The organism is Streptomyces sp. NPDC045899, assembly GCF_056431485.1.
Map to the genome: position 1 here is coordinate 1 of NZ_JBWKKP010000002.1, position 204,997 is coordinate 204,997.

A 204,997-nucleotide genomic window follows, 5' to 3' on the forward strand; every position below is an offset into this window, starting at 1 on the left:
CTCCAGGATCCGCCGCAACACCGCGGGCTGCTCGGCCATCTCACCGGACATGATCCGACCGGGACGGGAGTCGGGCCGGGCCGTCGGGGTGGCGGACATGACGGGTGCCTCCAGGTGGCTCTGCCGGGTGGTGCTCGGTGGAGTCATACCCCGGCCGCGGCGCCGACGATGACTTCCGCGGCCGCCCGTCCGCAGACCCGGGCGGCGCCGTGGGTCGCGATGTGCAGCGCCCCCGCGGGCGGCGCCTGGGGCACCCCCATCTCGACGACGACCGTGTCGGGCCGCGCGGCGAGCAGGGCGTCCAGGGCGTCGGCCATCCAGCGGTGCCGGTGGACGTCACGGACCACGGCGACGATCCTACGGTCCGCCGCCTGGTCGAGCATGTCGTCGATCAGGGCGGGGACACCGTCGGTCTCGGCGTCCTGGCGTCCGTGGGTGGCGGTCGTGGTGCCGGGCAGCAGCCGGGTGAGCTCGGCGGCCACGCCCCAGGGCGTCTCGTCGCCGACCGCGATGTTGGCCATCGGGGTGAGGGCCGCGACATGCGCGGGCCGGGTCGGCGGCCGGTACGCGCTACCGCCGGGGGTGATCCGCAGCGCCCGCCGGGCGGCGGCGAGCCCGATCCCGGGCGCGGGCTCGATCCCCTCCGCCGCGCCCGGTCCGCCGTGCCGCCGGGTCCACTCCCCCAGCGCCCGTACCCGCGCCGCGGCGTCGGCCAGCCGCTCCTCCGGCAGCCGGCCGTCGAGCACGGCGGCCACCAGCGCATCGCGCAGCCGGAGCACGGTGTCCTCGTCGGCGAGGCCGCCGCCCACGCAGATGGCGTCGGCGCCCGCGGCGACGGCCATCACACTGCCACGCTCCAGACCGTAGGCGTCGGAGACGGCCCGCATCTCCATGCCGTCCGTGACGATCAGACCGTCGAAGCCGAGGCCGCCGTCGGCGACGGGCCCGCGCAGCAGTCCGTGGAGCGCGGCCGGGCTGAGGGTGGCGGGGTGCTCCGGGTCGAGCGCGGGCAGCAGGATGTGGGCGCTCATCACCGCCTTGGTCCCGGCGGCCACGGCGGCCCGGAACGGCACCAGTTCACGCGTCGCCAGGGTGTCGAGTCCGGCGTCGATCCGCGGCAGCGCGTGGTGGGAGTCGACGGCGGTGTCACCGTGGCCGGGGAAGTGCTTGGTGCAGGCGGCGACCCCGGCGCTCTGGAGCCCCTCGACCCAGGCGGCGGTGTGCCGGGCGACGAGCCGGGGCCCGGCGCCGAAGGAGCGGACGCCGATGACCGGGTTGTCGGGGTTGGAGTTGACGTCGGCGGAGGGCGCCCAGTTGAGGGTGACCCCGCAGGCGGCGAGGCGGCGGCCCAGCTCCCGGGCGACGGCCCGGGTCAGATCGGGGTCGTCGACGGCCCCGAGGGCCAGATTGCCGGGGAAGGAGGAGCCGCCCCGCACCTCCAGCCGGGTGACATCGCCGCCCTCCTCGTCGATCGCCACCAGGACGTCGTCCCGTTCGGCGCGCAGCCGGGCGGTGAGCGCGGTGAGCTGTTCGGGCGAGGTGATGTTCCGGCCGAACAGCCCGACGGAGGCGAGCCCCTCACCGAGTCTGCGCAGCAGCCAGTCGGGGGCGGTGGTGCCGGTGAACCCGGGCTGGAGGACGGTCAGGGCGTCCCGGGTGAGGGTGACGGGGGTGTGTGCGAGGGTCGTCATAGCCGGGGTTCATCCCTTCACAGCGCCGGAAGTGAGCCCACCGACCGCCTTGCGTTGCAGGAACAGGAAGAGCAGCAGAATCGGTACGGCGAAGAGAGAGGCGGCCGCCATGGTGGCGCCCCAGTCGTCGCCGAAGTTGGTCTGGAAGCTGGACAGCCACAGCGGGAGGGTCTGGGCCCCGGCGTCCTTGTTGAGGATCAGCACCAGCGGGAACTCGTTCCAGGCGGTGATGAAGCCGAAGAGCGAGGTGGCCATCAGTCCGGGTGCCAGCAGCGGGAAGATCACCTTGGTGAACGCCTGCGTCCGGGTGCAGCCGTCGACCATCGCCGACTCCTCCAGCTCCCGGGGTACGGCGGCGATGTAGGAGCGCAGCGTGAGCACCGTGAACGGCAGGACCATCACCATGTAGAACAGGGTGAGGGGAACCAGGCTGTTCAGCATGTCGCCGTCGCGGACGAGCAGGTAGATGGCGATCACCATGACTTCCCAGGGCGCCATCTGCGCGATCATGAACGTCACCAGGAAGCCGCGCCGCCCCCGGAACCGCAGCCGGGCGAGCGCGAAGGACGCCAGCAGCGCGATCACCAGGGAGAGTGCGACCGCCGAGACGGTGACGGTGAGCGAGTTCCCCACCAGCGTCCAGAAGTGCTCCGCGCCCACGGCCGTTCCGAAGTGTTCGAAGGTGGCGGTGGCCGGGAACCACACCGGGTCCTCGGAGACGATGTCCGAGGCCGGTTTGAGGGCCGTACAGAACATCCAGTAGACGGGGAACGCGAAGCCGGCGAAGAGCACGACGGCGGTCGCGTTCGGCCACAGCCGGGCCAGTGGCGAGCGCTTCACAGCTCGTCCTCCTCCTTCCTGAGGGCGATACGGAGGTAGGAGGAGGTCAGGACCAGCAGGATCAGGATGGTGAGCAGCGAGATCGCGGCACCCATGCCGTAGTGCTGGTTGCCGACGCCCTCGACGAAGGCGTACACGGGAAGGGTTTCGGTGAGCCGGTCAGGACCGCCCTCGTTGATCGCGAACACCTGTGGGAACGCCTTGAAGACCCAGATGACTTCGAGGAAGGCCGTGGCGAGCAGGAAGGGCTTCAGGAAGGGCAGGGTCACCGAGGTGAAGCCGCGCCAGGCGCCCGCGCCGTCGAGCGCCGCGGCCTCGTAGAGCTCCCTGGGGATCGTGGTGGTGGCCGCGTAGAGGTTGAGCGCCACGAACGGGATCGACTGCCAGACGATCAGCACGGTGATGACGAAGAAGGTGGAGTACTGGCCGCCGGTCCAGTTGTAGTCCGCCATGGAGTGCGCGCCGAGCCGGTCCAGCACCCAGTTGACCACACCGAAGCGGGTGGCGAAGAGCCACTGGAAGACGGTGGTGGCGGCGATCACCGGCATCGCCCAGGCAAGCACCAGACCGGTCGAGAGCAGCAGCCGCATCCGGGTGCCGAGCCGGGCGAGCAGCAGTCCGACCAGGGTGCCCAGCACCATGATCAGCGCGACATTGACCCCGGTGAAGGCGACCGAGCGGCCGGTGACCCGCCAGAAGTCCTCGCTGCCCAGCGCCTCGCGGTAGTTGTCGACGCCGTTCCACTCGGTGAGGTGCTGGATCAGCTGCCGCATGTTCAGGTTCTGGAACGACAGCATGCCGTTCTTCACCAGCGGCCAGCCCAGCAGCGCGGCGGTCGCGGCCAGCGCGGGCAGGAGCAGCAGATAGGGCGCCGCACCGCGCCGCCGCCCGCGTCCGGACCGCCCCGCCGGAGGGGCGGTCCGGGACGGCGGCGCCGCTCCCCGGCGGACCCCGGCCGCGGCCGGTCCGGGGTCCTTGTGTTCGGTCGCGACAGCCACGGGCTCAGTTCTCCTGGCTGAGGCGCTTGTTCAGCTCGTCCTCGACCGACGCCGCGGCGTCCGCGGGGGACGTCCCCTTGAGCACGGCGGTCATATAGGACTTGACCGGGTTGGGGGCGTTCTCCACCGCGGCCCATTCCGGGATGAGCGGGGTGGTGCCGCCGGTCGCCACCGCGGGGGCGGCGGCCTCCGCGGCGGCGTTGCCCTTCAGCCGGTCCTGGAGGGACTCCTTGTTGGGGATCACCCCGCCCTCCTTGGCGAGCTGTCCCTCGAAGGTGTCGTTCAGCGCGATCTTCAGGAACTCCTTGGCCAGTTCCTGCTTCTCACTGCCCGCGGCCACGGCCAGATTGGAGCCGCCGAGGAAGACGCCCTCGGGCTTGTCCGCGGTCTCCCCGGGGATGGTGAAGTAGCCGATGTCCTTCTCGATCTTCGGATTGGCCTTGACGGCGATGGCCGCCTCCCAGCCCATCCCGATGAAGGCACCGGTCCTGCCCTTGGCGAAGACCTCGCCCTGCTGCGGGGTGGCCTCGTCCTTGTTCTCGGGGGCCTCGCTGAAGGACTGGTACTGCTTGTAGATGTCCATGGCCTTGGCGACCTTGGCGTCGGCCAGGTTGGAGACCCAGCGGCCGCCCTGCTTCTTCACCAGGTCGGCGCCGGTGCCGATGGTCAGTCCGTCGAAGAAGTACCAGTTCTGGCCCGGCAGGTAGAGCGGTTCGGCGTCGGTCTTGTCCCGGATGGTATCCAGAGCCCGGAAGAACTCGGAGCGGGTCTTCGGAACGCCCTTCAGCCCCGCCTCGGCCCAGATCTTCTTGTTGTAGAGGACCACGCGGTTGGCCGCGTACCAGGGGGCGGCGTACTGCTTGCCGTCGTACACCGCGGACTTGTTGAGCGACGGGGACCAGTCGGCGCCGATCGACTTCTTGAGGTCACCCAGTTCGGCGAGGCCCCCGGTGCGTGCGTAGGAGGGGGTCTGGGTGTTGCCGATCTCCAGGACGTCCGGCGGATCGGACTCCGAGAGCGCGGTGGTCACCTTCTGCTGGATGCCGTTCCACTGCTGGATCTCCAGCTTCAGCGTGGCGCCGGTCTTCTTCTCGAAAGCGGCCTTGACATCCTTCGTCCAGCCGTCCGGGGTGGATCCGTCCATCGCCCACACCGTCAGCGTCTCGCCCTTGAAACCGTCCGCTCCGGCCTTGTCGTCGCCGTCGCCGGACCCACAGGCCGCGACGCTCACCAGCATTGCCGCGACACCCGTCGCCGCTATGAGCCCACGCTTCACAGCACTCTCCTCAAAGGACCGGATGAGGGGTTTAATGGTTTAGACCAGTGCCCCGCAGCTTGGCCTAGACCTTTGGGGGTGTCAAGGGTGTATAAGAGTCGCCAACGGCTCCGTTACCGGACCGACATCTGTCGACATCCGCCCCGGGCCGCCGCCGGAGCGCGGGACCGTGCCACGATGTGAGCCGCTGAATTCGGAGGAGCCGGTGACGGCAGCAGACCAGGAGTCGGAAGGGCACGCGATGGAGACCGAGGGGGTTACGGCCACTGCCACCACACCCGCGGCCGAGAGCGGCAACAACTCCGGGGGGACCCGCACCGCGCGGGTACCGAAGTACTACCGGCTCAAGCGGCATCTGCTGGAGATGACCGAGACACTGCCACCGGGCACCCCGGTGCCCCCTGAGCGGACCCTGGCCGCCGAGTTCGACACCTCGCGCACCACCGTGCGCCAGGCCCTCCAGGAGCTGGTGGTCGAGGGGCGGCTGGAGCGGATCCAGGGCAAGGGCACCTTCGTGGCCAAGCCCAAGGTCTCCCAGGCCCTCCAACTGACCTCCTACACCGAGGACATGAAGGCCCAGGGGCTGGAACCCACCTCCCAGCTGCTGGACATCGGCTACGTCACGGCCGACGACCGGCTCGCCGGGCTGCTGGACATCGCCACCGGCGGCCGGGTGCTGCGGATCGAGCGGCTGCGGCTGGCCAGCGGTGAGCCGATGGCGATCGAGACCACCCATCTGTCGGCCAAGCGCTTCCCCGCGCTGCGCCGCAGCCTGGTCAAGTACACCTCGCTCTACACGGCCCTGGCCGAGGTCTACGACGTCCACCTGGCCGAGGCCGAGGAGACCATCGAGACCTCGCTCGCCACCCCGCGCGAGGCCGGGCTGCTGGGCACCGACGTCGGACTGCCGATGCTGATGCTCTCCCGGCACTCCCTGGACGCCTCCGGTGAGCCGGTGGAGTGGGTGCGCTCGGTCTACCGCGGCGACCGCTACAAGTTCGTGGCCCGGCTCCAGCGCCCGCGCGGCTGAGCCGACGGCCCACCGGCCCGGTGGGCCGTCCCGGGCCCCAGGCGGCCCTCCGGGCGCCGTACGGGCCCGAGTCGCGGATGAGGCCACTTCTTTCTCATACCGATATGCGGACGGGTAGTGACGACGGCCGGGCCGCGGGCTTAGATTTCCTGCTCATTACGTACATGATCAGCGTAGCGATCAGCCATAGACGCAGGTGATGAGCCGAGGGGACGGGAGCCCGCCACCATGTCCGACACATCTGATCCGACCGGTTCCCCCGGTGCGTCCGGCAGGAGACCGGTGGTCACGCCGACCCGCGTGGTGGTGGCCTTCTGCTTGATCGTGCCCTTCGTGGCGATGCTCTGGGTCGGCTCGTACGCCAAGGTCGAGCCCGCCTTCATCGGCATCCCGTTCTTCTACTGGTACCAGATGCTCTGGGTACCGGTCTCCGCCGTGCTGACCTCGGTGGCCTATGTGCTCGTCCGGCGTGAGCGGCGGGCACGCAAGGAGGGCGGATCGGCATGAAAGACGTGAACGGCGTCGCACTCGGCGTCTTCCTGTTCTTCTTCACGGCCGTCACGGTCATGGGCTTCCTGGCCGCCCGCTGGCGCGCCGCGGAGAACGCGAACAACCTCGACGAATGGGGTCTGGGCGGCCGCAGCTTCGGCACCTGGATCACGTGGTTCCTGCTCGGCGGCGACCTCTACACCGCGTACACCTTCGTCGCCGTCCCGGCGGCGATCTACGCGGCCGGGGCGTCCGGGTTCTTCGCGGTCCCGTACACGATCCTGGTCTACCCGCTGATCTTCACCTTCCTGCCCCGGCTGTGGTCGGTGTCGCACAAGCACGGGTACGTGACCACCTCGGACTTCGTCCGCGGCCGGTTCGGCTCCAAGGGCCTCTCACTGGCCGTCGCGGTCACCGGCATCCTCGCCACCATGCCGTACATCGCCCTCCAACTCGTCGGCATCCAGGCGGTGCTGGACGTGATGGGCGTCGGCGGCGGCGAGAACACCAACTGGTTCATCAAGGACCTGCCGCTGCTGATCGCCTTCGGTGTGCTCGCGGCGTACACCTACTCCTCCGGGCTGCGCGCCCCCGCGCTGATCGCCTTCGTCAAGGACACCCTGATCTACATCGTCATCACGGTGGCGATCATCTACATCCCGATCAAGCTGGGTGGCTTCGACGACATCTTCGCGAAGGCGGGCGCCGCCCTCTCGCAGGAGAATCCCACCACCGGGCAGCCACGCGGCGCGCTGGCCAGCGGGGAGAAACAGCAATGGGCGTACGCCACGCTGGCCCTGGGCTCGGCGCTCGCGCTGTTCATGTACCCGCACTCGATCACCGCGACGCTCTCCAGCCGCAGCCGTGAGGTGATCCGCCGCAACACCACCATCCTGCCGCTGTACTCACTGATGCTGGGTCTGCTGGCGCTGCTGGGCTTCATGGCGATCGCGGCCGGGGTGAAGGTGGACAACGGCCAGCTGGCCATTCCACAGCTGTTCGAGGACATGTTCCCGGACTGGTTCACCGGTGTGGCCTTCGCCGCCATCGGCATCGGCGCGCTGGTCCCGGCGGCCATCATGTCGATCGCCGCGGCGAACCTGTTCACCCGCAACATCTACAAGGACTTCATCAAACCGGACGCCACGCCCGAGCAGGAGACCAAGGTCTCCAAGCTGGTCTCGCTGATGGTGAAGGTGGGTGCGCTGGTCTTCGTCCTGGGGATGGACAAGACGGTCGCGATCAACTTCCAGCTGCTGGGCGGCATCTGGATCCTCCAGACCTTCCCGGCCCTGGTGGGCGGGTTGTTCACCCGCTGGTTCCACCGCTGGGCGCTGCTGGCGGGCTGGGCGGTCGGCATGGTCTACGGCACGCTCGCCGCCTATGGCGTGCCCAGCCCGGTCAACCCCGACCAGAAGCACTTCGGCGGCAGCTCGAAGGAGATCCCGGGCATCGGGGAGATCGGCTACATCGGTCTCACCGCGTTCGTCCTCAACGTGGTGGTCACCGTGGTCCTGACGCTGGTCCTGCGGGCGGTCAAGGCGCCGGACGGCGTGGACGAGACCTCCCCGTCCGACTACACGGCGGACGCGGGCGACCCGGGCGTCGAGGCCGAGCTGCCCCCGGCGACGGCGGGCGCCCCCGGCGGCCACTGACCCTCTCCCCCGTCCCCACCGGCCGCCGCCTCCCTCCCCGGGAGGCGGCGGTCCTGTGCGTGCCGGGGCCGCGCGGCGCTGCCCCGGGCACCTCGCGCGGCCGTGCGAGACCGTCACGCGGCCGGACGCGGGACGTGCGCGGCCCTGCGGGCACGGCACGCGGTCATGCCGGCGCGTCGGCCGCGCACCGCCGCGGCGCTGCACGGCCCGCCGCACCGCCGACCGGGCCCGACACCGGGCCCGGCGCGAGGTCGTCCCGCAGCCGTGCACCGCATATCGCACCGCCGCATGAGGCCCTGTCACCGGGCCGCGCGGGGCTGTCGCGCGGCCGTGAACGGCCCGTCACCGGGCCGCGAGGGCCCGCGGCGGGCACATCGCTCGTCCACGCGGGACCGACCCGCGGCCGTCGCGAGCATCACGGGCCCGCCGCACGGCCGAGCGGGCCGTCGCGGGGAGGCGGGCCGGTGCTCCCGCGCAGCCACGCGGAACATCACGGGCTCCGCGCGACCGTTGCGCGGCCGAGCGCGGCCCCGCAACGGTGTGCCGGACCGCACGCGCCGCGCGCGGTCGTCGTGCGGCGCGTCAGTGGAGGAGCTTCAGACCCAGCACACCGGCGACGATCAGCAGCAGACAGACGATACGGGCGACGCTCACCGGGTCGCCCAGGGCGGCCATGCCGTAACCGGCGGTGCCCACCACCCCGATGGCGACCCACACCGCGTAGCCGGTGCCCAGCGGCACCGAGCGCATCGCGTAGGACAGACCGGCCATGCTCAGCATGGCGGCGATGGCGAACAGAACGCTGGGGCGGAATCGGCTGAAGCCGTGTGACGCGGCGAGCGCCGCGGCCCAGACGGTCTCCAGAAGACCGGACAGCACCAGAATGACCCATGCCATGACGGGGACACCTCACGCAGTAGCAGACTTCGCTGACTGCGCCGTCTTGTCCTGACCGGGTACGACGCGCTCGTCCGGGGTGCCCGGGGGCATCCGCTGTCCATTGAACACGAACCGGGGAGCCGGACGGTGGTGAGGTCGGGCACACTGCGGGCATGGACATCACGGTGCGGCGGGCACGGGACGAGGAGCTGGACGAGGTCGGCGAGATGACCGCGGCGGTCTACCTCGGCGACGATCTGCTCGACTTCGGGGCCGAGGACCCCTATCTGGAGGATCTGCGGGACGCCCGGGGGCGGGCCGGGGAGTCCGAGGTGCTGGTCGCCACGGACTCCGCCGGCGGGACGGTGCTGGGGGCACTGGCCTTCGCCGCGTACGGGGCGCCGTACTCCCAGCGGTCCCGGCCGGGCGAGGGCGAGTTCCGGATGCTCGCGGTGCGCCACGAGGCGCGGCGCCGCGGGGTGGCGGAGGCGCTGGTGCGGGCGTGCATGGACAAGGCGCGGGCGCTGGGTCTTCAGGGGATCGTGATCTCCAGCCATCCGAAGATGACCACCGCCCACCGGCTCTACGGACGGCTGGGGTTCGTCCGCGCCCCGGAGCGGGACTGGGAGCCGGTGCCGGGCATGCGGATCTGGGCCTTCACGGTGGCGCTGTAGCGCCCGGAGCGTCGCCCGTGGTCAGCCCAGCCAGCCGCGTTCGCGCAGCGCGGCGGTGAAGGCGGCGTAGGAGTCCTCCAGGGCCGCGCGTTCCGTCCCGTCCGGCTCGATGTCCCGCCCGGTGCGGACCATCGCCGCGGCGGCGGTGGCGAGGTCGGGGTGGAGGGTGCCGGAGGCGGCCAGCAGGGCGGCGCCGAAGGCCGTCTCGGCGTGGTCGGCCACCCGCAGCGGGCGGCCGAGGACGGTGGCGCGGATCCGGGTCCACAGCGGGCTGCGGCTGCCGCCGCCCGCCGCCCACAGCGGTCCCTCGACCGTGACGCCCAGCTCCCGCACCCGGTCCAGCGCCAGGCGCTCCAGGAAGGCGACGCCCTCCAGCGCGGCGCGGTGGGCGTCGGCGTCCCCGTCCGGGGTGCCGCGGACGAAGCCGCGGGCCGCACCGCTGACGAACGGGAAGCGCTCGCCCTCGCGGCGCAGCGGATAGGCGATCACGGAGGCCGGGCCGCGGTCGGCGGCGGCCCGGTCGAGCGCGGGCAGCCGGTCCGCCGGGACGTGGGCCAGTGCCTCGCCGCCGGTGTTGGAGGCGCCGCCGGGCAGCCACCAGCCGTCGGGGTGACGGTGGCTGTAGAGGGCGCCGGAGGGGTCGGTGACCAGGTCGCGGGTGACGCCCTTGAGGACGTAGGTGGTGCCCAGGATCCCGGCGAACTGGCCCGGCCGCACCGCGCCGGTGGCCAGTTGTCCGGCGCAGCCGTCGGTCATCCCGAGCCGGACCGCGCATCCGGCGGGGAGGCCGGTCTCCGCGGCGGCTTCCGGGCAGACGGTACCGACGGCGGTGGCCGGTGGCCGGACCGGCGGCAGCCAGTCGGCGGGGATCCCGAGGGCGGTCAGGACCTCCTCCGGCCAGCCGCCCTCGCGCGGGTCGTAACCGCTCTTGAGCGCATGGCTCCAGTCGGTGGCCACCGGCCCGCCGGTCAGCCGGCGGCCGATGAGGTCGGGGGTGTGGAGGACGCCCCGCGCGGGACCGCTCCCCCGGCCGGAGTCCTCGGCCAGCCAGGCGATCCGGCCCAGCGCGGCGGTCGGGCCGACGGAGAGGCCGAGCGCGTGCCAGCGGTCGGCGCCGAGCTCCTGGGCGCGGGCGCTGAACGCGGCGCCGCGGCGGTCGTCGTACATCAGGGCCGGACCGGTCGGCTCCCCCGCGCCGTCCACGGGGACGATCGTGCCGGAGGTGGCGGACGTGGCGACGGCCACCACTTCCCGGCCGCCCGCGGGGAGGGCCGTGGTGGCCTGCCGCAGGGCGGCGGCGGCAGCGGGCCACCAGGACCCGGCCGGCTGTTCGCTGTGGCCGCCCGGACCGCGGTGCGGCGTCGGCAGGGTCGCGCGGCCCTCGGCCCGTACCCGGCCGGCCGCGTCGACGCACAGCACCCGTACCGCCGCCGTGGCGATGTCGATCCCGACGACGGCCTCACCCATCACATCACGCATGCCCGTTAAATTAACATGCTGGATGTGATTTCGGAGGGGTCAGATACCGGTCGGTGCCACCCGGACGTCGGTGCGCTCCCGCAACTCCGTGAGCAGCGACGGCTCCACCGCGCCGTCCACCACCAGATGGTCGAAGTCATCCACCGGGCACAGCCGGTGGAGCGCGGTCCGCCTGGTCTTGGAGGCGTCCATCAGCAGCACCTTGCGGTGCCCGGCGGCCAGCATGGCCCGTTTGACCATCACCACGTCCTGCTCCTGGTGGTACGTGGTGCGCGCGTCCATCGCCGAGGTGGACACCAGCACCATGTCCACCGACAGCGCCTCGATGGCCTCCGCGCACGGCACCCCGAGGAAGGAGTCATGGGTGTGCGAGTACTCCCCGCCGAGCCCGATCAGCCGTGTCTGCGGCACCCCGGCGAAGACCTCCACCACCCGCCGCGCGTTGGTCACCACGGTCAGCGGGACGGCCGCCACCAGCAGCCGGGCCAGTGCGAGCGCGCTGGTGGAGTCGTCCAGCATCACCGACATACCGGGTTCGACGAGCTCTGCGGCGGCGGCCGCGACCGCCTCCTTCTCAGCCCGGTTGACGCCCATCCGGTAGTCCAGGCTGGACTCGAAGACCGACGAGGGCAGCGCCGAGACCCCGCCCCGGAACTTGCGCACCACGCCGAGCCGCGCGAGTTCGTCGAGGTCCCGGTGGACCGTCATCAGGCTGACGCCGGTCAGCTCGGCCAGCTCCGCGGCGGTGGCGGTGGAGCGTTCGAGCACGTACTCGGTGATGGTCTGCCTGCGGGCGTCCTGGGAGCGGGCGGAGCCGCCCGGGGTGCCGGTGGAGGTCATGCCGGGGATTCTTCCGTACCGCCCGCGGGGCCGCGCCCGGCGGGGACGTCGCGCCCGGTGGGGACGTTCAGGGAACGCAGCGCGGTGCGGTCGCCGGTGAGCTCGATCTCGGTCACCGCCGCGTTGTCCAGCCGCGGGAAGACCTCGCGGTAGCGGCCGGGGCGGATGCCGAGCAGGGCGCACAACGCGGTGCGCAGCAGGGTGTTGTGCGCGACGACGAGCACCGTGCGCCCCGGGTGCGCGGCGGCCAGGGCGCGCAGCGCGGCGGCGGCGCGCCGCCCGGCCGCGCCCGGCGGCTCCGAACCGGGGAAGGCGCCGGTCTCGGCGTCCTCGCGGAACGCCCTTACCGCCGCCGGGTCCTCGGCCTCCATCTCGGCGATGGTGCGGCCCTCGCCCCAGCCGAAGTCGACCTCGCGCAGCTCCTCGACGACCTGGGGTGCCAGGCCCAGCGCCTCGGCCGCGGGGGCGGCGGTGAGCCGGGCGCGGCTCAGCGGGGAGCAGGCGACCGCGTCCACCCCGCGCTCCCCCGCCCAGCGGGCGAGCGCGGCGGCCTGGCGGTGGCCGCGCCCGGTCAGGGCCACGTCCGAGATCCCGGCGTAGCGGTTCTCCGCGTGCCAGACGGTCTCGCCGTGGCGTACCAGCAGCAGTCGGGTGGTCATCCGGGCGCCTCCCACGCGTCGGCCATTGCCTGATCAAGCCAGGGATGTTAAATCTAGCATCGTTCATGTGATGTATCGCCGAAGGAAGGCCCTTATGCGCGTCCTCGCCGCCGGAGACCACTTCGTCACCCCCGAGCTGATCGCCGAGGCCCTCCACGACCGGATCGGCCCGGCGGACCGGGCGCTGGAGATCGCCGAGCTGACCCTGCCCTGGCCCCATGAGCCGTTCGGCCCGGTGGGCGGGGTGACCGAGGCCAGCGGCACCGAGGAGGAGCTCATCGAGGCACTCACCGGCGCCGAGGTGTGTGTGACACAGATGGCGCCGTTCACCGCGGAGGTCTTCGCCGCCCGCCCCGGACTGCGTCTGGTCGCCGTCTCCCGCGGCGGCCCGGTCAATGTCGACCTGGCCGCGGCCACCCGCGCGGGGGTCGCCGTCAGCTTCGCCCCGGGCCGCAACGCCGCTGCCGCCGCCGAGTTCGCGATCGGCATGATGCTCGCCGCGATGCGGCGCGTCCCCGCGGCCGACGCCGAACTGCGCGCCGGGCGCTGGCGCGGCGACCTCTACGCGTACGAGGAGGCCGGAATCGAGCTGGACGGGGCCAACGTCGGGCTGGTGGGCTACGGGGCCATCGGCCGGATCGTCTCCCGGGTGCTGCGCGCCTTCGGTGCCCGGGTGCTGGTCGCGGACCCCTACACGGATCCGGAGGCCGCCCGCGCCGATGGGGTCGAACCGGTCGGCCTGGACGAACTCCTCGACCGCAGCGAGGTGGTGAGCCTGCACGCCCGGCTGACCCCGGAGACCCGCCATCTGCTGAACGCCGAGCGGATCGCGCGGATGAGGCCCGGCGCCGTCCTGGTCAACACCGCGCGCGGCGGACTCCTGGACTACGCCCCGCTGCCCGAGGCGCTGCGCAGCGGGCGGCTGGGCGCCCTGGCGCTGGACGTCTACGACGTCGAACCGCCGCCCGCCGACTGGCCGCTGCACTCCGCGCCGAACGTCGTCACCACCCCGCACCTGGCCGGGGCGACCCGGCAGACCGCCCACCGCGCGGCCGCCATCACCGCGGCCGAGGTCGCCCGGTACGTACGCGGCGAGAAACTCGCCCACCCCGCCCTCCCCGCCAACCTCGATGCCACGGAGGCCCGTACGCCATGAGCACCGACCGGGTGATGATCGGAGTCGATATCGGCACATCGGTCACCAAGGCCGTGGCCTTCGGCCGGGACGGGCGGGCCATCGCGTCCGCGAGCCGCCCCAGCCGGCTGGACCGGCGGCCTGGGGGCCGGGTCGAACAGGACCTGGAGGACGTGCTGCGCACCGTGGCCGAGGTGTGCCGCGAGGTCGCCGCCGCCCTGCCCGCGCCTCCCGTCGCACTCGCCCTGACCGGCCAGGGGGACGGGCTGTGGCTGCGCGACGCGGCGGGCCGGGCGGTGCGTCCGCCGATCTCGTGGATGGACGGCAGGGCGGCGGAGACAGTGGCCCGCTGGCGCGCGGACGGCACCCTGCGGGCGCTGTGGGCCCGTACCGGTTCGGGGGTGTTCCCCGGCTGCCACGCCCCGCTGCTGGCCTGGCTCGCCGAGCATGAACCGCGGTCGCTGGAGCGGGCCGAGGTCGCGGGCTACTGCGTGGACGCGGTCGCCCAGCGGCTGACCGGGGTGATCGGGGTGGACGCCTCCGATGCCTCGCTGCCGTTCCTCGATGTCACCACCCGCCGCTATGTCCGCGACGCGCTGGAGATGTGCGGAATCGCCGGGTACGCACGGCTGTTGCCGGAGCCCGCCGCGCCCGGGGCACTCGCCCCGCTGCACGAGGAGGGCGCCCGGCTGCTCGGGCTCCCGGCCGGACTCCCGGTCGCCGCGGGCCCCTACGACCTGCCCGCCTGCGCCATCGGCAGCGGGGTGCGGGAGCGGGGCGACGGACTGCTGATCGTGGGCACCACCCTGGCCTGCCAGGTGCTGACCGACGACGCCCGGATCGACCCGGCCGCCGATCCGGCCGGGATGTGGCTGTGCACCCCCGACCCCACACGCTGGCTGCGGGCGATGCCCGCGATGGTCGGCACCGCGGCCCTGGAATGGGCGCTGGAGTTCACCGGGGCCACCACCGCCGGCCTCGACGGGATACTGGCCGACAGCCCGCCCGGCGCCCGTGGAGTCACCGCACTGCCGTTCCTGTCCGGGGCGGGCGAGCGGGCGCCGTTCGTCGAACCCGCCGCCCAGGGACGGCTCGACGGGCTCACCCTCGCCTCGACCCGCGCCGACGCGGTCCGCGCGGTCTGCGAGTCCATCGCCTACGCCGCCCGGCACTGCCTGGAGGCGGCCGGGCTCTCCGCGAGCCTGGCGCTGTGCGGCGGCGGCACCCGGTCCCGGGCCTGGACCCAGTTGTTCGCGGATGTCATCGGCCGTCCGGTGCGGATCCCCGGGGAGCCCGAAGTGGGGGCGCGCGGCGCGGTCGTGGTCGCCTGGGAGAGCCTCGGTGAGCCGGTCGACCCGGAGCGCTGGCAGGCCGACACACGCACCGTCACACCCGATCCGGACCGCCGTGAGACCTTCGAACACGGCTACGCCGACTACCGCTCCCGGCTTGCCCACGCCCTGGCCGGCTGGCGGGAAAAGGCCCGGGAACAGCGGACGGAGGCCACCCCGCAATAGCACATACGTGGGAAACTCCCCCGTGGGCGACACAAGATGTGGGGGCGCGTGCGTCGGCCGACACAAGATGTATGCTCGTCCTCGCTGTCGACGCAGGGGAATCCGGTGGGAATCCGGAACTGTCCCGCAACGGTGTACGTGTGCGCATATGTGTACCCGTGAGTCCGATGACCTGCCGACGGCCGTCTGAATACGTCCGGGCCTCGCGGGTTGGGCCGTTGGACGCTGCGCGGTATGCGTTCGTACGGTAGTGCGAATTCGTCATGCCCGTACGCGGCCTTCGCTCCCCATCCCTCCTGGCCCCCAGCCGAGCGAGGGAGAACACTTCAGTGACCATCGCGCCCGCCGACCCGGTTTCAGAGGCAGCGGCTTCCCAGGCAGTGGCCGACGCGCCCGGTACCGCGCTGCTGCGGACCCTCACCGGGCTCACCGCCGACCTGCCCGCCACCGACCCCGGCAAAGTCGCGGCCGCCGCCCTGCGCGGCCGCCATCCCGGCTCGGACGAGGCGGAGTTGCGCACCCTGGCGACCGAGGCGGCGGCCGGGCTGATCGCGGAGGAGCCGGAGTACTCCCGGCTGGCCGCGCGGCTGCTGGCCCTGACGATCACCGAGGAGGCGGCCGGGCAGGGCGCGGTCTCCTTCTCGTCCTCGGTCGCGGTGGGCCACCGCGAGGGCCTGATCGCCGACAGCACCGCCGAGTTCGTCACCACCCATGCCGCCCGGCTGGACGCGCTGGTGGAGCGGGCGCTGGCGGACGGCGCCGACAAGCGCTTCGGCTACTTCGGACTGCGCACCCTGTACAGCCGCTACCTGCTGCGCCACCCGATCACCCGTCAGGTCATCGAGACCCCGCAGCACTTCCTCCTCCGGGTCGCCTGCGGTCTGGCCGAGAACCTCGGCGAGCGGGCCCTGGACGAGGTCGCCGAGCTGTACCGGCTCACCAGCACCCTGTCCTACCTGCCCAGCTCCCCCACGCTGTTCAACTCCGGCACCCGGCACCCGCAGATGTCCTCGTGCTACCTGCTGGACTCGCCGCTGGACGAGCTGGACTCCATCTACAACCGCTACCACCAGGTCGCGCGGCTGTCGAAGCACGCGGGCGGCATCGGTCTGTCCTACTCCCGCATCCGGGCCCGCGGTTCGCTGATCCGCGGCACCAACGGGCACTCCAACGGCATCGTGCCGTTCCTGCGCACGCTGGACGCCTCGGTGGCCGCCGTCAACCAGGGCGGCCGGCGCAAGGGCGCGGCCTGTGTCTACCTGGAGACCTGGCACGCGGACATCGAGGAGTTCCTGGAGCTGCGGGACAACACCGGTGAGGAAGCCCGCCGCACCCACAACCTCAACATCGCCCACTGGATCCCGGACGAGTTCATGCGCCGCGTCGAGGCGGACGCCGACTGGTCGCTGTTCTCCCCGGCCGACGCGCCGCAGCTGGTGGACCTGTGGGGCGAGGAGTTCGACGCCGCGTACCGCAGGGCCGAGGCCGAGGGCCGCGCCGTCAAGCAGGTCCCGGCGCGCCAGCTCTACGCCCGGATGATGCGCACGCTCGCGCAGACCGGCAACGGCTGGATGACGTTCAAGGACGCCGCCAACCGCACCGCCAACCAGACCGCCGAGCCCGGCAAGGTCGTCCACTCCTCCAACCTCTGCACCGAGATCCTGGAGGTCACCGACGACGGCGAGACCGCCGTGTGCAACCTGGGGTCGGTCAACCTCGCGGCCCACCTGGGCGAGAACGGTCAGATGGACTGGGACCGGCTGGACGCCACCGTCCGCACCGCCGTGACCTTCCTCGACCGCGTGGTGGACATCAACTTCTACCCCACGGACGAGGCCGGGACCTCCAACTCCCGCTGGCGTCCGGTGGGTCTGGGCCTGATGGGCCTCCAGGACGTCTTCTTCCGGCTGCGGCTGCCGTTCGACTCCCCCGAGGCGAAGCAGCTCTCCACCCGGATCTCCGAGCGCATCATGCTCGCCGCGTACGAGGCGTCCTGTGACCTCGCCGAGCGGCACGGCCCGCATCCGGCCTGGTCCGCGACGCGCACCGCACGCGGTGTGCTGCACCCGGACCACTACACGGACGCGGTGGCCACCTGGCCGGAGCGCTGGGAGGCCCTGCGGCAGCGGATGGCGAAGTCCGGGATGCGGAACTCGCTGCTGCTGGCCATCGCGCCGACCGCGACCATCGCCTCGATCGCCGGTGTCTACGAGTGCATCGAGCCGCAGGTCTCCAACCTCTTCAAGCGCGAAACCCTCAGCGGTGAGTTCCTCCAGGTCAACTCCTACCTGATCGACGACCTGAAGAAGCTGGGCGTCTGGGACGCGCAGACCCGTGAGGCGCTGCGCGAGTCCAACGGCTCGGTCCAGGACTTCTCCTGGGTGCCCGCGGACGTCCGGGCGCTGTACCGCACCGCCTGGGAGGTTCCGCAGCGCGCCCTGATCGACATGGCCGCGGCCCGTACGCCGTACCTCGACCAGAGCCAGTCGCTGAACCTGTTCATGGCCTCGCCGACCATCGGCAAGCTCAGCTCGATGTACGCGTACGCCTGGAAGCAGGGCATCAAGACCACGTACTACCTGCGTTCGCGCCCGGCGACCCGGATCGCCCAGTCGGCGCGCGGTGGCGCGGCCGCCGCCACCATCCCCGTCCAGCAGGCGCCCGCCGACGAGGACGCCATCGCCTGTTCCCTGGAGAACCCCGAGTCCTGCGAGGCATGCCAGTGACAACCGCCCCCGACCGTCCGAAGAACCTGCTCGACCCCGGCTTCGAGCTCACCCTCCGGCCGATGCGGTACCCGGACTTCTACGACCGCTACCGCGACGCGATCAAGAACACCTGGACGGTGGAGGAGGTCGACCTCCACTCGGACGTGGCCGACCTCGCCAAGCTCTCCCCGGGTGAGCAGCACCTGATCGGCCGCCTGGTCGCGTTCTTCGCGACCGGCGACTCGATCGTGTCCAACAACCTGGTGCTGACGCTCTACAAGCACATCAACTCCCCCGAGGCGCGGCTGTACCTGTCGCGGCAGCTCTTCGAGGAGGCCGTGCACGTCCAGTTCTATCTGACGCTGCTGGACACCTACCTCCCCGATCCGGACGACCGCGCCGCGGCCTTCGCGGCCGTGGAGAAGATCCCCTCCATCCGGGAGAAGGCGGAATTCTGCTTCCGCTGGATGGACTCGGTGGAGAAGCTGGACCAGTTGGAGACCAGGGCCGACCGGCGCCGCTTCCTGCTCAACCTGATCTGCTTCGCCGCCTGCATCGAGGGGCTGTTCTTCTACGGCGCCTTCGCCTACGTCTACTGGTTCCGCTCGCGCGGGCTGCTGCACGGCCTGGCGACCGGCACCAACTGGGTGTTCCGCGACGAGTCGATGCACATGGAGTTCGCCTTCTCGGTGGTGGACACCGTCCGCCAGGAGGAGCCCGACCTCTTCGACGACGAACTCGAGCACCAGGTCACCGAGATGCTCAAGGAGGCCGTCGAGGCGGAGCTCCAGTTCGCCCGCGACCTGTGCGGGGACGGGCTGCCGGGGATGAACACCGCCTCGATGAAGGAGTACCTCGAGTGCGTGGCCGACCAGCGCCTGGCGCGCCTCGGCTTCCCCACCGTCTTCGGCTCGGAGAACCCGTTCTCCTTCATGGAGCTCCAGAACGTCCAGGAGCTGACCAACTTCTTCGAGCGGCGGCCCTCCGCGTACCAGGTCGCGGTCGAGGGTTCGGTCTCCTTCGACGACGAGTTCTGACCGTCCGACCCACCGCGTACGCACCACGGGCCGGAACCCTCGGGGGGTTCCGGCCCGTGGTGCGTCGGTGGGGGCGCGCTCAGTCGTTGGGCACGGTCTCGTAGCGCGGGGTGCCCTCGGCCATCTGCCGCAGCACGTCCTTGCGGTCGCGCTTGGAGAGCCGGTCGATGTAGAGGCGACCGTAGAGGTGGTCGGTCTCGTGCTGGAGGCAGCGGGCGAAGTAGCCGGTGCCGCGCACCGCGATCGGCTTGCCCTCGGCGTCCTGGCCGCGGACCACGGCGACGTCCGGGCGGGGCAGCTCGGCGTAGGCGGAGGGGACGGACAGGCAGCCCTCGTTGGAGTCGTCCAGCACCCGGCTCCCGGCGGGCAGCTCGTCCAGCACCGGGTTGCAGACCGCGCCGACGTGCCGGACGCCCTCGTCGTCCATGCAGTCGTAGACGAAGACCTTCAGGTCCACGCCGATCTGGTTGGCGGCCAGGCCCACACCCTCCGCCGCCCGCTGGCTGGCGAACATGTCGTCCACGAGCCGCGCCAGGTCGTCACCGAACTCGGTGACCTCCTGGCACTCGCGGTGCAGCACCGGATTGCCGACGACGGTGATCGGGCGGGCGGTGCCGCGCTCGCGGTAGGCCCGCTCGCGCTCCTCGCAGTTCTCCGTATCCACGATGAACTCGCCGTCCACCTGCTGTTCAGTCCCTTGCTGCGACATCGTCCGCCGTACGCCTTCCTTCAACCCTGATGCGTCGCCCTACAGAGTACGGCCCGCCCGGAGTGACAAGGGCGTCAGCAGACCTCTTCCAGATCCCGCCACTCACGGGTGTCCGGGCTGTCGGCGACCCAGCCGTCCAGCAGCCCCCGCACCAGCCCGCTCGGCGCGGCGATCCCGCATTCGCGCTCGGCGACCCACAGCGAGCCCGAGCCCGCCGTGCGGTGCCCCAGCGGCCCGGGGTGGCCCGGCTCACTGTGGTCGTGCGGGTCCAGGTGCTCGCCCTCGCCCTCGTCGCTGGGCATCCGGCTCTCCGAACAGGAACGGCACAGCAGCCGCACCGAGGACGACCAGTCCTCGGCGGCGAAGCCCGCGTCCGCGGCGAGCCGCTCCAGGGCGTCCCGGTCGGCCTCGGTGGCCGCCTCCAGCAGCACCACCCAGGTGGGCACCGGGGACGGCGCCCACAGCTCGATCTCGTCGAAGACGGGGTAGGCCGGGCCCGCGGAGGTCACCCGTTCACCGTGGGGCACGCCGTCGTGCAGCACCACCTCGCCCCAGCGCCGCCCGGAGGACGGCAGCGGGATGGACAGCACCTCGATCCGGGCCGGGTCCAGCCTGCGGCCCCAGACCACCTCGGCCTCGCCCTCGGGCGACAGCCGCACCGCCGCGCTGCCCAGCTCCATGCCCAGCGGCTCACCGGACGCGGACGCCTCACCGGGCACCTTGAGCCCGTACGCCTGCCAGGCACGGCGGGCCAGCGGCCAGTCCTGGAGGGCGGTGGCGGCGATGCCCACGTTCCACCAGTCGGGAGCGCCGGTCTCCCGGTCCAGCAGCGCGACCGCGCGCAGCCCGGCGGCGCGGGCCTGCTCCCAGTCGTGCCGGAACTTGTGCAGCAGGGCCAGGTTGAACCAGGACTCCGACAGCCACGGCTCCAGGTCGGCGGCGCGGGTCAGCAGCGCCCCCGCGTCCTCGTACCGGCCGTCGCCGATGAGCGTGAACGCACGGTCCGTGGCCTGCCGCCATGAGGCGGACGGCCGGTGCCGTACCTTGCCGAAGATCTTCACGATTCCCGCCTGCCGGTATCGAAGTAGTCCCGAACCAGATGCCTTCGCGGACGGCGTCGCCCTCCCTGGGGGACAACCTGCCACACATTCGCGGACATCTCAGCCCGGCCCCTCTCGCTTCGGCCGGGACACGATGCCCACCACACCTCCTTGCCACCGGCCATCGGCCCGACACCCCTCTCCTCGCATCCAACCATGCCTCTTGGGACACCCGCTTATTACCCGCGGGTTCTCAGCGGGGACCGGCCCGGCACCGGGCGGGACAGCACCGTGGCGAGCGCCTCGACCACCGCCGGGTCGAAGTCACGGGCCGTGGCCAGCCGCAGCCGCTCCAGGGCGTGCAGCGGGGCCGCTCCCGCGGTGCCCGCCGGGCCGTCCGTCCCTGCCGCCGTCCCTGCCGCAGGGACGGTCGCCAGCTCGGTGTACGCGTTCACCGCGCGCACGATACGCGCGGTGAGCGGCTGGACCCGGTACGGGTCGGCCTGCCGCTCGACGATCACCGCCACCTCGGCGGGTACCCCGGTCTGGCGTACCACAGCACCTCCCAGCAGGGCGATTCTGCGCTGTTCCGCCCCCGGCAGCGGCTCGGTGGCCCCGGCGGGGACCGGGTCCACCAGGGAGAGCTGCCCGATGTCGTGCATCAGCGCCGCGTACTCCAGCACGGTCAGCGCCGGTTCGGAGAGTCCCAGCTCACGGCCGACGGCCCGGCTGAGTCCGGCGACCGTACGGGCGTGGCCCGCGGGGGTGTACCCGGCTATCTCGGTGGAACGGGCCAGCGAGGCGATGGTCTGCCGGTAGGTGGCCCGTATGCCCGCGTAACGGCGGAAGGCGTACTGGATCAGCAGCAGCGGCACCGACAGCACCGGAAGCGCCCACAGCCCGGCGACGGCGACCCCCAGGGCCATCACCACCCCGGTCGCGCAGATCGCCGACCCGACCCCGGGCAGCGCCCACAGCTCGTCGCGGAGCAGCGGGACGTACGGCCAGCCGGTGCGGGCGCGGGCCAGCGCGGCGGCCAGCACGGCGTCGCACAGCGCGGTCAGGGCCAGCAGCGCGAGCAAATAGCCCACCGTGGCCGCCCCCTGGCCGAACCAGGAGGTCAACCGGCCGGTGTGGTGCAGCGGTTGGAAACAGGTGGCGGCGAACGCCACGGTGAGCACCCGGCGGGCGGTGTGCCCGGGGTCGGCCGGGCAGCCCAGCGCCAGCCGCGGCACCATGCCCGCCAGGGAGGCGGCCACGACGACGGTGACGACCTGGAGGACCCCGTGGGTGGTGGGCTGCCCGTCGAGGTGTCCCAGCAGGGCATAGCCGAGGGCGCCCGCGGCGGCCACGGGAGCGGGCTCTCCACGCTGTTCGTGCTCCCCGCTCGCGCGCGGGAGCGCGGGCGGGACATCGGCGCACCGGATGGCCTCCCCGACGGCGATGAGCACCCCGAAGGCGAGCGCAGCCTCCGGTTCGCGCACCCCGTGCCACTCGGTCCAGCCGAGCGCGACGACGGCGAGCGCCCCGGCGGCGCCGTACACCGCGGCCACGGTGAACGCCCCGGTCCGGCGCTCACCCTCGGCCGCGCCCCGGATCCCGCCCCGCCGCGACCGGCCCACCGCCCGGACGTGCCGCCCGGCGAGCCGTTCGAGGGGGTCGGTGAACCGCCGCGCGACCGTCCGGCCCGTGCGGGAGCCCGGCGGACCCGCGCCGGCGGTGGCGTCGGTGGAACCGGCGGTATCGGCGGGGCCCGCCGGTCCGGGCACCCCGCGGGCCCCGGTCGGCGCGGTGGTCTCCCGTGTCCCGGACCGTCGCGCCGGCCCCCGGGCCGGGGGCCGCCCCGGCCGTCCGTCCGGCCCCGGCGTACCCGGGGTGCCGGACCCGGGGTCCGCGGAGGGCTCGGACGGGTCCGTCGGCCCCTCATCGGTGGAGGGGAGGTCCGGATGGGACGGTCGTGCACCCGGCGGACGCGCGCGGTGCGCCCGACCGCGCGCGATGTGCCCGGCGGCGCTCTCGTCGCGGGCACGGCGCTCGTCGGCGGGATCGCGCCCGGCGGTCACGGCGCACCGTCCGTGGTGTCCGGGCGGGCCGGGGCGGACGGGCCGCGGGTCGCCGCGACGGCGGGCTCGGGCAGGGCCCGCGACGGGTCTGCCGGAGCGTTTCCGCGCTCCTCACCAGCGGCGTCCGCCGTGACGGCGGCGTGCCAGCCGTGCCGGTCCAGGGCGCGGGAGAGGGCCCGCACCATCCGGGGGTCGAAATGCGAACCCGCGCACCGCTTGAGCTCCTCGACCGCGGTGGCCACCGGCCGCCCCCGCCGGTACGTACGCGTGGAGGTCATCGCGTCGAAGGCGTCGGCCACCGCGACCACCCGGGCGAACTCCGGGATCTGCGTTCCGGCCAGCCCGTACGGATAGCCGGTGCCGTCCAGCCGTTCATGGTGGTGCAGGATGGCCGCGCGCGCCTCGCCCAGGAAGCCGATGCCGCGGACCATCTCATGGCCGTACTCGGGGTGCAGCTCGATGATCCGGCGCTCCTCGGGTGTCAGCGGCCCGTTCTTGCGCAGGATCCTGGTGGGCACGCCCAGCTTGCCCACGTCATGGAGGATGCCCGCGATCCGCAGCGCCTCCAGCCGGTCACCGCGCATGCCCAGTTCGCGGGCGATCATCGCGGAGGCGCGGCCGACGCGTTCGCTGTGCCCCCGGGTGTAGCGGTCCTTGATGTCGACGGCCTGGACGAGGGCGCGGATGGTCGCCTGGTGGGCGCCGCGCTCCCGGTGGTACAGGGCGAAGACGCAGGCGGAGACGTACATCGGCAGCAGCACCAGCAGCGCCGCGGGCGGTCCGTAGGGGCTGTGCCAGAGCACGGCCATGGCCAGCCCCGCCGGGCCGTGCACCAGGTGCGGGACGAGCGAGCCGAGGACCCGGCCGCGCCAGGCGGCGCGCGGGGAGTGCCGCTCGGCGCTGACCAGCACCCCGCACTCCAGGACGATCACGGCCAGGCAGAGCACCAGCGCGGCGGCGGTCGCGGCGGCCAGGGCGGACGGGAAGCCGGGTGCGCCGGGCGCTGGAACGGCGCCGAGCGCCGCCCGTCCGCCCAGCGCGCCGAACGTCCGTGCGGCGGCCCAGACGGCCACGGCCAGCTGCGCCGCGTGCCAGATCCGGCGCACCCCGGCCGGACGCCGTTCGACCGGCGCGAGCAGCGCGCCCGGGACGGCGACGAGGGTGGCCGCGGCGGGCGGCAGCAGAAAAGCCCCGGCCAGAAGCACGGGGCTGTACCACTCCGGCCACGGGGCACGGGTGCCACGGGCTCCCGCCGCGTAGACCGCGGCGAGGAGGACGACGGTGGCCCAGGGGACGGCGGCCTGGGGCCGGAGCACGGGGGCGGCGCACACCGCGGCGGTGAACAGGGCGCACAGAACGTAGACGCGCGCCCCGAGAGGAAGTGCCCGCACGGCGCCCTCCTCCCGGTCCAGGGTCCGCCCTGCGCCCCTCACGGGCGGGGCGGGTCAGATTCGGGAGGATAGAGCCGCGAGCGGCGGTGACGACCGGGCGAGCCGCCCGATTGCACACCTTCGGGTGATGATCGGACCACCGTGGCACCCCGTGGCGGTCACGCTCCGCCGCGGATCACTCCGGGGCGGTGCGGATCACTCCTGGGCGGTGCTGGGGGCGTTCTCCGGCGCGGGGGCCTCCGCGGTGATCTCCCGCTCGGGGACCGCCTGGCCGGACCGGATCAGCTCGATCCGGCCCATCACCTTCGACCGGAGGTCGCTGGGCACGTCGTCATGACCGCAGCACCGCTTGACCAGCTTCTTCACGGCCTTCTCCAGACCGTACTTCTCCAGGCACGGGGAGCACTCGTCGAAATGCACCTCGAACTTGGCGCAGTCGCCGTCCGGCATCTCGTGATCGAGGAACTCGTAGAGATGGTCGAGGACCTCGGAGCAATCCGTCTCGTGCGGCTCTCCGCAGCTCATGAGCCCGCGCCTTTCCGATCGTGCGACTCGTCCGCCGCGGCGGACGCGCCCGCCGGGACCAGACCGCGCCCACGCGCGTAGTCCTCCAGCAGTTCACGCAGCTGACGGCGCCCCCGGTGCAAGCGGGACATCACCGTACCGATGGGTGTCCCCATGATGTCGGCGATCTCCTTGTACGCAAACCCCTCGACATCCGCGAGGTACACCGCGATACGGAACTCCTCGGGGATGGCCTGAAGGGCCTCCTTGACATCCGAATCCGGCAGGTGGTCGAGGGCCTGGGACTCGGCCGAACGCAGCCCTGTCGACATATGCGACTCGGCGCGCGCGAGCTGCCAGTCCTCGATCTCCTCGGCCGCGCTGCGCTGCGGTTCACGCTGCTTCTTGCGGTACGAGTTGATGAAGGTGTTGGTGAGGATGCGGTACAACCACGCCTTGAGGTTGGTGCCCTCACGGAACTGGTGGAAGGAGCCGTACGCCTTCGCGTACGTCTCCTGTACGAGGTCCTCGGCATCGGCCGGATTGCGCGTCATGCGCAACGCGGCGGAGTACATCTGGTCGAGGAAGGTGAGCGCATCCCGCTCGAAGCGCGCATTGCGCTCGGCGGTGGTCTCCTGCGGCCGCTCGGCCGGCTCTCCCTCGTTGACGCCGTCGGTCCCTGCGTCGGTCCCAGTGACCTGACCCACCTCCTCCAGCTTCGGGGCGGGGCCGGATGCGGACCCGCTCGAATCGGAGAATAGACGACCTTCCGGTCCGCCCGCCGCTCCGATCTTCGCGGTCTGCGCCGCGTCCGCTTGCGTCCACTCCAGGTCAGCGGCGTGCGGGCGGGCCGGGCAAGCAAGCGAACCCATGCGGGGAACTCCCTTTCCTCGTGCGGTGCCATCGCGCGGTGAATACCGATGTCCCGTGCAACACCGGACCCGCCCCCGGCATTCCCGTAAGGCGTCGAGGGACCCGGCCCGGTCAGCCCAGAGCCCGGGGCAGCCAGGCGGTGACCGCCTCGGTGATCACCGCGAGGGTGTCCGCCTCACCGATGCCGGCCGACTTCGGCACCGCGAAGCCGTGGTCGCCGTGGGGTACCTCGACCAGTTCGCTCCCGGCGGGCAGCCGGGGGAACTCCTCAGGGCGGCCGAAGGGGTCCCGGCCGCCCTGGACCACCAGTGTGGGCACCCCGGCCCTCAGCAGTTCCTCCGCACGGGACTTCTCCGGCCTGCCCGGTGGGTGCAGCGGGAAGGAGAGTGCCAGCACGGCGGCCGCGCCCAGCTCACGGGCGGTCCGGCAGGCCACCCGGGCGCCCGCGCTGCGGCCGCCCGCGACCACCGGGAGCCCGGCCTTCTCCAGCGCGGGCCACAGGGCGCGCCATCCGGTGTCGAGCGTCTTCGGCGCGGGCGCGACCTTCTTCCCGGCCACCCGCCAGGGCTGCTCCACCAGCGCGACGCTCACCCCGTGCGCGGGCAGCCCGGCGGCCAGGGCACGCAGGTCCCGCGCCTCGATCCCGCCGCCCGCGCCATGGCTCACGGCCAGCACGGCACGGGCGCCAGGGGCGGGATGCCAGGTGATACGGGCATCGCCGACCGGGGTCGGCACGGTTTCGGTCGTCTTCGTACTCACCCGGCCATCCTGCCGTGCCACAGGGCGCACAGCGCGGAAGGCGTCAGAAGAGCGTGGCCTCCTCCGGCGCCTCCAGCTCCGTCACCAGCTCCGGGCCGTTGTTGCGGACATCACTGACCCCGGTCCCGACCGGGTACGCGCGCAGCAGACCCGCGGGCGGCGGGGCCAGCAGCGGACGCAGATCGTCCGGGTCGGTACGGGCCGGATCGAGCCACTCCGCCCAGCGGTCCTCGGTGAGCACCAGCGGCATCCGGGGGTGGATATCGGCCAGCGAACGCGGTCCGCCGCCCTCGTCCGCCGATGCCCCGGCGGCCGCCGCGCCGGACACCTCGGCGAACGGCTCCGGCTCCGCCTCCGTGGTGATCACCGTGCAGGTCACCCACCACGCCCGGGGGTGCTCGTCCGGCAGCGTCCGGTCCCGCCAGAACTCGTACAGCCCGGCCATCGCCATCACCGAACCGTCCACCGGGGTCACGAAGTACGGCTGCTTGCGCGGCCGCTTGCGCTTCCCCTTCTCCTCCAGCTGCCGCTCCCCGGACCCGGTCACCCACTCGTAATAGCCGTCGGCGGGCAGTATGCAGCGGCGCGAGGCGAACGGCCGCCGGTACGAGGGCTTCTCGTGCACCGTCTCCGCCCGGGCGTTGATCATCTTCACACCGCCCTCGGGCGACTTCGCCCAGGACGGCACCAGCCCCCACTTCAGCGCCCTGAGCTGGCGGACCGGACGCGGCTCCGCGGCGTCTTTCAACGGGCGTTCGAGCACCGCGTACACGCCCTTGGTGGGCGCGACGTTCCAGTCGGGCGCCAGGGTCTCCTCCGGCTCCCACTTCTCCACTCCGAAGGCCCCGGCGAGATCCTCCGGCTTCCGGCTCGCTGCGTATCGACCGCACATAGGTGCCACACTGCCACGACGCCCGCGCCCGGTGGCCACCGAGCCGGGAATCGAGCCCGACGGCCCGCCAGGGGCCGACCGCAACGCCAGCCGCGAGGAGCCGCCCGCCCATGGACGTCACGAACGCCGCCGAGCTGTGGGACCGCGTCGTCGGAACCCAGCCGGACCCCACCAGCTGGCTGGTCGCCTCCACCGGGCTCGTCGCGCTGGCCGTGGTGGTCTACCGGACGACCTGGCGGATATCCCGCAATGCCATCACCATCGCCCACGAGGGCGGCCATGGGCTGGTCGCGCTGCTCAGCGGGCGGCGGCTGGACGGCATACGCCTGCACTCCGACACCTCGGGGCTGACCGTCTCGCGCGGCAAGCCGACCGGCCTCGGCATGATCCTCACCGCGGCCGCCGGGTACACCGCGCCCTCGCTGCTGGGCCTGGCCGGTGCCTGGCTGCTGGCCTCGAACCACATCACCGCCCTGCTGTGGGGGACCACGGCGCTGCTCGCCGCGATGCTGGTGATGATCCGCAACGCCTACGGCGTGCTCACCGTCGTCCTCACCGGCGCCGCCTTCTTCCTGGTCTCCTGGCTGACCGGACCGGACGTCCAGGCGGCGTTCGCCTACGCGGTGGTGTGGTTCCTGCTGCTGGGCGGTGTCCGCCCGCCCTTCGAGCTCCAGCGCAAGCGCCGGCTCGGCGGCGCGTACGACTCCGACCCCGACCAACTGGCCCGGCTCACCGGCATTCCGGCCGGTGCCTGGCTGCTGCTGTTCCACGTCGTCTCGCTGTGCTCACTGCTCGCGGGCGGTCGCTGGCTGCTGGGGATGTGAGCCGTACGAACCCCCGGCACACCCCGTGCGCCAGGAAGGGTGGCTCTGTGTTTCGACTGGGTTTCGCCACTTTTGATCAAGAATGGCATTCTCGGCGAACCACTAAAGTGAGAGCCATGACCGGCATTGAGACATCCCCGGGCTCGCACCCCGCCCTCTGGCCCGCTCCGACCGCCGACGGAGCGGTCGACGCGACCGTCACCGTGCCCGGATCGAAGTCGGTTACCAACCGCGGTCTGATCCTGGCCGCGCTCGCCGCCGAACCCGGCTGGCTGCGCCGTCCGCTCCGCTCCCGCGACACCCTGCTGATGGCCGAGGCGCTGCGGGCGATGGGCGTGGGCATCGAGGAGGGCGTGGGCCCCGACGGCGGCGGCGAGGTCTGGCGGATCATCCCGGCCGGACTGCATGGCCCGGCCACCGTGGACGTCGGCAACGCGGGCACCGTGATGCGCTTCCTGCCGCCGGTCGCCGCCCTCGCCGACGGACCGGTCCGGTTCGACGGCGACCCGCGCTCGCACGAGCGTCCGCTGCACGGGGTGATCGACGCGCTGCGCGCGCTCGGCGCCCGGATCGACGACGACGGCCGCGGCGCGCTGCCGATGACCGTGCACGGCGGCGGGGCGCTGGACGGCGGCCCGGTGCGGATCGACGCCTCGTCCTCGTCCCAGTTCGTCAGCGCGCTGCTGCTGTCCGCGCCGCGCTTCAACCAGGGGGTCGAGGTGCGCCACGTCGGCGCCGCGCTGCCCTCCCTGCCGCACATCCGGATGACCGTGGACATGCTGCGCGCCGCGGGCGCCCGGGTGGACACCCCCGAGGCCGGCGGTGAGCGGGGCGTCTGGCGGGTGGCGCCGAGCGCGCTGCTCGGCCGTGACCTGGTCGTCGAGCCCGATCTTTCCAACGCGGCGCCGTTCCTGGCCGCCGCCCTGGTCACCGGCGGCCGGGTGACCGTCCCCGACTGGCCCGAGCACACCACCCAGCCCGGGGACGAGCTGCGCCGGATCTTCACCGAGATGGGCGGTTCCTGTGAGCTGACCGAGAGCGGTCTGACCTTCACCGGCACCGGCCGGATCACCGGTATCGACGCCGATCTGCACGAGGTGGGCGAGCTCACCCCGGTGATCGCGGCGGTCGCGGCGCTCGCCGACTCCCCGTCGGTGCTGCGCGGCATCGGCCACCTGCGGATGCACGAGACCGACCGGCTGGCCGCCCTCGCCAAGGAGATCAACGGCCTCGGCGGCGAGGTCACCGAGACCGAGGACAGTCTGCGGATCTCCCCGGCACCGCTGCGCGGCGGGATCTTCCACACCTACGAGGACCACCGGCTGGCCACCGCCGCCGCGGTCATCGGCCTGGCCGTCGAGGGCGTCCAGGTCGAGAACGTGGCGACCACCGCCAAGACCCTGCCCGACTTCCCCGGCCTGTGGACCGGCATGCTCGACGCGACGACACCCTCGGCGCGGAGAGCCTGAGAGCCTGCCGCCATGCGCCGCTACGGCAAGCACACCGACGAGGACGACGTACGGGTCCGTCCCAACCGCAAGGGCAACCGCCCGCGCACCAGCATCCGCCCCAAACACGAGGACGCCACCGGGGGATTCGTCCTGACGGTGGACCGCGGACGGCTCACCGTCCTGGTCGAGGACCGCACCATCATCGCCATGAAGGCCCGTGAACTGGGCCGCAAGGGCGTCGTGGTCGGCGACCGGGTCGCGGTCGTCGGCGACCTCTCCGGCGACAAGGACACCCTGGCCCGGATCGTCCGGGTCGAGGAACGGTCCTCGGTACTGCGCCGGACCGCCGATGACGACGACCCGTTCGAACGGGTGGTGGTCGCCAACGCCGACCAGCTGGCGATCGTCACCGCGCTCGCCGACCCCGAGCCCCGGCCGCGGCTGATCGACCGCTGTCTGGTGGCGGCCTTCGACGCGGGTCTGGAGCCCCTGCTCGTCCTGACCAAGTCCGATCTGGCCCCGGCCGACACCCTGCTGGAGACGTACCAGTCCCTCGGTGTGCCCTACGCCGTCACCAACCGGGACGAACTCGCCGACGGACAGGCCGCGGAGCGGGTGCGCGAGCGGCTCGCCGACCGGGTCACCGTCTTCGTCGGCCACTCGGGAGTGGGGAAGACCACCCTGGTCAACGCGCTGGTCCCGGACCGCAAACGGGCTACCGGCCGGGTGAACGCGGTCACCGGACGGGGCCGTCACACCACCACCTCCGCCCTCGCCCTCCCCCTCCCGGACGACAAGGGATGGGTGATCGACACACCGGGCGTGCGCTCCTTCGGACTGCACCATGTGGACCCGGCGCGGGTCATCCACGCCTTCCCGGACCTGGAGCCGGGCACCGAGGGCTGTCCGCGCGCGTGCAGCCACGACGAGCCGGACTGCGCGCTGGACCGGTGGGTGACCGACGGCCACGCCGACCCGGCCCGCCTCTACTCGCTGCGGCGGCTGCTCGCCACCCGGGAGCGGCGCGAGGGGGACTGATCCGGGCGCCCGGCCACGTTTGCCGCCCACTACGGGAGGTAAATGGATAATCGCATCAAGGCACCCTCCGGCGAACGCGGCCGTCAGCGATACGGGAGGAATCTGTATGGCGTGGCTGCTGGTCGTGGTCGCCGGAATCCTCGAGACCGGGTTCGCCGTCTGTCTGAAGCTCTCGCACGGCTTCACCCGCATCTGGCCCACCATCGCCTTCGCCGCCTTCGCGCTGGGCAGCTTCGGACTGCTGACCCTGTCGCTGAAGAAGCTGGACGTGGGCCCGGCGTACGCGGTGTGGACGGGGATCGGGGCGGCCGGCACCGCCATCTACGGCATGGTCTTCCTCGGCGACCTGGTCTCCACCTTGAAGATCATCTCCATCAGTCTGGTGATCGTCGGGGTGATGGGGCTCCAGCTCTCCGGCTCGGGGCACTGAACGGTGGGGCGGCCAGCGCGCCGCGCACCACCGTCGCCACGTCCGCCGCCGGGGCGGGGGCGACCACATAGGCCAGCGCCAGCCGCGCGGCCGTATCGCAGGCGCGGGCCAGTTCCCCCGGCCCGGCCCGTGGCCACTGCCCGGCCAGCAGCCGCACCGACCGCTCCCGGACCTGGCCCAGCAGTTCGACCGGGGTGGGCAGCGGCGCCAGGCCCTCCGCCCGCTCCGCGGCCCGGGGGCGCAGCGAGCGCGCGGCCCGCGGTGGTGGTGGGCCGGTCCCCGCGGGCGCGGGCAACCGCTCCCCCCAGCAGCCCGTGAGCACCGCCCGCACCAGCGGGTTCTCGGTCGCGGTCCGGACCGTCCAGACGGCGGCCGCGGCCAGCCGCTCACCGGGGTCGGTGGGGCCGGGCGGCTGGGTGAGCACCCGCTCCACCCCGCTGAGGTACGCGTCCGCCTCGCGCCGCACCAGGGCGCGGGCCAGACCGTCCTTGCCGCCGAACTCGTTGTAGAGGGTCTGCCGCGAGACCCCGGCGGCCGACGCGACGTCGACCATCCGGACCCCCGCCCACGAGCCTCCCGCGAGCGCGGTGAAGGCCGCGTCCAACAAGGATTCGCGCGCTGCGGGCACCGCCACCTCCCCGGCCGGGTGCGGACAGAATTGACGGAGCGCCAGACACTGTCAAGGCATCCGCGCGCTCCGGCACGCCGGGCCCCGGCCGCGCTCATGTGGCTTCGGTTCATCCCGGCTCGATACTGTTCGGCCATGCCCGACTACCACGATGACCTGCGTCTGGCCCAAGTCCTCGCGGACGCCGCCGACGCCACGACCATGGAGCGGTTCAAGGCCCTGGATCTCAAGGTCGAGACCAAACCCGATATGACCCCGGTGAGCGAGGCCGACAAGGCGGCCGAGGAGCTGATCCGCGGCCAGCTGCAGCGCGCCCGGCCGCGCGACGCGGTACTCGGCGAGGAGTTCGGCAGCGAGGGCAGCGGACCGCGCCGCTGGGTCATCGACCCGATCGACGGCACCAAGAACTACGTTCGCGGGGTTCCGGTCTGGGCCACCCTGATCGCGCTGATGGAGCGCGGCGAGGGCGGCGACCGGCCGGTGGTCGGGGTGGTCTCCGCGCCGGCGCTGGGCCGCCGCTGGTGGGCGGCGGAGGGGCTCGGCGCGTACACCGGGCGGAGCCTGTCGTCCGCCTCCCGGCTGCGGGTCTCCGGGGTGACCCGGCTCGCCGACGCCTCGTTCGCGTACTCCTCGCTCAACGGCTGGGAGGAGCGGGGGAAGCTGGACCGCTTCCTGGAGCTGAGCCGGGCCTGCTGGCGCACCCGCGGCTACGGCGACTTCTGGCCGTACATGATGGTCGCCGAGGGCTCGGTGGACATCTGCGCCGAGCCGGAGCTGTCGCTGTGGGACATGGCGGCGAACGCGGTGATCGTCCAGGAGGCGGGCGGCCACTTCACCGGACTGGACGGGGTGCCGGGGCCGAACAGCGGTGACGCGGCGGCGTCCAACGGACTGCTCCACGGTCCGCTGCTGGATCACCTCCGGTCCTGAGTCCCGGGGGTCCTGAGTCCCGGGGTGCCCGCGGGGCGCCTTGGGGCGTCCGGAGGCGTCCGGGCCCGCTCGGAGGATCCACCGGCGCGGAGGAGCCAGGAAGTGGTGAGTCCGCTTCCGCGCGCCCTTGTTGAGTCCGCCGAGGCATGTGAACATGAGAATCCAGGACCTTGTGAACTTGTGCATCCTTTCACAGGTGCCCTCCGGTGCCGGATTCCCGTGGATGCACCAAGGAGGTGGCTCCATCCATGCCCATGTACGTCCGTGACGCCATGAGCTCGGTGGTCCTCACCATCGGCCCCGCACACACACTCCGCCAGGCCGCCCGGCTGATGTCGGCCCGCCGGGTCGGATCGGCCGTCGTGCTCGATCCCGACACCAGTGGACTCGGCATCCTCACCGAGCGGGACATCCTCAACTCCCTGGGCGAGGGCCAGGATCCCGACCTCGAGACCGCGCACTCCCACACCACCGCGGACGTCGTCTTCGCGGCCCCCGGATGGACGCTGGACCAGGCGGCGCGCACGATGTCGCACGGCGGATTCCGCCACCTCATCGTGCTCGACGCGGGCGATCCGGTCGGGGTGGTCTCGGTGCGCGACATCATCCGCTGCTGGGCCCCGGTCCCGCAGCCCGCGATGGCCTGAGGCGCCGGACCGGCGCCCCCAGGGCACACGGAGAGGCCGGAGCCCCTTGGCGTCCGGCCTCTCCGGTTCTTACGGCAAGCGCCCTCAGCCGCGCAGGGCCTGGACCGCGGCCTCCAGCCGCTTGCCGTAGTCCGCGTCCGCCCTGCAGAAGTTCTCGATCGCCCGGTGCGCGATGTCATCGCGCGACACCCGCGCGATGAAGCCCGCGAGGTTGGCGATCAGACGCTCCTTCTCCTCGTCCGACATCAGCCGGTAGAGGTTGCCCGCCTGGACGAAGTCGTCGTCCTCGGCGTGCGAGGGAGCGGGGTGGTCACCGGTGCGGCCGGAGACCGTGACCGGCTGCCATAGCGGTCGGCCGGTCTCCGCCGGACCGCCGAAGCTGTTCGGCTCGTAGTTCTTGGCGCCCGCGTGACGGCCGTCGTACAGGAAGCCGTCCCGGCCGTGGGTGCGCGCCTCGGTGGCGTGCGGCCGGTTCACCGGCAGGTGGTCGGCGTTGATCCCGACGCGGTAGCGGTGGGCGTCGCCGTAGGCGAACAGCCGGCCCTGGAGCATCTTGTCCGGGGACGGGCCGATACCCGGCACCAGATGGGCGGGCGAGAAGATCGACTGCTCGACCTCGGCGAAGATGTTCCGCGGGTTGCGGTTGAGCTCCAGCGTGCCGATCTCGATCGGCGGGTAGTCCTCGTGCGGCCAGACCTTGGTCAGGTCGAACGGGTTGAACCGGTAGTCCGCCGCGTCCGCCGCCGGCATGATCTGCACCTGGACGGTCCAGCCGGGGAAGTCACCGCGTTCGATGGCCTCGCGCAGATCGCGCTGATGACTGTCGGGGTCCCTGCCCGCGATCACCTCGGCCTCTTCGGCGGTGAGGTTCCTGATGCCCTGGTCGGTCTTGAAGTGGTACTTGACCCAGAAGACCTCACCGGCGTCATTGGTCCACTGGTAGGTGTGCGAGCCGTAGCCGTTCATATGCCGGTAGGAGGCGGGGATACCGCGGTCGCCGAAGAGCCAGGTGACCTGGTGGGTGGACTCGGGCGAAAGACCCCAGAAGTCCCAGACGTTGTCCGCCTCCTGCGAGCCGGTGTACGGATCGCGCTTCTGGGTGTGGATGAAGTCGGGGAACTTGATGGCGTCCTTGATGAAGAACACCGGGGTGTTGTTCCCGACCAGGTCGTAGTTGCCCTCTTCGGTGTAGAACTTCAGCGCGAAACCGCGCGGGTCGCGCACCGCGTCCGCCGAGCCCAGGTTCCCGGCCACCGTGGAGAAGCGCAGGAACGTCTCGGTCTGCTTGCCGACCTCGGAGAGGAACGCCGCACGGGTGTAGGGCGTCACATCCGCGGTCACCGTGAAGGTGCCGTACGCACCGGCACCCCGCGCGTGGACGATCCGCTCCGGGATCCGCTCCCGGTTGAAGTGGGCCAGCTTCTCGATCAGGTGCTGGTCCTGGATCAGACCCGGACCACCGGCCCCCGCCGTCTCGCTGTTCTGGTTGTCCGCCACCGGAGCGCCGGATTCCGTGGTCAGCGGACCGCTGGTGTTGTCCTGGACCGTCACGTGCGCCTCCCGCGTACTCGCGTCCTGCCCCTCGATTCGGGGTGGACACCACCCTACATTGGACATTGTCTAAGTCAAGAACACATGGAGAGTGATACGCATTCCGGCCATGGACTGATCCGCTGCTACCCTTGTCCTTATCTGACTGATAGGTGAATGGCATGAGTGACCTGCTGGAACGGCTCCGGGGACGCGGCTGGCGGCTGACCGCCCAGCGGCGCGTCGTCGCCGAGGTCCTCGACGGGGACCATGTGCACTACACCGCCGACGAGGTGCACGCGCTGGCGGCCGACCGGCTGCCCGAGATCTCGCGCGCCACGGTGTACAACACCCTGGGCGAGCTCGTCTCGCTCGGCGAGGTGATCGAGGTGAGCACCGACGGCCGGGCCAAGCGCTACGACCCCAACGCCCACCACGCCCACCAGCACCTGGTGTGTGCGCGGTGCGGCACGATCCGCGATGTCCACCCCACCGGTGACCCGCTGGCCGACCTCCCCGCGGGGGAGCGCTTCGGGTTCGCCGTCTCCGACGTCGAGGTGACCTACCGCGGGCTCTGCCCGGACTGCGCGGCCGCCTGACGCCCGGCGGTCGCCTCCGGGCGCCCCGGAGGGCCTCGGACATGCGGACATGACGAAGGGCCCGGATCCTGGGATCCGGGCCCTTCGTTCTCGTAGCGGGGACAGGATTTGAACCTGCGACCTCTGGGTTATGAGCCCAGCGAGCTACCGAGCTGCTCCACCCCGCGTCGGTGTGAAGCAACCTTAACCCGCGGCCGTCGATCAGAGCAAACCGGTTACCCGCGCGCCACCAGGCCGCCACCCGACGGCCCGGGACACAGCCCCCGGAACCGCCCCCGACCTGGGCGGACGCCACGGACGCGGCCTGATCCACGAAGATCCAAACGACACGAACCTAGGCGGTGAGCTCCTGCTGGAGCGCGTCCCGCAGGCGCGCCGCACGCTCGGCGACCTCCGCGGGCCCCAGCTCGACCGCCCGCGCACACCACCGCTGGCCCTCGGCGAGCGCCCCGCGGCGGGCCGCCAGCAGCGCCAGCCGCAGCGCGGCCCGGCCGTGCCCGGCCCCGGCCGCGCGCGTCCACCACAGGGCGGCCTCCGGCTCGCTGCCCTCGCGGGCCAGGAGCAGCCCCAGGTTGAACGCGCCGTTGCTGCTGCCCGCCTCGGCGGCCATCCGGTACCAGCGCGCGGCCTCGACCACATCGCCCCGGGCGGCGGCCAGCATGCCGACCCGCACCTGGGCGCGGCGGTGGCCCTGGCGCGCCGCGCGCTCGTACCACTCCTCGTGCTCGGGCACGGGCCCGTCCTCGGTCGCCGGGGCGGGGAACCGCGTCCCGGACGAGGCGCCGAACCCGGTGCCGGTGGCCGTGGGGTCACCGCCGACCGCCGACCGGTCGAGCAGCGCGGCCAGCTGGAAGGCCGCCTCGGCGCTGCCGCCGCCCGCGGCGCAGCGCAGATGGCGCTCGGCGGCCTGGCCGTCGCCTTCCCGCAGCAGCGCGATGCCGACCTGGAGCGCGGCGTCGGTGTGCCCGGCCGCGGCGGCCCGCTCGTACCACTGCCGGGCCGCGCGCTCCTCCTCGCGGCCGGTGTGCAGGATCCCCAGGTTGAACGCGGCGTCGACGCTGCCCGCCTCGGCCGCCTTGGAGAACCACGGCTCGGCGCCCGCCGCGTCGCCCCGCTGGAGCAGCAGCACGGCGACCGCGTTGGCGGCCTCGCGGTGCCCGGCGTAGGCGGCGCGGCGGTACCACTGCTCGGCCTGGGCGGTACGGCCCTGCTCGGCGCAGAGCAGACCGAGGTTGTAGGCGCCGTTGATGTCGCCCGCGTCGAGCGCGGCGCGGTACCAGCGCTCGGCGGTCTGGGTCTCCCCTCGGTCGGCGTGCAGCGCGCCCAGCGCGTTCGCCGCGTTGCCGTCGCCGTCCTGGGCGGCGCGGTGCCACCAGACGGCGGCGCTGTCGGTGTCCCCCGCGTCGCGCAGCAGAAAGGCGAGCGCGCAGGCGGCGCGGGCCTCGCCGTCCTTGGCGGACGTCAGGTACCAGCGCCCCGCCTCCTGGGTCTCACCGCGCTTCTCCAGCAGGGTGCCCAGGTGCAGGGCGGCGCGCCGGTGGCCGCGCGCGGCGGCCTGCCGGTACCACTGCTCGGCCTCCGCCGGCTCGGCCTCGGTACCGGTGCGGCGCGGTTCGCCCTCGGCCGCGGCCTCGTCCTGCCGGCGGTCGAGAATACGGGCGAGCCGGTAGGCGGCCTCGCGGTGGCCGCGCTCGGCGGCCGTGCGGAACCAGCGCTCGGCCCCGATGTCGCCGCGGTGCTCCAGCAGATCGGCCAGCGCGTAGGCGCCCAGGGTGTGGCCTGATTCGGCGGACTGGCGCAGCCAGTACTCGGCAGCGGGCTCATCGCCGCGCTCGCGGTGGTGGCGGCCCAGGGCGTGGGCGGCCGCGGCGGATCCGGCGACGGCGGCGACGCGCCACCACCCGGCCGCCTCGTCCGCGTAACCGCGCTGGTGGAGCAGGACTCCGAGGTTGTTGGCGGCGGCGCGGTCCCCTTCGGCGGTGGCGGCCCGCAGAAACGGCTCCGCACCGTCCAGATCGCTACGGCGCAGGAGCAGCGCACCCAGTGCGCTCATCGCGGCGGTGTCGCCCGCTTCCGCGGCACGGCGGTGCCGGGTCTCTTCCTCGGCATCGTCATGCGTGTGCGCAAAACGCCCTGTCTCCAACAGACTGACCCTGTCCCCCATATATCCCATCGTGACATCACTCGTATCCGGCGTACACCTGGTATACCGCAGCCGAGGAGGTCACTTCGGCGTTTTGTCGACTTGCCCACAGAGAGACAACCCAAACGCTTGTATCCGAGTTCCCCGAGTGGACGCTCTCTGAACACACAACGAGGCCCGGATCCTTGTGGATCCGGGCCTCGTCTGTCAGTAGCGGGGACAGGATTTGAACCTGCGACCTCTGGGTTATGAGCCCAGCGAGCTACCGAGCTGCTCCACCCCGCGCCGTTGCACGATCACCGTATCACGGCGCGGGACTCGGTCACTCCACGGTTCTCCCAGGTGGGCGCGGGTCAACCGCCCTTGTTGTCAGCGCTCTGACTCTTGGGCTCGTTCTGCTTCCCGTCGTCCGCCTTGTTCTTCCCGGCCTTGTCCTCGGCCTTGGCGGCCCGGTCCAGGGCGTCCTTCAGATCGTCCTGGGCCCTGCCGTAGGCGTCCCAGTCCTGCGGCTCCTCCTGGAGCGCCTTCTGACCGGCGTCCCAGGCGTCCTGGGCGTCCTTCAGGGCGTCCTGGAGCGAGGGGTTGGAGCTCGCCGGGGGCTTCTCCCCGCCGCCGTCGTCATCGGACGGTGGCTTCTCCTCACCGTCACCGGACGATTCGCCGAACACCACGTTCAGCGCCTCGCCCAGACTGTCCTTGAAGACGGGTTCCTTGCCGTTGTAGGAGACGCCGACCTTCTTCAGCAGCGGGTAGTTGGCGCTGCCGCCTCGCGCGTACACCGGCTCGATGTACAGGAAGCCGCCGTTGAGCGGGACGGTGAGCAGATTGCCGTACTCGATGTCGGAGTCGGTGCCCCGCAGGTTGCGGACGAACTCCGCGACTTCCGCATTGCCGTTGAGCTTGCTCTGCACCTGTTGTGGCCCCGGTACGTCCCTGGTGACCTTCAGCAGTCTTATCGTGCCGTAGTCCTTGCTGTTGGCATCGGCGTCGATGGCCATGAAGGCACCGAGGTTGGGCCTGCCGTTGGGCGTGAAGGTGGTGGTCAGCGAGAACGTCTGGTTCTGCTGGCCGGGCATCTTCATGCTCAGGTAGTACGGCGGGACCGCGTTGCCCTCCTCGCGCTGGGTCGGGTCGTCCGGGACCTGCCAGGCGTCACTGCCGCTGTAGAACTGCTTGGCGTCGGTGACGTGGTAGCGGGTGAGCAGCTCGCGCTGGACCTTGAACAGGTCCTGCGGGTACCGCAGGTGCTCCATCAGCTTGGCGCTGATCTCGCTCTTCGGCTTGACCGTGCCCGGGAACGCCTTCTCCCAGGTCTTGAGCACCGGGTCCTTGGTGTCCCACTCGTAGAGGTCGACCGAGCCGTCATAGGCGTCCACGGTCGCCTTCACCGAGTTACGGATGTAGTTGACCTTGTTCTGCTGGGCGACCACCGAACGGTCGCCGTCGCTCAGCGAGTCGGCCGTGCTGTCGCCCAGGGTCGTGCGCGAGGCGTACGGATAGCCGTTGGTCGTGGTGTAGGCGTCCACTATCCACTTGATCCGGCCGTCGACCACCGCCGGATAGGCGTCACCGTCGATGGTGAGCCAGGGCGCGACCTTCTCGACGCGCTCCTTGGGCGTGCGGTTGTACAGGATCCGCGAACCCTCGCCGATGGCTCCCGAGTACAGGATCTGCGGCTCGCCGAACGCCACCGCATAGGCCGCGCGGTTGACCGGGTTGGAGAGGCTGACCCCGCTCTTGCCCTGGTAGCTGGTGGTCTTCTCGCCGTCGTCCTCGTAGTCGAGCTCCTTCTGGGGCCCGCCGACGATGGAGTACTGGTCGGTCTTCTCGCCGTAGTAGATCTGCTGGCGGTAGCTCTCCATCGAGCCCTGGGTGGGCAGACCGGCCTCGGTGAACGCCGGGGCGCCCTCCTGGTCCGCCTGCGGATCGGGGTTGGTGCCCTTGGCCGCCACCACACCGTAGCCATGGGTGTAGGTGAAGTGGTCGTTGATCCAGTTCCGCTTGGGGATGCCGTCGAGGTTGAGCTCGCGGACGCCGACGACGGTGTCCTGGTCCTTGCCGTCGGGACCCTTGTAGCGGTCGACGTCCAGGGTGGAGGGGAACTGGTAGTACTTCCGCTTCTGCTCCAGCTGCTGGAACGTCGGCGAGACGACGCTCGGGTCGATCAGCCGGTAGCTGGCGGTGGAGTCGGCGACCTGGCGCAGCTTGGCGCCCTTGGCGCCGCCCTTGTCGTCGGTCCTGCCCGAGTAGTCCGCCACCTTGGAGTCATCGATGCCGTACGCCTTGCGCGTGGCCTCGATGTTCTTCTGGATGTACGGCGCTTCCTTGGCCTGCTCGTTCGGCTGGACCTGGAACTTCTGCACGATCGCCGGATACAGCCCGCCGATCAGGACCGCCGAGAGCACCATCAGGCCGAAGCCGATCACCGGCAGCTGCCAGGTGCGCCGCCACAGGGTGGCGAAGAAGAGCAGCGCGCAGATGACCGCGATGCAGAACAGGATGGTCTTGGCGGGCAGATAGGCCTGGGCGTCCACATAGCGCAGCCCGGTCCAGTTGTCCGTGGCCTTGAAGTCGCTGGACTTCACCGCCAGGGCGTACCGGTCCAGCCAGTACGCGACGGCCTTGAGGGCGACGAACACCCCCAGCAGCACCGACAGATGGCCGGTGGCCGCGCCGGTCGCGCGGGCGCCCGGACTGGTGATCCGCAGCCCCCCGTAGAGGTAGTGCACCACGGCGGCGGCGATCAGGGAGAGCACCGTGGCCGCGAAGCCGAAGCTCAGCAGGAAGCGGTACCAGGGCAGGTCGAACGCGTAGAACGCGACGTCCTTGTGGAACTGGGGGTCCTTCTGGCCGAACGGCACCCCGTTGACCCACAGCAGCCAGATCCGCCACTGACCGGCCGCCGAGGCACCCGCGACCAGCCCGACCAGCGCGGTGACCGCGAGCAGCACCCACTTCTTGAACGGGGCGATGCCCATCCGGTAGCGGTCCAGGCTCTGCTGCTCCAGGGACATCGCGCTGAGCGGCGGCCGCAGCCGGTGCGCCAGCCAGATGTTGAGCCCCACGGCCACGGCCATCAGCGCGCCGAAGACCGCGAACAAGCCGATCTTGGTCTTCAGTGTGGTGCTGAAGACCGTGGAGTAATGAAGCGAGCGATACCAGAGCCAATCCGTCCAAAACCCGGCAAACATGACAAAGAGCATGACCAGCGCGGCCAGCACACCCAGGGTCATGAGCAGGGTCCGGACGCGCCGGGACGGTCGGCCGACTCTGATCCGCGGTCCCGTCGGGCCTCCGCCGCGGTCCGGCATCTGGAAAGCCAAGGTGCGCACCTCGAAGTTCGCTGTCGGTGTGATGCGGGCCCGGACACAGGAGGGCCCACCTGATGCAACTTACTCAGGCTTTACTCAGTTCCCGTTTCCGGGTCCGATCAGGGCACGATATGCACCATGTCCAACGCAACCCCCGGTAGCACCCCGATGGCCGCCAATCCGCTGACCCGAGCCGTGCTCGAGATCGACGAATACGCCTCCGGGCTCGGCTGGGACCAGCCCGCCCGGCTCTTCGCCCTGGTCGACACCGCCCGGCTGCGGGCCCAGGAGCCCGGTCTGGCCGCCCAGCTCGGCCTCGACGAGCAGGGCGGTGAGGCCCCCGCGCTCACCCCGATCGAGCAGGACGAGCTGCCCCCGCAGACACCGCTCGACGAGTTCCTCGCCACCATCGCCTGGCCCGACGCGGTCGTCGGCTGCGCCATGACCGTGGAGCGGCTGATGCTGCCGCCGTCCGCCGAGGAGGCCGTGCCGGAGAACCTGGACGAGGCCCGGCTGGCCTCCTGGGTGGCCGCCCACCCGGACCGCCAGGAGGTCCGGATGACGGTCGCGGTGCTGCGGGACGGCGGACGTGAGTCGGCCGTACGGCTGCGTGAGAAGGACTCCCCCACCGAGGTGCTGACCGGTGCGGGTCTGGTGCCGAGGCTCGCGGACGCGCTGAGCGCCACGTTCGCGACCGACTGACGGGCCGGCCGGCCGGCCAGGGACGGCGTACCGGGGCGGCGCCCCTCAGGGCGCCGTCTCGGCCCGCCGTGCGGGCTCAGCCCGTCGTGCAGGCCGGCAGACCGGCGGTGTCGCCCTTGCGGATCTTCTTCAGCGCGCCCAGCGCGTCATCGATGGTGTGCACCTTCACCAGCCGCAGTCCACCGGGGACGTCCTTGGCCGCGGCCGCGCAGTTCTCCTTGGGCGTGAGGAAGTAGCGCGCTCCGGCCTCGCGGGCGCCGATGGTCTTCATCTCGATCCCGCCGATCGGGCCGACCACGCCCTTCTCGTTGATGGTGCCGGTGCCCGCGATGAACTTCCCGCCGGTCAGGTCCCCGGGCGAGAGCCGGTCCACGATGCCGAGCGCGAACATCAGCCCGGCGCTCGGCCCGCCCACGTCGGCCAGCTTGATGTCGATCCGGAACGGGAAGGTGTAGTCGGCCATGGCCGTGATGCCCACGATGGCCCGGCCGTCCTTGGCCTTGGTGGTGGTCAGGGTGACGCGCTTCTGACCGGAGGGCTTCTTCCCGGCCTTCTCCGCCGCGGCGGCCGCCTTGGCCGGGATCACCGAGAAGACGGTCCGCTGACCGGGCTTGTGCTTGGTGACCAGCTTGGAGATGTCCTCGAACCCGCGCACCGCGGTACCGTCCACGGCCTTGATCACATCGCCCGCGTGCAGCTTGCCCTGGGCCGGGCTGCCCTTGCCCACGGTGCCGACGATCACCTGCGAGGAGACGGGCTTCTTCAGCGCCCTGAGGGCCGCGACCTTGGCGCTCTCCTGGGACTGGGTGAACTCCTCGGCGTTCTGCTGGTTCACCTCGTCCGGCGTCTTGTCGTCCGGGTAGAGGGTGTCGTGCGGAACCACCACGTCATCGTGGGCCAGCCAGCCGTAGACGGCTTCCACGAGGTTCATCCGGTACTCGGATCCGGTCACCCGGACCGTCGTCATGTTGAGGTGACCGCCGGTGGTCTCACAGCCCTTGTGGCCGGAGATCTGCAGCACGCACTCGCCGTTGTGCTCCCCCAGGGTGTTGTACGTGGGTCCCGGCGACATCTCCGCGTAGGGCACCGGGATCAACACACCGGCGCACAGCAGCGCGATCAGCATCAGGAGGGAAGCGAGCATCGTCGCGGTGCGGCGTGGCATGGAACGACAGTACGGGACGCGTCCCTCAGTCCACCCCCGGGGCCGTCCGTACGAGTGCGGGCTCAGGCGGCGTCCGAAGGGGAGTGCTGCCGCTCCATGGCTTCGCGGAACCTCGCGTACCCGGCCAGTTCTTCGACGTCTCCCCCGCTGGTCCGCTTGGCGGCGCGGGCGGCCATGCCGGCGTATATCGCCGCGGCTATCGCCGCGAGTACTGGAATGAGCAACCAGAGCAGTGCGCCCACAGCGGCCTCCCGTCCCCTCGTAGAACCGCGACCGGAACCGCGACTGACAGATGAGCAGATTAATCCTCCGCTCCGTCAACGCTCACGGCAGGGTGGGGGTTACGCAAGTGGAGTACACCCTTCCGCGCCCATGTCGGATCAGGGTCGCTGGTGCCCGCCGATCCGCCCCGCATGCCCCGCGGAGACCCCCCGGTGCCACCGGTCCGCGGACCGCCGGGTCACCCCGCCCCGACCCACTCCTCGGTGCCGTCGGCGAAGGTCTGGTGCTTCCAGATCGGCACCTCGCGCTTGAGGTCGTCGATCAGACGGCGGCAGGCCGCGAACGCCTCCGCGCGGTGCGGACAGGAGACGGCGACGACCACGGCCAGATCGCCGATCACCAGATCGCCGACCCGGTGCACCGCGGCCAGGGCGCGCACCGGGAAGTCGGCGACGACCTTCTCGGCCACCCGGCGCAGCTCGGCCTCGGCGGTGGGATGGGCGGAGTAGCCGAGGGCGCCGACCTCCACGCCCCCGTCGTGGTCGCGCACGGTGCCCACGAACAGAGCCGTGCCACCCGCCGCGGCGTCACCGACGGCCCCGAACACCTCGTCCACCGACAGCGGGGTGTCACGGACGGCGAGCAGACGGATGGGGTCGGCGGCCGCGAGTTCGCCGGAGTGATCGTACGTACGTGCCATGCCGTCCATCGTGCCGTACCGTCCCGTCATCATGGAATACCGGATCGCGGAAAGCGACTTCCGAATCACCCTCTGTGAGGGCCGCCGGGCTCGGCGGTCAGGCGCGGCGCCGCGCCTTGCGGGCGCGGCGCACGATCGCGGCGGTGCCCACCAGGGCCACGGTCGCGCCCGCGGCGCCGAGTGTCGTGGCGTCCTTGCGGCCCAGCCGCCGCCCGGCGACCGTATGGCGTCCGGCGACCTCCTCCAGCAGCTCGGCGAGGACCTCCTCGTTGGTCCACTGGGGCCGCCAGCCCGCCGCGTGCAGCCGGCTGCCGCTGACCGCCCAGGGGTGCATGGTGTACGCGAGGTCCCCGGCCGGGGACGGCGTCAGGCCCAGCCGGTGCAGCCGGGACGCGGCACCCAGGGCGACCGCCGACGGCAGCTCCATGCGCCGGATACCGGACAGCTCCTCGATCTCCTCCTGCTCCAGCCAGCCGTCGCAGCCGACCGCGAGCTCCCCCTCGACCTTCTCCAGGGCCGCGTACTCCAGCGCGCTGACCAGGTCTTCCACATGGCAGAACTGCCAGGTCGGGCGGGAGCCCGCGACCACCAGCAGCCGGGGCGACTCGAAGTAGCGGGTGAGGGCGGTGTCCGTGCCGCCGACCAGGATCGTGGGGCGCACCACGGTCACATTCAGCCCCGGATGCGCCCTCGGCGCGCGCTCCCCCAGCCGCTCGATCTCCAGCAGATCGCCGACACCGGTGGCCTCGGCGGTGGCCCGCAGCTCCGCGTCCTCGGCGAGCGGTACGTCGTTGTCGGCGAGCGCCCCGTAGACCATCGCGGAGGTGCAGAGCACCACCCGGCGCACCCCGGCGGCCGCGGCGGCCGTCAGCACGGTCTGGGTGCCGCGCACGTTGTACGCGGTACGGGCGGTGGCGTCCGTACCGAGGTCGAGATCGACGGCGAGATGGACCACCACGTCCGCACCGCGCAGTTTGTCGGCGATGGCCGGATCGCGGACGTCCAGCACGTGCCAGTGCGCCTCGCTCACCTCTCCGCGGCGCTCGTCGATGGCGAGCACCTGCTTGATCTCGTCGGACTCCGTGAGCCGCTGCGTGAGCAGGGCACCAGGTCCCGAAGCGGCTCCGGTGACCGCCACGACGGGGCGTCGTGCGGTGCGGGCCGTCTCGTTTCGCGCAGCGCGAACTTCTCGGTCTGGGGAACTCACCGGGCGTCTCCAGCGGTTGTCTTCAGTACGCAGCGCGTGCACGCGTACGTACCAGGTGACGTCCATCCTGCCGCAGGGCGGCGATCAGCGAAGCACCGAGCCCGTAAACCGGCGAGGTGTCTAGGCTGGGTGGTGATGTCGGGCATCCGCCGCCGGCCCGGGGCCGGTGGCCCAACGAGCCGAGGAAACCCGTGAGTGACACCCCATTCGGATTCGGCCTTCCGCCGGAGGAGCCGGAGGACGGCGACGACGGCAAGAGGAAGGGCGGCCAGGGCGGCGATCAGGGCCCCGCGAATCCCTTCGGGTTCGGCGGCGGCACGGGCGGCGCGGAGAATCCGTTCGCCGCGATGTTCGGCTCGCTGAACCCCAATGACCTGGGCGCCGCGTTCCAGCAGCTCGGGCAGATGCTCTCGTACGAGGGCGGTCCGGTGAACTGGGACATGGCCAAGGACATCGCGCGGCAGACCGTCGCGCGCGGCACCGCCGACGGCACCAAGGACGAGAGCGTCGGCCCGGCCGACCGCGATGCGGTCCAGGAGGCGGTCCGGCTGGCCGACCTGTGGCTGGACGGCGTCACCTCACTGCCCTCGGGCTCCGGCACCGCCGTGGCGTGGAGCCGCGCGGAATGGGTCGAGGCGACCCTTCCGGTCTGGCGCGATCTTGTCGATCCGGTCGCCGAGCGGGTCGGTGCCGCCATGGGCGATGTGCTCCCCGAGGAGATGCAGGCCATGGCCGGCCCGCTGCTGGGGATGATGCGCTCCATGGGTGGCGCCATGTTCGGCACCCAGATCGGCCAGGCCCTGGGCGTGCTGGCCGGTGAGGTGGTCGGCTCGACCGATGTCGGGCTGCCGCTCGGCCCGGCGGGCAAGGCCGCGCTCCTCCCGGTGAACATCGCCGCACTCGGCTCCGGCCTCGGCGTCCCCAAGGAGGAGGTGCGGCTCTACCTGGCGCTGCGCGAGGCCGCCCACCAGCGACTCTTCTCGCATGTACCGTGGCTGCGCTCACATCTGTTCGGTGCCGTGGAGGGGTACGCCCGCGGGATCAAGGTGGACACCGCCAAGCTGGAGGACGCGGTCGGCCAGCTCGACCCCACTCACCCCGAGCAGCTCCAGGAAGCGCTCCAGCAGGGCATGTTCCAGCCGGAGGACACCCCCGAGCAGAAGGCCGCGCTGGCCCGTCTGGAGACGGCGCTGGCGCTCGTGGAGGGCTGGGTGGACGCCGTGGTCCACGCCGCCGCCGCGCCCCATCTGCCGTCGGCCGACGCGCTGCGCGAGACGCTGCGGCGGCGCCGGGCGAGCGGCGGGCCCGCCGAGCAGACCTTCGCCACCCTGATCGGTCTGGAACTGCGGCCCCGGCGGCTGCGGGACGCCTCCCGGCTGTGGGCCTCGCTCACCGACGCCCGCGGTATGGAGGGGCGCGACGGGCTGTGGGAGCACCCTGACATGCTGCCGACCGCCGAGGACCTCGACGACCCGGACGGCTTCGTCCACCGCGAACAGCTGGACTTCTCCGAGCTGGACAAGATGCTCGGCGAGGCGGCGGGCGGTGCCGAGCGGCCCGGCGGCGCGACCGGCGAGGGCGACAAGGGCGGCCCGGCCGCCGAGGAGCCCGGGAACGGCCCGGACGAGCGGCGGGACGACAGCGGCGCGTGAATCTCCACAAGGACGCGGCGCGGGTCCTCGAAGGGTGGTCCGCGCCGGACGCCGGCCAGGAGCGGCTGCGGCTGGCCTACGGCGACCATCTGGCCGCCCATCCGGACGGGATGTGGAAGGCGTGCCGGGACGGGCACATCACCGCGAGCACCCTGGTGATCGACCCGTCCGGGGAGCGCGTACTGCTCACCCTGCACCGGAAGTTGCGGATGTGGCTGCAGATGGGCGGCCACTGCGAACCGGGCGACGCCACCCTGGCGGACGCGGCGCTGCGCGAGGCCACCGAGGAGTCCGGGATCACCGGGCTGACGCTGCTGCCGGGCGGCCCGGTGCGGCTGGACCGTCATCACACCCCGTGCGCCTGGCATCTGGACGTGCAGTACGCGGCGCTGGCCCCGCGCGGCGCCATGGCCGCGATCAGCGATGAGTCACTGGACCTGCGCTGGTTCGGCTACGACGAGGTGGCGGAGGTCGCCGATGAATCGGTGCGGCTGCTGGTGGACCGCACCCGCGCGGTGCTCTGACCGCCGGACGCGCGGATACCCGACGCGGACGAAGCGGCCGCGGCCCCGAGGGGCCGCGGCCGCGTGACGTCGCGAAGGACCGTCGTCAGTTGCCGAAGATGTTGCCCTGGTTCTGGCCCCGGGCGCCCTGCTGGCCCATCCCGAACTGGGCGGCCATCCCCCCGCCGACCACCGCGTTCTGCGGCGGCAGCAGTTCGCTGGGCTGCACCAGGGCATACCCCTGGCCGAGGAAGCTGAGCTCCCAGCCCTCGCCCGTGTTGCCGCGCCGCCGCCACACACCCGAGGAGTGGGTCTGCGCCTGCATCTGGACGCGCAGCGAACTGGACCAGGCGACGATGGCGTCCGCGTCGACGTTGACGTACTTATCCGGCGTGACCTGGAGCATCAGCGGCTGGCCGGAGGTCATCAGCGCGACCTTGCCCCGCCCGGAGATGTTGAGGTTGTACTTGCCGGAACCGGAGATCCCGTACTGGCTGTCCACCGCGATGGTCTCCCAGTGCAGCGTGGAGTCCAGCGCGAGGACATAGGCGCTGTCGACCGTCAGCCCCTCGCCCTCCACGTCCACCACATGGACGTACTGGGCGAGGTTGGCGAGGTAGACGGTGCCCTGTCCGGAGCAGCGCATCAGGTCCAGACCCTCGCCGACCGTACGGGAGCGGCGCTGGCCCGGCGTCTGGTACTCGCCGTCGAACTCGATCAGCCCCTGGTAGGCGACCATGCTGCCCTTACGGGCGAGCACGTCCTCGTGGCCGGTCAGGGCGACCCGCAGCATATGCGGGTTCTGGAGCGCGTAGCGGTCCTGGGTCTGGGCCTCGGTGAAGGCGAAGAGCGGGCTCTGCATCTGTCTCTCTCCCCCTCAGCCCCGTGCCCGGAGCCGGTCGGTGCTGTCCTCACTGGGCTGTACGACGACGAAGCCCTGCCCGGAGAAGCCGAGCTGGTACGCCTCACCGCTGCCCCGGCCGATCAGGGAGGACGCCTTGAAGCTGCGCTTGCCCTTGACCTTGAGCCCGGTGGACCAGGCGACGAGCGCGTCCGGGTCCACGTAGGTCTCGTCATCGCCGCGGCCGCAGTCGACGACGATGGGGGTGCCGCGGGAGGTCAGCGCGACCCAGCCGGTGCCGGACACACCCACGTTGAACAGGCCCTGTCCGGCGAACTTGGCGATGCCCTTGACCCGCTCGACCCCCCACTGGAGATGGGCGTCGAAGGCGAGCAGATTGGTGCCGTTGACCGAGAGCGAGTCGCCGTTGAGGTTGATGCAGACGACGTTCGCCCCGTAGTCGGCGAGGTAGAGCAGTCCGTCGCCGCTGCACCGCATCAGCGGGGCGCCTTCGCCGGTCAGCCATTGGGAGGCCATCTGGCGCACGGCGGGCGGGTTGGGCTCGTACTGGACGAAACCCTCGTACGCGACCATCGAGCCGGTGCGGGCGAAGAGGTCCTGGCCGCTCTGCATGGCGACCTTGAGCATGCTGGCGCCGTGGTTCTCCATACGGGCGGCGACCGGCGCGGGGGCATAGCCCGTGATCAGTTGCTGGTCCATGTCGGTTGCCTTCAGACCTCGTAGGGCTGGACGACGATGAAGTTGCCGGGCGCACCGCGGAACTGGAGGTTCACGGTCTCCCCGCTGTGGCCGGGGTAGGCGGCCCGGCGCAGCCGCACCTGGCTGGAGATGATCACCTGCGAACCGGCGGACCACGCCACGATGGCGTTGCTGTCGGCGAAGGTCGTCGGGGTGACCGGGAGGACGACCGGAGTGCCCTCGGTCTTCACGATGACGGTGCCGGTGCCCTGGAACTGCATGGTGAACAGCGCGCCGCCGGGGATGCCGTGGCCCTCGATCCTGCGGACCTCGTGCTGGAGCGACTCGTCGAAGGCGAGCACGCTCTCGGCGGAGACGCAGATCGCGTCGCCCTGGAGCTCGATCGGGTGGAGCTCGGCCGCGTTCTCGGCGAGGAAGACCTGCCCCTGGCCGGTGCAGCGCATCAGCTGCATCTCCTGGCCGGTCGCGTTGCCGACGATACGGCCGCGGAACCCGGCGCCCTTGTAGCTGAATTCGACCTTGCCCTGGTAGAGCACCATGGTGCCCTGCCGGGCCAGCACCGGCTGACCGCCGACCCCCAGGTCGACCCGCATCAGCCGCGGGTTCTGCGGGGTCCAGCGCTGTCCGGTGGGTGCCTCGCGGTACTGGGCCAGCGCGGCCTGGACACCGGGGGCGCCGCCCTGGCCCTGCGGAACGCCCTGGGGGGCACCCTGCGGCTGACCGTAGGGCTGGCCCGGACCCGGCTGACCGGGGTACGGCTGCGCCGGGGGCTGGCCGTAGGGGGCGGGGGCGGGCGGTGCCTGGCCCGGTACCTGGCCGCCGAACGGCGGCTGCTGCCCCGGGAACTGTCCCGGCGGACCGGGCGGGGGCACCGGGCCGGGAGGCGGTGTCTGTCCGGGCGGCGCGAGCGGCGCGGCGATGGTGGGCGCCCCGTGCATCTGCGGCGAACCGGCCGCGGGCTGCGGGGGCGTGGCCTGCGGCGGGGTGTGCTGTGCCGCGGGCACGGGCTGCGGCGGCGCCTGGGGCGCCGGCTGCGGGGGCATGGCCTGGGGAGGCGTGCCCTGCGGTGCGCCGAAGGCGGGGGCGGGCTGCGGCGGCTGCGGGGCGGGCTGGCCGCCTCCGGGGGGCGCGAAGCCCGGGGCCGCGGCGGCGCCTCCGGGCGGCGCGAAGCCGGGCGCACCGCCCTGGGCGGGCGCGGGGGCGGGCTCCTCCTCGGCCACCTCTCCGCCGAAGTTCTTGAGCAGCGCGTCGAGTCCGCCATCGAAGCCCTGGCCGACGGCGGCGAACCGCCAGACGTCCTTGAGGTAGAAGTCGCCCAGCATCACCGCGCGCTCGGTGCTGAACTCCGCGCCGGAGAAGGAGTACCGGGCCACCTCCTCGCCACCCGCGACGATCCGGAGGTAGCCGGAGGCGATCTGCGACATCTGGCCCGCGCCGTCGATGGTCGCCGTGAAGGCGAGCTTCTGGATGGCGGACGGGATGGAGTCGAGGGTGACGCGGAAGGACTCGGTGTCACCGGCCTGGGCCCCGAGCTGCTGAATCGCTTCCTCGGGGGATTTGGGCTGGTTGAAGAAGATGAAGTAGCGGTCGTCCGACAGCCGCTCGTCGGCGTCGAGACCGAAGCAGCTGATGTCGAACGTCAGGCCGGGCCCGGCGATCTGCACACCGATGTACAGATCCCTCCCGGCCGTCAGATCACTGATCTTGGCCTTGTGGCCGCGCTGGAATTCCCTGGCCATACGTAACCGCCCGTCCCCCATCCCGAAACCGGTGAGTGCCTGCGCGCCAGGCTAACCGCTGCCGCCGACTATGAGCGACGCCGGGGAAGAGAGGTCCGGTTCCCCAGTGAAATTCGTTGCCTTCTTCAGGCCCGTTCGCCACCGGGCCCGGACAGGTGCGGCAGCCGTCCGGCGGCCACCACGCCCTCGAGATAGCCGCGCGCCCGCTCGGTCCGCGGATACGCCTCCAGCAACTGCCAGAACCGCGGCCCGTGACCGGGCACCAGGAGATGGGCCAGTTCGTGGAGGAGGACGTAGTCCACCACGTACTCGGGCATGCCCTGGAGCCGGTGGGAGAGCCGGATGCTGCCCTCGGCCGGGGTGCACGAGCCCCAGCGGGTGTTCTGGTTGGTCACCCAGCGGACGGAGGCGGGCCGGGCCCGGCTCCCGAGGTACTGCTCGGACAGCAGCTCGGCGCGGGCGGCCAGTTCCGCGTCGCCCAGTATCCGCTTGCTCTCCTGCGCCGCCAGTTTGTCGAGCATCACCGTCACCCAGCGGCGCTCCTCCGCCTCCGACATCCGGGCGGGGATGAGGACGACGGTGCGGTCGCCCTCTCGGTACGCGGAGACCGTCCTGCGGCGCCGGGTGCTCCGGCGGACCTCGACCGCGCTCGCGGTCGTGCCGCGGTCCGGCGGGCTCGGCACGGTGCGCGGGGCCCCGGCGGCGCTGTGCGCGGAAGGCTCCCCGGCGAAGCGAGGGGAAGGGTCGGCGGGCACGCCCCGACGTTACCCGCTGGCGCGCGGGGAAGCCCCACCCCTCACCGGGTGGCGGAACGAACCACTCCAGCGTGTGCACGGCTTGTACGACTATTGCCGCCGCCTGTGGACAGCGGTCGGCGCGGTCGGTGGCGGTCCTCGCATGCTGGGGTCAGTTCGGAGGACCGCGTCACGGCGGACCGATGGGGGGAAACGGGGATGCGTTCGCCACATCCGATGCTCAAGCCCGCGCTGCGGCGCGCCTGGCGGAGCCGGGACACGGTGCAGTTCGGGGTGGCGGCTGCCCATGCGGTGGTGCTGGGCCCGCTGGACACGGCGACCGGCAGCTTTCTGGAGCTGCTCGACGGCACCCGCGGGCTGCCGCTGTTACGCCAGGAAGCCCAGACCCTCGGGCTGCCGGAAGGGCGGGCCGATGCGGTGGTGGAGCGGCTGGCCGCGGCCGGGCTGCTGGAGGAATGGAGGGACGGCGGGGAGCCCGCCGCGGCCGTGGACCGGCTGCGGCCGGACGCCGCGGCGCTGTCGGTGCTGCACCGGCAGCCGGGAGCGGCGGCGCGGCTGCTCGCGGCGCGGCGGGCCACCCGGGTGCAGGTGAGGGGCGCGGGGCGGGTCGGTGCCACGGTCGCGGCCGCGCTGTCCGCCTCGGGGGTCGGGCTGATCGATGTGGTGGACGGCGGCTGTGTCGAGCCCTGGGACCTCGCACCCGGCGGACTGTCGGCCGAGCAGATCGGGGAGCGTCGGGAGGTGGCCGCGCGGCGGCTGGTGCGGCGCTGCGCTCCGGGTCCCCGGCCAAGACGTCCGGCCAGGGACCCGGTGCCGTCGAATGAACCCGGGCTGGCCCTGGTGGTGATCGCTCCACGCGACGGCCTGGGGGCCTACGCCCCGGATCCGGCCCCGGCCGAGCCACTGCTGGCGGCGGGGATCCCCCATCTCTACGCGGGGGTGCTGGAGGCCACCGGCGTGGTGGGACCTCTGGTGCTGCCGGGGGCCACCCCCTGTGCCGGATGTCTCGCGGCGGGCCGTGCGGAGGAGGAGCCCGCCTGGCCCCGGATGCTCGCGCAGTGGCGGTCCGGCCGCCGCCGGTCCGCGCCCGCCTGTGACACGGCGCTGGCCGCGATGGTCGCCGGGGTCACCGTCGCGCAGGCACTGGCCTTCCTCGACGGGCGGGCCTCACCGGTCGCGGGTGCCCGCTGGGAGTTGGCGCTGCCCGCGCTCACCGGGGAGGTGCGGGCGCTCGAAGGGCATCCCGGATGCGCGTGCGGAGCGGCCGGACGGCAGGATGCGGTATATGCCTCGGCCATGGAGGCGCGGCACGCGACAATGGCCGGGTGACCGACGTCCACGAGTGGGCGACGGGGGTCCGGGGGGCCTCCCCGGGATGGCTCAGCTGTAGTTGGAGGGGCGCATGTCCGATCTGCCGCGCAAGGCGATCACCCGAACCGCCAAACTCGCGGCGCTGCCCTTGGGATTCGCGGGGCGCGCCACATGGGGGCTCGGGAAGCGGATAGGCGGGCGACCGGCGGAGATGGTCGCGCGTGAGGTCCAGCAGCGTACCGCCGAGCAGATGTTCAAGGTGCTCGGTGAGCTCAAGGGCGGGGCCATGAAGCTGGGCCAGGCGATGTCGGTCTTCGAATCGGCGCTTCCCGAAGAGATCGCCAGGCCGTACCGGGCGGCTCTGACCAAGCTCCAGGAGGCGGCGCCGCCCATGCCCACGCGCACGGTCCACGCCCAGCTGGCCGAGCGGCTGGGGGCGGACTGGCCGGAGCTGTTCCAGGAGTTCGAGGACAAGCCGTCGGCGGCGGCCTCGATCGGCCAGGTGCACCGTGCGGTCTGGCACGACGGGCGCGCGGTGGCGGTCAAGGTGCAGTATCCGGGGGCGGGCGAGGCCCTGCTGTCGGACCTCGGTCAGCTGAGCAGGTTCGCCCGGGTGCTGGGCCCCCTGGTGCCGGGGCTAGACCTCAAGCCGCTGATCGCGGAGTTGCGGGACCGGGTGGCCGAGGAGCTGGACTACGAGCTGGAGGCCGAGTCCCAGCGGGCCCATGCCGAGGAGTACGCGGAGGACTCGGAGATCGTGGTGCCCGAAGTGGTGCACCAGTGCGACCAGGTACTGATCACCGAGTGGATGGAGGGGATACCGCTCTCCGAGGTCATAGCGGAGGGCAGCACCGAGCAGCGGGACCGGGCCGGGCAGCTGCTGGCGCGCTTCCTCTTCTCGGGCGCGTCCCGCACCGGGCTGCTGCACGCCGATCCGCACCCGGGGAACTTCCGGCTGCTGACCGGTGACGCCCCGGACGGACCACCGGAGCGGTGGAAGCTGGGCGTGCTGGACTTCGGCTCGGTGAACCGGCTGCCCGGGGGGCTGCCCACTCCCATCGGTGTCGCGCTGCGGATGGCGCTGGAGGGTGACGCCAAGAGCGTCTACGCGCTGATGCGCGAGGAGGGGTTCTTCAAGCCCACGATCGATGTGGACCCGGAGGCTCTCCTGGACTTCCTGCTGCCGATGCTGGAACCGGCACAGGCCGACAGCTTCCTCTTCGACCGGAAGTGGATACGCGGACAGGCGGCACGGGTGGCCGACCGGCGTTCGCCCGTCTATGAGCTGGGCAATCAGCTCAACCTGCCCCCGTCGTATCTGCTGATCCACCGGGTCACGCTGAGCACGATCGGAGTGCTGTGCCAGCTGGGTGCGACGGTGCGGCTGCGGGACGAACTGGAGGCATGGGTTCCAGGCTTCGCCGCCGACCCGGAAGAGGCGGAGGTGGATGCCTCGGTGGAGGCGGACGCCTCGGCCGAGGCCGCGGAAGATGACCTGGAGACCCCGGACGAGCTGGACGGGACGGACAAGGCGGAGGCTCTCCGGGACGACGCTGCCGAGGGCACGGCGGCGGATGCCGCCACCGAGGACACGGCCGAGGCTGTGGGCGCGGCGGAGCCCGGGGCGGCGAAGCGTCTGGTGTGAGGCGACCGGGTCCGGGCCCGGCCCTCACCACCAGGGCGAGTCGAGCCGTCCTTCGATCGCTCGGAGATGGGCACGGGCGCAGTCGTCGCAGAAGTAGCGGCGGGCACCGTTCTCGACGGAGCAGGTCCAGGTCGGCGGCGCACCGTCGGCATGAGCGCCGCAGCGGGCGCAGACGAGGGTCCGGGTGTCCGATCGCACCGGTTCCGATGTCTTCTGGTCCACCCGGTGACGATAACTCCGCCGGCCCTGGGCGCGGCGGGCAAACGCGCCCCTCTCGTTCCCGTCCCCCCATCCGGGGGGAAGCCGAAGGGCCGGTCCGATCGGACCGGCCCTTCGGTGTTTCACATCGATCGTTCCCTCAGTGCATGACCGCCATGGCCAGGGCGCGGCGGGCACGGAGCGAGGCACGCTCGGCCTTCCGCTGCATCCGGCGGGCGGCGGCGAGGCGGAGAGCGGTGCGTTCGGACTCGGCCTCATGCAGCCGCTCGTGCATATGCGCACGAGCCAGGGCTTCTGGGATGAGTTGCATTTCTCGGTTCCTGTTCTGGCGCGACTCAGGGGCGCCTGAAGTACGGGGTGCGGGTGTTTCGGAGACCGGTGGGGTCATCGTCGGGACCTGATTCATGGGGTCGTGCGTCGCTGGGCGATCGATGGTGCCGATGGTGCTCATGCCGTGACCGGGTTCTTGCGCGGACGGCCACGCGGCCGCTTGCGGGCCACCACGACGCCCTGGACGAAGAGCTCGCCGCCCCAGACACCCCAGGGCTCACGGCGGTCTTTCGCCCCGGCGAGGCAGGCCTCACGCAGCGGGCAGGTCTGGCACAGGGACTTCGCGTACTCGACGTCGGCCGGGGACTCGGCGAAGAAGACCTCCGGGTCGTAGGAGCGGCACGGTACGGCGACACCCAGGTTCTCGATGGCCTCATCGAGTTCGGTGAGGGCGGTGAGCGGGGTCAAGGAGTCCTCCGAGGAGTCAGGCGGTCGGTTCAGGTCGGTCGCTGCGGACGGGGCGTGCGTGTTGAGTTGCACGGTGGTGTGTTCCTCGTCTCTTCGTCCGGCTGGTGGCCGGGCTTCTGGCAAATCAAAAGGGCCGCGGATCCCGGTGTGGGTTCCGCGGCCCTGGAAGGTGCCGACCTGATCCTGGATCAGGCTGGATTACTCCAGGGTTCGAGCCTGCGGAGGGCCCACTTCTTGTGCTGCTGGTGCTGCTGCTTCGTCCGGGATCCGGCACCATTGGCCGCTTCGGCTGCAAAGGCATAGGCATTCGCCGCCGCCACTGCCGCTACCGCAGGTGCCTCGATCGGTCGCTCACTGAGACGCGGACGCGCGGCCTCGGCGCCGGACAGACCGGTGCCGGGCAGGGCAGAGCCGAGCTTGCAGGTGGCGACGACCGAGCGATCGGTCATTTTGATGGTCTTCATGAAGCTGATCATTGGTCTCCGCCTCCTCTCGGCGTCTCAGGGACCGGTCTGGACCAGTCCGGGCTTGTTCAGTACAACACGGATTCCCCGGTTCCCGGAAGGGCCGTTGTCTCCGTGCTCGGAAGGCTATGGGTAGCTGCTCCGCGCGCGCAAACTATTTTTCCGTCGAGTTCTGCGGAGGGTCACCCGGTTGGGTTCCCGCGGCCCCGTCATCCCCCTCGCTGTCGCCTGCCAAAGGGAGTTCCTGGCCCGCACACAGCGCGAGAACATCGGCGCCGAACCGGTCGAGCTTCCGTCTTCCGACACCAGAGATGCCGGAGAGCTCCGATTCGGTTCCCGGAACGGCCTCGGCAATCGCGAGCAGTGTCTTGTCGGTGAAGACGCAGTACGCGGGCTGTGCCAGCAGCCCGGCCTGCTCCGCTCGCCAGTCGCGCAGCCGCTCGTAGAGCGCCTCGTCCAGCTCGGAGGGACAGCCCTCGCAGCGCATCAGCTTCATCTCGCCCGCGTCGGTCAGGGTGCGGCCGCAGACCCGGCAGTGCACCGGGCCACGGCGGCGGCGCACCGCTCCCCCGCCGGCCGCGCCACCGCCGAGCGCACCGCGCTCGATCCCGCCGCCCCCGCCCGGCAGCCGCCCGGAGGCGGCTCCGGAGCCCGGTCGCAGACCGTTGAGAAAGCGGGTGGGGCGACGGGAGGGGCGGCCTCCCGGAGCGCGGGAGAGCGCCCAGGACAGGCTCAGATGGCGACGGGCCCGGGTGACCCCGACATAGAGGAGACGGCGCTCCTCCTCGATCTGCTCATCGGTCTTGGCGTAGGTGATCGGCATCATGCCCTCGGTCAGACCGACCAGGAACACCGCGTCCCACTCCAGGCCCTTGGCCGCGTGGAGTGAGGCGAGTGTCACACCCTCGACCGTGGGCGCGTGCTGGGCGGCGGCCCGCTCGTCCAGCTCCGCCACCAGATCGGCGAGCGTGGCCCCGGGCCTGGCCCGGACGAAGTCCTCGGCGAGCCGGACCAGGGCGGCCAGCGACTCCCAGCGGTCCCGCACCGCTCCGGAGCCCGCCGGCGGCTCCGGGGTCCAGCCGCGGGTGCCCAGCACCGCGCGCACCTGGGAGGGCACATCGTCATCGGTGAGGGCGGGGTCGGCGCTCCCGGCACGGGCCGCGCCGCGCAGCAGCAGCCCGGCCTCGCGCACCTCGGGCCGCTCGAAGAACCGCTCGGCGCCGCGCATCTGGTAGGGCACCTGGGCATCGGCCAGGGCCTGCTCATACAGCTCGGACTGGGCGTTGACCCGGTAGAGCACGGCGATCTGGCTCGCCGGGACCCCGCCGCCGCCCTCCGCCACCGGGGTGATCAGCTCCCGGATCCGGCGAGCGGTGGCCTCCGCCTCCGCGGGTTCGTCCGCATGGGCGGCGTAGACCGGCTCCGGACCGGAGTCGCGCTGGGAGATCAGCTCCAGCCGGTGCTCGGCGGCCCGGCCGCGAGCCTGGGCGAGGAGCCCGTTGGCCAGGTGGACCACCTGTGGGGTGGAGCGGTAGTCCCGGACCAGCTTGACCACGGTGGCGCCGGGGTGCCGGGTGCGGAAGTCCAGCAGATGGTCGGGGGTGGCCCCGGTGAAGGAGTAGATGGTCTGGCTGGCATCCCCGACCACGCACAGGCTCTGGCGGTCACCGAGCCACAGCTCGAGCAGCCGCTGCTGCAAGGGGCTGACGTCCTGGTACTCGTCGACCACGAAGTGCTGGTACTGACGGCGCACCTGATCGGCGATGTCCTGCCGCTCCTGGAGCACCCCGACCGTCAGCAGCAGCACATCCTCGAAGTCGATCACTCCGCGGTCGCGCTTCATCTGCTCGTAGGCCGCGTAGATCCGGGCGATCTCGGCCGGGTCGCGCGGGGCCTCCCGGCCGGATGTGGCCGAGGCGGCCGGATAGTCCTCCGGCACGGTCTGGGTGACCTTGGACCATTCGATCTCGCCGGTCACGTCCCGCAGCTCATTGCGGTCCAGCCGGACCCGGCAGCGCGCGGCGGCCTCGGCCACCAGCTGCACCTTGCGCTCCAGCAGCCGCGGCACCTCGCCGCCGACCGCCTTGGGCCAGAAGTACTGGAGCTGGCGCAGGGCCGCCGAATGGAAGGTGCGCGCCTGCACCCCGCCCGCACCGAGCTGGCGCAGCCGCCCGCGCATCTCCCCCGCGGCCCGGTTGGTGAAGGTCACCGCGAGCACGCTGGCGGGCTGGAGGATGCCCGCCCGGACCCCGTAGGCGATCCGGTGGGTGATCGCCCGGGTCTTGCCGGTGCCGGCCCCGGCCAGCACGCACACCGCGCCGTGCAGGGCCGTCGCCACCTCGCGCTGCTCGGGGTCGAGCCCCTCGAGCACCGCGTCGGCATCACGCGGGGTGGCCGCGTAGGCGCTCGGCGTGGGGCCCTGCGGGAAGAGAGTGGAGGACGTTGCTGCTGTCACCCCGCCATGCTGCCAGTTCCCCTGAGGCCCCCGCGCCGGTTGTCCACAGCTGTGGGGATGCGGTCGTACTTATCCCGGGGGGCCGGTGGATCCCCGGGCGATCCCCGCGATCCCCGGGAATGACCCGGAGGTGCCGGACGTTCTCCCATCGCCCACCCACCGACCACCGAGGAGAGCGAAACCGATGTCCGGCACCGTGACGATGTACAGCACCACCTGGTGCGGCTACTGCCGCCGCCTGAAGGGCCAGATGGACCGCGAGGGCATCGCGTACACCGAGATCAACATCGAGCATGACCCGGACTCGGCGGCCTTCGTCGAGAAGGCGAACGGCGGTGACCAGACCGTGCCCACCGTCCTCTTCCCGGACGGCTCGACGCTGACCAACCCTTCGCTCGCCCAGGTCAAGGCGAAGGTCGGGGTCTGAGCGAGGACCCCGGCCGGGCCCGGTCCAGGGCCCCGACCGGGCCCGAGGCCGCGGCGTGTGCGCCCCGGGCCGCCGGCGGCCCGGGGCCGCCGGGCTCAGCCCAGCGGGCCGCGCGGCAGCGGCTTGCCGTACCAGAGCTCGATCAGCCGGGCCGCGATCGAGATCCCGGACGGAGGCAGCACCTCCCCGCTCTCGATCGCGGTCCGCAGGTCGTCCCGGGAGAACCAGCGCGCCTCGTGGATCTCCTCCCCGTCCACCTGGATCCGGGAGGATGTGGCCCGTGCCATGAAGCCCAGCATCAGGCTGGAGGGGAACGGCCACGGCTGGCTGGCCACGTACTCCACGTCGCCGACCCGGACGCCCACCTCCTCCGCCACCTCGCGGACCACCGCCTGTTCGATCGACTCGCCGGGCTCCACGAACCCGGCCAGCGTCGAGAAGCGCCCCTCCGGCCAGTGCACCTGGCGGCCCAGCAGCGCCCGGTCCAGCTCATCGGTCACCAGCATGATCACGGCCGGGTCGGTGCGCGGGTAGTGCTCGGCGCCGCACGCCGGGCAGCGGCGGATATGGCCTGCCGCCGCGATCACCGTGCGCTCACCGCAGCGTGAGCAGAAGCGGTGCAGCCGCTGCCAGTTCTCCAGGGCCACGGCGTGCACCAGCAGACCCGCGTCCCGCTCGGACAGCAGCGCGCCCGCCTCGCGCAGCCCCGCGGGCCGCGCCGACTGGTCCATCCGGCCGGGCAGCGCGTCCTTCTGGAGCGCGAAGTAGCGCACCCCGTCCTCGTCCGTCCCCAGGAAATAGCGGTGGGTCTCGGTCGGCGGGGCCTCGAAGGCCGGCGTCATGACCAGCTCGGTGCGTCCGTCAGGGGTGTCGTCGACCAGGGCCTGGCCGCCGGAGACCACGAAGACCCGCGTGGTCGGGTGACTCCACGCCGCGGCCAGCCACGCCTCGTCGAGACGGTGGTGCGCCGCGCGGTCGATCCCGCTCGCGGCGCTGAGCGGGATCGCCCCGATGGCGGTGCGGTCGGTCCAGGTGGTCACGGCTGCTTCCAACTCCCCCTGCGAGACGGGTGGCTTCCATTCATCGGCGGGCTGCTCATCGGCGGGCTACGCCCGTCCATTCTCCGCGAGATCGCCCCAGAGGTAGGCGGCGGTCTCGGCGCCCTTCAGCAGCAGATCGAGCTCGACCTTCTCGTTCGGCGCGTGCCAGCCGTCCGAGGGCACCGAGATGCCCAGGAAGAGCACCGGTGCCTCCAGGACGTCCTGGAGGTCGGCGGCGGGTCCGGAGCCGCCCTCGCGGGTGAAGCGGACCTTCTGCCCGAACGCGCGCCCCATGGCGCGCACCACCGACTGGAGGGCCGGGTGGTCCAGCGGGGTCAGACAGGGGCGGGTCGCTCCCCAGAAGGTGATCTCGTGACGGATCCCGGCCGGGAGCCGGGCCGCGACCCAGTCCCGCACGGCCGCCTGGACCTTCTCCCCGTCCTGTCCGGCCACCAGCCGGAACGACAGCTTCAGCTGTGCGGTGGACGGCACGATCGTCTTGCCGCCGGGGCCCTGGTAGCCCCCGGCGATCCCGTTGACCTCGGCGGTCGGACGGGCCCAGATCCGCTCCAGGGTGGAGTACCCCGCCTCGCCCAGCGCGGCGTGCGAATGCGCGGTGCGCAGCCAGGCGGCCTCGTCGAAGGGCAGCTCGGCGAAGAGCTCGCGCTCACGGTCGGTCAGCTCCACGACACCGTCGTAGAAGCCGGGGACCGCCACCCGGCGGTCCTCGTCGTGCAGGGCGGCGGCCAGCCGGGCGGCCTCGGTGGCCGGGTTGGGCACCGCGCCGCCGAAGGAGCCGGAGTGGATGTCCTGGTCGGGGCCGGAGAGGTCGATCTGGCAGTCGGTGAGCCCCCGCATCCCGGTGCAGACCGTCGGGGTGTCCTCGGACCACATCCCGGTGTCGGAGACGATCACGGCGTCACAGACCAGCCGGTCCGCGCGGTCCTGGATCAGCTGCGGGAAGTGCGGGGAGCCGGACTCCTCCTCGCCCTCGATCAGCAGCTTGAGGTTGACGGCGGGCGCGTCGCGGCCGGTGGCCGCCAGATGGGCGCGGACCCCCAGGGTGTGGAAGAGCACCTGCCCCTTGTCGTCGGCGGCGCCCCGGGCGTGCAGCCTGCCGTCCGCGATGACGGGGTCGAAGGGGTCGGTGCGCCAGCCGTCCTCACGGGCGGCGGGCTGAACGTCGTGGTGACCGTAGACGAGCACGGTGGGCGCGTCCGGATCGCCGGACGGCCACGCGGCGAACACGGCGGGTGCGCCGGGGGTGTCCCAGATCTCGACCACCGGGAAGCCCGTCGCCCTCAGGTGCTCCGAGAGCCACTGGGCGCTGCGGCGGACGTCGTCCGCGCGGGCGGGGTCGGCCGAGACGGACGGTATGCGCAGCCACTCGGAGAGATCGTCGAGGAAGGCTGGGCCATGACCGTCCACGAAGGCGCGGACCGCGTTGTCCGTGTCCGGAGTGTCGCTCATGGCCATGAGCCTATCGGCCCCATCGGGACGAAAGCCGCGCGGCCTCCGGGCCGCTCATGTGTGCTCGCTCTCAGTCACGGAACGGACATCGGCGCCATCGTTTCCGATCAGGTCCGCGGCCGGGTCAGCGGTCCCGTCCGGAGCCTCGTCCTCAGCCTCGTCCGCGCCCAGCAGGATCCGTTCCAGCTCCGCCCGGCCGGGCAGACCGGACGGGCGCACCAGTTCGCCGGTGCGGACGTACACGAACGCCGCCGAGACCTCCGACAGCGGCAATCCGTGCTGCTCGGCCCAGGCCAGCCGGTAGACGGCGAGCTGCAGCGGATCGGCGTCCTGAGCGCGGCCGGTCTTCCAGTCGACGATCTCGAAGCCGCCGTCAGGACCCGGCGCGCGGTACACCGCGTCGATCCGGCCGCGGATCGTCCGCCCGGCCAGGGTGAGCTGGACCGGCGCTTCGACGCGGAACGGGGTGCGCCGGGCGTACGGGGTGCGCTCGAACGCCTCCTTGAGCGCGGCCAGGTCCCGTTCGTCCGTGATCCCCGCCCCCGCTCCGGCGCCGTCCGGGTCGTCCTCGGATCCGGGCAGCTCGTCCGGTCCGAGGAAGGGCAGCGGCACCTCCTCGAAACGCGACTCGACCCAGGCGTGGAAGCGGGTGCCCCGGCGCGCGGCGGGCTGCGGCGGCCGCGGCATGGGACGCGCCAGCTCCCGCGCGAAGCCGTCGGGGTCCGCGGCCAGCCGCAGCAGCTGGGACGCGCTCAACGACAGGGGTACGGGCACCTCGTGCACGGTCGTACGGGCGCGGCGCAGCTCCCCGGCGAGCGCGTCGAGATCGCGGTCCCAGGAGGCGATCATCCGCGCCTGCTCGGGCGGCAGGGCGGGGTCCTCCGTCGCCGGGCGGACGTCGTCCAACGCACCGTCGTCGAACGCGTCCTCGTCATGCCGCTCGCCGTCGGGCGGACCGTGGGACCCACCGGAGTCCGCCGGGTCCTCGACGTCTCCGGCGTCCTCGTACGGGTCGCCGAACGCCTCGTCCCCGTACTCGTCCTCGTCCTCCGGCGGCGCCTCGGGCCAGAAGCCGGGGTCCTCCTCCCGGGCCTCCGCGTCCTCCCCGGGGACCTGCTCTTCCTCCGCCGCCTCCATCCGCGCCAGATGGCCGAGCACGATCTCCGCCGCGCGGCGCCGGCGGGCGAGGGCACCCGGGTCGAGCGGAAGCGGCCAGGCGCGGTCGGCGGTGGCCTCCTTCAGCGCCGGGTTCTCCTCGTCCTCCCCCGGCTCCGGGGCCCATGCCTCCACCTCGCCGTGGCCGGATTCGCAGTGCTCGCGCAGCGCCTCCAGGAAGGCGGACGGACCGCGGGGCCGCTTCTGGTTCGGGCCCCACCAGTGGCCCGAGCCGAGCAGCAGGGACCGGGGACGGGTGAAGGTCACATAGCCGAGCCGCAGTTCCTCGGTCCGCTGGTGCTCCCGCATCGCCTCCTTGAAGGCGGCCAGCCCCTTGCTGTCCCAGCCGGTGACGTCCGGCAGGGTGGCCGCGTCGCCGCGCAGCCCGTGCGGGAGGACCTTGGCGGCGGACGTCCAGGACTCGCGCGCCTGCTCACTCGGGAACTGCTTGGCGACCAGCCCGGGCACGGCCACCACATCCCACTCCAGCCCCTTGGACTTGTGCGCGGTGAGCACCTTGACGGTGTTCTCGCCGCCGGGGAGGGAGTTGTCGAGCCCCTTCTCGTACTGCGCGGCGGTCCGCAGGAAGGCCAGGAAGCCCTGGAGAGTGGCCTCGCCCTCCACCGGGGTCTCGCCCTGGCGTCCGGCGAAGGAGGCGGCGACGTCCAGGAAGTTGCCCAGCGTCTCGCGACGGCGGGCGGCGAGGGCGTGCGGCGAGGCGGACAGCTCGACTTCCAGACCCGTGACGGTCAGCACCCGGTGCAGGACGTCCATCAGCGGATCGCCCAGTGAGCGGCGCAGATCGCGGAGTTCGGCGGCGAGCCGCGCGAAGCGGATCCGGGCCTCGGCGGAGAACGGCAGACCGCCGTCCGGACCGCTGCCCTCACCACCGGCTTCCGGGAGGCCGGGCTCGAGGAAGGTGTCGAGCGCGTCGGCGAGCGAGATCACCTCGGCCGGGTCCACGCCCTCGACGGCCTCGGCCAGTCTGCGGTCCGGATCGTCCCCGGCGCCGTCCGGGCCGCCGGAGGCGACCAGGGCACGCGCCCGCCGCCCCAGCAGCGCCAGGTCGCGGGGGCCGATCCGCCAGCGCGGACCGGTGAGCAGCCGGACCAGCGCGGCGTTGGCGCCCGGGTCCTGGAGGACCTCGCAGACGGCCACCAGGTCGGCGATCTCCGGCAGGTGCAGCAGCCCGGAGAGCCCGACGACCTCGACCGGGATGTCCCGTTCCACCAGGGCGCCCTGGATCTCGGCGAAGTCCCCGGCCGTACGGCAGAGCACCGCGATCTCACCGGGCGGGGTGCCGGTGCGGACCAGATGGGCGAGCGAGTCGGCCAGCCAGCGCAGCTCCTCGGCGTGGGTGGGCAGCAGAGCGCAGCGCACCACACCGTCCCGTTCGGCGCCGGGGGCGGGCCGCAGCGCCTCCACGCCCTCGTGCATCGCGCGCAGGGGCGCGGCGAGCCCGTTGGCGAGCTCCAGCAGTCGCCCGCCGCTGCGCCGGTTCTCGCTGAGCGCGAAGCGGCGGGCCGGGCTGCCGTCGGCGTGCGGGAAGTGCCGGGGGAAGTCGTCGAGGTTGGCCACGGAGGCACCGCGCCAGCCGTAGATGGCCTGGCAGGGGTCGCCGACGGCGGTGACCGGATGGCCGGTGCCGCCGCCGAAGAGTCCGGAGAGCAGCAGCCGCTGGGCGACGGAGGTGTCCTGGTACTCGTCGAGCAGCACCACCGCGTAGCTCTCGCGCAGGATCCGGCCGACCTCCGCGCGGGTGCGCGCGAGGGCCGCCGAGTGGGCGATCTGGTCGCCGAAGTCCAGCAGGTCGCGGCGGCGCTTCTCATCCCGGTACGCCTCGACCAGGCCCAGCAGCTCCAGCCTGGCGCGCGCGGTGGCGGGCACCTTGCGCAGGGCCTCGTTGGTCAGCCGCACCCCGTCCAGGGCGGTCAGCAGCCCGGTGTCATGGGCCCGCAGCCGCTCGGCGGGGACGAGGTGTTCGGCCAGCTCGGCGTCGAGCGCCAGCAGATCGGTGACCAGATCGGCGAACGGGCGGGTGAGCGCCGGGTACGGCCCGGGGGCGGAGCGCAGCACGCGCGCGGCGAGCTGGAAGCGGGTGGCGTCGGCGAGCAGCCGGGCGGTCGGTTCCAGGCCGATGCGCAGCCCGTGCTCCTTGAGGAGCTGTCCGGCGAAGGCGTGGTACGTGGAGATGGCGGGCTCGCCCGCGGCCGCGTCCGCGTCGCCCGGGTCGGGGTCGAGGTCGACCACACCCGCCTTGACCAGCGCGCCGCGCACACGCTCGGCCAGTTCGCCCGCCGCCTTGTTGGTGAAGGTGAGGCCGAGCACCCGCTCGGGCGCGACCTGTCCGGTGCCCACCAGCCAGACCACCCGCGCGGCCATGACCGTGGTCTTGCCGGAGCCCGCTCCGGCGACGATCACCTGCGGGGCGGGCGGCGCGGTGATACACGCCGTCTGCTCCGGGGTGAACGGGATCCCGAGCAGCTCCTTGAGCTCCTCGGGATCGGTGATGCGGGCTGACACTCCAGTGAGGCTATCGGTCCCCTCCGACAGCCGGACGCCAACCCGGGACGGCCTCGAACAAGCCGGGATGGAAACGGACATGACTGGACAGAAGTGGAGTGAAGTCAGCGGAAGCGTGCGAGCCCGGCACCAGGGAATCCCGGGTCAGGCACCACGGACCGGGTGGGCAGGGCCGCGGAGGCGCTCAGTCCACCACGTGCCGTCCTTCGGCGCGGGCGCTGCACGCGGCGCGGAAGGAACAGCGGTTGCAGTGCTCCCCGGCGCTCGGCGCGAACCGCTCGTCCAGTACCCGTCCGGCAGCCGTGGCGAGCAGGTCGCCCACCCACTCCCCGTCCGGCGGCTCCTGCGCCTGCACCTTGGGGACGCTCTCGCCGCCGTCCTTCCTGGCCGCGCCCTGGCGGAGCTGGACCAGCTCCGCGCCACCCGGCTCGGGGCGGTCGTCGCCGAACAGTCCGTCGACGGCGCCCTCGCGCACCGCCAGCTGATAGACCGCCAGCTGGGGGTGGCGCTCCACCGCGCCGCGCGTCACCGGCTGCTTCCCGGTCTTGAAGTCGACGACGTACGCCCGGCCCTCGGTGTCCGCCTCGACGCGGTCCATGCTGCCGCGGATGCGCACCTGGTAGGCGTCCGCCTCCAGGGTGACGTCGAAACCGTGCTCGGAGGCGACCGGCGTCCGCCCGCCCCGCTCCATCACATGCCAGCGCAGGAACCGCTCCAGCGCGGCCCGCGCGTTCTCCTTCTCCTGCCGTGACTTCCACGGGGCGTCGAAGGACAGCGCGTCCCAGACCGAGTCCAGCCGCTCCATCAGGACGGCGAGATCGGCGCTGGTGCGGCCGGAGGCGACCTCGTCGGCCAGGACGTGGACGACGTTCCCGAAGCCCTGGGCGGCGGTCGAGGGCGCGTCCGCCTTGACCTCGCGCCCCAGGAACCACTGGAGCGAGCAGGTGTTGACGAGCTGGTCGAGCGCGCTGCCGGAGAGCGCCACCGGCCGGTCGCGGTCGCGCAGCGGGACCTCGCTGTGCGTCGGCTCGTACAGCCCCCACCAGCGGTAGGGGTGGGCCGCCGGGACGAGCGGCTGGCCCTCCTCGTCGCGCAGCGCGGCCAGCCGCGCCAGCCGCCGCGCGGCGGCGTCCCGCAGCGTCCCGGGGGCCTCCGGATCGACGGTGACGGCGCGCAGCTCGGCGACGAGCGCGGCCACCGACAGCGGACGGCGCGGGCGCTGCGTGACGTCCACGGGGGTGACGCCGAGTTCGGTCAGGAAGCGGGAGGGCTGGTCTCCGTCGTCGGAGGCGGCCTTGACGGCGGTGACCACCAGTCGGTCCCGGGCCCGGGTGGCCGCCACGTAGAACAGCCGCCGTTCCTCGGCGAGCAGCGCGCCCGGCGGCAGCGGCTCGGCCAGGCCGTCGCGGCCGATCCGGTCCGCCTCCAGGAGCGAACCGCGGCGCCGCAGATCGGGCCACAGCCCCTCCTGGACGCCCGCCACGACCACCAGCCGCCATTCCAGGCCCTTGGAGCGGTGGGCGGTCATCAGCCGCACGGCGTCCGGGCGGGCGATCCGGCGCGAGAGCGTGTCGGCGGCGATGTCCTGGGCGTCGATCTCCTCCAGGAAGTTCAGGGCGCCCCGGCCGCCGGTGCGCTCCTCCGCACGCGCGGCGGTCTCGAACAGCGCGCACACCGCGTCCAGGTCGCGGTCCGCGTTCCGCCCGGCGGCACCGCCGCGCTGGGCGGCGCGCTCCAGCCGGGCGGGCCAGGAGGTGCCGTCCCACAGCCGCCACAGCGCCTCTTGCGCGGTGCCGCCCCGGGCCAGCACCTCCCGCGCGGAGTGCAGCAGCCGCCCCAGCTGCTGGGCTCCGCGCGCGTACGCGGGGTCGTGGACGGCCAGTCGTCCGGGCTCGGCGAGCGCCTCGGCCAGCAGGGTGTCCGAGGGACGCGGCACCGCCTTGCCCGCGGCCCGCTCCTCCTCGCGCAGCGCCCGGCCCAGACGGCGCAGGTCGGCGGCGTCCATCCCGCCCAGCGGCGAGGCCAGCAGGGTGAGCGCGGTCTCCACGTCGAGGGAGGCGGTGAGTCCGGCCGCCTCCGGCAGCGCGGCCGTGGCGGTGGCCCGCAGCGCGGTCAGCAGCGGGGCCACCGCGGGTTCATGGCGCAGCGGGATGTCATCGCCGTCCACCTCGACCGGGACCCCGGCGGAGGTGAGGGCGCGGCGCACACCGGGGAGCGAGCGCCCTCCGGCGCGCACCAGGACGGCCATCTCACTCCACGGCACACCGTCCTCGAGGTGGGCGCGGCGCAGGATGTCGGCCACGTTGTCGAGCTCGGCGCCCGCGGTGGGATAGGTGTACGCCTCGACCTGGCCGCCGTCGCGTGCCGCGGCCGGCTCCCGGTGGGCGCGCACCGCGTCGGCGGGCAGCCGGGTGAGCGGCATCCGGCGGGCGATCAGCCGGGTGGCTGCCAGGAGGCGGTCCCCGGAGCGGCGGGAGGTGGCGAGCACCGCCACGTCCGCGGGTCTGCCGTCCGGCCGCCGAAAGGCGTCCGGGAAGCCGAGGATGCCGCCCACGTCGGCGCCGCGGAACGCGTAGATGGACTGGTCGGGGTCGCCGAACGCGACGAGGGTGCGCCCCCGGGCCATCCGGGGCGCCCGCCGGGACGCCGCGGTGCGCCCGCCCCCGTGGACGCCCGCGAGGGCGCGCAGCAGCCGCCCCTGGGCGGCGTCGGTGTCCTGGTACTCGTCGACGAACACCGCGTCGTAGCGCGCCGCCAGTCCGGCCGCGACGTCCGGCCGCTCGGCCAGCAGCACCGCGCGGTGCACCAGCTCGGCGTAGTCCAGCACCCCCTGCGCGTCCAGCACGTCCAAATACTCGGCGAGGAAGTCCGCCGCGGCGCCCCAGTCGGGGCGGCCGGTGCGCGCCGCGAAGTCCCCCAGGGCACGCGGTCCGAGGCCCAGCTCCCGGCTGCGCGCGAGCACGGCGCGCACCTCGTCCGCGAAACCGCGGGTGGTCAGGCAGGCTCGCAGCTCATCGGGCCAGCGGGCGGACGCCCGCCCCTCGCCCGCCAGCTCGGCCTGGCCCGCGAGCAGCTCCCTGACGGCCACGTCCTGTTCGGGTCCGGACAGCAGCCGCAGCGGATCGGCGAACAGATCGGCGTCCTGGTGGGCGCGGACCAGGGCGTAGCAGAACGAGTGGAAGGTGGTGGCCTGCGGGGCGGTGGCACCGCCCATGCGCGCGGCCATCCGGTCGCGCAGCTCGACGGCGGCCTTGCGGCTGAAGGTGAGGACGAGGATCCGCTCCGGGTCGGCGCCCTCCCGCGTCCGGCGGGCCACCGCCTCCACGAGCGTCGTGGTCTTGCCGGTGCCCGGTCCGGCGAGGACGAGCAGCGGACCCTCCGGGTGACGGACCACGGCGCGCTGGTGTGCGTCCAGGACCGGCGGGGCGACGGATTCCGGCCGGTGACGGACCAGCCGGTACCTGCCCGGGGACGGCGGCCGTGAGAACGGCTGCCGCGCCTGCCGCTGCCGCGGGAGGGACGAGGAGGAGGAGCTCACGTGGACCGCCGGTCCTGGTGGGTTGGCTGGGTGCGGGACAGCCTCTCATGTGCCGCGGAACGTCACCGGGAAGGCTGTGGACAACCCCACGCGCCCGCCGGGGACGGCGTCGACGACGGGTGTCCTGCGGTGCGCGGGCGGCGCACGCGCGCGCCGGACGCGCGTCCGGACGGGGCACGCGCCGCGATGACGCGGACGCTCCGCGCCCCGGACCGCGCTGCTACTCCGGTCCCGGCGGGGCCGTTCCCCCGTCGGGCCGCCGGCCGTCCCAGCGGGCCGCGCGCATATCGAGCCGGGGCAGATGGCCCTCCGCCGAGCGCGGGGCCTCCCGCAGCGGGGTGCCCTCCTCACGGTAGTGACCGAGCGCGCGCAGCTCATGGTCCGGGAGCAGCGCGCCGTCCGCGCGGACCACCCGCCACCACGGCACGGCGCCCCCGTAGAGCGCCATCACCCGGCCGACCTGGCGCGGTCCGCCCTCGCCCAGCCATTCGGCGATGTCCCCGTAGGTCATCACGCGGCCCGGCGGGATCAGCTCGGCGACCTCCAGCACGCGCTCCGCGTACTCGGGCAGCTCCTCGCCGCCCGGTTCCTCGTTCTCCCGGCTCATCGGACCCATCCTGCCGCACCCCACCGACACCCCCCGGGCCCGCGGCCATCCGTTTCCGGCCGTATCACCCGCCCCCCGGTGTGATCACCGAGTGTGCGGGAATCCTGTACACGGCGTACGATCCGAGGTTCACGCCCCCGAAATACACCCTGATGCCCTCATCCGCCTCCCGGGCATGCCACCATCTTCCGGGCGGTGACTGGTGATACGAGATCAAGAAGAGACGGCGAAGCAGGGTGCGCAGCCTCCGGAGGAGGAGGCCCGCACCCCTGAGGCGTTGTCGCGTCCCGACGCCTCGTCCGGCACCCCCGAGCACCACGACGGCCGCGGCCAGGAGACGGACCCCGGCCCCGGCGGCCCGCGGGGCGGTGACGGCGGCGAGCCGCACGTCGACCGGGTCTCCGGGGACGAGCCGCTGCTGCCCGCGCGGGTCCACCGCCCCTCCGACCTCATGCGGCTGCTGCTCGGTGCGCTGGGCATGGCCGTCGTCCTGGCCATCGCGGCCTTCGCGCACGGCACCACCGCGGGTCTGGAGAAGGACATCGGCCACGGCGCCGATCAGGCGCCCCCGCTGCTGATCGACTTCGCCGGGCTCACGGCCAGCGTCGCCGTCCTCGTCCTCCCGGTGGCCTTCGCCGTCGAGCGGCTGATCAAACGGGACGGGCTGCGGATCGCGGACGGCGTCCTGGCCGCGGTGCTCGCCCACGGGGTGTCCCTCACCACGGACCTGTGGGTCGCGGACGGCGCCCCGGAGTCGATCCGGGAGGCGCTCACCCAGCCCGCCCCCGGCGGCACCTTCAGCGATCCCGTCCACGGCTACCTCGCGCCCGTCATCGCCTATATGACGGCCGTCGGCATGGCACGGCGCCCGCGCTGGCGGGTGGCCATGTGGTGCGTGCTGCTGCTCGACGCGTTCGCGGTGCTCGTCGGCGGCTACACCACCCCGTTCTCGATCATCGTGACCGTGCTGATCGGCTGGACCGTCGCCTACGGCACGCTCTACGCCGTCGGCTCGCCCAATGTCCGCCCCACCGGGCAGAACCTCCTCGCCGGGCTGCGCCGCGTCGGCTTCCACCCGGTCAGCGCGATGCGCGCGGAGGAGCCCGCGGAGGGCGACCAGGGCAACCACGGGGACCGCGGCCGCCGCTATCTGGTCACCCTGGAGGACGGTCCGCCCCTGGACGTCACCGTGGTCGACCGCGAACAGCAGGCCCAGGGGTTCTTCTACAGCGTCTGGCAGCGGCTGACGCTGCGCACCATCGCCCCGCCGCGCAGCCTCCAGTCACTGCGCCAGGCGCTGGAGCAGGAGGCGCTGCTCGCGTACGCGGCCATCGCCGCCGGTGCCAACGCGCCCAAGCTGATCGCCACCTCCGAGCTGGGCCCGGACGCGGTGATGCTGGTGTACGAGCACATCGGCGGCCGTCCGCTGCACGCCCTGCCGGACGAGGAGCTCACCGACGAACTGCTGGCCGGGGCCTGGCACCAGGTCCAGGCGCTCCAGTCACGGCGGATCGCCCACCGGCGGCTGGACAGCGACGCCCTCCTGGTCGACCGCGACGGCCGGGTGATCCTCACCGATCTGCGGGGCGGCGAGATCGCCGCCGGTGACCTGGTGCTGCGGATGGACGTCGCCCAGCTGCTCACCACCCTCGGGCTGCGGGTCGGCGCCGAGCGCTCGGTGGCGGCGGCGGTCGCGGTCCTCGGCCCGGACGCGGTCGCCGACAGCCTTCCGCTGCTCCAGCCGCTGGCCCTGGGCCGCGGCAGCCGCGCGACCCTGCGCCAGCTGGCCCGGGAGCGCGCCCAGCGACAGCGGGAAGCGGTGCTGGAGGCGTCGCGCACGGCCAAGGAGGCCAAGGAGGCGCGCGGGGCCGGCGAACCCCAGGCGGCCATCAGCGACCGCAAGGCCCAGCGGGCCGAGAAGCAGGCGGAGAAGCGGGCGATCGAAGAGGCCCTGGAGGACGCCCGCGAGGAGGATCTGCTCGCCCAGATCCGCCGACAGGTGCTGCTGGTACGGCCGCAGGCGCCCATAGAGCCGGTCCGGCTGGAGCGCATCAAACCGCGCACCCTGGTCAGCTTCTGCGCGGGCGCCTTCGCCGCGTACTTCCTGCTCTCCCAGTTCACCCACATCAAGCTGGGCGCCGTGGTCGGCGAGGCCAACTGGATCTGGGTGCTCTTCGCACTCGTCTTCTCCGCGCTGACCTATGTGGCCGCGGCCATGAGCCTGCTGGGCTTCGTGCCCGAGAAGGTACCCTTCGGGCGGACGGTGCTGGCGCAGGTGGCCGCCTCGTTCGTGAAGCTGGTGGCCCCCGCGGCGGTCGGCGGCGTCGCCCTGAACACCCGTTTCCTCCAGCGCGCGGGGGTGCGGCCGGGACTCGCGGTGGCCAGCGTCGGGGCCTCCCAGCTGTTCGGCCTGGCGAGCCATATCGTGCTGCTGCTGACCTTCGGCTACATCACCGGGACCGAGCGCACCCCGACCCTCTCACCGTCCCGGAGCGTGATCGCCGGGCTGCTGACGGCCGCGGTGCTGGTCCTGGTGGTGACCGCGGTCCCCGTCCTGCGGAAGTTCGTCTCCACCCGGGTGCGGTCCCTGTTCGCCGGTGTCGTCCCGCGCATGCTGGACGTGCTCCAGCGGCCCAAGAAGCTGCTCGCGGGCATCGGCGGCATGCTGCTGCTGACCGTCGCCAACGTGCTGTGCCTCGACGCGTCGATCCGGGCGTTCGGCGGTGACCTGAGCTACGCGAGCATCGCGGTCGTCTTCCTCGCGGGCAACGCGCTGGGCTCGGCGGCCCCCACCCCCGGCGGTGTCGGCGCGGTCGAGGCCGCGCTGATCGCCGGTCTGACCTTCGCCGGGCTGCCGTACGAGACGGCGGCGCCCGCGGTGCTGCTCTTCCGGCTGATGGTCTTCTGGCTGCCGGTGTTGCCGGGCTGGCTGGCCTTCACCCACCTCACCCGCAAAGAGGCCCTGTAGGGGCCGTCGGGGGCCCCGTCCCATGGCCGCCCGGCAGGGCCCGTACAGCCCCGTACCACCGCGGTCCGGAGCCCGCGCGCCGGGACGCCGCCGTACGGCCCCCGCCGCCGGCCCCACTCACCCGTCCGTCCGCGCTGTGCGCGCGGCCCGGCACGGGCCGCCCGAGGATGGCGGTACGCCGCCCACCCCCGGGAGAGCCGCCGTGTCCCGACCTCTGCGCACCGGTGCGCTGTCCGCCGCCGTCCTGCTGATGACCGCCCTCCCGGCCGGATGCGGCGGGGACGGAGGGGACCGGCCGGACACCTCCGCCACCCAGAAGCTGGACTGGGCACCCTGTCCGGCCCCCTCGGACAGTCAGGACGGCAGTGCCACCAAGGCCCCCGGCAAGGAATGGGAGTGCGCGACGCTCCACGCCCCGCTGGACTACCGCGATCCGGACGGCGACACCATCGGCATCGCCATGATCCGCGCCAAGGCCACCGACCGCCGCCACCGGATCGGTTCGCTCATCTTCAACTTCGGCGGCCCCGGCGGCTCCGGCGTCGCCACCCTCCCGGCGCTCGCCGACAGCTACCGCCAACTGCGCACCCGCTACGACCTGGTGAGCTTCGATCCGCGCGGGGTCGGGCGCAGCAGCGGGGTGCACTGCCTCAGCGATGAGCAGCTCGACTCCTACTACGCCGCCGACCCCACCCCGGACACCGCCGCCGAGGTGAAGGGTCTGGTCCGCCGCGTCAAGCGGTACGCCGCCGCGTGCGAGAAGAACTCCGGGAAGGTGCTGCCCTACGTCGGCACCACCAACGCCGCCCGCGACATGGACCTGATGCGCCGGGTCCTCGGCGACCGCAAGCTGTACTACTTCGGGATCTCGTACGGCACCGAACTCGGCGGTGTCTACGCCCATCTGTACCCCCGTACGGTCGGCCGCGCGCTCTTCGACGGGGTGGTGGACCCGGCGCAGACCCCGGAGCAGGGAGCGCTCGGCCAGGCCAAGGGGTTCCAGCTGGCGCTGAACAACTATGTGAAGGACTGCGACAAGGGCGGCGGCATGGTCGCACCCGCGAGCTGTCCCAGCGCGGCGCAGATCCGCACCTTCCTCAAACGGCTGGACACCCGGCCGCTCCCGACCGGTGAGGGACGGAAACTGACGGAGTCGCTGGCCGCGGGCGGGATCGCGCAGTCCCTGTACTCCGAGCAGTTCTGGCAGTACCTCACCCAGGGGCTGGACGCCGCCCGGCAGGGCGACGGACGGATCCTGATGGCCCTGGGAGACGCCATGAACGGACGCGACCAGGACGGTGACTACAGCACCCTCCAGGCGTCCCTGACCGCCATCACCTGCGCCGACTTCAAACAGCGCTACACGGTCGGCGAGATCGAGCGGAAACTGCCCACCTTCCGCAAGGCGTCCCCGGTCTTCGGCGACTTCATGGCCTGGAGCCTCACCCAGTGCACCGGCTGGCCGGTGCCCGGCACCTGGACCACACCCGACGTCAGCGCGCACGGCTCCGCCCCCATCCTCGTCGTCGGCAACACCGGTGACCCGGCCACGCCCTACTCCGGTGCGCGGAAGATGGCGCAGGAACTCGGCCCCGGTGTCGGTGTCGAACTCACCTACAAGGGACAGGGCCACGGCGCGTACGACAGCGGCAGCGGCTGTGTCCAGCGGATCGCCAACGCCTATCTCCTCCAGGGCAAGGTGCCGCAGAAGGGCAAGGTCTGCACCTAGGAAGCCCCCTGACTCCGGCGGCGCCAACCGTGACGGTATTGAGAAGGAGTACGCACACTCCCGTTCGGACCCTCCTCCTAGGATCACCGGGTATGTCGAGTTCCCTACGCACCATACGGACCAGGGCACTGGTCTCCGCGGCCGTCGTGGTCGCTCTCACCGCCGTCGTCGGCTGCGACGACGACGGTGGAAAGGACCAGGGCAAGGGGCAGTCCAGACCGTCCGCCCCGGCCCCCGCCGCGACGGACAGCTCCCTGCCGGACTCGCTCACCGGCCAGAAGCCGCGGTGGACGTCCTGCCCCGCGCCGTCACCGATCCAGGGCACCGGCGCGGCACCGGGGAACGACTGGGAATGCGCCACGCTCAAGACTCCGCTGGACTATGCGAAGCCGGAGGGCGAGACGATCGATCTCGCCATGATCCGGGCCAGGGCCACCGACGAGGACCGCCGGATCGGCTCCCTGATGTTCAACTTCGGAGGCCCCGGCGGCTCCGGGGTCTCCTCGCTGCCCGGCTTCGCCGACGACTACGCCAAGCTGCGCACCCGCTACGATCTGGTGAGCTTCGATCCGCGCGGGGTCGGGGAGAGCGCGGGCGTGACCTGTCTGAGCGACAAGGAGATGGACGCGGCCGACGCCGTCGACGGCACCCCCGACGACGAGGACGAGATCAAGGCCGCCACGGCCGATTCCCGGAAGTACGCCGCCGCCTGCAAGAAGAAGTCCGGCCGGGTCCTGCCCCATGTGGACACCGTCAGCGCCGCCCGTGACATGGACCTCATGCGGCAGGTGCTCGGCGACCGCAAGCTCTCCTACTTCGGCATCTCGTACGGCACCGAACTCGGCGGTGTCTACGCCCATCTCTTCCCCCGGAACGTGGGACGCGCGGTGCTCGACGCCGTCGTCGACCCGACCGAGGACCCCGAGAAGGGCGCCTACGGTCAGGCCAAGGGGTTCCAGCTGGCGCTGGACAACTACCTGAAGGACTGCGCCAAGAAAGGCATCGGCTGCCCGACCGGCAGTGATGCCGAGGCGGGCGACGCCAAGATCGCCGCGTTCCTGAAGAAGCTGGACAAGAAGCCGCTGTCCACCCAGAGCGGCCGCAAGCTCACCCAGGACGGCGCCCTGGGCGGGATCGCCGCCGCGCTGTACGACCGGGAGAGCTGGAAGTACCTGACACTCGGCCTCCAGGAAGCGATGCACTTCGGCAAGGGCACCATGCTGCTGGCGATGTCGGATTCGCTCTCCGGCCGGGACGAGAAGGGCCGCTACAGCAACATCAGCGCCGCCAATATGGCCGTCAACTGCGTGGATGACAGGCAGCGTTACACCGTCGAGGATGTGAAGGCCCAACTGCCCCGGTTCCGCGAGGCGTCGCCGGTCTTCGGCGAGTACCTGGCCTGGGGGATGCTCGGCTGCACCGAATGGCCGGTGGACGGGACCACCGACAACCCGGAGGTGAACGCCAAGGGCTCGGCACCGATCCTGGTGGTCGGCAACACCGGTGACCCGGCGACCCCGTACGCGGGGGCGCGCAGGATGGCCGGGGAACTCGGTCCGGGCGTGGGGGTCGAGGTCACCTACAAGGGACAGGGCCACGGCGCGTACAACAGCGGCAACACCTGTATGACCAAGACCGTGAACGCCTATCTGCTGGACGGGAAGGTGCCCTCGGACGGCACCACCTGTTCCTAGCCGGACGCACCGCGGGGCCCGGACCGATATCGGTCCGGGCCCCGCGCGCTTCTCGGTCCGGGGTTCCGGGGGTCGGCCCGGTGCGGACGTCAGCCTCAGTAGACCGGCTTCTCGGGCTCGATCTGGTGGACCCAGCCGATCACACCGCCGCCCACGTGCACGGCGTCCGCGAAGCCCGCGGACTTCAGCACGGCCAGGACCTCCGCGGACCGGACACCCGTCTTGCAGTGCAGGACGATCTTCTTGTCCTGCGGCAGCTCCTGGAGGGCGCCGCCCATCAGGAACTCGTTCTTCGGGATCAGCCGGGCGCCGGGGATGGAGACGATCTCGTACTCGTTCGGCTCGCGGACATCGATGATGTCGATGTTCTCGCCGTCGTCGATCCACTCCTTGAGCTGCTTGGGCGTGATGGTGGACCCGGCGGCGGCCTCCTGGGCCTCCTCCGAGACGACACCGCAGAACGCCTCGTAGTCGATCAGCTCGGTGACCGTCGCGTTCGGCCCGCAGACCGCGCAGTCGGGGTCCTTGCGGACCTTGACCTGGCGGTAAGTCATCTCCAGGGCGTCGTAGATCATCAGTCGGCCGACCAGCGGGTCGCCGATACCGGCGAGCAGCTTGATCGCCTCGTTGACCTGGATCGAGCCGATCGACGCGCAGAGCACACCGAGCACACCGCCCTCGGCGCAGGACGGGACCATGCCCGGCGGCGGGGGCTCCGGGTACAGGCAGCGGTAGCAGGGACCGTGCTCGGACCAGAAGACCGACGCCTGACCGTCGAAGCGGTAGATCGAACCCCAGACGTACGGCTTGCCCAGCAGCACGCAGGCGTCATTGACCAGATAGCGGGTGGCGAAGTTGTCCGTGCCGTCCACGATCAGGTCGTACTGGGCGAACATCTCCATCACGTTGTCCGCCTCGAGGCGCTCCTCGTGGAGGACGACGTTCACATACGGGTTGATGCCGAGCACCGTGTCCCGGGCCGACGCGGCCTTGGAGCGGCCGATGTCCGCCTGGCTGTGGATGATCTGGCGCTGCAGATTGGACTCGTCGACCTCGTCGAACTCCACGATGCCGAGGGTGCCCACACCGGCCGCGGCCAGGTACATCAGGGCCGGGGAGCCGAGACCGCCCGCGCCCACACAGAGGACCTTGGCGTTCTTCAGCCGCTTCTGCCCGTCCATCCCGACATCGGGGATGATCAGATGGCGCGAGTACCTGCGGACCTCGTCGACGGTGAGCTCGGCAGCCGGCTCGACCAGGGGTGGCAGCGACACGGGGAACTCCGTAAGGGGAGGGAGCAGACGGACATGCACCCCCGCGTGAGCGGGGTGGTTTTCTTCCCGTAACACTGCCACGCCCCATCTCATTCCATGACACGCGGTCCGATGCGCGAGACGATGTCGTCCCAGTAGCCGGGCAGGGCCTCCCAGGGCGTGGTCGCGGAGGTCCGCCGCCCCGGATGGTGCGTACGGTCGGTGAAGTAGATCGTCCCCGCGCCCTGCCAGCGGGCGATCCGCAGCGCCTCCTCCAGATGCGGCCGGGGGACGCCGTGCACCAGATGACAGAAGCGTTCGGGCGGATACCCCGCCGTCCACTCCGCGACCTGGGACCAACGGTAGTCCGCCCACGCGCCGCGGAAGGTCACCAGCTGATCGGCGACCTCCGTGTACTCCGGGTACGGATGGGTGCCCTGCCCCAGCACCAGATGACCGCCGCCGAGCAGGGCGCGCAGGGTGGTGGCGGTGCGGCGGACCTCCACCAGGCCGGGGCGGTCGGCCGGGCAGCGGTCCAGCAGGAAGCCGTCCACCCGGTACCAGTCCAGGAAGTGGTCGGCGTCGGAGACCAGCTCCCCGAACGGGCGGGTGCCGCAGCGGGCGTCCAGGAGGCCCAGCACCCGCACGCCCGCGGCACGCAGCCGGGCCACCGCGGTGAGGCAGTGCGGATCCCGGCGGGCGCCGGGGCCGCGGGCCACCGAGAGCACCGTCCAGTCCACCGGGGCACCCGGCCGGGCGAGCTCCGCCCATTCGGTGGGCGCCACCAGCGGGTGGGCGTAGCCGGGGACGCCCAGACCGAGCGTGTGATCGGCGGCGGGGATGTCGCGCAGCGGACCCGGGAAGGTCAGATGCGACATGCCGCCTCCATCCAGATGTCGGCGAGCGACTCCTCCAGCGGGATCCGGGAGCGCCAGCCGAGCCGGTCCCGGGCGGTGCGCACATCCGCCTGCTGCCAGCTGCCGCACCCGTCGGGGTAGGGGAAGGTGGCCGCGCCGCCGGTGGTGTGCCCCTCCGCTGCCGGATGGGGGTGGTGACCGGGGCCGTGCGCGGCGTGGGCCGGGGCCGGGACATGGGCCACCGCACCAGCCGCATGGTGCACCAGCCCGCGCCCCGGCGGGGCGTCGATCTCGTGCAGCGAGCCGCCGAACCCCGCCACCCGGGCCAGTACGGCGGCCGCCTCGCGCAGCCGCACCGCGCGGCCGGTACCGATGTTGACCACACCCTGGGCGGCCGACAGCGAGGCGGCGTGCACCGCCCGCGCCACGTCCCGGACGTCCACGAAGTCCCGCTGGACGCCGAGCCCGCTCAGCTTCAGCTCGCTCTCCCCGGACTGCATCGCCCGGCGCATCGCCTCGGCGAGCCTGCCCAGCGGGGACCCGGCCGGGGTGCCCGGCCCCACCGGGGAGAACACCCGCAGCACCACCGCGTCCAGGCCCGAGCCCAGCACCAGCTCGGTGGCGGCCAGCTTGCTCACCCCGTACGGGCCGCCGGGGCGCGGCACGGCGTCCTCGGCGGTCGACGAACCGGGCTGTGAGGGTCCGTACTCGGAGGAGCAGCCGATCTGCACCAGCCGGGCACCGCAGCCGCTGCGCCGCAGCGACTCGCAGACCGTCGCGACCGCCACCGTGTTGTGCCGGGTGAGCTCCCGGGCTCCGCCGCGGGTGGCGCCCGCGCAGTTGATCACCACACCGGGGTGGACGGCGTTGAGGAAGCGGGTGAGCGCGCCGGGACTGCCGCTGGAGAGGTCGAAGCGCACATCGGCGTCATCGCCCCGGCCGAGCGCGGTGAGTTGTACGGCGGGATCGGCGAGCAGGTGCTCCGCGACGTAGCGCCCCAGATATCCCCCGGAGCCGAGCAGCAGGACTCTCATCGGTCACGCCTCCCCACGCGGGTGCGTGGACAGGACAGGTCGTCGCTCATGTGGTGGCTCCTCGTGAGGGTGGCGGGGTGCTGCGGTCGTACGGGGGGTGGCGGGTTCACTGGGGCGCCTCGCAGGGCGCCGGGTGGGTGCCGTCGGCGCGGTGCGGGCCGCGGCGGGAGGTGCCGTCGCCCGGCGCGCCGGGGGCGGCGCCGTGGGCCGAGGCCCGGGACAGGACAGCGCAGGCGTATCCGAGCAGGCCGAGCGCCGCGGCGGCGCAGGCGGCCGCGGGGACGACGGCGGCGCCGTGGGCGGCGGTCAGCCGTGCCACCGGCTCGCCGAGCGGGGCGGCGCCGGGCAGCCGGGCGGCCAGCGCGGTGACCTCCACCACCGCCTCGACCACGCAGGCCCCGGCCAGCCCGCCGACCGCCGCCCCGCGGAAGCCGTGCACGGCGAGCAGCCGGGCCAGGAACAGCAGCGCGGCCAGCGCGGCGGCGGCCGCCTCGACGGTGGTGACGGACCCGGGGCCGGAGCCGGCGGGCGGCCGGGGCAGGACGAGCCGGGCGGTGAGCACCAGGGGCGCCAGCGCGGCCAGGAAGCCGAGGGCGGTGAGCGCGAACAGCGGGCGGACCCGGGCGGCGAACTCCCCCACCCCACGGCTGCCCGTCAGCCTCCGGCGCGCCCGGAGGGCGAACCAGCGGGCGCATCCGGCGGCGGGTGCGACGGCCAGCGCGAGGACCACGGCGGTCCCGGCGGCGCGGGCGGGTTCGTACGCGCCGCGCTCACCGGCGACCAGCCCGGTGAGCAGCCAGTCCCCGCAGGCGGCGTAGCCCAGGAGCCAGCCGAGGCAGAGCGGACCGGAGAGGTCCGCGAGCCGCCCGCCGCGTCCGCGTCCGGCGATCCGCAGCGGCCCCCGGCTCAGGCACAGCCAGAGCGCGACGGCCACCAGGACGGTGCCGAACGCTCCGGCGGCGGCCCGGGTGGCGGGCGGCGCGAGGTCCGGGCGCAGTACGGCCCAGGCGGTCGCCGCGCACAGCGCCCCGGGCAGCGGCCACAGCGCCCAGGACCCGCGTGCGGGGCGCGGGGCGGGAGCCACCGCGGACTCCTCGGCGCGGGGCACCCGGGCGTACAACTCCTCGGCGAGGCCGAAGACATCGCGGTGCCGGAAGCGGGCGGCGGTGCGGTCCGTCACCCCGTGGGCCTCCAGCCCGGCGGCGATCTCCAGCGGATCGACGGCGCGGGCGCAGAGGTCGTGGTGCCGGTGCATCAGCTCCCGCACCGGATCGGCGGGCGACCGCCGCCCGGCGCCCGCCCGCGCCCCGGACCCGGGGGCGTCCGCCGGGTCGTCGGGGGTGGTCAGGGCGCGGGAGGGATCGTTCCAGCCGCCGGGGGAGGTGGGGGTGGTGGGCTGGTCCGACAGGGGGTCATGGGGCCGGGTCATACGCCCTCCTCGGTCGTGTGGCTCGCTGCCGGGACCGCACCCAGCGCCTCACGGGACACCGGGACGGCCCAGGCCCGGGTGTGCTCCCGCGCGGCACGCGACAGCGCCGGATGCCCGGACCAGCGGCCATGAGGCCCGGTCATACGCCCTCCTCCGTCGCCCGGCTCGGCACCGGGACCGCACCCAGCGCCTCACGGGACACCGGGACGGCCCAGGCCGGGGTGCGCTCCTGCACGCCGCGGTACGGCGCGGGATCCGCGGACCGGTGGCCGGAGCCGTCGCCGTCGCGGCCGGCGGTCCAGCGGCCCGGGATATGGGCCTCCGCCGGAAGGGCGAACGGCAGGGGCGCGCCGTCCTCGCCGACCTCCTCGCGGCGCACCGGGCAGTGCGACATCAGCTCCAGGTAGATCCCGCGGAAGGCGGCCACGTTCTGCTCGATCGTGAACAGCTCCAGCGCGCGGGCCCGTGCCGCGGCGCCCAGGCGCGCACGGCGGGCGGGGTCGCGCAACAGCGCCAGACAGGCCTCGGCGAGCGCCCGGGGGTTGCGCGGGGGCACCACCAGACCGGTGCCGCCGATGACCTCGCACACCGCGCCGACGTCCGTCGACACCGTGGCCCGGCCGCAGAACATCGCCTCGACCAGTCCCACCGGAAAGCCCTCGACCACGCTGGAGAGCACCACGACCCCGCCCGCCGCGTACGCCTCCGGCAGGGACGGCACCCCGGGCTCCCCGAGCCGTTCGAAGGAGACCGGGTTGTCGCCGACGGTGTGGGCGTCCACGGCCTCGTCGGGGAAGAGATGCGCGGCGAGGGCGCGGCAGCGGGCCGGATAGTCCTCCCCCGCCGGTTCCGCGGGGGCGTCCGCGCGCCGGGTCTCGATGATGCGCAGCCGGGCGTCCGGCCGTCGGCGGCGCACCTCCGCGAACGCGTGCAGCAGACCGACGACGTCCTTGGGCGGCTCGACCCGGCCCACCCACACCAGCGTGCGGCCGTCGTCGCCGGTGCCCGCGGCGCCGTCGCCGCGCTCACCGCCCTCGCCGACCTCCGCGAAGCGGGCGGCGTCCATACCGGGGTAGACGGTGCGCAGCCGCTCGGGGTCGGCACCGCACCGCTCCTGCCAGCGGCGGGCGTGGGTGTTGCCGGGGGTGATCAGCGCGGCCCGCGCATAGACCTCGGCGGCCAGCCGGCCCTGGAAGGCGGTGAGCAGGGTGCGGACGGGCGCGGGGCGCGGGGCGCCGGACCGCGCCGGGTCAGCCGGTCCGGCCGGACGGTCCTCGAGGTAGTGCTCGCGTAGCCGTACGCCGTACTCGGTGACCAGCAGCGGCGTACCGAAGAGCCGTTCGGCCACCAGCCCCGGGAGCGCCGCCGCCCCGCCGGAGGCGGCATGGCACAGATCGACCCGGGCGAGTCCGAAGGGCCCGTACCAGTCGAGCGACAGGGGGCGCAGCGCGCGCTCCAGCGCCTCGGCGACGGTCAGCAGATCGGCGACCCGCGCCTGCTGGGCGCCGTGCGCGGCCCCGGGGAGGCGGCAGGCGCGCTCCAGCAGGCGGACGGCGTCCTCGGAGCGGAGCGCGGCGGAGAGCCCGCCGAGGTCGAGGGCGAGTTCGGCCAGACCGTGGAGACCGTTGGCGAAACGGTCCGCCTGATGCCCGGTGCCCGGCTCCCCGGCCCCCGGAGAGGCGATGGCGGCGGCCAGTTCGGCGAAATGCTCCGCGAAGCGGCGCCGCTGTCTGCGGCCGACGCGCCGCGCGGGCGGGGCGCCCCACAGCGCGGCGGTGCGCACCCGCCGCACCTGGACGGGGAGTCCGGTCCAGCCCGCGGCCTCCTGGTGGGCGCTGCGGCTCAGCGCGTAGATCTCGAACTCATGCTGGTCCAGGCCCCGGACGAGCCGGTCGCACCACACCAGTGCTTCACCCGTCGCATACGGATAACCACCCTCCGTAAGCAGTCCCACGCGCATGAGAGCACCCCCGATCTTTCCTATGGGCCGGCCGTGATGCCGCCGTCGTGCGGCGTGAGCACGTTATGCGCGCATGACGCAGGCGCGACGGACGGTTGTCCGTCGCACCACCAGAAGGGGTGAACGCCCGTGACCTTCCCTGCGCTCAGGCGTTGTTGGGCGCTATGGGCGATCCGAGGCCCCGTTCCGGGGCGCGGGCGGCGTACCGTCGGTGCAGGAACGGTTGGGCGCGGGGCGGGACTTCCCCGCCGGGGCGGACCACCCCGTGGGGAATCCGCCGGGGCGGACTACCCCTTGGGGAACGGCCAGGCGTTGGGGCGACAGGTCGCGCCGTCGGTCGACAGGAACTTGGTCTGCTGCATCATCACCGGGGCGAGCGCGCCGTCGCGGCCGCAGACCTCGTGGTTGTGACCGAGCCGGTGACCGACCTCGTGGTTGATCAGCATCTGCCGGTAGCTGTGCATCTTGTCGTCGCCGTAGGTCCTGGCGCCCTGCGCCCACCGATAGGCGTTGATCATGACGCGCTGGGTCGAGGCCGAATCACAGGAGACATTGAGCTCGGTGGTGTCCAGCCCGGACTTGGCGCACCAGGCGGCCGTGGTCCCGGGGCTCGCGAGGGTGATCACGAACTTGGCGGGCCCGGAGGAGACCCGTTCGAAGGCGTACCTGCCGCCGTGACCCCAACTCCGTTCGTCGTTCAGCGTCTTGTGGACGGCCTCGGCGAACAGCTCGCCGTCCAGCCGCAGCCCCTTCTCCACGTCCACCCGGTAGCGCACCACCTCGCCCCGGCCGGGCGCCTTGTCATGCCCGCCGACGGCCTGGAACGCGCCGGAGCCGCGCAGCTTCGGATCGAGTGGGAAGACCGCCGCCATCTTCTGCGCGTACGTCTGCGGTGAGGACTTGGGCGGCGTCTTCACCCCGGCGGACCCGGCCGGGGCGCCGCCCCGGTCGTCACCGCGCGAGACGGCGTCCGAACGGCCGCGCTCCGCGTCGCCCTGGGCGCTCGCCCGGTTGTCCTCCGGCGGTCCGCCCGTCACCTGTCCGGCCACCACGACGGCCAGCACGGTGGTGACGGCGGCCGCGGCGACCCCGGTGAAGGTCCGGCCCTTGCCGCCCTTGGCGACGCCCCGGGCGCCGTTCTCGGGATCGTCGTCCCGTGGTCCGTCGGGGTCGTCGTCGGGGCGCTCCTCGCCCCGGCCGCCGTCGGCGCCGTCACCGGCCGCCTCCTGCGCGCGGCGCGGCGCGGGCACCGCTCCCGGCGCTCCGGCGGCGAAGACGTCGTCACCGTCGTCCGGACCGCCCGAGAAGTCGAACGCGTCGAGGTACTCCTTGCGGGGACCGGGCATCAGCCCGCCCGCGCCGGAGACCGTGGGCCGGGACGGCGGGTTCACACGGGACGGCGCGTTCGCGACCGTGGCACGCCCCTGGGCGCGGGGCCCGCCGAGCGCGCCCCAGCCGCCGCCGGGCTCATGGTGTTCGGGATGGCCGCCGCGGGTGCGCGCCGGCGGCGACTGCGGGACGAACGCCGCCCGCGGTACGCCCTGCGGGGGTGTCACGGCGGGGTCGCCGGCGGTACCCCGCCTCCGGCGTCCGGTACCGGGGGCCGCCGCGGGCGCGGGCTCCGCGCCGGGCGCCGTGTGTTCCACGAACGCGGGGCCGGAACCGGAGCCCGCGGCGGAGGATGGGCGACCCCGGTCCTCCTTGCTGCCACGTGCGCTGTGTTTACCCACGCGCCGCACCGCTCCCGTCCGTGCCGGGTTCCGATACGGCGCCGCGTACCGCCCGGCTCTCCCGGCCTTCTCGTCCGTCAACGTCATCGAGCAGCTCGCGCATGGCGCGAGCCACTGCTTCCGGATACTCCATCATCGCGACGTGTCCTGCGTCCAACAGCGTCAACAGCCGGGAGTCACGGAAGGTGGCGTTCGCCCGCTGTGCCATCCGGATGGAGACCAGTTGGTCGCGCATACCGTAGACGAGGAGCGTGGGCGCGAGCACCCGCTCGGCCTGTCGCCACAACGAGTGCTGGCCGCCCAGAGTGTAGGAGTCGACGACACCGCGGGCGGACCGCGCGAGCGCGTCCCAGAAGTACGGGAGCTCGAGGCGGCGCTGGAACTCCTCCACCGCCAGCGCGAAGTCCTCCGGTCCGACCCGCCCCGGGTCCCCGTAGGTGAGCAGCATCACCTCGCGGGTGCGCCGCTCGGCGTCCCAGTCCCGGGTCATCCGGGTGAACAGCCGGGTCACCCCGGGTATCGCGAGCAGCCCGGTGGGCAGCGCCGAGCGCTGCGGCCGCAGCTCGGGCAGCGCGGGAGAGACGAGGGTGAGGGTGCGCACCAGATCGGGCCGCACCGCCGCGACGCGGGTGGTGACCGCCCCGCCCATCGAATTGCCCACCAGATGGACCGGACCGCGGTCGGCGGCGTCGAGGAAGCGGATCACCGCACGGGCGTGACCGGTGATCGAGTAGTCACCGTCGTCCGGCGGCGGGGAATCACCGAAACCGGGGAGGTCGACCGCCTCGCCGTCCACCCGGTCGGCGAGCCCCTCCATCAGCGCGGACCAGTTCAGCGAGGAGCCGCCGAGGCCGTGGACGAAGAGCGCGGGTGGCAGCCCGGGGGCGGCCGGGGGGCGGGAGCGCACGTTCAGCGTCAGGCCGGGCAGCCGGGCGGTACGCAGCTTCTCCCCGGCGCCGACCCGCACCGGCCGCCCGGGCGGGACCGTAGCGATCACGCGGGCTTCCGGCGGCTCGGTCGCAGACATGCGGCAATGTTACGAGACGATCACGCACCTGATCGTGTGTTCGCTCTCACAGACAACGTAGCGTCTGAAAGTGACCTCTCCTAGGCTCGTTATTACACGGGGGCGCTCAGCCGCCTCCGGGAAGGGGAGTACATGTCCATCGACCCGTCCGATCCCGAGACCTTCGAGAACCTCGGGAACGACGACTCCGCCGAGTCCGACGTCGAAGCCCCTGAGGCGGACGCCGCCGACCAGCACCGCGACCTGGTTCCCCACCGCGATGACCAGCCGTCCTCCGACGAGCTCGTCGAAGCGAACGAGGCGGACCGGGCGGAGCAGGCCAGGGTCGTCGAGGTGAACGAAGAGGACTACCGGTGACCAGCGGCAATGGTGGGCTTTTCATAGAGTCCGGTCCGTGAAATTCTCCGCACGAACCGCGCGCGGCCCGGTTACCCAAAAGTACGATGGCGGGCGCGGGTGGACATCGTGCACAGAACATTCAAATGGGAGGCGGCGTGACAGCCATCGAGCAGACAGAGGCGCGCCCGCGGGGTACGCGCCTGCCGCGCCGAGCCCGACGCAATCAGCTCCTGGGGGCGGCCCAGGAGGTCTTCGTCGCTCAGGGCTACCACGCGGCGGCGATGGATGACATCGCCGAGCGCGCGGGAGTCAGCAAGCCCGTGCTCTACCAGCACTTCCCGGGCAAGCTGGAGCTCTATCTCGCCCTGCTCGACCAGCACTGCGAGGCACTGCTCCAGGCGGTGCGCACGGCGCTCGCCTCGACCACCGAGAACAAGCAGCGCGTCGCCGCGACCATGGACGCGTACTTCGCGTACGTCGAGGAGGAGGGCGGCGCCTTCCGCCTCGTCTTCGAATCCGACCTGACCAACGAGCCGGCCGTGCGCGAGCGCGTGGACCGGGTCTCGCTCCAGTGCGCCGAGGCGATCAGTGAGGTGATCGCCGAGGACACCGGCCTGTCCAAGGACGAGTCGATGCTCCTGGCCGTCGGCCTCGGCGGGGTCTCGCAGGTCGTCGCGCGCTACTGGCTCTCCAGCGGAAGCGCGGTACCGCGGGACACCGCGGTGCAGCTGCTGACCTCGCTCGCCTGGCGGGGCATCGCCGGGTTCCCCCTGCACGGGGCCGACGGCGGGCAGCACTGAGCCATCGGGTCATCCCGGGGCACGCGGGTCATCTCGGGCCGCGCCGCCGCGCGTTCGCGGGAGCGGGCGTGTTCGCTGCCGGCGTGTGCCCGGGCCGCCCGGCAGGTCCCCCTCCCCGGCTAATGTGTGCGGAGTACGGCGCGGACGGCCGCGCACCCCAACTGACCGTCGGAGGGACAAAGCCGTGGAGGTCAAGATCGGCGTGCAGCACGCGCCCCGCGAGATCACCTTGGAGAGCGGGCAGTCTGCCGAGGAGGTCGAGCGCCTGGTGGCCGACGCGCTCGCCGGCAAGGCTCAGCTGCTGACCCTGGTGGACGACCACGGCCGCAAGGTCCTGGTCCCGGCCGACCGACTCGCGTACGTCGAGATCGGTGAGCCGAGCGCCCGCAAGGTCGGATTCGGCACGCTCTGAGCGGTCGCGTTTGACGGCGGCGGGCCCGGTGGAGATCCCCTCCACCGGGCCCGCCGCCGTTCCGCGCCCCGAGCGCCCCGTGGCGCGCGCCGGTGGCCAACTCCCCCCGCGCGCGCCGCACGCGCCCTTCCCCCGCACACTCCGCCGTCTCCTCCCGACACTCCCGCATCGCAGGGTTGCCCGCTCACGGGCACGGGTAGGACGGGCACGACCGACGCGTGATCGCGCGTCGGTTCCGGTCCGCTCACGGGAAGGACGCGCCATGATCCTCTGGGAAGCGCTCGGCTCGGTACTGATCGGTCTCGCCATCGCGTACGGGGCGAGCCGCTGGCGCCCCCGAAGGCTGCCCGCACGCCCCCTGGTCCTGTCGACCGGCTCCAGTGGCGCGCTCTTCGGCGCCCTGCTCGCGCATACGGTGCTGGGCCCGGGCAACTCGGCGGCGGTGCTGATCGTCGCGCTCGGGTTCGCGGCGGCGCTGCTGTCGCTGCTCATCCGCCCGGCGGGCCGCCCCCGCCGCAGGCGCTCCGTCACGGCCTGAGGCGCCGCACGGCCGCCCCGGGGCGGCCCGGCCGGCCACCTCCGCCGGTTCCGCGTCCGGCCACGGTTCAGCCCGCCCACGGCCCCTGCGACGACCCTCCGCGGAACGCCGCCTCGGCACAGGCGGTGTCCCGCGGGTCCGGGGCGATGCGCGCGACGGCGCCGGGTGCCGGTCCGGCGCCGTGCGGGCCGACCTCGGCAGGACGCCTCACCACCGTGCGAACCCCGGCCGGCACGGCACCAGGCCGTGCCGGCCGGATCTGCGCTAGGCCGCCAGGCCCAGCGCGGCCATCCTCTTGGTGTGCGCCTCGGTGATCCGGGAGAACATCCGGCCCACCTCCGCCAGGTCGAAACCGTCGGCCAGACCGCCCACCAGCATCGTGGACAGCGCGTCACGGTCCGCGACCACCCGCTGCGCCTGCGACAGCGCCTCGCCCATCAGCCGCCGCGCCCACAGCGCCAGCCGCCCGCCGACCCGCGGGTCGGCCTCGATGGCGGCGCGCACCTTCTCCACCGCGAAACTGGCGTGGCCGGTGTCGTCGAGCACCTGGAGCACCAGACCGCGGGTGTCGGCGTCGAGCCGGACGGCCACCTCACGGTAGAAGTCGCTGGCGATCGAATCGCCCACGTATGCCTTGACCAGACCCTCCAGCCAGTCCGACGGCGCGGTCTGGCGGTGGAAGCCGTCCAGGGCCGCGGCGAACGGCTCCATCGCCTCGGTCGGCCGCTCACCGACCGTGGCCAGCCGGTCGCGGAGCCGCTCGAAGTGGTGGAACTCGGCGGACGCCATCTTCGCCAGCTCGGCCTTGTCCTCCAGCGTGGGCGCCAGCTTGGCGTCCTCGGCCAGCCGCTCGAAGGCGGCCAGCTCGCCGTAGGCGAGGGCGCCGAGCAGATCCACCACAGCGGCCCGGTACTGCGGATCGGCGGCGGCCGTGTCCCAGTCCTGGGCGGCGATCCCGGTGGCCTCGGCGGCGGGCTCCTCGGAACCCTTCGCCGGACGGTCCGCCGCGCTCTCCCCGGCGCGGTCCTCGGTGGTTGCTGCGGCGTTCTCAGGCGTGTCAGACGTCTCCATGGAGCGCACAATAGCCCGCTCAGCACGGCGGGGAAGGGCCTGGTCAGCCATGACCCGAGGCGCCACTCATCCGGTTCCCCGGTCACAGATGCGCGCTTCCGGGGTACAGTGGTATTTGCACCCGTCGCATACCGGCGGGTCGTTCCACGAATGCGGATGCCCGGTCGGTGGCCCGATCGGCTCCAAACCGACCGCCCTCCGCGCGGCGCGCAGTGTTCATGCGCACGGCAGGAGGGACCCGCTCGCGGCGTGAGCGCTCGAGCGAGGGCAGTGGTCCCGCGCCGAACCGGCCGCCCCAAGGCCGGTGCAATCCGGGCGCTGTGCGACCCCCTTCGCCGCCTCCCGCCGCGTCTCACAGAAGAGGCAAACATCCTGACCACGTTCCGAGAACTCGGGATCCTCCCCGAGACGGCCGAGGCCCTGGAAGCCGTCGGCATCACGTCCCCGTTCCCCATCCAGGAGATGACGCTCCCGGTCGCCCTGTCCGGCACCGACGTCATCGGCCAGGCCAAGACCGGCACTGGCAAGACGCTGGGCTTCGGCCTCCCGCTGCTGGAGCGCGTCGTCGTCCCCGCTGACGTCGAGGCCGGCCGGGCCAAGCCCGACCAGCTCACCGAAGCCCCGCAGGCGCTCGTGGTCGTCCCCACCCGCGAGCTCTGCCAGCAGGTCACCAACGACCTGCTCACCGCCGGCAAGGTCCGGGACGTCCGCGTCCTGTCGATCTACGGCGGCCGTGCCTACGAACCGCAGGTCGAGGCCCTGAAGAAGGGCGTCGACGTGATCGTCGGCACCCCCGGCCGGCTGCTGGACCTGGCGGGCCAGAAGAAGCTGCGGCTCTCCGCCGTCAAGGCGCTCGTCCTCGACGAGGCCGACGAGATGCTCGACCTGGGCTTCCTGCCCGACGTCGAGAAGATCATCCAGCTGCTGCCCGCCAAGCGCCAGACCATGCTGTTCTCGGCGACCATGCCGGGACAGGTCATCTCCCTGGCCCGTCGCTACATGTCGCAGCCCACCCACATCCGCGCCACCGCGCCGGATGACGAGGGCGCGACCGTGGCCAACATCACCCAGCACGTCTTCCGGGCCCACTCGCTGGACAAGCCCGAGGTCGTCGCGCGCGTGCTCCAGGCCGACGGCCGTGGACTCGCCATGATCTTCTGCCGCACCAAGCGCACCGCGGCCGATATCGCCGACCAGCTCGCCCGGCGCGGTTTCGCGTCCGGCGCGGTCCACGGCGACCTCGGCCAGGGGGCGCGCGAGCAGGCGCTGCGCGCCTTCCGCAACGGCAAGGTCGACGTCCTGGTCTGCACCGATGTCGCCGCGCGCGGTATCGATGTCGAGGGCGTCACCCATGTGATCAATTACCAGTCGCCCGAGGACGAGAAGACCTATCTGCACCGCATCGGCCGCACCGGCCGCGCGGGTGCGTCGGGTACCGCCATCACCCTCGTCGACTGGGACGACATCCCGCGCTGGCAGCTGATCAACAAGGCGCTGGACCTGCCGTTCAACGACCCGGAGGAGACCTACTCCACCTCGGGTCACCTCTTCGAGCTGCTGAGCATCCCGGAGGGCACCACCGGTGTCCTGCCGCGTGCCGAGCGCACCCGGGCCGGGCTGGCCGCCGAGGAGATCGAAGACCTCGGTGAGACCGGTGGCCGGGGTGGCCGGGGCCGCCGTTCCGGCGCCGCCCCGCAGCAGGAGCGCCCGGCCCGCGTCCGGACCGAGCGGGTCCGCCGCCGCACCCGCGGCGGTCAGACCCTGGGCGACGGGAGCGCGCCGGAGGGGGCGTCGGCCGCCGAGGCCGCCGCCGACACCGCCGAGCCGCGTCAGCCCCGTCGTCGCCGTCGCACCCGCGGTGGTGCGGCGGACGCGGGCGAGGCGGCCACCGCCGTGGTCGACACGGTGGAGACCGCCGAGGCCGTCCCGGCCGAGGAGGCCCCGGCCAAGCCGCGCCGCCGCCGTACCCGGGCCAAGGCCACGGATGCCGCGGAAGCGGCCGTCGCCACGGCCGAGGGCACCCCGGCACCCGCCGAGGACACCCCGGCCAAGCCCGCCCGCCGCCGCACCCGCGCCAAGGCCACCGAGACGGCCGAGACCGCCACCGCGGAGACGGTCACCGAGGCCGCCGACGCGGAGGCCAAGCCGCGCCGCCGCACCCGGGCGAAGGCCACGGAGGCCGCGGAGGCCGCCGTCGCCACCGCCGAGGGCACCCCGGCACCCGCCGAGGACACCCCGGCCAAGCCCGCCCGCCGCCGCACCCGCGCCAAGGCCACCGAGACGGCCGAGACCGCCACGGAGGCCGTGGAGACGGCCACCGACGGTGAGGCCAAGCCGGTCCGGCGCCGTCGTCGCACCCGTGCGGCGGCCCAGCCCGAGGCCGCGGCCGAGAGCTGACGGCACAGGTACCGATGAGCGCCTCGGGCCCCGTTCCGCGACACCGCGGACGGGGCCCGAGGCGTTCACGGTCCGTTTCCCGCGGTCTGTATAGCCTCATCCCATGAGCAGGCCGCCGTTTCTCACACTGCCCGCGAGCGCCCGCGCGTACCGACTGGGGACCGCCCGCGGGGAGTTCGCCGCGCATGACGCGCGGCCCGCTTCGGCCGCCCGCGGCACCGTGCTGCTGGTGCCCGGTTTCACCGGCAGCAAGGAGGACTTCATCGCCCTGCTGGAGCCGCTGGCCGCCGCGGGCTTCCGGGCGGTCGCGGTCGACGGCCGGGGCCAGTACGAGAGCCCCGGCCCTCGGGACCAGACGGCCTACGGCCAGGACGAGCTGGCGCTCGACGTCCTGGCGCAGGCCACGGCGGTCAGCGCCGCCACCGAGGATCCGGTCCATCTGCTCGGGCATTCGCTGGGCGGGCTGATCGCGCGGGCCGCGGTGCTGAAGGACCCGGGCGCCTTCAGCTCACTGACCATCATGAGCTCGGGCCCGGCGGCCATCTCGGCCGCGCAGCAGTCCCGCACCAAGCTGCTCATCGATGCGCTGACCGTGATGGACATGGAGTCCGTCTGGCAGGCGATGCGCGAACTGGACCCGCCCGAGGCGGCCGACGCGGCGACCCCGCCCGGCGTCCGGGAGTTCCTCCACCAGCGCTGGCTGGCGACCGTACCGGAGCAACTGATCGCCACCGGACGGCAGCTGACCGCGGAACCGGACCGGGTCGGCGAGCTCGCGGCGGCCGGGCTGCCCGTCCATGTGCTCTCCGGTGAGGTGGACTACGCCTGGCCGGTGCCGCTGATGGACGAGATGGCCGAGCGGCTGTCGGCGCGCCGGACCGTGATCGGGGACGCCGAGCACTCCCCCAATGTCGAACGGCCGCGGGAGACGGCCGACGCGCTGGTCTCGTTCTGGCGCAGCGTGGGCTGAGCCGCGCCGTCCACGACAGCGGTGCACGAGGCTCAGTACTGGGCCTGGAGGTGCTCCCAGAAGCCGTCCCGCAGCGCGCGCCGCAGATCGGCGTGGGCGCGCAGCGACAGCCGCAGCAGCCCCTCCGCGTCGATCAGCAGCTCCTGGTCCACCGAACCGGGCAGGTACGGATGGCCCGGCAGCAGCTCGGCGAGGGTCTCGCGGCCGCGTGCGGAGAGCCACTGGGCGGCGACCTGGGCCCCGACGAAGCGCACCTCGTCCCGGCTGGGGGCGGGCCCGGTGGGCACCGGCTCACCGTTCAGCTCGTACCCCGTGGCACGGCGGGTGACGTACGGCTTGCAGAAGTCGAGGTCGAAGGTGCGCTGGCTGTCGACCTCCCACAGCAGCGGTTCGGCCTGGTTGCGGCCCTCCACGGCCTCGATGCCCCACAGGTGGACACGTGCCCCGTAGCCCTGGGCCGCCTCGACGGCCGAGACCAGGTCCTCGTCACCGCCGATCAGTACGGCGTCACCGATGGCGCGGTGCCGGGCGAGGGACTCCAGATCGGAGCGGATGAGGGAGTCGACGCCCTTCTGCTGGTTGTTGGCGTTGAGATTGCCCAGCCGGACCTTGACGTCCGGCAGCTCCGCGATGCTCTGCTGCTCGGCGGTGTGGATCCGCCGCCGGGCGCCGTCGAACCAGTAGACCCGCAGCAGCCTGCTGTCCGGAAAGATCGTGCGCGCCTTGTCGATGAACGCCTCGATCAGCCCCTCGGCGTCCAGCTCGAAGGCCCGGCGGTCCTCCGTGCCCGCGACCAGCCGTCCGGCGGCCGCGTAGACGTACCCCGCGTCCACGAAGATCGCGTGGGTGGAGGGGGTGGTGGCCACCTCGGCGAGCACGCGTTGCAGCAGCTCATTGGTGCGCTCGATGCCCACGGCGATCGAGGCGAGGTCTGGTTGGCCCGGAGGCAGCACATCGCTCATACGCGGTTCATTCTCCGGGCGGCCGCTCGCGGATCACAACCGGACCCTCCCCCGCTACCAGCAGATATTTAGCCTGGCGAAAAATTTCATTAGCGTAGGGAATGTTTTCACGGCACACTTTCGTTGAAGACGTACAGGAGCGTGCGGCAGCGAGGCCGCGCCGCCTCCGTACACATCAGTTCTCCTCAGGAGGATCAGACGAAGGGAGAAGCCGTGCGCTTCGAGATCATGCGTCTTGACGACGTCGACGGTAACGCCGTGGACAGCACCGTCGTGGACGCCGCCTCCGTCAACCGGATCGTGCAGCAGGCCGCCGCGATCGGCCAGCGCATCTACATCCGTCCAGCCGAGACCATCGCCCGGTAGTGCCGTAGGAAGGTCCTGACGGCACCACCAGTACGCACAGCGCCCCCGTACACGGATGTACGGGGGCGCTTCGCGTGCGGGCGCGGGCTCCGGACGCCTCAGGCGTTCTGGACCACCTGGATGACACCGTTGATGATCTGCTGCACCGCCAGAGCGGAAAGCATCATTCCGGCCAGTCGGGTGACCAGCACCACACCGCCTTCCTTGATCACGCGGATGATCAGCAGTGAGTAGCGCATCGTGAGCCACAGCACCACGTGCATGGCGACGATGGCGGCCCACACCGAGACCTGGTCGCCGACGCCCTTGGCGTGCTGCACCGCGAGGATCACCGAGACGATCGCCCCGGGCCCGGCCAGCAGCGGCATCCCGAGCGGCACGAGCGCCACGTTGACGTCCTTGGTCTGGGTCGGCTCGTCGTTCTTGCCGGTGAGCAGGTCCAGCGCGATCAGCAGCAGGAGCAGCCCACCCGCGATCATCAGCGCGGGGACCGAGACATGCAGATAGTCGAGGATCTGCTGGCCGGCGACGCCGAAGACGGCGATGACCCCGAAGGCGACGGTGGCGGCCTGGCCGGCCATCCGGCGCTGGACCTTGACGGGGCGGCCGGAGGTCAGCGCCAGGAAGATCGGCGTGATCCCCGGAGGGTCCATGATCACGAAAAGGGTGAGAAAGAGGGATCCGAAGACAGCGGTGTCGAACACGGTGAAGGGCCTTGCGCAGACGTGGGCGAGCGGCGGCTCGCGAAGGGGACGGGAGGGAGAGGTGGGTGGGAGGGAACGGCGGTGCGGTGGGCTCAGCCGCCCGCGCCCGGCACCGGGAACGCACCGGCGGCCCGGCGTACGATCTCGCCGTAGATCTCGGGATCGGTGGTGTACTCGCCCAGCCGACAGCTCTTACGGCTGCCGTGGTAGTCGCTGGAGCCGGTGGTGAGCAGACCGTGCTCGGCGGCGAGGCCCCGCAGCCGGGCGCGGGTGGGCCCGTCGTGGTCCATGTGGTCGACCTCGATACCGTCCAGACCCGCGGCGGCCAGTTCGCCGATCGCGCTCTCCGGTACGCACCGACCGCGTTTGAGGGCGAGCGGATGCGCGAAGACGGTGACCCCGCCCGCGGCCTTGACCAGCCGGATCGCCTCGAAGGGGTCCAGCTCGTGCTTCTCGGCGTAGGCACGGCCGCCATCGGCGAGCCAGTCCGGGGTGAAGGCGTCCGAGACGCTGTCCACCACGCCCAGCTCGACGAGTGCGGTGGCCACGTGCGGCCGTCCGACGGCCCCGTCACCGGCGATCCGTGCCACCTGCTCCCAGGTGACCGGTACGCCCAGCTCCCGCAGTTTGGTGACCATCGTCCGGGCGCGGGGCACCCGGTCGTCGCGGACCAGTTCGCGTTCGCGCGCGAACTCCGGCTCGTCGGGGTCGAAGAGGTACGCGAGCATGTGCAGGCTCACGCCGTTCAGCCGGCAGGACAGCTCGGCGCCGGTGACCAGGGTCAGGCCCTCCGGCAGCGCCCGTATCGCCTCCTGGTGGCCGCCGACGGTGTCGTGGTCGGTCAGCGCGATGACGTCCAGACCGGCCGCGGCGGCGCTCCGCACCAGCTCGGCGGGGGTGTCCGTACCGTCCGAGGCAGTGGAGTGGGTGTGCAGGTCGATGCGCACGACACGGCTCCAAGCTGCGTGTAAGGAACGGAGGGGACGCTTCAGGATAACCGCCGTCCCGGGCGCGTCCGGGTCAGGGGCAACCGGCCCCGGGCAGGAGGGCGACGGGCGGCAGGGCGGCGGTCAGGACAGGATCCGCGGCGACAGCGCCCCGCACGGCACCAGGTCCACCTCGGCCCCGGCGTCCCGCAGATCGGTGAGCACCATCTCGTCGTACATCAGCAGCCCGGTCTGCTCGGGCCAGACGATCGCCCACAGCCACAGTCCGCACGCCTCGCCCGCGAAGACCGCCCGGTCGTCCGGGGTGCCCTCGACGTGCCACAGCGGGGTGGGCCGCCCGGCGGCCAGCACCTTCACATGCGGGGGTTTGTCGACGCGCATCCCCGGCCCCGGGTCGGGCCCCGGGATGCCCGCGTAGCGCGCGCCGAGTCCGACGCCGAGCTCCTCGGCCACCAGCAGCAGCTCTCCGGGGCCGCCCAGCGGGCCCGGTCCGGAGCAGGCCACGGTGGTGGCACGGCCGCCGCTGCGGTCGTCACCCGCGCACGCCACACCGGTGAACAGCCAGCCCACGGGCAGCGGCCACGGCATCCAGACCGGGACCCGGGCACGGTTGGTGACCACCACGAGTGCTTCGACGCTCGGCGGGACGACAGGCTGGAGCGGATGCACGGTGCCGTGCATGCCGCACTGCCAGGTGTCGGCGAAGAGACCGGGCGCTCGCACCCGGCCACCGCACTTCGGGCAACTGGGTTCGCCCCTCATAGGGCCCCACGGTCCTCCCCGGTCGTCCCCGCGTCAAGGACGATCACCCGTCCGGAGGTCGTACGGCCGAGGAGTTTCCGCCCGTACGGCATACGCGGTACGCCGTGATCCGGCGACACGCACCAGGTCGGCCGCTCCCCGTCCGGCGTCGCCCCGGGCGTCAACGACCCGGGCGGCCCGCCGGGCGTCAGCCGTTCAACGGCACCCCGGGGCGCACCGGATCGCGCAGATCCGTGCCGTGCCGCAGCCAGCGGTCCTGGAGCGCGCCCGCCCCGTGCACCCGCTTCCAGGCCGCCTCGTTCCCCGTCATCGGCAGCAGGGGCAGGAACCGCACCGGATCCATGGGCGGCAGCAGTTCCAAGTCCTCCACCAGCCCGCCCGGTTCGGCGACCAGCACGGAGGTGAAGGGCGCACCGCTCCACAGCGGAGCGCCGATGTCCAGCGACGCGCCGGGCGTCACCACCAGTCCTTCCACCTGGGGGGAGGCGGCCAGCACGGCGAGCGGGCGCAGCACCTCGTCCAGCACTCCGGTGCCGGGGCCGTTCCCGTCGGTGCGCACGGTGAGCACCAGCTCGGCGCGGGGGCCGCGCAGCGGGTCGGCGACGGCGGCGGTGGGGTCGGTCATCGGGGTGCCCGACATGCCGAGGGTGGCGTAGCGGACGACGTCCCCCTCGCCCCGGAACCGCAGCACCTCGATGCGGTCCGTGCCGACGAAGGTGACGGCGGCGCGGGCATCCGGCTCACCCAGCGCGGTGATCAACCGGGCCTCGACCAGCTGAAGAACGTCTGACATGCGGTGAGCATAGATCGCGTATCGAACAGGCAAAGCGGCGACGTAACGCTTCTGCCGACTGATAGCCTTTATCTCTGCCCAGGGAGTTACACGTCGTCCCCCACGGGGGACCGGCCGGAGGAGGTGGGGCTGCGGTGGATCCGAGTCGACCGTGCAGTACCGACAGTTCTCCCGTCGTTTCCCCTGGGGATGCGCACGCATGATCTGAGCCTTCCGTACCCCACCGCCCCGCGGTGAAACACGTGAAGTCAGTTCGCATCCAGGGCATGTGACGGCAGAGCGCCTTCGTTCCGCTTTGTTCAGTTTTCTTACGCGAAACCGTCAGCGCCATCGCACGGAGCGCCGCCCGCTTTGCGGACGTACAGATGCCGGACCGCCGTACGTCCACCTTCCGGGTGCCGCGCTGCGCCCCGCGCCCGCCGCTGACGGCCTGCCCGTGAAGGAGCCCGTCATGTCGATGATCCGTGACCTGCGCGCAGCCGTCCGCCCCGCCCTGCGCCGGACCCGCACCGCCCACAACTACGACGCCACCCGTGACCCCTCGGTCACCAGCGCCGTGGTGGACTGCGCGGTCTACCGGGACGGACGGCGGGTCAGCGACCACGTCAGCCCGGCGAGGGCGATGGAGCGGGTGCGCGCCGAGGGCGGCTTCGCCTGGATCGGTCTGCACGAGCCGAACGAGCGTGAGTTCGCCGGTATCGCCCAGGAGTTCGGGCTGCACCCGCTGGCCGTGGAGGACGCGGTCCAGGCGCACCAGCGGCCCAAGCTGGAGCGGTACGACGACACCCTCTTCACCGTCTTCAAGACGATCCACTACGTCGAGCACGCCGAACTCACCGCGACCAGCGAGGTGGTGGAGACCGGCGAGGTGATGTGCTTCACCGGCCGGAACTTCATCGTGACCGTCCGGCACGGCGGACAGGGTTCGCTGCGCGCGCTGCGCCACCGGCTCCAGGACGACCCGGAGCTCCTGGCCAAGGGCCCCTCGGCGGTGCTGCACGCCATCGCCGACCAGGTGGTCGACGGCTATCTGGCGGTCGCCGACGCCGTACAGGACGACATCGACGAGGTGGAGATCGATGTCTTCTCGGCGGCGACCTCCCGGCGCGGCGGTGACGCGGGCCGGATCTACCAGCTCAAGCGTGAGGTGCTGGAGTTCAAGCGGGCGGTCTCGCCGCTGCTGCGGCCGATGCAGCTGCTGAGCGAGCGTCCGATGCGGCTGGTGGACCCGGACATCCAGAAGTACTTCCGGGACGTGGCGGACCACCTGGCCCGGGTCAACGAGCAGGTGCTGTCCTTCGACGACCTGCTGAACTCGATCCTCCAGGCCAATCTGGCGCAGGCGACCGTGGCGCAGAACGAGGACATGCGCAAGATCACGTCATGGGCGGCGATCTTCGCCGTCCCCACGATGATCGCGGGGATCTACGGGATGAACTTCGACTACATGCCGGAGCTGCGCTGGAAGTTCGGCTACCCGTCCGTGCTGCTGGTCACCGTCGGGATCTGCTTCGCCATCCACCGCGGTTTCAAGCGGAACGGCTGGCTCTAGACCCATGCGTCCGGTCTTCCGGCGGTCCGCCAGGATGACCAGGGTGAGTCCGCCGAGGATCACCGCGAGCGCCGGGTAGGCGGCCACGGGCGGTGTCTGGCCGAGCCAGAGCGCCGCGATCAGGGCCGCCCCCGGGGTCTCCAGCAGCACCGCGGTGGAGGTGACGGAAGGGCCGAGGCCCCGCACCACCCGGTTGATCAGGGTGTGCCCCAGCAGTTGCGCGGTGACCGTCAGGGCGGCCAGCTGGAGCCAGGTGACACCCCGGTAGCCGCCGAGCGCGGTGCCCGAGCCCAGACAGACGGCCAGCAGCAGCGCGCTGGTGGTGGTGTAGCAGACGAAGGTGTACGCGGTGGTGCTCACCGAGCGGCGCACCTCCGCGCCGAGCACCACGTACCCGGCCCCGGCCACCCCGCCGACCAGCGCCAGTCCGTCGCCCAGCAGCGCGCGGGGCGAGGCCGACAGATCGACTCCGGTGAGCATCACCACACCGAGCAGGGCGAACCCCATACCCAGCCAGACCCGCGCGGCCGGGCGGTGGCCGCGCAGCCGCAGCAGCAGGGCGGTCCAGATCGGGGTGGTGGTGACCAGCGCGGTGGAGGAGGCGACGGAGGTCATCCGCAGACTCGGCAGCCAGGTGCCGAAGTGCACCGCGAGCAGCGCCCCGGCCGAGGCCGACAGCAGCACCGCCCGGCGTCCCATCCCGCGCAGCTCGCCCCGGTGGCGCCACAGGGCGAACGGGGCCAGCGCGCCGACCGCCATGGCGTTCCGCCAGAAGGCGATGGCGAGGGCGGGCGCCGCGGTGGCGGCGGCCAGCGGCGCGGAGAACGAGACCCCGGCGACGGCCACCGCGAGCAGTACGGCGTCCAGCGGGAGCGCGGTGGCGGCAGCCGCGCCGCCGGTCCCGTCCGGCGCGTGGCCGGTGACGGGACCGGGAGCGGGACGGGCGGTGGACACACCCTCAGCGTAAGGCGCGTGACCGGGGCGGGGACCGGCCGTCCCGCGGACCGGGACGGCCCCCGGGCACCCGGCGGGGACGCCGCGCACACGTCCTAGGCTGTGCACATGACGCAGACGCCGATGGACCGTGCCCTTGTCGAGGAGGCGGCCAAGAAGTCCGCCCTCATCTGGGTCCAGGGGAGCGAGGGCACCGCCCGCGCGCTGTGGCACATCTGGCACGACGGCGCCGTCTGCCTGGTCGGGGACGGCCCCGACGAACAGCCCCTCACCGGACTCGGCCTCGCCGACGGCGGCCCCGCCACGGTGACCGTGCGCAGCAAGGACAAGGGCGGCCGACTGGTCGGCTTCCCCGCGCGGGTGGTGGAGCTGACCCCGCGCGGCGAGGCGTGGACCGCGGCGGTCGACGAGCTCAAGGGCAAGCGGCTGAACGCGGTGGACGCCGACCGGATCGCCGAGCGGTGGGCCGAGAGCAGCCGGGTACTGCGGCTGGAGCCCGCACCGGGGGCGCTCGCCGAGCAGCCCACCGGCTCGCTGGCGGCGACCCCGCTGCCGTCCGCGGCGGTCACCCGCCGGCCGATGCCGGAGGCGCTGCCGAAGCTGCTGGCGCGCGGGCGCCGGGGCCGCAGGCGCTGAGCGCTCCGCTGGAAGAGCCGCGAGGTGCCGCCGCCCTCCGGGGCGCGACCGAACCGCGGGAGGCGCGGGGCGTCACGGCCCGTCGGGGATCTGCCGTCCGTAGTCCAGGACGTGGTCCTGGTCCGGGGCGGTCAGCGTGAAGTCCTTGTTCCAGTCGGCGAGCCGGATCACTCCGGCGCGCCCCGCCCGCTGGAGCCGCAGGGGGTACGGACGGCCCTCCAGGGAGACGTCCAGCGAGCCGCCCTCACCGCCCTCGCCGCCGAGGACCCGGATGGTGCGCACACCGCTCACCGCGCCGCGGTCCCCCGCGCTGATCCGGCCGTGCAGTCCGAGCAATCCGTCGAGCAGCACCTTCTTGTCGGTGAAACCGGTGAGCCGCCGGTAGGAGGGGTCGCCGGAGGGCACCTTCACATACTTGTCGTCCAGCTTGTGCGCGGCGTCCCCGGCGGCGTCGCCGCCCTTCCCGGCGCCCTCGCGCGCCCAGAAGCCCGCGTCCGCCTTGAGGTAGAGCTCCTTGCCGACGCGCAGCAGCTCGAAGGTGCTGCCCTGGGTGGAGACCTGTCCGGTGCCGCCGTCGTCCTTGAGCCGCACGTCGAGGGTGTAGGTGCGCCCCTTGGTGACGAGGTTGCCGGACAGCCGTACCGCTCTCGCGCTCCCGGCCGCCGCACGGGCCTTGCTCTCGATCTTGGCGGCGGGCAGTTTGCCCACGCCATTGGTGCCCGCGTCGGGGTCCTTGCCCCCTTCGCCACCGCACGCCGCGAGGGTCGCGGCCAACCCCGCGCACATCGCCGCGACGAGGGCGCTCTTCCGGGTGCGCACGTCCGCTCTGCCTCCTGATGCCGGTGCAGTAGGGCAGCGTACCGGTGCCGTCCACGGGTGTCCGCAGGGTGGCGGACGGCCCCTCGTCCAGCGGCACGGCGGGTCGGGGCACGCTAGCCTGAACCCGGCGTAACAGTACGAAAGGACCTGAAGGCGGCACAGCGGAACGGGCCGTGACGGGCCACGGACGAGGAGAGGCAGGACATGCCGGCAGGCGCCCCCAGGGTCTTCGTCTCGCACCTCGCGGGTGTCGCCGTCTTCGACCCCAACGGCGACCAGGTGGGGCGGGTCCGCGATCTGGTGGCGATGCTGCGGCTGGCGGGACGGCCGCCGCGGGTGCTCGGACTGGTGGTCGAGGTGGTCGGCCGCCGCCGGATCTTCCTGCCCATGACCCGGGTGACCGGGGTGGAGTCCGGCCAGGTCATCAGCACCGGCGTGATCAACATGCGGCGCTTCGAACAGCGCCCCACCGAGACGCTGGTCCTCGGTGAACTGCTCGACCGCCGGGTGCGGCTGGTGGAGACCGGCGAGGAGGTCACCGTCCTGGACGTGGCGATGGGCCAGCTGCCCGCCCGCCGTGAATGGGAGATCGACAAGGTCCATGTGCGGCGCGGCAAGTCCGGGGCGCTGCGCCGCCGCGGAGAGTCGCTGACCGTCGAGTGGTCGGCCGTCACCGGCTTCTCGCTGGAGGAGCACGGCCAGGGCGCGGAGAACCTGCTCGCCACCTTCGAACGGCTGCGCCCCGCCGACCTCGCCAATGTGCTGCACCACCTCTCCGCCAAGCGGCGCGGCGAGGTGGCGGCGGCGCTGGACGACGACCGGCTCGCGGACGTTCTGGAGGAGCTGCCCGACGACGACCAGGTGGAGATCCTCGGCAAGCTCAAGGAGGAGCGCGCCGCGGACGTCCTGGAGGCCATGGACCCCGATGACGCGGCCGATCTGCTCTCCGAGCTCCCCGAGGAGGACAAGGAACGGCTGCTGGCCCTGATGCGCCCGCGCGACGCCGCCGACATGCGCCGTCTGATGTCGTACGAGGAGGGCTCGGCGGGCGGTCTGATGACCACCGAGCCCATCGTGCTGCGGCCGGACGCCACCGTCGCGGACGCGCTGGCCCGGGTGCGCATCCAGGACCTGACCCCGGCGCTGGCCGCCCAGGTCTATGTGTGCCGTCCGCCGGACGAGACCCCCACCGGGCGGTACCTGGGCACCATCCACTTCCAACGGCTGCTGCGCGACCCGCCGTTCACCCTCGTCGCCTCGATCGTCGACACCGATCTGCCGCCGCTGCCGCCGGACACCCCGCTGCCGGTGGTCGCCAGCCACCTGGCGGTCTACAACCTGCTGGCCGCGCCGGTGGTGGACGAGAGCGGCTCACTGCTCGGCGCGGTCACCGTGGACGACGTCCTGGACCACCTGCTGCCGTCCGACTGGCGGGAGCGGGAGCTGCACACCGGGGTGACCATGCCGGGGGCCGCCGATGGACGGTGAGGGGAGCCGCCTGGACCGGCCCAAACCGCGGCGCCGCAGTCCGCTGCCCGCGTGGGACCCGGAGGCGTTCGGCAAAGCGTCGGAGCGGATCGCCCGCTTCCTGGGCACCGGCCGTTTCATCGCCTGGATGACGGCCTTCGTGGTCGTGTGGGTGAGCTGGAACACCCTGGCCCCGGACCGGCTGCGATTCGACCCCTTCCCGTTCATCTTCCTGACCCTGATGCTGTCGCTCCAGGCGTCGTACTCCGCGCCGCTGATCCTGCTCGCCCAGTACCGGCAGGCCGACCGCGACCGGGTCAACCTCGAGCAGGACCGCAAGCAGAACGAACGGTCCATCGCCGACACCGAGTTCCTGACCCGGGAGATCGCGGCCCTGCGCGTGGGACTGGGCGAGGTCGCCACCCGGGACTGGATCCGCTCGGAGTTCGAGGACCTGATCAGGGAGCTGGACGAGGGGCGGGACGGCCCCGCCCGGAGTGAGGAACGCGACCACTGACGGGCTTTCCGTGGCTCGCCCGGCGCGCCGTACCATCTCCATATGGCAACCGACACTCCCCCATCGCCGAGCGAGGACGCGGTCCGCGCCGCGCTCGCCACGGTCAACGACCCGGAGATCCACAAGCCGATCACCGACCTCGGCATGGTCAAATCCGTGGACATCGCCGCCGACGGCGCGGTCGCGGTGGTGGTCTACCTCACGGTCTCCGGCTGTCCGATGCGGGAGACGATCACGACCAATGTGCGGGACGCGGTCACCCGGGTCGAGGGTGTGACCTCGGTCACCGTCGAACTCGATGTGATGAGCGATGAGCAGCGCCGGGAGCTGGCCGCCTCGCTGCGCGGCGGTCAGGCCGAGCGCGAGGTGCCCTTCGCCCAGCCCGGTTCGCTCACCCGGGTCTACGCGGTGGCGTCCGGCAAGGGCGGCGTCGGCAAGTCCTCGGTCACGGTCAACCTGGCCGCGGCGTTGGCCGCCGACGGCCTCAAGGTCGGCGTGGTGGACGCCGACATCTACGGCCACTCCGTACCGCGCATGCTGGGCGCCGACGGACGGCCCACCCAGGTCGAGAACATGATCATGCCGCCGTCCGCGAACGGTGTGAAGGTGATCTCGATCGGGATGTTCACCCCGGGCAACGCCCCGGTGGTGTGGCGCGGACCGATGCTGCACCGCGCGCTCCAGCAGTTCCTGGCCGATGTCTACTGGGGCGACCTCGACGTCCTGCTCCTCGACCTGCCCCCGGGCACCGGCGATATCGCGATCTCGGTGGCCCAGCTGGTGCCCAACGCCGAGATCCTGGTGGTGACCACACCGCAGCAGGCCGCCGCCGAGGTGGCCGAGCGGGCCGGGTCGATCGCCGTGCAGACCCACCAGAAGATCGTCGGCGTGGTGGAGAACATGTCCGGGCTGCCCTGCCCGCACTGCGACGAGATGGTCGACGTGTTCGGCACCGGCGGCGGCCAGCTGGTCGCGGACGGGCTCAGCCGGACCACCGGTACGACGGTGCCGGTCCTGGGCGCGATCCCGATCGACGTCCGGCTGCGCGAGGGCGGCGACGAGGGCAAGCCGGTCGTACTGACCGACCCCGACTCCCCGGCGGGCGCCGCGCTCAAGGCGATCGCGGGCAAGATCGGCGGGCGGCAGCGCGGGCTCGCGGGCATGTCCCTGGGGGTCACCCCGCGCGACAAGTTCTGACGGCATCGAGCGGCGGGTTGGCCGGTCTCCTGGGAGACCGGCCACCCCCGCCGCTCGTGTCTGCGAGGCGTCGGCGCTCAGCCGTCGGTGTCGTACTCGGTGATGTCCTTGATCACTGAGAAGCCGAGTCCGTAGGCGCTCATCCCGCGCCCGTACGCCCCGATGTGCACCCCGTCGCGCGCCGATCCGGCCAGCACCCAGCCGTACTCGGACTCGCGGTAGCGGAAGTCGGTCGGCACTCCGTCCACGGGCAGCGACAGGGCCGTCCAGCCCTCGCCCTCGACGTCGTCCGCCAGCTCCCAGGCGATAGCGGTCTGCTGGTCCAGCCAGTCCTGGCGCAGCGCCCGCTCCATACGGGTCGGCCAGGTGCACGACAGCAGGCCCGAGCCCGCCAGCCAGGCGGCCGAGGAGACCGAGGTGGCCTCCAGGACGCCGGTGCCGTCCGCGCTGTCCCGCACCGGGCGGCTGGCGACGGTGACCACCACCGCGAACCGCTGCTGATCCATATCGGTCTCCACCCGCAGCGACGGCTCCTCGCCGTGGCCGGTGGAACCGTACTCGACGGTGCCGTCCGCCGCCGCGCCCACCTGCATCAGCCAGCGGGGGCCGGTGAACGCCTCGTCAAGGCCGTACCAGGGGAAAGCGGCCATCAGATAGCCATCGACGCTCCGCCGGGCGTCGGCGGGCATTCCTTGCGCGGCTGCGCCCACTCCCTGCACCCCTAGCCGACTCGTCGTCTCCATGTGCGCGCGGCCTCCTCGTTGCCCTGCGTCATGGGCGGCCCGCCCCCCTCAGGCGACCTCACCCCGGACAAAGGGAGGATAGCCATACCGGTCAACCAGGTCGGGCATAGGTGGGATCAAGTGGCGTCGGAGTCGAAAGGCGGACGGTCCTCGCGACCCGGCTCTTCCCGCTTGCGCAGCAGGTCAGGGGTGGTGGAACCGGACGACGGGGCGGCCGGCGAGGAGGAGCCGGAGCCGCCCGGGGAGCCCTGGGAGGACTCACTCTCCCGGCCGTGCACCGCGTCGGCGACCTCCGCCATCTCCTTGCGGAGGTCGAAGCCGTTGCGGATCTCCTTCAGGCCCAGCTCATCCGAGTCCAGGACATGCTTGCGGACGAACGTCTTGGGATTGAGGTCCTCGAACTCGAAGTCCTTGAACTCCGGTCCCAGCTCGGAGCGGATGTCCTCCTTGGCGCTGTCGGAGAACTCCCGGATCTTACGGATGAACTGCGACACATCGCGGACCACCTTCGGCAGCTTGTCCGGGCCGAAGACGAGCACCGCAAGGACGACGAGCGCGACGAGCTCGAGAGGTCCTATGTCCAACACCGTGCAGCTCCTAGAGAGGTCCCGTGGCCACGGTCCAGGCCACTCCACACGGTACCTGTCGGCGGGGGTGACACGGGAGACGGCCGGGCCAACATCAGGGTCATCCCTCGCTGCTCGCCGAGCCCAGGGACAGCTCCACCGAGCGCTTCTCGCCGTCCCGCTCCACGGTCAGCCGGAGCCGGTCCCCGGGGCGATGGCTGCGGATCTTGACGATCAGCTCCGGGGCGCTGTGCACCCGCACCCCGTCCACCTCGGTGATCACGTCACCGGCCTTGATCCCGGCCTCGTCGCCCGGTCCGCCCGGCTTCACCGGCGGGCCGCCGACACCCTTGGTGTTCACCCGGGCGCCGTCGCCCTGGTAATCCATGTCGAGGGTGACCCCGATCACGGGATGGGTGGCCTTACCGGTGTTGATCAGCTCCTCGGCCACCCGCTTTCCCTGGTTGATCGGGATCGCGAAGCCCAGGCCGATGCTGCCGCCCTGGCCGCCGAGCTCGGAGCCGTCGTCCGCGGCGCGGATCGCGCTGTTGATGCCGATGACGCGGGCCCTGCCGTCCACCAGCGGACCACCGGAGTTGCCCGGGTTGATCGGGGCGTCCGTCTGGAGCGCGTCGACATAGCTGATGTCGGTGCCGTCGCCCTTCTCGCCGCCCGCGGTGATGGGGCGCTCCTTGGCGCTGATGATGCCCGAGGTCACGGTGCCCTCGAGGTCGAACGGTGCGCCGATGGCCACCACCGGGTCGCCGACCCGCACCGAGTCGGAGTTGCCCAGCGGCAGCGGACGGAGCCCGGAGACGCCCTCGACCTTGATCACGGCGAGGTCGTACCCCGCGTCCCGGCCGATGACCTTGGCACCGGCGGACTGACCGCCGTTGAACGTCACCGTTATGTCGCCACCGGTGCCCGCGGGCTCCACGACGTGGTTGTTGGTGAGGATGTGGCCGCGCTTGTCCAGGACGAAGCCGGTGCCGGTGCCCTCCGCGGAACCGCCGCGGACGTGGATGGTGACCACACCGGGCAGCGAACGGGCGGCGATGCCCGCGATGGAACCCGGGGCCCGCGACTGGCTGTCGACCGGGGCCTGCGGCAGCTTGACGTCCCCGCCGCCGGTCGCGCGGTCGTGCTCCAGATAGCCGCCGATGGCTCCGCCCAGACAGCCCGCGATCAGCGCGATCACCAGGACGGCGACCCAGGCGCGGCGACGGGTGATCATCCGGGGGGCGGGGGCCGGCGGGGGCGCGGGGGCGCCCCAGGGGTCGTACTGCCGCCACTGGGCCGCCGGAGCCGCGGCGCCCTCGGCGGCGGACGGCGGAAGCGGGGTGCCGTGCGGCGGCGTCATCCCGGGGTGCGCCATGGCCGCCGGGGCGGCCGGGGCGGCCTGCGGCGGTACGGCCGGGACCCCTGGTGGGAGATGCGTGCCGTGCCCGGGCGTCGCGCCCGGCGGGACCGGGGTGCCGTGCCCGGGCGTCGCACCCGGCGGGACCGGGGTGCCGTGGCCGGGCGTCGCGCCGGACGGGACCGGGGTGCCGTGGCCGGGAACCGTGCCCGGCGGGAGGTGGGTGCCGTGGGCCGGGGTGGCGACCGGGTGCTGGACGGGCGGTGCGGGGGCCCAGGGGCCGGGGCCGCCGTAGGGCGGGGTGCCGTACGGGTCGGGCTCGTGCAGCGGACGGGGGCGCGGCTCGGCGGACGGCACCGCGTCCTCGGGCTCACCGCCCGCTGCGGCGGTCCCTGCCGTCCCCTCGGCCGCGGAGGTCCGCACCGGGGCCGCAGCAGCGTCCTGGGCCGCGTCCTGCCCGGCGCTACCGTCCGCCGCCTCGGTGGTCTCCACGGCCGTCGGCCGGTCATCCACGGGTCGTGCGGCCGGACGGCTCCACCACTTCGGTTTCGGCTTGGGCCCGGGGGCCTTCCGCTCGTCCATGATCTCCCCAAGTTCCCGCGACACGACACGGACCGCGCGGCCGCGAGGGCAGACATCAGCCGCCTCCGGGTCGCGCTGCCCGGAGGCGATTCAATCAGGTCCGCCGACGCGGGCGCAGTGCGGACGGATGGACCGTGTCAGGTGCGCGCACACGGCTCCCGGTGACCGGGATCACTCCGGCGGCGCGCTGACGCCCAGCGAGGGCGAGGTGCGCGCAGCGGGCTGTGTCGGGCCCTCCAGCAGCGTCGGCCCGGGGGCCGGCGCCGTGGCGGGCCGGGGGCGCAGCAGCTCGGTGGCCGACAGCAGCGGCTGTATCAGCGGGTTCAGCGCCGCCGCGCTCGCGGCCTGGCGCAGGGCCCGCGGATGCGGGGTGGGCGCCGGGGACGGGACATCCGCGCGGGAGTCACCGGTGGTCCGCAGCCCCACCTCCTTGCGGGTGCGCTCGCGCGTGCCCGTGGCCGGGGTGCCGGCGGAGTCGGCGCGGGCGGGGGTCACCGAGGTGTCCGGGCCCTCGGCCATCCGGCCGGGGGGGTCGACCGCCGCGTCCAGCGGGAGGGCGGCGCCGAGCGCGAACGCCGCGAGCGAGACCGCGCCCGCGGCGGCGAAGGCGAACCGGCGGCGCGGTCCGGACCGCTCCACCTCATGGATGCGGAAACCGCGCTCGCGGGAGGCCGGGGCCGAGGCCGCCGGGGCGATCGCGGTGCCCGGTGCCACCGGGGGCAGCAACGCGAACGCCCGCTCGCGTCTTTCCCGCGGGTCGGCCACCTCCCGTACGTCCCGGGTGCCGCCGGGCATGCCCCGCATGCCGAAGATCTCGGACCCGCCGAAGGGGGAACCGCCGCCTTCGTCACCGGAGCCGCCGGGCAGCCCCTGGAGACGCGCCAGAAAGCCCTCGGAGGGCCCGGGGGGCGCCGCCTGGGCGAACACACGTTTCAGCCGACGCTGCGCGTCGGCCTCCGCCTTGCACTTGCAGCACGTGGCGAGGTGCGCGAGAACGCGCTCCCGGGCGTCATGCCCGAGCTCACCGTCGACGAGAGCCGCAAGGCGGTCGCCGAGATGCTGCTCGGCGGGGGACTGACCGCCTGACCGGGTCACGCGATTCCGACCTCCCCGCTCACCCGGGGACCGCCGACGCGCGGGGCGACGGCCGTCACCTCGTGCTGCTGCTCGGTCCGTGCCGCGGGGGCGCGGTGACGCAGCGCCTTGCGCAGGTGCGAACGGCCGCGGTGGATACGGCTGCGCACTGTGCCGAGCTTCACACCGAGCGTGGCGGCGATCTCCTCGTACGACAGCCCCTCGATGTCACAGAGCACCACGGCGGCGCGGAACTCCGGGGCCAGGGTGTCGAGCGCCTGCTGCACATCGGCGTCGAAGTGGGTGTCGTTGAAGTGCTGCTGGGGGGAGGGCTCACGGCTGGGCAGCCGCTCCGCCGCGTCCTCGCCGAGGGCGTCGAAGCGAATGCGCTGACGGCGCCGGACCATGTCGAGGAAGAGATTGGTGGTGATGCGGTGCAGCCAGCCCTCGAAGGTGCCCGGGGTGTACGTCGACAGCGAGCGGAAGACGCGGACGAACACTTCCTGGGTGAGGTCCTCGGCGTCGTGCTGGTTACCGGTGAGCCGGTACGCGAGGCGGTAGACCCGTGCGCTGTGCGTGCTGACGATCTCCTCCCAGGTGGGAGGCGTCCACGCCGGGGCGTCCGCATCACTGGCGAAGGTCGCGGTCATGGCGGATTCGGCGGAACGGGAACGGTCAGCGGTGTTGGTCACGGATTTCGGCTCGCCCGCTGACCTGCGAAAGCGCCTCAGCACTCGCCGGTCACCGGCCGCAGCCGCACCTCCCCTGTCGGCTCTGGTGGTGTCCAGTAGAGCCCCTACCATATCCACCTCGCCCGTTAGCTCCGGATAAGCATTTTTGGCCTGCATTTGGTCGTGATCCATACGATCCCCCCTCTCCCGTCAACGCCCGGTCCCATCTGCGGGTTCCCGTGCGCAGCGGATACAGTCACCGTTGCGCGAACTACGGGGACAGGAGAGGGTCATTACCGGCAACCGGCAGACGAGCTGGGCGTTCGCCGACGCGTTCGTCGCCGAGGACGAAGCCCTGCACTGGGCCCGTGACCGGGCCCGGGAGGCGGGACTGCGCTCGGTGTCAGCGGGTACCGGCGCTGCGCTGCGGCTGCTCGCCGCCGCCGCGGACGCCAAGGCCGTCGCCGAGATCGGCACCGGGACCGGGGTCTCCGGTATCCACCTGCTGCACGGGATGCGCCCGGACGGGGTGCTGACCACCGTGGACATCGAACCGGAGATGCAGCAGTTCGCCCGGCAGGCGTTCCGCGCGGCCGGATTCGCCGGGAACCGGGCGCGCTTCATCCCCGGCCACGCCCTGGACGTACTGCCGCGGCTGGCCGACGGCGGCTACGACCTCGTCTTCTGCGACGGCGACCGGCTGGAGTGCCTGGACTACCTCGAGGAGGCCATGCGGCTGCTGCGGCCGGGCGGCCTGGTCTGTTTCGAGGGGGTCTTCGCGGGCGGCCGGACCGTGGACTCCGCCGCACAGCCGCAGGAGGTGCTGCGGCTGCGGGAGCTGCTGCGCACCGTGCGGGAGTCGACCGTTCTCCAGTCCTCCCTGCTGCCGGTGGGCGACGGACTGCTCTGCGCCGTCAAGCGCGGCTGAGGGCGCTCCCCGGGCCGGGGCACGCGCCCCGGCACCCGGTCATCCCGGCTCCCGGTACAGCACCGCCCCGGCGGCCGGTACCTGTGTACCGGACGCCGGGGCGGCACTCGGGTGATGGTGGGGCCGGTCCGTCAGCCGACGACCTTCTTCAGGGCGTCGCCGAGGGCATCGGCCTCGTCGGGTGTCAGCTCGACGACGAGCCGACCGCCGCCTTCGAGCGGAACGCGCATGACGATGCCCCGCCCCTCCTTGGTCACCTCGAGCGGGCCGTCGCCCGTCCGCGGCTTCATGGCCGCCATGCTCGTTCCCCTTCCTGAAACCAGCTCATCGCAGCCGACAACCCAGGTGTCACCGGCATCGAACACGTTGCTTCTCTGCCATTATCCCGCATGGCACGACCCGATGACCAACATCGGTCGGCAACCCCCGTGGGAGCCACTCCCGCAAATCCACCCAATTCGGGGAGGGTGGCATGTCGCCCGGTCATGATCTCCGGCATGCTGAGCGCTGACCGCCGCAGCGGGCCCGTTCCCCGGCCCGGCCCCCGCGGCACCGCCCCAGCCGCGACCAGCCACCTCCGGAGGACCGCCGATGGCCGACACCGTGCTCTACGAGCTGACCGACGGGCTCGCGACGATCACCCTGAATCGTCCCGACGCCATGAACGCGCTCAACCTCGACATCAAGGTGGCGCTGCGCGACGCGCTGCTCCAGGCCGCCGAGGACCCGGCCGTGCGGGCGGTGCTGCTGACCGGGTCGGGCCGCGCGTTCTGCGTCGGCCAGGACCTCAAGGAGCACATCGGGCTGCTGGCGGCGGACCGTGAGGCCCACGCCCGGGGCGAGGCCACCGAAGGCTCGACCATGACCACGGTCGCCCTCCACTACAACCCGATCGTCACCACCATCGCGGGGATGCCCAAGCCGGTCGTCGCCGCCGTCAACGGGGTCGCGGCCGGGGCCGGAGCGGGCTTCGCGATGGCCGCCGACTACCGGATCGTGGCCGACTCCGCGAGCTTCAACACCTCGTTCGTCGGCGTCGCGCTCACCGGAGACTCGGGGATCTCCTGGACCCTCCAGCGGCTGGTCGGCCACGGCCGCGCCGCCGATCTGATGCTCTTCCCCCGCAATGTGGGCGCCGCGGAGGCGCTGGAGCTGGGCATCGCCAACCGCGTCGTCCCGGCCGCGGAGTTGGCGGCCGAGGCGACGGCGGTCGCCCGTGCGCTGGCCCAGGGTCCGACCGCCGCCTACGCGGCGGTCAAGGAGTCGCTGGCCTACGCGGCCGGGCATACCCTGACCGACGCGCTGGCCAAGGAGGACGAGTTGCAGCGGCGGTTGGGCTCCTCGGACGACCATCTCACCGCCGTCGACGCCTTCGTGAAGAAGGAGAAGCCGCGCTTCACCGGCCGCTGAGGACCGCCCGGCGGCCGCGCGCGGTCCGGCCGGTGCCGCCGGTCGGGTCAGGCGGCGCCGCGCAGATGACAGCCCGCGAGATGGTCGTCGACCAGACCGCACGCCTGCATCAGGGCGTAGGCGGTGGTGGGCCCGACGAAGCGGAAGCCGCGCTTCTTGAGGGCGCGGCTGAGCGCCGTGGACTCCTCGGTGATCGCCGGGACGTCCGCGGTGGTCCGCGGCACCGGACGGCCGTCGGGGTCGGGGGCGTGGGACCAGATCAGCTCGTCCAGTTCGCCCGGGTCCAGCTCCGCCGCCGCACGGGCGTTGGCGATGGTGGCCACGATCTTGGCCCGGTTGCGGATGATGCCGGGGTCGGCGAGCAGCCGCTCCTCGTCGGCCTCGGTGAACGCCGCCACCTCGGCGATCCGGAAACCGGCGAAGGCGGCGCGGAAGCCCTCGCGGCGGCGCAGGATCGTCAGCCAGGACAGACCGGACTGGAACGCCTCCAGGCAGATCCGTTCGTACAGGGCGTCATCGCCGTGGACCGGGCGGCCCCACTCGGTGTCGTGGTAGGCGCGGTAGTCCGTCATGGTGGCGGACTCCAGCCCCCAGGGGCAGCGCGGCAGCCCGTCCGGTCCGGTGACCGGACCCTGGCCGCTCATGCCTCGGACCCGTCGTGGCCGCCGGAGTCCCCGTGCTCGCCGTGGCGGCGCGGGGGCCGGAACACGTCCTGGTCGCGCTCGTCCTCATCGGACTCCGGACCGTCGAGACCGCCGCGCGGGGTGGGGTGGTCCCGGCGGTCCCGGCCGGTCTGCGGCGCGGGCCCGCCGTGGTCCGCGCCCCGGGGCCCGGCGAGCGCGTCCTCCAGCTCGGCGATCCGGGCGTCGCGCTCGGCGAGCTCGGCGCCGAGACGGCCCAGCGCGTCGTCGACGTCGGCCATCCGGTAGCCGCGCAGGGTCATCGGCAGCCGCAGGGCCTCCACATCGGAGCGGCCCAGGGGCCGGTCGGCGGGCAGCCGGTCGTCCAGCAGGTCCGGGGGTGCCTCGCTCAGCGTTCCGCCCTGGCCGCCCCCGACGACGGCGAGCGTGACCCCGCCGACCACTACGACCAGCGCGATCAGCAAGAACAAGAACACGGTGATCGTCTCCCCGGGGGTGCATGGTTGAGTCTGTGCCCGACGGCCTCGACATCTGTCTGACCCGATCGTGCCATGCCCCCGGGACGGCTATCGTCGCTGCCCGCCCCCGGACAGAAGAACGCGAGAACGCGAAGGGACAAGCATGCTGCGGCTGGGACGACGTGAGTTCGGCGCCGACGAGCGGGTGATCATGGCGATCGTGAACCGGACGCCCGACTCCTTCTACGACCAGGGGGCGACCTTCCACGACGAGCCCGCGCTCGCCCGGGTCGAGCGGGCGGTCGCCGACGGCGCGGCCATCATCGACATCGGCGGGGTCAAGGCGGGCCCGGGGGACGAGGTGAGCGCCGAGGAGGAGACGCGGCGCACCGTCGGTTTCGTGGCCGAGGTGCGCAGGCGCCACCCGGATGTGGTGATCAGCGTGGACACCTGGCGGCACGAGGTGGGCGAGGCGGTCTGCGAGGCGGGCGCCGATCTGCTCAACGACGCCTGGGGCGGAGTGGATCCCCGGCTGGCGGAGGTCGCCGCCCGGTACGGCGCCGGACTGGTGTGCACCCACGCGGGCGGGGCCGAACCGCGCACCCGGCCGCACCGGATCGCCTACGACGACGTGGTGGCGGACATCCTGCGGGTCACCCTGGGGCTCGCGGAGCGCGCCGTGGAACTGGGGGTGCGACGGGACGGGATCATGATCGATCCGGGGCATGACTTCGGGAAGAACACCCGGCACTCGCTGGAGGCGACGCGGCGGCTCGGCGAGCTGGCGGAGACCGGCTGGCCGGTGCTGGTGTCGCTGTCCAACAAGGACTTCGTGGGCGAGACGCTGGACCGCCCGGTGAAGGAACGGGTGCTCGGCACCCTGGCCACCACCGCGGTCTCGGCCTGGCTCGGCGCCCGGGTCTACCGGGTGCACGAGGTGGCGGAGACCCGTCAGGTGCTGGACATGGTGTCGTCCATCGCGGGCCACCGGCCCCCGGCGGTCGCCCGCCGGGGACTGGCCTGAGGGTCCCGCGGGCGCCGGATCAGGCGCCGGACTCCTTGGTGACCAGATCGACCACCTCGTCGATGTCATCGGTCAGGTGGAACAGCTCCAGGTCCTGCGGGGACGCCTTGCCCTCCGCGATCAGCGTGTTCTCCAGCCAGTGGACCAGCCCGTGCCAGTAGGAGCTGCCGAACAGCACGATCGGGAAGCGGGTCACCTTCTTGGTCTGCACCAGGGTGAGCGCCTCGAAGCACTCGTCCAGGGTGCCCAGTCCGCCGGGCAGCACCACGAAGCCCTGCGCGTACTTCACGAACATCGTCTTGCGGACGAAGAAGTAGCGGAAGTTGACCCCGATGTCGACGTACGGGTTGAGCCCCTGCTCATAGGGCAGCTCGATGCCCAGGCCGACGGAGACGCCGCCCGCCTCGCTCGCGCCGCGGTTGGCGGCCTCCATGGCGCCGGGACCACCGCCGGTGATCACCCCGAAGCCCGCTTCGGCCAGCGCCCGGCCGATCCGCACCCCGGCCTCGTACTCCGGCGATCCCTCGGGGGTGCGGGCGGATCCGAACACACTGACGGCCTTGCCGAGCTCCGCCAGGGTGCCGAAGCCCTCGACGAACTCGGACTGGATGCGCAGTACGCGGAACGGGTCCTCGTGCACCCAGTGCGTGGCGCCCTGGGTGTCCAGCAGCCGCTGGTCGGTGGTACCGGGTCGCATCTGGTGACGACGGCGCACGACCGGGCCCAGACGCTGCTCGTGCAGCGCTCGCTCTTCCTCGGCGTTGCCCACTGTGTGCTCCCTTCGCCAAGATCTGCCAAAGATCTGAGATTCAGGGTAGGCCCCCGGAGCGGCGAACAGCCGACATCCGGGCCACGCTCACCCGGCGGACCGGCGGACCGCCGTTGATCAGCGGGTCAGCCAGGCCCGCAGCAGCTCCTCGGCCTCCAGCACCGCGGCGGTCGGCACATGCTCCTCACGGGTGTGCGCCAGCTTGGGATCGCCGGGTCCGTAGTTGACCGCGGGCACCCCGAGCGCCGAGAACCGGGCGACGTCGGTCCAGCCGTCCTTGGGGGCGAGCTCGGCGCCGAGGGTCTCGACGAACGCGGCGGCCGACGGATGGCTCAGACCGGGCAGGGCGCCGGGCGCGCTGTCGGTGACTTCCACCGCGAAGCCGTCGAAGACCTCGTGGACATGGGCCAGCGCCTGCTGCTCCGAACGGTCCGGGGCGAAGCGGTAGTTCACGGTCACGGCGCAGGAGTCGGGGATGACGTTGCCCGCGTGACCGCCCTCGACGCGTACCGCGTTGAGCCCCTCACGGTAGGTCAGCCCGTCGATCTCCACCCGCCGGGGCACGTAGCCGGCCAGCCGGGACAGGATCGGCGCGGCCTTGTGGATGGCGTTGTCCCCGAGCCAGCTGCGGGCCGAGTGGGCCCGCTTCCCCTCGGTGCTCACCCGTACCCGCAGGGTGCCCTGGCAGCCGCCCTCGACCTTCCCGTCGGTGGGCTCCAGCAGCACCGCGAAGTCGGCGGCCAGCCACTCGGGGTGGCGCTCGGCCAGCCGTCCCAGACCGTTGAGCTCGGCGGCGACCTCCTCATGGTCGTAGAAGACGAAGGTGAGGTCGCGGTTGGGGGCGGGCACCGTGGCCGCCATCCGCAGCTGTACGGCCACCCCGGACTTCATATCGGAGGTGCCGCAGCCCCACAGCACACCGTTGCCGTCCAGCCGGGAGGGCACGTTGTCGGCGATCGGCACGGTGTCCAGGTGTCCGGCCAGGATCACACGCTCCGCGCGCCCGAGGTCGGTCCGGGCGACCACGGCGTCCCCGTCCCGGTCGACGGTCAGGTGCGGAAGGGCCCGCAGCGCCTGCTCGACGGCGTCGGCGAGGGCCTTCTCGTCACCGCTGACCGAGGGGAAATCGACGAGCCGGGCGGTGAGCCGGGCCGCGTCCAGGGACAGGTCGAGGCGTGCGTGGTCCATACCCGCGACCCTAACGCGCGGGCCTTCCGCGGCCGCACCGCGCGTGGCCTTCCCCACCCCTCTCCGCTTCCCCGGCGGGGTGCCGGAGCCCTCCAGTAACGTGTGGCGCGTGCCCGCGTCCGTCCTCTCCAGCCGCCCCCGACTGCTCCGGGCCGCGGTCGGCTGTGCCGTTCTGCTGGGCCTGGCCGGGTATCTGGCGGCCCATGTGCTGACCGGGGGCGGCGGCCCGCCGCGCTGTGTGGTGCGCGCCGGTGGCGAGAGGGTGCTGCTGGCTCCCGAACAGGCCGCGAACGCGGCCTCGGTCGAGGCCGTGGCGGCCGCCCGCGGACTGCCGGAGCGCGCCGTCACCATCGCGCTGGCCACCGCGTTCCAGGAGTCGGGGCTGCGCACCATCCGCCACGGCGACCGGGACTCCGCCGGACTGTTCCAGCAGCGGCCCTCACAGGGCTGGGGCACCCGGGCGCAGATCCAGGACCCGGTCTACTCGGCGGGCAAGTTCTACGACCAGCTGGAGCGGGTCCCCGGCTACTCCCGGCTGCCGCTCACGGTGGCCGCGCAGCGGGTGCAGCGCAGCGGCTACCCGCAGGCGTACGCCAAGCACGAGACGGAGGCGGTGGTGCTGACCGCCGCGCTCACCGGTCGGGCGGAGGCCGCGTTCAGCTGTCCCGGTCCGCCGGACGACGGCACCGCGGGCGATCCGCGGCGGGTCGGCTCGGCGCTGGCACGGGAGTTCGGCCAGGAGGTACGGCCCCGGCTGGAGACCGCCGGACGGGGCGGCGGCAGACACGCCCCGGGCGCGCGCACGGTGCTGGTGCCGGTCCGCCCGGTGACCGCCCGGGGCGCGACGGCGGAGCGCGGCTGGGAATTGGCGTACTGGGCCGTGGCTCACTCGGACGGACTGCGTATCGAACGCGTCTCTTATGGAAAGCACGTGTGGAGCGCGGGGAATTCCGGGGACGGCTGGCGCATCTCACGGACGACTTCCGGAGCGGACGTCCGCCTCGTCATCGCGCGCTAGCGAGACGGGACACCGCAGCTCAGCGGGGGTGCTCAACCACCCCTGGGGGGACCGGGACACCGTGTGCGCCGCGAATGCGCACCGAGGCGAATTCCGGGACGCATTACTCATTCTTTACTTGGGGGCACCGCAACCTTCCCGCGGGCCACGTCGGTATGCACGGCGTCCGATCACTGGGCACTGCACGCCAATTGTCCCTCCGTCAAAGGAGCATCATGTCCCTCCCTCTCACGCGTCGGATCGCTCGGGCCGCGCTGGTGGTCGCCGCCGGCGCCGCTCCCGTGGTCGCCGCCGCCGGCGCCGCGAGTGCGGCGGAAGCTGCCCTGCCGCAGCCCAAGCTGGGCGGACTGAGCGCCCTGGACACCGCATCCGTCGACCAGGTCGCGGACATCGCCTCGCAGCAGATCGGGAGCACGGCGGGCGACGTCGGCGGCAAGGCCGGACGCACCGTCACGGAGGTTCTGCCGGGCAAGGCCGCTCCGGCGTCCCCGGTCCAGCACGCGAAGACCCTCCCGGCCAAGGCCACCCCGGCCAAGGGCAAGGCCGCCAAGGGCGCCCACGCCAAGGCCAAGGGCGGCGCGCACGCCAAGGGCAAGGCCACCAAGCCCGCTCCGCGGACCCCCCAGGCTCCGCTGCAGGCGCCGAGCCCCGAGGGCCAGGACCTGCCGATCAAGGGCCTTCCGCTGGGCGGCCTGCCGGTGATCGGCGGCTGATCACCCGCGCCGTGCACCACGGGGGCCCGGGGAGTGTGCACTCCCCGGGCCCCCGTGCCGGTCGTCCGTTCCGCTCCGCGGTGTGCCCGTCAGGCCGTCAGCCGGCGGACCGCCGCCGCCACCCGCTCATCGGTCGCGGTGAACGCGATCCGTACGTTCCGCTCGCCCGCCGGGCCGTAGAAGTCGCCCGGCGCCACCAGGATGCCCCGTTCGGCGAGGGCGCCGACGGTCTCCCAGCACGGCTCGTCCCGGGTGGCCCACAGGTACAGCGACGCCTCGCTGTGCTCGATCCGGAAGCCGAAGCCCTCCAGCGCCGGGCGCAGCGCGGCACGGCGCCGCTCATAGCGCTCCCGCTGCTCGGCCACGTGCTTGTCGTCGGCGAGCGCCGCGACCGTGGCTGCCTGCACCGGGGCGGGCACCATCATCCCGCCGTGCTTGCGGATCTTCAGCAGCTCGCCGAGCACCGTCTCGTCACCGGCGAGGAACGCCGCGCGGTAGCCCGCCAGATTGGAGCGCTTGGACAGCGAGTGGACCGCGACCAGTCCCTCGAAGCTGCCGCCGGAGATCTCCGGGTGCAGCACCGACCGCGGATCGGCCTCCCAGCCCAGTTCGAGGTAGCACTCGTCGCTGACCAGCAGCACCCCGTGCTCCCGGGCCCAGGCGACGGCCGCCCGCAGCTCCTCGGCCGACAGCACCCGGCCGGTGGGGTTGGACGGGGAGTTCAGCCACAGCAGCTTGAGCCCGGCCGGGTCGAGCCCGGCGCCCGCGGCACCGCCCGCGAAGACCTCCACGTCGTACGGCACCGGTTCGGCGCCCGCCAGCCGCGCGCCCACCTCGTAGGTCGGGTAGGCCAGCCGCGGGAAGGCCACCCGGTCCCCGGCGCCGAGTCCCAGCTGCGCGGGGAGCGAGGCCACCAGCTCCTTGGAGCCGACCACCGGGAGCACCTCGGTGTGGCGGACCCCGGTGGCGCCCAGCCGCCGCTCCACCCAGCCGGTGAGCGCGTCCCGCAGCGCGGCGGTCCCCCAGACGGTGGGGTAGCCGGGGCTGTCGGCGGCACCGGCCAGGGCCCGCTGGACCGCGTCCGGGACCGGGTCGACCGGCGTGCCGACCGAGAGGTCGACGATGCCGTCGGGATGGGCCGCGGCGGTCGCCTTGTACGGTTCGAGCCGGTCCCACGGGAAGACCGGGAGACGGGCGGAGACGGGTGGCACGGGTGGCTCGCTTTCGTCGCAGTCAGCCCGGTCGGACCGCCGGGAAACCCGGTGGCCCCCCGGGAGAAACAGACCGGCCCCGCAGGCCGCAGGCCGTACGGGACCGAGGGCTGCGCCCGGGGCCCGTGAACGGGGCCCGGCGCGGGAGCGGACTTACTCGTCGTGCTCCTGCGGCGGCAGGGCGGCGATGAAGGGGTGGTCGCGCTCGATCAGACCGAGCTTGCTCGCGCCACCGGGCGAGCCGAGCTCGTCGAAGAACTCGACGTTCGCCTTGTAGTAGTCCTTCCACTCCTCCGGAGTGTCGTCCTCGTAGAAGATGGCCTCGACCGGGCAGACCGGCTCACAGGCTCCGCAGTCGACGCATTCGTCCGGGTGGATGTACAAGGACCGCTGGCCCTCGTAGATACAGTCGACGGGGCACTCCTCGATGCACGCCTTGTCCTTCAGGTCGACACAAGGCTGCGCGATGACGTAGGTCACGCTGTCGTTCCTCCTCGTTAGGGCTGCTATCGCGCGGGAGCGCGGCGTCGTCGATGCCCGCACCTAGTATCGCCGTTCCAGGGCACCAGACGCACATGAGGGGCTGACACAGCTGTGGATTTCACCACCGGCGGACGTCTCGAGGTCCGGATCACCCCAGCTGACGTGGGCAAACGCGTATCGGTGCGGCTTTTGACCGGGGCGGCCGACCCGCACGCGACCTTCACCGACGTGGTCGGAGTTCTCACATCGTGGACCCACGATGTGCTGTGTGTCACCCGGCGCTCCGGGGAGGCCGTGCGGATCGCGCGGTCCTCGCTGGTGGCGGGGAAGGTGGTGCCCGCCGCGCCCGCCCGCCGCCGGGGCCCGGCCGCGAGCGCGCGCGAGCTGGACCGGGTGGCCGCGCGCGGCTGGCCGGCGGTGGAGAGCGAGGCCCTGGGCGACTGGCTGCTGCGGGCCTCCGGCGGTTTCACCCGGCGGGCCAACTCCGTGCTGGCCACCGGCGACCCGGGGCTGCCGCTGGACGCCGCGCTGGACCGGGTGACCGCCTGGTACGGCGAGCGCGGACGGCCCGCGTACCTCCAGCTGAGCACCGGTGCCGAGGACACCCAGGAACTGCTGGCCGCCGAACTGGACGCGCGCGGCTGGACCAGGGAGGTCTCCGCGCAGGTGCGGATCGCGGGTCTGGCACCGGTCGCCGACCAGGACGCGGACATCTCGGCGGTGACGCTCTCCCGCCACATCGACGACGCCTGGCTGGCCCGCTACCAGCGCTCCGCCGCCCCCTCCCCCGAAGTGCGGGCGGTGCTCTCCGGCGGCCCCTCGGTGTGGTTCGCGACGATAGGCGGCGCGGCCGGGGACGAGATCCCCGCCGCGATCGGACGGTTGGTGGTGGACGGCCGGTGGGCCGGGTTCGCGGCGGTGGAGGTCGCCCCGGAGCGGCGGCGGCAGGGGCTCGCCGGAGCGGTGATGACCGCACTGGCCCGCAAGGCGCTGGAGGAGGGCGCCTCGGCGGCGTACCTCCAGGTCGAGACGGACAATGAAGGTGCCCACGCGCTGTACGAGGACCTGGGCTTCACCATCCACCACACCTACCATCACTGGCGCGCCCCGCACGGCGACGCCCACTGAGCGGGTACCGGATCACCATGCCGCGCAGCGACGAGACCTCCCGACACCGGCGATTCGCCGAGGCGGCCCGTGAGGAGCGCCCCGATCTGGCCCTGTTGTGCCTGCTGGTGGGGATGGAGGCGGACCCCGGTCTGGACGAGGACGGTCTCGACCGGGCGCAGATCGAGCTGGACCGGCTGGCCGGTCTGGTGCCCTTCTCCCCCGGCGGGCCCGAGGGCTGGGCCGCCGCGCTGGCGCGGGTGCTCGGCGGGGAGCACGGCTTCCGGGGCTCCGGGGCCGACTACCGGCGGCTGGAGTCCTCACTGCTGCACGAGGTGCTGGAGCGCCGCCGCGGACTGCCGATCCTGCTGTCCGTGGTGTGGATCGAGGTGGCGCGGCGGGCGGGCGCACCGGTGTACGGGGTGGGTCTGCCGGGCCATTTCGTGGTGGGCTTCGGCGATCCCCACGGACACCATGTGCTGGTCGATCCGTTCGACGGGGGCCGGACGCTGTCGTCCGAGGACGCGGCGACGCTGGTGGCGGGCGCCACGGGCACCCCGCTGGCGCCGTCGATGCTCAGCCCCTCCACCCCGCTGGACATCGTGCTGCGGATCCTCAACAACATCCGGGCCTGGGCCGCCGCCCGCCCCGAGCGCACCGATGTGCGGCTGTGGGCGGTCGAGCTGTCGCTGCTGCTGCCCAGCCACCCCGCCCGGCTGCGCTATGAGCGGGCCCAACTGCTGGTCGAGCGGGGTGAGTTCGTCGCGGGGGCGAAGGAGCTGGAGAGTTACGCGGAGGTGGTGGCCGCGGTGGAACCCGAGGCGGCGGAGGCGGTGCGGCGCCAGGCGCGCGCGGCCCGCGCGATGCTCAACTGAACGACCGGGCCCGGCCGGACGGCGGTCGTCAGGCCCTGCGGGTGTCCTTGCGGTACAGCCACGCCGCCGCGCCCGCGAAGAGCGCCAGGTAGCCGGCGAGCAGCGCGATGTCCTCGGCGTGCGGCGCGTCCCCCACCTCGATGGCCTGGCCCAGCGCCGCGTACGCGTGGGTGGGCAGGTAGCCGGCGATGTCCTGGAGCCACCGGGGATAGGCCGTGGCCGGCATCCACAGACCGCCGAGGATCGACAGACCGAAGTAGATGATCATCGTCAGCGGCCGTACGGCGTCCCCGGAGGCCAGATAGCCGATGGCCACCCCCAGCGCGGCGAAGACCAGGGACCCCGCCCAGATCGCGCCGGTCAGCGCGAACCACTGCCAGGGGGCGTCCATCCGTACGCCCTTGGTGACGGCGGCCACGACGAAGACGACCACGATCGACGGCAGGGTCGCGACCGCGGCCGCCGCGATCTTCGCCAGGACGTAGCCGCGCCCCGGCAGCGGGGTCAGCCGCAGCTGGCGCACCCAGCCGCCCTCGCGCTCCTTGGCGATCCGCTCGCTGTTGCCCATCAGGGCGGCGGTGAGCGCCCCGAAGGAGGCCATCGCGACGGTGTAGTACAGCGGCATCGTCAGATCGGTGTGCGGGACGAGCGCGGTGCGCCCGGCGGTGCCCGCGATCATCAGGAACAGCGCCGAGGGGTAGATCACCGTGAAGAACATGAACTTCTTGTTCCGCAGGGTGCGCTTGATCTCGAGGGCGACCAGGGTCTTCATCGGGTCGCCTCCTTCCGCGTCGCGGCGTCGGTGAGGGTGAGGAACGCCTGCTCCAGGCCGAGTCCGGCGACCTCGAGACCGCGCGGGTAGAGCCCGAGGGCGTAGAGCGCGTGCACCGTGGCGTCCGCGTCGGTGGAACGGATCCGCACGGTCCGGCCCGAGATCTCGATCTCGCCGAGCGCGGGCAGACCGCGCAGCGCCGCCTCGTCTGCCGGGGCGTCCAGGGTGAAGGAGATCCGGCGGGCTCCGGCCATCGCCTTGATCTCGGCCGAGGAGCCGTCGGCCAGCACCCGGCCGCGGTGCAGCACGATCACCCGGTCGGCGATCGCGTCCGCCTCCTCCAGGTAGTGGGTGGCGAAGAGGATGGTGCGGCCCTCCGCCGCCTGGGCCCGCATCGCGCCCCAGAAGGTCTGCCGGGCCGCGACGTCCATCCCGGTGGTCGGCTCGTCCAGCAGGATCAGATCGGAGGCGCCCGCGGTGGCGAACGCGAACCGGACCCGCTGTTCCTGACCGCCGGAGAGCCTGTCGACCTTGCGGTCGGCGATCTCGGTGATCCCCGCCCGCTCCAGCACCCGGTCCACCGGATGGCCCTGGGGGTGCAGATCGCAGGCGAGGCCCACCAGCTCCCGTACGGTGACCTCCTCCATCAGGGCACCGCTCTGCAGCATCGCGCCCACCCGGCCGCGGGCGATGGCCTGCCGCGGGGTGGTGCCGAAGACCTCGATGCGGCCGGAGTCGGGGTGGCGCAGGCCGAGCAGCAGATCGAGGGTGGAGGACTTGCCCGCGCCGTTGGGGCCGAGCAGGGCCACCGTCTCCCCCGGGTGGAGGGTGAGGTCGAGTCCGTCGACGGCGCGGACGTCGCCGTAGTTCTTGGTCACCCGCTCGAAGCGGACGACGGGGGCGGGGTCCGCGGCGCGCTGTGCGGCGCCGGACGCGGACGGTGCGGTTCTCGCGGTCATGGGCCCAAGCCTCGCCGACGGCCGCGTGCGCCCGGCAGGGTCAGCGGTCGTGACCTGGGGATGACAGATGTCACGGTCCGGCGCCGGGAGGGGCGGACATGCGACGGCCCCCGCCCGGTGCCGGGCGGGGGCCGCTGCGCGAGCCTGGGGTACGGACTCAGTTCGGCGTGGTGTCGATGACCCCGACGCGCTCCGAGGCTGTCTTGCCGACCAGCGCCTTGCTGAGCGCCACGACCACGTCCTGCGGGCTGACCGGCTTCTTGGAGCCGTTGCCGCGCTCGATCAGCACCCCGTCGAAGGTGGCGCCGTAGAGCTGCTTGAGCACCTCGAGGTCGTAGTGCTCCACCAGCTTGCCCTTGACCACCCGCATCGAGAGGATCTTCGGCAGCGACCGCTCGGGGCTGAACTGCAGCGAGTGCGCGGGGTCGGTCTGCACGGTGACCAGACCGGACATCGCGGGCTTGGCGAAGGTCTTCATCTTGCTGTCGACCGCGGCCTTGCTCACCGTCGGCTGCTTGACGCTGACCGGCAACGTGATGGCCTGGTCCTTGCCGGTCTCGGCCCGCTGGCGGTAGGCATCGGAGACGGCGCTGACCGCCTGGTCGACGTCGAGCGCCTTGCCCGCCTTGCCGTACACCGGGACGGCGCGGCCGGAGGCGAAGCTGATGCCGCCCTCGCGGGCGGTGCCCGAGGTGCCCGCGAGCCGCTCCAGGGCGTCCCGCAGCTTCTCCTCGTCGACCGTCACCTCGGGTTCGGCGTCATGGGTGCCGCCGAAGAGCGAGCCGATGACCGTGACCGGGTTGTAGTCACGGCCCGCGACGTTGCGGACGGTGGTCTCGGTGTCCAGGGCCAGCCCCGCCACGGACGGTTTGATCTCCTTCTGCTCGCCGTCCACCGACACCTTCAGCGGAGCGGTGGTGCGCTTGCCGAGCGTGGAGTCCAGCTTGTCGACGGCGGCCTCCTTGGAGGTTCCGCCGATGTCGACGCCGAGCACCATGGTGCCGTTGGGGACGTCCGCGTGGTTCATCACCAGGCCCGCGCCGTACGCACCACCGGCGACGACGACCAGCAGGGCGCCCAGCATGACCAGCTTGGAGCGGCCCTTCTTCTTCGGCTTCCCGGCCGCGGGGGCGGAGGGTGCCGTGCTGCTCGGCGGGGCGCTGTCCCCGGCGGGCGCGGCGGGACCGCCTCCGGCGGGCGGGGACGGCGGCCTGCTGTCCAGCGGGGGCACCACGGGCACCCCGCTGACCAGCGTGTCGCTGGAGATCTGCTCGGGCGGCACACCGCCGCCCGGGGTGGGGTCGGGATCGCGGAACAGCGGACGGTCACCGTCCGCGCCGCCGCTCAGCGGGCCGGTCCCGGTGGTGGCGCCCAGGCTGCCGGACATCGGCGAGCCGGACGGCGGGGTCGGGGGCTGTCCGGCCGGGCCACCGCCGTGGCCGAGCGGACCCACTCCGCCGGGGGGCGTGCGCTGGTCGCTGTCGAACGGATTGTCGAACGGACCACCCGGCGGGGGCGGCAGCTCGTCATCGCGCGGTCCGCCGCCGAGACCGGGCGGCATCAGCATGTCGCCGGTGGCCGGGCCGGTGGTCGCGCTGTTCGGCCGCGGGTCGCCCGGGAAGCCGCCGCCCGCGGGGGCGTCGGTGAAGTACGGCAGATCGGCGGTCGGGTCGCCGCCCGCCTGAGGCACGGGAAAGCCCTGCGTGGTCTCGGGCGACGGCGGCACGGGGAAGCCCTGTGTCGTCTCCGGTCCGGCGGGCGCGGGGAAGCCCTGTGTCGTCTCGGGCCCGGCGGGCGCGGGGAACGCCTGCGTGGTCTCCGGTCCGGGGGGCGCGGGCGGCCGCGGGATGTTCCCGGTGGACGAATTGCTCCTGGGCTTGCGCGGCGCGAACCAGTCACTGGTGCGCTCGCCGTCCCCCTTGGCGCCCCTGCCGTCCGCACCGTCGGCGCCGGTCTCGGCCGGAGCGGCCTCCGGCGCGGCGGCGGCCTCGGGCCGCGGAACGGCGCCGGTGCGTTCGTCGGGACTGTCGTCCTCGCCGGAGCGGGGGGACGGAACGCTGTCCTCCCCGACGGGCTTGCGCATGACGACCGGGGGGATCGGCCGGGAACCGGGGATGTTGATCCGGATCCGGGTCGTCAGCGTGGTCTCGGTCTTCGGTTCCTCCGGCTTGGCCCCGGCACCCGCGTCGCCGTCGCCGGATACGCCCTGCGGGGCCTCCTGCGTCCGGTTCAGCGATCCGGACTGGCGGGATCCGTACGGCGGGGTGCCCGACGGGTAGGCGGCACCGCCGCTTCCCCCCCGGGGCCCGGAGGACGAACTGTCAGATTCACGGCTCAAAGCAGGTTCTCCCAGTTAGCTCCGCCGCCCGTCAGACCTCGCGCGGGCGGCTCGGCGGCGCGCACCACCTTACTGGGCGCCGCGGTGGCGCACTTGACGGCCGTCGTATCGCCGCCGTGGCACGCTCTTCGGACAGCGCCGGGCGACGAGGATGCGTCACGCGCGCCCAGGGGACGTACACGACGGAAACGTCACGTCACTTACCAAGTCGGGCGGACCGCGCGGCCGGTTGCGGAACCAGCGGCAACGTGGCGCAGATCACACCGGCGAACATCCCACCCAGCAGGAAGACATACGAGCCCAGTCCCGCGCCGAAGAGGAAGTCCCCCTCCGGGCGCGTCGAGGTGAGCAGCAGCACGGTGACCGTCCAGGCCCCGGCGGGCACTCCACCGCCCATCCGGGTGGCGGTGGCCTTGAGCCCGCCGTAGCAGAGCGCCACCACGCCGAGCAGCGCGAGCAGCAATCCGCCGGGGAACCAGGCACCTTGGACCAGCGCGCCCGCGAGACCCACGAGCACGCCCATCACGGCGAGCAGGACGTACGCGCCCAGACGTGCGGCGTTCATACGCCCACCCCCGCGAAGAGGTCGTCCTCGCGGTCCGCGGCGGCCTCACCCCGGACGAGCCGATAGTGCTCACGGACGAAGAGCGGCTGACCCAGGTCGTTGGAGAGGGCGAAGAAGGGCCCGTCCACCACGATCTGGGTGGCGTGGGCGCGCATGGCCGCGGCCTTCGCCGCCGCGTGGCCGCCACCGTCGACGACCGCGGTCACCTCGGCGTCGTCCACCACACCGGGCACGTCGTCGACCGACGCGATACCCGGGAACGGCGACTCCCGGCCCGCCGCCCGCAGCCGGGCGAAGCCCTCCTCGACCGCCGAGCGCGGCACACAGTTCCAGTAGACCTTGGCGATCTCGTGGGGGGCGCCCAGCCCGGGGCCGAAACCGGCGTCCGCGGCCAGCTGATGAGCGCGCATCGCGACACGGTGGGCCTGGATGTGGTCGGGGTGGCCATAGCCCCCGTTCCGGTCGTACGCGATCATGACCTGGGGCCGGACCTCGCGGATCACGGCCACCAGATGGCCCGCGGCCTCATCGAGGTCGGCCTGCCAGAAGCACTCCGGGCGGTCGTTCTGCGGAACGCCCATCATCCCCGAGTCGCGGTAGCGGCCGGGTCCGCCGAGGAAGCGGTGGTCCTCGACGCCCAAGGCCGCCATCGCCGCGGTCAGTTCGCCGATCCGGTGGGGCCCCAGCGTGTCGTCGCGGTCGGCGGCGAGATGCGCCAGATCGGGCGGGATGACCTCGCCCTCTTCACCGAGGGTGCAGGTCACCAGCGTGACGTGGGCACCCTCGGCGGCGTACTTCGCCATGGTCGCGCCGTTGTTGATCGACTCGTCGTCCGGATGCGCATGCACCAGGAGCAGACGACGGACGGGAAGAGCGGTCATGGGCACAGCCTACGATTCGCACACCCGTGCCCATGGGGCGCGGCACCGCGCCCCCTCCGCCCTCCACGGCCGGGCGGCCGTCCGACCCCCGGGGGTCAGAGATCCACGTCACCGATCATGTCCGCCACATTGGTGGTGAGGTCGTCGATCGTCGGTGCCACCGACGAGCTGGCGAGGTAGAAGCCGAGGAGCACACAGATGATCGCGTGCCCCGCCTTCAGCCCTGCCTTGTTGACGAGCATGAAGACGATGATCAGCAGCAGCACTACCAGTGAAATCGAGAGCGCCACAGCGGCTCACCTCCAGGTACACGCGCTCGGACGGACAACATTATTGATGCCACGGGGGCCCTACCCACTATGCGCAATCGATCATAACTATGGGCGCGTGCGCACGACTCGGTGCACGGGAGCATGACAGGGGCGCATGCCTGATTGCACTAACTGCCGTGCTGGCGAGGTCACTTCACGCTGGTTATGCGCCATATCGGGGCCGCCCGGGCTGGCTTGATCCGGGCATCCGCGCGGCCGGACCGTGCCGTCGGCAAGCGGCGCCGGCCGGGTCCGCGCCACCGGTGGTCCGGCCGGACCACCGATCGGGCCGTCCGGCCCCTGGAGATCAACCGGACACGTACGCTCGCCCTATGACCGGACAGCTCTCGTTCCCTCGGCAACACGCGCGCACCCAGCGCTTCACCCTCGGGGCGCCCCGGGCCCTCGCCGTGGCCCCCGACGATGCGCGCGTCGTCTTCCTGCGGTCCCGCACCGGCACCGACCGGACGGGGCTGCTGTGGGTGTACGACCTCGACGAGGGCCGGGAACGCCCGGTCGCGGATCCGGCGGAGCTGCTCGGCGGCGCCGAGGAGGAGCTGTCCGCCGAGGAGCGGGCGCGGCGCGAACGCAGCCGTGAGGGGTCGGCCGGAGTGGTCGGCTACGCGGTGGACGCGGCCGTGGAGCTGGCCGCCTTCTCCCTCTCCGGGCGGCTGTTCACCGCCGATCTGACCGGTGGCACCAGCCGTGAACTGCCGGTTCCGGGCCCGGTGGTGGATCCCCGGCCGTCCCCCGACGGCCGTCACATCGCCTATGCGGCGGGCGGTGCGCTGCGGGTGACCGGCGCCGACGGCGAGGGCGACCGGGCGCTCGCCGTACCGGAGGGCGACACCATCACCTACGGTCTCGCGGAGTTCATCGCGGCCGAGGAGATGCACCGCTCGCGTGGCCACTGGTGGTCCCCCGAGGGGGACGCGCTGCTGGTGGCGCGGGTGGACGACGCCCCGGTGCGGCGCTGGTGGATCGCCGACCCGGCGCACCCCGACCGGGAGCCCGCCGAGATCGCCTACCCGGCCGCCGGCACGCCCAACGCCGAGGTGCGGCTGGTGCTGCTGGGTCTCGACGGCTCCCGTACGGAGGTCGAATGGGACCGGCAGCGCTACCCCTACCTGGCCCAGGTGCACTGGTCGGCCTACGGTCCGCCGCTTCTGCTGGTCCAGGCGCGGGACCAGCGCAGCCAGCTCTATCTGGCCGTGGACACCGAGTCCGGACGGACCAGCACGGTCCATGTCGACGAGGACGCGGTTTGGCTGGATCTTTTCCCCGGGGTTCCGGCGTGGACGCAAGATGGTCGGCTCGTGCGGATCGCGGACGAGGCCGGCGCCCGGGTGCTGATGGTCGGCGACCGCAAGCTCACCTCCGGTGCCCTCCATGTGCGCGCGGTCCTCGGCATCGGCGAGGACGATGTGCTGTTCTCCGCCTCCCCCGGGGCCGGGGCGGGCCTTCCCGAACTGCCCGGTGAGATCGATGTCTACCGCGCCTGGTTCCGCGGCAGCGGCGACCAGGGCGGCTGGGAGCCGGTCGGAAAACGGCCGTTCCCCGCGGTGCACTCCGCCACGCGCGGCGGCGAGGTGGTCGCCCTGTCCTACGCGGGTCTGGAGCGGCCCGGGACCCGGGTGGAGATCCTCCGGCCCGGGGACCGCGGCACGGCCGAGCCGCTCGCGCAGATCGCCTCGTACGCGGAAGCGCCGGTGCTCACCGCCCGCCCGCAGCTGGTCTTCGCGGGCAAGCGCGACATCCCCTGCGCGGTGCTGCTGCCGACCGGCTACCGCGAGGGCGACGGTCCGCTTCCGGTGCTGATGGATCCGTACGGCGGCCCGCACGGCCAGCGCGTGGTGGCCTCCCACAACGCCTATCTGACCTCGCAGTGGTTCGCCGACCAGGGCTTCGCGGTGATCGTGGCCGACGGCCGCGGCACCCCGGGCCGCTCCCCCGGCTGGGAGAAGGCGGTGCGCGACGACCTCGCGGCGGTCTCGCTGGAGGACCAGGTGGAGGCGCTCACCGCGCTGGCCGGGAGCCATCCGCTGGATCTGACCAAGGTGGCCATCCGCGGCTGGTCCTACGGCGGCTATCTCGCCGGACTCGCGGTGCTGCGCCGCCCCGATGTCTTCCACGCGGGGGTGGTCGGCGCCCCGGTGACCGATCTGCGGCTGTACGACACCCACTACATGGAGCGGTACCTCGGCCGGCCGGACGAGCAGCCCGCGGTCTACGCCGAGAACTCGCTGGTGACCGATGAGGGGCTGTCCGGCGCGGCGGAGACCGTGCGGCCGATGATGATCGTCCACGGGCTGGCGGACGACAACGTGGTCGTCGCGCACAGCCTGCGGCTGTCCTCCGCGCTGCTGGCCGCGGGCCGTCCCCATGAGGTGCTGCCGCTGTCCGGGGTGACCCATATGACCCCGCAGGAGCAGGTCGCGGAGAATCTGCTGCTGCTCCAGGTGGAGTTCCTCAAGCGATCCCTGGGGCTGGGCTAGCGGACACCGCCGCCCGGAGCCCCTGGCCCGCCCGCCGCTACCAGCCCGGTGGCGGCGGGGGCGGGGGTGCCGCCGGCGGCGGCGGTGCGGACGGCGGGGCGGCGGGCCGCGGCGGGGCATAGCCGCCGGTGTCGTAGCCGGAGTCATAGCCGGTGTCGTAACCGCCGTACGGACTGTCGGCGTAACCGCCCGGGCCGCCCTGGCCATAGCCGTAGCCATAGCCATAGCCCCCGCCGTGGCCCCCGTACGCCGGGGCCGGCGGCGCGGCCGGCGGGCGCTGCGCCAGCACGACGAGCGCGATCAGCCCGGCCAGCGCCTGGAAGAAGGCGGTGAGCACGGTGAGCACGCCCACCACCGGCAGCTCGTCGAGGTGGTCGAGGAAGTCCAGCTTGATGTAGAGCGAGACGGTGCTGACGCCCTCACCCAGCAGCAGCGCACCCGCCGTCATCCCCAGCGGCCGGGACAGCGGCGCCCGCGCCAGCGCGGCACCGGCGGCGGCCAGCGCCAGGGCGATCACCGCCCATGCCGTCCAGGCCCCCGGCGCGGCCAGCAGGCTGATCAGGCTGTACTTACCGCTGAGCAGGTTCTTGTAGGCGTCCCAGCCCCGCTCCTGCGCCCAGTAGATCTGCCAGGCGCCGAGCGCCACCCCGATGACGCCCAGGAAGAGCGCCGCGGTGACCGCGGCACCCGGTCCGGGCCGCCCCGGCGGCTGCTCGGCCGGCCCTCCGGGACCGCCGGGCGGATCAAGATCGGCGGGACGGCGGGCGGCGGCCACCGTGGCCAGCAGCAGCCCGCCCAGCACCACACCGGCCCACGCGGTGATCTCGGCGCGGGTCTTGAGGTCGTCCGGGATGCCCTGCATCCAGTCGGCGTCCAGGTTCCACAGGCTCGGCAGCCGCACCGCCACGGTCACCACCGCCGCCGTGCCGAGCGCGCCCGCGGCGGACGGGGACCGCAGGGCGGTGAGCCCGACGGCCGCGTAGACCCCCAGCAGGATCAGATCGAGCAGCGAGGAGCCGAAGACCGAACCGGAGGCCCGGAACGGCATCCCCGCCCAGGTCCACCACAGCTGGTCCGACTCCTCGGCCTTGTCCACGTCGCGGATGATCCACGCCAGCGAGATCATCCCGAGTACCGCACAGACGAGCGCGCCGAAGACGCGCGCTCCGCGGGTGAGTATCCGTCCCTGCCCCATAGCCGTAGGTCTGCCCCACCTGATACCCCGGCCAACCGTCATGGCAGGAAGTGACCCACGGAATGTGACCGGCCGGGGCGACATGGCACGCCCCGGCCGGTCCACGGCACCCGCACGGCCGTACGCGTCCAGTCTGGCGCGTCCGTATATCGGTGTTGCGACAGTGAAGTTGCCCGTGTGTTAAGGCGGTTGGGGCGCATACACCACCGTTTGCCCTCGTTGACTGATCACTGTCAAGCACATGGTCGCGTCGATCTGCCAAATGTTCGCTCAAGACTGGGACGACCGGCGGATCAGCCCTCGTACGCATCTTGACTGGGCTGTTCATGGGTTGCGACAGTCCGCTCAACCCGACACGCACGCACGACCACGGTGGGCGGGGAACAGCGATACGACGCGCGTGGACAACGGGCGTCGACGGTGTGACACCAGTGCGGGGGGCGTTACGCGATGACGAGTCCATCCCAGACCGGCGTGGTCGAGAAGGCCGCACCGGCGGCGGAGGGCGAGGCTCCGGCCGGACTGGCGCCCCGTCAGCTGATGTGGCGGCGGTTCCGGCGCGACCGGACCGGGATGGTCTCCGCCGGTGTGGTGCTGTTCTTCTTCCTGGTCGCACTGCTGGCACCGCTGATCTCGACGCTGTACGGCAAGGATCCGTACACCACCTACGGTCTGGACCGCCCCGAGCTGCTGGACCCCCTCACCGGCTATCCGATGAAGCCCAACGGCGGGATCGACGGCGAGTTCTGGTTCGGCATCGAGCCCAAACTGGGCCGCGACGTCCTGATGCAGCTGGTCTACGGCATCCGTACCTCGCTGCTCATCGGACTGGCCGCGACCGTGCTGTCCACGCTCACCGGCATCGTCATCGGTGTGGTCGCGGGGTACCTGGGCGGGCGTACCGACTACTTCCTGGGCCGGCTGATCGATCTGCTGCTGTCCTTTCCGCAGCAGCTGTTCTTCGTCGCCTTCATGCCGGTGGTCACCGCGCTGTTCGTCAGCCCGCAGAAGGAGACCCCCACCTATTTCCGGGTGACCGCCCTGGTGCTGGTGCTGTGGCTGCTGGGCTGGATGCAGCTGGCCCGACTGCTGCGCGGCCAGGTGCTCTCCCTGCGGGAGCGGGAGTTCGTCGAGGCGGCCAAGGTGACCGGCGCGTCGCCTTGGCGGATCGTCCGCAAGGAGCTGCTGCCCAACCTCGGCACCCCGATCCTGGTGCAGGCCACCCTGATGCTCCCGAACTTCGTGACGACCGAGGCGGCGCTGTCCTTCCTCGGAGTGGGCATGGTCGAACCGACCCCCGACTGGGGCCGGATGTTCGCCAAGGGCGCCAACTTCTACGAGGGCGACATCACCTACATGTTCTTCCCCGGCATCGCCATGGTGGTCTTCGTGGTCGCCTTCAACCTGCTCGGGGACTCGGTCCGGGACGCGATGGACCCCAAGACCACGCGCTGATCCGGGCCGGAGATACGGCAGAGGCAGATAACGGCAGAGTGTTCCGTCCGACGAGGCAGGTGCATGACCACCATGACGTTGAACCACAGGCGCAGAGCCCGCACATTCACCGTCGCCCTGGCCGCGGGGGCCCTGGCGCTGGCCGGATGCAGCAGCGGAGGCGGCTCGGACCCCAAGGAGTCCAAGGAGCCGAAGATGACCTCCCAGGGCATCACCCTGGGCACCCCCGCCGACTCCACGGGCCCCGCCAAGGAGCTGCCGGGCGCGCGGAAGGGCGGCACGGTCACGGTGCTCCAGCGGGACGCGTTCGAGCATCTGGACCCGGGGCAGATCTATGTCAGCGATGAGCTGATCATGCAGACGCTCTACAACCGCACCCTGACCAACTACCGGATCGACGACAAGACGGGGAAGGTCAAGCTGGTCGGCGACCTCGCCACCGATACCGGCAAGTCCTCCGACGGCGGCCGCACCTGGACCTACACCCTCAAGGACGGGCTGAAGTTCGAGGACGGGTCGCCGATCACCTCCAAGGACGTCCGGCACGCGGTCGAACGGCTCTACGCCCCGTTCCAGACCAACGGCCCGACCTACCTCCAGCAGTGGCTCTCCGGAGACGGCCAGAAGTACCGCAAGGCGCTGCCCGACGGCCCGTACAAGGGCAAGCACCTGCCCAAGACGGTGCTGGACACCCCGGACGACAAGACCGTGATCTTCCACTTCGACCAGCCGCGCGCCGAGGTGCCCTTCGCGGTGGCCATGCCGAACATCGGCGCGGTTCCGCCGGAGAAGGACACCAAGGAGAAGTACGACAAGGCACCGGTGGCCTCCGGCCCGTACAAGATCAAGGACTTCAAACCGGGCAAGGGCGTCCAGTTCGTCAGGAACCCGCACTGGGACCCCAGGACCGACTCGATACGCCACCAGTACGTCGACACCTATGACGTCTCCTTCGGCCACCAGTGGGTGGACTCCACCCGGCGGCTCCAGGCCGCCAAGGGCGGTGACCGGAACGGGATGACGTTCACCAACGCGGTCGACCCCTCACAGATCTCCACGGTCCTCAAGGACAAGGAGGCGATGGCCCGGTCGATGACCGAGACGCAGCCCTATGTGGATGTCGTTTCGATCAATACCGATCGCGTCAAGAACAAGAAGGTGCGCGAGGCAATCGCCTGGGCCTTCCCCAGCGGCCAGTACCTCCAGCAGTTCGGCGGACCGAAGGCCGGTGAGATCGGCGGCGGACTGGTCGGCCCCACGCTCAAGGGGTACGACACCTCCTTCGACCCGTTCCAGAAGCGGAAGTACCCCGGCGGCAACGCCAAGAAGGCCCGGGAGCTGCTGAAGGCGGCGGGCGAGGACGGCTACGAGCTGGTCTACGGCTACGGCAACGGTGACACCCACCAGGACGCCGCGGTGGTCGTCGAACGAGCCCTGGAGCGCGCCGGGTTCACGGTCCAGAAGAAGGAGATCGACCAGAGCACCTACTACACGCAGATCGGCAAGGTGGACAACAAGTACGACCTCTACCGGTCCTCGTGGGGTGCCGACTGGCCCTCCGCCTCGACGGTGGTCCCCCCGCTCTACGACGGCAAGAACGTCTACGACGACTCCGCGAACTACTCCCATCTCGATGTCCCGTGGATCAACAAGGAGATCGGCCGGGTGGAGAAGGTCAGCGATCTGAACCGGGCCACCGCCGAGTGGATGAAGCTCAGCGAGAAGATCTTCACCAAGGAGGTGCCCGCGGTGCCGACCTTCTACAACCGGCTGTTCACCCTGTGGGGCCCGGGTCTCGGCGGAGTGAAGTGGAACGCGGTCTACGGGGCCGTGGACCCCACGGCCGTCTTCGTGAAGTAGCAGCGGCCGCACCGGAGCCCGGCCGCGCCGCGCGTACGCCGCCGTCAGCGGCGGCCGCGGGGCGCGGCCGGGGCCCCGCACCTACCGGAAGATCCCCGACGCCATGTTGAGATTCCTCGCCCGCCGGACCCTCGGCGCGATCGTGATCCTCCTGCTGATCAGCGCGATCACGTTCTTCCTCTTCTTCGCCCTGCCCGCCGAACCCGCGCGGCTCGCCTGCGGCAAGAACTGCGACCCGACATCGCTCGCGATCATCAACAAGAACCTCGGTCTTGACCAGCCGGTCCCGGTCCAGTACGCGAAGTTCATGGTGGGGATCTTCCTGGGGCGCGACTTCGCCGTCGGACACTGCGACGCCCCCTGCTTCGGCTACTCCTTCGTCAGCCAGGAGCCGGTGTGGGGCACCATCGTGGACCGCTTTCCGACCACCCTGTCGCTGGCCGTCGGCGGTGCCGCGGTGTTCCTGGTGTTCGGCGTCGGCATCGGCATGATCGCCGCCTGGCGGCGCGGCACCTGGGTGGACAAGTTCGTCAGCTCGCTGTCGCTGCTCGGCGCGTCCATGCAGATCTACTTCGTCGGGGTGCTCTGTCTCGCCTGGTTCGTCAGCGGCCTCGGGATCATGGAGCAGCCCGCGTATCACTCCGTCACCGACAATCCGGCGAAGTGGTTCAGCGGGATGCTGCTGCCCTGGCTGGTGCTCTCACTGATCTTCATGGCCAACTACAGCCGGATGACCCGCTCCCAGATGGTCGAGCAGTTGCAGGAGGACCACGTCCGCACGGCCCGTGCCAAGGGGCTGTCCGGCCGTACGGTGTTCTTCCGCTACGCCTGGCGCGGCGCCATCGCCCCCATCGTCACCATCTTCGGCATCGACCTCGGATCGCTCTTCGGCGGGGCGATGGTCACCGAGTACACCTTCACCCTGCACGGCATCGGACGGCTGGCGGTGGAGTCCGTGCAGCTGACCGATCTGCCCATGCTGATGGGCGTGATGCTGGTCAGCGCCGCGGCCATCGTGGTGTTCAACATCCTGGTCGACGCCGCCTACGCCTTCATCGATCCGCGCGTGCGCCTCGCCTGACGACCCCGGAGCTGACGAGATGACCACCCTCACCGAGCCGGACGACGGCGCGGCGACGCCCCCGCCGGAGGCCCCCGGCTCCGCCTTCCTCTCCGTACGCGACCTGTATGTCCGCTTCTCCACCGAGGACGGCGTGGTCAAGGCCGTCGACGGCCTCTCCTTCGACCTCGAACGCGGCCGGACCCTCGGGATCGTCGGTGAGTCCGGCTCCGGCAAGTCCGTCACCAACCTCACCGTGCTGGGGCTGCACGATCCGCGCACCACCGAGGTCCGCGGGGAGATCCGGCTCGACGGCCGGGAGCTGACCGGGGCACCGGAACGCACCCTGGAGACACTGCGCGGCAACACCATGGCGATGATCTTCCAGGATCCGCTGACCGCGCTGTCGCCGTACTACACGGTGGGACGGCAGATCGCCGAACCGTTCCGCAAGCACACCGGCGCGTCGAAGCGCGAGGCGCGCTCGCGCGCGGTGGAGATGCTGACGAAGGTCGGCATCCCCAACCCCGCGCTGCGGGTGGACGACTATCCGCACCAGTTCTCCGGCGGGATGCGCCAGCGCGCGATGATCGCCATGGCGCTGGTCTGCAACCCGGACCTGCTGATCGCCGATGAGCCGACCACCGCCCTCGACGTCACGGTCCAGGCCCAGATCCTGGATCTGCTCAAGGACCTCCAGCAGGAGTTCGGCTCCGCGATCATCCTCATCACCCACGATCTGGGCGTGGTCGCCAACACCGCGGACGACCTGCTGGTGATGTACGCGGGCCGGGCGGTGGAGCGGGGCACCGTCCGCGAGGTGCTGCGGGCGCCCCGGCATCCGTACACCTGGGGGCTGCTGGGGTCGATGCCCCGGCTCTCCTCCGATGTCGACGCACCGCTGAACCCCATCCCCGGCACCCCGCCGAGCCTGCTCAAGCCCCCGGCGGGCTGTCCCTTCCACCCCCGGTGCGCCTTCACCGGCGAGGTGGAGGGGGCGCGGTGCCACACCGAGCGGCCGGTGCTGCCGGAGCGCCGGGGCGGCGCCTGTCACCTCACGGACGAGCGGAAGCAGACCCTCTTCACCGAGCAGATCAAGCCCCGGCTGGGGCTGGGGAGCCGTCAACCATGACCACTGCGCCGGACGCCTCGCCGACCGAGACGGGGGAACCCCTCCTGGTCGCCGAGAAGCTGACCAAACACTTCCCGATCATGGGCGGCTTCCCGATCCGGCGGAAGGTCGGGGCCGTCCAGGCGGTCGACGGGGTGGACCTGACCGTACGCGCGGGTGAGAGCTTCGGCCTGGTCGGCGAATCCGGCTGCGGCAAGTCCACCACCGGACGGCTGCTCACCCGGCTGCTGGAGCCCACCGCCGGAACGCTCCGCTACCGGGGCCGGGACATCACCCACGCAGGCCGCAAGGAGCTGGCGCCGATCCGCTCCGAGATCCAGATGATCTTCCAGGATCCGTACTCCTCGCTGAACCCCCGGCAGACCGTCGGCGCCATCATCTCCGGTCCGATGGAGATCAACGGCATCCGCCCGACGGGCGGCCGGGAGGCGCGGGTGCGCGAGCTGCTGGAGACCGTCGGGCTCAACCCCGAGCACTACAACCGGTTTCCGCACGAGTTCTCCGGCGGTCAGCGGCAGCGCATCGGCGTCGCGCGCGCACTCGCCCTCGAACCCAGGCTGATCGTGGCCGACGAACCGGTCTCGGCGCTGGATGTGTCCATCCAGGCGCAGGTCGTCAATCTGCTCCGGCAGCTCCAGCGCGACCTGGGCATCGCCTTCCTGTTCATCGCCCATGACCTGGCCGTGGTGCGGCACTTCTCACAACGGGTGGCGGTGATGTACCTGGGCAAGGTGGTGGAGGTCGGTGACCGCGACTCCATCTACCGACGGCCCCGGCACCCGTACACCCACGCGCTGCTCTCCGCGGTGCCGGACGCGGAGACCGTCCTCGCCGACGGGGACGACGGGGCACCGGCCGCCCGCCGGGAGCGCATCCGGCTCGCCGGGGACGTCCCCTCCCCCATCCGGCCGCCCTCGGGCTGCCGCTTCCGCACCCGCTGCTGGAAGGCCCAGGACCTCTGCGCCCGTCAGGAGCCCCCGCTGCTGCGTCTGGACGGCAGCCACGAGGGCCACCTGTCCGCCTGCCACTTCCCCGAGGCCCCCACCCTGGACGCCCGGGTCCAGGACATCGTCCTGGACCCGGGCCTGCTCGCGGCGGAGGACATCGGCAAGGACTGACGAGGGCCTATCTGGTGGACGCGACGGTGTACGAGGCCCAGGGCACCTCACACGGCGAACGGTGCCCGGGATCCGGGCAGATGACCCGTACCAGCTCCGCGCGCACCTCCTCGACCCCGCCCGCGGCGGGGCCCAGCGCCACCCGGATCTCCCACACGGCCCGCGCCCCGGGGTCCGCCCCGGGGTGGGTCAGCCGCCACTGCTCCACGAGGTCCTCGTGGAACACGCCGATCGGCCCACCACCGACGCCCGTGGACTCCCCGGCCCCGAGCACCGACACCCGGTGCTCCGCCCCTCGCGCCACCAACACCCGCCCGCACGCCGCGGCCAGTGCGGCGGCGGCCTTGTCGGTCGCGTAGAGGCCGAGCCGGATCTCCACGGATGGGTCATCGTCCATAGGTACGACGGTAGTTCATGACGCCCCGCGCCGGCCGCCGCCGGCCGGGAGTCATCGCACCCGGGGCGGTCACTAGGGTGGCGGGCATGTCGAATGCCGCGTCCCCCGTGTACGAGGAACACTTCACCCGGTCGCCGTTCCAGCTCCTCGGGGGGTACGGCTGGCAGAAGCTGGTGGCCTTCCGAGTGGACGAGGCCGGGGTGCTCCTCGGCGGGGCACCGGCCCGGCATCGGCAGCACACCGCCCGGGTGCCGTGGCAGGACATCGAGTCCGTGGTGATGTGGGCGCATCCGACGGCCGGGACCTCGCCGATGCGGTACGTGGGGGTCGAACGGCGGCCGGGCGCACCGGAGTTGCCCGGACCCAACCGGAACCTCAAGGCGGTGACGGCCGCGACCTTGGCGCCCCATATCGACTACGAGGTGTTCCGGGCGAGCCGGACGCTGGTCCTGTGGCGGGTCGACCGTGCTCGTCTGGAGGCCGCCGTCAACGCCTTCGCCCCGGGCGTCCCGGTCCGGTTCCACCCGGAGCACTGGCGCTAGGCGGGCCCCGGGGTCACCGCGACGCGTTCCTCGGCGAAGTGGCAGGCGGAGGCGTGGGCCACCGGGCCGTCGCCGGCCCGGAACGCCTCCGGGACGGCCAGCGCCGGTACGTCCACCGCACAGCGGTCGCGCGCCTTCCAGCAGCGGGTGCGGAAGCGGCAGCCGGAGGGCGGATCGGCCGGGGAGGGGACGTCGCCGGACAGGAGGATGCGGGTCCGGCGGGCGCGGGCGCCGGGGTCGGGAACGGGGACGGCGGACAGCAGCGCCTGGGTGTAGGGGTGGGTGGGGTGTTCGTAGATCTCGGTGTCGGTGCCGGTCTCCGCGAACCGGCCCAGGTACATCACCGCCACCCGGTCGCAGATGTGCCGGACCACCGACAGGTCATGGGCGATGAAGACGTAGGAGAGGCCGAACTCGTCCTGGAGCCGCTCCATCAGGTTCACCACCTGCGCCTGGACCGAGACGTCGAGCGCGGAGACCGGCTCGTCGGCGACGATGACCTCCGGCCGGAGGGCGAGTCCCCGGGCGATGCCCACGCGCTGGCGCTGGCCGCCGGAGAACTGGTGCGGATAGCGGTTGATGTGCTCGGGGTTGAGGCCGACCACGTCCAGCAGTTCCTGGACCCTGCGGCGCCGGTCGCCCTTGGGCGCCGCCTCGGGGTGGATCTCGAAGGGTTCGCCGACGATGTCACCGACCGTCATCCGGGGGTTGAGCGAGGTGTAGGGGTCCTGGAAGACCATCTGGATATTGCGCCGGACGTGGCTGAGCGCCCGGCCGGAGAGCCGGCTGATGTCCTCGCCGCGGTAGCGGATCGCCCCGGCGGTCGGCCGCTCCAGGTTGACCAGCAGCCGGGCGACGGTGGACTTGCCGCAGCCGGACTCGCCGACGATGCCCAGGGTTTCGCCGCGCCGCAGGTCGAAGGAGACGGTGTCGACCGCCCGGACCGCGCCGATCCGCCGCTTGACCAGGACGCCCCGGGTGAGCGGATAGAGCTTGGCGAGGTCGCGGACCTCGAGAACGGACTCGGCGGATCCGGCCGGTTCCGCGGGCTGTTCAGGCATCGAGTTCGTCCTTCCAGAAGTGGCACGCGCTGGCCCGTCCGGGCGCGGCGGTGTCCGTCACGTCCGGCACCTCGTACAGCGGCGGGCGTTCGGTGCGGCAGATCTCCTGGGCGCGCGGGCAGCGCGGGTGGAACGGGCAGCCGGTGGGGACGGAGAGGAGGCTCGGCGGCAGCCCCTTGATGGCGTAGAGCTCCTTGCCCTTGTGGTCCACGCGCGGGATGGAGTCCAGCAGTCCGCGGGTGTAGGGATGGGCGGGGCGCCGGTAGAGCTCCTGGACCGGCGCGGTCTCCATGATCCGCCCGGCGTACATCACGGCGATGCTGTCCGCGACATCCGCGACCACCCCGAGGTCATGGGTGATCAGGATCAGCCCCATCGCGTACTCACGGCGCAACTCGTCGAGCAGATCCATGACCTGGGCCTGGACGGTGACGTCCAGTGCGGTGGTGGGCTCGTCGGCGATGATCAGCTCCGGCTCCAGGGCGATCGCCATGGCGATCATGATCCGCTGGCGCATCCCGCCGGAGAACTGGTGGGGGTAGTCGTCGGCCCGGGCCTTCGCCGCGGGGATCCGGACCCGGTCCATCAGCTCGACCGCCCGCGCGCGGGCATCCTTGCGGGACATCCCGCGGTGCACCTCGTACATCTCGGCGAGCTGGGCGCCCACCGTCAGCACCGGGTTGAGGGCCGACAGCGCGTCCTGGAAGATCATCGCCATCGCGGCACCGCGTACCGAACGCCGCTCCCGCGGACTCATCGTCAGCAGATCCCGGCCGCGGAAGAGGACCTGACCGCCGGTGACGGAGGCGGGCGGCGAGTCGAGGATGCCCATGACGGCCTGGGCGCTGACCGACTTCCCGGAGCCGGACTCGCCCAGGACGGCCAGCGTCCGGCCCGCGTCCACGGCGTAGCTGACTCCGCCGAGGGCCTCGGCGACGCCGTCCCGGGTGCGGAATTCGACCCGGAGGTCTCGTACGTCCAGCAGCTGGGTCACGATGGCTCCTCGGGCGGGGTGAGAACTCCTCAGCGCAAGCGGGGGTCCAGGGCGTCGCGCACCGCGTCACCGAGCATGATGAAGGCGAGGACGGTGACGCTCAGCGCGCCCGCGGGCCACAGCAGCATGTGCGGGGCGTTACGGATCTGGGCGGAGGCGGAGGAGATGTCGATCCCCCAGGAGACGGTGGGCGGTTTGAGCCCCACCCCGAGGAAGGACAGCGTCGCCTCCAGGGCGATGTAGGTGCCCAGCGCGATGGTCGCCACCACGATGACCGGGGCGACCGCGTTGGGCGCGATATGGCGCAGCAGGGTCCGGCCGCTGCCCGCCCCCAGAGCACGCGCCGCCTGGACGAAGTCGTGCTGTTTGACGGTGACGACCGAACCGCGGGCGATCCGGGAGATCTGCGGCCAGCCCAGCAGCACGATGAAGCCGACCACCGGCCAGACCGAACCGCTCGTCACCACGGACAGGAAGACCAGTCCGCCGAGCAGGATCGGGATGCCGAAGAAGACATCGGCCAGCCGGGAGAGCAGCGCGTCCCACCAGCCGCCGAAGAATCCGGCGAGTCCGCCGAGCACACTGCCGAGCAGGGCGGCCCCGGCGGTGGCGCAGATCCCGACGGTGATGGAGGCGCGGGCGCCGTAGACGGTGCGGGTGTAGACGTCGCGGCCCTGGAGGTCGTAGCCGAAGGGGTGGCCGGGCGCGGGACCCTCCTGCGCCTTGGCCAGGTTGCCCTGGTACGGATTGCCGTCGGCGATCGCCTGCGGCCAGATGGCGATGGTGACCAGGAAGAGGATCACCAGCGCGGAGACGATGAAGACCGGGTTGCGGCGCAGGTCGTGCCAGGCGTCCGACCACAGCCCGCGGCCACCGGGGAGACCGCCGGTCCGGATCGGGCGGCGCCAGGGCAGCCGCCGCCGGGTGCGCGGCGGTCCGCCGCCCCGGAGGGCGTCGGTGCCGGAGGCGGCCATCGGTCCGCCGCCGCCCGCGGCCGGCGCGAGCGCCTCGGTCATGTCGAGCTGCGTCTCATAGGGCTCAGGCATAGCGGATCCTCGGGTCGAGCACGGCGTAGAGGAGGTCGACAAGGAGATTGGCGAGCAGGAAGACGATCACCAGGATGGTGACGAAGCCGACCACGGTCGGTGAGTTCTGGCGCAGGATGCCCTGGTAGAGCTGGTAGCCCACACCATGGATGTTGAAGATCCGCTCGGTGACGATGGCCCCACCCATCAGCGCGCCGATATCGGTGCCGAGGAAGGTCACCACCGGGATCAGCGAGTTGCGCAGCAGATGGCGGGTGACGATCCGGTGGCGGGGCAGCCCCTTGGCGACGGCGGTGCGCACATAGTCGGCGCGGGCGTTCTCCACCACGGAGGTGCGGGTGAGCCGGGTGGTGTACGCGAGCGAGACCAGCCCCAGCACCACACCGGGCAGCAGCAGTTGGGCGAACGGCGCCTCCGGCGACACCGACGGCCGGGCCAGCCCCCACTCCACCCCGAACAGGTACTGGAGCACGGTGCCGCTGACGAAGGTCGGGATGGAGACCACGACCAGGGTGAGCAGCAGCACCGAGGTGTCCAGCCCCCGGCCGCGGCGCAGTCCGCTGAGGACGCCGAGGGTGACGCCGAGCGCCATCTCGAACACCACGGCCACCACGGTCAGCCGCAGGGTGACCGGAAAGGCCCCGGCCATCAGCTCGGTGACCGGCTGCCCGTTGAAGGCGGTGCCGAAGTCCCCGCTGAACACCTGCCCCATGTAGTGGACGTACTGGCTCCACAGCGGTTCGTCGAGGTAGAGGTCCTCGCGGATACGGGCGGCGGTGGCCGGGTCGGGCGCCTTGTCGCCGAAGAGCGCGGCCACCGGGTCGCCGAGCGCATAGACCATGAAGAAGATCAGGAAGGTGCTGCCGATGAACACCGGGACCATCTGCAGCACCCGCCGCAGCACATAGCGGCCCATCCTCAGCTGACCTCGATCTGGTGGTAGACCGGGACGCTGAACTGGTTGAGGACCACATCGCTCAGCCGCTCCGAGTAGCCCGCGCTGCCGTTCTGGTACCACAGCGGAATGGCGGGCATCTGCTCGGCGAGGATCTTCTCCGCGTCCTGGAACGAGGTCACGGCGGCGCCGGTGGCGGAGGCCGCGTTGGCCTGGTTGACCAGCTTGTCGAAGGCGGGGTCGCTCCAGTGGCCGTCGTTGGAGGAGGCGCCGGTGTAGTACAGCGGCTGGAGGAAGTTCTGGATCAGCGGGTAGTCCATCTGCCAGCCCGCCCGGAACGGCCCGGTCATCTGCTTCCCGGCCATCTTGTTGCGGTAGTCGGCGAAGGTGCCGACCGGCCTGCCGACGCACGCCCGGTCGCTGTGCAGCGTGGCGTTGACGCTGTTGCACACCGCGTCCACCCAGTCCTTGTGGGAGCCGGTGTCCGCGTTGTACGTGATGGTCATCCGGCCGCCGGGCAGTCCGCCCGCCGCCTCGATCAGCTTCCGGGCGCGCGCCGGATCGTAGGCGCAGGCGTTCCCGCACAGCCCCGGCCGGTAGCCGCCCTCACGGCGCAGCACCGGGGAGGTCCAGTCGGAGGCGGGGGTACGGGTGTTGCGGAAGATCCGCTCGGTGATCTGCTTCCGGTTGATCGCCATCGAGATGCCGCGCCGCAGCTTGGCCTTGGCGGGGCCGCGCCAGGCGCTGTCGTACATCGGGAAGGTGAGGGTCTGGATGATCCCGGCGGGCTGGTTGATGTAGCGGTTGCCGAGGTCGGCGCGGACGAACTTCAGCTGCTGCGCCGGGACATCGTCCACCAGGTCCAGGTTGCCCGCCTGGAGATCGGTGTAGGCGGTGTTGGAGTCGGTGTAGACGCGCAGGTCGACGCCCTTGTTCCGGGGCTTGTCGGGGCCCTTGTAGTCGTCCCGGGTGCGCAGTTTCATCACCGCGCCCTTGGAGTAGGACGCCACCTCGTACGGTCCGTTGCCGACGGGGCGCTTCAGCCAGGCGGCGTGGTGGGTGAAGAACGCGCGGGGCAGCGGTACGTAGGCGTTGTAGCCGAGCGTCTTGGGCCAGGTGGAGAACTTCTGGGTGAGCCGCACGGTGAAGGTGCGGTCGTCCTTGACCCGCAGCCCGGAGAGGGTTCTCGCGGTGGGGCTGCCGGAGACGGGGTGGACCTTGTCGTACCCCTCGATGTACTCGAAGAAGTAGGCGTTGCGCTGCTTGTTGTCGAGCAGCGCACCGTAGTTCCACGCGTCCACGAAGGACCGGGCGGTCACCTTCTCGCCGTTGGCGAAGCGATGGCCCCGTCTGATGGTGACGGTGTAGTTGCGCTGGTCGGAGGTGGTGATCCGGTCCGCGAGCGCGTCCTTGGCCTCACCCGTCTCCGGGTCGTAGGTCTTCAGCCCGCGGAAGATCATGTCCAGCACCTTGCCGCCCTGGACCTCATTGGTGTTCGCCGGTTCCAGGGGGTTGGGCGGGTCGCCCCAGGAGGAGCGGATGATCCCCGAGCCGGAGCCGCCACTGTCACTCCCGCCGCAGGCCGTGGCGGACAGCGCGACCACGCCCACCAGGGCGCCGGCACATCCGGTGCTCAGCGTGCGACGGATGGGGCTGCGGTGCGGTGCGGTGCGCATGGCGCCTCCCGAGGACCGGTCCAAGATCCGCTATAGGCCCCTATGGCATCCCAGGCCCGGGCGGGTCGCACCTCCACCGCGGCTGTCCGTGGCACCGCCCGAGGAGACCGGGGTCCGGGGTGTCACCCGGACGACGCGAGGGCGCCCGGACCAGGTGGTCCGGACGCCCTCGCGGGGTGTCGCTCGGCGTGGATCAGGCGTGCCCGGCGATCAGGCGTGCACGACGTCCTTCTCCTCGGCGAAGTGGCAGGCCGACTCGTGCGCGGCCGGGGTGTCACTGCCCGCGAACCGCTCCGGGACGGCGAGCAGCGGCACCTCCTTGGCGCACCTGTCCTCCGCCTTCCAGCAGCGGGTGCGGAAGCGGCAGCCGGACGGCGGGTTGGCCGGGGAGGGCACATCACCCGCGAGGATGATCCGCTCCCGGCCCTCACGGGACTCCGGGTCCGGGACCGGGACCGCCGACAGCAGCGCCTGGGTGTAGGGGTGCGTCGGGTGGTCGTAGATCTCGGTGTCGGTGCCGATCTCCGCCATCTTGCCCAGGTACATCACACCGACCCGGTCGGAGATGTGCCGGACGATGGACAGGTCGTGCGCGATGAAGACGTAGGACAGGTTGAACTCGTCCTGGAGCTTCTCCATCAGGTTGATCACCTGCGCCTGGACCGAGACGTCCAGGGCCGAGACCGGCTCGTCACAGATGATGATCTCGGGGTTGAGCGCGAGACCGCGCGCTATCCCGATGCGCTGCCGCTGACCGCCGGAGAACTGGTGCGGATAGCGGTTGATGTACTCCGGGTTCAGACCCACGACGTCCAGCAGTTCCTGGACCTTCCGCCGGCGGTCGCCCTTGGGCGCGACCTCCGGGTGGATCTCGTACGGCTCGCCGATGATGTCGCCCACCGTCATCCGGGGGTTCAGCGAGGTGTACGGGTCCTGGAAGACCATCTGGATGTTGCGGCGCACCGCGCGCAGCGCGCGGCCGGACAGCCTGGTGATGTCCTGGCCCTTGTAGAAGACCTCACCGGCGGTGGCGGTCTCCAGGGTCATCAGCAGCTTGGCGACGGTGGACTTGCCACAGCCGGACTCGCCCACGATGCCCAGGGTCTCGCCCTGGTAGAGGTCGAAGGAGATCCCGTCGACCGCCTTGACCGCGCCGATCTGCCGCTTGAACAGGATGCCCTGGGTCAGCGGGAAGTGCTTGACCAGATTGCGCACCTGGAGGATCGGTTCACCGCGCTCGACCGGCGCCTCGATGGCCTCCACGGCCGCCTCTTCGGTGGCCGCGTCGACCGTCTCCACCTCCGTGACATTGGGGGTGGCGTCCTGGATGTCGTCGGACCGGTCCACGGCCGCTTTCTTCTCGATCTCAGCCATGGAGCGTCTCCTTCCAGAAGTGGCACGCGCTGCCGCGCCCCGGCAGCTCCGTGCCGTCCCGCTCGGTGACCTGGTGCAGGACCGGGATCTCGGTGCCGCAGATGTCCTCCGCCTTGGGGCAGCGCGGGTTGAAGGCGCAGCCCGAGGGAATCTTGAGCAGGTTGGGCGGCAGACCCTTGATCGCGTAGAGCTCCTGGCCCTTGCGGTCGAGACGCGGGATGGAGTCCAGCAGACCCCGGGTGTAGGGGTGGGCCGGGCGCTTGTAGAGCTCGTGCACCGGCGCGGTCTCCACGATGCGGCCGGCGTACATCACCGCGATCTTGTCGGCGACGTCCGCCACCACACCGAGGTCATGGGTGATCAGGACAAGACCCATGTTGTACTCGCGCTGGAGCTCGGCGAGCAGATCCATCACCTGGGCCTGGACCGTGACGTCCAGCGCGGTGGTGGGCTCGTCCGCGATGATCAGGTCCGGCTCCAGGGCCAGTGCCATGGCGATCATGATGCGCTGGCGCATACCGCCGGAGAACTGGTGCGGGTAGTCGCCCACCCGCTCCTTCGCCGCGGGGATGCGGACCCGGTCCATCAGCTCGATGGCCTTGGCCTTGGCCTCCTTCTTGGACAGCCCCTGGTGGACGCGGAACATCTCGCCCAGCTGGTAGCCCACGGAGAGCACCGGGTTGAGGGCCGAGAGCGCGTCCTGGAAGATCATGGCGATCTTCCGGCCGCGGATCTTCCTGCGCTCCTCGTTGGACATGGTGAGCATGTCCTCGCCGCGGTACAGGATCTGGCCCTGCGGGATCTTCCCGGGCGGCATGTCCAGGATGCCCATGATGGCCTGGGCGGTCACCGACTTGCCGGAGCCGGACTCGCCGAGCACGGCGAGCGTCTCACCGGCGCGGACACTGTAGTTGACACCGTTGACGGCCTTGGCCAGGCCCTCCCGGGTGTGGAACTCCACGTGCAGGTCGCGGACTTCCAGCAGCGGGGTGCCGTCGTCGCTCTCCTCCACACGGGAGGTGGCGCTCGTGGTCTTCTCGATGGTGGTCACGTACGCCCTCCTCAGCGCAGCTTGGGGTCGAGGGCGTCGCGCACCGCGTCGCCGAGCGTGATGAATGCGAACACGGTCAGGCTCAGCATCCCGGCCGGGAAGAGCATCACATGCGGGTTGTCCCGGATGGCGTCCTTGGCGTCGGAGATGTCGATGCCCCACGAGATCGTCGGGTCGGCGAGGCCGAGACCCAGGAACGACAGCGTGGCCTCGGCGGAGATGTAGGCGCCGAGCGCGATGGTCGCGACCACGATGGTGGGCGCGAGCGCGTTGGGCAGTACGTGCCGGAACAGGATCCGGGTGGTGCCCGCGCCGAGGGCGCGCGCCGCGGTGACGTAGTCCGCCTGCTTGGCCGTGATCACCGAACTGCGCATCACCCGGGCGATGGTGGTCCAGCCCAGGAAGGCCAGCGCCGCGATCACCACGTAGACCTTGCGCTCGGTGAACGCGTTCAGCACGACCATCGCGCCGAGCAGGAACGGCAGACCGAAGAAGATGTCGACGAGGCGGGAGACGATCGAGTCGACCCAGCCGCCGAAGTATCCGGCCAGCATGCCCACCAGGCCGCCGAAGAGGGTGACCAGCACCGTCACTCCGACGCCGACCATGATCGAGGCGCGGGTGCCGTAGATGACGCGGGCGTAGATGGAGCGGCCCTGCACGTCGTAGCCGAACCAGTCGGCCTGGAAGAAGTGCGTCAGCTCCGGCTTGGTCAGGAAGTGGTTGGTCAGATCTCCGTCGCGCGGGTCGGCACCGGTGAAGAGACCGGGGAACGCCGCGATGACCAGGAGAAGCGTGAGCAGCACCGCCGAGACCCAGAACAGCGGCCGGTGGCGCAGCTCGTACCAGGCGTCTCCCCACAGCGAGCGGGGCTTCCCGGGACCGGAGTCCTTCTTCGGAAGACCCGTGCCGACCGCCGCCGCGTCGGCGTGGGAAGGGGGGCCACCGAGAGCGAGTCCGGTGCCTGTCGTCGGCTCAGACATATCGAATCCTCGGGTCCAGGACCGCGTACAGCAGGTCGACGAGCAGGTTGATCAGCAGGATGACGAGGACCAGGATCGTCACCACACCGACGATCGTGGTCCCCTCCCGCTGTCCGAGCGCCTTGAACAGCAGGTTGCCGACGCCTTGGACGTTGAAGATGCCCTCGGTGACGACCGCACCGCCGACGAGCGTGCCGATGTCGGTGCCGAGGAAGGTGATCACCGGGATCAGCGAGTTGCGCAGCAGGTGGACACCGACGATCCGGCGCCGCGGCAGGCCCTTGGCCAGCGCGGTGCGCATGTAGTCGGCGCGCAGGTTCTCCGCGAAGGTGGTCCGGGTCAGCCGGGCCACATACGCCAGCGACAGCATCGCGAGGACGAAGCCCGGCAGCAGCAGCTGCTGGAGGTCCTCCGAGTCCTGGACGTTGGGCGGCAGCCAGCCGAGTTCATCGGCGAAGATGAACCGCGCGAGGTAGCCCATCACGAAGACAGGCATCGAGATGACGATCAGCGTGAAGATCAGCACGCCGGTGTCGACGGCCTTGCCCGCCTTGAGACCGGCCCAGGCACCCAGCCCGATGCCGATGATCATCTCGATGGTGAGGGCCACCGCCGCGAGACGGAGGGTCACCGGGAAGGCCATGTTCATTTCCTCGGAGACCTCGCGGCCGCCGAAGGTCTTGCCGAAGTCTCCCTGGAAGAGATCGGCCATGTAGTCGATGTATTGCTTCCACAAGGGCTGGTCGAGCCCGAACTCATGGCGCAGGGCCGCGACCTGAGCCGGGTCGGCGGCCTTGTCTCCCCACATCGCCCGGATGGGGTCACCGGGCAGAACGTGGACCATGAGGAAAATCAACAGAGTGGTCCCGATGAAGACCGGGATCATCTGGAGCAGTCGCCTGGCGACGTAGCGCCCCATCATGCCTCCATGCCGTTGGGGGGTGGCGGAGGCCACGGCTCATCTGCTCCACGGGGGTGGGGGGAGAGGGGTCGCGGGCCTCACGCCTGCGGCCGGTGCCGCCGCGCTCCCCGGAGAGAGGATGCGGCGGCACCGGCCGGCGGTCCCGGTAATTACTTCTTCTTCACCTGAACGTCGGTGAAGATCGGGTCGCCGTCCTGACCGTAGGGAATCTTCCCCAGGATCTTGTTGGACTGGCCGCTGTTGACCTTGTAGAACCACAGCGGGATCGCCGGCATGTCGTTGGCGAGGACCTGCTCCGCCTCCTGGTAGAGCTTCACTGTCTCGTCCAGGGTGGGAGCCTTGTCGGCCTTGGTGGAGAGCTTGTCGAACTTGTCGTTCGCGTAACCGCTGGTGTTACCCGCGGCCTTGGAGCCGTACAGGTCCCTCATGAAGTTGGAGTTGACCGGGTAGTCGAGCACCCAGCCACCGCGGTACATGGACTTGACCTGGTGCTTGTCACGCGCGTTCAGGTCGGCCTGGAAGTCGGGCTTGGAGTCGCCCACGCAGTCGACACCGGTGGCCTTGCGGATGCTGTTGCAGACCGCGTCGACCCAGGGCTTGTGGTCCTGGTCGGCGTTGAACTGGATGGAGATCTTGTTGCCCGGGACGCCGCCACCCTCCTTGATGAGGGCCTTGGCCTTCTTCGGGTCGTAGGAGACCTGGTCCTTCAGCGCACCGGCCTTGTAACCCAGCACACCGCGGGCGACGAAGCTGTCGGCCGGGGTACGCGAGCCGTGCAGCACCGTCTTGGTGATGGTGGCACGGTCGATCGCCATGGACAGACCCTGGATGACCTTGGGGTCGATGTCCTTGAACTGGTCGGTGTAGAAGGCCGGGACGATCGACTGGACCGCCGAGTACTCCTCGTCAATCGCGCGCTTGCCCAGGTCCGACTTGTAGTTGGTCAGCGCGGTGGTCGGAACCTGCTCGATCCAGTCGAGGTTGTTCGACCGCAGGTCCGAGTAGGCGGCGTCGGCGGTGGTGTAGTTCTTGAAGTCGATGCCACCGTTCTTGGCCTTGTTCGGGCCCTGGTAGTCATCGTACTTACGGACCTTGATCAGCTTCTTGTGGTCCCAGGAGACGAACTTGTAGGGACCGTTGCCGATCGGCTTCTCGCCGTAGCCCTTGGGGTCCTTGAAGAAACCGCTGGGCAGCGGCGACCACACGTCGTAGCCCAGCTTGTAGGAGAAGTACGAGACCGAGCTGGAGAGCTCGATCTTGAACTCGTTGTCATTGACGATCTTGAGGCCGGACATCTTGTCGGCCTTGGGCTTGCCCTTCTCAGGGTGGACGTCCTCGTAGCCCTTGATGTCCGAGAACCAGCTGGAGTTGGTCTGGTTGTTCTTGACGTTGGCCGACCAGTTCCACGCGTCCACATAGGACTTGGAGGTCACGGCCTCACCGTTGTGGAACTTCCAGCCCGGCTTGAGCTTGACGGTCCAGACGGAGGAGTCCTTGTTGGGAGTCACGGACTCGGCATTGATGTACTGGAGCTTGCCGGTGCCCCGCTCGTAGTCCACGAGCTGGGAGAAGACGGTCCTCAGGACACGGCTGCCCTGGCTCTCCTTGGCGTTTGCCGGCTGCAGCGGGTTCTGCGGCTCGCCCAACTGGGCGGTCAGGATCCCCTTCGGGTCCACCGTCCCCTTGTTCATGTCATTGTCGCCGCTGTCACTGTCGCCGCCGCCACAGGCGGTGGCGGCCAGTGCCACAACCGCCGCCAGTGCGACCCACTTGGCGCTCTTGGCACCGCGCATGGGTATGCCTCCTCAGGAGTCCTCTGCCACTACGAGAGGGGGTGTCCGGAAAGCACGCTGACACCCCTGACAGCGAAAGGGTCCGGAACCCCCCAGATGTGCTCGTAGGCCCGCGCTCCCCACAGCGTGTGACCCATTGACCCGAGCTCAATGGACCCCATGATTGAGCACGCTCGCCCCGTAAACCACACCTTATGGGTCTCGCTTTGGTCACATCATCTACGCGCGGAGCTTCAAAATCCGGACAAAAGCGCCACTGACAGACACACGCGAAACGGACTGTTAACACATCATGCGGAGCCCTCTGGCCGATATCCGGACGCCTTCCCCCGGATAACTTGTTGACCGACACCTTCCTGACATGCCAGCAGCCCGGACCCCTCACGGCTGAGGGAGTCCGGGCTGCCCGGCGGATTCACGGACGCACCCACCCAGCGCTCACGCTGGGTGACGGGCGCCCGCGTACGCGTCAGCGCTTGGCGCGGGAGGCGGCGCGGCCGCGCTCCTTGGCGTCCAGCACCACCTTGCGGATGCGCACCGTCTCCGGGGTCACCTCGACGCACTCGTCGTCGCGGCAGAACTCCAGGGACTGCTCCAGGGAGAGCATCCGCGGCGGCACCAGGGACTCGGTCACATCCGCGGTGGAGGACCGCATGTTGGTGAGCTTCTTCTCCTTGGTGATGTTCACGTCCATGTCGTCGGTGCGGGAGTTCTCACCGACGATCATGCCCTCGTAGACCTCGGTGCCCGGCGAGACGAACAGCACGCCGCGCTCCTGGAGGTTGATCATCGCGAAGGCGGTCACGGCGCCCGAGCGGTCCGCCACCAGGGAGCCGTTGTTCCGGGTCTTGAGCTCGCCGAACCACGGCTCGTGGCCCTCGTGGATGGAGTGGGCGATACCGGTGCCGCGGGTCTGGGTCAGGAACTCGGTACGGAAGCCGATCAGACCGCGGGACGGGACGACGAACTCCATCCGCACCCAGCCGGAGCCGTGGTTGGACATGTTGTCCATCCGGCCCTTGCGGGTGCCCATCAGCTGGGTGACCGCGCCCATGTGCTCCTCGGGCACATCGATGGTGATGCGCTCGACCGGCTCGTGGACCTTGCCCTCGATCTCCCGGGTGACCACCTGCGGCTTGCCGACGGTCAGCTCGAAGCCCTCCCGGCGCATGGTCTCCACCAGGATGGCCAGCGCCAGCTCACCGCGGCCCTGCACCTCCCAGGCGTCCGGGCGGTCGGTGGGGAGCACCCGCAGCGAGACGTTACCGATCAGCTCGCGGTCCAGCCGGTCCTTGACCAGCCGGGCGGTGACCTTGCGGTCCTTCACGGCCGACTTGTCGGCGCCCTTGCCACCGGGGCCACGGCCGACCAGCGGCGAGGAGTTGGTGCCGATGGTCATCGAGATCGCGGGCTCGTCCACGGTGATCAGCGGCAGCGCGATCGGGTTCTCCGGATCGGCCAGCGTCTCGCCGATCATGATGTCCGGGATACCCGCGACGGCGCAGATGTCACCGGGCCCGGCCACCTCGGCGGGCTTGCGGGTGAGCGCCTCGGTCATCATCAGCTCGGTGATGCGGACGTTGGCGATCGAGCCGTCCCGCTTGATCCAGGCGACCGTCTGCCCCTTCTTCAGCTCGCCCTGCTCGACGCGGAGCAGCGCGATACGGCCGAGGAAGTTGTCCGCGTCCAGGTTGGTGACATGGGCCTGGAGCGGCGCGGCGGCGTCGTACTCGGGCGCCGGGACGGTCTCCAGCAGAGTGGTGAAGAAGGGCTGGAGGTTGTCGCTGTCGGCCGGGACGGTGCCGTCCTCGGGCTTGTTCAGCGAGGCCACGCCGTCCCGGGCGCAGGCGTAGACGATCGGGAACTCGATCTGCTCCTCGGTCGCGTCCAGGTCCAGGAAGAGGTCGTACGCCTCGTTGACCACGGCGTCGATCCGGGAGTCCGGGCGGTCCGTCTTGTTGATGCACAGGATGACGGGCAGCTTGGCCTGGAGGGCCTTGCGCAGCACGAAGCGGGTCTGCGGCAGCGGGCCCTCGGAGGCGTCCACCAGCAGGACCACGGCGTCGACCATGGACAGGCCGCGCTCGACCTCACCGCCGAAGTCGGCGTGGCCGGGGGTGTCGATGATGTTGATGGTGACGGGGTCCCCGCCGTCCGCCGGGTGGTACTTCACGGCGGTGTTCTTGGCGAGAATGGTGATCCCCTTCTCGCGCTCCAGGTCGTTGGAGTCCATCACCCGGTCGTCCACCTGCTGGTGGGCGGCGAACGCGCCGGCCTGCTTGAGCATGGCGTCGACCAGGGTCGTCTTGCCGTGGTCGACGTGGGCGACGATGGCGACGTTACGGATGTCGTGACGCGTGGGCATACTTGCGGCGCTTCTCCCGGAATCGTGGATGACGGCGCGCCCGGTCCGGTACGCCCGCCCGCCGGGCAGAACACGCCACGGCCTCACCCCCATGGTAAGGGGACGGCACGGGAACGGTCGCCGCCACCCGTCCCCGGCCGCCCGGCACCAGGTCAGGCCCGGGCCGGATCGCCCTTCCGGCAGCCCAGCCGCGCGACCTCGCTCTCGGCCTCGTCACGGCCCTTCTTCGGGGCGGCTTCGCAGGTGACGATGATCTCCTCGGCGGACTGCCAGGTGACCGTGTGGCCCACCCCCCGCGAGGCGCTGTCGGGGCAGACGTAGCGGAAGTCGGCCTCGATCAGGTCGACCGCCCGGGCGGTGACGTAGAACCCGGTCCTCTCGGCCCGGCGGGACGCGTAGACCCCCGGATCGTCCTCGGTGGCCTTACCGGGCTTCTTCGCCCCGTAGGCCAGGTCGGTGCCGACATGGCGCTCCAGGGAGCGGAGCACCGCCGGGGCGGACACCGCGGGGCCGTCGGCCCGGACGGAGACCCGGTAGCGGGCGACCTCGTCCAGCTCCCTGGTGCTGACCTGCTGTCCCTTGGTGAAGCTGCCGTTGTTCAGATCGGTCACGACCGGGCGCTGGGAGACGTTCAGCCAGCTGTACCCGGGCCGGTCACAGCTCTTCTCCCGGGCGGACGGCTTCTCCTCGGCCCCATCGCCGGAGGTGCATCCGGCCACCGCCGTGACGACCACCGCGATGGCGGCCCCCGTGCGCAGTGCGCGCTTCATTCCCGTTCCCCGTTTCCCCGTGTGGTCACCGTGTCGGCACGGTGGGTCATGATCACGGTCATGGTTCCGCACCGGGAGCGGGCGTCACAAGGGGGTTGAGCGCTTTCCGGGACACGGCGGTCCGCCGGGCCCGGCACGGCGGCCGGGCCCGGCGGACCGGGGGTTCACTTGCGGAAACCGATGTCCTGGTAGCGCGGGGTGACGAAGCCGAAGGCACCGGCGTTCACCACGCCCTTGCGCATCGCCACCAGCTCCGGCCGCTGGTAGAGCGGGACGGAACCGGCCGCCGCCCAGATCCGGGCGTCCGCCCGGCCGACCAGCGACCGCGAGGCGCCGCCGTCCAGCTCGGAGACCGCCTCGTCGAAGAGCTGGTCGATCTGGTCGGTGCCGACCCGGGTGTAGTTCTGCTCGACCACCAGCGAGCCGTCGGCGGCCGGCTGCGGCTTGGCGTAGATCGGACGGCCGTCGGTGGCCGGGTAGGCGGTGGCGGGCCAGGAGTAGAGGGCCAGGTCGTACTTGCCGGAGGCGATGTAGTTGCGGAAGTAGCCCTCGCCCTCGACCTTGGTGATCTCGGTGCGGACACCGATCGCCTCCAGCATCCGCGCGATGCGCTCGCCGACGGCGCGCACCGAGGAGCTGCCGCTGTCCGCGGGGAGGACGAAGCGCAGCACCAGCGGGCGGCCCTTCTTGCGGACCACCGCCGAGTCCGGGAGGTTCCCGGAGCGGCCCGCGTCACCCGCCGCCGGGGAGGCGTCGCCCGCGATGGCGGACGGTGAGGTGGACGGCGCGGCGCCGGCGGTGCCGCTCGCCGACGCCGACGCCGACGCGCCACCGGAGGCGGTGGCGGACGGCGTCCCCGAGCCCGAGTCACTGGGCACCGCGCGCCGGATGCCGAGGTCGTCCGTCTTGCCGTCCAGCTTCTGGGGGCCGGCCGCGTGCCAGCCCGCGTCCGCCAGCAGCGACTGCGCGGCCTCGGTGTCGGAGGCGCCGAGGGCGCCGCTGTGGTCCTTGTATCCCTTCTGCGCCGCCATCAGCAGATGGTTGCCGAGGGGGTCGGCGGGCAGGCCGAGGGGCTTGAGGACCTGCTTCGCCAGTGCCTTGCGGTCGATCGCGCGGGCCACCGCGCGGCGCACCCGCTCATCGGCGAGCGGGCCCTTGGTCCCGTTCAGGGCCAGCTGGGTGTAGGCGGGCTCCAGCGCCTTGCGCAGGGTGAAGCGGCTCAGGGCCATGGTTTCGGCCCGCTTCTTGTCCGAGGCGTTCGCGGCGGCCCAGTCGTGCAGGGCGTCCGCGGCCCGCCCGCCGTCACGGGCCAGGTCCGGCGCGTTGGCCCCGGCGGTGCGGGACGCGGCCCCGGCGGCCCGCTTCTTGCCGGACGGAGCGGTGGCCTGGATCCGGCGGGCGGTGGCCCGGTCGACCTCGGCCAGATCGACCCGGCCGGAGATCAGGGCGTCGGCGCGCTTGTCGGCGGGCACGGTCTGGAAGACCATCCGGCTCAGCCGCGCCCGGTCGCCCCACCAGCGGGGGTTGCGGACCAGGGTGACCGCGTCGGTGGTGACACCGCGGACCATGAAGGGACCGGCGCCGACCGCGAGGCCCTTGTTGGCCGCGGCGTTGAAGACCGCCGGGTTGTCCATCACGCTCTTGGGATAGAGCGGGGTGAACAGCGAGCGCCAGTCGGTGTAGGGCTTGGCGAAGGTGACCTTGACCTCGTGGTCCCCGTCCCCGGGCTCGATCTTGGCGATGCGGTCGTACCCGGCGTTCCGCGCCGTCCAGTACGCGTTCTCCGTACCGCGCAGCGCCTTCCACTGGGCGGCGAAGTCCTCCGCGCTCAGCGGGCGGCCGTCGCTCCAGACGGCCTCGGGGTTGAGCTTGTAGACCACGACCTGCTTGGGCTCGGTCGAGGTGACGTCCGCGTCCTTGAGGAAGTCGGGGTTGCGCTGCGGCTTGCCCCGGGCGTCCAGCGTGTAGAGCGCGGGCAGTACCGCGCCCGCGACCCGCGTGGTGCCGGTGTCGGCGGCCGACTGGAAGGCGTTGAAGGTCTTGGGCGTCGCGTCCAGCGCCCAGCGCAGGGTTCCGGTCCCGGTCGTCCGGGAGCGGGCGGCCGTGGCGATGTCCCGGGAGGCGGGTGGCGGGGCGCCCTCCTCATCGGAGCTGCACCCGGTCAGCGCGACGGGCAGCGGCAGCATCACACCCGCGGCGAGCAGCAAGGCACAGCGGCGCTTGGCGATGGACATGGCGACGAACCTCCGGAGTGTGCCAGATATGTGCGTCTTTGGCGGATTATGACGCTTATCGCATATACTGCTCACTCAAAGCGACGGTTCACGGGACAGCACGCCGGGACGCCCGCGGAGACGGCCATGAGGGGAAAGGATCACCCGTCCGGATCACAACACAGGGCGCGCACTCCGGCGCACGGAGGCGTAATCCCACCGGCGGCGCGGCGAATCGCGACAGATCCCTTCCCAACGACGACTGTGACGGGTAACACTCGCTGTCGCATGACCGTCGCCAACCGCAACCGCGGAAGTGAGGGCAAGTCATGTCCTTGAACGACGACCTGACAAATGTCCAGCGCTGTCTCGATGACCTGGTCCGCTCGGTCAACCGGCTGGAGAAGCAGGTGGGTCCGGGCGGGCTGGAGATACGACGGGTCCGCACCGACGCGGACCACCTCCGCGAGAGCCTCGCCCTGCTGCGCGCCACGGCTCCCCAGGAGCGACCACGCCCCGAAATGGTCCCGGTCCCCGACGCTCCGTACAACAGTGCGCTGTGGTCGGACGTCGACGACGAGGGCCTCGGCGCGCGCGATCGCCACGCTCCCTGAGGACGGCACGGTGCACCGGCCGCCCCTGTGACGGGCGTGCCGGTGCACCGGCACGGGTGCACGACCCCACCGTCCCCCACACCACTCCACCGCGGAGTTCCACTTGGCCACAGGCACCGACCCCCAAGCCACCACGTCCACCGACCGGGAGGCGCCCCCGGGCGGGGTGCACGGCCCGTCCAGGGCCGCCATCCCCTCCCGTCATCTGCGCACCGACCGGTGGTGGCTGGCTCCCGCGGCGACCGCCGCCGGGCTGCTCGCGTTCATCGTCTACTCCACCTGGCGCGCCTTCGCCGGGGACGACTACTACGCAGAGCCGTATGTCTCACCGTTCTACTCGCCCTGTATCGCGCAGAACTGCGTACCGATGAAGGGCGGCGCCAACTGGGAGATCTTCGGCGCGTGGTGGGGCCTCTCCCCCGCCCTGCTGATCCTGATCTTCCCGCTCGGCTTCCGGCTGACCTGCTACTACTACCGCAAGGCGTACTACCGGGGCTTCTGGGCCTCACCACCCGCCTGCGCCGTCGCCGAGCCGCGCTCCCGCTACACCGGAGAGACCCGCTTCCCGCTGATCCTCCAGAACATGCACCGCTACTTCTTCTACTTCGCGCTGATCGTCGCCGGGATCCTCAGCTATGACACGGTGCTCGGCTTCCGCGATGAGCACGGCCGGTGGGGCCATATGGGCCTCGGGACGCTGATCCTGCTCGTCAACATCACGCTGATCTGGGCCTACACCCTCTCCTGCCACTCCTGCCGCCATATCGTCGGCGGCCGGCTCAAGCACTTCTCCCGGCATCCGGTGCGCTACCGGCTCTGGGAAGGGGTCAGCAGGCTCAACGCCCGTCATGCACAGCTGGCCTGGGCGTCCCTGATCAGCGTCGCCGTCGCGGACTTCTATGTCTATCTGCTCGCGAGCGGTGCCTTCGACGATCCGCGCTTTTTCTAGGAGAGGTGCTTCAACCGATGACGCAAGTCGAGCGGCAGGCGTGGGACGTGGTCGTGGTCGGCGCCGGGGGCGCCGGGCTGCGGGCCGCGATCGAGGCCCGGGAACAGGGCATGCGCTGCGCCGTCATCTGCAAGTCGCTGTTCGGCAAGGCCCATACGGTGATGGCCGAGGGCGGTATCGCCGCCAGCATGGGCAATGTCAACGAGGGCGACAACTGGCAGGTGCACTTCCGGGACACCATGCGCGGCGGCAAGTTCCTCAATCACTGGCGGATGGCCGAACTGCACGCCCAGGAGGCCCCGGACCGGGTCTGGGAGCTGGAGACCTGGGGAGCGCTCTTCGACCGCACCGCGGACGGCCGGATCTCCCAGCGGAACTTCGGGGGCCATGAGTACCCCCGGCTGGCCCATGTCGGTGACCGCACCGGCCTGGAGCTGATCCGCACCCTCCAGCAGAAGATCGTCTCCCTCCAGCAGGAGGACAAGGCCGAGACCGGGGACTACGAGTCCCGGCTGAAGGTCTTCCAGGAGTGCACCGTCACCCGGATCCTCAAGGACCGCGAGCGGGTCTGCGGGGTCTTCGGCTACGAACGCGAGTCCGGCCGCTTCTTCGCGATCGACGCCCCGGCCGTGGTGCTGGCCACCGGCGGTATCGGCAAGTCCTTCAAGGTGACCTCCAACTCCTGGGAGTACACCGGCGACGGCCACGCGCTGGCGCTGCTCGCCGGAGCCCCGCTGATCAACATGGAGTTCGTGCAGTTCCACCCGACCGGCATGGTCTGGCCGCCCTCGGTCAAGGGGATCCTCGTCACCGAGTCGGTGCGCGGGGACGGCGGGGTGCTGCGCAACAGCGAGGGCAAGCGGTTCATGTTCGACTACATCCCGGACGTCTTCAAGGAGAAGTACGCACAGTCCGAGGACGAGGGCGACCGCTGGTACGAGGACCCGGACCACAACCGCCGCCCGCCCGAGCTGCTCCCCCGCGACGAGGTGGCCCGCGCCATCAACGCCGAGGTGAAGGCGGGCCGCGGCTCCCCGCACGGCGGGGTCTTCCTGGACGTCTCCACCCGGATGCCGGCCGAGGTGATCAAGCGGCGGCTGCCCTCCATGCACCACCAGTTCAAGGAACTGGCGGACGTGGACATCACCGCCGAGCCCATGGAGGTCGGCCCCACCTGCCACTACGTGATGGGCGGGGTGGACGTCGACCCGGACACCGCGGCGGCCACCGGAGTTCCCGGGCTGTTCGCCGCGGGCGAGGTCGCGGGCGGGATGCACGGCTCCAACCGGCTGGGCGGCAACTCCCTCTCCGACCTGCTGGTCTTCGGACGGCGGGCCGGGCTCTACGCCGCCAAGTACGCCCAGGACAGTGCCCGCTCGGGCCCCCGGGCGGTCCCGGACGAGGCACAGCTGGACCTGGCGGCGGCCGAGGCGCTGCGCCCGTTCAGCGCCGAGGGCGGTGCGGCCGCCGGCTCCGCGGCCCCGGCCGAGAATCCCTACACCCTCCACCAGGAACTCCAGCAGGCGATGAACGACCTGGTGGGGATCATCCGGAAGGCCGGGGAGATGGAGGAGGCGCTGCACCGGCTGTCGGGTCTGCGGACGCGGGCGCGGCGGGCCGGGGTCGAGGGCCACCGACAGTTCAACCCCGGCTGGCACCTGGCGATCGACCTGCGCAACATGCTGCTGGTCAGCGAATGCGTGGCGCGGGCGGCGCTGGAGCGGAGCGAGAGCCGCGGCGGCCACACCCGGGACGACTATCCGCAGATGGACCGCGAGTGGCGGCGGGTCAATCTGGTCTGCCGGCTCTCGGACCCCTCCGGCGGTCTGGCCGCGCCCGACGCGTGCCACGGCCAGATCCGGCTGGACCGCCGGGAGATGCCGCCCATCCGCCCCGATCTGCTCGGCCTGTTCGAGAAGGACGAGCTGATGAAGTACCTGACGGACGAGGAGCTGACCCAGTGAGTGCGTACGAGGCCCGCTTCCGGGTGTGGCGGGGCGATGTGGACGGCGGCGGTCTGAAGGACTTCCAGGTGGAGGTCCATGACGGCGAGGTCGTGCTGGACATCGTGCACCGGCTCCAGGCGACCCAGGCCCCGGACCTGGCCGTCCGCTGGAACTGCAAGGCGGGCAAATGCGGTTCGTGCAGCGCGGAGATCAACGGCCGCCCCCGGCTGATGTGCATGACCCGGATGTCGGTCTTCGAGCGTGACGAGACGATCACCATCACCCCGCTGCGGGCCTTCCCCGTGGTCCGGGACCTGGTGACGGATGTGTCCTTCAACTACGCCAAGGCACGGGAGGTGCCGTCCTTCGTCCCGCCCTCGGACCTCAAACCGGGTGAGTACCGGATGCGGCAGGAGGACGTCGGGCGCTCACAGGAGTTCCGCAAGTGCATCGAGTGCTTCCTGTGCCAGGACACCTGTCATGTGCTGCGTGACTTCGAGCAGAACAAGGAGGCGTTCGCCGGACCGCGCTTCCTGATGCGGGTCTCTGAGCTGGACATGCATCCGCTGGACGCGGCGGCCGACAGCGGGATCGACCGCAAGCGCGGTGCCCAGGAGGACCACGGTCTGGGCTACTGCAACATCACCAAGTGCTGTACGGATGTCTGCCCGGAGGGGATCAAGATCACCGACAACGCGCTGATCCCGCTCAAGGAGCGGGCGGTGGACCGCAAGTACGACCCGCTGGTCTGGCTGGGCAACAAGATCCGCCGCCGGGACGGCTGATCCGCCACCGCCCGTTCGGTGTGACGGTGCGGACCCCCGCGCCGTCACACCGGTTCACCACAGGCTCAGCAGCGCCTCGACCGAGTCCGGTCCGCTGGACCGGCCGTCGGGGAGGGCCAGTTCGAACCAGACCGTCTTGCCGTGCGGGGTGCGCCGGCTGCCCCAGGCGGCGCTGAGCAGCCCCACCAGCTGGAGCCCCCGGCCGCCCTCGTCGGTGTCCCGGGCACGCCGCCGCCGGGGTTGTACCAGTCCGCCGTCCCAGACCTCGCAGACCAGGGTGCGGTCCAGCAGCAGCCGCAGCCGGATCTCCCCCTCGCCGTACCGCAGCGCGTTGGTCACCAGCTCGCTGACCAGCAGCTCGGTGGTGTCCACCAGATCGTCGAGCTGCCAGGACTCCAGTTGCTCCCGGGCCAGTTCCCGGGCGCGGCCGACCGACTGGGGCGCGCTCGGCAGCTTCCAGTCCCCCACCGACTCCTGCGGCAGCCCCTGGACCCGGGCCATCAGCAGCGCGATGTCGTCCTCGCCGTGGTGGGTGTCCAGACCGCTCAGCACGTGGTCGCAGATGTCCTCCAGGGAGCTGTCGGGCACCCGGGTGCCGTCATGCGAGGACAGGGCCGCCCGGAAGTCCTGGAGACCCTCGTCCAGCGGGTGGTCACGGGACTCGACGAGGCCGTCGGTGTAGAGGGCCAGCAGCGCGCCGTCGGGGAGTTCGACCTCGATCTCCTCGAACGGCTCCCCGCCCACCCCCAGCGGCATCCCCGGGGGCACCTCCATCAGCAGCGCGTCCTCGCCGGGTTCGACGAGGACGGGGGGCAGATGTCCGGCGTTGGCGAAGGTGCAGCGGCGGGTGACGGGGTCGTACACCGCGTAGACACAGGTGGCGAGGTAGACCTCGGACAGGTCGGAGGAGTCCTCGGCGCCGGAGCGGGCGCGTGACCCGGAGCGGGCCGGGGTGTGCGAACCGCTGGGCGCGCCGAGCCCACGGGCGATCTCGTCGAGCGCCGAGAGCACCTCGGCGGGCTCCAGGTCCAGCAGCGCCAGGGTGCGGACGGCGGTGCGCAGTTCGCCCATCGCGACGGCGGCGCGCAGCCCCCGGCCCATCACATCGCCGACCACCAGCGCGGTGCGGTGGCCGGGCAGCTCGATGACGTCGAACCAGTCACCGCCGACCTCGGTCGCCGCGTTCCCCGGCAGATAGCGGCAGGCGATATCGAGTCCGGCGGCCTCGGGGTCGCCCGGCGGCAGCAGACTGCGCTGGAGTATCAGGGCCCGTTCGTGCTCCCTGCGGTAGAGCCGGGCGTTGTCGATGCTGACGGCCGCGCGGGCGGCCAGCTCGACGGCGAGGGCGCGGTCCCGCTCGCCGAAGGGCTCACTGCCCTTGGTGCGGGAGAACTGGGCCAGGCCCACCACGGTGTCCCGCGCCACCATCGGTACCACCAGGGTGGACTGGAGCATCGCGCCGAGCTCGGGGCCCTCGCCGCTGTCCCGGCCGGGGACGACCTTGACCTGGGCGGTGCGCAGCACCCCGGCGCACAGGGAGTGGAAGGGGTAGCGGTGGACCTCGCCGACCTGGACGGGCTTGGGCAGTCCGCCGTCGGTGTCGGCGCGGCAGATGTCGCCGAAGGCGACCGGGCCGTCGGAGACCGCGGAGGCGAACGCGACGCGGCGCAGTTCGGCGCTGCCGTCGGCCAGGCCCTGCGGAGTCTCGTCGCCGGACAGCAGCCCCTGGTACAGGTCGACCGAGGCCAGGTCGCAGAACTGGGGGACGGCCACGTCCAGCAGTTCGCGGGCGGTGGTCTCCAGGTCGAGCGAGGTGCCTATTCGGGCGCCCGCCTCGTTGAGCAGCGCCAGATTGCGCCGTACGCCCGCGGCCTCCTGTTCGGCCCGGCGGCGGCGGGTGACGTCGGTGGCGAGTCCGGCGACGCCGATGGGGCGGCCGGAACTGCTGTGCAGCCGGTACAGCGAGACCGACCAGCGGCGCCGGTCGGGGCTGCCGGGCACGGTGCCCACGACCGGCATGTCGGTGAGCGACTTGCCGGTGTCCAGGACCTGGCGCAGGGCGGCGCCGAGCCGCTCGGCCTCACCGCGCGGCAGCAGATCGTGCGCGGTGGCGCCGCGGTAGGCCTCGGCCGGGCGGCCGAAGACCTTGGCGAAGCGCTCATTGACCCGAAGCATGCGGAGATCGGTACCGAAGAGAAAGAAACCGAGCGGAGATTGACCGAAAACGGCCTGTGAAGCGGCAAGGTCGGTTTCCAGGCCGCGGAGCGCGCTCACATCGACCGCGATGCACAGCGCCGAGCGCTCACCGTCCTCGTCCTGAGAGGGCATCACATAGACCTCGGCCACACCGTGCTCATGCGGTGCCCCGGGGTTGCGGTAGGGGACCAGTCCGGTCCACTCCCGGCCATCCAGGATGTCGGCGACCTTGCGGTGGCCGGTGTCGCGCAGCTCGGACGGAACGAACGCGTCCACCGGGTCCCTGCCGATGGCCTGCCGGGCCGTCAGACCCAGCAGCTCCTCGGCCCGCTCGCTCCACTGGGTGATCCGTCCGTCGGCCCCCAGCGCGAAGGAGGCGACACGGATGTAGTCGTAGAGGGATCCGGGGGGACTGCTCTGCCACATGGCCGACATCGACGACATGTGCGATACCGGCGACACCTGGGACACCTGTGTCTCCGGCGACACTTCCGACACCGGCGACACCTGCGAACCAACCGACTCCTCGGGCATCTCAGCCCCCGCTGGCTTCTCGCTCATGCGCCCGTCCCCTCCGGCTCAGGTGCTCCGACCGGCTACAGATAGCCGAGTATCCAGCACCTCGGCCATCCGGAGTACGGTCTTCACGATCACAGCACTATCTCAGCCCGCAATCAGTTTCCGTCCCGGCTTTTGGTTAAGCGCTCAAGATCAGCGCTCCCCCACACTCCTAACCGGGCAGAGCCAACTCGAACCACACGGTTTTTCCCGCGTGCCTGCTCCGGGTCCCCCAGTGCAGCGCCGTGCGGGCCACCAACTCCAGGCCACGACCACCCTCGTCCTCGGCCCCGGCGGCCCGCGCCCGCGGCGGATCGGCCAGCGGATCCGACACTTCGACCATCAGTACGGATCCGGGTGACGAACGGTTTTCGCGGCGGGCGTACATCCGCAGCCCGATCGGGCCGCTGGCGTACCGCAGCGCGTTGGTGACCAGTTCGCTCACCAGAAGCACTGTGACATCGCTCATGGCGGACAGCCCCCACTCCTCCAGCACGGCCTGAACCCGACAGCGGGCGGTGCGGACCGCCCCCGGCTCGGCGGGGAAGATCCACTCGGCGAAGCCGGGCCTCGGTCCGGCCCGCCCTGCGCTGTCACTCACGCCGATCACTTCCCAGCCCCGGTGCAGCCCCTCCGGAATGTAGGGATTCAGGGAGGTTAATCAGCACATACCCGATATCCGGGGCGTCCTATCGTCCGGACGGGCGTCAGCGGGTGCGCGGCGGAGTGCGTTCGGCGCGCAGCAGGCGGACGGCCTGCGCCACCGCGGGACGGTCCTGGTCCAGCCAGTCGACCTCGTCCACCCGGTCGGGGGTGAGCCAGCGCAGCTCGTCGTGGTCCTGGAGCGGACGGGGCGTACCGGAGACCAGCCGCGCGGTCCACACCCGCAGCACATAACCCGGTTTCAGCGGCCATTCACCGGCCAGCGGCTCCAGCGGCCGGACCTCGACGCCCAGCTCCTCCCGCAACTCGCGGACCAGGGCCCGCGGCGGGGTCTCCCCCGGTTCGACCTTGCCGCCCGGGAGCTCCCAGCGGCCGGCGAGCTCCGGCGGGGCGCTGCGCCGGGCGGCCAGCAGACGCCCCTCGTCGAAAACGGCTCCGCCCACCACCACGCGCTCGCTCATGCGGGAACCCTAGGCGATGGGGAACGCGCGGCGCGCCTGCTACCGCGGCTACTGCGCCTGCCGGGAGGCGGCGGTGCGCTCCACCACGTAGAGGTGCTCCGGACCCTGGGCGTCGAGCCGGTCGGCCACCTCCTGGGCCTCCGACCGCGTGGCGTACCGGCCGACGCGGTAGCGGTTGCCGTTGTCGTCCTGGCGGATCACGAGCCATGGCAGTACCGCGGTGCCGTCACTCATCTCCCCGCCCCCTCCGTCATCCGGTCCCGCGACGGCTGACGCCGTCGCGGGACCGTCAAGGAATTCCCGGTCCGCATATGCCCGAGCCTACGCCCAACCTTCACTCAGCGGATACGTGTTCTCACGTGGAGGCACGCATCCGGCCATGCGGACCGGTGAACTCAGACGCGGACCGGCGTCTTGTCGAGGTCGTCGTCGGCCCCGTCGGCTTCTGCGGCCTCCTCGGCGGCGGCGTCGGCCAGCTCCCGCTCCGCCTCCAGCAGCGTGGGATTGCGCCAGGAGCTGCGCACGCCCCAGAAGTAGAACGCGAGACCGATCGCGGCGACGACCAGGATGTCCCAGCCCTCGGGCAGATAGCCGCGGCCGCCGAACTCCTCACCGCCGGCCCACGAGACCGCCGCCATGACCAGCAGGTAGGCCACCATCCAGGCACCGGCCGCCAGGTGCGGGCGCAGCTCGGCCCACGGCTTGCGCAGCTCGTACCAGGCCCAGACCGGCAGACCGATCGCCATGATGAAGATCACCTTGCCGGTGAGGGGCCAGCGGGCCCAGTAGAGCACCAGCGAGCCGAAGACCATCGCGACCGGGGCGATGACCGGCATCGCGCGCAGCTGGACCGGACGCGGCAGGTCCGGGGAGAGGCGGCGCAGCGACATCACGGCGACCGGGCCGGTGATGTAGGAGATCACGGTGGCCACGGAGACGATCTCGGCCAGCGAGCCCCAGCCGCGGAAGACGGCGAGGAAGGCGAAGGCGATCACCAGGTTGAGCAGCAGCGCCGGGCGCGGGATACCGGTCTTGGCGTCGACCTTGCCGAAGATCCCCGGCAGGTGGCCGTTCTCCTGGACACCCTGGATCATCCGGGAGGTGGTGGCCGCGTAGATCATGCCGGTGCCGGACGGGGAGACGAAGGCGTCGGCGTACAGCAGCAGCGCCAGCCAGTTCAGGCCCCAGGCGAGGGAGAGGTCGGCGAGCGGCGAGTTGTAGGACAGGCCCGACCAGCCGCCGTCCGCCAGATCGGCCGCCGGGACGGCGGTCAGGAAGGCGATCTGCAGTGCGACGTAGATCACCAGGGCGATCAGGATGGAGCTGATGACGGCCTTGGGCAGCGACTTCCCGGGGTTGCGCGCCTCGCCCGCCATGTTCAGCGGGGACTGGAAGCCGTTGTAGGCCCAGACGATGCCGGAGACGGCGACCGCGGTGAAGACCGAGCTCCAGCCGTTGGGGGTGAAGCCGCCGTTGTCCGTGACATTGCCGGTGTCGAAGTGCGACAGCAGCAGGGCGCCCGCGGTCAGGGCCGGGACGACCACCTTGAAGACGGTGATCGCGGTGTTGGTCTTCGCGAAGAGCGTGATCGCGAACCAGTTCAGGAAGAAGTAGAAGACCAGCAGCACCGAGGCGAGGGCGACACCGGTGCCGGTGAGCTCCTTGCCGTCGTACAGCTCCTTGGCCCAGCCGAAGTCCCAGGAGCTCATGTACTGGACCGAGGCGGTGGCCTCACCGGGGATCACGGAGACGATCGCGATCCAGTTGGCCCAGGCGGCCAGGTATCCGGCGAGCGAACCGTGCGAGTACTGACCGTAGCGGACCATGCCGCCGGCCTTCGGGAACATCGAGCCGAGCTCGGAATAGGTCAGGGCGATGGTCAGCGCCACGACGGCGCCGATCACCCAGGCCAGGATGGCGGCGGGACCGGCGAGCGCAGCGGCCCGCTCAGCGCCGAACAGCCATCCGGAGCCAATTATGGAACCGAGACCCACGGCGGTCAGAGCCACTGTTCCCAGTGACCTTTTGTAATGCGTGTGGGCTCCTTGTTCAGTGCTCAACGCCCTGACGCTCCTTTCAACCCCCAGTACCTGCACCTGATGCAAACGGGCGTCATCGTACAAGCGAATTGAAGGCCCACTTCACGGGTTTGAGCTGATCTTGAGCTCCAGACCGCTGGTGTGATGTGCGCAACACATCGTCGCAGGTCAAAGGCTGGCAAAACACACGGAAAGCAGAGACTGGGGCCGCCGAACCCCACCTTCGCGAAATCTCTACGGATCACCCTCGGAAAATCTGTAGCGCCCCGGTAATCCTGCGTAACGCAACCCGGTTCCAAGGGCTCTTGATGAATGTTCGTACCCGGCTATCTCAAATGGCCCGCGATGGATGAGTGACGCGAGTTGAGTCCGATGTGCCGGACTTCGATCCGGAGTTCCCCGGCAGATACGCGGCTCAAATCTACCTCAAATTCAGATGAGCTCAAATCGAGCTCAAATTCGCCTGAGGCAAAGGGAGTTGGCGTTCGAGGGGCCGCGCAATCGACGGCGCCGCCCCAACAGGGCGGCGCCCGGGGTCACTTCACCGGCAGGTGGTAGGCGACCCGATAGCGCTCGGCCAGCACCACCACATCCGCCGTCTCCACCGGACGCCCGCCCGCGCGGTACGTACGGGAGACGACCAGCACCGCGTGGCCCGGCACCCCGCCGAGCGCGAGCACCTCCTCCGCCAGACCGGGGCGCGCCGCGACCTCCTCGGTCACGTTGTCCACCACCAGGTCGAGGGCGGCCATCCGGGAGACCACCCCGCGCCCGGCCAGCGGACCCTCCTCGGGGAGCATCACCGGGGTGCGGCCGGTGATCGCGAGCGGCTCCCAGGAGGTGGAGAACATCACCGGCTCCCCGCCCGAGCGGAAGAGATAGCGGGTGCGCATCACCCTGCCACCGGGCTCGATACCCAGCCGCTCCGCGGTCTCCCGCCCGGCCTCCTCCTGCTCGCTCACCGCGTCCCAGGTGCCGATGACCCGGTCGTCGGCCTGTTCCTGGCGGAACGGGGAGGACGGGCCCGAGCCGTGGTACCCGGCGCGGGAGAGCAGCCGCGGGACGAGCTGGGGGCGCACATAGGTGCCCGAGCCGGAGCGGCCCTCCACCAGCCCCTCGGCCATCAGTACCTTGCGGGCCTCGAGCGCGACGGTGTCCGAGACCCCGTACTCCTCGCGGATCCGCGCCTGGGAGGGAAGACGCGCGTGGGGTGGCAGCTCGCCCGCGGCGATCTTCTTCCTGAGATCGTCGGCGACGCGGAGATATGCGGGCTGGTCACCAAAGGCCACGTGCACTCCCAGTGGTTGACAGTCGGCAACAGCTTGGCAACCGAGGGTTGCCGTTCGCAACTGAAGGCCAGAGCTTCACCAGAAGTGGTGAACCCCAGCTCAACGACGTTTACTTGGACTCCTTCGACAATGCCCCGTTCAGTCGGTTTCATTGGCGATCACCAGCTCACCTGACCAAGGAGCGTCCGTTGTCCCCTCGTCGCCGTCCACGCGTCGTGTCCACCGCCCTGCTGCTCGTCCTGAGCGCGGCCTGTACCGGAGCCTCCGGCGGACAGGACGGCCCTGACCGTGTCCGCGGGGCCAAGCCGGGCGCCGCCGGCGTCGGCGACAAGCTCTTTCCGAAGATGGGCAACGGCGGCTACGACGTCACCGACTACCGGCTGACGCTCGACTACACGCCCGACACCAACCGCCTCAAGGGCACTGCCAAGATCACCGCCCGCGCCACCAGCGCCCTGAGCTCCTTCCACCTCGACTTCGCCGGGCTGCGCGTCCGCAAGGCGACGGTGAACGGACGGACGGCCGAGGCCGAGCGGCAGGGCACCGAGCTGAAGCTCACCCCGGCCGCCGCCCTCCCCAAGGGCCGCGCCTTCACCGCCACGGTGGTCTACGACGGCAAGCCGAAGACCATCAAGGATCCGGACGGGTCCGAGGAGGGCTGGATCGAGACGGACGACGGCGCCGTCGGACTCGGTGAACCGACCGGCTCCATGGCCTGGTTCCCCGGCAACCACCACCCCTCCGACAAGGCCCGCTACGACATCACCGTGACCGTGCCCAAGGGGCTGACCGCCGTCTCGGGCGGGGAGTTGAAGCAGCGGAAGACCCACGGCCGTCACACCACGTTCCGTTGGAGCTCCGCGGAGCCGATGGCCTCCTACCTGGCCACCGTCGCGGTCGGCGACTTCGATGTGCACAGCACGACCACCGATGGTGAACTCCCCCAGTACGTCGCGGTCGACCCCGACGAGGCGGGGGACTCCACCAAGGTGCCCGACCAGATCACCAAGGTGACCGACTGGGAGAGCCGGACCTTCGGCCGCTACCCGTTCTCCTCCACCGGCGCGATCGTCGACCATCTGCCCGGGCTCGGCTACGCCCTGGAGACCCAGACCAAGCCGTACTTCGCCAGCGCGCCGGACGAGATCCTCCTCGTCCACGAACTGGCCCACCAGTGGTTCGGCAATTCGGTCACCCCCCGTCTGTGGAAGGACATGTGGCTCAACGAGGGGTTCGCCACCTACGCCGAGTGGCTGTGGGAGGAGGACCACGGCGGCCGCACCGCCGACCGGACCTTCCGCGACTTCTACGACGGCACCGACGACGAGAGCGGCGGCATCTGGGACTTCGCCCCCGCCGCTCCGCCGAGCGCCGCGCGGGTCTCGGACGCGCCGGTCTACGGACGCGGGGCGATGGTGCTGCACAAGCTGCGCCGGGCCGTCGGCGACAGGGACTTCTTCACCATCCTGCGCACCTGGGTCAAGGACCACCGGCACGGCAACGCCACCACCAAGCAGTTCATCGCGCTGTCCGAGCGGATCTCGGGCAAGGACCTCACGAAGCTCTACGACGTCTGGCTGTTCGGGAAGGACAAGCCCGCGCAGCCGTGAGGCAGCGGGACGCGGCCTGAGTTCACTCTGCCTGAACTCAGCGGGAGCGCAGCGCCCCGGCCGTGGCGCCGGTGCGCTCCCGCAGCAGCACCCGCAGGGTGTTGGCGTGTTCGTAGCCGACCTTGCGGGCGATGGCCTCCAGCGACAGTCCGGTGGTGCGCAGCAGATGCGAGGCCCGCTCGACCCGCAGGTCCTGGACGAAGCGCACCGGTGAGGTGCCGAGGGTGCGGCGCACGGTGCGCTGGAGGGTGCGTTCGCTGACGCCGAGGGAGCGCGCGGCGTCGGCCACGCTCACCGGCTCCTCCAGCCGCTGCCGGACCCAGCGCTCGAACCCGGCGACCACGGGGTCGCTCTGGGCGAGGGCGCTGGGGATGGTGTACGCCGACTGCGCGGGCCGCTCGTCCACCACCAGATAGCTGGTGACGAGGTCGGCCAGCGCGGGGCTGGTCATCCGGACCACCGCGAGGGCGAGATCCACATGGCCGAAGGCCGCCCCGGCGGTGATCACCCCGTCCGACGCACACACCATCCGCGTCTCGTCGACCGTGACCCCGGGGTACCGCTTGCGGAAGACCGGCGCCAGCCACCAGCTGGTGGTCGCCCGCCGCCCCTCCAGCACGCCCGCCTCGGCCAGCAGGAACGTCCCCGTACAGGCCGAGGCCACCGGGGCGCCCCGCTCCCGGGTCCGCGCCACCAGATCCCGCGCCGCCGCCGACGGCTCCCCGGCGACATGGGCGAGCAGCACCTCCGGCCGCCGTTCCGCCAGCGCCGGGACCAGCAGCAGATCCGCGTCCGCCGCCTCGGCCACCGGCGCGGTGGTCACCTCCAGCCCGGCGCCGGTGCGCACCCGGCGGCGGAAGCCCACGGTGGTGACCCGCCAGGCGGGCGGGGGCTGCGGCAGCTCCCGGCGCATCCCGTTGGCGCCCCGGAGTACGTCGAGGAAGGCCGCGAGGCCGGAGTCGAAGCAGCCGTCATAGGCCAGCACCGCGATGTCCATGACGGAAACGGTATCGGAACCGTCGTTTCCGACACTGGGAGGCGACCGGCCGCGGACCTAGCGTGAGGGCTCACCAACCCGGGCACCGCCCGGCCCCGGCCGACCCGGCCCCAGCCGGCCTGCGAGAACGGACGCACCACCGATGACCGACACCCGCACCGCGCGCACCCGCACCCACACCTGGGAGCCGCCGGCCCCCGACCCCGAGGACGGCCATCGCTCGGGCCTCGAGGTGCTCCAGCGGATCCTGGACGGACGGCGGCCCGCACCGCCGATCGGCTCCACCCTCGGCTTCCGGCTGGTGGACGCCGCCGAGGGACGCGCGGTCTTCGAGGGCGAACCCGGGGAGCACCTGCTCAATCCGATGGGCTCCGTCCACGGCGGCTTCCTGGCCACCCTCCTCGACTCGGCCCTCGGCTGCGCCGTCCTGTCGACCCTCCCCGCCGGACGCCTCTACACCACCGCCCAACTGGGGGTCCATCTGGTGCGCCCGGTCTTCGCCGACACCCCGCGACTGCGCTGCGAGGGTACGGTCCTGCACACGGGCCGCACGACCGCGACCGCCGAGGCGCGGGTCATCGGCGCGGCCGACGGCAAGCTGTACGCACACGCCACCACCACCTGCGCGGTCATGGACGCACCGCGGAGCGGCTGACGGAGCCGGAAGGAACCGCCCATGTCCGAGACGACCGTCGTCAACCTCAAGGGCCACCGCGACGACCCGGACTACGCCGACGTGGTCTACGTCGGCCGGGCCATGCACCGCGGCGGCTGGCACCTCGACGCCTCCCCGCTGGCCAGCCCCTACCGCCCCGGCCCGGACGGCACCCGCGAGGAGGTCCTGGAGAAGTACCGCGCCCACCTGCTCGCCCGCCCCGACCTCATGGCCCTCCTCCCCGCCCTCCGCGGCCACCGCCTCGGCTGCTGGTGCGTCCCGCAGCCCTGCCATGCCCAGGTCATCGCAGAACTGGCGGACCAGGGCTGACCCCGCTCCCGCCGGATACGGCGGTCGGCCGATCGGCATGTCGCCGCACCTCCCGAATCGCTAGGGTTGCACCATGACCGCACTGCCCGACTGGATGCGCCCGCCACGCGCTGAAGGCTGGTTCGCGGAGGATCTGGACCGCCTTCCCGAGGCGCCCCGCCACACCGAGCTCATCGACGGAGCGCTCGTCTTCATGATGTCCCCCCAGCGGTCGTGGCACGGCCGCCTCGTCACCAGGCTCACGGTCGCGCTCGAGCAGCAGGCTCCCGAGGGCTTCGAGGCCGACCGGGAGATGACGATCCGCCTCGACGAGCGCAATCGCCCCGAGCCGGATCTGCTGCTCACCACCGCTCCGTTCGTCGCCGACCGCACCTGGTACGCGCCGGAGCAGGTCCGCCTCGTGATCGAGGTCGTGTCACCCGAGTCCGCCCACCGCGACCGGACCGTCAAACTCCGCAAGTACGCCGAGGCCGGGATCCCGCATTACTGGTGCATCGAGGACGAGCACGGCGCCCCCGTCGTACACGTCTACGAGCTGGACGGGCCGACAGGTGGCTACGCACCGGCGGGCATCTTCCGCAACACCCTCAAACGGCCGGTGCCGTTCCCGATCGATCTCGATCTGGACAGCCTCACCCCCTGAGGACACCTGGTCTGACAACGCCGAGGGCCGGGCTCATCGAGCCCGGCCCCCTCGTATGTGGTGCGACGTCAGACGTTGAAGCGGAACTCCACCACGTCCCCGTCCCGCATCACGTAGTCCTTGCCCTCCATCCGCGCCTTGCCCGCCGCGCGGGCCTCCGCGACGGAGCCGGTTTCGACGAGTTCGTCGAAGGAGATGACCTCGGCCTTGATGAAGCCCTTCTGGAAGTCGGTGTGGATCACACCGGCGGCCTCGGGGGCCGTGGCGCCCTTCTTGATGGTCCAGGCGCGGGACTCCTTGGGGCCTGCCGTGAGGTAGGTCTGGAGGCCCAGGGTGTTGAAGCCGACGTGGGCCAGGGTGGCCAGGCCCGGCTCGTCCTGGCCGACGGACTGGAGCAGCTCCAGGGCCTCGTCCTCGTCGAGCTCGGCGAGGTCGGCCTCCAGCTTGGCGTTGAGGAAGATCGCCTCGGCGGGGGCGACCAGGGCGCACTGCTCGGCCTTGAAGGCGTCGTCGGTCAGCTCGTCCTCGTCGACGTTGAAGACGTAGAGGAAGGGCTTGGTGGTCAGCAGATGCAGCTCGTGGAGGAGCTCGGCGCGCTCGCTGCCCTGGACGATGCCCGCGGAGAAGAGGGTGCGGCCCTCCTCGAGGATGGCCTTGGCCTCCTCGACCGCCTTGACCTGGGCCTGCTTGTCCTTCTGGATCCGCGACTCCTTGACCAGGCGCGGCAGCACCTTCTCGATGGTCTGGAGATCGGCGAGGATCAGCTCGGTGTTGATCGTCTCGATATCGCTCTTGGGCGAGATCTTGCCGTCGACGTGGACGACGTTCTCGTCCTTGAAGGCACGGATGACCTGGCAGATCGCATCGGACTCACGGATGTTCGCCAGGAACTTGTTGCCCAGGCCCTCACCCTCGGAGGCGCCCTTCACGATCCCGGCGATGTCGACGAAGTCGACGGTGGCGGGCAGTTTGCGGGCGGAGCCGAAGAGCTCGGCGAGCTTGTCGAGCCGGGGGTCCGGGACGCCGACGACACCGACGTTGGGCTCGATGGTGGCGAACGGGTAGTTGGCCGCGAGCACGTCGTTCTTGGTCAGGGCGTTGAACAGGGTCGACTTGCCGACATTGGGCAGACCGACGATTCCGATCGTGAGCGACACGTTGGCGACTTCCCGTAGCTTCCCGTAGCGGGGATGTGATGACAGGGACGTGGCCCCTGACGGGGCCGGTCCACCAGTCTACGGGGCCGTCCACGATCACCCACCCGGGCTGATTATCAGTCGAACACGCTGCCAAGGTCCTGCGAAGGGCGTGTCCAAGGGCGGATTACCGCCCTCCGTCGACCTACGTTGGTCGGGTGGAGCACTACAGCACACGGACGCCCCGGCGGACCGCGGCCCCGCCGCCCCGGCCGGCCGCGGACGATACGTACACGGGCCGGGGCGGCAGGGGACCGGGCAGGAGCGGCGCGGACCGGGTGTCACGCCCGGCGCGGGCGCCCGCGCGGCGGGCGCGCCCGCTCGGCGTCGCCGCCGGGGCGCTGTCCGGGCTGCGCGGGCTGGGCTGGCCGAACCCCCGGCTCACCGGACTCGGCACGGGGCTGTTGACCACCGGGGCCATGCTCGGCTTCGGCTGTCTGGACGCCTTACTCTTCTCCGGCTCCCCGGCCGTGTACAGCGGGTTCTTCCTGTTCGCCTGCGTCGCGTGCGCCATGTGGGTGCGCCCGGCCGATCTGCTGGCGGGGCCGGTGACGGTCCCGCTCGCCTTCACGGCCGGGCTGCTGCCGATCAACGACGGCGGTGACGGGTTCGGCGGACAGGCGATCGGCGTGTTCACCGTGCTCTCGCTGCACGCGGGCTGGCTCTACTCCGGGACGCTGCTGACCGTGCTGATCGTGCTGGTGCGCCGGGCGACGCTGGTCAGCCAGCGCCGCCGGCAGCGGCCGACGCGGACGACGCGGCCATCGCGGCCCCCACGATCCCCGCATTGTTCTGGAGCCGGGCAGGCACGATCTCGGCTCTGACGCCCTCGATCAGCGGCAGGAACTTCTGGGCCTTGCGGCTCACCCCGCCGCCGATCACGAACAGCTCGGGCGAGAACAGCATCTCCAGATGGGCCAGGTACTTCTGCACCCGGTGCGCCCAGTGCTCCCAGCTGAGGTCATGGTCCTCCTTGACCTTGGTCGAGGCGCGCTTCTCCGCCTCGTGGCCGTTCAGCTCCAGATGGCCCAGCTCGGTGTTGGGCACCAGGGTGCCGCCGGTGAAGACCGCGCTGCCGATACCGGTGCCGAGGGTGAGCAGGATGACCGTGCCCGTGCGGCCCTGCCCCGCGCCGAAGGTCATCTCCGCGACCCCGGCAGCGTCCGCGTCATTGAGCACGGTGACCGGGCAGTCCAGCCGGCCGCGGAGCAGCGCGGCCAGATCGGTGCCGATCCAGCTCTTGTCGACGTTGGCGGCGGTACGGGTGGTGCCCTCCGTGACGACGCCGGGGAAGGTCACCCCGACCGGCCGCCCGGACCAGTCGAAGTGCCGGACGACCTCCACCAGCCCGTCCACGACCGCCTCGGGCGTCGCCGGGTGCGGGGTGAGTACCTTGTGACGCTCCTCGGCCAGATCGCCGCGGTCCAGGTCCACCGGCGCGCCCTTGATACCGGACCCGCCGATGTCCACACCGAACACCCGCGCGGTGGAACCGCCCGCGGCGGTCACCGCTCCGCGCCGCCCGTCGCGGCACTTCCGGTGGCGGTACCGCCCGCGGAGGCGGCCGCCGCCTCGGCCCGCAGATCGCGGCGCAGCTCCTTGGGGAGCGAGAAGGTCAGGCTCTCCTGCATCGGCTGGACCACCTCGACATCGCCGTAGCCACGCTCGGCCAGCCACTCCAGAACGCCCTCGACGAGCACGTCCGGTACGGAGGCGCCGGAGGTCACACCGACCGTGGACACACCCTCCAGCCACGCCTCGTCGATCTCGCTGGCGAAGTCGACCAGATGCCCGGCCTTCGCCCCGGCGCCGAGGGCGACCTCGACCAGCCGGACGGAGTTGGAGGAGTTCTTGGAGCCGACGACGATGACGAGGTCGGACTCGGCGGCCACCTGCTTGATCGCGGTCTGGCGGTTCTGGGTGGCGTAGCAGATGTCGTCGCTGGGCGGGCTGATCAGCTGCGGGAAGCGCTCCTTGAGCGCGTCCACCGTCTCCATGGTCTCGTCGACCGACAGGGTGGTCTGGGAGAGCCAGACGACCTTGGACTCATCGCGGACCTCGACGTTCTTCACATCGTCCGGGCCGTCGACCAGCGTGATGTGGTCGGGCGCCTCACCGCTGGTCCCGATGACCTCCTCATGGCCCTCGTGACCGATCAGGAGGATGTCGTAGTCGTCCTTGGCGAACCGGACGGCCTCCTTGTGGACCTTGGTCACCAGGGGGCAGGTGGCGTCGACGGTGGCCAGCTGCCGCTGCTTGGCCTCCTCGTGGACGACCGGCGCGACACCGTGGGCCGAGAAGATCACGATCGACCCCTCGGGCACCTCCTCCGTCTCGTCGACGAAGATCGCGCCCTTCTTCTCCAGGGTCTGGACGACGTATTTGTTGTGGACGATTTCCTTGCGCACGTAGATCGGCGCGCCGTACTGCTCCAGGGCCTTCTCGACGGCGATCACGGCACGGTCGACACCGGCGCAGTAGCCACGCGGGGCGGCGAGCAGGACCCGGCGGGCGGAGGTTGCAGTCATGACCCCCATGGTAGGGGCGATGAACCGGGGTTCCTGTCGGCGGTGGCCGATACGCTCGCGGTCATGGCTGTCAACACGTCCGCGGAGGAGCCGATCCCGGTCGGCGAGGTGTCCCGGCTGATCGGGGGGTGGATCGACCGGCTGGGGGCGGTGTGGGTGGAGGGTCAGATCACCCAGCTGTCCCGGCGCCCCGGCGCGGGGGTGGTGTTCCTGACGCTGCGCGACCCCAGTTATGACATCTCGCTCACCGTCACCTGTTTCCGTGCCGTGTTCGACCGCATCGCGGACACGGTCACCGAGGGCGCGCGGGTGGTGGTGCACGCCAAGCCGGAGTGGTACGCCCCGCGCGGTCAGCTCTCGCTGCGCGCCGCCGAGATCCGCCCGGTCGGTGTCGGGGAGCTGCTGGCACGGCTGGAGCAGCTGAAGAAGGCGCTGACGGCGGAGGGGCTGTTCGCCGCCGACCGCAAGAAGCGGCTGCCGTTCCTGCCTCAGCGCATAGGGCTGGTGTGCGGCCGGGCGTCGGCCGCGGAGCGGGACGTCCTGGAGAACGCCCGGCTGCGCTGGCCCGCCGTCCGCTTCGAGGTGCGCAATGTGGCGGTGCAGGGGGTGCACGCCGTGCCGCAGGTGATCGAGGCGGTCAAGGAGCTGGACGCGCTGCCCGAGGTGGACGTGATCATCGTGGCGCGCGGCGGCGGCAGTGTGGAGGACCTGCTGCCGTTCTCGGACGAGCAGTTGGTGCGGGCGGTGGCCGCGTGTGTCACCCCGGTGGTCTCCGCGATCGGCCATGAGCCGGACTCCCCGCTGCTGGACCTGGTGGCCGATCTGCGGGCGTCCACGCCCACCGACGCGGCGAAGAAGATCGTCCCCGATGTGGGCGAGGAGCTGCTGCGCATCCAGCAGCTGCGCGAGCGCGCGCTGCGCAGTGTCCACGGACTGCTGGACCGGGAGGAGCGTGGGCTCTCGGCGGCGCTGGCCCGCCCCTGCTTCCAGCGCCCCCGGCGGATGGTGGACGAGCGCGAGGAGCAGATCGCCGCCGTGCTGGAGCGCGGCCGCCGCTGTCTGGGCCATCTGCTGGACCGGGCCGAGTCCGAGCTGACCCACACCCATGCCCGGGTGGTGGCCCTCTCCCCCGCCGCCACGCTGCGCCGCGGCTATGCGGTGCTCCAGCACGCCGACGGTTCGGTGGTCCGCGCGGCGGACGAGGTGGAGCGGGACGAGGAGCTGAGGGCGCGGGTGGCCGAGGGCGAGTTCACGGTCCGCGCGGTCGGCGCCCCCGCCGCCGAGGGCGGCTGAGCGGACGGCCCTGCGGTGTCGGTCCCTGTGCATAGGGTGTGCGGCATGGCGAAGACGGACGAGAAGGCGAACGACACCTCGGCCCTCGGCTACGAGCAGGCGCGGGACGAGCTGGTCGAGGTCGTGCGCCGGCTGGAGGCGGGCGGCACCAGCCTGGAGGAGTCGCTCGCGCTGTGGGAGCGCGGCGAGGAGCTGGCGAAGGTGTGCCGCCGCTGGCTGGAGGGGGCACGGGCGCGGCTGGACGCGGCGCTGGCCGAATCGGGCGCGGAGGACGCCGAGGGGGCGGACACCGGGGAGCGCGCGGGGGGCGCCGGGGCCGACGGCGCCTGAGGGCATCAGGGGCGGCCGGACGCCGTGATGCGGACCGGTCGCTGTGATGCGGAGCACCCTGCCGCCGTTTTAGTTGAACGTTAATCTAAAACCGGTACGGTGGGTGGCGACATCAGATCCCACCGCTGTGACCCGAAGGTTGTGTCATGACTCTCGCCCTCGACCCCGCCGCCCAGGACCTGCTCTTCCGCGAGGCGCACACCGCCAACACCTTCACCGACGAGCCGGTGTCCGAGGAGCAGGTGCGGGCGATCTACGACCTGATCAAGTTCGGCCCGACCGCCTTCAACCAGTCGCCGCTGCGGGTGGTCCTGGTGCGCACCCCCGAGGCCCGGGAGCGTCTGGTGCCGCATATGGCCGAGGGCAACCGGCCCAAGACGGCCACCGCCCCGCTGGTCGCGATCCTCGCCGCGGACAATGAGTTCCACGAGGAGCTGCCGACGCTCTTCCCGCATTTCCCGCAGGCCAAGGACGTCTTCTTCACCGAGCGCGACGCCCGTGAGCGGGCCGCCGGGCTCAATGCCGCGCTCCAGGCGGGCTACTTCATCGTGGGCGTCCGCGCCGCCGGTCTGGCCGCGGGCCCGATGTCCGGCTTCGACGCCGCCGGGGTGCGGAAGGAGTTCCTGGACGACGACCACACCCCGCTGATGGTGGTCAACATCGGCAAGCCGGGTCCGGACGCCTCGCGGCCGCGCGGTCCGCGGCTGGGCTTCGACGAGGTCGTCACCAGCGTCTGACGCCGCTCCGGCCGGTCGGCTCCGGCCGTCCGGCCCGGCGCTCCGGCCGCCGTGCTCAGCCCTTCCGGGCCTCGAGCGCGGTGGCCATCTTCGTCAGGTGGGCACGGGACGCGGTCCCGGTGACCACCGTGGTCACCCCGCGCTCCCGGCAGACCAGGGCGTCGTACTTCTCACCCTCGTAGCGGACCCACTCCTTGCCGTCGATCCGCTGGACGTCCTTGGTCGCGCGGGCCCGCTGGGTGACGTCCTCGATGAAGGTCACGGGCTTGGCATCGCTCTGCTCGACGGCCACGTACTCCCGCTCGGCGTCCAGGAAGCCCAGGTGCCAGGCGGCGCCGCCGTCCGCGCCACCGCCTGCGCCACCGCCGCCACCCGCCGGCGTGTACGTGACCGAGGTGGCCCGCCAGCCCTTGGGCAGACTGCCCGACCCGGGGGCGGCCACGGGGTAGGGCGCGGCACGGCGGGCCGTCTGGAGCTCGACCCGGTAGTCGACCGTCCGGACGCCGCCGTCCTTGTCGCTGTCGTCGTGCGGGATCTGGAAGACATAGATGCCCGCCGCGACGGCGCCGATCACCGCCAGCGACAGCAGCATGTCCCGGACCGTCTCTTTGCCTCGCATACCTGCCACGTCCCCTATCGTCCCTCATCCCGCCGCGGTACCCCGCAACAGGGCCGCGCTCATGCGTGGGGTCCTCTGCTCACCTTCGCAATCAACGGATAAAGTCATGAGCACCCTCACCCTGCTCGCCCGTCGAACGGCGAGGGGGGATCTTCCGGCCGTCGCCGTACAGAAAGGTGCGCTCCGATGACCGAGCATCATCTGCCGTCCCAGCTCGAGGTCAGCCCCGAGGCCCCCGACCGCAACCTCGCCCTGGAGCTCGTCCGGGTCACCGAGGCGGGAGCCATGGCCTCCGGCCGCTGGGTGGGCCGTGGCGACAAGAACGGCGCCGACGGCGCCGCCGTCAAGGCCATGCGTTCGCTGGTGCACACCGTCTCGATGAACGGTGTCGTGGTCATCGGCGAGGGCGAGAAGGACGAGGCGCCGATGCTCTACAACGGAGAGCGGGTCGGCGACGGCACGGGCCCGGAGTGCGATGTCGCGGTGGACCCGGTGGACGGCACCACCCTCACGGCCAAGGGCATGGCCAACGCGGTCTCGGTGCTCGCGGTCGCCGAGCGCGGCACGATGTTCGACCCATCGGCCGTGTTCTACATGGACAAGCTGGTCACCGGCCCGGAGGCGGCGGAGTTCGTCGACATCACCGCGCCGCCCGGGGTGAACATCCGGCGGATCGCCAAGGCCAAGCGGTCCAGCCCCGAGGACGTCACCGTGGTGGTGCTGGACCGTCCCCGGCACGAGGGCATCGTCAAGGAGATCCGCGAGGCGGGCGCGCGCATCAAGTTCATCTCGGACGGCGACGTGGCCGGAGCGATCATGGCGGTGCGCGAGGGTGCCGGCGTGGATCTGCTGCTGGGCGTGGGCGGCACTCCGGAGGGCATCATCGCGGCCTGTGCGATCAAGTGCCTCGGCGGCACCATCCAGGCCAAGCTGTGGCCCAAGGACGACGAGGAGAAGCAGCGGGCCCTGGACGCCGGTCATGACCTGGACCAGGTGCTCCAGACCGACGACCTGGTAAAGGGCGACAACGTGTTCTTCGTCGCCACCGGTATCACCGACGGCGATCTGCTGCGCGGGGTGCGGTACCGCGCGGAGACCGCGACCACCCAGTCGCTGGTGATGCGGTCCAAGTCCGGGACCATCCGGCAGATCGACTCCACCCACCGGCTGTCCAAGCTGCGCGCGTACGCCTCGGTGGACTTCGAGCGCGCCCGCTAGGACGGACGACGCCGCACACTTCGGGACCGGGCCTCATCTCTGCGGTGGGCCCGGTCCCGTGGTGTGTGAGGAGCCGTCGGAGCGCTCAGCCCGCGGCGGCCACCCGCATGGCGCGCTGGAGCTCGGCCTCCCGGCGACGGCGGCGGGCCAGCACGACCCGGCGCTCGGCGGCGGTCAGACCGCCCCACACCCCGTACGGCTCGGGCTGCAACAGCGCGTGCTCCCTGCACTCGACCATGACCGGGCAGCGCGCACACACGCGCTTGGCGGCCTCTTCCCGCGACAGCCGCGCAGCCGTGGGCTCCTTGGAGGGAGCGAAGAACAGCCCGGCCTCGTCCCGTCGGCACACCGCCTCCGAGTGCCAGGGGCCGGCCTGATCCCGAGCGGGGATGCGCTGCGGGGGCACGGCGGCGTCCAGCAGGGGCTGATGCGGTTGCAGCACGGTCTACTCCTGACGACGGCTCCGGTGGTCACCCTTGCCCGCCTCAAGGCGTACGGCCCCGTGTGCACCCCCATCAGCCGTACGAGAGACGATGCACCAAGCCTTACCCGCTGTGCGCGCGCTTATGCACACCGTTGTCCCGACCGCAAATTCCCTGCGCTCGCCCGGGCTTCACCGGACTACGACCGCAGGTTCTTCAGTCGCTTACCCCGCTTCGCCCGTGCTTCCACCCCTCCGAAGAGAGCGAATCCGCTGACATGGATCACCGGCGCCTCCGGATCCGGGGCCTCGACGGGGGAAACGTCGAAGCCGCCGAAGATCCCGGCGCCCGAACCGTGCAGGGTGACGTTCTCCGGAACCTTGATCTCCACACCGCCGAACAGCGCCGACACCCGGATCTCGACCTCCCGCCGCTCGAAGACCGCCTCGGTCAGATCGATCTCCGCCCCGCCGAACAGCACCAGCGCGTTGGTCCTGCGGCGGACCCGCCAGCGGCCCTTGCGCGCCGCCCCGCCGAAGATCGCCACCACGTTCTCCGCGGCGGGAGGCGTACGGGAGGGGTCGGCGCCGCCGCGGACCGCGTCCGGTCCGGCGCCGCGGCCCGGCGCCGCGGGCAGATCACGGACCAGGGGCTCCAGTTCACCGAGGGTCTTGGCGCGGTAGACCGCATCGATCCGCTCCGCGTGCTCCTCCGGGTCGAGCCGTCCCTCGGCGAGGGCCTCCCGCAGGATGTCCGCGATCCGGTCGCGGTCCGCGTCGGAAGCGCGCAGCGGCGAGTGCGCGGGCGTGGGCGCGGTGTGCGCCACGGCGGTGTGCGCCACGGGCGAGGGCGCCGTGTCGGAAGGGGACTTGGTCAGGGGCACCGGCTGCTGCTCATCCACGCGATCAGCGTACCCAGTCGCGATAGATCGCGACTAGGTCCTGCCCTGCCGGCCTTCGTGGATCAGGCCGCGGCGTCTGGTGCAGGGGGCGCCTCCCAGCGGTAGCCGGAGGAGCATCGCACGGCGGAGGGTCGCCCTCGTACCGGGCGTACTCGGATGATCCCGACAACGCGGCGAGGTGCGGTGCCAGGCGTCGCGGGCCCACGACGACCGGCAGGACAGGACCTGGGGGTTTCACGGACACCCCGGGAGGCGACTGAGCCTTACCTCACCGGCGCCACCCCGCCGCGTCGTTCTAATCTGGTGGGCGCTGCCGTCGTTGTCAGCCCTGTCTGCCGAGTGAGGAATGGCCGGAATGCCTGAGTTTGCCTACACGGATCTGCTGCCTCTGGGCGAGGACACCACGCCGTACCGCCTGGTGACCTCGGAGGGCGTGAGCACCTTCGAGGCCGACGGTCGCACCTTCCTGAAGGTCGAGCCGGAGGCCCTGCGCAAGCTGGCGGCCGAGGCGATGCACGACATCTCGCACTATCTGCGCCCGGCCCACCTCGCCCAGCTGCGCCGGATCCTCGACGACCCGGAGGCCAGCGCCAACGACCGGTTCGTCGCGCTGGACCTGCTGAAGAACGCGAACATCGCGGCGGCGGGCGTCCTGCCGATGTGCCAGGACACCGGTACCGCGATCGTGATGGGCAAGCGCGGTCAGCAGGTGCTGACCGAGGGCGGCGACGAGGAGGCCCTCTCGCGCGGTGTCTACGACGCCTACACCGAGCTCAACCTGCGCTACTCCCAGATGGCCCCGCTGACCATGTGGGAGGAGAAGAACACCGGCTCCAACCTGCCCGCGCAGATCGAGCTGTACGCGACCGACGGCGGCGCCTACAAGTTCCTCTTCATGGCCAAGGGCGGCGGCTCGGCCAACAAGTCCTTCCTCTACCAGGAGACGAAGGCGGTGCTGAACGAGGCGTCGATGATGAAGTTCCTGGAGGAGAAGATCCGCTCGCTGGGCACCGCCGCGTGCCCGCCGTACCACCTGGCCATCGTGGTGGGCGGCACCAGCGCCGAGTACGCGCTCAAGACCGCCAAGTACGCCTCGGCGCACTACCTCGACGAGCTGCCCTCCGAGGGCTCCCCGACCGGCCACGGCTTCCGCGACAAGGAGCTGGAGGAGAAGGTCTTCGAGCTGACGCAGAAGATCGGGATCGGGGCGCAGTTCGGCGGCAAGTACTTCTGCCATGACGTCCGGGTCGTCCGGCTGCCCCGGCACGGCGCGTCCTGCCCGGTCGCCATCGCCGTCTCCTGCTCGGCCGACCGCCAGGCGCTCGCGAAGATCACCCCCGAGGGCGTCTTCCTGGAGCAGCTGGAGACCGACCCGGCGCGCTTCCTGCCGGACACCACCGACGAGGAGCTGACCAAGGGCGCGGGCCCGGACCTGGACGCGGTCGCCATCGACCTCAACCGGCCGATGGACGACGTCCTGGCCGAGCTGACCAGGCACCCGGTCAAGACCCGGCTCTCGCTGACCGGCACGCTGGTCGTCGCCCGTGACATCGCGCACGCGAAGATCAAGGAGCGGCTGGACGCGGGCGAGGAGATGCCGGAGTACCTGAAGAACCACCCGGTCTACTACGCGGGCCCGGCCAAGACGCCCGAGGGCTACGCCTCCGGTTCGTTCGGTCCGACGACGGCGGGCCGGATGGACGCCTACGTCGAGCAGTTCCAGGCCGCGGGGGGCTCGAAGGTCATGCTGGCCAAGGGCAACCGCTCGCAGCAGGTCACCGACGCCTGCGCCGCGCACGGCGGCTTCTACCTGGGCTCGATCGGCGGCCCGGCGGCACGGCTGGCCCAGGACTGCATCAAGAAGGTCGAGGTCCTCGAGTACGAGGAGCTCGGCATGGAGGCGGTCTGGAAGATCGAGGTCGAGGACTTCCCGGCGTTCATCGTGGTGGACGACAAGGGCAACGACTTCTTCACCGACCGCGGCCCCGCGCAGCCCTTCGTCTCCAGCATCCCGGTGCGCCAGGGCGCCTGACGGACGGATCCGGGGGCCGGGACGGCGGTGCGCCGTCCCGGCCCCCGGCCGTCGTCCCCGAGCGTTGTTCCCCGGCCGCCGGTCCCGGCCCTGGTCCCGGTCAGCCCCTGAGCACCGCCTCGAAGGCCCCGGGCCGCTGGGCGATACCGCTGCACCGGTTCTCCGGGGTGGCCCCGGAGTTCTCCTCGCCGTCCGGGTACCGGCCGTCCTCCTCCGCGTCGGGGCACGGCCGGTCGCGTTCCGCGGACCACATCGACAGCCGCCCGATCCCCTTCGCCGCGGCGAACCGGGCCAGCCCGGCCGCGTCCTCCAGCGTGAACACCTCGCCGGAGACATCGTTGAGCCCGATCATCGGCGTCACCCCGAGGGCCTTCCACGCCGCCTCGTCGGAGAGCCCGAGCACCCCGCGCACCCGGGCCTGGGCGGCGGTCGCCGCCCGCATCGCGTAGTCGCCCATGTCGCCGGTGTGCGCACCGCTGTAGTTCATCGCCATGATGTTCACCGCCGAGACGGTGACGCCCTCGTCCCTGGCCGCTTCCAGCTGGGCGGTGCTCGGCGCCGTCAGCCCGTCGGGCATGGCGGGCAGGGTGAAGGAGACGTCCAGGCCCTCGTGGGTGCGCTGGAGCAGGGCGATGGCCTGGGCGCGGCGGGCGGCCGCGGCGGGGTCGGCGAGACCGTCGCCCTCGATGTCGAAGTCCGCCTTGGCCAGCCCGTAGCGCTCGATCACCTCGGTGTAGGCCGCGGCGAGTTCGGAGACGTCGGTGCAGGCGGTGCTCAGCTCGGTGCCGTCGGCGCCGCCGAAGGAGACCCGGACGTCACCGCCCGCGCGGCGCACCTCCTCGATCCGGGCGTCCAGCGCCCGGTCGTCCAGGGTGGTGCCGCCGTCCCAGACCGGTGCGCAGCCGTCGCCCGCGACGACGAAGCCGAGGGTGAACTCCTTGACCCCGCGCCCCGCCGCGGCGGTCATGTCGTACCCCGTCTCGGACCAGGCGCTGACGTACGGGACGAAAGCGGCGGGGGGCGGCGGTGCCGGCTGCGGGCTCCGCACGGGCGCGGCCACCCGGGTGCGCGGTTCCGTCGGCTCCTGCTGTCCGGCCCATACGGCGATGGTGGCGCAGACCACGGCGCCTGCCACGGCGATTCCGCTCATGCGGGGGCTGGCCCTCATGGCTCTCGCTCCTGTCGGTGATGTTCGGGGGTGATGTCCGGTTCGGGGGTGTGGGGCAGCGGGGAACTCCACCCCCGTGCCGCCCTCCACCGCAAACCTCGCATATCCGAGAAATGGAACGAACTATGACACACCGCATGTTTGACTGATATGTCTCAAGTCGTATTTCCTGGACTAGCCTCTCGCTCATGCATCCTCAGTCAGACGTGGTCGAGCGAGTGCCTTCGCGACCCCTCCGCCCCGAAGTGGCCGGGAAAGGGCCGGTGTTCGTCGATCCTTCCGGGCGACGCGGCCGCCTGGTGCGGCACGCGGGTGTGATCGCGGGGGCCGTCTGCCTCGGCTACTCGGTGGTCCTGGCGGTGAGCTTCGCGGGGGGAACCGCGTTCGCTCCCGAGACGCTCATCCCGGGACATCCGATCTCCACGGAGGCGTTCGGCCGGAAACCGCAGGGCGGGGTGGAGCGGATCCATCCGGAGCACCGGCCGCCGTCCCCGCCCCGGGACGGGACCCGGCACGGTCCGCGGCCGCACGGGGACGGTGCCGGCGGCGCGGACACCGGCGGCACCGCGGTGCGGACCGTGCGCCCGCCGGCGCTCGGGAAGCCCGCCGCGCCGGAGCCGCCCGCCGCGGCCCGGCCCCGTCCGGCATCCGCCGAACCCGCCGTCCGGGTACGCGCCGAGGGCCCGGAGCACGCCGGGAAGAAGGCCCGGGGCCACACCCCTTCGCGCACCGCGGCCACCGGCGAGAAGCGCACCGCACACCGCGAGCACCGGCGCCCCCGCCCGGCCGCGAGGAAGGCGGGGCACCACGCCGAGCGGCCCCATCGCCCCGAACCCGTCCGGCGCCCAGAGAATCCCCGTCCGGCCCTGCCCCAGGAGCCCTCCTGGTACCAGAGGCCCTCCTGGTACCCGCGGCCCACCGGTCCCGTACGGCCGGGCGGAGGCGCGGCGCACATCCCGGTCAACCGGCCGCCCGCCAACCGGCCGCCGGCCGCCCGGCCGCCCGCCGCGGGGACTGCCCCCCGCCCCCAGACCCCCGGGCGGAATCCCGTGTCCGGCAATCCGCCGGCCCCCCAGGCACCGCGGCCGCTGAACCCGGCCGGTCCCGCTGCCGGGGCCCGGCCGCCCGGCGTTCCGCAGAGCTGGAACACGCCGTCATGACCTTCGGCAGACAGCCGAAACTCCCCCGGCCACGCCGTCGCGGCCTCCCCTCGCCCCGACCGGCCACCGCGCCCCCACCGGCGCCCCGCACCTCCGGTGCGGGGCGCCGTGGCAGGTTCCGCGGCAGGGACCGGCTCGCCCCCCGGGGCCCCTTCCGCCGCGGGACCGCGCGGACCAGGACCGGGACCCGGACCGGGCTGAGGACCCGGATCCGTACGGTGCTGGCCCTCGCCACCCTGCTCGCGGTGGTCTGCGGACTGCTGCTGGACGGCTATCTGCACGCCGAGGTCGGCAACGACGCCCGCGTCCACCGGTCGCACCCCTCGCGCAGCGTGCCCGACCGGCTGCGCCACGGCGGCCCGGTGCTCACCTTCGACCGGCACGGCAGGGCGACCGAGCACACCATCCCCACCCGGACCGTGGCGCTCACCTTCGACGACGGCCCGGACCCGCGCTGGACGCCGGAGATCCTGGCGGTGCTGCGCAGGCACCGGGTGCCCGGCACCTTCTTCGTCGTGGGCCAGATGGTGGTCCGCCACCCCGAACTGGTGCGCCGGATGCGCCGGGCGGGCCATGAGATCGGGGTGCACACCTTCTCCCACATCGATCTGACGTACCAGGGCACCGGCCGGATCGACCGCGAACTGGCCCAGTCCCAGCTGGCCCTGGCGGGCGCCGCGGCCATCACCAGCTCGCTGTTCCGGGCGCCGTACGCCTCCGAGGTGAGCGCGCTGGACGACCGCACCTGGCCGGTCCAGCGGCATATCGGCGCCAAGGGCTACATCAGCGCGTTCGTGGACGCCGACAGTGAGGACTGGCGGCGGCCCCCGGTCCGGGACATCGTCCGCAACGCCACGCCGCACGCCGGAAAGGGCGCCTCCGTCCTGTTCCACGACGCGGGCGGCAACCGCTCCCGCACCGTACGGGCCCTGGACCGGTACATCGGCCGGATGAAGGAGAAGGGCTACTCCTTCACCACCGTCACCGGCGCGCTGGGCGCCCCCAGCGCCAACCATCCCGCCGGAACCGCCCATGTCTGGCAGGGCCGGGCGCTGATCCGGGCCGCGTCGCTCACCCAGGCCGCCGTACCGTGTCTGGCGGGGCTGCTGGGGCTGGTCGGCGCCGCCGTGATCGGGCGGCTGCTGATGATGGTGGGCCTGGCCTCCTGGCACCACCGCACCCGGGCCCGGCGGCGCTACCGGCTGGTGCAGCAGGTGGACGACCCGGTGAGCGTGATCGTGCCCGCGTACAACGAGAAGGAGTGCATCGCCAACACCCTGACCTCGCTGGCCGCCAGCACCCATCCGATCGAGATCGTGGTCGTGGACGACGGCTCCACCGACGGCACCGCCGAGATCGTGGAGGCCATGGCGCTGCCCAACGTCCGGGTGCTGCGCCAGCCCAACGCGGGCAAACCCGCCGCCCTCAACCACGGCATCGCCCACGCCCGCCACGACCTGATCGTGATGATGGACGGTGACACCGTCTTCGAACCGACCACCGTCCGCGAACTGGTCCGCCCCTTCGCCGACCCCCGCGTCGGCGCGGTCGCGGGCAACGCCAAGGTCGGCAACCGCGACAAGCTGATCGGCGCCTGGCAGCACATCGAGTACGTCATGGGGTTCAACCTGGACCGGCGGATGTACGACCTGCTGCGCTGTATGCCGACCATCCCGGGCGCGATCGGTGCCTTCCGCCGCCGGGCGGTGCTGGACGCCGGGGGCATGAGCGCGGACACCCTGGCCGAGGACACCGACATCACCATCGCCCTGCACCGGGCCGGGTGGCGGGTGGTCTACCAGGAGTACGCCCGCGCCTGGACCGAGGCGCCGAGCACCCTCGGCCAGTTGTGGAAGCAGCGCTACCGCTGGAGCTACGGCACCATGCAGGCGCTGTGGAAGCACCGCCGCTCGATCGTCGACCGGGGGCCCTCCGGGCGGTTCGGCCGGGTGGGGATGCCGCTGGTGCTGCTCTTCCAGATCGTCACCCCGCTGTGCGCGCCGCTGATCGACCTGTTCACGCTGTACGGCCTGGTCTTCCTGGACCCCGAGCGCTCGGCCCTGGCCTGGGGCGCGCTGATGCTGGTGCAGCTGCTGGGCGCGGCGTACGCGTTCCGGCTGGACCGGGAGCGCTACCGGGCGCTGCTGGTGCTGCCGCTCCAGCAGATCGCCTACCGCCAGCTGATGTACCTGGTGCTGCTGCACTCCTGTGTGACGGCCGCGACCGGCGCCCTGCTGCCGTGGCAGAAGCTCAAGCGCACCGGTGAGGTGGACTCCCTGCGAGCCCGGGAAGCCGTACGGTGACCGGCCTCACCCGCCCGGTCCGGCCGTCGCCGGGAACACGCCGCGCCGCGCGGGTGCTGTCCTGGGCGAAGGGGCCCTGTGAGAGCGAGGCGGAATAACGCGATGAGCGACGACAGCTACCGGACCGAGCACGACTCGATGGGAGAGGTACGGGTCCCCGCACACGCCAAATGGCGGGCCCAGACCCAGCGGGCGGTGGAGAACTTCCCCGTCAGCGGCCAGCGGCTGGAGCGGGCCCATATCGAGGCACTCGCCCGGATCAAGGCCGCGGCGGCCACGGTCAACGCCGGTCTCGGCGTGATCGACGAGGAGGTGGCCGGGGCCATCGCGGAGGCGGCGGCCGAGGTCGCCGGGGGCCGCTGGGACGACCACTTCCCGGTCGACGTCTTCCAGACCGGCTCGGGCACCTCGTCCAATATGAACACCAACGAGGTGCTGGCCACCCTGGCGAGCGAGCGGCTGGGCCGCGCGGTCCACCCCAACGACCACGTCAACGCCAGCCAGTCGTCCAACGACGTCTTCCCCTCGTCCATCCACATCGCGGCCACCGCCGCCGTCACCGCCGATCTGATCCCGGCGCTGGACCGGCTCGCCGGGGCGCTGGAGGGCAAGGCCGCGGAGTTCGCCGACGTGGTCAAGGCGGGCCGCACCCATCTGATGGACGCCACCCCGGTGACCCTGGGCCAGGAGTTCGGCGGCTACGCGGCGCAGATCCGGTACGGAGTCGAGCGGCTGCGCTCCTCGCTGCCCCGGCTGGCCGAACTGCCGCTGGGCGGTACGGCGGTGGGCACCGGGATCAACACCCCGCCCGGGTTCTCCGCCGCCGTGATCGCCGAACTGGCGCGGGCCACCGGGCTGCCGCTCACCGAGGCCCGGAACCACTTCGAGGCGCAGGGCGCCCGGGACGCGCTGGTGGAGACCTCCGGCCAGCTGCGGACCGTCGCGGTCGGCCTGACCAAGATCGCCAACGATCTGCGCTGGATGGCCTCGGGCCCGCGCACCGGACTGGCCGAGATCGCGCTGCCGGACCTCCAGCCCGGTTCGTCGATCATGCCGGGGAAGGTCAACCCGGTGATCCCCGAGGCGGTGCTGATGGTCGCCGCGCAGGTCACCGGCAACGACACCACCGTGGCCACGGCCGGGGCCGCCGGGAACTTCGAGCTCAATGTGATGCTCCCGGTGATGGCGAAGAACCTGCTGGAGTCGATCCGGCTGCTGGCCAACGCCTCCCGGCTGCTGGCCGACCGCACCGTCGACGGGATCACGGCCGACCGCGAGCGCGCCCGCGAGTACGCCGAGTCCTCCCCCTCCGTCGTGACCCCGCTCAACCGCTACCTCGGCTACGAGGAGGCGGCCAGGGTCGCCAAGAAGTCCCTGGCCGAGCGGAAGACGATCCGCCAGGTCGTGCTGGAGTCCGGCTATGTCGAGCGCGGACTGCTGACCCGGGAACAGCTCGACGAGGCGCTGGACGTGCTGCGCATGACACATCCGTAACCATGTGTGAGAGAACCGTTGCGGCATAGGTCACGGCACCGCGGCCCGGTCACACCTAAGATCTGCTCATGACAGCGGACATCGTGGAGACGACGGGCGCGGCGGACACCGCCCGATGGGCGCCGGGGGATCACATCCTCTGGCGCTACCGGGCCAACGCCGACGACCGCATCCACATCTGCCGCCCCGTGACCGTCGTACGGGACACCCCGGAGGTGCTCGCCGTCTGGCTCGCGCCGGGCACCCCGTGCGTCAAACCGCAGCTGACCGACGGCACCTCGGTGCACCGCGAACCGCTGTCCACCCGTTACACCAAACCGCGCACCACCGCGCTCTGCGAGTGGCTGGGCACCGGAGTCCTCAAACTGGCCCGGCCCGGGGAGCCCTGGTCGGTGTGGCTGTTCTGGGACGACGGCTGGCAGTTCAAGAACTGGTACGTGAACCTGGAGGACCCGCTGGCCCGCTGGGCCGGCGGGGTGGACTCCGAGGACCACTTCCTGGACATCGCGGTCTACCCGGACCGCAGCTGGGAATGGAAGGACGAGGACGAGTTCGCGCAGGCCCAGCGGGCCGGTCTGATGGACGCGGCACAGGCGCGCCGGGTCCGGACCGCCGGCCGGGCGGCCGTGGAACTCATCGAAGCGTGGGGAGTGCCGTTCCGGGACGGCTGGGAGGACTGGCGACCCGACCCGGCCTGGCGGCTTCCGGCGCTTCCGGCGGACTGGGACCGTACGGACAGGGGGCATACGTCCACGCACTCGAGGTCCTGAACCTCTTGTTGTGCACCGGTGTTTCAAACGTAGGATCGTCGTCCGGAACACCGCGCGCACGGGAAACCAGACACTGGCGCAACTCACGGACGATGCGCAAGATCTGACGCAATGTCACAGGAGGGGCGGAGTCGTGAGCAGTGAGGACGACTACGGCGACGGCTACGAGGGGTACCGGGACTTCGACCGTCTGGCGCTGGACCGCAGCGGCCAGGCCGAAGCCTTCGACGCGATAGGCGACCGTTACGACGAAGCCTTTCCGCATAAGGAAGGCCAGGTCAAGGCGGGTCAGTGGCTGGCCGACGCACTCGCTCCCGGCTCCCGGGTGCTGGACGTCGGCTGTGGCACCGGACTGCCCACGGCCCGTCAGCTCGCCGAGGCCGGGCACCGGGTCACCGGCATCGACATATCGCCGGGCATGCTCAAGCTGGCCCGGGACAACGTCCCCGGCGCCGAGTTCCACCAGGTGGACATCGTCGATCTGCGGTCCGGCGGACGGCACGGCCCCGGAGGGACGCGTGAACTCGGCCCCTTCGACGGCATCGCCGCCTTCTTCGCCCTGGTCCTGCTGCCCCGCGCGGAGATTCCCTACGCGCTGCGGGCGCTGCACGCGGTGCTCAGACCCGGCGGAGCGATGGTGCTCGGCATGGTGGAGGCGGACGTCGACGACTTCGCCATCCCTTTCCTCGGCAACTCGGTCCGGGTGTCCGGCTATCTGCGGGAGGATCTCCGACAGGTCGTCAGTGACGCGGGCTTCGAGATCACCGGAGAGGACTCGCACGCGTACGCCCCGGCGAGCACCGACGTACCGCCCGAGATCCAGCTCTATCTGCACTGCCGACGACGTGCCTGACACACGGTGCGCCCCCCACACCAGGGCGCACGGCCCCGGACGGATGGAAACCCACGCGTGACGGAGCACCCGACCTCCCCCAACAGGCGACAGGCTGCCACCCCTGCCGCCGCCTCGGGCCTGCCCGAGGACGCGCACGGCGCGGTCCCGGACCCGCGGACCGCCGTGCGGCGGACGGCCGCGCCCGGCCAGGAGCCGGACGGTGGACGGCCGCGACCGGCGTCCCCCGGGGACGGGCCGTCCGCGGCACCGGCCGGGGACGGCGCACCGGGCCGGGACGAGGAGCCCGCCGCCCCTCGGGGCTCGGCGCGGGCCAGGCGGCGCGGCCAGGGCGCGGCCGAGACCGCCCCGCGCGGTGGTGGAGGTACCGAGCGCCGGAGCGCGGCGCACAGCGAGCACCCGGCACAGCCGGAGCACGGCACACCGGAGGGCGAACCTGTGTGGGACGCGGACCGCAACGCCGCCAGAGGCGCGGCACGCCGACCCGGAGCGCGTGACGGCTCCCCGGAGCGGGACGGGCGCGCGCCGGACGCCGGGCACCGGGACACCGGCCGCCCCGGCGCCGCCGCGGGTGAACACCCCGCCCAGCCGGTGGAGTCGGCGGACGCGGTGGCCACGGCGGCCGGAGAGGTCGCGTACACCGGGTCCGGCGGCGGTATGCCCGCGGTGCCCCCGGCCGGTGGCGCCGGCGGTGCCGGCGCGGCCGAGACGGCCGCCGCCCGGGACCGCGGCGGGGACCGGCTGCGCTTCGTCGGCGCGGCCACCCGTCGGATCGCCCGCGGTATCGACCTCGACGAGATCGTGCTCGGCCTGTGCCGGGCCACCGTGCCCACCTTCGCCGACGCGATCCTGGTCTATCTGCGCGATCCGCTCCCGGTGGGCGACGAGCGCCCGGTGGGCCCGGTGGTGCTGCGGCTGCGCCGTACCGACCGGATCCCGCTGGACCCGGACACCGACAGCGGACGGCTGCCGCTGATGCCCTCCCAGCCGGATCTGTCGCCCGCGGTGGGCGGCGGTCCGGCGGCCGAGCTGTGCGAGGTGGAGGCGGGCGGTCCGCTGGCCGAGGTGCTGCGCGGGGTGCGGCCGGTCTTCGGCGACTCCCTGGCCGCCCGCGCCGCCCTGCCCGAACTGCTCGGCGACAGCACCTCGGTGGCCACCGGCCAGCGCACCGTGCTGGCACCGCTGCGCGGCCGCCGCCGGGTGATCGGCGCGGCGGTGTTCGTCCGCCGCCCGGACCGGCCGCCGTTCGAACCGGACGACCTACTGGTCGCGGCCCAGCTGGCCACCCACACCGCGCTCGGGGTGGACAAGGCGGTGCTCTACGGACGCGAGGTCTACATCGCGGACGAGCTCCAGCGCACCATGCTGCCCGACTCGCTGCCGCAGCCCACCGGCGTCCGGCTGGCCAGCCGCTATCTGCCCGCCGCGGAGACCGCCCGGGTCGGCGGTGACTGGTACGACGCGATCCCGCTGCCGGGCAACCGGGTGGCACTGGTCGTCGGCGATGTGATGGGCCACTCGATGACCTCCGCCGCGATCATGGGCCAGCTGCGCACCACCGCCCAGACCCTGGCCGGACTCGACCTGCCGCCGCAGGAGGTGCTGCACCACCTCGACGAACAGGCCCAGCGGCTGGGCACGGACCGTATGGCCACCTGTCTGTACGCGGTCTACGACCCGGTCGCGCACCGCATCGTGGTGGCCAACGCGGGCCATCCGCCGCCCCTGTTGCTGCACCGGGGCGGCCGGGCCGAGGTGCTGCGGGTGCCGCCCGGCGCGCCCATCGGCGTCGGCGGGGTCGACTTCGAGGCGGTCGAGCTGGACGCCCCGGCCGGGGCCACGCTGATGCTCTACACCGACGGTCTGGTCGAGTCGCGGATGCGCGACGTCTGGACCGGGATCGAGCAGCTGCGGGAGCGGCTGACCGCCACCGCGCGGCTCACCGGCCCCAACCCGCCGCCGCTGGAGCCGCTGTGCGACGAGGTGCTGGACATGCTGGGGCCCGGCGACCGCGATGACGACGTGGCGCTGCTGGCGGCCCGGTTCGAGGGCATCGCGCCCAGCGATGTCGCGTACTGGTTCCTGGACCCCAAGGCGCAGACCGCCGGACAGGCCCGCCGGCTGGCCCGCCGCGCCCTGGCCCGCTGGGATCTGGACGATCTGACGGACGCGGTGGAACTGCTGGTGAGCGAGGTGGTCACCAACGCCGTGCGCTACGCGGAACGGCCGATCACCCTGCGGCTGCTGCGCACCGACGTCCTGCGCTGTGAGGTCGGCGACGACGTACCGCAGCTCCCGCGGCTGCGCCAGGCCCGGCCGTCCGACGAGGGCGGCCGCGGACTGTACCTGGTCAACCGGATGGCCCGGCGCTGGGGCGCCACCCGGCTGAGCACCGGCAAGGTGGTCTGGTTCGAGCTGGCCATGCCGTCCTGAGCCGCCGCCCCCGGAAGGCATCGGGCCCCGAGCCGTTCGGCTCGGGGCCCGCTGTCCTCATGGCTCCTGGCGCTTGTTGCCCGGGAGGCCCTCGTCGTCCGGTGGGGTGACCGGGGTCGTCGGGGTGGTCGGTGTCTCGTCGTCCGGCGGAGTGGTCTCCGGGCTGGACGGTGTGGTGGTCGGCGTCGACTCGGACGGCGTCGGGGACGTCGACTCGCTCTCGGAGTCACTCGGCGTCGGCGTCGGCGACGTGCTCTCCGACTCCGTCGGCTCCGGCGACGTGGAGGGTGAGGTGGTCGGCGGTACGGGCTCGTCCACCTCCAGGTCGAACTCGGTGTCCTTGGTGTCGTCCGCCGCGGCGCCCATGTAGGACCCCCAGATCGAGGCCGGGTAGCCGGAGCCGTTGACCCGGCCGCCGCCACCGGTGCCCTTGAGGGTGACCTGTTTGCCGCCCGGGACCTCACCGAACATACCGACGGAGGTGACCAGACCGGGGGTGTAGCCGGTGAACCAGGCGGACTTGTTGTCGTCCGAGGTACCCGTCTTGCCCGCCACGTCCATGCCCTGGCGCTTCACGGCCTGGCCGGTGCCGTCGGCGACCACACCGGTGAGGACGGAGGTCACCGCGTCGGCGGCGCCGCGGCTGATCGCCTGGCCGTTGGTCGGGTCGGGCAGCTCGGCCTGCTCATCGCCCTTCTCGGCGGACTTCACGATCGCCGGGGTGACCTTCTTGCCGTGGTTGTCGAGGGTCGCGTAGACCCCGGCCATATGCAGCGGGCTGGCGCCCATCGAGCCCAGCGACATCGCGGGGTGCTCACCGAAGCCTCCGGCCTTGCCGTTCATCCCGAGACCGACGGCGGTCGACTTGACCTTGGGCAGGCCCACGTCCACGGCCATCTGCGCGTAGACGGAGTTGATCGACAGGTTCATCGCCTTCTGGACGCTGACCGGGCCGTAGGACCTGTCGTCCTCGTTCTCCGGTGCGAACCCGACGGAGCTGCCCTTCACCGGCCGCTTGCTGGTGCCGTCGTAGACGGTGTCGGCGGTGATCGGGGTGCCGTCCTGGGTGGTGGATTCGTTCTCCAGCGCGGAGGCGAGGATCAGCGGTTTGAAGGTGGAGGCGGGCTGGTAGTCCTCACGCGTCGCGTTGTTGGTCCAGTGCTTGGTGTAGCCCGCACCGCCGTACATGGCCACCACACCACCGGTCTTGGGGTCCACCGAGACCGCGCCGACCTGGGCGTGCTTGTCGACCTTGCGCTTGCTGGGGTCCAGCTTGTCGGTCAGCTGGGTGCGGACCGCCTTCTCCAGCGACTTCTGCTTCTTGCGGTCGATGTTGAGAGTGATCGTCCAGCCGCCGGCCTCGAACTCCCGCTCATCCACACCCGCCTTGAACAGCTCCTTCTTGGCGGCCTCGATGAAGTACCCGGTCTGACCGTCGAGTCCGGGGATCGGACGCGGGTCGATGGGCGTCTTGAACTTCGTGTCCTGGCGGGCGCTCCTGGACAGCCAGTCCTTCTCGACCATGTTGTCGAGGATGTAGTTCCAGCGGGCCTCGACCATCTTCTTGCCGTTGGGGCCCGCGGTCGAGTAGTCGTACTGGCTCGGCGCCTGGAGCAGCGCGGCGAGATAGGCGCCCTCCGCCACACTGAGCTTCTCGGCGTCCTTGTTGTAGTACGCACGGGCGGCGGCCTGGATGCCGTAGGCGTTCCGGCCGTAGTAGCTGGTGTTGATGTACCCGGCCAGGATGTAGTCCTTGGACTTCTGCTGATCCACCTTGAGGGAGATCACCAGCTCCTTGGCCTTGCGGGTGACGGTCTGCTCCTGGCTGAGGTAGTAGTTCTTCACATACTGCTGGGTGATGGTCGAACCACCCTGCTTGCCCCTGCCGAGCGCCGTGTTGATCAGGCCACGGGCGGTGCCGGTGAAGGAGACGCCCGAGTCGGAGTAGAAGTCCTTGTTCTCCGCGGCGACGAAGCTGTGCTGCACCGCCTTGGGGATCTTGCTCAGCGGTACGGACTCACGGTTGACATCGCCGTCCTTGGCCATGATCGAGCCGTCGCTGTACTTGAAGATATTGGCTTCTTTCCTGGCCTGAGCGTTGGCCGGGGGGACGTCTACCAGCAGGTAGAGCGCGAAGAACCCTCCGACGAGCAGTGCACAGAAGGTGACGACATACGCGAGGATCTTCTTCCAGGTGAAGAAGCGGCGTATGCCCCCCTTCTTTCCGGCCTTCTTGGCCTTGCGGGCGCCCTGCTCCCGTGCGCGCCGCTCTTCGGCTCTACCCATCTCTCCTGCCGTTCCAGTTCGTAAGCTCCCCAGCCCAGCTCACGAAGCTAACACCGCAACCACCCGCAAATGGTCATCGATCTCGCTTTTTCCGAAGGTGACAAAGAGCACCTACCTCAAGAGAACTGACGACTGAGGGGTGCGCAGGGTTGTCGGCGTCGCTAATCTGATATCACTTTGCTAGACGCCGGCCGCTGGATGGCAGCGCCGGGTCTTCGAGAGAACACGGGGACCGCCATGTCCGACGCCACCACCGCCACCGCACCCCCCGCCGAACCCCGGATACACGAGCGGCCCGCCCGCCACGTCAGCGGCGGCCTCGCCCTGCTGGGCGGTCTGCTCGGGGTCGTCGCCGGAGCCGGGCTGATCCTCGCCGGGGCGGCGGTCGCCTCCGAGGACAAGGGCGCCGCGTCGACCGCGCTGATCGTCGCCGGGATCCTGGCGGCCCTCACCGCGCTGATCACGATGTGCGGACTGAACACCATCGCCCCGGGTGAGGCCCGGGTCGTCCAGCTCTTCGGCCGCTACCGGGGCACCATCCGCACCGACGGTCTGCGCTGGGTGAATCCGCTCACCAGCCGGGAGAAGATCTCCACCCGCGTGCGCAACCACGAGACCGCGGTGCTCAAGGTCAATGACGCCTACGGCAATCCGATCGAGCTGGCCGCGGTGGTCGTATGGAAGGTCGAGGACACCGCGCAGGCCATGTTCGAGGTGGACGACTTCCTGGAGTTCGTCGCCACCCAGACCGAGGCCGCGGTGCGCCACATCGCCATCGAGTACCCCTATGACGCCCATGACGAGGACGGTCTGTCGCTGCGCGGCAACGCCGAGGAGATCACCGAGAAGCTGGCCGCGGAGCTGCACGCCCGGGTCGAGGCCGCCGGTGTGCGCATTGTCGAGTCGCGCTTCACCCACCTCGCCTACGCTCCGGAGATCGCCTCCGCGATGCTCCAGCGGCAGCAGGCGGGCGCCGTGGTCGCCGCGCGCCGCCAGATCGTGGACGGCGCGGTCGGCATGGTCGAGGCGGCACTGGCCCGGATCACCGAGGAGGAGATCGTGGAGCTGGACGCGGAACGCAAGGCCGCGATGGTCAGCAATCTGATGGTGGTGCTGTGCGGCGACCGCTCGCCGCAGCCCGTCCTCAACACCGGCACGCTCTACCAGTGACGGATCACGAGCGCCCCGCCGAGCACGCCGAGCCGGCGCGGCCGCCCGAACGGCAGCCGCGGCGGCCGCGGCAGCAGCGCAAGCAGATGCTGCTGCGGCTCGACCCGGCCGTGCACGACGCGCTCGCCCGCTGGGCCAACGACGAGCTGCGCAGCGCCAACGCACAGATCGAGTTCCTGCTGCGCAAGGCGCTCGCGGACGCGGGCCGGCTGCCCGGAGCGGCACAGCCGATCCCACGCCGCGGCCGTCCGCCGCGTGACACCACCCCGGGTGAGCCCGGCTGACCGGTCGGCCGACCGGTCAGCCGGCCCCGGCGCACCCTTTTCTTCCGCGCCTTCCTGACCTGTGCAAACACACTCTTCACCGCGTCTATACACACGACGTATACCCATCGTGTAGAGTGCCGCGCATGTCCATCGGCCACACTCTGCTCGGACTCCTGGAGTCCGGCCCGCGCCACGGCTACGACCTCAAGCGGGCCTTCGACGAACGATTCGGTCATGACCGCCCGCTCCACTACGGGCAGGTCTACTCGACGATGTCGCGCCTGCTGAAGAACGGTCTCGTCGAGGTCGACGGCATCGAGCACGGCGGCGGCCCGGAGCGCAAGCGCTACGCCATCACCGACGCGGGCATCACCGACGTCGAACAGTGGCTCGCCCAGCCCGAGAAGCCCGAGCCGTACCTGCAGTCGGTGCTCTACACCAAGGTCGTCCTCGCGCTGCTCACCGGACGCGACGCGGCCGATCTGCTCGACGTCCAGCGGGCCGAACACCTGCGGCTGATGCGCGACCTCACCCAGCGCAAGCGCGCGGGTGACCTCAGCGACCAACTGATCTGCGATCACGCGCTGTTCCATCTCGAGGCCGATCTGCGCTGGCTGGAGCTGACCGCCGCCCGCCTCGGCCAACTCAGCAAGGCGGTACGTTCATGACTCCCGCGGGTTCACTGCTCGTCGCCGACGGCCTCCACAAGGCCTACGGCCCCACCCCCGCACTCGATGGTGCGCACTTCTCCATCCACCCCGGCGAGGTCGTCGCGGTGATGGGCCCCTCCGGTTCCGGCAAGTCGACCCTGCTGCACTGTCTGGCCGGGATCGTCACCCCGGACTCGGGCTCGGTGTACTACGGCGGGCGCGATCTGTCCGCGATGTCGGACGCCGAGCGCAGCAGCCTGCGCCGCGGCGAGTTCGGCTTCGTCTTCCAGTTCGGCCAGCTCGTACCCGAGCTGAACTGTGTGGAGAACGTGGCGCTCCCGCTGCGGCTGAACGGTGTCAAGCGCAAGGAGGCCGAGGCCCGTGCGCTGACCTGGCTGGAGCGGCTGGAGGTCGCGGACGTCGGCGCCAAGCGCCCCGGTGAGGTCTCGGGCGGTCAGGGGCAGCGCGTCGCCGTCGCCCGTTCGCTGGTCACCAACCCGCGGGTACTGTTCGCCGACGAGCCCACCGGAGCGCTGGACTCGCTCAACGGGGAACGGGTGATGGAGCTGCTCACCGAGGCGGCCCGGGAGACCCGTGCCGCGGTGGTCCTGGTCACCCATGAGGCCCGGGTCGCCGCCTACTCCGACCGCGAGGTCGTGGTGCGCGACGGCAAGGCGCGGGACATGGCGGGCGTGCGATGACCGACCAGGGAACCCGGCCGTCGGACCGGCCCGCGACCCCGTCGCGCGGCGCCTTCGCCCGCTGGACCGCCGACCTCGCCATGGGCGCCCGGTTCGCCGTCACCGGCGGCCGGGAGAGCTGGGCCAGGACCATCATGACGGCGGTCGGGGTGGGACTCGGCGTGGTGCTGCTGCTGTTCGCCGCCTCCGCCCCCAACGCCTACGACCTCCGTGAGGACCGCGGCGCCGCCCGCTCGACCTACGACACCGTTCCCACCACCGAGGTGGCGGCGGGACCGGACACCTTGAGGGTCGCCGACGCGAACACCACGTTCCGCTCGGACGACATCGAGGGCAAGGTGCTGGCCCCCGACGGGAACAACCCGCCCGAGCCCCCGGGGGTGGACCGGGTCCCGGCCCCCGGCGAGATATGGGTCTCCCCCGCCCTGAAGAAGCTGCTCGGCGACAACAAGCTGCTGCGTGAGCGGCTGCCCTACCGCGTCGTCGGCACCATCGCCGACAGCGGGCTGTCCGGCCCGGCCGATCTGCGGTACTACGCGGGTGTCGACGGCGCCGTGTTCGCACACGACAAGGGCCAGCGCATCGACCACTGGGGCTCCCCGCCCTCCAGCAGCCCCATCAACCCCGGGGTGCTGCTGCTGGTCATCGTCGGCTGTGTGGTGCTGCTGCTCCCCGTCATGATCTTCATCGCGACCGCCGCGCGCTTCGGCGGCGAGCGGCGCGACCGACGGCTGGCGGCCCTGCGCCTGGTGGGCGCGGACAGCCATATGACCCGGCGGGTGGCCGCCGGGGAGTCGCTCTGCGGCTCACTCCTCGGGCTGGTGACCGGTGGGCTGCTGTTCCTCGGGGCGCGCGAGCTGGCCAGCAAGGTCGTGCTCTTCGACGCCAGCTTCTTCGCCGCCGACATCCGTCCGTCCGTGCCGCTGGCGCTGCTCATCGCGGTGGTCGTACCCGCCTCGGCCGTGGTCGTCACCCTGATCGCGCTGCGCGGGATCGCCATCGAACCACTGGGCGTCGTGCGCAACGCCACCCCGCGCCGCCGCCGGCTGTGGTGGCGACTGCTCCTCCCGGTGCTCGGCATCGGGCTGCTGCTGCCGCTGGCGGGCGGCTTCGGCGCGAACAGCAGCAGCGGGGACCGGGAGGTCTACCAGGCGGCGGCCGGCGCGGTCCTGACGCTGATCGGGACCACGGCGCTGCTGCCCTGGCTGGTCGAAGCCGTCGTCGAGAAGTTCGGCAAGGGTCCGGTGCCCTGGCAGCTCGCCACCCGGCGGCTCCAGCTCAGCAGCGGTACGGCGGCCCGTGCGGTGAGCGGTATCACCGTCGCCGTCGCCGGGGCCATCGCGATCCAGATGCTCTTCGCCACCGTGCAGGACAACCAGACCAGGTCCACCGGCCAGGACCCGTACCGCGCCCAGATGGCCGCGAGCCTCGAAGTCGACAACGGGCAGCAGGCCGCGGCCACCTTCGCCAAGTACCGCGCCACCAAGGGCGTACGCCAGGTGCTCGGCACCACCACGGCGTACGCGGCCGAGGCCCACCCCAAGAAGAAGCAGGCCTCCGACGACCGTCCGACGGAGTCGATCACGGTCGCCGACTGCGCCACCCTGCGCGAGATGGCCCGGCTCCGCCACTGCTCCGACGGCGATGTCTTCGTGGCCGAGGCCTCGTCCGAGATGTACGCCCCGGAGGAGCCCTCGTTCCTCAAGCCCGGTGTGGGGCTCAATCTGCGGCTGGACGGGGACGGCAGTCCGGTGGACAAGAACCCGAGGCTGTGGACCGTCCCGCGCTCGGCCGAGGTCGTGAAGACGAGGACGGACCCGCAGGGTTCGGAGAACCCCGGCGTCCTGGCCACCCCGGGCGCCCTGGAGGTCTCCCGGCTCAGCGACCCCACGGCCCAGGCCATGCTGGTACTGGACCCGAAGGTGCCGGACGCGCAGGAGTACGCGTGGAACACCAGCGCGACACTCTCCCCGACGATGGACGTGTACACCCTGACCAGCACCTCGGAGTCCAATCAGTTCGCGACGCTCCGCAAGGCGCTGCTCATCGGCGCCACCGCGACCCTGCTGCTCATCGGGGCCAGCATGATCGTCTCAACGCTGGAGCAACTGCGCGAGCGCAAGCGGCTGCTGTCCGTCCTGGTGGCCTTCGGCACCCGCCGCTCCACCCTCAGCTGGTCCGTGCTGTGGCAGACCGCGGTCCCGGTGGTCCTGGGCCTGGCGCTGTCGATCGCGGGTGGTCTCGCCCTGGGCACGCTGCTGCTGAAGATGATCGATGAGCCCTGGACCGTGGACTGGTCGAGCCTGAGCCTGATGACCGGTGTGGGCGCGGGCGTCATCGCCCTGGTGACCCTGGTGAGTCTGCCGCCGCTGTGGCGCATGATGCGCCCGGAGGGGCTGCGCACCGAGTAGCCGTCCACACCGCACCACAGGGGCCGGTGCGCATCACGAGGTGATGCGCACCGGGAGCGGACGCAGGGCGTCGCGCAGCGCGGAGGCGAAGGTCTCGAACTCCTCCGCTCGCGCGGCGCCCGCGCGCATGGCCAGGGCGATCCGCCGGGAGGGCGCCGGATCGGCGAACCAGCCGGTGGTCAGATGGTCGCCGCGGCCGGTCTCCACCCGCAGCGCGGTGCGCGGCAGCAGGGTCACCCCGAGCCCGCCCGCGACCAGCTGCACCAGGGTGGCGAGCCCGGCGGCGCTGGTGGTCACCGGGGCGCCCTCGGTCCGGCCCGCCTCCCGGCAGATGTCCAGCGCCTGGTCACGCAGACAGTGGCCCTCGTCCAGGAGCAGCAGATCCAGCTCCTTGAGCGCGTCGCGCGGGATGTCGCTGCGTCCGCCCAGCCAGTGGTCCTGCGGCATGACCAGGACGAAGTCCTCGTCGAACAGCGGCAGCTCGACCACGCCGGGGGCGCCGAGCGGCACCGCGAGCAGCAGCAGGTCCAGCCGTCCGTGGGCCAGTCCGTCCAGCAGCGAGGCGGTCTGCTCCTCGTAGACCTGGAGATCGAGGTCGGGGTAGTTCTGGTGCACCAGCCGCAGCACGGTCGGCAGCAGATAGGGCGCCACGGTCGGGATCACCCCGAGCCGCAGCACGCCCGTGAAGGGCGCCCGGGCTGCCTCCGCCTCCTCCATCAGCTCACCGACCGCCTCCAGGACGGTGCGGGCCCGCGCGGCCAGCCGCTCCCCCGCCGGGCTGAGCAGCACCTTGCGCGTCGTACGCTCCAGCAGTTGCACCCCGAGGGTCTCCTCCAGGGCGGCGACGGCGCCGGAGAGCGCGGGCTGGCTCATCCCGATGGCGGCCGCGGCGTCCCGGAAGTGCAGATGCTCCGCGACCGCGGCGAAGGCCCTGAGCTGGGACAGACTGGGCTGCCGCGGTTTGCCCGGAGCAGTGGGTACGGCCACTGATAACCACCTCCAATCAACATCACCGAGTCTAGCTATTTCACTGATCAATGCCAGCTGTGCCAGGGTGGGACTCGTCCAACCCCATGGAATCCCAGATCAAAAGGGCTTCCTACCCGAAAGCTGCAAGGAGAGCGCGTGCTCACTGTCGGTGACAAGTTCCCCGAGTACGACCTGACCGCCTGCGTTTCGCTGGAGACCGGCCAGGAGTTCGAGCAGATCAACCACAAGACCTACGAGGGCAAGTGGAAGGTCGTGTTCGCGTGGCCCAAGGACTTCACCTTCGTGTGCCCGACCGAGATCGCCGCGTTCGGCAAGCTGAACGACGAGTTCGCCGACCGTGACGCGCAGGTCCTCGGTTTCTCCGGTGACTCCGAGTTCGTCCACCACGCCTGGCGCAAGGACCACGCCGATCTGCGTGACCTGCCCTTCCCGATGCTGGCCGACTCCAAGCACGAGCTGATGCGCGACCTCGGCATCGAGGGCGAGGACGGCTTCGCCCAGCGCGCCGTCTTCATCGTGGACCCGAACAACGAGATCCAGTTCACCATGGTGACGGCGGGTTCCGTGGGCCGTAACCCCAAGGAGGTCCTGCGGGTGCTGGACGCCCTGCAGACCGACGAGCTGTGCCCGTGCAACTGGAGCAAGGGCGAGGACACCCTCGACCCGGTCAAGCTCCTCTCCGGCGAGTGAAGGTGAGCTGAATGGCACTCGATGAGCTGAAGTCCGCGCTTCCGGACTACGCCAAGGACCTCAAGCTGAACCTCGGTTCGGTGATCGGCAACTCCGAGCTCCCGCAGCAGCAGCTGTGGGGCACCGTCCTCTCCTGCGCGATCGCCTCGCGTTCGCCGCGGGTGCTGGCGGAGCTGGAGCCGGAGGCCAGGGCGAACCTGTCGCCGGAGGCGTACACCGCCGCCAAGTCGGCCGCGGCCGTCATGGCGATGAACAACGTGTTCTACCGGACCCGGCACCTGCTGTCCGACCCGGAGTACAACAACCTGCGCGCGGGTCTGCGGATGAACGTCATCGGCAACCCGGGTGTGGAGAAGGTCGACTTCGAGCTGTGGTCGCTGGCCGTCTCCGCGATCAACGGCTGCGGTATGTGCCTGGACTCGCATGAGCAGGTGCTCCGCAAGGCCGGTGTGGACCGCGAGACGATCCAGGAAGTCTTCAAGATCGCTTCCGTGCTCCAGGCCGTCGGCGCCACGCTGGACGCCGAGGCCACCCTCGCCGCGAACGGCTGAGCCGAGCGGCACCGGTCGCACATACGACGAGGGGCGCCCCACCGCCACGGCGGTGGGGCGCCCCTCGTCGTCGTTCCGCGGGACCGTCGGGTCAGCCGGACGCGTCGGCGTCCTTGGCCCCGCCCTTGCCCTTGCCGTCGGTGGCCTCACCGGGCGGCGCGGCCGGGGGCGGCGCGGTGGGCGCCACCCCGATGGCCGTGGCACCGTGCGGTCCGGGTCCGGGAGCGGCCGCCCGCAGGGCGTTGTCCTTGTTGTACGCGTGCAGATAGCCGACGACCGTATTGGTCACCGCCACCAGCGGCACCGCGACCACGGCGCCGCCGATCCCGCCGATCAGCGATCCGCCCGCGACCGAGAGCACCACGGCCAGCGGATGGACCCGCACCGCCCGGCCGAGGATGAACGGCTGGAGGATATGGCCCTCGATCTGCTGGACGGCCAGCACCACCAGCAGCACCATCGCCCCGGTGAACACGCCCTGGGTCACCAGCGCGACGACGACCGCCAGCGCGCCGGAGACCACCGCACCCACCAGCGGGATGAAGGCGAACAGGAAGATGAAGACGGCGAGCGGCACCGCCATCGGCACATCGAGGAAGAACAGCCCGACACCGATGAAGATCGCGTCGATCAGAGCCACTATCACCGTGCCGCGCACATAGGCGGTCAGGGTGGCCCAGGCCCGCGGGCCCGCGCCCGCGACACCCTCGCGGGCGGCGGACGGCACCAGCTTGAGGGTCCAGTTCCAGATCCTCGGCCCGTCGTAGAGCAGGAACAGTGTGCTGAACATCGTCAGCAGGATGCCGGTCAGCACCTCGACGACGACCGTCACGCCCTCCAGCCCGGCCGAGGTGATCTCCTCGGTGTTGGCGCCGACGGCCTCGCGCAGTGACTTGGCGACATGGTTGATCTGGGCCTCGGTCACATGGAACGGGCTGTGCAGCAGCCAGCGGCGCAGATCGTCGATACCGTCCTGGAGCTTGCTGGAGACCTCGTCGATGTTCTCCATCACCTGCCAGACGACGAACCAGATCACCAGTCCCATGACGACGAAGCCGCCGATGAAGGTGATGGCCGTGGCCAGCCCGCGCGGGACGCCGCGGTTGCGGAACCGGGCGACGGTCGGTTCCAGCAGCGCGGTGATCAGAAGCGCCACCGTGAAGGAGAGCACCACCAGTTGGATGGAGCTGATGACACGCATCAGCACCCAGACCGTTCCGGCGAGCACCAGCAGCCGCCATCCGGCCTCGGCAGCCACCCGTACGCCCCAGGGCACGGCGGCCACCGGATCGGGGCGGGCGGTGACGGCGGGCGCGTAGGCGGGCGGCGCGGGAACACTGGCGGGCTGCTCCGCGGCAGCGGTTCCGCCCTCGCCGCTGCCCGCCTCCGCACGGGGACCGTGTGGACCGGACGGTGATGACGCGGCGCGGCCGGCGGAAGCGCCGGTTCCAGCCGGGCCGCGCGCACCGGAGCCGGAGGCGCTCGCGGCGCCCTCGTCGGCGCCGGAAGCGGCGGCCTGCTGGGTCTCGAGGCGGGTGGCGAGCCGGGACAGTCCGGCCCCCAGCCTGCCCACCCATTGCGGCAATCTGGACATTGGTCTTTCTCTACCCCCGTTTTCCCTCTGCTGGCCGTGACGACGTTACCGGCTGAGGACAGACGAAACCCCCGACCGGGTGCGGCCGGGGGTTTCGCGATGTGTGACGGTCGGTGTCGGCCGTGCGGCCGGCTCCGATCAGTACCAGTTGTTGGCCTGCCAGAACGACCAGGCGCCACACGGGCTGCCGTAGCGGTCGTTCATGTAGTTCAGGCCCCACTTGATCTGGGTGGCCGGGTTGGTCTGCCAGTCGGCACCGGCCGAGGCCATCTTGGAGCCCGGCAGCGCCTGGACCAGACCGTAGGCACCCGACGAGGCGTTGGTGGCCTTGTAGTTCCACCCGCTCTCGTGGTCCACGATGTTGCTGAAGCACTGGAACTGATCGCCGGGGATCATCTGGCGCGCGATCGACTGCGTCTCGGCGATCGTGTACGAAGCCTGCTTGGGGATGCTGCCGGCGTCGCGCGACGCAGAGCGGCTCGCGACCTCCTGCTTCTTCTCCTCGCGCTCCTTGGCCAGCTTCTCGGCAGCCGCCTTGTCCGCGGCGGCCTTCTTGGCCTTCGCGTCCTTGGCAGCCTGCTTGCGGGCAGCTTCCTCGGCGGACTTCTTGGCCTCCGCGTCGGCGGCGGTGGACTGCACGTCCGCCTGCTGCGTCAGGGACGCGCCCTGTGCCACGGCCTGCTGGCCGGCGGGTATGTCCGCGAGGAGCGTCGAGTCGGCGGCGGTCGCCTCGATCGGGTCGGACGAGCTCTGCTGCTCGCCACCCGCGGCGACACCGACGACGGCGCCCACAGTGGTGACCGCGGTGGCCGAGGCCACTGCGAATCCCCGGACCGAAATCCGGCTCACTCGGTTTCCTTCCAGCATCGCCCGCTTAGGTGACCTCGCGGGCGCAATCGTGCCCCTGACGCTGGCTTCCCCTTGTTCCGTCCCCAGTGGTGCTTCGGAGGGGTCGGCTGGTCACGGGAGGCACGGGCCCGGTGGGTCCTCCCGCGGGAGGGCCCGGAGGTGCTCGGGCGGCATACGGCGAACGCTCTTCAGTTCTGGTGCTGCTGTGCTTCGGTACCGCTGGGGGTACATGAGTGCCGTATGCGGGGCCTGACAGGACCCACACACTGCCGGACGAGGACACCCGGAGGCAATTCTCCGCTGGGTGTGAAAGCTCACACCTCGTTTACGCCCAGGGATTTCTGGAAATCCCGGCGCAGCAAGACGCCGCGCGACTAGGCTCTTTGGCCCTTGCGCGCGGCGTCTTGTCGCTCAGCCGGTCCCAACCGGCCGCTACCCGCTCAGATGTGGCCGTCCTCCAGCATTTCGGTCACCAGTGCGGCGATCGGTGAACGCTCGGAACGGTTGAGCGTGACATGCGCGAACAGCGGGTGGCCCTTGAGCTTCTCGACCACCGCCACCACACCGTCATAGCGCCCGACGCGGAGATTGTCCCGCTGTGCCACATCATGGGTGAGAACCACCCGAGAGTTGGCACCGATGCGGGACAAAACGGTCAGCAGGACGTTCCGTTCGAGGGACTGCGCCTCATCGACGATCACGAAGGCGTCATGGAGCGAACGGCCGCGGATATGGGTGAGCGGCAGCACCTCCAGCATCCCGCGTCCGACGATCTCCTCGATCACCTCGGCGCTGGTCACCGCGGACAGCGTGTCGAAGACCGCCTGAGCCCAGGGGCTCATCTTCTCGGCCTCGCTGCCGGGCAGATAGCCCAACTCCTGTCCGCCCACCGCGTAGAGGGGGCGGAAGATCATCACCTTGCGGTGCTGCCGCCGCTCCAGTACGGCTTCCAGACCCGCGCACAGCGCCAACGCCGACTTGCCCGTACCGGCCCGGCCGCCCATCGAGAGGATGCCGACCTCGGGATCGAGCAGCAGGTCCAGCGCGATGCGCTGTTCGGCGCTGCGGCCGTGAATGCCGAACGCCTCACGGTCCCCGCGCACCAGCCGCACCTGTCCGTCCGGGGTGACCCGGCCCAGTGCCTTGCCCCGTTCGGACTGGAGGACCAGCCCGGTGTGCACCGGCAGTTCGGCCGCCTCGGGGATGAACGCGGTCTCGGTGGCGAACAGGTCGTCGACCTGATCGGCGGAGACGGCGAGCTCCGCCATCCCCGTCCAGCCCGAGTCGGTGATCGCCAGCTCCGCGCGGTACTCCTCGGCGAGCAGACCCACCGAGGACGCCTTGATGCGCAGCGGCAGGTCCTTGGAGACGACGGTGACGTCGTACCCCTCGGCCTGGAGGTTTCTGGCGACCGCGAGGATCCGCGAGTCGTTGTCCCCCACTTGGCCGCCATGGTTCCGGAAGGCGGCCGGCAGGACACCGGGATCGGAGTGGTTCAGCTCGACACGCAGGGTGCCACCCAGTTCGCCGATCGGGATCGGAGCGTCCAGACGGCCGTACCGGATGCGGTACTCGTCGAGCAGGCGGAGTGCCTGCCGGGCGAAATACCCCAGTTCCGGATGGTGCCGCTTGGCCTCCAGTTCCGTGACCACGACGACGGGCAGCACGACTTCGTGCTCGTCGAATCGGGCCATGGCACCTGGATCGGCCAGCAGGACGCTGGTGTCGAGGACATAGGTGCGCCGGTCGTTCACGCGGCGTTTTGCGCTGGTCACCACGGGTGGACGTACCCCCTCGGGAGAGGTTGGGGTGCGACGGCGTCGCGGGAGTGAGGTCCCCCCGTCACAGACGGGGGGCGGACCGGGCCCGGCCCTGCGGAGAAGGCCGGACACCGGCCCTCCGCGTCATACGCACGATCCGCACAGTCGTCCGTGTGCAAAGGGCCTCCCGGGCGAACGGCACGATGCCGTCCGCTGGCAATCCGACGATGCCCCGTCCCCGCTTGTCCACCGGGACAGGGCGTCGACCTGCAAGGGATATTCCCTCGAACGTGCGGAGCCATGCAACGGCATATGACGGCACGTATATGAACGTTGTGCGACCGGGGGGTCATACGACGGCCGGGGGGGGGGGGGGGGGGGGGGGGGGGGGGGGGGGGGGGGGGGGGGGGGGGGGGGGGGGGGGGGGGGGGGGGGAGGGGGGGGGGTGGGGGGGGGGGGGGGGGGTGTGGGGGGGGGGGGGGGGGGGGGGGGGGG

Annotated in this window: 181 protein-coding genes, 2 tRNA genes, 2 pseudogenes and 2 riboswitches; of the genes and pseudogenes, 77 read left to right on the forward strand and 108 right to left on the reverse strand. The window is 71.9% G+C overall.

What is annotated here, in order from left to right; genetic code table 11:
• Positions 1 to 143: 143 nt before the first annotated feature.
• From AC07FT_RS02505 to AC07FT_RS02520, 4 genes are read right to left on the reverse strand one after another with little or no spacing between them, the layout of a single operon-like run.
• Positions 144 to 1,691, reverse strand: a complete 1,548-nt coding sequence (locus AC07FT_RS02505) for a glycoside hydrolase family 3 protein (RefSeq protein ID WP_479173389.1) — start codon at positions 1,689 to 1,691, stop codon at positions 144 to 146.
• A 9-nt stretch (positions 1,692 to 1,700) separates the two neighbouring features.
• Positions 1,701 to 2,531 carry a carbohydrate ABC transporter permease gene (locus AC07FT_RS02510; protein ID WP_479173391.1) on the reverse strand — a complete coding sequence of 277 codons (831 nt, stop codon included), beginning with the start codon at positions 2,529 to 2,531 and terminating at the stop codon, positions 1,701 to 1,703.
• Positions 2,528 to 3,529, reverse strand: a complete 1,002-nt coding sequence (locus tag AC07FT_RS02515) for a carbohydrate ABC transporter permease (protein ID WP_479173393.1) — start codon at positions 3,527 to 3,529, stop codon at positions 2,528 to 2,530. Before AC07FT_RS02515 ends, AC07FT_RS02510 begins: the two co-directional genes overlap by 4 nt.
• A gap of 4 nt (positions 3,530 to 3,533) precedes the next feature.
• Complete coding sequence (locus AC07FT_RS02520; RefSeq protein WP_479173395.1) at positions 3,534 to 4,805, reverse strand: extracellular solute-binding protein; 1,272 nt, start codon at positions 4,803 to 4,805, stop codon at positions 3,534 to 3,536.
• 241 nt (positions 4,806 to 5,046) lie between these two features.
• Here AC07FT_RS02520 and AC07FT_RS02525 point away from each other — a divergent pair, with 241 nt between their 5' ends.
• The 3 genes from AC07FT_RS02525 (at position 5,047) to mctP (ending at position 7,979) form a co-directional block, all read left to right on the forward strand.
• Entirely contained in the window at positions 5,047 to 5,835 is a 789-nt protein-coding gene (locus AC07FT_RS02525; protein ID WP_254738737.1) for a GntR family transcriptional regulator, read from the forward strand.
• A gap of 228 nt (positions 5,836 to 6,063) precedes the next feature.
• Positions 6,064 to 6,342, forward strand: a complete 279-nt coding sequence (locus AC07FT_RS02530; protein WP_479173397.1) for a DUF3311 domain-containing protein — start codon at positions 6,064 to 6,066, stop codon at positions 6,340 to 6,342.
• Positions 6,339 to 7,979 carry a monocarboxylate uptake permease MctP gene (gene mctP, locus AC07FT_RS02535; protein WP_471193855.1) on the forward strand — a complete coding sequence of 547 codons (1,641 nt, stop codon included), beginning with the start codon at positions 6,339 to 6,341 and terminating at the stop codon, positions 7,977 to 7,979. The genes AC07FT_RS02530 and mctP overlap by 4 nt, the downstream gene beginning before the upstream one ends.
• A gap of 582 nt (positions 7,980 to 8,561) precedes the next feature.
• Here the strand turns inward: mctP and AC07FT_RS02540 are convergent.
• Positions 8,562 to 8,876 (reverse strand): DMT family transporter, encoded by a 315-nt coding sequence (locus tag AC07FT_RS02540; RefSeq protein ID WP_479173399.1) that lies wholly within the window; start codon positions 8,874 to 8,876, stop codon positions 8,562 to 8,564.
• Positions 8,877 to 8,911: 35 nt separating this feature from the next.
• A riboswitch (guanidine-III (ykkC-III) riboswitch) is annotated at positions 8,912 to 8,973 on the reverse strand.
• Positions 8,974 to 9,031: 58 nt separating this feature from the next.
• Between AC07FT_RS02540 and AC07FT_RS02545 the strand changes: the two genes are divergently transcribed.
• Complete coding sequence (locus AC07FT_RS02545; RefSeq protein WP_479173401.1) at positions 9,032 to 9,532, forward strand: GNAT family N-acetyltransferase; 501 nt, start codon at positions 9,032 to 9,034, stop codon at positions 9,530 to 9,532.
• Between the two features lie 21 nt (positions 9,533 to 9,553).
• On the opposite strand, the gene AC07FT_RS02550 is transcribed toward AC07FT_RS02545, so the two are convergent.
• From AC07FT_RS02550 to AC07FT_RS02560, 3 genes are read right to left on the reverse strand one after another with little or no spacing between them, the layout of a single operon-like run.
• Positions 9,554 to 11,011: an FGGY-family carbohydrate kinase gene (locus tag AC07FT_RS02550; protein WP_479173403.1), complete on the reverse strand. Its 1,458-nt coding sequence runs from the start codon at positions 11,009 to 11,011 to the stop codon at positions 9,554 to 9,556.
• 39 nt (positions 11,012 to 11,050) lie between these two features.
• Positions 11,051 to 11,851 (reverse strand): DeoR/GlpR family DNA-binding transcription regulator, encoded by an 801-nt coding sequence (locus tag AC07FT_RS02555; protein ID WP_479173405.1) that lies wholly within the window; start codon positions 11,849 to 11,851, stop codon positions 11,051 to 11,053.
• Positions 11,848 to 12,510, reverse strand: coding sequence for a histidine phosphatase family protein (locus AC07FT_RS02560; protein ID WP_471193862.1), 663 nt, complete (start codon positions 12,508 to 12,510; stop codon positions 11,848 to 11,850). Before AC07FT_RS02560 ends, AC07FT_RS02555 begins: the two co-directional genes overlap by 4 nt.
• 94 nt (positions 12,511 to 12,604) lie before the next feature.
• On the opposite strand from AC07FT_RS02560, the gene AC07FT_RS02565 reads away from it, so the two are divergent.
• The 4 genes from AC07FT_RS02565 (at position 12,605) to AC07FT_RS02580 (ending at position 18,907) form a co-directional block, all read left to right on the forward strand.
• Positions 12,605 to 13,666, forward strand: a complete 1,062-nt coding sequence (locus AC07FT_RS02565) for a 2-hydroxyacid dehydrogenase (RefSeq protein ID WP_479173407.1) — start codon at positions 12,605 to 12,607, stop codon at positions 13,664 to 13,666.
• Positions 13,663 to 15,162, forward strand: coding sequence for an FGGY family carbohydrate kinase (locus AC07FT_RS02570; protein WP_479173409.1), 1,500 nt, complete (start codon positions 13,663 to 13,665; stop codon positions 15,160 to 15,162). The genes AC07FT_RS02565 and AC07FT_RS02570 overlap by 4 nt, the downstream gene beginning before the upstream one ends.
• A gap of 65 nt (positions 15,163 to 15,227) precedes the next feature.
• A riboswitch (cobalamin riboswitch) is annotated at positions 15,228 to 15,356 on the forward strand.
• Between the two features lie 135 nt (positions 15,357 to 15,491).
• Complete coding sequence (locus AC07FT_RS02575; protein WP_479173411.1) at positions 15,492 to 17,888, forward strand: ribonucleoside-diphosphate reductase subunit alpha; 2,397 nt, start codon at positions 15,492 to 15,494, stop codon at positions 17,886 to 17,888.
• Positions 17,879 to 18,907 (forward strand): ribonucleotide-diphosphate reductase subunit beta, encoded by a 1,029-nt coding sequence (locus AC07FT_RS02580; RefSeq protein WP_479173413.1) that lies wholly within the window; start codon positions 17,879 to 17,881, stop codon positions 18,905 to 18,907. The genes AC07FT_RS02575 and AC07FT_RS02580 overlap by 10 nt, the downstream gene beginning before the upstream one ends.
• 79 nt (positions 18,908 to 18,986) lie before the next feature.
• Here AC07FT_RS02580 and def read toward each other — a convergent pair whose 3' ends face one another.
• From def to AC07FT_RS02620, 8 genes are all read right to left on the reverse strand, one after another.
• Entirely contained in the window at positions 18,987 to 19,616 is a 630-nt protein-coding gene (def, locus tag AC07FT_RS02585) for a peptide deformylase (RefSeq protein WP_479173415.1), read from the reverse strand.
• A gap of 74 nt (positions 19,617 to 19,690) precedes the next feature.
• The gene (locus tag AC07FT_RS02590) at positions 19,691 to 20,677 is read right to left on the reverse strand and encodes a tetratricopeptide repeat protein (RefSeq protein ID WP_201871384.1); all 987 of its coding nucleotides are present in this window, start codon (positions 20,675 to 20,677) and stop codon (positions 19,691 to 19,693) included.
• Between the two features lie 218 nt (positions 20,678 to 20,895).
• Positions 20,896 to 22,254: an HD-GYP domain-containing protein gene (locus AC07FT_RS02595; RefSeq protein ID WP_479173947.1), complete on the reverse strand. Its 1,359-nt coding sequence runs from the start codon at positions 22,252 to 22,254 to the stop codon at positions 20,896 to 20,898.
• A 461-nt stretch (positions 22,255 to 22,715) separates the two neighbouring features.
• Entirely contained in the window at positions 22,716 to 24,110 is a 1,395-nt protein-coding gene (locus tag AC07FT_RS02600) for an HD-GYP domain-containing protein (protein ID WP_479173417.1), read from the reverse strand.
• Between the two features lie 195 nt (positions 24,111 to 24,305).
• The gene (rsrA, locus tag AC07FT_RS02605; RefSeq protein ID WP_471193875.1) at positions 24,306 to 24,635 is read right to left on the reverse strand and encodes a mycothiol system anti-sigma-R factor; all 330 of its coding nucleotides are present in this window, start codon (positions 24,633 to 24,635) and stop codon (positions 24,306 to 24,308) included.
• Positions 24,632 to 25,321, reverse strand: coding sequence for a sigma-70 family RNA polymerase sigma factor (locus tag AC07FT_RS02610; RefSeq protein WP_479173419.1), 690 nt, complete (start codon positions 25,319 to 25,321; stop codon positions 24,632 to 24,634). Before AC07FT_RS02610 ends, rsrA begins: the two co-directional genes overlap by 4 nt.
• A gap of 277 nt (positions 25,322 to 25,598) precedes the next feature.
• Positions 25,599 to 26,246 carry an alpha/beta hydrolase family protein gene (locus AC07FT_RS02615; RefSeq protein WP_479173421.1) on the reverse strand — a complete coding sequence of 216 codons (648 nt, stop codon included), beginning with the start codon at positions 26,244 to 26,246 and terminating at the stop codon, positions 25,599 to 25,601.
• A 43-nt stretch (positions 26,247 to 26,289) separates the two neighbouring features.
• The gene (locus tag AC07FT_RS02620) at positions 26,290 to 27,138 is read right to left on the reverse strand and encodes an SOS response-associated peptidase (protein ID WP_479173423.1); all 849 of its coding nucleotides are present in this window, start codon (positions 27,136 to 27,138) and stop codon (positions 26,290 to 26,292) included.
• Positions 27,139 to 27,248: 110 nt separating this feature from the next.
• Between AC07FT_RS02620 and AC07FT_RS02625 the strand changes: the two genes are divergently transcribed.
• The 4 genes from AC07FT_RS02625 (at position 27,249) to AC07FT_RS02640 (ending at position 30,881) form a co-directional block, all read left to right on the forward strand.
• On the forward strand, positions 27,249 to 27,962 hold the full coding sequence (locus tag AC07FT_RS02625; RefSeq protein ID WP_471193881.1) for a M50 family metallopeptidase: 714 nt from the start codon (positions 27,249 to 27,251) through the stop codon (positions 27,960 to 27,962).
• Positions 27,963 to 28,078: 116 nt separating this feature from the next.
• Complete coding sequence (gene aroA / locus AC07FT_RS02630; protein WP_479173425.1) at positions 28,079 to 29,431, forward strand: 3-phosphoshikimate 1-carboxyvinyltransferase; 1,353 nt, start codon at positions 28,079 to 28,081, stop codon at positions 29,429 to 29,431.
• A gap of 12 nt (positions 29,432 to 29,443) precedes the next feature.
• Positions 29,444 to 30,451, forward strand: a complete 1,008-nt coding sequence (rsgA, locus tag AC07FT_RS02635; protein ID WP_479173427.1) for a ribosome small subunit-dependent GTPase A — start codon at positions 29,444 to 29,446, stop codon at positions 30,449 to 30,451.
• Between the two features lie 106 nt (positions 30,452 to 30,557).
• Positions 30,558 to 30,881: a DMT family transporter gene (locus AC07FT_RS02640; protein ID WP_471193887.1), complete on the forward strand. Its 324-nt coding sequence runs from the start codon at positions 30,558 to 30,560 to the stop codon at positions 30,879 to 30,881.
• Here AC07FT_RS02640 and AC07FT_RS02645 read toward each other — a convergent pair.
• Positions 30,826 to 31,509, reverse strand: a complete 684-nt coding sequence (locus tag AC07FT_RS02645) for a TetR/AcrR family transcriptional regulator (protein ID WP_479173429.1) — start codon at positions 31,507 to 31,509, stop codon at positions 30,826 to 30,828. The two genes, AC07FT_RS02640 and AC07FT_RS02645, sit on opposite strands and share 56 nt — an antisense overlap.
• Positions 31,510 to 31,644: 135 nt before the next feature.
• Here AC07FT_RS02645 and hisN point away from each other — a divergent pair, with 135 nt between their 5' ends.
• Both hisN and AC07FT_RS02655 read left to right on the forward strand, forming a co-directional pair.
• Positions 31,645 to 32,439, forward strand: coding sequence for a histidinol-phosphatase (gene hisN, locus AC07FT_RS02650; protein ID WP_479173431.1), 795 nt, complete (start codon positions 31,645 to 31,647; stop codon positions 32,437 to 32,439).
• Positions 32,440 to 32,693: 254 nt separating this feature from the next.
• Positions 32,694 to 33,086, forward strand: a complete 393-nt coding sequence (locus AC07FT_RS02655) for a CBS domain-containing protein (RefSeq protein WP_254738733.1) — start codon at positions 32,694 to 32,696, stop codon at positions 33,084 to 33,086.
• Positions 33,087 to 33,170: 84 nt separating this feature from the next.
• Here AC07FT_RS02655 and AC07FT_RS02660 read toward each other — a convergent pair whose 3' ends face one another.
• Positions 33,171 to 34,637 carry a catalase gene (locus AC07FT_RS02660; protein ID WP_479173433.1) on the reverse strand — a complete coding sequence of 489 codons (1,467 nt, stop codon included), beginning with the start codon at positions 34,635 to 34,637 and terminating at the stop codon, positions 33,171 to 33,173.
• A 161-nt stretch (positions 34,638 to 34,798) separates the two neighbouring features.
• Between AC07FT_RS02660 and AC07FT_RS02665 the strand changes: the two genes are divergently transcribed.
• Positions 34,799 to 35,215 carry a Fur family transcriptional regulator gene (locus AC07FT_RS02665; RefSeq protein ID WP_471193895.1) on the forward strand — a complete coding sequence of 139 codons (417 nt, stop codon included), beginning with the start codon at positions 34,799 to 34,801 and terminating at the stop codon, positions 35,213 to 35,215.
• A 93-nt stretch (positions 35,216 to 35,308) separates the two neighbouring features.
• Here AC07FT_RS02665 and AC07FT_RS02670 read toward each other — a convergent pair.
• The 4 genes from AC07FT_RS02670 to AC07FT_RS02685 all read right to left on the reverse strand — a co-directional run bounded on the left by AC07FT_RS02670 (position 35,309) and on the right by AC07FT_RS02685 (position 40,669).
• Positions 35,309 to 35,382: transfer RNA gene (locus AC07FT_RS02670), tRNA-Met, on the reverse strand.
• Positions 35,383 to 35,549: 167 nt separating this feature from the next.
• Positions 35,550 to 37,388, reverse strand: a complete 1,839-nt coding sequence (locus AC07FT_RS02675) for a tetratricopeptide repeat protein (protein ID WP_479173435.1) — start codon at positions 37,386 to 37,388, stop codon at positions 35,550 to 35,552.
• Positions 37,389 to 37,569: 181 nt separating this feature from the next.
• A tRNA-Met gene (locus AC07FT_RS02680) sits at positions 37,570 to 37,643 on the reverse strand.
• A 68-nt stretch (positions 37,644 to 37,711) separates the two neighbouring features.
• Positions 37,712 to 40,669 carry a UPF0182 family membrane protein gene (locus AC07FT_RS02685; RefSeq protein WP_479173949.1) on the reverse strand — a complete coding sequence of 986 codons (2,958 nt, stop codon included), beginning with the start codon at positions 40,667 to 40,669 and terminating at the stop codon, positions 37,712 to 37,714.
• Between the two features lie 138 nt (positions 40,670 to 40,807).
• Here AC07FT_RS02685 and AC07FT_RS02690 point away from each other — a divergent pair, with 138 nt between their 5' ends.
• Entirely contained in the window at positions 40,808 to 41,371 is a 564-nt protein-coding gene (locus AC07FT_RS02690) for a PPA1309 family protein (protein ID WP_479173437.1), read from the forward strand.
• A gap of 76 nt (positions 41,372 to 41,447) precedes the next feature.
• Here the strand turns inward: AC07FT_RS02690 and AC07FT_RS02695 are convergent, their stop codons facing one another.
• From AC07FT_RS02695 to AC07FT_RS02710, 4 genes are all read right to left on the reverse strand, one after another.
• A complete protein-coding gene (locus tag AC07FT_RS02695) occupies positions 41,448 to 42,536 on the reverse strand; it encodes a YlbL family protein (protein WP_479173439.1) in 1,089 nt (362 codons plus the stop codon).
• 62 nt (positions 42,537 to 42,598) lie between these two features.
• Entirely contained in the window at positions 42,599 to 42,778 is a 180-nt protein-coding gene (locus AC07FT_RS02700) for a hypothetical protein (protein WP_479173441.1), read from the reverse strand.
• Positions 42,779 to 42,996: 218 nt separating this feature from the next.
• Positions 42,997 to 43,467 carry a molybdenum cofactor biosynthesis protein MoaE gene (locus AC07FT_RS02705; RefSeq protein ID WP_479173951.1) on the reverse strand — a complete coding sequence of 157 codons (471 nt, stop codon included), beginning with the start codon at positions 43,465 to 43,467 and terminating at the stop codon, positions 42,997 to 42,999.
• A gap of 88 nt (positions 43,468 to 43,555) precedes the next feature.
• Positions 43,556 to 44,665, reverse strand: coding sequence for an NAD-dependent epimerase/dehydratase family protein (locus tag AC07FT_RS02710; protein ID WP_479173442.1), 1,110 nt, complete (start codon positions 44,663 to 44,665; stop codon positions 43,556 to 43,558).
• A gap of 191 nt (positions 44,666 to 44,856) precedes the next feature.
• Here AC07FT_RS02710 and AC07FT_RS02715 point away from each other — a divergent pair, with 191 nt between their 5' ends.
• On the forward strand, positions 44,857 to 46,317 hold the full coding sequence (locus AC07FT_RS02715) for a zinc-dependent metalloprotease (protein ID WP_479173444.1): 1,461 nt from the start codon (positions 44,857 to 44,859) through the stop codon (positions 46,315 to 46,317).
• Positions 46,314 to 46,841, forward strand: a complete 528-nt coding sequence (locus AC07FT_RS02720; RefSeq protein ID WP_479173446.1) for an NUDIX hydrolase — start codon at positions 46,314 to 46,316, stop codon at positions 46,839 to 46,841. Before AC07FT_RS02715 ends, AC07FT_RS02720 begins: the two co-directional genes overlap by 4 nt.
• A gap of 85 nt (positions 46,842 to 46,926) precedes the next feature.
• Here the strand turns inward: AC07FT_RS02720 and AC07FT_RS02725 are convergent, their stop codons facing one another.
• The 4 genes from AC07FT_RS02725 to AC07FT_RS02740 form a co-directional block, all read right to left on the reverse strand.
• Complete coding sequence (locus AC07FT_RS02725; protein ID WP_471193909.1) at positions 46,927 to 47,682, reverse strand: AIM24 family protein; 756 nt, start codon at positions 47,680 to 47,682, stop codon at positions 46,927 to 46,929.
• A gap of 15 nt (positions 47,683 to 47,697) precedes the next feature.
• Positions 47,698 to 48,381, reverse strand: coding sequence for an AIM24 family protein (locus AC07FT_RS02730; RefSeq protein WP_471193911.1), 684 nt, complete (start codon positions 48,379 to 48,381; stop codon positions 47,698 to 47,700).
• Between the two features lie 11 nt (positions 48,382 to 48,392).
• Positions 48,393 to 50,120, reverse strand: a complete 1,728-nt coding sequence (locus AC07FT_RS02735) for a TerD family protein (protein WP_479173448.1) — start codon at positions 50,118 to 50,120, stop codon at positions 48,393 to 48,395.
• A gap of 125 nt (positions 50,121 to 50,245) precedes the next feature.
• Entirely contained in the window at positions 50,246 to 50,875 is a 630-nt protein-coding gene (locus tag AC07FT_RS02740; protein WP_471193915.1) for a M48 metallopeptidase family protein, read from the reverse strand.
• A 198-nt stretch (positions 50,876 to 51,073) separates the two neighbouring features.
• On the opposite strand from AC07FT_RS02740, the gene AC07FT_RS02745 reads away from it, so the two are divergent.
• Together AC07FT_RS02745 and AC07FT_RS02750 are read left to right on the forward strand one after the other, a co-directional pair.
• A complete protein-coding gene (locus AC07FT_RS02745; RefSeq protein WP_479173450.1) occupies positions 51,074 to 52,204 on the forward strand; it encodes a ThiF family adenylyltransferase in 1,131 nt (376 codons plus the stop codon).
• A 73-nt stretch (positions 52,205 to 52,277) separates the two neighbouring features.
• The gene (locus tag AC07FT_RS02750; RefSeq protein WP_479173452.1) at positions 52,278 to 53,831 is read left to right on the forward strand and encodes an ABC1 kinase family protein; all 1,554 of its coding nucleotides are present in this window, start codon (positions 52,278 to 52,280) and stop codon (positions 53,829 to 53,831) included.
• Between the two features lie 24 nt (positions 53,832 to 53,855).
• Here AC07FT_RS02750 and AC07FT_RS02755 read toward each other — a convergent pair whose 3' ends face one another.
• The 5 genes from AC07FT_RS02755 to AC07FT_RS02775 all read right to left on the reverse strand — a co-directional run bounded on the left by AC07FT_RS02755 (position 53,856) and on the right by AC07FT_RS02775 (position 57,707).
• The gene (locus AC07FT_RS02755) at positions 53,856 to 54,053 is read right to left on the reverse strand and encodes a hypothetical protein (protein WP_471193921.1); all 198 of its coding nucleotides are present in this window, start codon (positions 54,051 to 54,053) and stop codon (positions 53,856 to 53,858) included.
• Between the two features lie 136 nt (positions 54,054 to 54,189).
• A complete protein-coding gene (locus tag AC07FT_RS02760) occupies positions 54,190 to 54,501 on the reverse strand; it encodes a hypothetical protein (protein WP_432011556.1) in 312 nt (103 codons plus the stop codon).
• Positions 54,498 to 54,860 carry a WhiB family transcriptional regulator gene (locus tag AC07FT_RS02765; protein ID WP_254738251.1) on the reverse strand — a complete coding sequence of 121 codons (363 nt, stop codon included), beginning with the start codon at positions 54,858 to 54,860 and terminating at the stop codon, positions 54,498 to 54,500. The genes AC07FT_RS02760 and AC07FT_RS02765 overlap by 4 nt, the downstream gene beginning before the upstream one ends.
• Before the next feature lie 116 nt (positions 54,861 to 54,976).
• On the reverse strand, positions 54,977 to 55,264 hold the full coding sequence (locus AC07FT_RS02770) for a hypothetical protein (protein WP_254738249.1): 288 nt from the start codon (positions 55,262 to 55,264) through the stop codon (positions 54,977 to 54,979).
• A 142-nt stretch (positions 55,265 to 55,406) separates the two neighbouring features.
• Entirely contained in the window at positions 55,407 to 57,707 is a 2,301-nt protein-coding gene (locus tag AC07FT_RS02775) for an ATP-dependent DNA helicase UvrD2 (protein WP_479173454.1), read from the reverse strand.
• 184 nt (positions 57,708 to 57,891) lie between these two features.
• Between AC07FT_RS02775 and AC07FT_RS02780 the strand changes: the two genes are divergently transcribed.
• Positions 57,892 to 58,134 (forward strand): mycoredoxin, encoded by a 243-nt coding sequence (locus AC07FT_RS02780; protein ID WP_479173456.1) that lies wholly within the window; start codon positions 57,892 to 57,894, stop codon positions 58,132 to 58,134.
• Between the two features lie 95 nt (positions 58,135 to 58,229).
• Here the strand turns inward: AC07FT_RS02780 and nudC are convergent, their stop codons facing one another.
• The 5 genes from nudC to AC07FT_RS02805 form a co-directional block, all read right to left on the reverse strand.
• On the reverse strand, positions 58,230 to 59,174 hold the full coding sequence (gene nudC / locus AC07FT_RS02785; protein WP_254738245.1) for an NAD(+) diphosphatase: 945 nt from the start codon (positions 59,172 to 59,174) through the stop codon (positions 58,230 to 58,232).
• Between the two features lie 66 nt (positions 59,175 to 59,240).
• Positions 59,241 to 60,644 carry a dipeptidase gene (locus tag AC07FT_RS02790; protein ID WP_471193927.1) on the reverse strand — a complete coding sequence of 468 codons (1,404 nt, stop codon included), beginning with the start codon at positions 60,642 to 60,644 and terminating at the stop codon, positions 59,241 to 59,243.
• Between the two features lie 54 nt (positions 60,645 to 60,698).
• Complete coding sequence (locus AC07FT_RS02795) at positions 60,699 to 64,322, reverse strand: ATP-dependent helicase (RefSeq protein WP_479173458.1); 3,624 nt, start codon at positions 64,320 to 64,322, stop codon at positions 60,699 to 60,701.
• Between the two features lie 184 nt (positions 64,323 to 64,506).
• Positions 64,507 to 67,860, reverse strand: a complete 3,354-nt coding sequence (locus tag AC07FT_RS02800; RefSeq protein ID WP_479173460.1) for an ATP-dependent helicase — start codon at positions 67,858 to 67,860, stop codon at positions 64,507 to 64,509.
• A 220-nt stretch (positions 67,861 to 68,080) separates the two neighbouring features.
• Entirely contained in the window at positions 68,081 to 68,467 is a 387-nt protein-coding gene (locus AC07FT_RS02805; RefSeq protein ID WP_479173462.1) for an MGMT family protein, read from the reverse strand.
• A gap of 202 nt (positions 68,468 to 68,669) precedes the next feature.
• Between AC07FT_RS02805 and AC07FT_RS02810 the strand changes: the two genes are divergently transcribed.
• From AC07FT_RS02810 to AC07FT_RS02820, 3 genes are all read left to right on the forward strand, one after another.
• Complete coding sequence (locus AC07FT_RS02810) at positions 68,670 to 71,435, forward strand: flippase-like domain-containing protein (RefSeq protein WP_479173464.1); 2,766 nt, start codon at positions 68,670 to 68,672, stop codon at positions 71,433 to 71,435.
• A gap of 250 nt (positions 71,436 to 71,685) precedes the next feature.
• On the forward strand, positions 71,686 to 73,164 hold the full coding sequence (locus AC07FT_RS02815; protein WP_479173953.1) for an alpha/beta hydrolase: 1,479 nt from the start codon (positions 71,686 to 71,688) through the stop codon (positions 73,162 to 73,164).
• A 92-nt stretch (positions 73,165 to 73,256) separates the two neighbouring features.
• Positions 73,257 to 74,858 carry an alpha/beta hydrolase gene (locus AC07FT_RS02820; protein WP_479173466.1) on the forward strand — a complete coding sequence of 534 codons (1,602 nt, stop codon included), beginning with the start codon at positions 73,257 to 73,259 and terminating at the stop codon, positions 74,856 to 74,858.
• A gap of 95 nt (positions 74,859 to 74,953) precedes the next feature.
• Here AC07FT_RS02820 and moeZ read toward each other — a convergent pair whose 3' ends face one another.
• The 8 genes from moeZ to AC07FT_RS02860 form a co-directional block, all read right to left on the reverse strand.
• Entirely contained in the window at positions 74,954 to 76,132 is a 1,179-nt protein-coding gene (gene moeZ / locus AC07FT_RS02825) for an adenylyltransferase/sulfurtransferase MoeZ (protein ID WP_432035909.1), read from the reverse strand.
• An 89-nt stretch (positions 76,133 to 76,221) separates the two neighbouring features.
• Complete coding sequence (locus AC07FT_RS02830) at positions 76,222 to 76,989, reverse strand: spherulation-specific family 4 protein (RefSeq protein WP_479173468.1); 768 nt, start codon at positions 76,987 to 76,989, stop codon at positions 76,222 to 76,224.
• Positions 76,977 to 78,002 (reverse strand): NAD-dependent epimerase/dehydratase, encoded by a 1,026-nt coding sequence (locus AC07FT_RS02835; RefSeq protein WP_479173470.1) that lies wholly within the window; start codon positions 78,000 to 78,002, stop codon positions 76,977 to 76,979. Before AC07FT_RS02835 ends, AC07FT_RS02830 begins: the two co-directional genes overlap by 13 nt.
• A 106-nt stretch (positions 78,003 to 78,108) precedes the next feature.
• Positions 78,109 to 79,431 carry a hypothetical protein gene (locus tag AC07FT_RS02840; RefSeq protein WP_479173472.1) on the reverse strand — a complete coding sequence of 441 codons (1,323 nt, stop codon included), beginning with the start codon at positions 79,429 to 79,431 and terminating at the stop codon, positions 78,109 to 78,111.
• A complete protein-coding gene (locus AC07FT_RS02845) occupies positions 79,428 to 79,574 on the reverse strand; it encodes a hypothetical protein (RefSeq protein ID WP_479173474.1) in 147 nt (48 codons plus the stop codon). The genes AC07FT_RS02840 and AC07FT_RS02845 overlap by 4 nt, the downstream gene beginning before the upstream one ends.
• Entirely contained in the window at positions 79,571 to 81,391 is a 1,821-nt protein-coding gene (locus AC07FT_RS02850; protein WP_479173476.1) for a DUF3492 domain-containing protein, read from the reverse strand. Before AC07FT_RS02850 ends, AC07FT_RS02845 begins: the two co-directional genes overlap by 4 nt.
• Positions 81,392 to 81,678: 287 nt before the next feature.
• Positions 81,679 to 82,947: a DUF3152 domain-containing protein gene (locus tag AC07FT_RS02855; RefSeq protein WP_479173478.1), complete on the reverse strand. Its 1,269-nt coding sequence runs from the start codon at positions 82,945 to 82,947 to the stop codon at positions 81,679 to 81,681.
• A gap of 166 nt (positions 82,948 to 83,113) precedes the next feature.
• Positions 83,114 to 84,148 carry an alpha/beta fold hydrolase gene (locus AC07FT_RS02860; RefSeq protein ID WP_479173480.1) on the reverse strand — a complete coding sequence of 345 codons (1,035 nt, stop codon included), beginning with the start codon at positions 84,146 to 84,148 and terminating at the stop codon, positions 83,114 to 83,116.
• A gap of 132 nt (positions 84,149 to 84,280) precedes the next feature.
• On the opposite strand from AC07FT_RS02860, the gene AC07FT_RS02865 reads away from it, so the two are divergent.
• From AC07FT_RS02865 to AC07FT_RS02880, 4 genes are all read left to right on the forward strand, one after another.
• Positions 84,281 to 84,505 carry a hypothetical protein gene (locus tag AC07FT_RS02865; protein ID WP_432035917.1) on the forward strand — a complete coding sequence of 75 codons (225 nt, stop codon included), beginning with the start codon at positions 84,281 to 84,283 and terminating at the stop codon, positions 84,503 to 84,505.
• 137 nt (positions 84,506 to 84,642) lie between these two features.
• On the forward strand, positions 84,643 to 85,287 hold the full coding sequence (locus AC07FT_RS02870; RefSeq protein ID WP_201871477.1) for a TetR/AcrR family transcriptional regulator: 645 nt from the start codon (positions 84,643 to 84,645) through the stop codon (positions 85,285 to 85,287).
• Positions 85,288 to 85,471: 184 nt separating this feature from the next.
• On the forward strand, positions 85,472 to 85,699 hold the full coding sequence (locus tag AC07FT_RS02875) for a DUF3107 domain-containing protein (RefSeq protein WP_471193955.1): 228 nt from the start codon (positions 85,472 to 85,474) through the stop codon (positions 85,697 to 85,699).
• A 262-nt stretch (positions 85,700 to 85,961) separates the two neighbouring features.
• The gene (locus AC07FT_RS02880; protein WP_479173481.1) at positions 85,962 to 86,237 is read left to right on the forward strand and encodes a hypothetical protein; all 276 of its coding nucleotides are present in this window, start codon (positions 85,962 to 85,964) and stop codon (positions 86,235 to 86,237) included.
• A gap of 264 nt (positions 86,238 to 86,501) precedes the next feature.
• Here AC07FT_RS02880 and AC07FT_RS02885 read toward each other — a convergent pair whose 3' ends face one another.
• Positions 86,502 to 87,317, reverse strand: a complete 816-nt coding sequence (locus AC07FT_RS02885) for a ferritin-like fold-containing protein (RefSeq protein WP_374215231.1) — start codon at positions 87,315 to 87,317, stop codon at positions 86,502 to 86,504.
• 209 nt (positions 87,318 to 87,526) lie between these two features.
• Here AC07FT_RS02885 and AC07FT_RS02890 point away from each other — a divergent pair.
• Positions 87,527 to 89,705 (forward strand): annotated as a pseudogene (locus tag AC07FT_RS02890) (DEAD/DEAH box helicase).
• Positions 89,706 to 89,808: 103 nt separating this feature from the next.
• Complete coding sequence (locus AC07FT_RS02895) at positions 89,809 to 90,675, forward strand: alpha/beta fold hydrolase (protein WP_479173483.1); 867 nt, start codon at positions 89,809 to 89,811, stop codon at positions 90,673 to 90,675.
• A gap of 32 nt (positions 90,676 to 90,707) precedes the next feature.
• Here the strand turns inward: AC07FT_RS02895 and AC07FT_RS02900 are convergent, their stop codons facing one another.
• On the reverse strand, positions 90,708 to 91,637 hold the full coding sequence (locus AC07FT_RS02900) for an NYN domain-containing protein (RefSeq protein ID WP_479173485.1): 930 nt from the start codon (positions 91,635 to 91,637) through the stop codon (positions 90,708 to 90,710).
• 213 nt (positions 91,638 to 91,850) lie between these two features.
• On the opposite strand from AC07FT_RS02900, the gene AC07FT_RS02905 reads away from it, so the two are divergent.
• Positions 91,851 to 92,003, forward strand: a complete 153-nt coding sequence (locus AC07FT_RS02905; protein WP_479173487.1) for a hypothetical protein — start codon at positions 91,851 to 91,853, stop codon at positions 92,001 to 92,003.
• Positions 92,004 to 92,101: 98 nt separating this feature from the next.
• On the opposite strand, the gene AC07FT_RS02910 is transcribed toward AC07FT_RS02905, so the two are convergent.
• From AC07FT_RS02910 to AC07FT_RS02925, 4 genes are all read right to left on the reverse strand, one after another.
• Positions 92,102 to 92,707, reverse strand: a complete 606-nt coding sequence (locus AC07FT_RS02910) for a MarC family protein (RefSeq protein WP_471193966.1) — start codon at positions 92,705 to 92,707, stop codon at positions 92,102 to 92,104.
• 92 nt (positions 92,708 to 92,799) lie between these two features.
• The gene (locus AC07FT_RS02915; RefSeq protein WP_479173489.1) at positions 92,800 to 93,654 is read right to left on the reverse strand and encodes a PHP domain-containing protein; all 855 of its coding nucleotides are present in this window, start codon (positions 93,652 to 93,654) and stop codon (positions 92,800 to 92,802) included.
• Positions 93,655 to 93,777: 123 nt separating this feature from the next.
• A complete protein-coding gene (locus AC07FT_RS02920; RefSeq protein ID WP_471193970.1) occupies positions 93,778 to 94,416 on the reverse strand; it encodes a DUF6758 family protein in 639 nt (212 codons plus the stop codon).
• A 187-nt stretch (positions 94,417 to 94,603) separates the two neighbouring features.
• Positions 94,604 to 95,209 carry a suppressor of fused domain protein gene (locus tag AC07FT_RS02925; RefSeq protein WP_479173491.1) on the reverse strand — a complete coding sequence of 202 codons (606 nt, stop codon included), beginning with the start codon at positions 95,207 to 95,209 and terminating at the stop codon, positions 94,604 to 94,606.
• 451 nt (positions 95,210 to 95,660) lie between these two features.
• Between AC07FT_RS02925 and AC07FT_RS02930 the strand changes: the two genes are divergently transcribed.
• On the forward strand, positions 95,661 to 96,761 hold the full coding sequence (locus AC07FT_RS02930; RefSeq protein ID WP_479173493.1) for a magnesium and cobalt transport protein CorA: 1,101 nt from the start codon (positions 95,661 to 95,663) through the stop codon (positions 96,759 to 96,761).
• Positions 96,762 to 96,854: 93 nt separating this feature from the next.
• On the opposite strand, the pseudogene AC07FT_RS02935 reads toward AC07FT_RS02930, so the two are convergent.
• Positions 96,855 to 97,937: pseudogene (locus tag AC07FT_RS02935) on the reverse strand (DMT family transporter); the annotation flags it as partial.
• Between AC07FT_RS02935 and AC07FT_RS02940 the strand changes: the two are divergent.
• Positions 97,824 to 98,351 (forward strand): hypothetical protein, encoded by a 528-nt coding sequence (locus AC07FT_RS02940; protein ID WP_471193977.1) that lies wholly within the window; start codon positions 97,824 to 97,826, stop codon positions 98,349 to 98,351. The pseudogene AC07FT_RS02935 and the gene AC07FT_RS02940 sit on opposite strands and share 114 nt — an antisense overlap.
• A gap of 72 nt (positions 98,352 to 98,423) precedes the next feature.
• On the opposite strand, the gene AC07FT_RS02945 is transcribed toward AC07FT_RS02940, so the two are convergent.
• The gene (locus AC07FT_RS02945; protein ID WP_471193979.1) at positions 98,424 to 99,170 is read right to left on the reverse strand and encodes a hypothetical protein; all 747 of its coding nucleotides are present in this window, start codon (positions 99,168 to 99,170) and stop codon (positions 98,424 to 98,426) included.
• 204 nt (positions 99,171 to 99,374) lie between these two features.
• Between AC07FT_RS02945 and AC07FT_RS02950 the strand changes: the two genes are divergently transcribed.
• Genes AC07FT_RS02950 through AC07FT_RS02960 form a run of 3 tightly spaced genes read left to right on the forward strand, consistent with a single transcriptional unit; the run spans position 99,375 to position 102,351 of the window.
• Positions 99,375 to 100,658: a magnesium transporter MgtE N-terminal domain-containing protein gene (locus AC07FT_RS02950; RefSeq protein WP_254738199.1), complete on the forward strand. Its 1,284-nt coding sequence runs from the start codon at positions 99,375 to 99,377 to the stop codon at positions 100,656 to 100,658.
• Positions 100,648 to 101,154 carry a DUF1003 domain-containing protein gene (locus tag AC07FT_RS02955; protein WP_479173495.1) on the forward strand — a complete coding sequence of 169 codons (507 nt, stop codon included), beginning with the start codon at positions 100,648 to 100,650 and terminating at the stop codon, positions 101,152 to 101,154. The genes AC07FT_RS02950 and AC07FT_RS02955 overlap by 11 nt, the downstream gene beginning before the upstream one ends.
• A gap of 42 nt (positions 101,155 to 101,196) precedes the next feature.
• On the forward strand, positions 101,197 to 102,351 hold the full coding sequence (locus AC07FT_RS02960) for an Mrp/NBP35 family ATP-binding protein (RefSeq protein WP_479173497.1): 1,155 nt from the start codon (positions 101,197 to 101,199) through the stop codon (positions 102,349 to 102,351).
• Positions 102,352 to 102,428: 77 nt separating this feature from the next.
• Here the strand turns inward: AC07FT_RS02960 and AC07FT_RS02965 are convergent, their stop codons facing one another.
• From AC07FT_RS02965 to sigE, 5 genes are all read right to left on the reverse strand, one after another.
• Positions 102,429 to 103,094, reverse strand: coding sequence for a hypothetical protein (locus AC07FT_RS02965; protein WP_254738193.1), 666 nt, complete (start codon positions 103,092 to 103,094; stop codon positions 102,429 to 102,431).
• 116 nt (positions 103,095 to 103,210) lie between these two features.
• Positions 103,211 to 103,681 (reverse strand): sec-independent translocase, encoded by a 471-nt coding sequence (locus tag AC07FT_RS02970; RefSeq protein WP_254738191.1) that lies wholly within the window; start codon positions 103,679 to 103,681, stop codon positions 103,211 to 103,213.
• 100 nt (positions 103,682 to 103,781) lie between these two features.
• On the reverse strand, positions 103,782 to 105,599 hold the full coding sequence (locus tag AC07FT_RS02975) for a S1C family serine protease (RefSeq protein ID WP_479173499.1): 1,818 nt from the start codon (positions 105,597 to 105,599) through the stop codon (positions 103,782 to 103,784).
• 171 nt (positions 105,600 to 105,770) lie between these two features.
• Positions 105,771 to 106,694 carry an anti-sigma factor family protein gene (locus AC07FT_RS02980; protein ID WP_479173501.1) on the reverse strand — a complete coding sequence of 308 codons (924 nt, stop codon included), beginning with the start codon at positions 106,692 to 106,694 and terminating at the stop codon, positions 105,771 to 105,773.
• Positions 106,691 to 107,476 carry an RNA polymerase sigma factor SigE gene (gene sigE, locus AC07FT_RS02985; protein ID WP_479173503.1) on the reverse strand — a complete coding sequence of 262 codons (786 nt, stop codon included), beginning with the start codon at positions 107,474 to 107,476 and terminating at the stop codon, positions 106,691 to 106,693. Before sigE ends, AC07FT_RS02980 begins: the two co-directional genes overlap by 4 nt.
• A gap of 130 nt (positions 107,477 to 107,606) precedes the next feature.
• On the opposite strand from sigE, the gene AC07FT_RS02990 reads away from it, so the two are divergent.
• Entirely contained in the window at positions 107,607 to 108,272 is a 666-nt protein-coding gene (locus tag AC07FT_RS02990; RefSeq protein WP_254738183.1) for an O-methyltransferase, read from the forward strand.
• 131 nt (positions 108,273 to 108,403) lie between these two features.
• Here the strand turns inward: AC07FT_RS02990 and AC07FT_RS02995 are convergent, their stop codons facing one another.
• Positions 108,404 to 108,571, reverse strand: a complete 168-nt coding sequence (locus AC07FT_RS02995) for a DUF3117 domain-containing protein (protein WP_003966491.1) — start codon at positions 108,569 to 108,571, stop codon at positions 108,404 to 108,406.
• A gap of 292 nt (positions 108,572 to 108,863) precedes the next feature.
• On the opposite strand from AC07FT_RS02995, the gene AC07FT_RS03000 reads away from it, so the two are divergent.
• On the forward strand, positions 108,864 to 109,682 hold the full coding sequence (locus AC07FT_RS03000) for an enoyl-CoA hydratase-related protein (RefSeq protein WP_479173505.1): 819 nt from the start codon (positions 108,864 to 108,866) through the stop codon (positions 109,680 to 109,682).
• Positions 109,683 to 109,729: 47 nt separating this feature from the next.
• Here AC07FT_RS03000 and AC07FT_RS03005 read toward each other — a convergent pair whose 3' ends face one another.
• Both AC07FT_RS03005 and AC07FT_RS03010 read right to left on the reverse strand, forming a co-directional pair.
• Positions 109,730 to 110,326: a DNA-3-methyladenine glycosylase I gene (locus AC07FT_RS03005; RefSeq protein ID WP_479173507.1), complete on the reverse strand. Its 597-nt coding sequence runs from the start codon at positions 110,324 to 110,326 to the stop codon at positions 109,730 to 109,732.
• Positions 110,323 to 110,799, reverse strand: coding sequence for a DivIVA domain-containing protein (locus AC07FT_RS03010; RefSeq protein ID WP_471193998.1), 477 nt, complete (start codon positions 110,797 to 110,799; stop codon positions 110,323 to 110,325). The genes AC07FT_RS03005 and AC07FT_RS03010 overlap by 4 nt, the downstream gene beginning before the upstream one ends.
• A 145-nt stretch (positions 110,800 to 110,944) precedes the next feature.
• Between AC07FT_RS03010 and folP the strand changes: the two genes are divergently transcribed.
• Positions 110,945 to 111,805 (forward strand): dihydropteroate synthase, encoded by an 861-nt coding sequence (gene folP, locus AC07FT_RS03015; protein WP_471194000.1) that lies wholly within the window; start codon positions 110,945 to 110,947, stop codon positions 111,803 to 111,805.
• A 19-nt stretch (positions 111,806 to 111,824) separates the two neighbouring features.
• Here folP and AC07FT_RS03020 read toward each other — a convergent pair whose 3' ends face one another.
• Both AC07FT_RS03020 and dapE read right to left on the reverse strand, forming a co-directional pair.
• The gene (locus tag AC07FT_RS03020) at positions 111,825 to 112,574 is read right to left on the reverse strand and encodes an LOG family protein (protein WP_254738173.1); all 750 of its coding nucleotides are present in this window, start codon (positions 112,572 to 112,574) and stop codon (positions 111,825 to 111,827) included.
• A gap of 117 nt (positions 112,575 to 112,691) precedes the next feature.
• The gene (dapE, locus tag AC07FT_RS03025) at positions 112,692 to 113,762 is read right to left on the reverse strand and encodes a succinyl-diaminopimelate desuccinylase (protein ID WP_479173509.1); all 1,071 of its coding nucleotides are present in this window, start codon (positions 113,760 to 113,762) and stop codon (positions 112,692 to 112,694) included.
• A gap of 109 nt (positions 113,763 to 113,871) precedes the next feature.
• Between dapE and AC07FT_RS03030 the strand changes: the two genes are divergently transcribed.
• Positions 113,872 to 114,780, forward strand: a complete 909-nt coding sequence (locus AC07FT_RS03030) for a VldE C-terminal domain-containing protein (RefSeq protein WP_479173511.1) — start codon at positions 113,872 to 113,874, stop codon at positions 114,778 to 114,780.
• A gap of 215 nt (positions 114,781 to 114,995) precedes the next feature.
• Positions 114,996 to 115,493 carry an ATP-binding protein gene (locus AC07FT_RS03035; protein ID WP_479173513.1) on the forward strand — a complete coding sequence of 166 codons (498 nt, stop codon included), beginning with the start codon at positions 114,996 to 114,998 and terminating at the stop codon, positions 115,491 to 115,493.
• 89 nt (positions 115,494 to 115,582) lie between these two features.
• Here the strand turns inward: AC07FT_RS03035 and dapC are convergent, their stop codons facing one another.
• Together dapC and fdxA are read right to left on the reverse strand one after the other, a co-directional pair.
• Positions 115,583 to 116,704 (reverse strand): succinyldiaminopimelate transaminase, encoded by a 1,122-nt coding sequence (gene dapC, locus AC07FT_RS03040; RefSeq protein ID WP_432040027.1) that lies wholly within the window; start codon positions 116,702 to 116,704, stop codon positions 115,583 to 115,585.
• A gap of 153 nt (positions 116,705 to 116,857) precedes the next feature.
• Positions 116,858 to 117,184, reverse strand: coding sequence for a ferredoxin (gene fdxA, locus AC07FT_RS03045; RefSeq protein WP_014054705.1), 327 nt, complete (start codon positions 117,182 to 117,184; stop codon positions 116,858 to 116,860).
• A 114-nt stretch (positions 117,185 to 117,298) separates the two neighbouring features.
• Between fdxA and AC07FT_RS03050 the strand changes: the two genes are divergently transcribed.
• Entirely contained in the window at positions 117,299 to 118,315 is a 1,017-nt protein-coding gene (locus tag AC07FT_RS03050; protein ID WP_479173515.1) for a GNAT family N-acetyltransferase, read from the forward strand.
• A gap of 17 nt (positions 118,316 to 118,332) precedes the next feature.
• Positions 118,333 to 119,169 (forward strand): transglutaminase family protein, encoded by an 837-nt coding sequence (locus AC07FT_RS03055; protein ID WP_479173516.1) that lies wholly within the window; start codon positions 118,333 to 118,335, stop codon positions 119,167 to 119,169.
• 28 nt (positions 119,170 to 119,197) lie between these two features.
• Here AC07FT_RS03055 and AC07FT_RS03060 read toward each other — a convergent pair whose 3' ends face one another.
• The 6 genes from AC07FT_RS03060 to AC07FT_RS03085 form a co-directional block, all read right to left on the reverse strand.
• The gene (locus tag AC07FT_RS03060; RefSeq protein WP_479173518.1) at positions 119,198 to 119,941 is read right to left on the reverse strand and encodes an ABC transporter permease; all 744 of its coding nucleotides are present in this window, start codon (positions 119,939 to 119,941) and stop codon (positions 119,198 to 119,200) included.
• Positions 119,938 to 120,900: an ABC transporter ATP-binding protein gene (locus tag AC07FT_RS03065; protein WP_479173520.1), complete on the reverse strand. Its 963-nt coding sequence runs from the start codon at positions 120,898 to 120,900 to the stop codon at positions 119,938 to 119,940. Before AC07FT_RS03065 ends, AC07FT_RS03060 begins: the two co-directional genes overlap by 4 nt.
• Before the next feature lie 157 nt (positions 120,901 to 121,057).
• On the reverse strand, positions 121,058 to 123,238 hold the full coding sequence (locus AC07FT_RS03070; protein ID WP_479173522.1) for a peptidoglycan binding domain-containing protein: 2,181 nt from the start codon (positions 123,236 to 123,238) through the stop codon (positions 121,058 to 121,060).
• A 196-nt stretch (positions 123,239 to 123,434) separates the two neighbouring features.
• Positions 123,435 to 123,803 carry a DUF6113 family protein gene (locus AC07FT_RS03075; RefSeq protein ID WP_479173524.1) on the reverse strand — a complete coding sequence of 123 codons (369 nt, stop codon included), beginning with the start codon at positions 123,801 to 123,803 and terminating at the stop codon, positions 123,435 to 123,437.
• Positions 123,800 to 124,684 carry an N-acetyl-1-D-myo-inositol-2-amino-2-deoxy-alpha-D-glucopyranoside deacetylase gene (mshB, locus tag AC07FT_RS03080; protein ID WP_479173525.1) on the reverse strand — a complete coding sequence of 295 codons (885 nt, stop codon included), beginning with the start codon at positions 124,682 to 124,684 and terminating at the stop codon, positions 123,800 to 123,802. Before mshB ends, AC07FT_RS03075 begins: the two co-directional genes overlap by 4 nt.
• A gap of 95 nt (positions 124,685 to 124,779) precedes the next feature.
• Positions 124,780 to 124,974 (reverse strand): hypothetical protein, encoded by a 195-nt coding sequence (locus tag AC07FT_RS03085; RefSeq protein WP_176180810.1) that lies wholly within the window; start codon positions 124,972 to 124,974, stop codon positions 124,780 to 124,782.
• A 353-nt stretch (positions 124,975 to 125,327) separates the two neighbouring features.
• On the opposite strand from AC07FT_RS03085, the gene AC07FT_RS03090 reads away from it, so the two are divergent.
• Positions 125,328 to 127,490, forward strand: a complete 2,163-nt coding sequence (locus AC07FT_RS03090; RefSeq protein WP_479173527.1) for a prolyl oligopeptidase family serine peptidase — start codon at positions 125,328 to 125,330, stop codon at positions 127,488 to 127,490.
• A 37-nt stretch (positions 127,491 to 127,527) separates the two neighbouring features.
• Here the strand turns inward: AC07FT_RS03090 and AC07FT_RS03095 are convergent, their stop codons facing one another.
• Positions 127,528 to 128,685 (reverse strand): hypothetical protein, encoded by a 1,158-nt coding sequence (locus AC07FT_RS03095; protein WP_479173529.1) that lies wholly within the window; start codon positions 128,683 to 128,685, stop codon positions 127,528 to 127,530.
• Positions 128,686 to 129,135: 450 nt separating this feature from the next.
• On the opposite strand from AC07FT_RS03095, the gene AC07FT_RS03100 reads away from it, so the two are divergent.
• The 5 genes from AC07FT_RS03100 (at position 129,136) to AC07FT_RS03120 (ending at position 135,310) form a co-directional block, all read left to right on the forward strand.
• The gene (locus AC07FT_RS03100) at positions 129,136 to 130,140 is read left to right on the forward strand and encodes an ABC transporter permease (RefSeq protein WP_479173531.1); all 1,005 of its coding nucleotides are present in this window, start codon (positions 129,136 to 129,138) and stop codon (positions 130,138 to 130,140) included.
• Between the two features lie 72 nt (positions 130,141 to 130,212).
• Positions 130,213 to 132,000 (forward strand): ABC transporter substrate-binding protein, encoded by a 1,788-nt coding sequence (locus tag AC07FT_RS03105; protein WP_479173533.1) that lies wholly within the window; start codon positions 130,213 to 130,215, stop codon positions 131,998 to 132,000.
• A 103-nt stretch (positions 132,001 to 132,103) separates the two neighbouring features.
• The gene (locus AC07FT_RS03110; protein ID WP_479173534.1) at positions 132,104 to 133,081 is read left to right on the forward strand and encodes an ABC transporter permease; all 978 of its coding nucleotides are present in this window, start codon (positions 132,104 to 132,106) and stop codon (positions 133,079 to 133,081) included.
• Between the two features lie 19 nt (positions 133,082 to 133,100).
• The gene (locus AC07FT_RS03115; protein ID WP_479173536.1) at positions 133,101 to 134,192 is read left to right on the forward strand and encodes an ABC transporter ATP-binding protein; all 1,092 of its coding nucleotides are present in this window, start codon (positions 133,101 to 133,103) and stop codon (positions 134,190 to 134,192) included.
• Positions 134,189 to 135,310, forward strand: a complete 1,122-nt coding sequence (locus AC07FT_RS03120) for an ABC transporter ATP-binding protein (RefSeq protein ID WP_479173538.1) — start codon at positions 134,189 to 134,191, stop codon at positions 135,308 to 135,310. The genes AC07FT_RS03115 and AC07FT_RS03120 overlap by 4 nt, the downstream gene beginning before the upstream one ends.
• Positions 135,311 to 135,317: 7 nt before the next feature.
• Here AC07FT_RS03120 and AC07FT_RS03125 read toward each other — a convergent pair whose 3' ends face one another.
• Complete coding sequence (locus AC07FT_RS03125) at positions 135,318 to 135,707, reverse strand: hypothetical protein (RefSeq protein ID WP_479173540.1); 390 nt, start codon at positions 135,705 to 135,707, stop codon at positions 135,318 to 135,320.
• An 86-nt stretch (positions 135,708 to 135,793) separates the two neighbouring features.
• On the opposite strand from AC07FT_RS03125, the gene AC07FT_RS03130 reads away from it, so the two are divergent.
• Complete coding sequence (locus AC07FT_RS03130) at positions 135,794 to 136,249, forward strand: hypothetical protein (protein ID WP_479173541.1); 456 nt, start codon at positions 135,794 to 135,796, stop codon at positions 136,247 to 136,249.
• On the opposite strand, the gene AC07FT_RS03135 is transcribed toward AC07FT_RS03130, so the two are convergent.
• The 13 genes from AC07FT_RS03135 to AC07FT_RS03195 form a co-directional block, all read right to left on the reverse strand.
• Positions 136,246 to 137,310, reverse strand: coding sequence for an ABC transporter ATP-binding protein (locus AC07FT_RS03135; RefSeq protein WP_479173543.1), 1,065 nt, complete (start codon positions 137,308 to 137,310; stop codon positions 136,246 to 136,248). The genes AC07FT_RS03130 and AC07FT_RS03135 overlap by 4 nt on opposite strands.
• On the reverse strand, positions 137,303 to 138,304 hold the full coding sequence (locus AC07FT_RS03140) for an ABC transporter ATP-binding protein (protein ID WP_479173545.1): 1,002 nt from the start codon (positions 138,302 to 138,304) through the stop codon (positions 137,303 to 137,305). Before AC07FT_RS03140 ends, AC07FT_RS03135 begins: the two co-directional genes overlap by 8 nt.
• Before the next feature lie 29 nt (positions 138,305 to 138,333).
• Complete coding sequence (locus AC07FT_RS03145; RefSeq protein WP_479173547.1) at positions 138,334 to 139,350, reverse strand: ABC transporter permease; 1,017 nt, start codon at positions 139,348 to 139,350, stop codon at positions 138,334 to 138,336.
• Positions 139,343 to 140,266: an ABC transporter permease gene (locus tag AC07FT_RS03150; protein WP_432039706.1), complete on the reverse strand. Its 924-nt coding sequence runs from the start codon at positions 140,264 to 140,266 to the stop codon at positions 139,343 to 139,345. The genes AC07FT_RS03145 and AC07FT_RS03150 overlap by 8 nt, the downstream gene beginning before the upstream one ends.
• A gap of 2 nt (positions 140,267 to 140,268) precedes the next feature.
• A complete protein-coding gene (locus AC07FT_RS03155) occupies positions 140,269 to 141,921 on the reverse strand; it encodes a peptide ABC transporter substrate-binding protein (protein WP_479173549.1) in 1,653 nt (550 codons plus the stop codon).
• A gap of 210 nt (positions 141,922 to 142,131) precedes the next feature.
• The gene (locus AC07FT_RS03160; RefSeq protein ID WP_435243198.1) at positions 142,132 to 143,295 is read right to left on the reverse strand and encodes an ABC transporter ATP-binding protein; all 1,164 of its coding nucleotides are present in this window, start codon (positions 143,293 to 143,295) and stop codon (positions 142,132 to 142,134) included.
• The gene (locus AC07FT_RS03165) at positions 143,288 to 144,346 is read right to left on the reverse strand and encodes an ABC transporter ATP-binding protein (protein ID WP_479173551.1); all 1,059 of its coding nucleotides are present in this window, start codon (positions 144,344 to 144,346) and stop codon (positions 143,288 to 143,290) included. Before AC07FT_RS03165 ends, AC07FT_RS03160 begins: the two co-directional genes overlap by 8 nt.
• 11 nt (positions 144,347 to 144,357) lie before the next feature.
• Positions 144,358 to 145,329: an ABC transporter permease gene (locus AC07FT_RS03170; protein ID WP_479173553.1), complete on the reverse strand. Its 972-nt coding sequence runs from the start codon at positions 145,327 to 145,329 to the stop codon at positions 144,358 to 144,360.
• On the reverse strand, positions 145,322 to 146,248 hold the full coding sequence (locus AC07FT_RS03175) for an ABC transporter permease (RefSeq protein WP_479173555.1): 927 nt from the start codon (positions 146,246 to 146,248) through the stop codon (positions 145,322 to 145,324). Before AC07FT_RS03175 ends, AC07FT_RS03170 begins: the two co-directional genes overlap by 8 nt.
• A gap of 152 nt (positions 146,249 to 146,400) precedes the next feature.
• Entirely contained in the window at positions 146,401 to 148,044 is a 1,644-nt protein-coding gene (locus AC07FT_RS03180) for a peptide ABC transporter substrate-binding protein (RefSeq protein ID WP_479173557.1), read from the reverse strand.
• A gap of 469 nt (positions 148,045 to 148,513) precedes the next feature.
• Positions 148,514 to 150,409: a translational GTPase TypA gene (gene typA / locus AC07FT_RS03185; RefSeq protein ID WP_471194062.1), complete on the reverse strand. Its 1,896-nt coding sequence runs from the start codon at positions 150,407 to 150,409 to the stop codon at positions 148,514 to 148,516.
• A gap of 152 nt (positions 150,410 to 150,561) precedes the next feature.
• Entirely contained in the window at positions 150,562 to 151,179 is a 618-nt protein-coding gene (locus AC07FT_RS03190; protein WP_479173559.1) for a hypothetical protein, read from the reverse strand.
• A gap of 164 nt (positions 151,180 to 151,343) precedes the next feature.
• Positions 151,344 to 153,413: an ABC transporter family substrate-binding protein gene (locus tag AC07FT_RS03195; RefSeq protein WP_479173561.1), complete on the reverse strand. Its 2,070-nt coding sequence runs from the start codon at positions 153,411 to 153,413 to the stop codon at positions 151,344 to 151,346.
• 308 nt (positions 153,414 to 153,721) lie between these two features.
• Between AC07FT_RS03195 and AC07FT_RS03200 the strand changes: the two genes are divergently transcribed.
• The 4 genes from AC07FT_RS03200 to AC07FT_RS03215 all read left to right on the forward strand — a co-directional run bounded on the left by AC07FT_RS03200 (position 153,722) and on the right by AC07FT_RS03215 (position 157,686).
• Positions 153,722 to 154,006, forward strand: a complete 285-nt coding sequence (locus AC07FT_RS03200; protein WP_471194069.1) for a hypothetical protein — start codon at positions 153,722 to 153,724, stop codon at positions 154,004 to 154,006.
• A gap of 103 nt (positions 154,007 to 154,109) precedes the next feature.
• Positions 154,110 to 154,955, forward strand: coding sequence for a hypothetical protein (locus tag AC07FT_RS03205; protein WP_471194071.1), 846 nt, complete (start codon positions 154,110 to 154,112; stop codon positions 154,953 to 154,955).
• A 17-nt stretch (positions 154,956 to 154,972) separates the two neighbouring features.
• Positions 154,973 to 156,919: a fumarate reductase/succinate dehydrogenase flavoprotein subunit gene (locus AC07FT_RS03210; protein ID WP_479173564.1), complete on the forward strand. Its 1,947-nt coding sequence runs from the start codon at positions 154,973 to 154,975 to the stop codon at positions 156,917 to 156,919.
• Positions 156,916 to 157,686 (forward strand): succinate dehydrogenase/fumarate reductase iron-sulfur subunit, encoded by a 771-nt coding sequence (locus tag AC07FT_RS03215; protein WP_479173566.1) that lies wholly within the window; start codon positions 156,916 to 156,918, stop codon positions 157,684 to 157,686. Before AC07FT_RS03210 ends, AC07FT_RS03215 begins: the two co-directional genes overlap by 4 nt.
• 54 nt (positions 157,687 to 157,740) lie before the next feature.
• Here the strand turns inward: AC07FT_RS03215 and AC07FT_RS03220 are convergent, their stop codons facing one another.
• The 6 genes from AC07FT_RS03220 to AC07FT_RS03245 form a co-directional block, all read right to left on the reverse strand.
• Complete coding sequence (locus AC07FT_RS03220; protein ID WP_479173568.1) at positions 157,741 to 160,443, reverse strand: SpoIIE family protein phosphatase; 2,703 nt, start codon at positions 160,441 to 160,443, stop codon at positions 157,741 to 157,743.
• A 169-nt stretch (positions 160,444 to 160,612) separates the two neighbouring features.
• Positions 160,613 to 161,050, reverse strand: a complete 438-nt coding sequence (locus AC07FT_RS03225) for an ATP-binding protein (protein ID WP_479173569.1) — start codon at positions 161,048 to 161,050, stop codon at positions 160,613 to 160,615.
• 97 nt (positions 161,051 to 161,147) lie between these two features.
• On the reverse strand, positions 161,148 to 161,564 hold the full coding sequence (locus tag AC07FT_RS03230) for a (deoxy)nucleoside triphosphate pyrophosphohydrolase (protein WP_431775959.1): 417 nt from the start codon (positions 161,562 to 161,564) through the stop codon (positions 161,148 to 161,150).
• 48 nt (positions 161,565 to 161,612) lie between these two features.
• Positions 161,613 to 161,798 (reverse strand): SPOR domain-containing protein, encoded by a 186-nt coding sequence (locus AC07FT_RS03235; RefSeq protein WP_254738091.1) that lies wholly within the window; start codon positions 161,796 to 161,798, stop codon positions 161,613 to 161,615.
• Between the two features lie 161 nt (positions 161,799 to 161,959).
• Positions 161,960 to 163,624, reverse strand: coding sequence for an APC family permease (locus AC07FT_RS03240; RefSeq protein WP_479173571.1), 1,665 nt, complete (start codon positions 163,622 to 163,624; stop codon positions 161,960 to 161,962).
• 515 nt (positions 163,625 to 164,139) lie between these two features.
• The gene (locus tag AC07FT_RS03245; protein WP_479173573.1) at positions 164,140 to 164,892 is read right to left on the reverse strand and encodes a GntR family transcriptional regulator; all 753 of its coding nucleotides are present in this window, start codon (positions 164,890 to 164,892) and stop codon (positions 164,140 to 164,142) included.
• A gap of 188 nt (positions 164,893 to 165,080) precedes the next feature.
• Between AC07FT_RS03245 and AC07FT_RS03250 the strand changes: the two genes are divergently transcribed.
• Positions 165,081 to 166,502, forward strand: a complete 1,422-nt coding sequence (locus AC07FT_RS03250) for a M1 family metallopeptidase (protein WP_479173575.1) — start codon at positions 165,081 to 165,083, stop codon at positions 166,500 to 166,502.
• A gap of 37 nt (positions 166,503 to 166,539) precedes the next feature.
• Here AC07FT_RS03250 and AC07FT_RS03255 read toward each other — a convergent pair whose 3' ends face one another.
• Entirely contained in the window at positions 166,540 to 167,499 is a 960-nt protein-coding gene (locus AC07FT_RS03255) for a GlxA family transcriptional regulator (protein WP_479173577.1), read from the reverse strand.
• 142 nt (positions 167,500 to 167,641) lie between these two features.
• Between AC07FT_RS03255 and AC07FT_RS03260 the strand changes: the two genes are divergently transcribed.
• From AC07FT_RS03260 to AC07FT_RS03270, 3 genes are all read left to right on the forward strand, one after another.
• The gene (locus AC07FT_RS03260; protein ID WP_479173579.1) at positions 167,642 to 168,154 is read left to right on the forward strand and encodes a PaaI family thioesterase; all 513 of its coding nucleotides are present in this window, start codon (positions 167,642 to 167,644) and stop codon (positions 168,152 to 168,154) included.
• A gap of 21 nt (positions 168,155 to 168,175) precedes the next feature.
• Positions 168,176 to 168,484, forward strand: coding sequence for a DUF4326 domain-containing protein (locus tag AC07FT_RS03265; protein WP_471194092.1), 309 nt, complete (start codon positions 168,176 to 168,178; stop codon positions 168,482 to 168,484).
• Between the two features lie 73 nt (positions 168,485 to 168,557).
• Positions 168,558 to 169,127: a Uma2 family endonuclease gene (locus AC07FT_RS03270; RefSeq protein WP_479173581.1), complete on the forward strand. Its 570-nt coding sequence runs from the start codon at positions 168,558 to 168,560 to the stop codon at positions 169,125 to 169,127.
• 68 nt (positions 169,128 to 169,195) lie between these two features.
• Here the strand turns inward: AC07FT_RS03270 and ychF are convergent, their stop codons facing one another.
• Positions 169,196 to 170,284, reverse strand: a complete 1,089-nt coding sequence (gene ychF, locus AC07FT_RS03275; RefSeq protein ID WP_479173582.1) for a redox-regulated ATPase YchF — start codon at positions 170,282 to 170,284, stop codon at positions 169,196 to 169,198.
• A gap of 317 nt (positions 170,285 to 170,601) precedes the next feature.
• Between ychF and AC07FT_RS03280 the strand changes: the two genes are divergently transcribed.
• Positions 170,602 to 171,147 carry a DUF6542 domain-containing protein gene (locus tag AC07FT_RS03280; RefSeq protein WP_479173584.1) on the forward strand — a complete coding sequence of 182 codons (546 nt, stop codon included), beginning with the start codon at positions 170,602 to 170,604 and terminating at the stop codon, positions 171,145 to 171,147.
• Here the strand turns inward: AC07FT_RS03280 and ppgK are convergent.
• Together ppgK and AC07FT_RS03290 are read right to left on the reverse strand one after the other, a co-directional pair.
• Entirely contained in the window at positions 171,044 to 171,832 is a 789-nt protein-coding gene (gene ppgK / locus AC07FT_RS03285) for a polyphosphate--glucose phosphotransferase (protein ID WP_471194110.1), read from the reverse strand. The genes AC07FT_RS03280 and ppgK overlap by 104 nt on opposite strands.
• Positions 171,829 to 172,860, reverse strand: coding sequence for a 4-hydroxy-3-methylbut-2-enyl diphosphate reductase (locus AC07FT_RS03290; protein WP_479173587.1), 1,032 nt, complete (start codon positions 172,858 to 172,860; stop codon positions 171,829 to 171,831). The genes ppgK and AC07FT_RS03290 overlap by 4 nt, the downstream gene beginning before the upstream one ends.
• Positions 172,861 to 172,914: 54 nt before the next feature.
• Between AC07FT_RS03290 and xseA the strand changes: the two genes are divergently transcribed.
• The 3 genes from xseA to AC07FT_RS03305 all read left to right on the forward strand — a co-directional run bounded on the left by xseA (position 172,915) and on the right by AC07FT_RS03305 (position 175,211).
• Positions 172,915 to 174,144 carry an exodeoxyribonuclease VII large subunit gene (xseA, locus tag AC07FT_RS03295; protein WP_471194113.1) on the forward strand — a complete coding sequence of 410 codons (1,230 nt, stop codon included), beginning with the start codon at positions 172,915 to 172,917 and terminating at the stop codon, positions 174,142 to 174,144.
• 45 nt (positions 174,145 to 174,189) lie between these two features.
• Entirely contained in the window at positions 174,190 to 174,474 is a 285-nt protein-coding gene (locus AC07FT_RS03300; RefSeq protein ID WP_479173589.1) for an exodeoxyribonuclease VII small subunit, read from the forward strand.
• Positions 174,475 to 174,620: 146 nt separating this feature from the next.
• Complete coding sequence (locus tag AC07FT_RS03305) at positions 174,621 to 175,211, forward strand: malonic semialdehyde reductase (protein ID WP_471194117.1); 591 nt, start codon at positions 174,621 to 174,623, stop codon at positions 175,209 to 175,211.
• A gap of 55 nt (positions 175,212 to 175,266) precedes the next feature.
• Here AC07FT_RS03305 and AC07FT_RS03310 read toward each other — a convergent pair whose 3' ends face one another.
• Positions 175,267 to 175,830 carry a DUF4245 domain-containing protein gene (locus AC07FT_RS03310; RefSeq protein WP_479173955.1) on the reverse strand — a complete coding sequence of 188 codons (564 nt, stop codon included), beginning with the start codon at positions 175,828 to 175,830 and terminating at the stop codon, positions 175,267 to 175,269.
• A 186-nt stretch (positions 175,831 to 176,016) separates the two neighbouring features.
• On the opposite strand from AC07FT_RS03310, the gene glpX reads away from it, so the two are divergent.
• Positions 176,017 to 177,048: a class II fructose-bisphosphatase gene (glpX, locus tag AC07FT_RS03315; protein ID WP_254738061.1), complete on the forward strand. Its 1,032-nt coding sequence runs from the start codon at positions 176,017 to 176,019 to the stop codon at positions 177,046 to 177,048.
• Between the two features lie 85 nt (positions 177,049 to 177,133).
• On the opposite strand, the gene AC07FT_RS03320 is transcribed toward glpX, so the two are convergent.
• Positions 177,134 to 177,490: a WhiB family transcriptional regulator gene (locus AC07FT_RS03320; RefSeq protein WP_176180866.1), complete on the reverse strand. Its 357-nt coding sequence runs from the start codon at positions 177,488 to 177,490 to the stop codon at positions 177,134 to 177,136.
• Positions 177,491 to 177,669: 179 nt separating this feature from the next.
• Positions 177,670 to 178,371: a DUF1707 SHOCT-like domain-containing protein gene (locus tag AC07FT_RS03325; protein ID WP_479173592.1), complete on the reverse strand. Its 702-nt coding sequence runs from the start codon at positions 178,369 to 178,371 to the stop codon at positions 177,670 to 177,672.
• Between the two features lie 355 nt (positions 178,372 to 178,726).
• On the opposite strand from AC07FT_RS03325, the gene AC07FT_RS03330 reads away from it, so the two are divergent.
• On the forward strand, positions 178,727 to 180,403 hold the full coding sequence (locus AC07FT_RS03330) for a fumarate hydratase (protein WP_479173594.1): 1,677 nt from the start codon (positions 178,727 to 178,729) through the stop codon (positions 180,401 to 180,403).
• Positions 180,404 to 180,503: 100 nt separating this feature from the next.
• Here AC07FT_RS03330 and AC07FT_RS03335 read toward each other — a convergent pair whose 3' ends face one another.
• Positions 180,504 to 181,571 carry a chitinase gene (locus tag AC07FT_RS03335; RefSeq protein ID WP_479173596.1) on the reverse strand — a complete coding sequence of 356 codons (1,068 nt, stop codon included), beginning with the start codon at positions 181,569 to 181,571 and terminating at the stop codon, positions 180,504 to 180,506.
• A 188-nt stretch (positions 181,572 to 181,759) separates the two neighbouring features.
• On the opposite strand from AC07FT_RS03335, the gene AC07FT_RS03340 reads away from it, so the two are divergent.
• From AC07FT_RS03340 to AC07FT_RS03365, 6 genes are all read left to right on the forward strand, one after another.
• Positions 181,760 to 182,731 carry a hypothetical protein gene (locus AC07FT_RS03340; RefSeq protein WP_479173598.1) on the forward strand — a complete coding sequence of 324 codons (972 nt, stop codon included), beginning with the start codon at positions 181,760 to 181,762 and terminating at the stop codon, positions 182,729 to 182,731.
• Positions 182,728 to 185,034, forward strand: a complete 2,307-nt coding sequence (locus AC07FT_RS03345) for a bifunctional polysaccharide deacetylase/glycosyltransferase family 2 protein (protein ID WP_479173600.1) — start codon at positions 182,728 to 182,730, stop codon at positions 185,032 to 185,034. Before AC07FT_RS03340 ends, AC07FT_RS03345 begins: the two co-directional genes overlap by 4 nt.
• Before the next feature lie 102 nt (positions 185,035 to 185,136).
• Entirely contained in the window at positions 185,137 to 186,528 is a 1,392-nt protein-coding gene (locus AC07FT_RS03350) for a class II fumarate hydratase (protein ID WP_479173602.1), read from the forward strand.
• Between the two features lie 68 nt (positions 186,529 to 186,596).
• The gene (gene fomD, locus AC07FT_RS03355) at positions 186,597 to 187,298 is read left to right on the forward strand and encodes a cytidylyl-2-hydroxypropylphosphonate hydrolase (protein ID WP_479173604.1); all 702 of its coding nucleotides are present in this window, start codon (positions 186,597 to 186,599) and stop codon (positions 187,296 to 187,298) included.
• A gap of 133 nt (positions 187,299 to 187,431) precedes the next feature.
• The gene (locus AC07FT_RS03360; protein WP_479173606.1) at positions 187,432 to 188,151 is read left to right on the forward strand and encodes a class I SAM-dependent DNA methyltransferase; all 720 of its coding nucleotides are present in this window, start codon (positions 187,432 to 187,434) and stop codon (positions 188,149 to 188,151) included.
• A 57-nt stretch (positions 188,152 to 188,208) separates the two neighbouring features.
• The gene (locus AC07FT_RS03365) at positions 188,209 to 190,584 is read left to right on the forward strand and encodes a SpoIIE family protein phosphatase (RefSeq protein WP_479173607.1); all 2,376 of its coding nucleotides are present in this window, start codon (positions 188,209 to 188,211) and stop codon (positions 190,582 to 190,584) included.
• 57 nt (positions 190,585 to 190,641) lie between these two features.
• Here AC07FT_RS03365 and AC07FT_RS03370 read toward each other — a convergent pair whose 3' ends face one another.
• Positions 190,642 to 192,870 carry a transglycosylase domain-containing protein gene (locus AC07FT_RS03370; RefSeq protein ID WP_479173609.1) on the reverse strand — a complete coding sequence of 743 codons (2,229 nt, stop codon included), beginning with the start codon at positions 192,868 to 192,870 and terminating at the stop codon, positions 190,642 to 190,644.
• 237 nt (positions 192,871 to 193,107) lie between these two features.
• On the opposite strand from AC07FT_RS03370, the gene AC07FT_RS03375 reads away from it, so the two are divergent.
• From AC07FT_RS03375 to AC07FT_RS03395, 5 genes are all read left to right on the forward strand, one after another.
• A complete protein-coding gene (locus AC07FT_RS03375) occupies positions 193,108 to 194,040 on the forward strand; it encodes an SPFH domain-containing protein (RefSeq protein WP_479173611.1) in 933 nt (310 codons plus the stop codon).
• Positions 194,037 to 194,324: a type II toxin-antitoxin system antitoxin gene (locus AC07FT_RS03380; RefSeq protein ID WP_479173613.1), complete on the forward strand. Its 288-nt coding sequence runs from the start codon at positions 194,037 to 194,039 to the stop codon at positions 194,322 to 194,324. Before AC07FT_RS03375 ends, AC07FT_RS03380 begins: the two co-directional genes overlap by 4 nt.
• 125 nt (positions 194,325 to 194,449) lie before the next feature.
• A complete protein-coding gene (locus AC07FT_RS03385; protein ID WP_471194146.1) occupies positions 194,450 to 194,974 on the forward strand; it encodes a PadR family transcriptional regulator in 525 nt (174 codons plus the stop codon).
• On the forward strand, positions 194,971 to 195,657 hold the full coding sequence (locus tag AC07FT_RS03390) for an ABC transporter ATP-binding protein (protein WP_471194148.1): 687 nt from the start codon (positions 194,971 to 194,973) through the stop codon (positions 195,655 to 195,657). Before AC07FT_RS03385 ends, AC07FT_RS03390 begins: the two co-directional genes overlap by 4 nt.
• Entirely contained in the window at positions 195,654 to 198,068 is a 2,415-nt protein-coding gene (locus AC07FT_RS03395; protein ID WP_479173615.1) for an ABC transporter permease, read from the forward strand. Before AC07FT_RS03390 ends, AC07FT_RS03395 begins: the two co-directional genes overlap by 4 nt.
• A gap of 33 nt (positions 198,069 to 198,101) precedes the next feature.
• On the opposite strand, the gene AC07FT_RS03400 is transcribed toward AC07FT_RS03395, so the two are convergent.
• Positions 198,102 to 199,055, reverse strand: coding sequence for a LysR substrate-binding domain-containing protein (locus AC07FT_RS03400; protein ID WP_471194152.1), 954 nt, complete (start codon positions 199,053 to 199,055; stop codon positions 198,102 to 198,104).
• Positions 199,056 to 199,193: 138 nt separating this feature from the next.
• Between AC07FT_RS03400 and AC07FT_RS03405 the strand changes: the two genes are divergently transcribed.
• Positions 199,194 to 199,748 carry a peroxiredoxin gene (locus tag AC07FT_RS03405; RefSeq protein ID WP_254738041.1) on the forward strand — a complete coding sequence of 185 codons (555 nt, stop codon included), beginning with the start codon at positions 199,194 to 199,196 and terminating at the stop codon, positions 199,746 to 199,748.
• 11 nt (positions 199,749 to 199,759) lie between these two features.
• The gene (locus AC07FT_RS03410) at positions 199,760 to 200,299 is read left to right on the forward strand and encodes an alkyl hydroperoxide reductase (RefSeq protein ID WP_479173618.1); all 540 of its coding nucleotides are present in this window, start codon (positions 199,760 to 199,762) and stop codon (positions 200,297 to 200,299) included.
• A 91-nt stretch (positions 200,300 to 200,390) separates the two neighbouring features.
• On the opposite strand, the gene AC07FT_RS03415 is transcribed toward AC07FT_RS03410, so the two are convergent.
• The 3 genes from AC07FT_RS03415 to AC07FT_RS03425 form a co-directional block, all read right to left on the reverse strand.
• Positions 200,391 to 201,893 carry an AI-2E family transporter gene (locus AC07FT_RS03415; protein WP_479173620.1) on the reverse strand — a complete coding sequence of 501 codons (1,503 nt, stop codon included), beginning with the start codon at positions 201,891 to 201,893 and terminating at the stop codon, positions 200,391 to 200,393.
• Between the two features lie 138 nt (positions 201,894 to 202,031).
• Positions 202,032 to 202,742, reverse strand: a complete 711-nt coding sequence (locus AC07FT_RS03420; protein ID WP_471194158.1) for an aggregation-promoting factor C-terminal-like domain-containing protein — start codon at positions 202,740 to 202,742, stop codon at positions 202,032 to 202,034.
• Positions 202,743 to 203,182: 440 nt separating this feature from the next.
• Positions 203,183 to 204,520, reverse strand: a complete 1,338-nt coding sequence (locus AC07FT_RS03425; protein WP_254738037.1) for a PhoH family protein — start codon at positions 204,518 to 204,520, stop codon at positions 203,183 to 203,185.
• Positions 204,521 to 204,997 lie beyond the last annotated feature (477 nt).

What these genes read in the sequence shown, in the direction of transcription:
- AC07FT_RS02505 (WP_479173389.1), bottom strand. Translation starts at nt 1,691, where the DNA reads ATGACGACCCTCGCACACACCCCCGTCACCCTCACCCGGGACGCCCTG.
- AC07FT_RS02525 (WP_254738737.1), top strand. Translation starts at nt 5,047, where the DNA reads ATGGAGACCGAGGGGGTTACGGCCACTGCCACCACACCCGCGGCCGAG.
- AC07FT_RS02530 (WP_479173397.1), top strand. Translation starts at nt 6,064, where the DNA reads ATGTCCGACACATCTGATCCGACCGGTTCCCCCGGTGCGTCCGGCAGG.
- mctP (WP_471193855.1), top strand. Translation starts at nt 6,339, where the DNA reads ATGAAAGACGTGAACGGCGTCGCACTCGGCGTCTTCCTGTTCTTCTTC.
- AC07FT_RS02540 (WP_479173399.1), bottom strand. Translation starts at nt 8,876, where the DNA reads ATGGCATGGGTCATTCTGGTGCTGTCCGGTCTTCTGGAGACCGTCTGG.
- AC07FT_RS02545 (WP_479173401.1), top strand. Translation starts at nt 9,032, where the DNA reads ATGGACATCACGGTGCGGCGGGCACGGGACGAGGAGCTGGACGAGGTC.
- AC07FT_RS02550 (WP_479173403.1), bottom strand. Translation starts at nt 11,011, where the DNA reads ATGCGTGATGTGATGGGTGAGGCCGTCGTCGGGATCGACATCGCCACG.
- AC07FT_RS02555 (WP_479173405.1), bottom strand. Translation starts at nt 11,851, where the DNA reads ATGACCTCCACCGGCACCCCGGGCGGCTCCGCCCGCTCCCAGGACGCC.
- AC07FT_RS02560 (WP_471193862.1), bottom strand. Translation starts at nt 12,510, where the DNA reads ATGACCACCCGACTGCTGCTGGTACGCCACGGCGAGACCGTCTGGCAC.
- AC07FT_RS02565 (WP_479173407.1), top strand. Translation starts at nt 12,605, where the DNA reads ATGCGCGTCCTCGCCGCCGGAGACCACTTCGTCACCCCCGAGCTGATC.
- AC07FT_RS02570 (WP_479173409.1), top strand. Translation starts at nt 13,663, where the DNA reads ATGAGCACCGACCGGGTGATGATCGGAGTCGATATCGGCACATCGGTC.
- AC07FT_RS02580 (WP_479173413.1), top strand. Translation starts at nt 17,879, where the DNA reads ATGCCAGTGACAACCGCCCCCGACCGTCCGAAGAACCTGCTCGACCCC.
- def (WP_479173415.1), bottom strand. Translation starts at nt 19,616, where the DNA reads ATGTCGCAGCAAGGGACTGAACAGCAGGTGGACGGCGAGTTCATCGTG.
- rsrA (WP_471193875.1), bottom strand. Translation starts at nt 24,635, where the DNA reads ATGAGCTGCGGAGAGCCGCACGAGACGGATTGCTCCGAGGTCCTCGAC.
- AC07FT_RS02620 (WP_479173423.1), bottom strand. Translation starts at nt 27,138, where the DNA reads ATGTGCGGTCGATACGCAGCGAGCCGGAAGCCGGAGGATCTCGCCGGG.
- AC07FT_RS02625 (WP_471193881.1), top strand. Translation starts at nt 27,249, where the DNA reads ATGGACGTCACGAACGCCGCCGAGCTGTGGGACCGCGTCGTCGGAACC.
- aroA (WP_479173425.1), top strand. Translation starts at nt 28,079, where the DNA reads ATGACCGGCATTGAGACATCCCCGGGCTCGCACCCCGCCCTCTGGCCC.
- rsgA (WP_479173427.1), top strand. Translation starts at nt 29,444, where the DNA reads ATGCGCCGCTACGGCAAGCACACCGACGAGGACGACGTACGGGTCCGT.
- AC07FT_RS02640 (WP_471193887.1), top strand. Translation starts at nt 30,558, where the DNA reads ATGGCGTGGCTGCTGGTCGTGGTCGCCGGAATCCTCGAGACCGGGTTC.
- hisN (WP_479173431.1), top strand. Translation starts at nt 31,645, where the DNA reads ATGCCCGACTACCACGATGACCTGCGTCTGGCCCAAGTCCTCGCGGAC.
- AC07FT_RS02655 (WP_254738733.1), top strand. Translation starts at nt 32,694, where the DNA reads ATGTACGTCCGTGACGCCATGAGCTCGGTGGTCCTCACCATCGGCCCC.
- AC07FT_RS02665 (WP_471193895.1), top strand. Translation starts at nt 34,799, where the DNA reads ATGAGTGACCTGCTGGAACGGCTCCGGGGACGCGGCTGGCGGCTGACC.
- AC07FT_RS02675 (WP_479173435.1), bottom strand. Translation starts at nt 37,388, where the DNA reads ATGGGATATATGGGGGACAGGGTCAGTCTGTTGGAGACAGGGCGTTTT.
- AC07FT_RS02685 (WP_479173949.1), bottom strand. Translation starts at nt 40,669, where the DNA reads ATGCCGGACCGCGGCGGAGGCCCGACGGGACCGCGGATCAGAGTCGGC.
- AC07FT_RS02690 (WP_479173437.1), top strand. Translation starts at nt 40,808, where the DNA reads ATGTCCAACGCAACCCCCGGTAGCACCCCGATGGCCGCCAATCCGCTG.
- AC07FT_RS02695 (WP_479173439.1), bottom strand. Translation starts at nt 42,536, where the DNA reads ATGCCACGCCGCACCGCGACGATGCTCGCTTCCCTCCTGATGCTGATC.
- AC07FT_RS02705 (WP_479173951.1), bottom strand. Translation starts at nt 43,467, where the DNA reads ATGGACGGCATGGCACGTACGTACGATCACTCCGGCGAACTCGCGGCC.
- AC07FT_RS02725 (WP_471193909.1), bottom strand. Translation starts at nt 47,682, where the DNA reads ATGCAGAGCCCGCTCTTCGCCTTCACCGAGGCCCAGACCCAGGACCGC.
- AC07FT_RS02730 (WP_471193911.1), bottom strand. Translation starts at nt 48,381, where the DNA reads ATGGACCAGCAACTGATCACGGGCTATGCCCCCGCGCCGGTCGCCGCC.
- AC07FT_RS02735 (WP_479173448.1), bottom strand. Translation starts at nt 50,120, where the DNA reads ATGGCCAGGGAATTCCAGCGCGGCCACAAGGCCAAGATCAGTGATCTG.
- AC07FT_RS02745 (WP_479173450.1), top strand. Translation starts at nt 51,074, where the DNA reads ATGCGTTCGCCACATCCGATGCTCAAGCCCGCGCTGCGGCGCGCCTGG.
- AC07FT_RS02750 (WP_479173452.1), top strand. Translation starts at nt 52,278, where the DNA reads ATGTCCGATCTGCCGCGCAAGGCGATCACCCGAACCGCCAAACTCGCG.
- AC07FT_RS02760 (WP_432011556.1), bottom strand. Translation starts at nt 54,501, where the DNA reads ATGAGCACCATCGGCACCATCGATCGCCCAGCGACGCACGACCCCATG.
- AC07FT_RS02770 (WP_254738249.1), bottom strand. Translation starts at nt 55,264, where the DNA reads ATGATCAGCTTCATGAAGACCATCAAAATGACCGATCGCTCGGTCGTC.
- AC07FT_RS02780 (WP_479173456.1), top strand. Translation starts at nt 57,892, where the DNA reads ATGTCCGGCACCGTGACGATGTACAGCACCACCTGGTGCGGCTACTGC.
- AC07FT_RS02790 (WP_471193927.1), bottom strand. Translation starts at nt 60,644, where the DNA reads ATGAGCGACACTCCGGACACGGACAACGCGGTCCGCGCCTTCGTGGAC.
- AC07FT_RS02805 (WP_479173462.1), bottom strand. Translation starts at nt 68,467, where the DNA reads ATGAGCCGGGAGAACGAGGAACCGGGCGGCGAGGAGCTGCCCGAGTAC.
- AC07FT_RS02815 (WP_479173953.1), top strand. Translation starts at nt 71,686, where the DNA reads ATGACCGCCCTCCCGGCCGGATGCGGCGGGGACGGAGGGGACCGGCCG.
- AC07FT_RS02820 (WP_479173466.1), top strand. Translation starts at nt 73,257, where the DNA reads ATGTCGAGTTCCCTACGCACCATACGGACCAGGGCACTGGTCTCCGCG.
- AC07FT_RS02830 (WP_479173468.1), bottom strand. Translation starts at nt 76,989, where the DNA reads ATGTCGCATCTGACCTTCCCGGGTCCGCTGCGCGACATCCCCGCCGCC.
- AC07FT_RS02835 (WP_479173470.1), bottom strand. Translation starts at nt 78,002, where the DNA reads ATGAGAGTCCTGCTGCTCGGCTCCGGGGGATATCTGGGGCGCTACGTC.
- AC07FT_RS02840 (WP_479173472.1), bottom strand. Translation starts at nt 79,431, where the DNA reads ATGACCCGGCCCCATGACCCCCTGTCGGACCAGCCCACCACCCCCACC.
- AC07FT_RS02845 (WP_479173474.1), bottom strand. Translation starts at nt 79,574, where the DNA reads ATGACCGGGCCTCATGGCCGCTGGTCCGGGCATCCGGCGCTGTCGCGT.
- AC07FT_RS02850 (WP_479173476.1), bottom strand. Translation starts at nt 81,391, where the DNA reads ATGCGCGTGGGACTGCTTACGGAGGGTGGTTATCCGTATGCGACGGGT.
- AC07FT_RS02860 (WP_479173480.1), bottom strand. Translation starts at nt 84,148, where the DNA reads ATGTCTGCGACCGAGCCGCCGGAAGCCCGCGTGATCGCTACGGTCCCG.
- AC07FT_RS02865 (WP_432035917.1), top strand. Translation starts at nt 84,281, where the DNA reads ATGTCCATCGACCCGTCCGATCCCGAGACCTTCGAGAACCTCGGGAAC.
- AC07FT_RS02880 (WP_479173481.1), top strand. Translation starts at nt 85,962, where the DNA reads ATGATCCTCTGGGAAGCGCTCGGCTCGGTACTGATCGGTCTCGCCATC.
- AC07FT_RS02895 (WP_479173483.1), top strand. Translation starts at nt 89,809, where the DNA reads ATGAGCAGGCCGCCGTTTCTCACACTGCCCGCGAGCGCCCGCGCGTAC.
- AC07FT_RS02900 (WP_479173485.1), bottom strand. Translation starts at nt 91,637, where the DNA reads ATGAGCGATGTGCTGCCTCCGGGCCAACCAGACCTCGCCTCGATCGCC.
- AC07FT_RS02920 (WP_471193970.1), bottom strand. Translation starts at nt 94,416, where the DNA reads ATGAGGGGCGAACCCAGTTGCCCGAAGTGCGGTGGCCGGGTGCGAGCG.
- AC07FT_RS02925 (WP_479173491.1), bottom strand. Translation starts at nt 95,209, where the DNA reads ATGTCAGACGTTCTTCAGCTGGTCGAGGCCCGGTTGATCACCGCGCTG.
- AC07FT_RS02930 (WP_479173493.1), top strand. Translation starts at nt 95,661, where the DNA reads ATGTCGATGATCCGTGACCTGCGCGCAGCCGTCCGCCCCGCCCTGCGC.
- AC07FT_RS02940 (WP_471193977.1), top strand. Translation starts at nt 97,824, where the DNA reads ATGACGCAGACGCCGATGGACCGTGCCCTTGTCGAGGAGGCGGCCAAG.
- AC07FT_RS02950 (WP_254738199.1), top strand. Translation starts at nt 99,375, where the DNA reads ATGCCGGCAGGCGCCCCCAGGGTCTTCGTCTCGCACCTCGCGGGTGTC.
- AC07FT_RS02955 (WP_479173495.1), top strand. Translation starts at nt 100,648, where the DNA reads ATGGACGGTGAGGGGAGCCGCCTGGACCGGCCCAAACCGCGGCGCCGC.
- AC07FT_RS02960 (WP_479173497.1), top strand. Translation starts at nt 101,197, where the DNA reads ATGGCAACCGACACTCCCCCATCGCCGAGCGAGGACGCGGTCCGCGCC.
- AC07FT_RS02965 (WP_254738193.1), bottom strand. Translation starts at nt 103,094, where the DNA reads ATGGAGACGACGAGTCGGCTAGGGGTGCAGGGAGTGGGCGCAGCCGCG.
- AC07FT_RS02975 (WP_479173499.1), bottom strand. Translation starts at nt 105,599, where the DNA reads ATGGACGAGCGGAAGGCCCCCGGGCCCAAGCCGAAACCGAAGTGGTGG.
- sigE (WP_479173503.1), bottom strand. Translation starts at nt 107,476, where the DNA reads ATGGTAGGGGCTCTACTGGACACCACCAGAGCCGACAGGGGAGGTGCG.
- AC07FT_RS02995 (WP_003966491.1), bottom strand. Translation starts at nt 108,571, where the DNA reads ATGGCGGCCATGAAGCCGCGGACGGGCGACGGCCCGCTCGAGGTGACC.
- AC07FT_RS03000 (WP_479173505.1), top strand. Translation starts at nt 108,864, where the DNA reads ATGGCCGACACCGTGCTCTACGAGCTGACCGACGGGCTCGCGACGATC.
- AC07FT_RS03005 (WP_479173507.1), bottom strand. Translation starts at nt 110,326, where the DNA reads ATGAGCGGCCAGGGTCCGGTCACCGGACCGGACGGGCTGCCGCGCTGC.
- folP (WP_471194000.1), top strand. Translation starts at nt 110,945, where the DNA reads ATGCTGCGGCTGGGACGACGTGAGTTCGGCGCCGACGAGCGGGTGATC.
- dapE (WP_479173509.1), bottom strand. Translation starts at nt 113,762, where the DNA reads ATGGACCACGCACGCCTCGACCTGTCCCTGGACGCGGCCCGGCTCACC.
- AC07FT_RS03035 (WP_479173513.1), top strand. Translation starts at nt 114,996, where the DNA reads ATGTCCCTCCCTCTCACGCGTCGGATCGCTCGGGCCGCGCTGGTGGTC.
- AC07FT_RS03055 (WP_479173516.1), top strand. Translation starts at nt 118,333, where the DNA reads ATGCCGCGCAGCGACGAGACCTCCCGACACCGGCGATTCGCCGAGGCG.
- AC07FT_RS03060 (WP_479173518.1), bottom strand. Translation starts at nt 119,941, where the DNA reads ATGAAGACCCTGGTCGCCCTCGAGATCAAGCGCACCCTGCGGAACAAG.
- AC07FT_RS03065 (WP_479173520.1), bottom strand. Translation starts at nt 120,900, where the DNA reads ATGACCGCGAGAACCGCACCGTCCGCGTCCGGCGCCGCACAGCGCGCC.
- AC07FT_RS03075 (WP_479173524.1), bottom strand. Translation starts at nt 123,803, where the DNA reads ATGAACGCCGCACGTCTGGGCGCGTACGTCCTGCTCGCCGTGATGGGC.
- mshB (WP_479173525.1), bottom strand. Translation starts at nt 124,684, where the DNA reads ATGACCGCTCTTCCCGTCCGTCGTCTGCTCCTGGTGCATGCGCATCCG.
- AC07FT_RS03090 (WP_479173527.1), top strand. Translation starts at nt 125,328, where the DNA reads ATGACCGGACAGCTCTCGTTCCCTCGGCAACACGCGCGCACCCAGCGC.
- AC07FT_RS03095 (WP_479173529.1), bottom strand. Translation starts at nt 128,685, where the DNA reads ATGGGGCAGGGACGGATACTCACCCGCGGAGCGCGCGTCTTCGGCGCG.
- AC07FT_RS03100 (WP_479173531.1), top strand. Translation starts at nt 129,136, where the DNA reads ATGACGAGTCCATCCCAGACCGGCGTGGTCGAGAAGGCCGCACCGGCG.
- AC07FT_RS03105 (WP_479173533.1), top strand. Translation starts at nt 130,213, where the DNA reads ATGACGTTGAACCACAGGCGCAGAGCCCGCACATTCACCGTCGCCCTG.
- AC07FT_RS03110 (WP_479173534.1), top strand. Translation starts at nt 132,104, where the DNA reads ATGTTGAGATTCCTCGCCCGCCGGACCCTCGGCGCGATCGTGATCCTC.
- AC07FT_RS03115 (WP_479173536.1), top strand. Translation starts at nt 133,101, where the DNA reads ATGACCACCCTCACCGAGCCGGACGACGGCGCGGCGACGCCCCCGCCG.
- AC07FT_RS03120 (WP_479173538.1), top strand. Translation starts at nt 134,189, where the DNA reads ATGACCACTGCGCCGGACGCCTCGCCGACCGAGACGGGGGAACCCCTC.
- AC07FT_RS03125 (WP_479173540.1), bottom strand. Translation starts at nt 135,707, where the DNA reads ATGGACGATGACCCATCCGTGGAGATCCGGCTCGGCCTCTACGCGACC.
- AC07FT_RS03130 (WP_479173541.1), top strand. Translation starts at nt 135,794, where the DNA reads ATGTCGAATGCCGCGTCCCCCGTGTACGAGGAACACTTCACCCGGTCG.
- AC07FT_RS03135 (WP_479173543.1), bottom strand. Translation starts at nt 137,310, where the DNA reads ATGCCTGAACAGCCCGCGGAACCGGCCGGATCCGCCGAGTCCGTTCTC.
- AC07FT_RS03145 (WP_479173547.1), bottom strand. Translation starts at nt 139,350, where the DNA reads ATGCCTGAGCCCTATGAGACGCAGCTCGACATGACCGAGGCGCTCGCG.
- AC07FT_RS03150 (WP_432039706.1), bottom strand. Translation starts at nt 140,266, where the DNA reads ATGGGCCGCTATGTGCTGCGGCGGGTGCTGCAGATGGTCCCGGTGTTC.
- AC07FT_RS03155 (WP_479173549.1), bottom strand. Translation starts at nt 141,921, where the DNA reads ATGCGCACCGCACCGCACCGCAGCCCCATCCGTCGCACGCTGAGCACC.
- AC07FT_RS03160 (WP_435243198.1), bottom strand. Translation starts at nt 143,295, where the DNA reads ATGGCTGAGATCGAGAAGAAAGCGGCCGTGGACCGGTCCGACGACATC.
- AC07FT_RS03170 (WP_479173553.1), bottom strand. Translation starts at nt 145,329, where the DNA reads ATGTCTGAGCCGACGACAGGCACCGGACTCGCTCTCGGTGGCCCCCCT.
- AC07FT_RS03175 (WP_479173555.1), bottom strand. Translation starts at nt 146,248, where the DNA reads ATGGGGCGCTACGTCGCCAGGCGACTGCTCCAGATGATCCCGGTCTTC.
- AC07FT_RS03180 (WP_479173557.1), bottom strand. Translation starts at nt 148,044, where the DNA reads ATGCGCGGTGCCAAGAGCGCCAAGTGGGTCGCACTGGCGGCGGTTGTG.
- typA (WP_471194062.1), bottom strand. Translation starts at nt 150,409, where the DNA reads ATGCCCACGCGTCACGACATCCGTAACGTCGCCATCGTCGCCCACGTC.
- AC07FT_RS03190 (WP_479173559.1), bottom strand. Translation starts at nt 151,179, where the DNA reads ATGAAGCGCGCACTGCGCACGGGGGCCGCCATCGCGGTGGTCGTCACG.
- AC07FT_RS03195 (WP_479173561.1), bottom strand. Translation starts at nt 153,413, where the DNA reads ATGTCCATCGCCAAGCGCCGCTGTGCCTTGCTGCTCGCCGCGGGTGTG.
- AC07FT_RS03200 (WP_471194069.1), top strand. Translation starts at nt 153,722, where the DNA reads ATGTCCTTGAACGACGACCTGACAAATGTCCAGCGCTGTCTCGATGAC.
- AC07FT_RS03210 (WP_479173564.1), top strand. Translation starts at nt 154,973, where the DNA reads ATGACGCAAGTCGAGCGGCAGGCGTGGGACGTGGTCGTGGTCGGCGCC.
- AC07FT_RS03220 (WP_479173568.1), bottom strand. Translation starts at nt 160,443, where the DNA reads ATGAGCGAGAAGCCAGCGGGGGCTGAGATGCCCGAGGAGTCGGTTGGT.
- AC07FT_RS03230 (WP_431775959.1), bottom strand. Translation starts at nt 161,564, where the DNA reads ATGAGCGAGCGCGTGGTGGTGGGCGGAGCCGTTTTCGACGAGGGGCGT.
- AC07FT_RS03235 (WP_254738091.1), bottom strand. Translation starts at nt 161,798, where the DNA reads ATGAGTGACGGCACCGCGGTACTGCCATGGCTCGTGATCCGCCAGGAC.
- AC07FT_RS03255 (WP_479173577.1), bottom strand. Translation starts at nt 167,499, where the DNA reads ATGGACATCGCGGTGCTGGCCTATGACGGCTGCTTCGACTCCGGCCTC.
- AC07FT_RS03260 (WP_479173579.1), top strand. Translation starts at nt 167,642, where the DNA reads ATGACCGACACCCGCACCGCGCGCACCCGCACCCACACCTGGGAGCCG.
- AC07FT_RS03265 (WP_471194092.1), top strand. Translation starts at nt 168,176, where the DNA reads ATGTCCGAGACGACCGTCGTCAACCTCAAGGGCCACCGCGACGACCCG.
- AC07FT_RS03270 (WP_479173581.1), top strand. Translation starts at nt 168,558, where the DNA reads ATGACCGCACTGCCCGACTGGATGCGCCCGCCACGCGCTGAAGGCTGG.
- AC07FT_RS03290 (WP_479173587.1), bottom strand. Translation starts at nt 172,860, where the DNA reads ATGGGGGTCATGACTGCAACCTCCGCCCGCCGGGTCCTGCTCGCCGCC.
- xseA (WP_471194113.1), top strand. Translation starts at nt 172,915, where the DNA reads ATGGCTGTCAACACGTCCGCGGAGGAGCCGATCCCGGTCGGCGAGGTG.
- AC07FT_RS03300 (WP_479173589.1), top strand. Translation starts at nt 174,190, where the DNA reads ATGGCGAAGACGGACGAGAAGGCGAACGACACCTCGGCCCTCGGCTAC.
- AC07FT_RS03305 (WP_471194117.1), top strand. Translation starts at nt 174,621, where the DNA reads ATGACTCTCGCCCTCGACCCCGCCGCCCAGGACCTGCTCTTCCGCGAG.
- AC07FT_RS03310 (WP_479173955.1), bottom strand. Translation starts at nt 175,830, where the DNA reads ATGCGAGGCAAAGAGACGGTCCGGGACATGCTGCTGTCGCTGGCGGTG.
- glpX (WP_254738061.1), top strand. Translation starts at nt 176,017, where the DNA reads ATGACCGAGCATCATCTGCCGTCCCAGCTCGAGGTCAGCCCCGAGGCC.
- AC07FT_RS03330 (WP_479173594.1), top strand. Translation starts at nt 178,727, where the DNA reads ATGCCTGAGTTTGCCTACACGGATCTGCTGCCTCTGGGCGAGGACACC.
- AC07FT_RS03335 (WP_479173596.1), bottom strand. Translation starts at nt 181,571, where the DNA reads ATGAGGGCCAGCCCCCGCATGAGCGGAATCGCCGTGGCAGGCGCCGTG.
- AC07FT_RS03340 (WP_479173598.1), top strand. Translation starts at nt 181,760, where the DNA reads ATGCATCCTCAGTCAGACGTGGTCGAGCGAGTGCCTTCGCGACCCCTC.
- AC07FT_RS03345 (WP_479173600.1), top strand. Translation starts at nt 182,728, where the DNA reads ATGACCTTCGGCAGACAGCCGAAACTCCCCCGGCCACGCCGTCGCGGC.
- AC07FT_RS03350 (WP_479173602.1), top strand. Translation starts at nt 185,137, where the DNA reads ATGAGCGACGACAGCTACCGGACCGAGCACGACTCGATGGGAGAGGTA.
- fomD (WP_479173604.1), top strand. Translation starts at nt 186,597, where the DNA reads ATGACAGCGGACATCGTGGAGACGACGGGCGCGGCGGACACCGCCCGA.
- AC07FT_RS03370 (WP_479173609.1), bottom strand. Translation starts at nt 192,870, where the DNA reads ATGGGTAGAGCCGAAGAGCGGCGCGCACGGGAGCAGGGCGCCCGCAAG.
- AC07FT_RS03375 (WP_479173611.1), top strand. Translation starts at nt 193,108, where the DNA reads ATGTCCGACGCCACCACCGCCACCGCACCCCCCGCCGAACCCCGGATA.
- AC07FT_RS03385 (WP_471194146.1), top strand. Translation starts at nt 194,450, where the DNA reads ATGTCCATCGGCCACACTCTGCTCGGACTCCTGGAGTCCGGCCCGCGC.
- AC07FT_RS03390 (WP_471194148.1), top strand. Translation starts at nt 194,971, where the DNA reads ATGACTCCCGCGGGTTCACTGCTCGTCGCCGACGGCCTCCACAAGGCC.
- AC07FT_RS03395 (WP_479173615.1), top strand. Translation starts at nt 195,654, where the DNA reads ATGACCGACCAGGGAACCCGGCCGTCGGACCGGCCCGCGACCCCGTCG.
- AC07FT_RS03410 (WP_479173618.1), top strand. Translation starts at nt 199,760, where the DNA reads ATGGCACTCGATGAGCTGAAGTCCGCGCTTCCGGACTACGCCAAGGAC.
- AC07FT_RS03415 (WP_479173620.1), bottom strand. Translation starts at nt 201,893, where the DNA reads ATGTCCAGATTGCCGCAATGGGTGGGCAGGCTGGGGGCCGGACTGTCC.